General features: G+C 68.5%; 198 protein-coding genes and 13 pseudogenes (1 of these 211 only partly in view). 102 read left to right on the forward strand and 109 right to left on the reverse strand.

Annotated features, from left to right (window positions below):
* Positions 1-89 precede the first annotated feature (89 nt).
* Positions 90-1,295 (forward strand): IS110 family RNA-guided transposase, encoded by a 1,206-nt coding sequence (locus tag AQ610_RS26870; protein ID WP_006029866.1) that lies wholly within the window; start codon positions 90-92, stop codon positions 1,293-1,295.
* A gap of 184 nt (positions 1,296-1,479) precedes the next feature.
* Positions 1,480-1,803, forward strand: a complete 324-nt coding sequence (locus AQ610_RS26875) for an H-type lectin domain-containing protein (RefSeq protein ID WP_006027563.1) — start codon at positions 1,480-1,482, stop codon at positions 1,801-1,803.
* Between the two features lie 131 nt (positions 1,804-1,934).
* Here AQ610_RS26875 and AQ610_RS26880 read toward each other — a convergent pair whose 3' ends face one another.
* Complete coding sequence (locus AQ610_RS26880) at positions 1,935-3,263, reverse strand: chloride channel protein (RefSeq protein WP_006027564.1); 1,329 nt, start codon at positions 3,261-3,263, stop codon at positions 1,935-1,937.
* A 322-nt stretch (positions 3,264-3,585) separates the two neighbouring features.
* Here AQ610_RS26880 and AQ610_RS26885 point away from each other — a divergent pair, with 322 nt between their 5' ends.
* The 4 genes from AQ610_RS26885 (at position 3,586) to AQ610_RS26900 (ending at position 7,682) form a co-directional block, all read left to right on the forward strand.
* On the forward strand, positions 3,586-4,314 hold the full coding sequence (locus tag AQ610_RS26885; RefSeq protein ID WP_006027565.1) for a GntR family transcriptional regulator: 729 nt from the start codon (positions 3,586-3,588) through the stop codon (positions 4,312-4,314).
* Positions 4,315-4,379: 65 nt separating this feature from the next.
* Positions 4,380-5,177: an SDR family oxidoreductase gene (locus AQ610_RS26890; RefSeq protein WP_006027566.1), complete on the forward strand. Its 798-nt coding sequence runs from the start codon at positions 4,380-4,382 to the stop codon at positions 5,175-5,177.
* Between the two features lie 71 nt (positions 5,178-5,248).
* On the forward strand, positions 5,249-6,181 hold the full coding sequence (gene kce, locus AQ610_RS26895; RefSeq protein WP_006027567.1) for a 3,5-dioxohexanoate:acetyl-CoA acetone transferase: 933 nt from the start codon (positions 5,249-5,251) through the stop codon (positions 6,179-6,181).
* A 196-nt stretch (positions 6,182-6,377) separates the two neighbouring features.
* Positions 6,378-7,682 (forward strand): MFS transporter, encoded by a 1,305-nt coding sequence (locus AQ610_RS26900; RefSeq protein WP_006027568.1) that lies wholly within the window; start codon positions 6,378-6,380, stop codon positions 7,680-7,682.
* A 63-nt stretch (positions 7,683-7,745) separates the two neighbouring features.
* Here the strand turns inward: AQ610_RS26900 and codA are convergent, their stop codons facing one another.
* The 5 genes from codA to AQ610_RS26925 all read right to left on the reverse strand — a co-directional run bounded on the left by codA (position 7,746) and on the right by AQ610_RS26925 (position 13,713).
* Positions 7,746-9,002, reverse strand: coding sequence for a cytosine deaminase (codA, locus tag AQ610_RS26905; protein WP_006027569.1), 1,257 nt, complete (start codon positions 9,000-9,002; stop codon positions 7,746-7,748).
* Positions 9,002-10,234: a PucR family transcriptional regulator gene (locus AQ610_RS26910; RefSeq protein ID WP_009914675.1), complete on the reverse strand. Its 1,233-nt coding sequence runs from the start codon at positions 10,232-10,234 to the stop codon at positions 9,002-9,004. The genes codA and AQ610_RS26910 overlap by 1 nt, the downstream gene beginning before the upstream one ends.
* A gap of 4 nt (positions 10,235-10,238) precedes the next feature.
* The gene (gene codB, locus AQ610_RS26915) at positions 10,239-11,501 is read right to left on the reverse strand and encodes a cytosine permease (protein WP_009914674.1); all 1,263 of its coding nucleotides are present in this window, start codon (positions 11,499-11,501) and stop codon (positions 10,239-10,241) included.
* 473 nt (positions 11,502-11,974) lie between these two features.
* Positions 11,975-12,439 (reverse strand): VOC family protein, encoded by a 465-nt coding sequence (locus AQ610_RS26920; protein ID WP_009914673.1) that lies wholly within the window; start codon positions 12,437-12,439, stop codon positions 11,975-11,977.
* Between the two features lie 119 nt (positions 12,440-12,558).
* Complete coding sequence (locus AQ610_RS26925) at positions 12,559-13,713, reverse strand: porin (RefSeq protein WP_006027574.1); 1,155 nt, start codon at positions 13,711-13,713, stop codon at positions 12,559-12,561.
* Positions 13,714-13,730: 17 nt separating this feature from the next.
* On the opposite strand from AQ610_RS26925, the pseudogene AQ610_RS38245 reads away from it, so the two are divergent.
* Both AQ610_RS38245 and AQ610_RS26930 read left to right on the forward strand, forming a co-directional pair.
* Positions 13,731-13,965, forward strand: a pseudogene (locus AQ610_RS38245) (hypothetical protein).
* Positions 13,966-14,033: 68 nt separating this feature from the next.
* A complete protein-coding gene (locus AQ610_RS26930) occupies positions 14,034-14,336 on the forward strand; it encodes a DUF4148 domain-containing protein (protein ID WP_009914672.1) in 303 nt (100 codons plus the stop codon).
* A gap of 218 nt (positions 14,337-14,554) precedes the next feature.
* On the opposite strand, the gene AQ610_RS26935 is transcribed toward AQ610_RS26930, so the two are convergent.
* A complete protein-coding gene (locus AQ610_RS26935) occupies positions 14,555-15,565 on the reverse strand; it encodes a LysR family transcriptional regulator (RefSeq protein WP_009914671.1) in 1,011 nt (336 codons plus the stop codon).
* A 205-nt stretch (positions 15,566-15,770) separates the two neighbouring features.
* Here AQ610_RS26935 and AQ610_RS26940 point away from each other — a divergent pair, with 205 nt between their 5' ends.
* The 3 genes from AQ610_RS26940 (at position 15,771) to AQ610_RS26950 (ending at position 20,152) form a co-directional block, all read left to right on the forward strand.
* Positions 15,771-18,008, forward strand: coding sequence for an FUSC family protein (locus tag AQ610_RS26940; RefSeq protein ID WP_009914670.1), 2,238 nt, complete (start codon positions 15,771-15,773; stop codon positions 18,006-18,008).
* Positions 18,009-18,136: 128 nt separating this feature from the next.
* Positions 18,137-18,355, forward strand: coding sequence for a hypothetical protein (locus tag AQ610_RS26945; RefSeq protein WP_004195003.1), 219 nt, complete (start codon positions 18,137-18,139; stop codon positions 18,353-18,355).
* A gap of 174 nt (positions 18,356-18,529) precedes the next feature.
* Positions 18,530-20,152 (forward strand): histidine-type phosphatase, encoded by a 1,623-nt coding sequence (locus AQ610_RS26950; protein ID WP_006027578.1) that lies wholly within the window; start codon positions 18,530-18,532, stop codon positions 20,150-20,152.
* On the opposite strand, the gene AQ610_RS26955 is transcribed toward AQ610_RS26950, so the two are convergent.
* Both AQ610_RS26955 and AQ610_RS26960 read right to left on the reverse strand, forming a co-directional pair.
* Entirely contained in the window at positions 20,143-21,273 is a 1,131-nt protein-coding gene (locus AQ610_RS26955) for a DmpA family aminopeptidase (RefSeq protein WP_006027579.1), read from the reverse strand. The genes AQ610_RS26950 and AQ610_RS26955 overlap by 10 nt on opposite strands.
* A 53-nt stretch (positions 21,274-21,326) precedes the next feature.
* Positions 21,327-22,736, reverse strand: coding sequence for an APC family permease (locus tag AQ610_RS26960; RefSeq protein ID WP_009914663.1), 1,410 nt, complete (start codon positions 22,734-22,736; stop codon positions 21,327-21,329).
* A 148-nt stretch (positions 22,737-22,884) separates the two neighbouring features.
* Here AQ610_RS26960 and AQ610_RS26965 point away from each other — a divergent pair, with 148 nt between their 5' ends.
* Together AQ610_RS26965 and AQ610_RS26970 are read left to right on the forward strand one after the other, a co-directional pair.
* The gene (locus tag AQ610_RS26965) at positions 22,885-23,658 is read left to right on the forward strand and encodes a helix-turn-helix transcriptional regulator (protein WP_006027581.1); all 774 of its coding nucleotides are present in this window, start codon (positions 22,885-22,887) and stop codon (positions 23,656-23,658) included.
* Between the two features lie 126 nt (positions 23,659-23,784).
* Positions 23,785-24,156: a COG4315 family predicted lipoprotein gene (locus AQ610_RS26970; protein WP_006027582.1), complete on the forward strand. Its 372-nt coding sequence runs from the start codon at positions 23,785-23,787 to the stop codon at positions 24,154-24,156.
* Between the two features lie 179 nt (positions 24,157-24,335).
* On the opposite strand, the gene AQ610_RS26975 is transcribed toward AQ610_RS26970, so the two are convergent.
* The gene (locus tag AQ610_RS26975) at positions 24,336-25,853 is read right to left on the reverse strand and encodes a CoA-acylating methylmalonate-semialdehyde dehydrogenase (protein ID WP_009914662.1); all 1,518 of its coding nucleotides are present in this window, start codon (positions 25,851-25,853) and stop codon (positions 24,336-24,338) included.
* Between the two features lie 106 nt (positions 25,854-25,959).
* Positions 25,960-27,360 (reverse strand): omega-aminotransferase AptA, encoded by a 1,401-nt coding sequence (gene aptA / locus AQ610_RS26980; protein WP_006027584.1) that lies wholly within the window; start codon positions 27,358-27,360, stop codon positions 25,960-25,962.
* Positions 27,361-27,418: 58 nt separating this feature from the next.
* Here aptA and AQ610_RS26985 point away from each other — a divergent pair, with 58 nt between their 5' ends.
* From AQ610_RS26985 to AQ610_RS26995, 3 genes are all read left to right on the forward strand, one after another.
* Positions 27,419-28,369 (forward strand): LysR family transcriptional regulator, encoded by a 951-nt coding sequence (locus AQ610_RS26985; protein ID WP_006027585.1) that lies wholly within the window; start codon positions 27,419-27,421, stop codon positions 28,367-28,369.
* A gap of 454 nt (positions 28,370-28,823) precedes the next feature.
* On the forward strand, positions 28,824-29,612 hold the full coding sequence (locus AQ610_RS36515; protein WP_009914661.1) for a hypothetical protein: 789 nt from the start codon (positions 28,824-28,826) through the stop codon (positions 29,610-29,612).
* A 131-nt stretch (positions 29,613-29,743) separates the two neighbouring features.
* Entirely contained in the window at positions 29,744-30,238 is a 495-nt protein-coding gene (locus tag AQ610_RS26995) for a 2,4'-dihydroxyacetophenone dioxygenase family protein (RefSeq protein WP_006027587.1), read from the forward strand.
* Between the two features lie 113 nt (positions 30,239-30,351).
* Here AQ610_RS26995 and AQ610_RS27000 read toward each other — a convergent pair whose 3' ends face one another.
* The 4 genes from AQ610_RS27000 to AQ610_RS27015 form a co-directional block, all read right to left on the reverse strand.
* Positions 30,352-31,113, reverse strand: coding sequence for a metallophosphoesterase family protein (locus tag AQ610_RS27000; protein WP_006027588.1), 762 nt, complete (start codon positions 31,111-31,113; stop codon positions 30,352-30,354).
* Between the two features lie 52 nt (positions 31,114-31,165).
* Complete coding sequence (locus AQ610_RS27005; RefSeq protein ID WP_009914660.1) at positions 31,166-32,134, reverse strand: acetyl-CoA carboxylase carboxyltransferase subunit alpha; 969 nt, start codon at positions 32,132-32,134, stop codon at positions 31,166-31,168.
* A 502-nt stretch (positions 32,135-32,636) separates the two neighbouring features.
* Positions 32,637-32,966, reverse strand: coding sequence for a hypothetical protein (locus tag AQ610_RS27010; protein WP_006027590.1), 330 nt, complete (start codon positions 32,964-32,966; stop codon positions 32,637-32,639).
* A gap of 56 nt (positions 32,967-33,022) precedes the next feature.
* On the reverse strand, positions 33,023-33,235 hold the full coding sequence (locus AQ610_RS27015; protein WP_009914659.1) for a hypothetical protein: 213 nt from the start codon (positions 33,233-33,235) through the stop codon (positions 33,023-33,025).
* Between the two features lie 653 nt (positions 33,236-33,888).
* Here AQ610_RS27015 and AQ610_RS27020 point away from each other — a divergent pair.
* The 5 genes from AQ610_RS27020 (at position 33,889) to AQ610_RS27040 (ending at position 42,755) form a co-directional block, all read left to right on the forward strand.
* Positions 33,889-35,454, forward strand: coding sequence for an HlyD family secretion protein (locus AQ610_RS27020; protein ID WP_009914658.1), 1,566 nt, complete (start codon positions 33,889-33,891; stop codon positions 35,452-35,454).
* 17 nt (positions 35,455-35,471) lie between these two features.
* Positions 35,472-36,803 carry a hypothetical protein gene (locus AQ610_RS27025; RefSeq protein WP_043282797.1) on the forward strand — a complete coding sequence of 444 codons (1,332 nt, stop codon included), beginning with the start codon at positions 35,472-35,474 and terminating at the stop codon, positions 36,801-36,803.
* 2 nt (positions 36,804-36,805) lie between these two features.
* The gene (locus tag AQ610_RS27030) at positions 36,806-38,773 is read left to right on the forward strand and encodes a glycosyltransferase family 2 protein (RefSeq protein ID WP_043282798.1); all 1,968 of its coding nucleotides are present in this window, start codon (positions 36,806-36,808) and stop codon (positions 38,771-38,773) included.
* A gap of 49 nt (positions 38,774-38,822) precedes the next feature.
* On the forward strand, positions 38,823-40,415 hold the full coding sequence (locus AQ610_RS27035; protein WP_006027594.1) for an efflux transporter outer membrane subunit: 1,593 nt from the start codon (positions 38,823-38,825) through the stop codon (positions 40,413-40,415).
* Between the two features lie 312 nt (positions 40,416-40,727).
* The gene (locus AQ610_RS27040; protein WP_006027595.1) at positions 40,728-42,755 is read left to right on the forward strand and encodes a methyl-accepting chemotaxis protein; all 2,028 of its coding nucleotides are present in this window, start codon (positions 40,728-40,730) and stop codon (positions 42,753-42,755) included.
* 75 nt (positions 42,756-42,830) lie between these two features.
* Here the strand turns inward: AQ610_RS27040 and AQ610_RS27045 are convergent, their stop codons facing one another.
* On the reverse strand, positions 42,831-43,040 hold the full coding sequence (locus AQ610_RS27045; RefSeq protein ID WP_009914649.1) for a hypothetical protein: 210 nt from the start codon (positions 43,038-43,040) through the stop codon (positions 42,831-42,833).
* A 140-nt stretch (positions 43,041-43,180) separates the two neighbouring features.
* Positions 43,181-44,842, reverse strand: coding sequence for an acyl-CoA synthetase (locus AQ610_RS27050; RefSeq protein ID WP_006027596.1), 1,662 nt, complete (start codon positions 44,840-44,842; stop codon positions 43,181-43,183).
* Positions 44,843-44,996: 154 nt separating this feature from the next.
* Between AQ610_RS27050 and AQ610_RS27055 the strand changes: the two genes are divergently transcribed.
* The 6 genes from AQ610_RS27055 to AQ610_RS27080 all read left to right on the forward strand — a co-directional run bounded on the left by AQ610_RS27055 (position 44,997) and on the right by AQ610_RS27080 (position 54,303).
* A complete protein-coding gene (locus AQ610_RS27055) occupies positions 44,997-45,803 on the forward strand; it encodes a Crp/Fnr family transcriptional regulator (RefSeq protein ID WP_231748998.1) in 807 nt (268 codons plus the stop codon).
* 295 nt (positions 45,804-46,098) lie between these two features.
* Positions 46,099-49,335: an efflux RND transporter permease subunit gene (locus tag AQ610_RS27060; RefSeq protein WP_006027598.1), complete on the forward strand. Its 3,237-nt coding sequence runs from the start codon at positions 46,099-46,101 to the stop codon at positions 49,333-49,335.
* Positions 49,336-49,350: 15 nt separating this feature from the next.
* The gene (locus AQ610_RS27065) at positions 49,351-50,604 is read left to right on the forward strand and encodes an efflux RND transporter periplasmic adaptor subunit (RefSeq protein ID WP_006027599.1); all 1,254 of its coding nucleotides are present in this window, start codon (positions 49,351-49,353) and stop codon (positions 50,602-50,604) included.
* 8 nt (positions 50,605-50,612) lie between these two features.
* Positions 50,613-52,175: an efflux transporter outer membrane subunit gene (locus tag AQ610_RS27070; RefSeq protein ID WP_006027600.1), complete on the forward strand. Its 1,563-nt coding sequence runs from the start codon at positions 50,613-50,615 to the stop codon at positions 52,173-52,175.
* A complete protein-coding gene (locus AQ610_RS27075; RefSeq protein WP_006027601.1) occupies positions 52,172-52,867 on the forward strand; it encodes a heavy metal response regulator transcription factor in 696 nt (231 codons plus the stop codon). Before AQ610_RS27070 ends, AQ610_RS27075 begins: the two co-directional genes overlap by 4 nt.
* Positions 52,867-54,303 carry a heavy metal sensor histidine kinase gene (locus AQ610_RS27080; protein ID WP_043282799.1) on the forward strand — a complete coding sequence of 479 codons (1,437 nt, stop codon included), beginning with the start codon at positions 52,867-52,869 and terminating at the stop codon, positions 54,301-54,303. The genes AQ610_RS27075 and AQ610_RS27080 overlap by 1 nt, the downstream gene beginning before the upstream one ends.
* Positions 54,304-54,322: 19 nt before the next feature.
* Here the strand turns inward: AQ610_RS27080 and AQ610_RS27085 are convergent, their stop codons facing one another.
* A complete protein-coding gene (locus tag AQ610_RS27085) occupies positions 54,323-55,042 on the reverse strand; it encodes a pyridoxamine 5'-phosphate oxidase family protein (protein ID WP_009914643.1) in 720 nt (239 codons plus the stop codon).
* Positions 55,043-55,145: 103 nt separating this feature from the next.
* Between AQ610_RS27085 and pdxR the strand changes: the two genes are divergently transcribed.
* Entirely contained in the window at positions 55,146-56,654 is a 1,509-nt protein-coding gene (gene pdxR, locus AQ610_RS27090; RefSeq protein WP_006027604.1) for a MocR-like pyridoxine biosynthesis transcription factor PdxR, read from the forward strand.
* Between the two features lie 160 nt (positions 56,655-56,814).
* Positions 56,815-57,609, forward strand: a complete 795-nt coding sequence (locus tag AQ610_RS27095; protein ID WP_006027605.1) for an SDR family NAD(P)-dependent oxidoreductase — start codon at positions 56,815-56,817, stop codon at positions 57,607-57,609.
* A gap of 58 nt (positions 57,610-57,667) precedes the next feature.
* Here AQ610_RS27095 and bamE read toward each other — a convergent pair whose 3' ends face one another.
* From bamE to AQ610_RS27130, 7 genes and pseudogenes are all read right to left on the reverse strand, one after another.
* A complete protein-coding gene (gene bamE / locus AQ610_RS27100) occupies positions 57,668-58,069 on the reverse strand; it encodes an outer membrane protein assembly factor BamE domain-containing protein (protein WP_006027606.1) in 402 nt (133 codons plus the stop codon).
* A 129-nt stretch (positions 58,070-58,198) separates the two neighbouring features.
* Positions 58,199-59,269, reverse strand: coding sequence for an AI-2E family transporter (locus AQ610_RS27105; RefSeq protein WP_006027607.1), 1,071 nt, complete (start codon positions 59,267-59,269; stop codon positions 58,199-58,201).
* Positions 59,270-59,374: 105 nt separating this feature from the next.
* A pseudogene (locus tag AQ610_RS35035) lies at positions 59,375-59,581 on the reverse strand (GNAT family N-acetyltransferase); the annotation flags it as partial.
* A gap of 2 nt (positions 59,582-59,583) precedes the next feature.
* Positions 59,584-60,345 carry an enoyl-ACP reductase FabI gene (gene fabI / locus AQ610_RS27115; RefSeq protein ID WP_009914633.1) on the reverse strand — a complete coding sequence of 254 codons (762 nt, stop codon included), beginning with the start codon at positions 60,343-60,345 and terminating at the stop codon, positions 59,584-59,586.
* 558 nt (positions 60,346-60,903) lie between these two features.
* Complete coding sequence (locus AQ610_RS27120; RefSeq protein WP_006027610.1) at positions 60,904-62,001, reverse strand: NADH:flavin oxidoreductase/NADH oxidase; 1,098 nt, start codon at positions 61,999-62,001, stop codon at positions 60,904-60,906.
* Between the two features lie 89 nt (positions 62,002-62,090).
* Entirely contained in the window at positions 62,091-62,771 is a 681-nt protein-coding gene (locus AQ610_RS27125) for a type 1 glutamine amidotransferase domain-containing protein (RefSeq protein WP_006027611.1), read from the reverse strand.
* Positions 62,772-62,913: 142 nt separating this feature from the next.
* Positions 62,914-63,516, reverse strand: coding sequence for a TetR/AcrR family transcriptional regulator (locus AQ610_RS27130; protein WP_006027612.1), 603 nt, complete (start codon positions 63,514-63,516; stop codon positions 62,914-62,916).
* Positions 63,517-63,857: 341 nt separating this feature from the next.
* On the opposite strand from AQ610_RS27130, the gene AQ610_RS27140 reads away from it, so the two are divergent.
* From AQ610_RS27140 to AQ610_RS37685, 3 genes and pseudogenes are all read left to right on the forward strand, one after another.
* Positions 63,858-65,150, forward strand: a complete 1,293-nt coding sequence (locus AQ610_RS27140) for an MASE1 domain-containing protein (RefSeq protein ID WP_006027614.1) — start codon at positions 63,858-63,860, stop codon at positions 65,148-65,150.
* Positions 65,151-65,163: 13 nt separating this feature from the next.
* Positions 65,164-65,979: an alpha/beta hydrolase gene (locus AQ610_RS27145; protein ID WP_006027615.1), complete on the forward strand. Its 816-nt coding sequence runs from the start codon at positions 65,164-65,166 to the stop codon at positions 65,977-65,979.
* Positions 65,922-66,240, forward strand: a pseudogene (locus tag AQ610_RS37685) (Rossmann-fold NAD(P)-binding domain-containing protein); the annotation flags it as partial. The gene AQ610_RS27145 and the pseudogene AQ610_RS37685, both read left to right, overlap by 58 nt.
* 85 nt (positions 66,241-66,325) lie before the next feature.
* On the opposite strand, the gene egtD reads toward AQ610_RS37685, so the two are convergent.
* From egtD to AQ610_RS27165, 4 genes are all read right to left on the reverse strand, one after another.
* On the reverse strand, positions 66,326-67,300 hold the full coding sequence (egtD, locus tag AQ610_RS27150; protein WP_006027617.1) for an L-histidine N(alpha)-methyltransferase: 975 nt from the start codon (positions 67,298-67,300) through the stop codon (positions 66,326-66,328).
* A 4-nt stretch (positions 67,301-67,304) separates the two neighbouring features.
* Positions 67,305-68,540 (reverse strand): ergothioneine biosynthesis protein EgtB, encoded by a 1,236-nt coding sequence (gene egtB / locus AQ610_RS27155; RefSeq protein ID WP_006027618.1) that lies wholly within the window; start codon positions 68,538-68,540, stop codon positions 67,305-67,307.
* Between the two features lie 163 nt (positions 68,541-68,703).
* Positions 68,704-69,084 carry a DUF427 domain-containing protein gene (locus AQ610_RS27160; protein WP_006027619.1) on the reverse strand — a complete coding sequence of 127 codons (381 nt, stop codon included), beginning with the start codon at positions 69,082-69,084 and terminating at the stop codon, positions 68,704-68,706.
* A gap of 170 nt (positions 69,085-69,254) precedes the next feature.
* Positions 69,255-69,434 (reverse strand): hypothetical protein, encoded by a 180-nt coding sequence (locus AQ610_RS27165; protein WP_009914628.1) that lies wholly within the window; start codon positions 69,432-69,434, stop codon positions 69,255-69,257.
* A gap of 180 nt (positions 69,435-69,614) precedes the next feature.
* Here AQ610_RS27165 and alr point away from each other — a divergent pair, with 180 nt between their 5' ends.
* On the forward strand, positions 69,615-70,739 hold the full coding sequence (gene alr / locus AQ610_RS27170; protein WP_006027621.1) for an alanine racemase: 1,125 nt from the start codon (positions 69,615-69,617) through the stop codon (positions 70,737-70,739).
* A 118-nt stretch (positions 70,740-70,857) separates the two neighbouring features.
* Here the strand turns inward: alr and AQ610_RS27175 are convergent, their stop codons facing one another.
* Complete coding sequence (locus tag AQ610_RS27175) at positions 70,858-71,652, reverse strand: enoyl-CoA hydratase (protein ID WP_006027622.1); 795 nt, start codon at positions 71,650-71,652, stop codon at positions 70,858-70,860.
* Positions 71,653-72,032: 380 nt separating this feature from the next.
* Here AQ610_RS27175 and AQ610_RS27180 point away from each other — a divergent pair, with 380 nt between their 5' ends.
* Positions 72,033-72,386, forward strand: coding sequence for a hypothetical protein (locus AQ610_RS27180; RefSeq protein WP_041862062.1), 354 nt, complete (start codon positions 72,033-72,035; stop codon positions 72,384-72,386).
* A 378-nt stretch (positions 72,387-72,764) separates the two neighbouring features.
* The gene (locus AQ610_RS27185; protein WP_009914622.1) at positions 72,765-73,562 is read left to right on the forward strand and encodes a cysteine hydrolase family protein; all 798 of its coding nucleotides are present in this window, start codon (positions 72,765-72,767) and stop codon (positions 73,560-73,562) included.
* Here AQ610_RS27185 and AQ610_RS27190 read toward each other — a convergent pair.
* The 3 genes and pseudogenes from AQ610_RS27190 to AQ610_RS27205 form a co-directional block, all read right to left on the reverse strand.
* Positions 73,495-74,697, reverse strand: coding sequence for a porin (locus AQ610_RS27190; RefSeq protein WP_006027625.1), 1,203 nt, complete (start codon positions 74,695-74,697; stop codon positions 73,495-73,497). The genes AQ610_RS27185 and AQ610_RS27190 overlap by 68 nt on opposite strands.
* Before the next feature lie 775 nt (positions 74,698-75,472).
* Positions 75,473-77,321: pseudogene (locus tag AQ610_RS38440) on the reverse strand (rhodanese-related sulfurtransferase).
* Positions 77,322-77,486: 165 nt separating this feature from the next.
* Positions 77,487-78,086: a cysteine dioxygenase family protein gene (locus AQ610_RS27205; protein WP_006027629.1), complete on the reverse strand. Its 600-nt coding sequence runs from the start codon at positions 78,084-78,086 to the stop codon at positions 77,487-77,489.
* Positions 78,087-78,148: 62 nt separating this feature from the next.
* Here AQ610_RS27205 and AQ610_RS27210 point away from each other — a divergent pair, with 62 nt between their 5' ends.
* Positions 78,149-79,132: a LysR family transcriptional regulator gene (locus tag AQ610_RS27210; protein WP_015602488.1), complete on the forward strand. Its 984-nt coding sequence runs from the start codon at positions 78,149-78,151 to the stop codon at positions 79,130-79,132.
* 151 nt (positions 79,133-79,283) lie between these two features.
* Here the strand turns inward: AQ610_RS27210 and AQ610_RS27215 are convergent, their stop codons facing one another.
* Both AQ610_RS27215 and AQ610_RS36520 read right to left on the reverse strand, forming a co-directional pair.
* Complete coding sequence (locus tag AQ610_RS27215) at positions 79,284-80,594, reverse strand: acyl-CoA dehydrogenase family protein (RefSeq protein ID WP_144411877.1); 1,311 nt, start codon at positions 80,592-80,594, stop codon at positions 79,284-79,286.
* Positions 80,595-80,780: 186 nt separating this feature from the next.
* Positions 80,781-80,930, reverse strand: a complete 150-nt coding sequence (locus AQ610_RS36520; protein WP_156436742.1) for a hypothetical protein — start codon at positions 80,928-80,930, stop codon at positions 80,781-80,783.
* On the opposite strand from AQ610_RS36520, the gene AQ610_RS27220 reads away from it, so the two are divergent.
* The 6 genes from AQ610_RS27220 (at position 80,914) to AQ610_RS27245 (ending at position 87,396) form a co-directional block, all read left to right on the forward strand.
* The gene (locus tag AQ610_RS27220; protein WP_006027632.1) at positions 80,914-81,999 is read left to right on the forward strand and encodes an LLM class flavin-dependent oxidoreductase; all 1,086 of its coding nucleotides are present in this window, start codon (positions 80,914-80,916) and stop codon (positions 81,997-81,999) included. The genes AQ610_RS36520 and AQ610_RS27220 overlap by 17 nt on opposite strands.
* 91 nt (positions 82,000-82,090) lie before the next feature.
* The gene (locus AQ610_RS27225) at positions 82,091-82,933 is read left to right on the forward strand and encodes a class II aldolase/adducin family protein (RefSeq protein ID WP_006027633.1); all 843 of its coding nucleotides are present in this window, start codon (positions 82,091-82,093) and stop codon (positions 82,931-82,933) included.
* A 57-nt stretch (positions 82,934-82,990) separates the two neighbouring features.
* The gene (locus AQ610_RS27230; protein WP_006027634.1) at positions 82,991-84,082 is read left to right on the forward strand and encodes an ABC transporter substrate-binding protein; all 1,092 of its coding nucleotides are present in this window, start codon (positions 82,991-82,993) and stop codon (positions 84,080-84,082) included.
* 5 nt (positions 84,083-84,087) lie between these two features.
* Positions 84,088-85,194 carry an ABC transporter permease gene (locus AQ610_RS27235; protein WP_043282883.1) on the forward strand — a complete coding sequence of 369 codons (1,107 nt, stop codon included), beginning with the start codon at positions 84,088-84,090 and terminating at the stop codon, positions 85,192-85,194.
* Positions 85,195-85,202: 8 nt separating this feature from the next.
* Entirely contained in the window at positions 85,203-86,048 is an 846-nt protein-coding gene (locus AQ610_RS27240) for an ABC transporter ATP-binding protein (RefSeq protein ID WP_045554791.1), read from the forward strand.
* 157 nt (positions 86,049-86,205) lie between these two features.
* On the forward strand, positions 86,206-87,396 hold the full coding sequence (locus AQ610_RS27245) for a c-type cytochrome (RefSeq protein ID WP_006027637.1): 1,191 nt from the start codon (positions 86,206-86,208) through the stop codon (positions 87,394-87,396).
* A gap of 95 nt (positions 87,397-87,491) precedes the next feature.
* Here AQ610_RS27245 and AQ610_RS36525 read toward each other — a convergent pair whose 3' ends face one another.
* Positions 87,492-87,746, reverse strand: coding sequence for a hypothetical protein (locus AQ610_RS36525; RefSeq protein WP_144411876.1), 255 nt, complete (start codon positions 87,744-87,746; stop codon positions 87,492-87,494).
* Between AQ610_RS36525 and AQ610_RS27250 the strand changes: the two genes are divergently transcribed.
* Positions 87,730-88,698: an ABC transporter substrate-binding protein gene (locus AQ610_RS27250; RefSeq protein ID WP_043282885.1), complete on the forward strand. Its 969-nt coding sequence runs from the start codon at positions 87,730-87,732 to the stop codon at positions 88,696-88,698. The two genes, AQ610_RS36525 and AQ610_RS27250, sit on opposite strands and share 17 nt — an antisense overlap.
* 157 nt (positions 88,699-88,855) lie before the next feature.
* A complete protein-coding gene (locus tag AQ610_RS27255; RefSeq protein WP_006027639.1) occupies positions 88,856-89,725 on the forward strand; it encodes an MOSC domain-containing protein in 870 nt (289 codons plus the stop codon).
* 120 nt (positions 89,726-89,845) lie between these two features.
* Here the strand turns inward: AQ610_RS27255 and AQ610_RS27260 are convergent, their stop codons facing one another.
* Positions 89,846-91,324, reverse strand: coding sequence for a sensor histidine kinase (locus AQ610_RS27260; protein WP_006027640.1), 1,479 nt, complete (start codon positions 91,322-91,324; stop codon positions 89,846-89,848).
* Entirely contained in the window at positions 91,321-91,992 is a 672-nt protein-coding gene (locus AQ610_RS27265; RefSeq protein WP_006027641.1) for a response regulator, read from the reverse strand. Before AQ610_RS27265 ends, AQ610_RS27260 begins: the two co-directional genes overlap by 4 nt.
* Positions 91,993-92,121: 129 nt before the next feature.
* On the opposite strand from AQ610_RS27265, the gene AQ610_RS27270 reads away from it, so the two are divergent.
* From AQ610_RS27270 to AQ610_RS27285, 4 genes are all read left to right on the forward strand, one after another.
* A complete protein-coding gene (locus AQ610_RS27270; protein ID WP_009914609.1) occupies positions 92,122-93,210 on the forward strand; it encodes an ABC transporter substrate-binding protein in 1,089 nt (362 codons plus the stop codon).
* 99 nt (positions 93,211-93,309) lie between these two features.
* Positions 93,310-95,079 (forward strand): ABC transporter permease, encoded by a 1,770-nt coding sequence (locus tag AQ610_RS27275; RefSeq protein WP_015603184.1) that lies wholly within the window; start codon positions 93,310-93,312, stop codon positions 95,077-95,079.
* Entirely contained in the window at positions 95,072-96,139 is a 1,068-nt protein-coding gene (locus AQ610_RS27280) for an ABC transporter ATP-binding protein (RefSeq protein WP_006027644.1), read from the forward strand. Before AQ610_RS27275 ends, AQ610_RS27280 begins: the two co-directional genes overlap by 8 nt.
* 77 nt (positions 96,140-96,216) lie before the next feature.
* Positions 96,217-97,308 (forward strand): porin, encoded by a 1,092-nt coding sequence (locus AQ610_RS27285; RefSeq protein ID WP_006027645.1) that lies wholly within the window; start codon positions 96,217-96,219, stop codon positions 97,306-97,308.
* A 149-nt stretch (positions 97,309-97,457) separates the two neighbouring features.
* Here the strand turns inward: AQ610_RS27285 and hpaI are convergent, their stop codons facing one another.
* The 7 genes from hpaI to AQ610_RS27320 all read right to left on the reverse strand — a co-directional run bounded on the left by hpaI (position 97,458) and on the right by AQ610_RS27320 (position 103,415).
* Complete coding sequence (gene hpaI, locus AQ610_RS27290; protein WP_006027646.1) at positions 97,458-98,273, reverse strand: 4-hydroxy-2-oxoheptanedioate aldolase; 816 nt, start codon at positions 98,271-98,273, stop codon at positions 97,458-97,460.
* Between the two features lie 9 nt (positions 98,274-98,282).
* Positions 98,283-99,086, reverse strand: a complete 804-nt coding sequence (gene hpaH / locus AQ610_RS27295) for a 2-oxo-hept-4-ene-1,7-dioate hydratase (RefSeq protein WP_006027647.1) — start codon at positions 99,084-99,086, stop codon at positions 98,283-98,285.
* Between the two features lie 22 nt (positions 99,087-99,108).
* The gene (locus tag AQ610_RS27300; RefSeq protein WP_006027648.1) at positions 99,109-99,501 is read right to left on the reverse strand and encodes a 5-carboxymethyl-2-hydroxymuconate Delta-isomerase; all 393 of its coding nucleotides are present in this window, start codon (positions 99,499-99,501) and stop codon (positions 99,109-99,111) included.
* Positions 99,502-99,559: 58 nt separating this feature from the next.
* The gene (gene hpaD, locus AQ610_RS27305; protein ID WP_006027649.1) at positions 99,560-100,408 is read right to left on the reverse strand and encodes a 3,4-dihydroxyphenylacetate 2,3-dioxygenase; all 849 of its coding nucleotides are present in this window, start codon (positions 100,406-100,408) and stop codon (positions 99,560-99,562) included.
* Positions 100,409-100,477: 69 nt separating this feature from the next.
* A complete protein-coding gene (hpaE, locus tag AQ610_RS27310; protein WP_006027650.1) occupies positions 100,478-101,941 on the reverse strand; it encodes a 5-carboxymethyl-2-hydroxymuconate semialdehyde dehydrogenase in 1,464 nt (487 codons plus the stop codon).
* Between the two features lie 23 nt (positions 101,942-101,964).
* Entirely contained in the window at positions 101,965-102,729 is a 765-nt protein-coding gene (locus tag AQ610_RS27315) for a fumarylacetoacetate hydrolase family protein (protein WP_006027651.1), read from the reverse strand.
* Complete coding sequence (locus AQ610_RS27320) at positions 102,726-103,415, reverse strand: fumarylacetoacetate hydrolase family protein (RefSeq protein ID WP_009914603.1); 690 nt, start codon at positions 103,413-103,415, stop codon at positions 102,726-102,728. Before AQ610_RS27320 ends, AQ610_RS27315 begins: the two co-directional genes overlap by 4 nt.
* Before the next feature lie 165 nt (positions 103,416-103,580).
* Here AQ610_RS27320 and hpaR point away from each other — a divergent pair, with 165 nt between their 5' ends.
* Positions 103,581-104,018, forward strand: coding sequence for a homoprotocatechuate degradation operon regulator HpaR (gene hpaR, locus AQ610_RS27325; protein ID WP_009914602.1), 438 nt, complete (start codon positions 103,581-103,583; stop codon positions 104,016-104,018).
* Between the two features lie 39 nt (positions 104,019-104,057).
* Here hpaR and AQ610_RS27330 read toward each other — a convergent pair whose 3' ends face one another.
* Positions 104,058-105,257 (reverse strand): SDR family oxidoreductase, encoded by a 1,200-nt coding sequence (locus AQ610_RS27330; protein WP_043282886.1) that lies wholly within the window; start codon positions 105,255-105,257, stop codon positions 104,058-104,060.
* Positions 105,258-105,630: 373 nt separating this feature from the next.
* Here AQ610_RS27330 and bprR point away from each other — a divergent pair, with 373 nt between their 5' ends.
* Together bprR and AQ610_RS27340 are read left to right on the forward strand one after the other, a co-directional pair.
* A complete protein-coding gene (bprR, locus tag AQ610_RS27335; protein ID WP_006027655.1) occupies positions 105,631-106,353 on the forward strand; it encodes a two-component system response regulator BprR in 723 nt (240 codons plus the stop codon).
* A complete protein-coding gene (locus AQ610_RS27340; protein WP_009914601.1) occupies positions 106,354-107,682 on the forward strand; it encodes an ATP-binding protein in 1,329 nt (442 codons plus the stop codon).
* Between the two features lie 168 nt (positions 107,683-107,850).
* On the opposite strand, the gene AQ610_RS27345 is transcribed toward AQ610_RS27340, so the two are convergent.
* From AQ610_RS27345 to AQ610_RS27355, 3 genes are read right to left on the reverse strand one after another with little or no spacing between them, the layout of a single operon-like run.
* Positions 107,851-109,254: an LLM class flavin-dependent oxidoreductase gene (locus tag AQ610_RS27345; RefSeq protein WP_006027657.1), complete on the reverse strand. Its 1,404-nt coding sequence runs from the start codon at positions 109,252-109,254 to the stop codon at positions 107,851-107,853.
* A 42-nt stretch (positions 109,255-109,296) separates the two neighbouring features.
* Entirely contained in the window at positions 109,297-110,511 is a 1,215-nt protein-coding gene (locus tag AQ610_RS27350) for an SfnB family sulfur acquisition oxidoreductase (RefSeq protein ID WP_006027658.1), read from the reverse strand.
* 4 nt (positions 110,512-110,515) lie between these two features.
* Positions 110,516-111,754, reverse strand: coding sequence for an SfnB family sulfur acquisition oxidoreductase (locus tag AQ610_RS27355; protein WP_006027659.1), 1,239 nt, complete (start codon positions 111,752-111,754; stop codon positions 110,516-110,518).
* A 395-nt stretch (positions 111,755-112,149) separates the two neighbouring features.
* Between AQ610_RS27355 and AQ610_RS27360 the strand changes: the two genes are divergently transcribed.
* Positions 112,150-112,503, forward strand: coding sequence for a DUF3564 family protein (locus AQ610_RS27360; RefSeq protein WP_006027660.1), 354 nt, complete (start codon positions 112,150-112,152; stop codon positions 112,501-112,503).
* 327 nt (positions 112,504-112,830) lie between these two features.
* Here the strand turns inward: AQ610_RS27360 and AQ610_RS27365 are convergent, their stop codons facing one another.
* Positions 112,831-113,229, reverse strand: a complete 399-nt coding sequence (locus AQ610_RS27365) for a nuclear transport factor 2 family protein (protein WP_043282887.1) — start codon at positions 113,227-113,229, stop codon at positions 112,831-112,833.
* 192 nt (positions 113,230-113,421) lie between these two features.
* The gene (locus AQ610_RS27370; protein ID WP_006027662.1) at positions 113,422-114,411 is read right to left on the reverse strand and encodes an AraC family transcriptional regulator; all 990 of its coding nucleotides are present in this window, start codon (positions 114,409-114,411) and stop codon (positions 113,422-113,424) included.
* Between the two features lie 197 nt (positions 114,412-114,608).
* Here AQ610_RS27370 and AQ610_RS27375 point away from each other — a divergent pair, with 197 nt between their 5' ends.
* The 3 genes from AQ610_RS27375 to AQ610_RS27385 all read left to right on the forward strand — a co-directional run bounded on the left by AQ610_RS27375 (position 114,609) and on the right by AQ610_RS27385 (position 118,046).
* Positions 114,609-115,070: a (2Fe-2S)-binding protein gene (locus AQ610_RS27375; protein WP_009914591.1), complete on the forward strand. Its 462-nt coding sequence runs from the start codon at positions 114,609-114,611 to the stop codon at positions 115,068-115,070.
* 2 nt (positions 115,071-115,072) lie between these two features.
* Positions 115,073-117,301 (forward strand): xanthine dehydrogenase family protein molybdopterin-binding subunit, encoded by a 2,229-nt coding sequence (locus AQ610_RS27380; RefSeq protein WP_006027664.1) that lies wholly within the window; start codon positions 115,073-115,075, stop codon positions 117,299-117,301.
* A gap of 319 nt (positions 117,302-117,620) precedes the next feature.
* Complete coding sequence (locus AQ610_RS27385) at positions 117,621-118,046, forward strand: winged helix-turn-helix domain-containing protein (protein ID WP_006027665.1); 426 nt, start codon at positions 117,621-117,623, stop codon at positions 118,044-118,046.
* A 49-nt stretch (positions 118,047-118,095) separates the two neighbouring features.
* Here the strand turns inward: AQ610_RS27385 and asnB are convergent, their stop codons facing one another.
* Positions 118,096-120,066, reverse strand: a complete 1,971-nt coding sequence (gene asnB / locus AQ610_RS27390; protein WP_043282803.1) for an asparagine synthase (glutamine-hydrolyzing) — start codon at positions 120,064-120,066, stop codon at positions 118,096-118,098.
* A 219-nt stretch (positions 120,067-120,285) separates the two neighbouring features.
* Complete coding sequence (locus tag AQ610_RS27395) at positions 120,286-121,110, reverse strand: autoinducer binding domain-containing protein (RefSeq protein WP_009914586.1); 825 nt, start codon at positions 121,108-121,110, stop codon at positions 120,286-120,288.
* A gap of 399 nt (positions 121,111-121,509) precedes the next feature.
* On the opposite strand from AQ610_RS27395, the gene AQ610_RS27400 reads away from it, so the two are divergent.
* Positions 121,510-122,406, forward strand: coding sequence for a helix-turn-helix transcriptional regulator (locus AQ610_RS27400; protein ID WP_006027668.1), 897 nt, complete (start codon positions 121,510-121,512; stop codon positions 122,404-122,406).
* A 286-nt stretch (positions 122,407-122,692) separates the two neighbouring features.
* Here AQ610_RS27400 and treA read toward each other — a convergent pair whose 3' ends face one another.
* Positions 122,693-124,387: an alpha,alpha-trehalase TreA gene (gene treA, locus AQ610_RS27405; RefSeq protein WP_006027669.1), complete on the reverse strand. Its 1,695-nt coding sequence runs from the start codon at positions 124,385-124,387 to the stop codon at positions 122,693-122,695.
* A gap of 120 nt (positions 124,388-124,507) precedes the next feature.
* Positions 124,508-124,714, reverse strand: a complete 207-nt coding sequence (locus AQ610_RS27410; RefSeq protein ID WP_006027670.1) for a hypothetical protein — start codon at positions 124,712-124,714, stop codon at positions 124,508-124,510.
* A gap of 47 nt (positions 124,715-124,761) precedes the next feature.
* Here AQ610_RS27410 and AQ610_RS27415 point away from each other — a divergent pair, with 47 nt between their 5' ends.
* Together AQ610_RS27415 and AQ610_RS27420 are read left to right on the forward strand one after the other, a co-directional pair.
* The gene (locus AQ610_RS27415) at positions 124,762-126,159 is read left to right on the forward strand and encodes an MFS transporter (RefSeq protein WP_009914584.1); all 1,398 of its coding nucleotides are present in this window, start codon (positions 124,762-124,764) and stop codon (positions 126,157-126,159) included.
* 217 nt (positions 126,160-126,376) lie between these two features.
* Positions 126,377-127,597, forward strand: a complete 1,221-nt coding sequence (locus tag AQ610_RS27420; protein ID WP_045554821.1) for an ISL3 family transposase — start codon at positions 126,377-126,379, stop codon at positions 127,595-127,597.
* A gap of 241 nt (positions 127,598-127,838) precedes the next feature.
* Here AQ610_RS27420 and AQ610_RS27425 read toward each other — a convergent pair whose 3' ends face one another.
* Entirely contained in the window at positions 127,839-128,387 is a 549-nt protein-coding gene (locus AQ610_RS27425; protein ID WP_045554736.1) for an ISAs1 family transposase, read from the reverse strand.
* A gap of 277 nt (positions 128,388-128,664) precedes the next feature.
* Between AQ610_RS27425 and AQ610_RS27430 the strand changes: the two genes are divergently transcribed.
* Positions 128,665-129,894 (forward strand): winged helix-turn-helix domain-containing protein, encoded by a 1,230-nt coding sequence (locus tag AQ610_RS27430; protein WP_009914581.1) that lies wholly within the window; start codon positions 128,665-128,667, stop codon positions 129,892-129,894.
* A 37-nt stretch (positions 129,895-129,931) separates the two neighbouring features.
* Here AQ610_RS27430 and AQ610_RS27435 read toward each other — a convergent pair whose 3' ends face one another.
* From AQ610_RS27435 to ftrA, 7 genes are all read right to left on the reverse strand, one after another.
* Positions 129,932-130,150, reverse strand: a complete 219-nt coding sequence (locus tag AQ610_RS27435; RefSeq protein ID WP_006027673.1) for a DUF1653 domain-containing protein — start codon at positions 130,148-130,150, stop codon at positions 129,932-129,934.
* A gap of 73 nt (positions 130,151-130,223) precedes the next feature.
* A complete protein-coding gene (locus tag AQ610_RS27440; protein ID WP_043282809.1) occupies positions 130,224-130,661 on the reverse strand; it encodes a GNAT family N-acetyltransferase in 438 nt (145 codons plus the stop codon).
* A gap of 116 nt (positions 130,662-130,777) precedes the next feature.
* Positions 130,778-132,976, reverse strand: coding sequence for an NHL repeat-containing protein (locus AQ610_RS27445; RefSeq protein ID WP_006027675.1), 2,199 nt, complete (start codon positions 132,974-132,976; stop codon positions 130,778-130,780).
* A 369-nt stretch (positions 132,977-133,345) separates the two neighbouring features.
* On the reverse strand, positions 133,346-133,924 hold the full coding sequence (locus AQ610_RS27450) for an NnrU family protein (protein WP_009914579.1): 579 nt from the start codon (positions 133,922-133,924) through the stop codon (positions 133,346-133,348).
* A gap of 333 nt (positions 133,925-134,257) precedes the next feature.
* Entirely contained in the window at positions 134,258-134,602 is a 345-nt protein-coding gene (locus tag AQ610_RS27455) for a TfoX/Sxy family protein (RefSeq protein WP_006027677.1), read from the reverse strand.
* Positions 134,603-134,711: 109 nt separating this feature from the next.
* Positions 134,712-136,163 carry a M20 family metallopeptidase gene (locus AQ610_RS27460; protein ID WP_006027678.1) on the reverse strand — a complete coding sequence of 484 codons (1,452 nt, stop codon included), beginning with the start codon at positions 136,161-136,163 and terminating at the stop codon, positions 134,712-134,714.
* Positions 136,164-136,446: 283 nt separating this feature from the next.
* Positions 136,447-137,403 carry a transcriptional regulator FtrA gene (ftrA, locus tag AQ610_RS27465; protein ID WP_006027679.1) on the reverse strand — a complete coding sequence of 319 codons (957 nt, stop codon included), beginning with the start codon at positions 137,401-137,403 and terminating at the stop codon, positions 136,447-136,449.
* Between the two features lie 121 nt (positions 137,404-137,524).
* Here ftrA and AQ610_RS27470 point away from each other — a divergent pair, with 121 nt between their 5' ends.
* On the forward strand, positions 137,525-137,926 hold the full coding sequence (locus tag AQ610_RS27470) for a rhodanese-like domain-containing protein (RefSeq protein WP_006027680.1): 402 nt from the start codon (positions 137,525-137,527) through the stop codon (positions 137,924-137,926).
* Between the two features lie 156 nt (positions 137,927-138,082).
* Positions 138,083-138,409, forward strand: a complete 327-nt coding sequence (locus tag AQ610_RS27475) for a superinfection immunity protein (RefSeq protein ID WP_006027681.1) — start codon at positions 138,083-138,085, stop codon at positions 138,407-138,409.
* Between the two features lie 89 nt (positions 138,410-138,498).
* Here AQ610_RS27475 and AQ610_RS27480 read toward each other — a convergent pair whose 3' ends face one another.
* On the reverse strand, positions 138,499-138,768 hold the full coding sequence (locus AQ610_RS27480) for a YodC family protein (protein WP_009914577.1): 270 nt from the start codon (positions 138,766-138,768) through the stop codon (positions 138,499-138,501).
* 380 nt (positions 138,769-139,148) lie between these two features.
* The gene (locus AQ610_RS27485) at positions 139,149-140,009 is read right to left on the reverse strand and encodes a MurR/RpiR family transcriptional regulator (protein WP_006027683.1); all 861 of its coding nucleotides are present in this window, start codon (positions 140,007-140,009) and stop codon (positions 139,149-139,151) included.
* A 189-nt stretch (positions 140,010-140,198) separates the two neighbouring features.
* Between AQ610_RS27485 and AQ610_RS27490 the strand changes: the two genes are divergently transcribed.
* Together AQ610_RS27490 and AQ610_RS27495 are read left to right on the forward strand one after the other, a co-directional pair.
* A complete protein-coding gene (locus AQ610_RS27490) occupies positions 140,199-140,861 on the forward strand; it encodes a response regulator (protein ID WP_009914576.1) in 663 nt (220 codons plus the stop codon).
* The gene (locus AQ610_RS27495; RefSeq protein ID WP_006027685.1) at positions 140,858-142,237 is read left to right on the forward strand and encodes an ATP-binding protein; all 1,380 of its coding nucleotides are present in this window, start codon (positions 140,858-140,860) and stop codon (positions 142,235-142,237) included. The genes AQ610_RS27490 and AQ610_RS27495 overlap by 4 nt, the downstream gene beginning before the upstream one ends.
* Here AQ610_RS27495 and AQ610_RS37035 read toward each other — a convergent pair.
* The 9 genes and pseudogenes from AQ610_RS37035 to AQ610_RS27535 all read right to left on the reverse strand — a co-directional run.
* Complete coding sequence (locus AQ610_RS37035) at positions 142,203-142,451, reverse strand: hypothetical protein (RefSeq protein ID WP_006027686.1); 249 nt, start codon at positions 142,449-142,451, stop codon at positions 142,203-142,205. The two genes, AQ610_RS27495 and AQ610_RS37035, sit on opposite strands and share 35 nt — an antisense overlap.
* A gap of 217 nt (positions 142,452-142,668) precedes the next feature.
* Complete coding sequence (locus tag AQ610_RS27500) at positions 142,669-143,379, reverse strand: DUF899 family protein (protein WP_006027687.1); 711 nt, start codon at positions 143,377-143,379, stop codon at positions 142,669-142,671.
* Positions 143,380-143,419: 40 nt separating this feature from the next.
* Entirely contained in the window at positions 143,420-144,079 is a 660-nt protein-coding gene (locus tag AQ610_RS27505) for a glutathione S-transferase family protein (protein WP_006027688.1), read from the reverse strand.
* Positions 144,080-144,208: 129 nt separating this feature from the next.
* Entirely contained in the window at positions 144,209-144,685 is a 477-nt protein-coding gene (locus AQ610_RS27510) for a VOC family protein (RefSeq protein WP_009914573.1), read from the reverse strand.
* Positions 144,686-144,993: 308 nt separating this feature from the next.
* Complete coding sequence (locus AQ610_RS27515) at positions 144,994-145,257, reverse strand: hypothetical protein (RefSeq protein WP_006027690.1); 264 nt, start codon at positions 145,255-145,257, stop codon at positions 144,994-144,996.
* A gap of 95 nt (positions 145,258-145,352) precedes the next feature.
* Positions 145,353-147,653 carry an amylo-alpha-1,6-glucosidase gene (locus AQ610_RS27520; protein WP_006027691.1) on the reverse strand — a complete coding sequence of 767 codons (2,301 nt, stop codon included), beginning with the start codon at positions 147,651-147,653 and terminating at the stop codon, positions 145,353-145,355.
* A gap of 82 nt (positions 147,654-147,735) precedes the next feature.
* The gene (locus tag AQ610_RS27525; protein WP_006027692.1) at positions 147,736-148,326 is read right to left on the reverse strand and encodes an HD domain-containing protein; all 591 of its coding nucleotides are present in this window, start codon (positions 148,324-148,326) and stop codon (positions 147,736-147,738) included.
* A gap of 255 nt (positions 148,327-148,581) precedes the next feature.
* Positions 148,582-149,136, reverse strand: a complete 555-nt coding sequence (locus tag AQ610_RS27530) for a helix-turn-helix transcriptional regulator (protein WP_006027693.1) — start codon at positions 149,134-149,136, stop codon at positions 148,582-148,584.
* 266 nt (positions 149,137-149,402) lie between these two features.
* Positions 149,403-149,828, reverse strand: a pseudogene (locus AQ610_RS27535) (serine protease); the annotation flags it as partial.
* A 101-nt stretch (positions 149,829-149,929) separates the two neighbouring features.
* On the opposite strand from AQ610_RS27535, the gene AQ610_RS36535 reads away from it, so the two are divergent.
* The 4 genes and pseudogenes from AQ610_RS36535 to AQ610_RS37700 form a co-directional block, all read left to right on the forward strand.
* Positions 149,930-150,232: a hypothetical protein gene (locus AQ610_RS36535; RefSeq protein WP_144411875.1), complete on the forward strand. Its 303-nt coding sequence runs from the start codon at positions 149,930-149,932 to the stop codon at positions 150,230-150,232.
* 96 nt (positions 150,233-150,328) lie between these two features.
* Complete coding sequence (locus AQ610_RS27540; protein WP_015602599.1) at positions 150,329-150,895, forward strand: hypothetical protein; 567 nt, start codon at positions 150,329-150,331, stop codon at positions 150,893-150,895.
* Positions 150,892-151,335 (forward strand): hypothetical protein, encoded by a 444-nt coding sequence (locus AQ610_RS27545; RefSeq protein ID WP_006027696.1) that lies wholly within the window; start codon positions 150,892-150,894, stop codon positions 151,333-151,335. Before AQ610_RS27540 ends, AQ610_RS27545 begins: the two co-directional genes overlap by 4 nt.
* Positions 151,336-151,499: 164 nt before the next feature.
* A pseudogene (locus AQ610_RS37700) lies at positions 151,500-151,886 on the forward strand (c-type cytochrome); the annotation flags it as partial.
* Between the two features lie 96 nt (positions 151,887-151,982).
* Here AQ610_RS37700 and AQ610_RS27550 read toward each other — a convergent pair.
* Entirely contained in the window at positions 151,983-153,047 is a 1,065-nt protein-coding gene (locus AQ610_RS27550; protein WP_009914569.1) for a rod shape-determining protein, read from the reverse strand.
* Between the two features lie 296 nt (positions 153,048-153,343).
* Here AQ610_RS27550 and AQ610_RS27555 point away from each other — a divergent pair, with 296 nt between their 5' ends.
* The gene (locus tag AQ610_RS27555; protein ID WP_043282813.1) at positions 153,344-155,869 is read left to right on the forward strand and encodes a patatin-like phospholipase family protein; all 2,526 of its coding nucleotides are present in this window, start codon (positions 153,344-153,346) and stop codon (positions 155,867-155,869) included.
* 82 nt (positions 155,870-155,951) lie between these two features.
* On the opposite strand, the gene AQ610_RS27560 is transcribed toward AQ610_RS27555, so the two are convergent.
* Complete coding sequence (locus tag AQ610_RS27560; RefSeq protein ID WP_009914562.1) at positions 155,952-157,067, reverse strand: ATP-binding protein; 1,116 nt, start codon at positions 157,065-157,067, stop codon at positions 155,952-155,954.
* Between the two features lie 323 nt (positions 157,068-157,390).
* Entirely contained in the window at positions 157,391-158,101 is a 711-nt protein-coding gene (locus AQ610_RS27565; protein ID WP_006027700.1) for a response regulator, read from the reverse strand.
* A 350-nt stretch (positions 158,102-158,451) separates the two neighbouring features.
* Between AQ610_RS27565 and AQ610_RS35105 the strand changes: the two are divergent.
* Positions 158,452-158,802: pseudogene (locus tag AQ610_RS35105) on the forward strand (glutaminase); the annotation flags it as partial.
* A 370-nt stretch (positions 158,803-159,172) separates the two neighbouring features.
* Here AQ610_RS35105 and AQ610_RS27575 read toward each other — a convergent pair.
* The gene (locus AQ610_RS27575; protein WP_009914560.1) at positions 159,173-159,739 is read right to left on the reverse strand and encodes a TlpA disulfide reductase family protein; all 567 of its coding nucleotides are present in this window, start codon (positions 159,737-159,739) and stop codon (positions 159,173-159,175) included.
* Positions 159,729-160,796 carry a transporter gene (locus tag AQ610_RS27580; RefSeq protein WP_045554735.1) on the reverse strand — a complete coding sequence of 356 codons (1,068 nt, stop codon included), beginning with the start codon at positions 160,794-160,796 and terminating at the stop codon, positions 159,729-159,731. Before AQ610_RS27580 ends, AQ610_RS27575 begins: the two co-directional genes overlap by 11 nt.
* Here AQ610_RS27580 and AQ610_RS38525 point away from each other — a divergent pair.
* The 7 genes from AQ610_RS38525 to AQ610_RS37710 all read left to right on the forward strand — a co-directional run bounded on the left by AQ610_RS38525 (position 160,795) and on the right by AQ610_RS37710 (position 170,286).
* Positions 160,795-161,451, forward strand: a complete 657-nt coding sequence (locus AQ610_RS38525) for a hypothetical protein (RefSeq protein ID WP_231749000.1) — start codon at positions 160,795-160,797, stop codon at positions 161,449-161,451. The two genes, AQ610_RS27580 and AQ610_RS38525, sit on opposite strands and share 2 nt — an antisense overlap.
* 750 nt (positions 161,452-162,201) lie before the next feature.
* On the forward strand, positions 162,202-164,337 hold the full coding sequence (locus tag AQ610_RS27590; protein ID WP_006027705.1) for a polysaccharide deacetylase family protein: 2,136 nt from the start codon (positions 162,202-162,204) through the stop codon (positions 164,335-164,337).
* Between the two features lie 88 nt (positions 164,338-164,425).
* A complete protein-coding gene (locus AQ610_RS27595) occupies positions 164,426-165,661 on the forward strand; it encodes a S53 family peptidase (RefSeq protein WP_043282815.1) in 1,236 nt (411 codons plus the stop codon).
* Positions 165,651-167,411, forward strand: a complete 1,761-nt coding sequence (locus tag AQ610_RS27600) for a c-type cytochrome (RefSeq protein ID WP_231749001.1) — start codon at positions 165,651-165,653, stop codon at positions 167,409-167,411. Before AQ610_RS27595 ends, AQ610_RS27600 begins: the two co-directional genes overlap by 11 nt.
* 102 nt (positions 167,412-167,513) lie before the next feature.
* Positions 167,514-168,134: an SCO family protein gene (locus AQ610_RS27605; protein WP_006027708.1), complete on the forward strand. Its 621-nt coding sequence runs from the start codon at positions 167,514-167,516 to the stop codon at positions 168,132-168,134.
* Positions 168,135-168,611: 477 nt separating this feature from the next.
* Positions 168,612-169,535: a glutaminase gene (locus AQ610_RS27610; protein WP_006027709.1), complete on the forward strand. Its 924-nt coding sequence runs from the start codon at positions 168,612-168,614 to the stop codon at positions 169,533-169,535.
* Positions 169,536-169,698: 163 nt separating this feature from the next.
* Positions 169,699-170,286, forward strand: a complete 588-nt coding sequence (locus AQ610_RS37710) for an immunity 52 family protein (RefSeq protein WP_231749002.1) — start codon at positions 169,699-169,701, stop codon at positions 170,284-170,286.
* 19 nt (positions 170,287-170,305) lie between these two features.
* Here AQ610_RS37710 and AQ610_RS38250 read toward each other — a convergent pair.
* The 4 genes and pseudogenes from AQ610_RS38250 to AQ610_RS36540 form a co-directional block, all read right to left on the reverse strand.
* A pseudogene (locus tag AQ610_RS38250) lies at positions 170,306-170,428 on the reverse strand (DNA adenine methylase); the annotation flags it as partial.
* A 93-nt stretch (positions 170,429-170,521) separates the two neighbouring features.
* On the reverse strand, positions 170,522-171,244 hold the full coding sequence (locus tag AQ610_RS27620; RefSeq protein WP_006027711.1) for a ribonuclease T2: 723 nt from the start codon (positions 171,242-171,244) through the stop codon (positions 170,522-170,524).
* Positions 171,245-171,414: 170 nt separating this feature from the next.
* The gene (gene sfnG, locus AQ610_RS27625; protein WP_006027712.1) at positions 171,415-172,509 is read right to left on the reverse strand and encodes a dimethylsulfone monooxygenase SfnG; all 1,095 of its coding nucleotides are present in this window, start codon (positions 172,507-172,509) and stop codon (positions 171,415-171,417) included.
* Positions 172,510-172,662: 153 nt separating this feature from the next.
* On the reverse strand, positions 172,663-172,842 hold the full coding sequence (locus AQ610_RS36540) for a hypothetical protein (RefSeq protein ID WP_006027713.1): 180 nt from the start codon (positions 172,840-172,842) through the stop codon (positions 172,663-172,665).
* A 39-nt stretch (positions 172,843-172,881) separates the two neighbouring features.
* On the opposite strand from AQ610_RS36540, the gene macA reads away from it, so the two are divergent.
* Genes macA through AQ610_RS27640 form a run of 3 tightly spaced genes read left to right on the forward strand, consistent with a single transcriptional unit; the run spans position 172,882 to position 177,440 of the window.
* Complete coding sequence (gene macA, locus AQ610_RS27630; protein WP_006027714.1) at positions 172,882-174,081, forward strand: macrolide transporter subunit MacA; 1,200 nt, start codon at positions 172,882-172,884, stop codon at positions 174,079-174,081.
* Between the two features lie 2 nt (positions 174,082-174,083).
* Complete coding sequence (gene macB, locus AQ610_RS27635; RefSeq protein ID WP_006027715.1) at positions 174,084-176,045, forward strand: macrolide ABC transporter ATP-binding protein/permease MacB; 1,962 nt, start codon at positions 174,084-174,086, stop codon at positions 176,043-176,045.
* Between the two features lie 9 nt (positions 176,046-176,054).
* Positions 176,055-177,440, forward strand: a complete 1,386-nt coding sequence (locus AQ610_RS27640) for an efflux transporter outer membrane subunit (protein WP_006027716.1) — start codon at positions 176,055-176,057, stop codon at positions 177,438-177,440.
* Between the two features lie 95 nt (positions 177,441-177,535).
* Here AQ610_RS27640 and AQ610_RS27645 read toward each other — a convergent pair whose 3' ends face one another.
* The 6 genes from AQ610_RS27645 to AQ610_RS27670 all read right to left on the reverse strand — a co-directional run bounded on the left by AQ610_RS27645 (position 177,536) and on the right by AQ610_RS27670 (position 184,938).
* Positions 177,536-178,684 carry an enoyl-CoA hydratase/isomerase family protein gene (locus AQ610_RS27645; RefSeq protein ID WP_009914548.1) on the reverse strand — a complete coding sequence of 383 codons (1,149 nt, stop codon included), beginning with the start codon at positions 178,682-178,684 and terminating at the stop codon, positions 177,536-177,538.
* Positions 178,681-179,475: an enoyl-CoA hydratase gene (locus AQ610_RS27650; RefSeq protein WP_006027718.1), complete on the reverse strand. Its 795-nt coding sequence runs from the start codon at positions 179,473-179,475 to the stop codon at positions 178,681-178,683. Before AQ610_RS27650 ends, AQ610_RS27645 begins: the two co-directional genes overlap by 4 nt.
* On the reverse strand, positions 179,475-180,371 hold the full coding sequence (mmsB, locus tag AQ610_RS27655; RefSeq protein WP_006027719.1) for a 3-hydroxyisobutyrate dehydrogenase: 897 nt from the start codon (positions 180,369-180,371) through the stop codon (positions 179,475-179,477). Before mmsB ends, AQ610_RS27650 begins: the two co-directional genes overlap by 1 nt.
* A gap of 12 nt (positions 180,372-180,383) precedes the next feature.
* The gene (locus AQ610_RS27660) at positions 180,384-181,913 is read right to left on the reverse strand and encodes a CoA-acylating methylmalonate-semialdehyde dehydrogenase (protein ID WP_009914541.1); all 1,530 of its coding nucleotides are present in this window, start codon (positions 181,911-181,913) and stop codon (positions 180,384-180,386) included.
* A 78-nt stretch (positions 181,914-181,991) separates the two neighbouring features.
* Positions 181,992-183,695 carry an AMP-binding protein gene (locus AQ610_RS27665; protein ID WP_006027721.1) on the reverse strand — a complete coding sequence of 568 codons (1,704 nt, stop codon included), beginning with the start codon at positions 183,693-183,695 and terminating at the stop codon, positions 181,992-181,994.
* A gap of 109 nt (positions 183,696-183,804) precedes the next feature.
* Positions 183,805-184,938 carry an acyl-CoA dehydrogenase family protein gene (locus AQ610_RS27670; protein ID WP_009914539.1) on the reverse strand — a complete coding sequence of 378 codons (1,134 nt, stop codon included), beginning with the start codon at positions 184,936-184,938 and terminating at the stop codon, positions 183,805-183,807.
* Positions 184,939-185,037: 99 nt separating this feature from the next.
* On the opposite strand from AQ610_RS27670, the gene AQ610_RS27675 reads away from it, so the two are divergent.
* The 10 genes and pseudogenes from AQ610_RS27675 to AQ610_RS27715 all read left to right on the forward strand — a co-directional run bounded on the left by AQ610_RS27675 (position 185,038) and on the right by AQ610_RS27715 (position 194,587).
* Positions 185,038-186,165, forward strand: a complete 1,128-nt coding sequence (locus AQ610_RS27675) for an AraC family transcriptional regulator (RefSeq protein WP_075645064.1) — start codon at positions 185,038-185,040, stop codon at positions 186,163-186,165.
* A gap of 83 nt (positions 186,166-186,248) precedes the next feature.
* Entirely contained in the window at positions 186,249-187,751 is a 1,503-nt protein-coding gene (locus tag AQ610_RS27680; protein ID WP_006027724.1) for an NfeD family protein, read from the forward strand.
* Entirely contained in the window at positions 187,748-188,518 is a 771-nt protein-coding gene (locus AQ610_RS27685; protein WP_009914534.1) for a slipin family protein, read from the forward strand. Before AQ610_RS27680 ends, AQ610_RS27685 begins: the two co-directional genes overlap by 4 nt.
* 323 nt (positions 188,519-188,841) lie before the next feature.
* Entirely contained in the window at positions 188,842-189,732 is an 891-nt protein-coding gene (locus AQ610_RS27690) for a M24 family metallopeptidase (protein WP_006027726.1), read from the forward strand.
* A gap of 51 nt (positions 189,733-189,783) precedes the next feature.
* A complete protein-coding gene (locus AQ610_RS27695; protein WP_006027727.1) occupies positions 189,784-191,574 on the forward strand; it encodes an SDR family oxidoreductase in 1,791 nt (596 codons plus the stop codon).
* A 36-nt stretch (positions 191,575-191,610) separates the two neighbouring features.
* Positions 191,611-192,519 (forward strand): metal-dependent hydrolase, encoded by a 909-nt coding sequence (locus AQ610_RS27700; RefSeq protein WP_009914533.1) that lies wholly within the window; start codon positions 191,611-191,613, stop codon positions 192,517-192,519.
* Positions 192,520-192,545: 26 nt separating this feature from the next.
* Positions 192,546-192,749 carry a hypothetical protein gene (locus AQ610_RS36545; RefSeq protein ID WP_006027729.1) on the forward strand — a complete coding sequence of 68 codons (204 nt, stop codon included), beginning with the start codon at positions 192,546-192,548 and terminating at the stop codon, positions 192,747-192,749.
* 82 nt (positions 192,750-192,831) lie between these two features.
* A pseudogene (locus tag AQ610_RS27705) lies at positions 192,832-193,609 on the forward strand (isocitrate lyase/phosphoenolpyruvate mutase family protein).
* Positions 193,610-193,611: 2 nt separating this feature from the next.
* Positions 193,612-193,743: pseudogene (locus AQ610_RS27710) on the forward strand (thiamine pyrophosphate-binding protein); the annotation flags it as partial.
* 457 nt (positions 193,744-194,200) lie between these two features.
* Positions 194,201-194,587, forward strand: coding sequence for a DUF2917 domain-containing protein (locus AQ610_RS27715; protein ID WP_006027733.1), 387 nt, complete (start codon positions 194,201-194,203; stop codon positions 194,585-194,587).
* 380 nt (positions 194,588-194,967) lie between these two features.
* On the opposite strand, the gene AQ610_RS27720 is transcribed toward AQ610_RS27715, so the two are convergent.
* Positions 194,968-195,252 carry a hypothetical protein gene (locus tag AQ610_RS27720; RefSeq protein ID WP_006027734.1) on the reverse strand — a complete coding sequence of 95 codons (285 nt, stop codon included), beginning with the start codon at positions 195,250-195,252 and terminating at the stop codon, positions 194,968-194,970.
* 749 nt (positions 195,253-196,001) lie between these two features.
* Positions 196,002-196,502 (reverse strand): NlpC/P60 family protein, encoded by a 501-nt coding sequence (locus AQ610_RS27730; RefSeq protein WP_009914527.1) that lies wholly within the window; start codon positions 196,500-196,502, stop codon positions 196,002-196,004.
* 327 nt (positions 196,503-196,829) lie between these two features.
* On the opposite strand from AQ610_RS27730, the gene AQ610_RS27735 reads away from it, so the two are divergent.
* A complete protein-coding gene (locus AQ610_RS27735) occupies positions 196,830-198,131 on the forward strand; it encodes an NCS2 family permease (RefSeq protein WP_006027736.1) in 1,302 nt (433 codons plus the stop codon).
* A 250-nt stretch (positions 198,132-198,381) separates the two neighbouring features.
* Here AQ610_RS27735 and AQ610_RS27740 read toward each other — a convergent pair whose 3' ends face one another.
* Complete coding sequence (locus AQ610_RS27740; RefSeq protein WP_006027738.1) at positions 198,382-198,669, reverse strand: DUF1488 family protein; 288 nt, start codon at positions 198,667-198,669, stop codon at positions 198,382-198,384.
* Between the two features lie 513 nt (positions 198,670-199,182).
* The gene (locus AQ610_RS27745) at positions 199,183-199,377 is read right to left on the reverse strand and encodes a DUF2964 domain-containing protein (protein ID WP_015604119.1); all 195 of its coding nucleotides are present in this window, start codon (positions 199,375-199,377) and stop codon (positions 199,183-199,185) included.
* 268 nt (positions 199,378-199,645) lie between these two features.
* On the opposite strand from AQ610_RS27745, the gene AQ610_RS27750 reads away from it, so the two are divergent.
* Positions 199,646-201,625, forward strand: coding sequence for a sigma-54-dependent Fis family transcriptional regulator (locus AQ610_RS27750; RefSeq protein ID WP_006027740.1), 1,980 nt, complete (start codon positions 199,646-199,648; stop codon positions 201,623-201,625).
* A 331-nt stretch (positions 201,626-201,956) separates the two neighbouring features.
* Entirely contained in the window at positions 201,957-202,247 is a 291-nt protein-coding gene (locus AQ610_RS27755; protein WP_009914524.1) for a 2Fe-2S iron-sulfur cluster-binding protein, read from the forward strand.
* Here AQ610_RS27755 and AQ610_RS35135 read toward each other — a convergent pair.
* A pseudogene (locus AQ610_RS35135) lies at positions 202,233-202,729 on the reverse strand (AMP-binding protein); the annotation flags it as partial. The gene AQ610_RS27755 and the pseudogene AQ610_RS35135 sit on opposite strands and share 15 nt — an antisense overlap.
* A gap of 73 nt (positions 202,730-202,802) precedes the next feature.
* Here AQ610_RS35135 and AQ610_RS35140 point away from each other — a divergent pair.
* Positions 202,803-203,198 (forward strand): annotated as a pseudogene (locus AQ610_RS35140) (chorismate-binding protein); the annotation flags it as partial.
* Positions 203,199-203,342: 144 nt separating this feature from the next.
* Here AQ610_RS35140 and AQ610_RS27765 read toward each other — a convergent pair.
* The 6 genes from AQ610_RS27765 to AQ610_RS27790 all read right to left on the reverse strand — a co-directional run bounded on the left by AQ610_RS27765 (position 203,343) and on the right by AQ610_RS27790 (position 210,204).
* Entirely contained in the window at positions 203,343-204,617 is a 1,275-nt protein-coding gene (locus AQ610_RS27765) for a peptidoglycan DD-metalloendopeptidase family protein (RefSeq protein ID WP_006027743.1), read from the reverse strand.
* 600 nt (positions 204,618-205,217) lie between these two features.
* The gene (locus AQ610_RS27770) at positions 205,218-205,919 is read right to left on the reverse strand and encodes an ABC transporter ATP-binding protein (RefSeq protein ID WP_006027744.1); all 702 of its coding nucleotides are present in this window, start codon (positions 205,917-205,919) and stop codon (positions 205,218-205,220) included.
* Complete coding sequence (livG, locus tag AQ610_RS27775) at positions 205,919-206,692, reverse strand: high-affinity branched-chain amino acid ABC transporter ATP-binding protein LivG (RefSeq protein ID WP_006027745.1); 774 nt, start codon at positions 206,690-206,692, stop codon at positions 205,919-205,921. Before livG ends, AQ610_RS27770 begins: the two co-directional genes overlap by 1 nt.
* On the reverse strand, positions 206,689-207,960 hold the full coding sequence (locus AQ610_RS27780; RefSeq protein ID WP_009916163.1) for a high-affinity branched-chain amino acid ABC transporter permease LivM: 1,272 nt from the start codon (positions 207,958-207,960) through the stop codon (positions 206,689-206,691). Before AQ610_RS27780 ends, livG begins: the two co-directional genes overlap by 4 nt.
* Positions 207,961-207,968: 8 nt before the next feature.
* Positions 207,969-208,895 (reverse strand): high-affinity branched-chain amino acid ABC transporter permease LivH, encoded by a 927-nt coding sequence (gene livH / locus AQ610_RS27785; RefSeq protein ID WP_006027747.1) that lies wholly within the window; start codon positions 208,893-208,895, stop codon positions 207,969-207,971.
* Between the two features lie 193 nt (positions 208,896-209,088).
* The gene (locus AQ610_RS27790) at positions 209,089-210,204 is read right to left on the reverse strand and encodes a branched-chain amino acid ABC transporter substrate-binding protein (RefSeq protein ID WP_006027748.1); all 1,116 of its coding nucleotides are present in this window, start codon (positions 210,202-210,204) and stop codon (positions 209,089-209,091) included.
* A gap of 800 nt (positions 210,205-211,004) precedes the next feature.
* On the opposite strand from AQ610_RS27790, the gene AQ610_RS27795 reads away from it, so the two are divergent.
* From AQ610_RS27795 to AQ610_RS27810, 5 genes are all read left to right on the forward strand, one after another.
* Positions 211,005-212,249 carry an NAD(P)/FAD-dependent oxidoreductase gene (locus AQ610_RS27795; RefSeq protein WP_006027749.1) on the forward strand — a complete coding sequence of 415 codons (1,245 nt, stop codon included), beginning with the start codon at positions 211,005-211,007 and terminating at the stop codon, positions 212,247-212,249.
* Positions 212,250-212,317: 68 nt separating this feature from the next.
* On the forward strand, positions 212,318-212,947 hold the full coding sequence (locus AQ610_RS36550) for a hypothetical protein (protein ID WP_006027750.1): 630 nt from the start codon (positions 212,318-212,320) through the stop codon (positions 212,945-212,947).
* A gap of 41 nt (positions 212,948-212,988) precedes the next feature.
* Complete coding sequence (locus AQ610_RS27800) at positions 212,989-213,279, forward strand: DUF3331 domain-containing protein (RefSeq protein ID WP_015603862.1); 291 nt, start codon at positions 212,989-212,991, stop codon at positions 213,277-213,279.
* Positions 213,280-213,510: 231 nt separating this feature from the next.
* Positions 213,511-214,497, forward strand: coding sequence for an oxidoreductase (locus AQ610_RS27805; RefSeq protein ID WP_009916168.1), 987 nt, complete (start codon positions 213,511-213,513; stop codon positions 214,495-214,497).
* A gap of 232 nt (positions 214,498-214,729) precedes the next feature.
* The gene (locus AQ610_RS27810; protein WP_015602999.1) at positions 214,730-215,041 is read left to right on the forward strand and encodes a DUF4148 domain-containing protein; all 312 of its coding nucleotides are present in this window, start codon (positions 214,730-214,732) and stop codon (positions 215,039-215,041) included.
* 620 nt (positions 215,042-215,661) lie between these two features.
* Here the strand turns inward: AQ610_RS27810 and AQ610_RS27815 are convergent.
* The 5 genes from AQ610_RS27815 to AQ610_RS27835 all read right to left on the reverse strand — a co-directional run bounded on the left by AQ610_RS27815 (position 215,662) and on the right by AQ610_RS27835 (position 220,196).
* A complete protein-coding gene (locus AQ610_RS27815; protein WP_006027754.1) occupies positions 215,662-216,618 on the reverse strand; it encodes an alpha/beta hydrolase in 957 nt (318 codons plus the stop codon).
* Positions 216,619-216,653: 35 nt separating this feature from the next.
* A complete protein-coding gene (locus tag AQ610_RS27820; RefSeq protein WP_006027755.1) occupies positions 216,654-217,151 on the reverse strand; it encodes a thioesterase family protein in 498 nt (165 codons plus the stop codon).
* 2 nt (positions 217,152-217,153) lie between these two features.
* A complete protein-coding gene (locus tag AQ610_RS27825; RefSeq protein ID WP_006027756.1) occupies positions 217,154-218,119 on the reverse strand; it encodes an L-carnitine dehydrogenase in 966 nt (321 codons plus the stop codon).
* 116 nt (positions 218,120-218,235) lie between these two features.
* Positions 218,236-219,165, reverse strand: coding sequence for a 3-dehydrocarnitine:acetyl-CoA trimethylamine transferase CdhC (gene cdhC, locus AQ610_RS27830; RefSeq protein WP_043282821.1), 930 nt, complete (start codon positions 219,163-219,165; stop codon positions 218,236-218,238).
* Between the two features lie 80 nt (positions 219,166-219,245).
* Positions 219,246-220,196: a choline ABC transporter substrate-binding protein gene (locus tag AQ610_RS27835; RefSeq protein ID WP_006027758.1), complete on the reverse strand. Its 951-nt coding sequence runs from the start codon at positions 220,194-220,196 to the stop codon at positions 219,246-219,248.
* A gap of 272 nt (positions 220,197-220,468) precedes the next feature.
* Here AQ610_RS27835 and AQ610_RS27840 point away from each other — a divergent pair, with 272 nt between their 5' ends.
* From AQ610_RS27840 to AQ610_RS27855, 4 genes are all read left to right on the forward strand, one after another.
* The gene (locus AQ610_RS27840; protein ID WP_006027759.1) at positions 220,469-221,413 is read left to right on the forward strand and encodes a GlxA family transcriptional regulator; all 945 of its coding nucleotides are present in this window, start codon (positions 220,469-220,471) and stop codon (positions 221,411-221,413) included.
* Between the two features lie 447 nt (positions 221,414-221,860).
* On the forward strand, positions 221,861-223,564 hold the full coding sequence (locus tag AQ610_RS27845; RefSeq protein ID WP_006027760.1) for a M36 family metallopeptidase: 1,704 nt from the start codon (positions 221,861-221,863) through the stop codon (positions 223,562-223,564).
* A 117-nt stretch (positions 223,565-223,681) separates the two neighbouring features.
* Positions 223,682-224,908, forward strand: a complete 1,227-nt coding sequence (locus tag AQ610_RS27850) for a M20/M25/M40 family metallo-hydrolase (protein ID WP_009917125.1) — start codon at positions 223,682-223,684, stop codon at positions 224,906-224,908.
* A 198-nt stretch (positions 224,909-225,106) separates the two neighbouring features.
* The gene (locus tag AQ610_RS27855) at positions 225,107-226,330 is read left to right on the forward strand and encodes an OmpP1/FadL family transporter (RefSeq protein WP_006027762.1); all 1,224 of its coding nucleotides are present in this window, start codon (positions 225,107-225,109) and stop codon (positions 226,328-226,330) included.
* Between the two features lie 58 nt (positions 226,331-226,388).
* On the opposite strand, the gene AQ610_RS27860 is transcribed toward AQ610_RS27855, so the two are convergent.
* The 4 genes and pseudogenes from AQ610_RS27860 to AQ610_RS38455 all read right to left on the reverse strand — a co-directional run.
* Positions 226,389-227,531: a porin gene (locus AQ610_RS27860; protein ID WP_009917126.1), complete on the reverse strand. Its 1,143-nt coding sequence runs from the start codon at positions 227,529-227,531 to the stop codon at positions 226,389-226,391.
* Between the two features lie 19 nt (positions 227,532-227,550).
* The gene (locus AQ610_RS37045; RefSeq protein WP_180988214.1) at positions 227,551-227,760 is read right to left on the reverse strand and encodes a hypothetical protein; all 210 of its coding nucleotides are present in this window, start codon (positions 227,758-227,760) and stop codon (positions 227,551-227,553) included.
* Positions 227,757-227,918, reverse strand: coding sequence for a hypothetical protein (locus AQ610_RS38450; protein ID WP_006027764.1), 162 nt, complete (start codon positions 227,916-227,918; stop codon positions 227,757-227,759). Before AQ610_RS38450 ends, AQ610_RS37045 begins: the two co-directional genes overlap by 4 nt.
* Before the next feature lie 8 nt (positions 227,919-227,926).
* A pseudogene (locus AQ610_RS38455) lies at positions 227,927-228,009 on the reverse strand (glycine betaine ABC transporter substrate-binding protein); its annotated part runs 151 nt beyond the window's last position; the annotation flags it as partial.

The raw sequence follows: 228,009 nt of genomic DNA on the forward strand, positions 1-228,009 counted from the left end.
GCCGGGCTTTCCCGACGCCGTCCGTAACGTGGATGCCGAGACTTGCCACCGTTGTTGCAGGCCAATCCGTTCACTCTGCACAAACCGCGATGCAAGAAACCAAACAACATGACGCCGTCGATGTCTTCGTCGGCGTCGACGTCGGTAAAGGCCAGCATCACGCCGTCGCACTCGATCGAAACGGCAAGCGTCTTTACAACAAGGCACTACCCAACGACGAGGTCAAGCTGCGCGCCCTCATCGCCGAACTCAAGACTCACGGTCGACTGCTGTTCGTCGTCGATCAGCCTTCCACCATCGGTGCGCTTCCTGTAGCCGTCGCCCGCGCTGAAGGCGTACTCGTCGCCTATCTGCCCGGACTGGCCATGCGCCGCATCGCTGATTTGCATGCCGGCGAAGCCAAGACCGATGCCCGCGACGCCGCGATCATTGCTGAAGCCGCCCGCTCGATGCCACATACGCTGCGCTCGCTTCGACTGGCCGACGAGCAGCTCGCCGAACTCACCATGCTCTGCGGCTTCGATGACGACCTCGCCGCTCAGGTCACGCAAACCAGCAACCGCATTCGCGGCCTGCTTACTCAAATCCATCCGGCGCTCGAACGCGTTCTCGGACCGCGCCTCGACCATCCGGCGGTGCTCGATCTGCTTGAGCGCTACCCGTCCCCGAGCGCACTTGCTGCTGCCAATGAAAAGACGCTCGCCAACCGCCTGACCAAGCTCGCACCGCGCATGGGCAAGAACTTGGCGGCCGAAATCGTTCAAGCGCTGAACGAGCAAGCCGTAATCGTGCCCGGCACGCAGGCCGCCACCATCGTCATGCCTCGTTTGGCCCAGCAACTTGCCGCCTTGCGCAAGCAGCGTGACGAAATCGCTGCCGAAGTTGAGCGGCTGGTGCTTGCTCACCCTCTTTGGCCAGTCCTGACCAGCATGCCGGGAGTCGGCGTCAGGACCGCTGCCAGACTCCTGACCGAAGTCGCCCAAAAAGCCTTCGCCACGGCTGCTCATCTGGCGGCCTACGCTGGTCTCGCGCCGGTCACCCGGCGCTCAGGCTCGTCGATCCGGGGCGAACACCCGTCCAGACGTGGCAACAAGGTGCTCAAACGCGCCTTGTTCCTCTCCGCCTTCGCTGCCTTACGAGACCCAGTCTCACGGGCCTATTACTTGCGCAAGATCCAGCAGGGCAAGCGCCACAACCAGGCACTCATCGCGCTCGCACGGCGACGCTGCGACGTCCTGTTTGCCATGCTGCGCGACGGCACCATTTACCAACCCAAGTCAGCCCCTGACGCTTGACGAAACACATAGGGGCACCCCCCCGGTTCCCCGGCCCACGCCGCCGGCGACGGCCGGCGCCCGCAAGCTACAACGTCTCCGAGTTGTTCGTCGCGCGGCGCGATTTCTATAACGTTCGTACGGCCGTCGGTCATCGACGGGTCCGTGCATCGCATTACTTCAACAATACGATGGAGAATTCGACATGACCCAGAAATTCGTCGGTACGCATGTCGTCGGGCCGCGCGAGAAGCTGCCGCCCGGCAAGCCGTGGATCAATGCGCCGCTGACCGTCAAGGTTCCGTTCCCGGCGGAATTCACCGCCATTCCCGTTGTCATCGCGAGCGCGTTGCAGGACCCGAAACATGCGTCTCCGTATCCGGACACGTTCGCCGTCACCGTGATCAACGTCAGCAAGACCGATTTCACGGTCAACATCTGCCGCACCGATTACGTTCGCGACGAGTACACGACGAGCGGCTGGGGCCAGAATCTGCATCTGGCCTACATCGCGGAGACGCCCGCCTGATCGAGCATTCGGCGCGGCATTCGCGGCGCGCGACGCGCCTCCGATGTTCGCGCGGAAAACGGCGATGCCTGTCGAATCGCGCCGGCGGCAGGCATCGCCGATCGACATCGCCGATTGCGCCGTCGAGCCGGTCACGCCTTTCTTTCTCTCCTCCGCGCGAGCACCCGAAACGCCGCGACCGCGCCCGCCGCCGCGATCAGCATCGGAATCAGGAAATCGTGCCCAACGCGCGTGAACTCGACCACGAGCACGATCGCGGTGAGCGGCATCTGCATCGACGCGGCGAGAAACGCGGCCGCGCCGACGATCGCGAACGCGCCGGTCGGCTCGCCCGGCCACGCAACACTCCATAGCCCGCCGAGCACGATCGCGAGCAACGCGCCGTTCGCGATCCCCGGCGTCAGCAGACCGCCCTCGGCGCCCGCGCGCAGGCTGCTCCACGTGATCGCGATCTTCAGCACGAGCAGCGTCGCCGCGAGCCCCATCGCGAGTTGTCCGTCGAAGCCGAGCGCGACCGGCCCCTTGCCGTTGCCGAGTAGTGGCGGAAACACCGTCGCGAGCGCGCCGACGATCGTGAAGTTGACGAGCGCGAGCACCGGCAGCCGCGCGTCCTTCGGCGCGCGCGCCCGCGCGTGTGCGGTCAGCCGCGCGAAGCCGTACGCGGCGACGCCGAAGAGCGGCCCGCACACGGCCGACCACGCGAACAGCGAAGCGCCGGCCGCGAGCGGCGCGACGTGGTACTGCTGCTCGTTGCCGAGCCCGATCCAGGCGACGAGCGTCGCGATCGCGGACGTCGCGACGGCCGGCACGAGCGCGCGCCACGCGAACGTGCCGAGCAGCACCTCGAGCACGAACAGCGCGCCGCCGAGTGGCACGTTGTAGACGGCGGCGAGCCCGGCGCCCGCGCCGCACGCAACCATCACCCGCGCGTCGGCAGCGGGCAGCCCTACGCGATGCGCGAGCCAGCCGGCCCACATCGCGCCGATCTCGCGCGGCGCGACCTCGCGGCCGAGCGGCGAGCCGAGCGCGACGGAGACGATCTGCAGCAGCGCGTGCGCGGTCGTGCTCGCGGCCGGCATTCGCGGATCGTCGGCGCGCACCGCGCGGCGAATGCCGACGAGCGGCGCGCCGAACCGGTACAGCGCCCACCAGCCGCCGCCCGCGACGACGCCGCAACCGATCAGCACCACGAACCGCCGCAGCGGCGGCGCGGCCGTCACGCCCTGAAGGAAGCTCTCTTCGCCGATCGCGTGCGCGACGTCGTACCCATACGCGACGTGCTGGATCGCGTGCAGCAGCAGCGCGAGCAGCATGCCGCCCAGGCCCGCGCCGACACCCGTCAGCAGCGTGACGGCGGCGAGCTCGACGAGCGGACCGCGCGCGGCGGCGGACGCGGATGACGACGGCCGGGCGGAAGGAATCGACGAAGCGGACGAAGCAGATGCGATCGGATTGAACATGTGCGATGACGAATCGAGGAAGCGAACGCGCGCGTCTCGGCACGCTCGCTCGGCATGAACGAATGGCGCCATCGTATGCGCCAGTCAATCATGAAACAAATGGATTTTTCTTATCCATTGATGAGTTTTACACATTCAATCCGACGTCACGCGTTGCGCTCGTCCCGCCCGGACCGGCGACGCTGTCCGTGTCACGCCCCAGGCGCCCCTCCTCGCGTTTTCCCTGATCGCCGCGCGCTTGACACCGCGCATCGCATCGACAACACTTCGTGACGCCGCAAGTGTGATCACGGATCACAGATCAAACTACAAGGAGTCCGTCTTGGCGCCGCGCATCGTCCCGCCCGCTCTCGAAGCCATCGAACAGGAAACGATGGCCGACAAGGTCTACCAGCAACTGCGCGAGGCGCTGATGAGCGGCCGCTTCGCGCCCGGCCAGGCACTCAGCCTGCGCAGCGTCGCCGAGGCGGTCGGCTCGTCGACGATGCCCGTGCGCGCCGCGCTCACGCGGCTGCGCGCGGAGCGCGCGCTCGTCGACGGCCCGAACCGTGCGCTCGTCGTGCCGCCGATGACGGTCGAGATGCTCGACGAGCTGCGCGACGTGCGGATCGCGCTCGAAGGCTGCGTCGCCGAGCGCGCGGCGACGCGGATGACCGACGCGCAGATCGCCGGCGTGCGGCGCATCTGCGAGACGATGAACGCGCACGTCGAAGCCGGCCGAAGCCGCGCGTACCTGCAAAGCAACTTCGCGTTCCACAACGCGATCTACACGCACGGCGCGAGCGAGAACACGCTCGCGATCATCCGGAATCTATGGATGCGGATCGGCCCGTTCCTGAACATGGTCGCGCTCGACGTGCCGCATATGCGGCGCTCGATGGACGCGCACCGCGCGATCGTCGACGCGCTCGAGCGCCGCGACGGCGCGGGCGCGCGTGCGGGCATCGCGCTCGACATCGGCGGCGCCGCGCACGACCTCGCCGGGACGCTCGCGGCCGGGCGCGAGCGGCTCGGCCCGCGCCGGCTCGCGAAGAACGCGAAGAACGAATAGGCTTCGCGAATCGAATCATCTGCATCGCCAAACAAAACAACTGACATCACTGGAGACAGACACGCATGGCCGCAATCGATCTGCTGAAACCATACGCCGGGCTGCGCGTACTCGTGACGGGCGGCGCGTCCGGCATCGGACTCGCGATCGCCGACGCGTTCGCCGAATGCGGCGGCAAGGTTCACGTCTGCGACGCGTCCGAGAAGGCGCTTGCCGCGCTCGCGGACCGGCCGTCGCGCGCCGCGCTCGGCACGACGCTCGCCGACGTCGCCGATCCGGCCGCCGTTGGGCGCGTGTTCGACGATGTCGCGCGCACGCTCGGCGGGCTCGACGTGCTCGTCAACAACGCCGGCGTCGCCGGACCGACGGGCGGCATCGACGAGATCGATCCCGCGCAATGGGAGCAGACAGTCGCGATCAACCTGAACGCGCAGTTCCAGTTCGCGCGCCGCGCGGTGCCGATGCTGCGCGACGCGCCGCACGGCGGCGCGATCATCGCGCTGTCGTCGGTCGCGGGGCGGCTCGGCTATGCGTTTCGCACGCCGTATTCGGCCACGAAGTGGGCGGTCGTCGGCCTCGTGAAGAGCCTCGCGATCGAGCTCGGCCCGCTCGGCATCCGCGTGAACGCGATCCAGCCGGGCATCGTGCGCGGCCCGCGGATGCGCCGCGTGATCGAGGCGCGCGCCGCGCAACTCGGCATCGGCCACGACGAGATGGAAGCGCGCTATCTCGAGAAAATCTCGCTGCGCCGGATGACCGATCCGGACGAGATCGCGGCGACCGCGCTCTTCCTCTGCTCGCCGGGCGGGCACGGGATTTCCGGACAGACGATTTCCGTCTGCGGCAACGTCGAGGCGCTCTGATCCGCCGCCATTCATTCGCCCTTCATTGCCTCCATCTCCCTTCACCGCCGAGCATCGAAAGGAGCCCTAACGTGGCCAGCCCCCGCAAAGTCGTCATCACCTGCGCGCCGACGGGCGCGATCCATACGCCGTCGATGTCGCCGCATCTGCCCGTGACGCCGCGCGAGATCGAGGATGCCGCGGTCGCGGCGGCCGAAGCCGGCGCGGCGATCCTGCACCTGCACGCGCGCGATCCCGCCGACGGCCGGCCGACGCAGGACCCGGCCGTGTTCGCCGAATTCCTGCCGCGCATCAAGGCGCGCACCAACGCGGTGATCAACATCACGACGGGCGGCAGCCCGCACATGACGGTCGCCGAGCGCCTGCGTCCCGCGCATCATTTCCAGCCCGAAGTCGCGTCGCTGAACATGGGCTCGATGAACTTCGGCCTGTATCCGATGCTCGAGCGCTTTCGCGAATTCCGGCATCCGTGGGAGCGCGAGCATCTTGAAAAGAGCCGCGATCTCGTGTTCAAGAACACGTTCGCCGACATCGAGACGATCCTCGCGAACTGCAGCGCGAACGGCACCCGCTTCGAATTCGAGTGCTACGACATTTCGCACCTGTACAACCTCGCGCATTTCGTCGAGCGCGGGCTCGCGAAGCCGCCGTTCTTCATCCAGAGCGTGTTCGGGCTCCTCGGCGGCATCGGCGCGCATCCGGAGGATCTCGCGCACATGCGCCGCACGGCGGACCGCCTGTTCGGCGGCGATTACGTGTGGTCGGTCCTCGGCACGGGCAAAAACCAGATTCCGCTCGCGACGATCGGCGCGGCCCAGGGCGCGAACGTGCGCGTCGGCATCGAGGATTCGCTGTGGATCGCGCCCGGCAAGCTCGCCGAATCGAGCGCCGCGCAGGTGCGCAAGATTCGTCAGGTGCTCGAAGGATTGTCGCTCGAGATCGCGACGCCCGCCGACGCGCGCGCGATGCTCGCGCTCAAGGGCGGCGACGCGGTCAACTTCTGAGCCCGCGCCGCCCGACCATTCGACACGCAAGCGCAGACACGCGGCATCGGCGCACGCCGATGCCCGGCAGGCCGCCTTTCGCCCCGCTCGCCCCGAGCGCCGCCGGCGCGCGGCCCGCGCATCTGCCCGTCATCTGCTGAACGCGGAGCGCCGTGCTTGCCGTGCGCTCCGGATCGCCTCTCACGGAGTCGCACCCATGTCCGCACCCCATGCCGAAGCCCTCTATCCGCCTGTCGGCGACGCGCGCGCGTCGTTGAACCGCCTGCTGTTTCGCAAGCTGATGCCGATCCTGATCACCGCGTACGTGATCAGCTTTCTCGACCGCACGAACATCGCGTTCGCGAAGCACTCGATGGCCATCGATCTCGGCCTCTCGTCGGCGGCATACGGCCTCGGCGCGGGGCTCTTCTTCCTCACGTACGCATTGTTCGAGATCCCGAGCAATCTGATCATGCATTGCGCCGGCGCACGGTTCTGGATCGCGCGGATCATGATCACGTGGGGCGCGCTGTCCGTCGCGATGGCACTCGTGCGCGGCGAAACCTCCTTCTACGCGATGCGGCTCCTGCTCGGCGCCGCGGAGGCCGGGCTCTTTCCGGGCGTGATGCTGTATCTGACCTACTGGTTCGGTCGCGAGGAACGCGCGCGCGCAACCGGCTATTTCCTGCTCGGCGTATGCGTCGCGAACATCGTCGGCGGCCCGCTCGCGGGCGCGCTGCTCGAGCTCGACGGCGCGCTCGGGCTGCACGGCTGGCAGTGGCTCTTCATCGTCGAAGGCGTTCCGGCGATCGCGCTCGCGTTCGTCATCTGGACCCGCCTGCCGGACCGGCCGAGCGACGCGCGCTGGCTCGCGCCCGAGCTCGGCCGCGCGCTCGAGCGCACGCTCGCGAACGAGCAGGCGGCGGGCACGGCGGCGCACGGCGCGCACGCGTTCGGCGCCGCGCTGCGCGATCCGCAGATCTGGCTCGCGATCTTCGTGTACTTCTGCCATCAATTGACGATCTACACGATGATCTTCTTCCTGCCCGGCATCATCGGCGAATCGGGACGCGTCACGCCGATCGTCGTCGGCCTGCTGAGCGCGATGCCGTGGATCGCCGCGGCGCTCGGCGCGGCGACGCTGCCGCGCTTCGCGCGCGATTCGTCGCGGTCGCGGCGGATTCTGTGCATGGGGCTCGCGGTGATGGCGGCGGGGCTCGTCTGCGCCGCGTATGCGCCGCCCGCGGCCGCGCTCGCGAGCGCGTGCGCGGCCGCGTCGATGTTCTTCGTCGTGCAGTCGATCGTCTTCACGTTTCCGGCCTCGCGCCTCGCGGGCAGCGCACTCGCGGGCGGGCTCGGCCTCGTCAACACGTGCGGCCTGCTCGGCGGCTTCGTCGGGCCCACCGTGGTCGGCGCGATCGAGCAGACGACCGGCCACGCGAAGAACGGCCTCGCGTTTCTCGCGATCGCGCTCGTCGTCGCCGCGTTCGCGAGCCTGCGGCTGCGTCACGGGCACGAGTGACAGCATCGAACGCGGCGGGCGGTGAGCGGCAAGCGGCGGGCCGCATGCGTCCGCCGCCACGCGTCAGCGCGCGGCCGGGTAGTCGATGCGCTCGGGCACGCGGCGCATGATCACGTCGCCGCCGCGAATCGACAGCAGCGCCTTCGCCTGCCGCCGCAGCGCCTCGTAATCGTCGGACGCGTCGAGCACGACGAGATTCGCGGGGCGCCCCGGCTCGATTCCGTAGCGCTCGCCGAGATGCATCGCGCGCGCGCTGTGGTCGGTGACGAAATCGAGGCTGCGCGCGAGATCCTGATAGCCCATCATGTGGCAGATGTGCAGTCCCGCATCGAGTGCGCGCAGGATGTTGCCGTTGCCGAGCGGATACCACGGATCGCGAATCGAATCCTGGCCGAAGCACACGTTCATCCCGGCGCGGTCGAGCTCGGCGACGCGCGTGAGCCCGCGGCGCTTCGGGAACGTGTCGAAGCGGCCCTGCAGATGAATGCTCTCGGTCGGGCACGAAATGAAGTTGATCTCCGAGCGCTTGAGCAGGCGAAACAGCTTCGAGCAGTACGCATTGTCATACGAGCCCATCGCGGTCGTGTGGCTCGCCGTCACGCGCGCGCCGATCCCGCGCACGCGCGCCTCTTCGGCGAGCACTTCGAGAAAGCGCGAGTTCGGATCGTCGGTCTCGTCGCAGTGCACGTCGACGAGGCAGCCGCTGCGCTCGGCGAGATCCATCAGGAACGCGATCGAGCTCACGCCCTGCTCGCGCGTGTTCTCGAAGTGCGGAATGCCGCCGACGACGTCCGCGCCCATCTCAATCGCCCGCTCCATCAGCGCGCGGCCGCCGTCGAACGATTCGATCCCTTCCTGCGGAAACGCGACGATCTGCAGATCGACCAGCCCGCGCGCCTCGGCCTTCACTTCGAGCATCGCCTCGAGCGCCGCAAGCGAAGGGTCGGTCACGTCGACGTGCGTGCGCACGTGCTGGATGCCGTGATCGCGCAGCATCCCGATCGCCGCATGCGCGCGCGCCTTCGTGTCCTCGCGCGTGATCGTCGCCTTGCGCTGCGCCCAGCGCTCGATCCCCTCGAACAGCGTGCCGCTCATGTTCCACTCGGGCTCGCCCGCCGTCAGCACCGCATCGAGGTGGATGTGCGGCTCGACGAGCGGCGGGATCACGAGCTTGCCGTCGACGTCGATTTCGTCCGCGCGCGGCGCGCCTTGCATGCCGATGCGCGCCGGCTGCGGCGTGACGCTCGCGATCGCGCCGCCGTCGAACGCGATGCTGAAAAGGCCGCTGCGCTTGCGCAGCGTCGCGTTGATGAGCTTCATCAGAACTCCTGTCGTTGCGTGTCCGACATCCGCCAAGCGAGCAGCGCGACGGATGCGTTCAACCGAAAATACGGATCGGAGAGCGATTGCCCCGATTGCGTCTCGATCCTGCGCAGCCGGTGATTGAGCGTGTTGCGATGGATCGACAGTTGCTCGGCCGCCTTGATCGCGTTGCCGTTTTCCTGAAGCAGCGCTTCGAGCGTTTCGATCAGCATCGTCGGATGCTTGCGGTTGCTGTCGAGCAGATTGCCGAGCGTTTCCTTCACGAAGCCGTCGATCAGCGTCGGATCGGGAATGGCGGCGAGCAGCTTCAGCACGCCCAGCTCGCTGTAGTCGCACAGCCCCTGCCCCGCGCGCATGCCCTCGGCGACGCCGAGCGCCTGCCGCGCCTCGGCGAGCCCGCGGCAGTAATGGCGCGCGGCGCCGACCGTCGACGAGATCCCGACGAACAGCGTGAGCGGGCCGATCTGCCGGTTCAACGCGTCGCGCAGCGCGCCGAGCGCGAGCTTGTGCTTCCTGAAACGCGGATCGTCGCACGGCAGCAGCAGCACGAACAGTTCGCCCTGCTCGACCACCGGCAGCGCGCCGTCCTCGTCGCGCAGCCAGTCGTCCAGGCCGCGCTGCACCGTCTGCCGCGCATCCTGCAGCAGCGCCTCCGCCGCGGCCGGATCGCGGCCGTCGAAGAGCGCGGGCACGCCCGCGAGCCGCAGCGCGACGACGCGGCGCGGCCGATCGAGCGCGAGCTGGAGGTTGCGCGCGCGATGGGCCGCGATGTCGATGCTCGGGTAATCGCCCGTCAGCAACTGGTTCACGATGTCGCGCTGCGAGCGCAGCGTGTTCTCGTGCCGCACGAGCGCGGTGCCGATCAACTGCGTGACGATCACCATCTTCAGCAGATACGGCTGCTCGATCAGCACGATCTCGAGCTGCTCGGCAAGCGCGACGACCGAATCGGGAATGCGGCGAATGAACGCCTCGCCCGTCAGGATCACCATCCCGGCGATGCGGCTCTTCGCGCCTTCGCGAATCAGTTGCAGCAGGTTCGCCTCGTCGCGCGGATGATTGATCCCGGTGACGAACACGAGCTCGCCGCCCATCACCCAGTCGGCGATGCCTTCGTTCTCCGCGACGTAGTACCAGCGCACCGGCCGTTGCATGCCGCGCTCGCCCGCGCGCAGCGCGAGCTCTTCGAGACCGGGCAACTGCAGGATCTCGCCCACGGTCAGACTCATCGCTTCACTCCCCCTGGACCGACGGCGCACGCGCGGTTCGGCCCGCGATCTGCACGAACACGACATAGCAGAGCGACGACGCAGCGATGCCCACGAGCGGCGCGATCCACGGCGACGCGTATGCGAGCGCCGCGCCGATCGCATACGCGGCGAGCCCGGCGGCGTTCAAGCGCGGCAGCCGCGCGGTCGCGATCGCCGGATAGCGGCCGCGGTGGCGATACCAGAAGTCGGCGAGCATCACGCCGCCGACGGGCGGAATGATCGAGCCGAGCAGGATCAGGAACGGAATCAGCAGTTCGTACATGCCGCCGATCGCGAGCACGATGCCGAGCACCGCGCCGGCGAGCGTCAGCGTGCGGCGGCGCTCGCTGCGCAACAGATGGCACGCGGCCGCCGATACGTTGTAGATCGTCGGCCCCTGGATCGTCCACAGGTTCAGGCAGAGCATCACGACGGCCGCGATCGACAGCCCTTGCAGCATCATCACTTCGACGATGTCGGACTGCTGATAGACGATCGCGCAGTACGCGCCCGCGACGATCATCAACCCGTTGCCGACGAAAAAGCCGATCATGCTCGCCGCGACGGCCGCGCGGCCGCTTTTCGCGAGCCGCGTCCAGTTCGTCGCCTGCGTCGCGCCGCTCGCGAACGTGCCGAACACCATCGTGACCGCGGCGGCGAAGCTCATCGGCTGCGTCGGCACGATCTTCGCGAGGCCCGGCCAGCCGCCGACGTCGCGCGTCGCGATCCACATCGACGTGACGAGCAGCACGAACATCAGCGGCACCGACACGCGCGACAGCGCGTCCATCCCGCGATAGCCGACGATCGCGGTGATCGAGAAGCCGAATCCGAACAGCACCATCAGCGGCGTCGTCACCGACGCGGGCCAGCCGAGCATCTTGACGAGCACGATCGCGACAGTCGCGGTGCCCCACGCGTACCAGCCGAGCTCGGCGAAGCCGAGCAGGAAATCGGACAGCTTGCTGCCGACTTCGCCGAAGCAGAAGCGCCCCATCAGCACCGAATTCAGCCCGCTGCGCGACGCGACGAACGCGAGCGCGGCCGCGTAGGCGGCGAGCAGCAGATTGCCGACGACCGCGACCCACACCATGTCGACGACGCGAAACGCGACGCCGATCTTGCCGCCCGCGAACATCGTGCCCGTGAAGAACGTGAAGCTGAGCAGCACCATCGTGATCGACAGTGCGCCTTTGCGCTCGTGCGCCGGCACCTCGCTCAATGAAAATTCGCCCCGTGTCGCCATGTCTTTTGGCCTCCAGCATTTCAGCGTGAACGGATGATGCCCGGCCAATAAAGCCGCCGCATCCCGATTCGGACAATTAATACCGAAATCGAACTCGAGTACGGCAAAGCGGACAATTCCCGTCATTCACCTTGCACAAGCGACATCCATCATGCCGCTACCCGGCCGCCATTTTACTGTGCAAAGCGCTCAACGCAATCACACGATCAAAGAGGAATAATTCGAGCGGCGAAAACCGGTTCGCGCGGGTATTGAAATAATTGCCGATAATGCCCGGATTTTGGCTGACATATTTTCGGGAAATCGGTTAGCGAGCGCTCGCAGAAAAAGCGCGCTGAAAAATGCAGCGAGAACGGTGCGCGCATCCGGCGGCTCGCGCGGCCGGCCAATCGTCGGATGATAGGCGGACGGATCGATTGGCCGATTGCGCGGCGCGACGGAAAGCGGTGCGAAGCGAATGCGCTACGGCTCGCTCATCGCCAGCCTTCGATCGAAAGCCCGCTGTGATGCGCGGCTTCTTCGCGCGACACGCGGCGCACCGTCTGGCCGAACGTCCAGACGTGCCGCTCCGGGTCGCGCGCGCGATACGTGCGGTCGCCGTAGAACTGATCGGCGGGCTCCTGCAGGATCACGGCGCCCGCGGCGCGGGCCCGTTCGCAATGCGCGTCGATGTCGGATTGGAGTTGCACGTGCACGCACTGCGTATTCTTGCCGTCGAGCGACTCGGGGCTGACCGCGAAGTCGCTCCAGCCGCCCGCGCCGATCATCACGATGCCGTCGCCGAACGACATCTCGGCGTGCGCGATGCGCCCTTGCGCATCGCTGACGACGACGCAGCGCGCGAAGCCGAATGCGCGCTCGAGCCATTCGAGCGCGGCGCGCGGATCGCGGTAGAACACCGCGCTGCTCAACGACGGGCGATGGGACGTGGCATTCATCGGAACGGCTCCTCCGGTGTTGACGAAGCACCACTGTCGTCAACGCCGCAGGCGGCGTCAAGCCATAAATTCGGGCTCCGTCCCTTACCCGTGCGCGACGCGGCGCGGTGCCGGAACCGTTAGAAGCGCGTGCGCAGGCCGACCGCCGCGACGACCTGATTGCCCGTCGACGACGCGCCGCCCGCGGTATTGATCATCGCGACGTAATTGCGGCCCGACGCGTGCTGGTACATCCCTTCGAGGTAGACGTCGGTGCGCAGCGACAAACGGTACACCGCCTGCAGATCGACCTGATGCCACTTCGGATCGGAACCGTATTTGACGGTGTTGTCGACGTGGCCGTCCGTGTACGTGTACGCGCCGCCGATGCTGAATGCGGGCGTCAACTGATACTTGCCGTTCAGTTCGTAGTTGTCGAAGCGCACCGTGCCGCCCGTCGAGCCGAACGACGCCGTGTTCTCGTATTCGGCGCGCGTGTAGACGAAGCCGACCGTCGCCGGGCCGAACGCGTAGTTCAGGCCGCCGCCGTACGAGCGCATCCGGTCCGCGCCGAGCGAGAAGCCGCCCTTGCCGTTCGCCGCCGATTCGACGATGTCGACCGCGCCCGGGCTGCCCGCCGTCGTCCCCTTCGAGCCGTTGATCTGCAGGTAGCCGGCCGCGACGTTCAGCGGCCCGCGCGTGTAGCTCGCGCCGAAGCTGTATGCGCGGTTCGTCGCGAAATCGGTGCTGTTCGACATCGCGTACATGCCGCCGAACTTGAAGCCCGCGTACGTGTTGCTCGTGTACTTGATCGCGTTGTTGATCCGCAGCGAGTGGTTCAGGTTGTCGTTGTCGAACGGATGCGCGAAGCTCGCGTCGCCGAACGTGCCCGCCGTCGCCGACAGCGGCGCGACGAAATCGACGAGCGAATCGTATTGCCGGCCGATCGTCAGGGTGCCGAAACGATTGTCGGACAGCCCGACGTACGCGAACCGGCCGAACAGCCGGCCGTCCTGGCCGAGCTTGCCGTTCTCGGCGTTCAAGCCGTTCTCCAGCACGAACAGTGCCTTCAGGCCGCCGCCGAGATCCTCGGCGCCGCGCACGCCGAAGCGGCTGCCGTTCACCGCGCCTGTCGTCGCCTGCACGAGGCCGCCGTGCGAATTGCCGCTCGCGACGTTGTTCGTGTACATGATGCCCGCGTCGATCAGGCCGTACAGCGTGACCGAGCTCTGCGCGTGCGCGGCCGTCGCGGCCAGAACCCCTGCGGTTGCGCATGCAAACCGGATGTTTTTCACAACGAAACTCCTTGTTGATTGGAATGAAACGACTCGATCCGACGACGGTCGAGTTTAGGGATTCGTTCGCTCCGGATCTGCGGCCCGATGCGCAGCGCTTCTTTGCGCAGGCCGGAACGAACGGACACATTTCCGTCACGAAGCCTCGCCCCGATCGGCCGCGTGACGCGCGCCGCGCGCCCTTCAGTGTTGTGCAATCTGGAAGGCTGCGTGCCGGCGCGGCCGGTTTTTCCGCGCGCGGCGGCTGCGTAGACTTTGCCTCGTCAGTTCGGGGCGCCGAACCGCGAACTGCATCGAATCGAATCACACTGGAGGTCATCTTGAAATCGATCGTCGTCACCGCTGCCGCCGCCCTCGTGCTCGCCGCACCGGCCGTCTCGTTTGCCCAGTCGTCGAACGGCTCGCTCACGCGCGCGCAAGTCATTCAGGAACTCGTCGATCTGGAATCCGTCGGCTATCAGCCGTCGCGCGGCAACGACAACACCTACCCCGACGACATCCAGGCCGCCCAGCGCCGTCTCGACGCGAAGCGCCTCGCCGCACGCAAGACGGCCGAGGCCGCGCACGGTCCGGCCGTCGCGGGAGCGGCACAAGCGGGCAAGCCCGCGGCCGGCGCGCAGTAAGCGGGCATCGCTCGGGAGGCATCGTTCAGGGAGACATCGTCGGTGAAGAGGCGGGCGCGATGCGCCGCCTCTTTTTTGTCGTCTCGCCGTCGCGCGGCCGCCCCCTTTCGATCGCGCGAACGAACGCCGCGCGTCGCCGAAGCCGAGCCCGCGACATGCGACATGCGACATGCGACATGCAGGCGACATGCCGGCGCCGACATCGACGCATGGATCACTCAATGACTGAGCGCGTGCGCCGATTCGAGCCCGACGTCGAGCGCCCCGGCGATCGCGCTTTGCGTCGCATCGGACGCTTCCGCGCCGATCGCCGACAGCATCGCCTCGTCGCGCGCGATCATCTTCGGCATGTGAAAGCGCAGCGCTTCCACCCAGGTGCGCACTTTCGCGTCGATGAAGCGGCGCGACGGATAGAGCGCATAGACGTTCATCTTCTGCAGTCGATGCGCGGGCAGCACGCGCACGAGGTTGCCGCAGCGCAGGTCTTCGATCGCAGCATAGAGCGGCAGCATGCCGATGCCGATGCCCGCGCGGATCGCAACCGCGAGCGACTCGGCGGTGTTGGTCTGCACCGGGCCGTCGACCTTGATCTCCTCGGCGCCGTTCGGCCCTTCGAGCAGCCATTCGTTCGTCGGAAACGCCGGCGTGCGCAGCGTGAGGCACGCGTGCCGTGCGAGATCGCGCGGCGTGCGCGGCGCGCCGTGCGCGCGCAGATACGCGGGCGTCGCGCACAGGATGCTGAACGTCGAGCCGAGCAGATGCGACACCAGCTCGGAATCGGGCAGCGACGACGCGGTCACGACCGCCATGTCGCTCGATCCGTCGAACAGGTCGGGCATCCGCTGCGACAGCGTGAGCTCGATCGAGACGTCCGGATGCTGGCTGCGATACGCGGTGAGCGCCGGCAGCACGTAGTGCTGGCCGATGCTCGCGAAGCTGTGCATGCGCAGCACGCCCGCCGGGCGCTCGTGCGCGCAGCTCGCCTCCTCCTCCGCCTGATCGACGTCGGCGAGAATCTGCCGGCATCGCAGCAGGTAGCGCTCGCCCGCGGGCGTCAACGCGAGGCGCCGCGTCGAGCGGTTCATCAGGCGCGTGCGCAGCCGCGCCTCGAGCTCCGACACCGCGCGCGACATCGCGCCCGTTGTCGAATTCAGCGATTGCGCGGCCGCCGTGAAGCTGCCCGCCTCCACCACGCGGGCGAACACCCGCATGTTCTGTAGCGTATCCATTCCCGTCCGAAACGTATGTAGAGACGATATTGTCCTCCCGCAAGGACCGCACATTGTTGCCGCCACGGCAACTATGGTTTCCCTGCGGTCGCGTTAATGCGCGTGCGCGCGACTCCTACAATCGGCGCCTCTCCGGTCGGACTGGCATCGTCGCGCGAGGCCGGAGGCCCCCGATTCGCGCCCGCCAGAAGCACCGCCCACAGCCATGAAGCACGAGCCCGCGCTACAGCGATTCCTCATCGATCCGCAACGATGGCAGGGGCGGCTGCGAAACGCCGTCAGGCTCGCGCGCGACTGGGCGGGCCACGACGGCCTCGTCTGGCTGCATCTCGCGAAGACGGTGGCGGCCGCGCTGCTCGCGATGGGCATCGCGATGCTGCTCGACCTGTCGCAGCCGCGGATCGCGATGACGACCGTGTTCGTGCTGATGCAGCCGATGAGCGGGATGGTGCTCGCGAAGAGCTTCTATCGCGTCGTCGGCACGGGCGTCGGGCTCGTCGCGGCGCTCGCGCTGGGGGGCCTCTTCGCGCAGCAGCCGGAGCTGTACATGGCGGGCATCACGCTGTGGGTCGCGGGCTGCATCGCGGCCGCCGTGCGCAACCGGCACTTCCGCTGGTACGGCTACGTGCTCGCCGGCTACACCGCCGCGCTGATCGGCCTGCCCGCGGTGATGGCGCCGAACACGCTGTTTCTGTCGGCGCTCACGCGCGCGGCCGAAGTCGCGGTCGGGATCTTCTGCTCGGGCGCCGTCAGCGCGCTCGTGTTTCCGCTCAGCTCGAGCGCTGCGCTGATGCGCACGCTGAACGCGCGGCACGCCGGCTTCGTCGCGTTCGCGGCGAGCACGATGGCGGGCTCGGTCGAGCGCCGCGATTTCGAGCGGCGCTTCGCCGACTTCGTCGACGGCATCGTCGGCTTCGAGGCGACCCGCGCGTTCGCGACGTTCGAGGACCCGCACATCCGCGCGCGCAGCCGCCGGCTCGCGCGGCTGAACAGCGAGTTCATGAACGCGTGCGCGCGGCTTCATGCGTTCCATCAGTTGCTCAGGCGGCTGCGCGCGAATCATGCGGCCGAGGTGCTCGCGGCGATCGCCCCGCACGTCGATGCGCTGTCGGACGTGCTGTGCGCGCTGCGCCGCGATCTCGCGCAGCCGCGCGCGGCGCCGTCATTGTCGCCCGCGCCCACGCCCTCGGTCGCGCTCGTCGAGCTGAGTGCGTATCTCGCCGCGCTGCCCAAGCGCGCGCGCGCGTCGCGACGCGCGGTCGAGACGCTCGCGCCCGCCGGCGTGCTCGACTTCGACACCGCGATCGAGCTGCTCTACCGCTTCGTCGACGAATTCCTCGGCTACGCGGAAACGCACGCGTCGCTCGCGCTCGACAGCCACGTGCTCGAACGCTCGATCACGCGTTACGCGGTGAAGACCAATCGCTACTTCGTCGGCTTCACGTTCCTGCGCACGCTCGTCGCGATGGGCGCGATGAGCGCGTTCTGGATCGCGTCCGAGTGGCCGAGCGGCGCGCTCGCGGTGATCGGCACCGCGATCGCGTGCGCGCTCAGCTCGACCGCGCCGCGCGCGAGCCGCTTCGTCGCGCAGATGGCCGCGGGCGCGGCGCTCGCGACGCTCGCGGGCTATCTGTACGTGTGCCGCGTGTATCCGAACATCGACGGCTTCCCGCTGCTGTGCGCGGCGCTCGCGCCCGTGCTCGCGGCGGGCGCGTATCTCGCGACGCGTCCGGGCAAGTCCGGCTACGGGATCGGCTTCGTCGTGTTCTTCTGCCTGCTCGCGGGGCCGGACAACGTGATCGTCTACGCGCCCGACGTGCTGATCAACAACGGGCTCGCGCTCGTCGTGTCGATGCTCGCCGCATCGATCGCGTTCGCGGTGGTGTTTCCCGCCGAGATGCCGTGGCTCACCGGCCGGATCGCGCGCGACCTGCGCCGGCAGATCGCGCTCGCGTGCGACGGCCCGCTGCAAGGGCTCGACCAGCGCTTTCAGTCGAGCTCGCACGATCTGATGTCGCAACTGCGCAATCTGCTGATGAAGCGCTCGCGCCGGCATCGCGACGCGCTGCGCTGGATGCTCGCGACGCTCGAAATCGGCCACGCGGTGATCGACCTGCGGCGCGAGATGAAGGCGTTCATGGCCGCGCAGCCCGCGCAGGCGCTGCGCTGGAGCGCGTTGATCGACGCGGTGCGCGAGGCGCTGCCGCGGCTGTTCGAGACGCCCGACGCGCATCGGCTCGCGCGTGCGCTGAAGTCGGTCAATCTCGCGATCCGCGCGGTCCGGCACACGCAGCACCTGTGGTACGCGGTGCCCGACGAGCGCCGCCGGATGCAGCGCATCGTCAGTTGCCTGCACTTCATCCGCAGCGCGCTGATCGATCAGGACGCGCCGTTCAATCGGGGCTCGCGCGCCCGCGAACGCGTGCGCGCGAGCCGCATGTGACGCGCGAAACGATCGTTGTGCGAAATGGAAAGAAGCTCCCCAGGCCGGGCGATTAATCCCAACCCGACCGAGTCATATAGTTTCATCACCGTCGAGCAAGACGGCAAACCCCTCAAGGAGAAAATCAAATGAAGTCGCTGCAAATCGCCGTCGTCGCGCTGTCGCTGTCCGCCGTCATGGCCGCCGCTCACGCGCAACCCGCCGCCGCCGATGCGGGCCGGCAGCCGGCGAACCGCACCGAGGCCGTGCAAGCCGCCGGCCGCGTCCCCGCCGCTCATCAAGACCGCCAGGACCCGAACGCATGCGTCGGTCCGGTCAGCTTCTGCAACATCTACTTCGGCAGCTAAGCGTCGTGCGCGCCGCGCTCCCGATGGAACGGAAAGCTCGCATTGAGCTTTCCGTTCGATGACTTCAAGCTGTCAACAACCTTTGCGAGACTGCGCGCTCGATTCACCGTCCGCGCAACGCTTCGACGAGTGGCGGTGCCCTCCGGCCGAACCAACCTCGCCCCTTCCGTTTCGATGAAACGCTGCCTCGCCCCGCTCTTCCTGTGCATCGCGCTCGCCGCCTGCGGCGCCGATGACGCGGACGACGCCGCCGTGCCGCCGTCCACCCAGCCGAACCCGACGCCGGACGCACCCGCCCCGACACCCGCCGCGCCCACCTACTACCAGACGAAGACGCCCTATCGGCCGCAGCAGAATGCGTCGAGCTACGAAGCGCCGCCCGCGGGCTACGCGCCCGTCTACACCGAGATGGTCGCGCGCCACGGCTCGCGCGGATTGTCCGGCTTCAAGTATGACGGCGCGATCTACGACATGCTGCAAAAGGCGGACGCCGAAGGCGCGCTGACGCCGCTCGGCCAGCAACTGAAGGCCGACACGTTCGCGATGATGAAGGCGAACGCGCTGCTCGGCTACGGCGTCGCGGGCATCTCGACGCCCGGCTACGGCAATCTCACGCAGGCGGGCATCCGCGAGCATCAGCAGCTCGCCGCGCGGCTGCTGCAGCGGCTGCCCGCGCTGTTCGACACGGTCGCGGGCGCGGCGGGCGGCACGCCGCGCAAGATCGTCGTCGTCCACTCCGGGCAGGACCGCGCGGTCGACAGCTCGGCCTACTTCTCGGGCGCGCTCGTCGCCGCGCGCCCCGCGCTCGCGCCAGCGATCACACGGCCGGGCGCGCCGGCCGGCTATCCGGAAGGCGCGCCCGTTGCGCAAGCAGCGGGCGTCAATCGCTTCCTGCTGTACTTCCATGCACTGAAGCCGTCGGTCGATCTCGTCGCGTCGACGACCGATCCGTATTACGCGACCTATCGCGACAGCCTCGCGTACCAGGCTTACGGCAGCGACGCAGCCGTCGCCGCGAAGCTCGACGCGATCATGCAGTCGCCGCAAACGTCGCAGGTCGCGCAAACGGTACTCGCCGGGCTCGTGAAACCGGATTTCGCGGCGAAGCTCGGCACGGCGGGCTACACGTTCTCGAACACGGGCACGTACACGTTCGCGTCGGCGGACGCCCGGTTCGCCAACACGCTGAAGGGCGACGGCAAGACCACGATCAAGTCCGCCGCCGACGCGGCGAACGTGCTGTACAACCTGCTGCAGGTCGCGCCCGCGATGACGGCCGAGACGGGCGGCGTCACGATGGAGCGCTACATCGCCGCGCCGCAGGCCGAGTACCTCGCGTATCTTCAGGACGCCGAGGATTTCTACGAGAAAGGCCCCGGCGTCGCCGAAGCGAATCCCGTCACGTACCGGATGGCGCAGGCGCTCGTCGACGACTTCTTCGACGAGATCGACGCGATCGCGCGCGGCGACCTGACGAACGCGGCGAAGCTGCGCTTCACGCACGCCGAAGTCGTGATTCCGTTCGCGTCGATCCTGAAGCTGAAGAACGTGTTCGCTCCCGTGCCGCAAGCGCAGACCTACACGTATGCGGACAATCCGTGGCGCGGCGAAACGGTGTCGCCGATGGCCGCGAACCTGCAATGGGACGTCTACCGCAACGGCTCGCGGCTCATCGTGAAGATGCTGTACAACGAGCGCGAGACCGATTTTCAGCCCGCTTGCGACGGCGCGCGAATCGCGCCCGGCAGCCGCTTCTACGACTACGCCGGCTTGCGCCGCTGCCACGGCTATAGCTGAGCGTCTCCCGCGCGCGGCCGCCAGCCGGTCTCGCGCAACGCATCGACGAGCCGCGCGGCGCCGAGCGCGTCGACGCGCACGCCGCGCGCCGCGAGATCGGTGGCCGCGACGAGCGCGTTGACGATCGCCTCCTCGACCGCTTCCGCCGCCGCATCGAACAACGCGCAGATGTGCGCGTCGGCGACCATCCGCACGCCGACCGTCGTCGGGGCCGGCCGGCCGTAGCTCGCGATCGGCAGGCCCGTATTGCCGGTTGCGAACGCGACGAAGATATCGCCGCTCGAGTTGTCGGTGCCGCCGCCGCAACGCGCGAGCCCGACGCCCGCGCGCTGCGCGAGCCGCGTGCACTGATGCGGCAGCAGCGGCGCGTCGGTCGCGAGCGTCACGACGATCGAGCCCATGCCGGCCTCGCCCGCCGCGCCCGGCGCGCCGAACGGCGAATGGAGCCCGCGCAGCACTTCGCCGACCGGGTAGCCCGCGACGCGCAGCGCCGCGCGCTGTCCGTAGTTCGCCTGCACGAGCGCGCCGACCGTCCAGCCGCCCGCCGTCTCGGCGACGACGCGCGACGCGGTGCCGATGCCGCCCTTGAACTCGTGGCAGATCATGCCGGTGCCGCCGCCGACGCAGCCCTCCTCGACCGCGCCCGTACGCGCGGCGGCAAGCGCCTGCGCGACATGCCCGGCGCGCACGTGCTGCCCCCAGATGTCGTTCAGGAGTCCGTCGAACGTCTCCATCACGACGGGCATGCACCAGTACACGTGCTCGCGATCGCGCGCGCCGCCCTGCGCGCGCTCGGCGGCGACGAGCGCATCGCGCACGACGCCGACGCTGTGCGTGTTCGTATAGGCGATCGGCGTCGTCAGCAGTCCCGCCTCGCGAATCCATTCGAGCCCGGTCGCGTCGCCGTTGCCGTTGAGCACGTGGACGCCCGCGAAGCACGGCTCGTCACGCGCGCGCGCGGCGCGCGGCTCGATCACCGTCACGCCGGTGTGCGCCGACGCGTCGCCCGCGTCGACGTGCAGCGTGCAATGCCCGACCCGCACGCCGGCGACGTCGGTGATGGCGTTCAGGGGCCCCGGCTTGCCGCGGCCGATGCGAATGCCCAGATCTCGTGTGCGCATGCTGATGGTCCTCTCTTTCGGTTCGTTGCCCGGTTCGTTGCCCGGTTCGTCTTTCAGAGCTCGCGGAACGCCGCGCTGCGGCGCGCCCAGCGCGCGTAGGCCGCGAGCGAGACGGCCGCGAGCCCCGCGATGATGTACAGGTCGGTCGGCTTCGCCGCGGCGGCGATCGTCGTGTACAGCGTATATCCCGCGCCCGCGATCGCGACGATGGGCGGCAGCGGCCACCACGGCATCCGGTAATGATGATCGACGTCGCGCCGCGTCACGCGGCTCGCGAGCGCCGCGACGCCGACGGCGAGATAGATGAGCAGCAGCAGATCGACGGTGAACGCGGTCAGCTCGTCGAGGCTCGACACGAACACGAGCAGCGTCGACGGCACGGCGAGCGTGAGCGTGGCGATCCACGGCGATTCGAGGCGAGCATGGATGCGCGTGAACGCGCCGTTGCACGCGCGCGACCACAACGCATGGCGGCCGCTGCTGTACAGGAAGCGCCCGACCATGATGACGATCGCGATGATCGCGTTGAACACGGACAGGAAGATGCCGCCGCTCACGACGCGCGACACGCCCGGATTGCTGAGCGCGCGCACGACATAGCCGATCGGATCGGCGCTCTTCGCGAGCTCGACGAACGACGGCGCGCCGAGCACGATTGCGGTGAGCGGCACGAGCTCGACGACGAGAATCACCGCGAGCGAGCAGATCACCGCTTTCGCGATGTCGCGATTGCCGCCTGCGAGATCCTCGGCGAGAAACACGGCCGCGCCGAAGCCGTTGTAGCAGAAGATCGCCGTGCCGACGGCCGGCATGATCGCGGCGAGCGTCGCGGGCACGAGTGTTGCGCCGCTCGCGACGACCGGATGCACGAGCGCGAGCGGCGAGCGATGCGGCTCGGAGAAGCCGAGATATGCGATCAGCGCGAGCACGAGGATTTCGATCACGAGAAACGCGCCGGTGATCCATGCGTTCGTACGGATGTTCAGGATACCCAACGCATAGCTCGCGAGCACGATCACGAGCGCCACCGACTGATTGCCGAACTGCGTGCCGAGCGCCGCGTTCAGATAGGGCGCGGCGCCGCTCGCGAGCACGGCCGGGATGAACACGTTGACGGCGAGCACCGCGACGAACGTCAGATAGCCGGGCAGCGCGCCGAACACGCGCTTGACCATCACGTACTCGCCGCCCGCGCTGCGGTGCGCGGCGCTCAGCTCCGCATAGCAAAGCGCGAACGCGAGCGCGAGCAGCCCGCCGAGCGCGAACGACATCACCGCGCCGCTGCCCGCCTGCTGGATCGCGAACGGCGCGATCACGAAGATCGAGCTCGCGGGCGTCACGCCCGACACGGTGATCATCACGACGTCGCGCACGTCGAGCGAACGCGCGAGCGTCTCCGGCGCGGGCGCGCCGCCCGATGCGGCGGCCGCCGCCGCGCTCGAAGACTCCGATATCATCGCCATCTTGCACTCCTTTGCCGCAGGTTTTTGAACGCCCATACTCGGGCAACGCATGGCGCGCAGTCTAGGAAGCCAAATTGCGCGCCGCCATTCCCCCTTGGGGTTACGCCAAACCGGGGCGCACATGGATCGACTGTTCCGCGAAGTAGCGATGCATCAAGCGTTCGGACGCGCGCTCGATCACCTCGGCGAGCCGCGCTTCTGGCGCCTGCTGATTCTGTTTCTCAACGAGATGGTGCCGTTCGACAACGCGCTCGCAACCGCGCTCGGCCGCGACGGCGCGCCCGTCGTGCTCGACGAATACGACACGGGCGGCGCAAGCGGACCGTCGCCCGTGCCGCTGTACCTGGACGGGCTCTATCTGCTCGATCCGTTCCTGCAGGCCGCGCACGACGGCCTCGCCGACGGCTGCTACCGGCTCGAGGAAGTCGCGCCCGATCTGTTCCGGCAGAGCGAATATTTCCTCAGTTATTTTCGCGACGCGGTCGGCGAGGACGAATTGCAGATCATCGTGCGCACACGGCCGGACGAGATGCTGTCGCTGTCGCTCGGCGCGCACGCGCGCTTCGACACCGATACGCTCGGCCGCCTCGCCGCCTGCTCGCCGTGGCTCTTCGCGGCGATCCGCCAGCACCGCCGGCTGCAGGGCGACGCGTCGCGCACGCGCGGGGACGACGATCTCGACGAGCGCGTCGAGCGCGCGCTCGCGAGCTTCGGCGCGCCGTTGCTGACCGAGCGCGAGATGGCGATCGCGCGGCTCGTGCTGCGCGGCAACTCGTCGAAGGCGATCGCCGAGCGGCTCGCGATCTCGCCCGAGACCGTCAAGGTGCATCGGCGGCACTTGTATTCGAAGCTCGGGATCTCGTCGCAGCCGGAGCTGTTCTCGCTGTTCCTGCAGGCGCTCGGGCACGACGCGCCGCGCTGACGCCGCGCGGCGCGCGCGGGCCGCGTCGCGGCGGGCGGGCGACGATCGCCTTTCGTCCGTCGGCAAAACCGCCTATGGTTGGTAAGGGTGCGCAACGGGCGCGCCCGCCGGAACAAGGAGACAGTCATGAGAACCGCTTATGTCGCGTGCGCGCTCATCGCCGGCTTCGCGTCGGCCGCCGCGCTCGCCGATGCGCCCGCGATGCCGAGCGGCGGCATGCTGGTCGCCGCCAACGGCATGACGCTTTACACGTTCGACAAGGACATCCCGAATTCGGGCAAGAGCGCATGCAACGGCCCGTGCACGACGAACTGGCCGCCGTACAAGGCGAGCGCGACCGATCAGCCGGCGCTCGGCTACACGATCATCAAGCGCGACGACGGCACGCTGCAATGGGCGTACCAGGGCAAGCCGCTTTACTTCTTCGCGAAGGACGCCGCGAAAGGCGACAAGAAAGGCGACGGCTTCAAGGACGTCTGGCACGCGGTGAAGGAATAAGCGCGCGGGCGGTGCGGCGGGGATAAGCGGCGTGACGTCGCGTAATGCGGCGCAGCTTGCGCCTCGCGCCCGCCACCGCCGAAAAAGAAAGAAGCCCGCGTTTTGCGCGGGCTTCGAAACAGGCCGCCGACGCAACGCGCCGCCGAACGACCTGGATAGGCCAACTACAAACCGGTTGCTCAGCGGCTCGACGGAAAGCTGAACACCGTCCCCTCGCGCACGCCGGCCGACGGCCAGCGTTGCGTGATCGTCTTGCGCTTCGTGTAGAAGCGCACCGCGTCCGGGCCGTATGCGTGCAGATCGCCGAACAGCGAGCGCTTCCAGCCGCCGAACGAGTGATACGCGACAGGCACGGGCAGCGGCACGTTGATGCCGACCATCCCGACCTGGATGTTGTCGCTGAAGAAGCGCGCGGCCTCGCCATCGCGCGTGAAGAGGCACGTGCCGTTGCCGTACTCGTGCGCATCGACGAGCGCCATCGCCTCGGCGAGCGACGCGACGCGCACGACGCCGAGCACCGGCCCGAAGATCTCGTGCTGATAGATCGGCATGCCGGGCTTCACGTTGTCGAACAGGCATGGGCCGAGGTAGTAGCCGCCGTCATGGCCGTCCACCTTCACGCCGCGCCCGTCGACCACCAGCGTCGCGCCCGCCGCGACGCCCGCCTCGACGAAGCCCGTCACCTTCTCGAAATGCTGCCGCGTGACGAGCGGCCCCATGTCGACGCCCGGCTCGACGCCCGGGCCGACCTTCATCTTCGCGATCTCGGCCTGGATGCCCGCCACCACTGCGTCGCCCGTCTCGTCGCCGATCGCGACGACGAGCGGAATCGCCATGCAGCGCTCGCCGCACGAGCCGTACGCGGCGCCCATCAGCGCGTTCACCGCGTTGCCGATGTCGGCGTCCGGCATCACGATCGCGAAGTTCTTCGCGCCGCCCAATGCCTGCACGCGCTTGCCGTGCGCGCAGCCCGTCGTGTAGATGTATTCGGCGATCGGCGTCGAGCCGACGAAGCTCACCGCCTTCACGCGCGGATCGGCGAGGATCGTGTCGACCGCCTCCTTGTCGCCGTTCACGACGTTCAGCACGCCGGGCGGCAGGCCCGCTTCGAGCGCGAGTTCGGCCATGCGCAGCGTCGACGACGGCGTGCGCTCCGACGGCTTGAGCACGAACGTGTTGCCGCACGCGACCGCCATCGGCCACATCCACAGCGGCACCATCACCGGGAAGTTGAACGGCGTCACGCCCGCGACGACGCCGAGCGCCTGGAACTCGCTCCACGAATCGATCGCCGGGCCGACGTTCTTGCTGTGCTCGCCCTTGAGCAGCTCGGGCGCGTAGCTCGCGTACTCGACGTTCTCGATCCCGCGCTGCAGCTCGCCCATCGCGTCGGCGAGCACCTTGCCGTGCTCGGCCGTGACCAGCGCGCACAGCTCGTCGGCGTGCGCCTCGAGCAGCATCTTGAAGCGGCTCATCACGCGCGCGCGCTTGAGCGGCGGCGTGTTGCGCCACGCCGGATACGCGGCCTGCGCGGCCGCGATCGCCGCCTCGACGGTCAGCCTGTCGGCAAGGCGCACGCTCTTCGTCGATGCGCCCGTCGCCGGGTCGAACACCGGCTGCACGCGCTCGCCGCCGTCGACGCGCTTGCCGTCGATCAAGTGGCCGAGGGTGGAAGTGACGTTGCTGTCGTGTTTCATCGCGGTGTTTCCTGAATTCGTGTGTTGCGTGGATGCGGCAAATGCGTGCGGCAAATGCGTGCGGCGAATGCGTGCGGCGAATGCGCGGCGCGGCGGCCGCGCATCGTCAGGCGGTGGCGAGCAGCGCGTCGTTCAGCGCGCCGATCAGGCTGTCGATCTCGTGCTTCTCGGCGATGAAGGGCGGCGCGAGCTGGATCGTGTCGCCGCCGTAGCGCACGTAGAAACCGTTCTCCCAGCAATGCATCGCGATCTCGTAAGGGCGCCGCGCGGGCTCGCCCGGCGCGTGCTCGATCGTCAGGCCCGCGGCGAGCCCGCAGTTGCGGATGTCGGCGACGTGGCGCACGCCCTTCAGGCCGTGCACGGCCGCCTCGAAATGCGGCGCGAGCGCGCGCACGCGGCCGAGCGCGTCTTCCGCGACGAGCAGATCGAGCGCCGCGACGCCCGCCGCGCAGGCGACGGGATGCGCGGAATACGTGTAGCCGTGCGGGAACTCGAGCATGTAGTCGGGGCCGCCCGCCGCCATGAACGCGTCGTAGATCTCCCGGTTCGCGATCACCGCGCCGAGCGGCTGCGCGCCGTTCGTCACCTGCTTCGCGACGTTCATGATGTCCGGCACGACGCCGAACGCATCGGCGCCCGTCATCGCGCCCGTGCGGCCGAAGCCCGTGATGACTTCGTCGAAGATCAGCAGGATGTCGTGCGCGGTGCAGATCTCGCGCAGCCGCTGCAGATAGCCCTTCGGCGGCACGACGACGCCCGCCGAGCCGGAGAACGGCTCGACGATCACCGCCGCGATGTTCGACGCGTCGTGCAGCGCGATCAGATCGAGCAGGCGGTCGGCGAGCTCGGCGCCATGCTCGGGCAGCCCGCGCGAGAATCGGTTTGCCGGCAGTTGCGTGTGCGGCAGGAAATCGGCGTCGATGCCCTGGCCGAACAGCTTGCGGTTCGGCCCGATCCCGCCGACCGAGATGCCGCCGAAGTTCACGCCGTGGTAGCCCTTCTCGCGGCCGATCAGGCGCGTCTTCGTGCCCTTGCCCGTCGCGCGCCAGTACGCCCGCGCCATCTTGAGCGACGTGTCGGCCGCCTCCGAGCCCGAGCCCGTGAAGAACACGTAGTCGAGGCCGGCGGGCGTCATCGCCTTGATCCGGTTCGCGAGCTCGAACGACTGCGGATGGCCGAACTGGAACGCGGGCGAATAGTCGAGCCGCGCGACCTGGCGCGCGACCGCGTCCGAGATCTCGGCGCGGCCGTGGCCGAGGCCGCAGCACCAGAGGCCGGACAGGCCGTCGAAGATCTTGCGGCCGTCGGCCGCCGTGTAATACGCACCCTTGCCTTCTACGATGATTCGCGGGTCCCGCTTGAACTGGCGGTTCGCGGTGAACGGCATCCAGTGCGCGTCGAGCCATTCGGCGTCGGTGCGCACGGTCGTGTCGGGAGCAGTCGGTTCGGTCAGAGCGTTCATGTCGGTCGGCGTCGCGATGCGCGGATGAATGAAGATGTTGCGCATTGTCGAGTCGGCGAATAGTCTTTTGAATATCGCAATATCAATGTTTACTTGAGCATTCATGCAAGCAAGAAAACCGAAAAGCCGCGCGCTCCTCGGCCAGTTGACCGACATGGACCTGCGCCTGCTGCGCGTGTTCAGGAGCGTCGTCCAGTGCGGCGGGATGGCGGCGGCCGAGCTGGAGCTGAACATCGGGATCTCGACGATCAGCCGGCACGTGAAGGATCTCGAGACGCGCCTCGGCCTCGTGCTGTGCCGGCGCGGCCGCGCGGGCTTCACGCTGACGCCCGAGGGCCAGACCGTCTACGAGGAGACGCTGCGGCTGCTGGCGTCGGTCGAGGCGTTCAGGAGCCGCGTGGACGGGATTCACGACCGGATGGGCGGCGAGCTGCAGATCGCCGTGTTCGACAAGACCGCGACGAACCCGCGCGCGCGGCTCGGCGACGCGATCGGGCGCTTTCACGACGAGGCGCCGGACGTCGCGCTGAACCTGCACGTCGCGTCGATCAACGAGGTCGAGCGCGGGATCATCGACGGCAGTTATCAGGTCGGGATCATTCCCGCGCACCGCAGCTCGGGCAGCCTCGTCTACGCCGACCTGTTCGACGAGCGGATGCTGCTGTACTGCGGCGCGAACCACGCGCTGTTCGACGCGCCGCATGCGAAGCTCACGTGGCGCCAGGTGCGCGGCTACGCGTTCGCGGGGCTCGGCTACCACTCGCCGAACATGGAGCTGAGCCATCGCGCGAAGCTCACGCGCAGCGCGACGGCGTCGGATCAGGAATCGATCGCGACGCTGATCCTGTCGGGGCGGTATCTCGGCTTCCTGCCCGATCACTATGCGGAAAGCTTCGAGGCGAAGGGATTGATGCGCTCCGTCGCGCCGCAGCGCTTTCATTATTCGTGCCGCTTCGTGAGCCTGCTGCGGCGCTCGCCGCGGCCGTCGCGCGCGGCGCTGCTGTTTCAGGAATGCCTCGAAATCGCGCATGCGGCAGGGCGCGCGAAAGCGTGAGGGCGCGCCCCGCGCCCGCGCCCGTCGATGCCGATGCCGATGCCGATACGGACGATACGCCACCCGGCCGCACCGCCCGTTCGGATTCCCGGCGCCGTCTTCGCCTGCCGGGCGAACCGGCGCGCCGCGTTGCCGAATACTGAAGACGGTCGGGCGGGCATCGTTCGATGCGCGCCGGCGACCGGCGCACGAACGCCCCTTTCCCGGGCGACGCCCGCCCGAACGGGCTGCGCGCGCCCGATCGTCTCGAATGCGATTGCGTGCGCCGCGCGGGAGATCCACTATTAACGACAGGACGAGCCGCCGAAAGGCCGCGCCCGCGGGCGCCCGGCATGGCGACGGGACGGGAGGCGCCGATGCTCTCGCGAATCCGCGCAAGAGCGTCGGCGCGCCCCGCCCGCCGGCGGCCGGCGCACCCCGCATCGCCCGGCCGGGAGGCGCTCATGGCAACCGAATGAATCCCAGAGTCACGGAAGGCAGCAGCGTCGGGCAAACGTACCCCTCGACGCCGACCACGGCCGAACCTCCAGCGACAAGCCCCACATCGGGCACGTCGCGCACGATACCGCCCGGGCTCAGCAAATTGCAGCGCACGCCACACAAGCTCGGCGGCTCGCCGGTTTTCCAGTGCCCGGTCCAGCCGAACCGCGTCGGGGGCGGCGTCGGCGTCGTCATTCCGGAAAACAGCTTCGGCCGGATTCCTCCCGGCGAGGCGGCCAACCTCTGCTATCCGAACATCAGCTCCTGCGTGACCGTCTCGGCGCTGACCAGAAACGGCAGCCTTCGCGGCGTCCATCTGACCACGCCCCAAGGCTTCGAGAAAAAGGACATGGAGACGACGCTCGAAGCGATCGACGCAAGGAACTGCGAGAAGGTCGTGGTGGCGGGGCCGATCAATGAGGCCAAGGCGCGCACCAAAAACTCGGCGTTCGATACCCGGGCGAACATCACGGCCCGGATGCACGAGCTCGCGCCGAACGCGGAGGTCGGGTTCGTCGAAACCGAAGCGACCGTTCGTCCCCATGACATTTATGTCCGGCACGATCCGCAAACTGCCGACGGCAAGCTCGAGGTTCACGTCGCCCCGTCCAACGCGCCGCAGGAAGCGGGCGTGAAGGCTGGGAAGCCTCCGCAGGACGCATCGATACCGGGCAACGCGAACCGCGTCGCCGACGGCGACATCGTCCAGAGCAAGCCGGGCGGGCTACGCCGGCTGTTTTCCTTCTCGAAGAACAACGCGTGACCGGCCGGCCCGACGGGCGGCGATCTTGACCGGCCCGGCGCACCATGCGCGCGAGCCGTCCGCCGCCGCCCGCTCTGCGATAATCGCGGTTTCCCGCGTCCTTGCGCGCCGTCGAGGCGCCGCGCCCTGCCATGAATTCACCGTTGCCGCCCGCCCCCGCCGCGTTCCTGCCGCCGATCCCATGCCTGCAGGACGACGATCGCCCCTGGCTGCCGATGGACGCGAGCCTGCCCGGGCTCGCGATCAAGTACCTGCACATCAACGTCGCTGCCGACGAGATGACCGTGCTGCTGAAGATGCCGGTCGGGCTCGCGCTGCCGCGGCACCGGCACGACGGCGCGGTGTTCGTGTACACGCTGCAGGGTGAGTGGCGCTACCGCGAATACGACTGGGTCGCGCGGCCGGGCAGCACGGTGCTGGAGCCGGCGGGCTCGCATCACACGCCGGAGGCGATCGCGTCGGACACGGGCGCGGTCGTCACGTTCAACGTGATGCGCGGCGATCTCGTGCTGCTCGACGACGCCGGCAACGAAACGGCGCGCGAGAACTGCCGCGTCGCGCTGCTGCGCGAACGCCGGTTCGCGCGCGGCGCGCCGGACGCCGCGCCGCCGTTCGTGACGCGCTGAGCCGGCGGAGGGCGGGTCGGCCTCGGGCACGCATCGGCAATCGCATCGCACACATCAAGCGCGCGATCTGTGTCGCCTGCAAGCGCATTATGCCGGCGCCCGTTTCCCACGCGTCAATCGGACCAGATCAGCGACAGCCGCCTGCGGGAGATGTGCGCTTCGGACGGCGTGCCGAGCGCGCTGTTGACGTATCGCACGCCGTCGATGGTGCGCGCCTGATTCAGATGGCTGTGGCCGAACACGTGAATGGCCGATCCCAGTGCGCGGATCTGCCGGTCGATCCGCCACGATCCCATGACGGGCGCAAGCGCCTTGACCCACGCCGGCGCCATCGACGGCATCAGGTCGGCGCGCGGCAGAAAGTGCGAGCACGAGATCACGATATCGTTTCGGATACCCAAATAGGGGCGATTGCACTCCTCCAGATATCGCGCGACGTCCGCGGGCGTCATGTCCTGCGGCCACACGCAGCGGCGATAGTCGCCCCACACTTGCAGCAGGCCGTCGGAAGGCGCGCCGAAGCTGTAGTCGTACCACGCGAGGAGCGGCACGACGCAGACGCCGTGCGCATGGAACGGCTCGACGCGCACGCCCGTGCGTTGCGCGAGCTCGCGCAACGCACGCCACTTGTCGATCGACGTCGCGGCCGTGTCGCGCGGCCCGAGCCATAAGTCGTGATTGCCCGGCACGAAGACGACCGCCTCGAACCGCGCGGAGAACGCGTCGAAGACGCGTGCGACATGAGCGAGATCGGTGGCGACGTCACCCGCCAGAATGAGGACATCGCGCGTGTGCTCGTATCGCGGCAGCGCGTCCAGCCATCTGGCGTTTTCCGGATACTCGACGTGCAGATCCGATATGGAGAACACACGCATGTTCGGCCGGCCGCCTATCGCGCACGGCGCCCGACGGCGCGGCCGGATGCGTTCATGCCGCCGTTTCGCGGAACTTGCCGTAGTGCATGAGCCGCTCGTGACGGCGAGCGACAAGCTGCTTCGAGTCGAGCGATTCGACGTTGCGCAGGCTTTCCTGCAGGACGCGCTTGAGCATCAGCGCCATTTGCTGCGGGTCGCGATGCGCGCCGCCGACCGGCTCGTTCGCGATCTTGTCGATCAACCCCAGCGCCTTGAGGCGGTGCGCGGTCAGGCCCAGCGCGTTGGCCGCCTGCTCCGCGTAGCCTGGGTTCTTCCAGAGAATCGACGAGCAGCTTTCGGGCGAGATGACGGAGTAAGTCGCGAACTGGAGCATGATCGACACGTCGCCGACGCCGATCGCGAGCGCGCCGCCCGAGCCGCCCTCGCCGATCACCGTCGTGATGACCGGCGTCTGAAGGCTCGACATTTCCATCAGGTTGCGGCCGATTGCCTCGGACTGGTTGTGCTCTTCGGCGTCGATCCCGGGCCACGCGCCCGGCGTGTCGATGAACGTGAAGATCGGCAGCCCGAATTTCTCGGCGAGCCTGAAAAGCCGCAGCGCCTTTCGGTATCCCTCGGGCCGCGGATAGCCGAAATTGCGCATCGCGCGCTCCTTCGTGTTGCGCCCCTTCTGGTGGCCCACCACGACGCACGGCCGGTCGTTGAAGCGTGCGAGCCCGCCGACGATCGACTGATCGTCCGCATAGCAGCGATCGCCATGCAGCTCGTGAAAATCCGTGAATATGAAATTGACGTAATCGAGCGTATAAGGCCGCGCCGGATGCCGCGCCACCTGGACGATTTGCCACGGCGTGAGCCGCTCGTACAGTTCCTTCGTCAGCTTCTCGCTGCGCGCGGACAACCGGTTGATTTCCTCGGAAAGATCGATCGCCGATTCGTCCTCGGAACAACGTAGCGCGTCGATCTTCGCATCCAGCTCGCCGATCGCCTTTTCGAAGTCGAGATACGTTACGTTCGTCATGTAGTTCTCCGGCTGCAAATGCGGACTCTCAGGTATTCGACGAGGATTATCGTCGGACCGCCCAACTTTTTCGGCCGTTTTCGATGTTCGTTCGGAATGCGCGCATTCGCCGCGGAGGATGTCATCGATGATCGATGGCCGCGAATGCACCGCCATGCACGGCCGCGATACTAACACACCGCCCTGGCTTCATTGTGCCGCGCACGTGCGCTAACGCGCCGCCGCCACTGCCCCGACGCCGCCCGCCCGATGCGACGCCGGCGCAAGGCCGACGCAGGCCACCCGCCGCCCCCGGCGCACGCGGGGCGCGCGCCGCGATCAGCTTGCCGTCGAACGCCGGGCCTGCGAGCTCGAGAAATTCCTCGCAAAACGGCAGCATGGCGAAAGGCTGCGCGGCGACGAGCGACGACGCTCGCTCGAGCCCCTGTCGAAAGTGCGCGTCGAACGTCGTGCGCGGTCCGGGGCGCCGCGTCGGCTGCGTGCGTCGAGGCTCGTATCCGGCTCACTCCGGATACGAATCGTGGATCTTGAGCTTCGCGAGCTTGAAGATCGTGCGGAGCGTGCGCGGATGAATGTCGCGGCGCGCGGCGAGCGACGACAGGATGAAGTCGAGCACCTTCGCATGCCTGAGCAGCACGAGGCAATTTTCGAGATCGGCGGCGTGGGTCGCGTTCATGCGTTCGGCGAGCTGCAGCATCTCGACGGCCAGCTCGCGCGCCATGTCGAGTTCGATCTGCTGCTTTTCGCTCCATGCGGCGGGCTGCGGCTGCTCGAGCAGCTTCGCCAGGAAAGCCTGGAATTGCGCGTCGGACTGGTTCGGGAGCGTGTCCATGTGTTGCTCCGTGCGGCAATTGAGCGAGCGAACCCGATGGGCGCGCCCGACAAGTTTCACTGTATCCGCGCCGATCGTCCGGCGCGGTCCTCGTCCCCGATGTCACGCAGAAACCGTGCCAGCGCATCGCGATGCCGCGCGGAACCTTCCGCCAACGGCCGTTCGGCCGCGTCCCCGCGTTGCCGGAACGCAACGCGGCCGCATCGCCGGCCGCGCGTGCGGGTGCGTGCATCCGTTCCGCGCGCGAATTCGTCGTCGAAATGATTCATCGACGTTACGTAACACGCGCGTTGGCCGTCGGGACATGGGGATATGTATCGCCACTGAAACATCGCGCTCGTTGCGGCCTGTCCGCGGCGCAAATCCGCGGCGGGAATCCGTGCACGAAGACTGCACGACGGCCGATGCGCCGAACCGCGCAATGCCTGCCGGCAACCGGCGCGCATTCTTTGCGGCAAGTGGCGCGCACCACGCTTTGCCCAACGAAATCGATCGAATCGCGGGCCGATCGAATTCGGCGGCCACATAAAGATGATCCTTTGGGGTCCTAGTGAAATCACCTTTTACACATTCTTACAGTAGCGCCCCGGCGATTTCACTAGCCTGAATCGACTCGCAGCGCCTTGGCCGCACTCGCCTGCGCAGGCCGCTCGAGTCTTCCATGCAATTCAAGTCCGTGGCGCGCGAGCGCGCCACGGTCACGGGGTTGATCCCGGGCCGTCAACCACGGCCCGTTCACGCAGTGCGTCGCTTCGACGAATGCCCGGACGCGGCGCGCTGCAGGCAGCCAACAGACCAAGAAAACCCGTATCTGCGCGCCGATGCACGCACGCAAGGAGGCCGGCTTGCCGTCATCGACGGCACGCCGGCTCCGAGCAGCCCGTGCGCGCGCGTCCTTTGTCTCATCGTTCGCACTTTTGCCATGCAGGAGGGCAACATGTCCGACCAGCCACGGGAGAATCGCCCGACCGAAGCGCGCGCCTCCTCACTCGTCACGCACGACGAACCGGTGGCGCGCAGCCGCCGCACGCTGCGTCCGTTCTGGACGCTCGCGCCGCGCGCCGCCGGCTACGGCGTCGTGTTCTTCGTCATCTGGATGGTGCTGACCATCATGTTTCCGAACGTCTTCACGCGCTCGTCCGAACGCGCGGTCGTCAACAACGAAGTGACGCTCGTCACGTCGCCGGTCGAAGGCGTCGTGACCGAGCAGCACGTCGCGGCGGGCAAGCCGTTCGACGCGAACCAGCCGCTGATGACCGTGCAGAACCCGAACATCGATCGCGCGCTGCTGATCGACCTGACGGGCAAGAAGCTCGACAACCAGCAGCGCGAGGACGCGGCGCGCGCCGAGCTCGCGGGCGACGAGAGCCAGCTCGCGTCGACCCAGCACGACCTGCTGCGCTATCAGTCCGTCGCGCAGAAGGAGCACGCGGCGAACATCCGCGCGCTCGAAGCGCGGCTCGCCGTCGCGCGGGCGCAGGTGGACCAGCAGGAAGACGTCGTCAACCGCAATCAGGCGATGCAGTGGGCGGGCGCCGTCAGCGAGGCGTACACGAGCGCGTCGCGCTACCAACTGTCGATCCTGTCGAACGCGAAAGCGGCCGCGGCCGCCGAGCTCGAGCACGCGATCGCGAACGGCGATGCGTCGCGCAGCAAGGTCTACGCATCCGCGACCGACGGGCCGGCCGCATCGCTGTCGCAGCGCGGCCGGCTGCTCGGCGCGGACATCGTGCAGCGCAGGGCGGAGATCACGCAGTTCGACGCGTACGCCCAGTCGGTCGACAAGCTGATCGCCGCCGAGCAGCAACGGCTCGACAGGCTGAGCCACATCGAGATCCGCTCGGGCGAGCCGGGCGTCGTCGAGGACGTGCTCGCGCCGCCCGGCTCGCGCGTCGCCGCGGGCGCGACGCTGATCCGCGCGAGCAACTGCGCGCGATCGCGCGTCGTCGCCGTGTTTCCGCGCAGCCTGAGCGACGACCTGCTGCCCGGCACGCATCTGAACGTGCGGATGGACGGCGTGCCGTCGGTGCTGCCCGCGTCGATCGCCGAGGTGCTGCCGCGCGCGTCCGAAGGCGAGCAGGCGCGCTACTTCGTGCCCTTCCCGCCGATCGAGAAGAACGAGATCTACGTGATCGCGAAGCTCGACGAACCGCTGTCGTCGCTGCCGCGCCGCGCGAGCGCCGATCCGGGCGAGCGCTGCGCGATGGGCCGCTGGGCGAGAGTGAGCCTCGATCGAGGCTGGCTCGCGAGCAACGTGTCCGGTCTCGCGCACGTCGATCCGAACTGGGCCGCCGGCTGGCATTCGGCGACCGAGCGCGGCAGGCAATGGCTCGGCAAGGCCGGCGCGCAAGGCCGGCGCTGGCTCGGCGAGCTGGCCGCGAACGGCCGGCGCTGGCTGGGCGCACTGGCCACGAACGGCAAACGCTGGCTGGACGAACTGGCGAGCGTCGGCCGGCGCTGGCTCGACGATCTGAGCGCGGCGGCCTGAGCGCCCGCGCGACAACCATGCCGACGAGACTTCACGTCATGCGCCGCCTGCGCCGGGCGGCATCGCTCGCGATCGGGTCGGTGGCCTCGCTGATCTTCGTGACGCACTGCGCCGCCGGCGAGCAGAGCCCGCCGCCGCGCGAGGCGTTGCTCGCGGCCGGATGCAGGACGCTCGCCGAGCGCGTCGACGCGGTGCCCGGCTCGGGGCCGGTCCTGCTCGGCAGCTACGAGCAGGCGCCCGGCGGCGCGGCGCTCGCGGGCGCGCTGACGCAGGCCGCATTCGTCTACGACAACGCGCTCGCGAGCGTCGCGCTCGTCGCCTGTCACCGCACCGACGATGCGCGCCGCATCGCCGATGCGATCCTGCAGGCGAGCAGGCAGGACCGCCACTACCACGACGCGCGCGTGCGCAACGCGTACCGCGCCGGCGCGCTGCCGCCGGGGCCGGCGCCGCTGCCCGGCTGGTGGGACGCGCCGAGCAGGCGATGGTTCGAGGATGCGTATCAGGCGGGCACCGCGACCGGCAACGTCGCATGGGCCGCGCTGTCGCTGCTCGCCGTGCACGAAGCGACGCACGACAGGCGCTACCTCGACGGCGCCGCCGCGCTGATGAGCTGGGTCGATCCGGGCCGGCTCGACGCGACGGCGCCGGCGGGCTACGTCGGCGGCGAGTTCGGGCACGAGCCGCAGCCGATCCGCCAGGGCTGGAAATCCACCGAGCACAACGTCGATGCGTACGCCGTCTTCCATTGGCTCGCGGCGCGCACGGGCGACGCCCGCTGGCGCGCGGCCGCCGAGCGCGCGCGCAGCTTCGTGTCGGCGATGTGGGACGCGGGCGACGGCCGCTTCCTGATCGGCACGCGCGACAACGGGCACAGCCCGAATGTCGGGCCGTCCGCGCTCGACGCGTCGCTGTGGCCGCTGCTCGCGATGCCCGACGCGCCGGCCGACTGGCGCCGCTCGCTCGCGTGGGTCGAGCGCGCGCATCGCGTCGACGGCGGCTACGGCTTCAACGCGCATCCGGACGGCGTCTGGACCGAAGGCACCGCACAGGCCGCGCTCACGCTGCAGGCGGCCGGCCGGGCGGACGACGCGCAGCCGCTGTGGGCGCTGCTGATGTCGCAGCGCGCGCCGTCCGGCTTGCTGTATGCGACGCCCGAGCCGCGCATCCGCACCGGCCTGCCGATCGGGCCGACGTCCAGGACCGACGATTTCTACTACTTCCATCTTCCGCACCTGGGCGCGACCGCGTGGGCCGTGCTCGCGGCGGCGGGCTGGAATCCGTTTCGCCCCGGCGGCTGCCTCGCCGCCGGCTGCCCGGGCGACGCCGCCCATACCTCCGGGGAGTGACGATGTTCGACTTCTTTCTCGCCAACCGGTCGCTCATCGACATCAACGGCGGCGTGCTGCTCGTCGTGCTGCTGCTCACGCGCGTCGGCAGGCGCGAACGCGCGGCCGACCGGATCGTGTTCGGCGGCGTGACCGCCGTGCTGCTGCTCGTCTATCTGGCGTGGCGCGCGACGCAGACGCTGCCCGAGCCGCGCATGGATTTTCCGAGCGCATGGGCGCACGTATTCTTCGGCTTCGAATGCATGGCGCTCGCGTACACGCTGATCTCCGTTGCCGTGCTCACCCGCACGACCGACCGCACGCCGCAGGCCGACGCCGGCGAAGCCGCGCTGCGGCGCGCGGCCGCGGCGCCGCGCGTCGACATCTTCATCGCGACGTACAACGAGGGGCTCGACATCCTGGAGAAGACCATCGTCGCCGCGCTCGCGATCGACTACCCGGATTTTCGCGTGTGGGTGCTCGACGACACGCGCCGCGACTGGCTCAGGGCGTTCTGCGAACAGGTGGGCGCGCACTACGCGACGCGCGCGGACAACGCGCATGCGAAGGCCGGCAATCTCAACAACGGCCTGCGCCGCAGCGCGCGAAGCGAAGGCGGCGGCGCGCCGTACATCATGGTGCTCGACGCCGATTTCGCGCCGCACCGGAAGATCCTGCTGCGCACGGTCGGGCTCTTCGCCGATCCGGCGGTCGGCGTCGTGCAGACCCCGCAGTTCTACTACAACGCCGATCCCGTGCAGTACAACCTGCGCTCGACCGAATGCTGGGTCGACGAGCAGCGCGCGTTCTTCGACGTGATGCAGCCCGCGAAGGACGCGTGGGGCACGGCGTTCTGCATCGGCACGTCGTTCGTCGTGCGGCGCGATCTCGTCGAGCGCATCGGCGGCTTTCCGACGGGCACGGTCACCGAGGACATCCACCTGACCTATCGGCTGATGCGGCACGGCTACGTGACGCGCTGGCTCAACGAGCGGCTGTCGGTCGGCCTGTCGGCCGAGGGGCTGCCGGAGTACATCAGCCAGCGCAGCCGCTGGGCGCTCGGCACGATCCAGGTCGCGCTGACGCCGGACGGGCCGCTGCGCGGCCGCGGCTACACGTTCGCGCAGCGGCTGCACTACGTGCACGGCATGCTGCACTGGCTGAGCCGCCCGTTCACGCTGATGCTGCTGCTCGGGCCGCTGCTGTACTGGTACTTCGACATCCCCACGCTGTACGGCGAGCCGCTGCAGTTTCTCGCCTACGGCCTGCCCGCGCTGACCGGCTACTGGGGCTACAGCATGTGGATCACCGGGCGGCGCGCGCTGCCCGTGTTCACCGAGGTCACGCAGATCGTCTGCGCGCTCGCCGTCAGCCTGTCGCTCGCGAGCGCGATCGTGCGGCCGTTCGGCCGTCCGTTCAAGGTGACGAACAAGGGGCTCGACCGCTCGAAGCTGATCGTCCACGGCCGGTTCGCCGCGTTCTACGCGAGCCTGCTCGCGCTGTCCGCGCTCGGGCTCGGGCGCGCGCTGCTGAGCGACCCCGACGCGCCGGGGCTCGCGTTCAACGCGGCGTGGACCGCGATCTCGCTCGCGCTCTATCTCGCGTCGCTGCTCGTATGCATCGAGCTGCCGCGGCCGCGCAAGGAGGAGCGCTTCCCGTATCGCGCGCAGGCGCGGCTGCGCGTCGGCGATCGCGAGTACGCGGTCGCGACACGCGATCTGTCGTGCAACGGCGCCGCCGTGACGACGCCGCAGGCCGCGTCGCTGCCGCTGCATGCGCCAGGCGCGCTGTGGCTCGCGCCGACCGGCTGGGTCCCATGCCGCATCGTCCGCCGCGACGGCGCGCTGCTCGGCGTCGCGCTGCACGCGGACACCGCGGCGCGGCACGGCCTGATCCGGCTGCTGTTCGGCGATCCGCCTCACAACATCGCGACTCGCGGCCAGCCCCGGCTCGCGATCTCGCGCCTGATGCAGCGTGCGCTGTCGGGTTAGCGCCGCGCTCGCCGCCTGCCAACCGTCCTGACGCGAGGAGCCCTCGACCATGCCTAGTTCCCCGTTTCTTCCATCCCCGAAGCGCGCGCTGCCGATCGCGCTCGCGCTCGGCATCGCCGGCTGCTCGATGGAGCCCGCCTATCACCGGCCCGATGCGCCGATTCCGTCCGCGTATCCGAACGGTCCCGCCTATTCGACATCGGACGCGCAGCGCACGGCCCCGAGCGAGCCGGTGGCGCCCGACCTCGGCTGGCGGAATTTCCTCGCCGATGCGCAATTGCAGCAGCTCGTCGCGCTCGCGCTCGCGAACAACCGCGACCTGCGCGTCGCGACGCTCGACATCGACGAAGCGCGCGCGCTGTACCGGATCCAGCGCGCCGCGCAGTTTCCGGCGATCGACGCGGGCATCGGGTTCACGAGCCAGCGCATGAGCCCCGCGCTGCGCGCGCCGGGTCAATCCGCGACGATCAACAGCTACAACGCGAACATCGGCCTCACCAATTTCGAGCTCGACCTGTTCGGCCGCGTGCGCAGCCTGAGCCACGCCGCGCAGGAGCAATACCTGGCCACCGAGGAGGCGCGGCGCAGCGTGCACATCAGCCTCGTCGCCGAAGTCGCGAACACCTACCTGACGCTGCTCGCCGACCGCGCGCTGCTCGCGCTCGCACAGGACACGCTCAAGAGCCAGCAGGACGCCGCCGACATGATCCATCGCGGCAAGCAGGCGGGCGCGATGGCGCAACTCGACGAGCATCGCGCGGACACGCAGGTGCAGACCGCGCGCGTGGCCGTCGAGCAATACACGCGGCAGGTCGCGCAGGACGAGAACGCGCTCGCCGTGCTGATCGGCGGGCCGCTGCCGGACGGCGTGTCGCGCGCGGCGCCGCTCGACGGCCGGACGCTGCTCGCGGAGTTTCCGGCGGGCCTGCCGTCGACGCTGCTCGAGCGCCGCCCCGACATCATGGCCGCCGAGCACCGGCTCATCGCCGCGAACGCGAACATCGGCGCGGCGCGCGCGGCGTTCTTCCCGAGGATCACGCTCACGGGCGCGCTCGGGGTGGCGAGCGCGAGCCTCGCGGGGCTGTTCTCCGGCGGCGTCGCGTGGCTGTTCGTGCCGCAGCTCACGCTGCCGATCTTCAACGCGGGCAGCAATCGGGCGAATCTCGATCTCGCGACGGTGCGCCGCGACATCAATGTCGCCGGCTACGAGCGCACGATCCAGGACGCGTTCCGCGAAGTCGCCGACAACCTGGCCGCGCGCGCGACCTACGAGCGGGAGGCGAAGGCGCAGGAGGCGATGATCCACGACCTGACCGAAACGAAGCGGCTTGCCGAAATGCGCTTTCGCAACGGCGTCGACGACTACTTCGGCGTGTTCGACACGCAGCGCCAGTTGTTCGCCGCGCAGCAACTGCTCGTCACCTACGAGCTTGCCGGGCTGACGAGCCGCGTGACGCTGTACAAGGCGCTCGGCGGCGGCTGGGTCGAATCGACGGGCGCGGCGGCCGCGCAGCAGCGGACGGTCCGGCCGCAGGCGATGCAAGCGCCGGGCGCGCCGCCGCAGGCGATGCAACCCACACCGGTCGCTCAACCGGAGCTGACTCAGCAGCAGACGGCCCAGCCGCCGATTTTTCAGCCCTAGACAATGGATGACGTATCGATTGCAACGCGTGCCACCATAGACCGCGATAAACCGCTCTAGACCCGCTCCAGACCGCTTCGACACGGCCCCGCGGCCCGCGGCGCTTTCAAGGCCGCCGCCCACAGTCGGCGCGCCGCGAACGGGCGACGGCCCGATCGCAACGCACGCCCCGCCCGCTTCGTGCTCCCGACCCACGCGCCCACCCCTTACAAAATCCTAAAGATTCGCCCGCGCGTGCCGACAACCACGCCATCAGAGAGCGGTGACGCGTGCGTTCCGCCAACGTACCCGTCACGCACTCCGGAGTCATTCATGCACGTGCCTTTCCTGCGGCGCGCGAGCGTCGGCGCACGCCTCGCGGCGCTGTCGAGCGCGCTCTTCGCCCTCCTGTTCGCCGCGTTCGTCTGGGCGCTGACCCACGCCGCCGCCGGCCAGATCGCCGATCAGGTCCATGCACGGATCGACGAGAAGGATCGCTCGATCGCCGCGATGATCGCGCTCTTCGACGAAGCGCTGACCGCCGAGGCGAGCCGCGCGATGACGCTCTTCGCGAGCTTCCTGCCCGCCGGCTACGCGCTCGATCCCGCGCGCACGATCGACGTCGCGGGCGTCGCGGCGCCCGCGCTCACGGCGGGCGGCCAGACGCTGAACCTCGATTTCTCGATTCCCGACCAGTTCCTGCAGAAGAGCGGCGCGATCGCGACAATCTTCGCGCGCCGCGGCGACGACTTCGTCCGCGTGACGACGTCGCTGAAGAAGCAGGACGGCAGCCGCGCGATCGGCACGCTGCTCGACCGCAAGGGCCCCGCGTACGCGCCGCTCGTTGCCGGCCGGACCTACACAGGTCTCGCGACGCTGTTCGGCAAACGTTACATCACCCAATACAAGCCGATCGCCGACGCGAGCGGCGCGATCGTCGGCGCGCTGTTCGTCGGCATCGACGTCGGCGCGGAAATGCGGCTCGTCGAGACTGGCATCCGCCAGTTGAAGATCGGCGAGCACGGCTACTACTTCGTGCTCGACGCGTCGGACGGCCCCGCGCGCGGCACCCTGCTCGTCCATCCAGAGCGCGCGGGCCAGCGCGCCGACGACGCGGCCGCGCCGTACGCGCGCATGCTCGCGGCGAAGAACGGCCAACTCGCGTACACGTCGACCGACACTGCGGCCGGCGACGGCGGCCCGCGCGCGAAGTTCGTGTCGTTCGTGACGGTTCCGCAGTGGCAATGGCTCGTCGGCGGCATCGCGATCGACGACGAAGTGATGGCCGACACACGCGCGACCCGCAACCGCTTCGCGGCGATCGGCTGCGCGTTCGTGCTCGCGTTCGCGGCGCTGTTCGTCGCGGTCGTCAAGCGCGTCGTCAGCCGGCCGCTCGATGCGGCGGCGCACGCGTCCGAGCGCTTCGCCGCAGGCGACCTCAGCGTGCGGATCGCCACGTCTGGCGCGCACGATGCGCACGATGACGAGGCGCGGCCGCATGCGGGCGGCCGAGGCGACGAGATCGGCCGGCTCGTGCGCGCGGTGGACGGCATCGGCGACGGCCTCGCGCGCATCGTCGCGCAGGTGCGGCGCGGCGCGGCCGACATCGCGCACGGCACCGTGACGATCGCGGCCGGCAGCAGCGACATGGCCGCGCGGATCGCGACGCAGGCGAGCAGCGTCGAGCAGACCGCGGCGAGCATGGAGCAGATCACCGCGGCCGTTCAGCAGAACGCCGATCACGCGGCGCAGGCGAACGAACTCGCCACCGGCGCGTCGAGCGCCGCGACGACGGGCGGCGCGGCCGTGCAGCGCGTCGTCGCGACGATGGGCGACATCCAGGGCGTCGCGCGCAGGATCGCCGAGATCACCGGCGTGATCGAGGGCATCGCGTTCCAGACCAACATCCTCGCGCTGAACGCGGCTGTCGAGGCGGCGCGCGCGGGCGAGCACGGCAAGGGCTTCGCGGTCGTCGCGTCCGAGGTGCGCGCGCTCGCGCAGCGCAGCGCGTCGGCGGCGAAGGAGATCGACGCGCTCGTCGGCGAATCGGCGACGACGGCCGAGCACGGCTTCCGGATTGCCGAGGACGCGCGCGCGGCGATGCAGGACATCGTCGCGCGCGTCGACCAGGTGCGCGCGATCATCGCCGAGATCAGCGCGGCGTCGCGCGAGCAGTCGAGCGGGATCGAACAGGTGAATCTCGCCGTCACGCAGATCGGCGCGGCGACGCAGCAGAACGCGACGCTGATCGCCGACGCCGAGCGCGCGGCCGCCGAGCTGCGCGACGAAGCCGCGCAGCTCGCGCACGCGGTCAGCGTGTTCAAGCTCGCGGCGGATGAGGGCGCGCTCGGCGCGCGTTGAACCAATACGCCCAATACGCGCGTGCGCAGCGGCGCGGCAGCCTGCTCACGGCCGCTGCGCGCCGCCCGCCGCGCTTCAAGGCGGGACGTTGACCATGCCGAACCGGTCGCGCGCCTCGTACCCGATGCGCGGATCGGCCGGATCGCGGTACGAATAGCCGGTCACGGTGCTGAACGCGCCGGGATGCGTCGCCACGCATGTGAAGCATCGCGCGATCGCGAGATCGACGCCGCACGACAGCGGCAGCGGATTGCCGGCCGCGAGCGAGTACGTGCCGCCCGGCACGCGCAGGTTTCAGGTGTTTCAGATGTGTCATGGGTCATCCCCCGTCGTTCGTCAGTCATCACATCGCCAATATCGTCAGACGATATTGGCGACTTTGACAACGGGGTGACAGCGAGGCGAAAGCGGCGAACGTCGTGCGCCTACCCTTTCTTCGCGGCCGCCGCCACCAGATCGATCGCCGAGCTCGAGCCGACCTGCGCGCGCAACTGGAATTTCTGGATCTTCCCGGTGGACGTCTTCGGCAGCTCGCCGAACCGCACCGTCCTCGGGATCTTGTACGCGGCGAGCAGCAGCCGGCAGTGCGCGATGATCTCCTCCTCGGTCGCGGTCATCCCTTCGCGCAGCTCGACGAACGCGCACGGCACCTCGCCCCACTTCGGGTCCGGCAGCGCGACGACCGCCGCGACCGCGACGGCCGGATGCCGGTACAGCGCGTCCTCGACCTCGATGCTCGAAATGTTCTCGCCGCCCGAGATGATGATGTCCTTGCGGCGATCCTTGATCCGGATGTAGCCGTCGGGCGTCAGCACGCCGAGGTCGCCCGTGTGGAACCAGCCGCCCGCGAACGCCTCGTCGGTCGCGTGCGGGTTCTTCAGGTAGCCCTTCATGCAGATGTTGCCGCGGAACATGATCTCGCCGAGCGTCTCGCCGTCCGCCGGCACGGGCGCCATCGTGTCCGGATCGAGCACGGTCGCGCCCGCCTGCAGGTGGTAGCGCACGCCCTGCCGCGCGTTCAGTTGCGCGAGCTCGTCGTCGGGCAGCGACGCCCAATGCGCCTGCTTCGCGCAGACGGTGGCCGGGCCGTACACCTCGGTGAGCCCGTAGACGTGCGTGAGGTCGAAGCCGATCTCCTTCATCTTCGCGATCACGGCCGGCGCGGGCGCCGCGCCGGCGACGAATGCGTGCACCTCGTGCGCGATCCCCGCGCGCCATTCGGCCGGCGCGTTCGCGATCGCGCTCTGCACGATCGGCGCGCCGCTGTAGTGCGTGACGCGCTCGCGCCGGATCAGATCGAGCACGAGCTTCGCGTCGAACTTGCGCAGGCACACGTTCACGCCCGCGCGCGCCGCGACCGCCCACGGGAAGCACCAGCCGTTGCAGTGGAACATCGGCAGCGTCCACAGGTAGACCGCGTGCTTCGGCATGTCCCATTCGAGGATGTTGCTGATCGCGGCGAGGTACGCGCCGCGATGATGGTAGACGACGCCCTTCGGATCGCCCGTCGTCCCCGACGTGTAGTTCAGCGCGATCGCCTCCCATTCGTCGGACGGCGGCGTCCACGTGCAAGCGGGATCGCCGCCCGCGAGGAACGCCTCGTAGTCGATCGCGGCGGGAAAGCGCGCGGGATCGGCGGGCATCGCGTCGGCGACGCTGACGATCGTGAGCCCCGGCACTTCGAGCGCCGCGCGGTGCGCGAACTCCGCGTACTCGGTATCGACGATCAGCACCTTCGCCTCGCCGTGACGCAGCATGAACAGCATCGAAGCGATGTCGAGCCGCGTGTTCAGCGCGTTGAGGACGGCGCCCGCCATCGGCACGCCGAAGTGCGCCTCGATCATCTGCGGGATGTTCGGCAGCAGCGCGGCGACCGTGTCGCCGCGGCCAACGCCCGCGCGCTCGAGCGCGCTCGCGAGCCGCCGCGCGCGCGCGTAGGTTTCGCTCCACGTGCGGCGGATGTCGCCGTGCACGACGGCGAGGCGCTCGCCGTACACCTCGGCCGCGCGCGCGATGAAATCGATCGGCGTGAGCGGCACGTAATTGGCCTCGCGCTTGCCGAGCCCCTCCTCGAACTTCTGCGTCATGATGTCGTCTCCTGCAAGGCGTGCGCCTCGGCATCGTTGGTTTGTGGTCCAATTGGACAAGCCTACTCGCGGCCATTGTGAGCCGTCTGTCACTCAGGCGACAGACTCGGCGGCGGCGACCGCGCGTATTCCCTATCCTCGCAAACCCTGTGTGATGCCAGACGACGTCCAAGCTCCGCACCGCTCGCCGCCGCTCGCCGGCGAGACCGCCGAAGCTGCCGAAGCTGCCGAAGCGCCCGCCAAAGTGTCCGCGCAAGCGCCGGCCGCGGCAGCCGACGCCGGCGAGCGTCGCGCGCTCTTCTCCCACTGCGGCTGGTTCAGCGCGCTCGCGCCCGCGCATCAGGCGCTCGTCGTCGCGCAGTCGCACGCCGAATACCGCGACGCGGGCGATTGGGTCGCGCGCCGGCAGGCGCCCACCGAATACTGGATCGGCGTGCATCGCGGGCTCGTGAAGCTCGCGATCTACAACGTGCCCGGGCGCGGCTGCACGTTCTCCGGCGTGCCGTCGGGCGGCTGGTTCGGCGAAGGCAGCGTGATCAAGCGCGAGCTGCGCAAGTACGACGTGATCGCGATCCAGCGCTCGCTCGTGCTGTTCGTGCCGACCGCGACATTCCACGCGCTCCTCGACAGCAGCCTGCCGTTCACGGGCTTCGTGATCCGCCAGTTGAACAACCGGATGGGGGAATTCATCGCGTCGATCCAGAACAGCCGGCTGCTCGACGTCAACGCGCGCGTCGCGCAGTCGCTCGCGCAGCTCTTCAATCCGGCGCTGTACCCGGACACCGGCGCGACGCTCGCGATCTCTCAGGAGGAGCTCGGCATGCTCGTCGGCGTGTCGCGGCAGCGGATCAATCAGGCGCTCCAGCACCTCGAGCGGCTCGGCGCGCTGCGCGTCGCGTACAACCAGATCGAGGTGCTCGACCTGCCGAGGCTCGCGGCGTTCGGGATGGAGCAGATCTGACGGACAGGATGGCGGCCGCCCGTTCGCGGCGTTTCCCCGTCCGCCAGGCTCTCCGTCCTGGCGCTCAGCTCAAGCTCCTGCCCAAGCTTTCCGTCCGGGCTTTCCGTCGCCCGCTCGTCGCGACGCGCTACCCGTCGCACTCGCCCCGCCCGATTCCCCAGATTCTTCCGATTCGTCCGACGAACCCTTCCTGACAATTCCGCCATCTTCGCGTCAGCAACCCGTCCGGGGCGTTTTTCTATCATGCGATCCCGACCACCGACGCAACGCCCGCCCGTCCAGGCACCCGCCCTCCATGTGGATCGTCAATCTCGCGCTCAGGCGCCCGTACACGTTCATCGTGATGGCCATCATGATCCTGCTGGCCACGCCGCTCGCGCTGATGCGCACGCCGACCGACGTGCTGCCGTCGATCGACATCCCGGTCGTCAGCGTGATCTGGAATTACAACGGCCTGTCCGCGCAGGAGATGGCCGACCGGATCACGTCGGTCCACGAGCGCACGCTGACGACAACCGTCAGCAACATCCAGCACATCGAATCGCAGACGCTCCCCGGCATCGCGATCATCAAGATCTTCCTGCAGCCCGGCGCGAGCACGCAGACGGCGATCGCGCAAACGGTGTCTTCCGCGCAGGCGATCGTGCGGCAGATGCCGCAGGGCGCGACGCCGCCCCTCATCATCAGCTACTCGGCGTCGAGCATTCCGGTGATCCAGCTCGGGCTGTCGAGCCGGTCGATGAGCGAGCAGCAGCTCGCCGACGTCGCGATGAACTTCCTGCGCCCGCAACTGATCACGATTCCCGGCGCGCAGGTGCCGTACCCGTACGGCGGCCGCACGCGCGTGATCTCCGTCGATCTCGACATGCAGGCGCTGCTCGCGAAGGGGATGACGCCCGCCGACGTCGTGGCTGCAGTCAACGCGCAGAACCTCGTGCTGCCCACCGGCACCGCGAAGATCGGCCAGACCGAATACCGGATCGGCACGAACGCGTCGCCCGGCACGATCGCCGAGCTGAACCGGCTGCCTGTGCGGACGACGGGCGGCGCGACGATCTATCTGTCCGATGTCGCGCACGTGCGCGACGGCTTCACGCCGCAGACGAACGTCGTGCGCAAGGACGGCGAGCGCGGCGTGCTGGTGTCGGTGCTCAAGAGCGGCGACGCGTCAACGCTCGCCGTCGTCAACACGCTGAAATCGCTGCTGCCGTCGATCGAGAACACGCTGCCCGAGGACCTGAAGATCACGCCGCTGTTCGATCAATCCGTGTTCGTCGACGCGGCGATCCAGGGCGTGATCCACGAGGCGCTGATCGCCGCCGCGCTGACCGCGCTGATGATCCTGCTGTTCCTCGGCAACTGGCGCAGCACGCTGATCATCGCGATCTCGATTCCCCTCTCCATCTTCACGTCGCTGCTCGCGCTCGCCGCGCTCGGCGAGACGATCAACATCATGACGCTCGGCGGCCTCGCGCTCGCGGTCGGGATTCTCGTCGACGACGCGACGGTGACGATCGAGAACGTCGAGCGCCATCTGCATCTCGGCTCGGACCTGCGCACCGCGATCCTCGAAGGCGCGGGCGAGATCGCGGTGCCCGCGCTCGTGTCGACGCTCTGCATCTGCATCGTGTTCGTGCCGATGTTCTTCCTCACGGGCGTCGCGCGCTATCTGTTCGTGCCGCTCGCGCAGGCCGTCGTGTTCGCGATGCTCGCGTCGTACGTGCTGTCGCGCACGCTCGTGCCGACGCTCGCGATGCTGCTGTTCGCCAGGCACCGGCCGGACGCCGACGCCAGCGCCGCCGATGCCGACGACGCCGCGCACGCGGCGCGGCGCTCGCGCTTCGCGCGCCTGCATCACGCGTTCGACCACGCGTTCGAGCGGCTGCGCGCGAGCTACATCGTGCTGCTGAGCGTGCTGCTCGTGCGCCGGCGCTTCTACGCGTCGCTGTTCCTCGGTTTCTGCGTGCTGTCGACGGGCCTCGTGTTCGCGCTCGGCCGCGACTTCTTTCCGAGCGTCGACGCGGGCGACATCCGGCTGCACCTGCGCGCGCCGACCGGCTACCGGATCGAGGAAACCGCGCGGCTCGCCGACGAGGTCGAGCAGACGATCCGCGAAGTCGTGCCGGCCGCCGAGCTCGGCACGATCGTCGACAACCTCGGGCTGCCCGTGAGCGGCATCAATCTGTCGTACAGCAACGCGGGCACGATCGGCACGCTCGACGGCGAGATCCTGATCGCGCTCAAGCCAGGGCACGCGAGCGCGCGGCGCTACGTCGAGCAGTTGCGCGGCCTGTTGCCCGCGCGCTTTCCGGGCGTCGAGTTCTTCTTTCAGCCGTCGGACATCGTCACGCAGATCCTGAACTTCGGGCAGCCCGCCGCGATCGACGTGCAGGTGCAAGGCGCCGATCTCGCGTCGAACATGGCGATCGCGAGCCAGTTGATGAAGCGCGTGCGCACGATTGCCGGCGCCGTCGACGCGCACGTCCTGCAGCGCGACGACGAGCCGCTCCTCACGGCCGACATGGACCGCACGCGGATGCAGCAGCTCGATCTGTCCGCGCAGAACGTCGCGCAGAATCTGCTGATCTCGCTTGCCGGCACGTCGCAGACGACGCCGTCGTTCTGGGTGAATCCGAAGACGGGCGTTCAGTATCCGCTGACGATCCAGACGCCGCAGTATCAGGTCGGCTCGGTCGGCGATCTGCTCGCGACGCCCGTGTCCGCGGCGGGCGGCGGCGCGCTCGCGCCGTACCAGTTGCTCGGCAATCTCGTCGACATCGCGCCGGGCGTGTCGCCCGCCGTCGTCACGCACTACAACATCCGGCCCGTCGTCGATCTGCTCGTGAGCGTCGAGGGCCGCGACCTCGGCGCGGTCGCGACCGGCATCGGCCGCGTGATCGACGACGCCCGCGCGACACTGCCGCGCGGCACGACGATCACGATGCGCGGCCAGGTCGAGACGATGCGCACGTCGTACCTCGGGCTCGGCGCGGGCGTCGCGATGGCGATCGTGCTCGTCTATCTGCTGATCGTCGTAAACTTCCAGTCGTGGCTCGATCCGCTCATCATCGTGAGCGCGATGCCCGCCGCGCTCGCCGGCATCGCATGGATGCTGTTCGTCACCGGCACGCACCTGTCCGTGCCGGCGCTCACGGGCGCGATCATGACAGTCGGCGTCGCGACCGCGAACAGCATTCTCGTCGTCGCGTTCGCGCGGCAGCGGCTCGACGCCGGCGTGCCGCCGCTCGCGGCCGCGCTCGAGGCGGGCGCGACGCGCATCCGCCCGGTGCTGATGACCGCGCTCGCGATGATCATCGGCATGATCCCGATGGCGCTCGGCCTGGGCGAGGGCGCCGAGCAGAACGCGCCGCTCGGCCGCGCGGTGATCGGCGGCCTCTCGTTCGCGACGGTCTCGACGCTGCTGTTCGTGCCGCTCGTGTTCGCGGGCGTCCACCAGCGGCTCGCGAAGCGTCGCGCGCGCCGCGCCGCCGCCGCCGGCGACGATCCGTCCCGCTCCGTTGACCCGAATTGATGACCGGTTGAACCCATGGAAGAGAAACATCACAGCGCCGTCGGCATTCACGTAGACGAATCGGGCCTCGACCTGCCCGCCCGCGCGCAGGTCTGGAAGCGCGCGCAATGGGCGCTCGCCGCGGTCGGCCTGTTGCTCGCGGCGGGCGGCGTCCGCACGCTCGTCGCCGACTGGCGCAACGCGAACCGGCTCGACGCGCTCGCCGCGCAGAACGCGCGCCAGTACGTGAGCGTCGCGCAGCCGAGCCCGGCGACGCTCGCGAGCCGCCTCACGCTGCCCGGCACGCTGCGCGGCTACGTCGAGGCGCCGATCTACGCGCGCGCGAGCGGCTACGTGCTGCGCTGGCGCGCGGACATCGGCGCGCGCGTGAAGCAGGGCCAGTTGCTCGCCGAGCTCGACACGCCCGAGCTCGACCAGGAACTCGCGCAGGCGGTCGCGCAGCGGCAGCAAGTCGAATCGACGCTCGCGCTCGCGAAGACGTCGCTCGACCGCGCGCGGCAGTTGCGCGAGCGCGATGCGGTGTCGCAGCAGGAGCTCGACGATCGGCAGGGCGCGTACAGCCAGGGCGTCGCGAACCTCGCCGCCGCCGATGCGAACGTGCGGCGCCTCACCGAGCTGAAGTCGTTCCAGAAGATCGTCGCGCCGATCGACGGGATCGTCACGCAACGCAACATCGACGTCGGCGATCTCGTCAACGCGGGCAACAGCGGCACGGGCCGCGCGCTCTTCACGGTCGTGCAGGCGGACCGGCTGCGGCTGTACGTGCAGGTGCCGCAGGCGTACGCGCAGCAGGTGCAGCCCGGCCAGCACGTGAGCGTCGCGCAGCCCGAGCTGGCCGGGCAGACGTTCGACGGCACGATCACGCACACCGCGCAGGCGATCGACGTCGCGACGCGCACGCTGCAGATCGAGATCACGCTGCCGAACGCCGACGGCCGGCTGATGCCGGGCGCATACGTCAAGGCGACGCTGCCGATGGCGCCCGCCGGCAACCTGACGATTCCGGCGAACACGCTGCTGTTTCGCGCGGAGGGGCCGAGCGTCGCGGTGGTCGAGGCGAACGGGCAGATCCGGCTGCATCGCGTGACGATTGCGCGCACGCTCGGGCAGACGCTCGAAATCGACAGCGGCCTCGCGGCGACCGACCGGATCGTGCTCAATCCGGGCGATTCGCTCGCGAACGGCGACGCGGTGATCGTCGCGCAGCCGCCGAAGGCTGGGCCGGCCGCGCCGAAATCGCCGCAGGCGGCGACGGGAGCGCGCACGTGAGCGCGCGGATGGCGTTCGGCGCGCGCGGCCGGCGCGGCGGGCGGCGCCCGCTCGCGCTGCTCGCCGCCGCGACGCTCGTGCTCGCCGGCTGCGCAGTCGGCCCCGACTACCGTCGCCCGCCCGTCGATACGCCCGCCGCGTGGCAAATCGAACCGGCCGATTCGTACTGGCAGCCGGCCGCCCCCGCGCGCGCGTCGCTCGCGCCCGACTGGTGGCGCGCGTTCGGCGATCCGCTCCTCGACGATCTCGAAACCCGCGCGCTCGCGAGCAACCAGAGCGTGCAGGCGATCGCCGCGCGCTACGATCAGGCGAAGGCGATGCTCGCGTCGGTCGCGTCCGCGCAGTGGCCGAGCGCCGGCGCGACCGCGGGCGCGTCGCGCGCGCGGATCTCGGCCGACCGGCCGCTCACGAACTACGCGCAGCCGAATCATTCGACCGTGCAGAACGACGTGCAGATCGGCGCGACGGTCAGCTACGAACCCGATCTGTTCGGCCGGCTCCGCCGTTCGGTCGAATCCGCGCAGGCATCGGCCGACGAGGCGCGCGACGATCTCGCGAACGCGCGCCTCGTGATGACGGCGAGCCTTGCGACGAGCTACCTCGCGCTGCGCGAGACCGACGCGGAGATCGACGTGCTGAGCCGCTCGGTCGCGCTGCAGCGCAAGGCGCTCGACTTCGTGTCCGCGCAGCACGAGCTGGGCGCCGTGTCCGGCCTGAACCTGATGCAGCAGAAGGCGCAGCTCGACGCGACGCGCACCCAGGCGCAACTGCTCGTGAACCAGCGCGCGCAGCTCGAGCACGCGATCGCGACGCTCGTCGGCACGCCCGCGCCGGCGTTCTCGATTGCGCCGCGCGTGCAGGCGCTCGCCGCGCCCGCGCTGCCCGCCGGGTTGCCAAGCGACCTGCTGCAGCGCCGGCCGGACGTCGCGTCGGCGGAGCGCGCGATGGCGGCGGCGAACGCGCAGATCGGCGTCGCGCGCGCCGCGTATTTCCCGCGGATCACGCTGTCGCCGGCGCTCGGCTGGGATGCGACCCGCTTTGCGAGCCTCTTCGCCGCGCCGAGCCTGCTGTGGTCGGTCGGCGCGTCGCTCGCGCAACCGCTGTTCGAGGGCGGCCGGCTCGCGGCGGGCGTCGCATACGCGCAGGCGGGCTACGCGGCCGCGCAGGCGGCTTACCGGCAGACCGTGCTCGCCGCGTTCGAGGAAGTGCAGAACGCGGTCACGGGGCTGTCGGTGCTCGACGAGGCCGAGCGCCGCGCGCGCTCGGCCGTCGACGACGCGCAGCGGCTCGTCGGCCTCGCGCAGGACCGCTACGCGGGCGGCCTGACCGCATACATCGACGTGATCGGCGCGCAACAGCAGTTGCTCGCGAGCGAGCGGCAGGAGGTGCAGATTCGCGGGCAGCGCGCGGCGCTCGTCGTGTATCTCGCGAAGGCGCTCGGCGGCGGATGGAGCGCGGCGGAGACGGCTGACGCACAGCGGCCGGCACGATCCGCCGCGACAGGTGCACAATCTACGGCGAACGCCGGCGCGGCGCCGCCCGCCGCGCCGGCACAACGGGACAGAACATGAAAGTACTGATCGTCGAAGACGAAGCGAAAGTGGTCGATTACCTGAAGAGCGGCCTCGCCGACGAAGGCTGGGTCGTCGACGCCGCGGCCGACGGCGAGGAAGGCGCGTGGATGGCGGTCGAATACGACTACGACGTGGTCGTCCTCGACGTGATGCTGCCGAAGCTCGACGGCTTCGGCGTGCTGCGCTCGCTGCGCGCGCACAAGGATACGCCCGTCATCATGCTGACCGCGCGCGACCGCGTCGACGATCGCGTGCGCGGCCTGCGCGACGGCGCCGACGATTACCTGACGAAGCCGTTCTCGTTCCTCGAGCTCGTCGAGCGGCTGCGCGCGCTGACGCGCCGCGCGCGCGTGCAGGAATCGACGTTGATCTCGATCGGCGACCTGCGCGTCGACCTGATCAGCCGCCGCGCGACGCGCAACGGCGTGCGGCTCGATCTCACCGCGCAGGAATTCCAGTTGCTCGGCGTGCTCGCGCGCCGGCGCGGCGAGGTGCTGTCGAAGACGACGATCACCGAGCTCGTCTGGGACGTGAACTTCGACAGCAACGCGAACGTCGTCGAAACCGCGATCAAGCGGCTGCGCGCGAAGCTCGACGGCCCGTTCGCGGACAAGCTGCTGCACACGATCCGCGGGATGGGCTACGTGCTCGAGGAACGCGCGGACGACGACGGGCAGGCGAAGCGATGATGACGCGCTCGATTTCGAGACGGCTGTCGGTGCTGTTCGGCGTCGCGTCGCTGTTCGTGTTCACGCTCGTCGGCGTGGGCCTGTTCGCGATGATGGAGCGGCAGTTGTTCGCCGAGCTGCGCGCGACGCTCGACACGCGCACGAAGATCGCCGCGATGATCGTGTCGCACGGCACGACGGCCGCGCGCTTCAGGATCACGCAGGACAAGCTCGCCGATCTCGAGCCGCCCGACGGCTCGACCCGCTATCACGTCGACAGCGCCGATCCCGCGTTCCGCTTCGGCAAGCCGGTCGAGGGCGAGCCCGACGGCTACGCGGCCGACGGCTTCCTGCTGCTGCGCCCGCCCGGCAGCGAGTACGACGTGATGACGAAGACCGTCGTGCTGCCCGCGAGCGGCGAGCGCCCGACACTCACGCTCGTCGTGTCGACCGCGTGCGAGCGCACGCAGAAGATGCTGCGTCACATCGCGCTGACGCTCGCCGCGCTGATCTCGGCCGCGACGCTCGCAACGCTGCTGCTGAGCCGCGCGGTCACGCGCGTCGGGCTCGCGCCGCTCGCGCGGCTGTCGCGCGAGGCGGCCTCCCTCGGCCCGGCGAACCGGCGGCAGCGGCTGCGCACCGACGCGCTGCCGCGCGAGCTGCACGATCTCGCGAGCTCGTTCAACGGCGCGCTCGAGCGGATCGAGCGCGCGCACGAGCGGCTCGAAGCGTTCAACGCCGACGTCGCGCACGAGCTGCGCACGCCCGTCAGCATCCTGATCGGCCAGACGCAGGTCGCGCTCGCGCGCGAGCGCTCGGCGGACCGGCTGCGCGAGACGCTCGAGTCGAATCTCGAGGAGTTCGAACGGCTGCGGATCATCGTCAACGACATGCTGTTCCTCGCGCGCTGCGACCGCGGCGAGCGTGCAACCGATCTCGCCGACGTGTCGCTCGCCGCCGAGGTCACGCGCATGCTCGCGTTCCTCGAGATGTCGCTCGACGACGCGCAACTGCGCGCGGAACTCGCGGGCGACGCGCGCGCGAGCGTCGATCCGTCGCTGTTCGGCCGCGCGATGACGAACCTGCTGATCAACGCGATCCAGCACACGCGGCCGGACAACGCGATCCGCGTGACGATCGCGCCGCGCGGCGAGACGGTCGAGATCGCGGTGTCGAATCCGGGCGAGCCGATCGACGCGATCGCGCGCGCGCATCTGTTCGAGCGCTTCTACCGGATCGAGGAGGCGCGCGCGAACAGCAACGAGAATCACGGGCTCGGGCTGTCGATCGTGAAGGCGGTCGCCGAGATGCACGGCGGCGCCGTGTTCGTGTCGTGCGAAGGCGGCTGGAACACGATCGGCTTCTCGGTCGCCGCGCGGCCGGCCGACGCCGGACCGCACGCGCGCGACGTGCGCCCGGCGGCGGGCGCGCGGCGGCCGGCGTTGAAGACGACTTGAGCTGCGGGCGGCAGCCCGCTCAACGCACCGCGGCCCGCCTCGCCTCCTCGTCCCGCGTCTCGCGAAGCGGCACCGCGTCCTGCCAGCGCCGCACGTAGTCCGGCACGCCGGCGGGCGCGGCGTCCGTGATCGGCGCGAAGTGCGCGTCGCGCATCGGCAGCACGCCCGCCCACACCGGCAGGCCGAGATCCGCTTCGTCGTCCTTCGGGCCGCCCGTGCGGACCTTCGTCGCGGCTTCGTCGAGCGCGATGCGCAGCACCGTCGTCGCCGCGAGCTCGCTCGCGTCGCCCGGCCGCGCGTCGCGGCTTCTGCCCGGCGCGATCCGCTCGACGAACGTGTCGAGCACGGCCGCCTTCTGCGCGTCGGGCACGGCCTCGAACTCGCCGTAGATCACCGCCGACCGGTAGTTCATCGAATGATTGAACGCCGAGCGCGCGAGCACGAGGCCGTCTAGATGCGTGACGGTCACGCACACCTGCGCGCCCGCCGCCGCGAGCTTCAGCATCCGGCTGCCGTTCGAGCCGTGGATGTACAGATGATCGCCTTCGCGCCAGCACGCGGTCGGAATGCAGCGCACGCCCGAGTCGTCGGCGAATGCGACGTGGCACACATACGCATCGTCGAGGATCGCCTCGAGCGTCGGGCGATCGTAGTGGCCGCGATAGGCGGCGCGGCGCACGCGGGTGCGCTCGGTCGGCGCGCTCGGGTCTTGGACGGAATCGGCTGCGGTCGAGGTCATCGGCGTGGCTCCTGCATCGGCATGTTCGTTTCGGAAGACTCGACGATAGAAAATCTGTGGCACCATGAATAGATCCATGCGATCACAAATTTTTGGAGCCACGATGGACTACGGCGTGCTGCTGTCGAACTTCGAGCGGGACAACGCGCACGATGCGCTCGCGCGCGCATCGCAGCAGCACAGGCTCTACGCGTGCCTGCGCGCGGCGATCCTGAACGGCACGCTCGAGCCCGGCACGTATCTGATGTCGTCGCGCGCGCTCGCCGAGACGCTGCGGATCGCGCGCAACACGGTGCTCTACGCATACGAGCGGCTCGTCGCCGAGGGCTTCGTCGTCGCGCGGCGGCAAGGCACGATGGTCGCGCGCGTCGGGCTGCCCGCGGCCAGCGCGGCCGCCTCGCCCGCGAACGCGCGGCCCGCGCTCGCGCGGCGCGTCGCAGGGCTGCCGGACATCGACGCCGACGACGAGCGCGAGCCGCTGCCGTTCCTGCCGGGGATGCCCGCGCTCGACCAGTTTCCGCTCGCGCCGTGGCGGCGCGCGCTCGAGCGCGCGTGGCGGCGCATCGGCCCCGCGCAGCTCGGGCATGCGCCGCTCGGCGGCAATCTGCGGCTGCGGCAGGCGATCGCCGAATACCTGCGCGTGTCGCGCGGAATCGGCTGCGATGCGCAACAGGTGTTCGTCACCGACGGCACGCAGCACGGCCTCGACCTGTGCGCGCGCACGCTCGCCGACTCGGGCGACACCGTCTGGATCGAGAATCCCGGCTACGCCGGCGCGCGCGCGGCGTTCGAGGCGGCCGACCTGCGGCTCGTGCCGATTCCCGTCGATGCGGACGGCCTCGCGCCGAGCGCCGGGCACTGGCGCGCGGCGCCGCCGCGGCTCGTCTACATCACGCCGTCGCATCAGTATCCGCTCGGCGCGGTGATGAGCGTCGAGCGGCGCGTCGCGCTCGTCGCGAACGCGCGCGCGGCGGGCACGTGGATCGTCGAGGACGATTACGACAGCGAGTTCCGCCACTTCGGCGCGCCGCTCGCCGCGCTGCAAAGCCTCGGCGACGACGCGCCCGTCGTCTATCTCGGCACGTTCAGCAAGACGATGTTTCCGACGCTGCGCATCGGCTTCGTCGTCGCGCCGGCGGCGCTCGCGCCGGAGCTGCGCCGCACGATCTGCGCGCTCGCGCCGCGCGGGCGCCTCGCCGAGCAGCTCGCGCTCGCCGACTTCATCGAAGCGGGCCATTTCACGCGGCATCTGCGCCGGATGCGCCGGCTCTACGACGAACGGCGCGGCGCGCTGCAGGCCGCGCTCACGCGCCATCTCGGCGGCGCGCTGACGGTGTCGGGCGGCGCGGGCGGCATGCATCTGTCCGCGCGGCTCGATGCGCCCGTCGCCGACGTCGATGTCGCGCGCGCGGCGCGGGCCCGCGCGATCAGCGTGCGGCCGCTGTCGCGCTTCTGCCTGCCGGGTACCGATTGCACCGCGTACAACGGCCTCGTGCTCGGCTACGGCGCGGTGCCGACCGAGCAGATCGACGCTTGCGTGCGGCAGCTCGGCGCCGCGATCGACGATGCGCGGCACGCCGGGCGGAAGACGGCGCGCAGCGCCGCGAGGTAAACCGGACGGCATGCGAGCGCGCCCGCCCGGCGCCTCCCGGCGCGCCGCCCTCCGCCGCGCCACGTCCCGCGAGACTGCCGACTTCCCCGCTTTCGTCTAAGCTGGTCGCTCGCCGCCGCCTCGCGGCGATCCGTTCTCCCCCTTTTTGCGGAGTCAGCCCATGCACATCGAACTCACCGGCAAGACCGCCCTCGTGACCGCCTCGACCGCCGGCATCGGCCTCGCGATCGCCGAGGGGCTCGCGCGCGCCGACGCACAACTGATCGTCAACGGCCGCAGCGATTCGTCCGTCAAGGCCGCGCTCGCGCATCTGCGCGCCGCGGCGCCCGGCGCGAGCGCGCAAGGCGTCGTCGCGGACCTGTCGGACGCGCAAGGCGCGAAGCGGCTGATCGACGCCGCGCCGTCCGTCGACATCCTCGTCAACAATGCGGGCATCTACGGCCCGAAACCGTTCTTCGACATCGACGACGCCGAATGGGAGCATTTCTTCCAGATCAACGTGATGTCGGGCGTGCGGCTCGCGCGCCATTATCTGAAGGGAATGCTCGAGCGCGACTGGGGGCGCATCGTGTTCATCTCGTCGGAATCGGCGCTCAACATCCCGGCCGACATGATCCATTACGGCTTCACGAAGACCGCGCAGCTATCGATCTCGCGCGGGCTCGCGAAGCTCGCGGCCGGCAGCCGCGTGACCGTGAACGCGGTGCTGCCCGGCCCGACGATGTCCGACGGCGTGAAGGCGATGCTGAAGGCGACGGCCGACGCCCGGTACCAGAGCGTCGAGCAGGCGGGCGTCGATTTCGTGCGCGCGCATCGGTCGAGCTCGATCATCCAGCGGCCGGCGACTTGCGACGAAGTCGCGAATCTCGTCGTCTACGTGTGCTCGCCGCAGGCGTCCGCGACGACGGGCGCGGCGCTGCGCGTCGACGGCGGCGTCGTCGACACGATCGCGTAGCGAAGAATCGGGCCGCGCGGTCGGGCCGCGCGGCCGAGCCGTTCAGCCGGCCCGCCGCTCACGCGCGCGGCTCGTCGCGCGTCGCGCGCGCGCCGCCGCCGCCGCGCAGCAGCCCGGCGCGGTCGGCTTCCGCGCAAGTCGCGAAGCCGTGCCCCGAAACGACGCCGCGCCGGTCGAACACGACGTAGTACGTCCGGTGGTCGTTGCCGTGCCGCAAATCGTAGTTGTAGCAGACGCCCGTGCCGTTGCGCATCATCCAGACGCTTGCCGGATTGCCGCCCGCCTTCACGATCTGCGTCTGCGTCGCACCCGGCTGCGCGGCCGCCTTCGGCAGCGGCAGCCTCGCGTACGAGAACGAGTCGAACCAGCCGCTGAACCACGAACAGCCGCTCATCAGCAGCGCGGCGGCGAGCGGGCAAGCAAGGGCGGAAACGGTGCGGTTCGTCGTCTGGATTGGCATGCTGCTCTAGCTCGGCGGCACGATGCCGTCGCAGTGGAAAACTGCATGCTAATCGACGTTTCGCTGTCTTTTTGTTGAATTTTTAAAAACAGCCGGAAAAACAACGCGCCGTTCGTTCGGCGCGCGCCGTCAATCGACCCACTCCGCCCATAGCACGGTCAGCACCGTCATCAATGCGGGGCCGACGAACAGGCCGAGCAGCCCGAACGTCTCCGCGCCGCCGAGGATGCCGAACAGCACGAGCAGGAACGGCAGCCGCGCGGAACTGCCAATCAGCACCGGCCGCACGAAGTGCTCGGCGACGAACACGACGACGGCCCCGAACGCCGCGAGCCCGATCGCCCAGCCGAGCGCGCCCTGCACAAAAAGCCACAGCGCCGCGCCGCCGAACACGAGCGGCGCGCAGAACGGCAGCATCGCCGCGACCGCGGTGACGAGGCCGAGCAGCGCCGCATGCGGCAGGCCCGCGAACGCGTACGCGAGCCCGAGCAGCACGCCTTCGCCGAAGCCGACGACGACGAGCCCCGTCACCGTCCCGTACACGGCGGCCGCCATCCGCCGCAGCAGCGCCGCGCCGCTTTCGCCGAACGCGCGCCGCACGCCGGTGAGGAGCGCCCCTGACAGGCGCGGGCCCGCCTGGAAGATCACGAACAGCGTGACGAGCATGAAGCCGAACAGCACCGCCGCGTGCGCGAGCCGCGAGCCGAAGTGCCGGCCGAACGTGACGACGCTCCCGCCGTCGACGCTCTTCACCGCGCTCGCCGGATGCAGCGGCTTCGCGAGATTCGCCTGCCACCACGCGCTCGCCTGCTGCGAGCCGAACGGCAGATGCGACAGCGCGTCGGGCGCCGGAATGCCGGTCTGCTCGGCGCGATGCAGCCAGCCGAGCAGCTCGTGGCTCTGCTCGACCGCCTCGACGAGCCCCGCCGCGATCGGCACGACGACGAGGAGCGCAACCGCCGACGTCAGCGCGGCGGCGACGAGCGTCGCGCGGCCGTGGAACGCGGGCAGCGCGTCGATCCGGCGCAGCGCGGGCCACAGCGCGATCGCGACGACGCACGCCCACGCGATCGCCGGCACGAAATCGCGGATCACCCACAACGCGAGCGCGACGAGCGCCGCATACAGCGCGCCGAGCGCGATCGACTGGGCCTTCGGACGGCCGGCGGGCTCCGGCGGGACAGACGCGTTCTGGACCATGAGGACTCTTGGCAAAATATGCGAGCGCGGCGCGCCGACACCGCCATCTTAAAGGATGCGCGCGAGCGCGCCGGCGCGGCGGCCGACCGTCGCGCGCGGCCGGGTTCAGCGCAGCGTTTTCGTCATGAACACGCGGCTCGTGCCGGGCGGATCGCACGGCACCTCGCCGAAGCGGCGCCAGCCGAACTTTTCGTGGAACGCGGGCGCCTGGCCGCTGATCACGTAGAGCACGGCCGCGCCGCAGCCGCGCTTGCGCGCTTCGTCCTCGGCGAGCCGCAGAATTTCGCTGCCGACGCCTTCGCCGAGCAGCGCCGTCAGCCGACGACGTGATAGCCGCCGTCGATGTACTCGACGTTGCCCGTCAGCGCGGCTGCGTCGTCGCTCGCGAGGAACGCGGCGACCTGGCCGACGTCGTCGATGTCGACGAGACGATGGCCGGGCGTGCGCTCGCGAACGCGTTCGAGCAGCGCGTCGAAGCGATCGATGCCCGATGCGGCGCGCGTCTTCAGCGGCCCGGGCGACAGCGCGTGCACGCGGATGCGCCGCGGCCCGAGCTCGGCGGCGAGATAGCGCACCGAGCTCTCGAGCGCCGCCTTCACGGGCCCCATCAGGTTGTAGTCCTCGACCGCCCGCTCGGCGCCGTAGAACGTGACCGTCAGCAGGCAGCCGCCGTTCGCCATCAGCGGCTCGGCGAGATGCGCGACGCGGATGAACGAATGGCACGACACGTCCATCGCCATCGCGAAACCCGCCTGCGAGCAGTCGGTCACGCGGCGATGCAGGTCTTCCTTCGGCGCGTACGCGATCGAGTGCAGCACGAAGTCGAGCTGCCCCCACTCTTGCGCGATGCGCGCGAACACGCCTTCGAGCCGGCCGGGCTCGCGCACGTCGCACGGCACGACGAGCCGGCTGTCGAGACGCTCCGCGAGCGGCCGCACATAAGGCTCGGCCTTCTCGTTCAGGTACGTGATCGCGAGCTCGGCGCCCTGCTCGCGCATGATCCGCGCGCAGCCGAACGCGATGCTGCTTTCGTTTGCGATGCCGATGATCAAGCCACGCTTGTGCTGAAGTCGCATTGGGATCTCCTTCGACGGTCGTTCGACGGGGGCAGGCGGCACGCGGAATCGCGCGGTGCGGTTCGGGTTGCGCGAGGATGCGCGAGTGCGGCGCATTCACGCCGTGAATGCCCGGCTGCGGTTCATGTTCGCGGGCAGGCGGCCTCGCGCCGCTCGCCCGAAAACTGTCGGCGATCGATGCGGACCAGGAGTTGATCGATATCAATCGGAGAGCGAAACGTGCGCCGCATTTCGCCGGCTGAATGCGGCTCGCGATTCATTGCAGAAAGATGACGCGCCGAGCGCGACGCGCAATATCGGGCCGGCAATTTCATTCCAGGCGGACGACATCGCACCGTCCGCCTTCTACGGAACCGCCCACGCAATGACGACGCCGATCGGACATGGGAGGCTCTCCACGCACCCGCGCGAACCTCATGCGCGGCGGCATGGCATGCAGCAGACCGGCAACGAACATACGGCATCACGCATTCGAAGCCGCGGCCGCCAACGCGCTTGATGCGCACGCACGAACGCCTCGCCGCCTCGACACCGACGAAGCGCCGGCGCGTCACGCCGTCACGCCGCGCGATAACGCTCGAGCCAATGCGCATACGGCGCGGGCAGCGTCCAGGACGCGCGATCGACGCCGAGCTCGAGCGCCGCGCGATACGGCCAGTGCGGATCGGCGAGATGCGCGCGGCCGACCATCACGAGATCGAGCTGCCCGTCGCGGACGACGCGCTCCGCGAGCGCCGGCGCATCGATCCCCCACGCGGACGCGACGGGCAGTTGCGCTTCGCGGCGCACCCGCTCCGCAACGGGCGCGAGAAACGCGGGGCCCCACGGAATGCGCGCGTCCGGCGTCGAGAAGCCGATCGTCACGCTCAGCAGGTCGAGCCCCTCCCGCTTGAAGCGCTTCGCGAGCCCGATCGATTCGGCGAGCGTCTCCTCGTCGCGGCCGTCGTACTCGATCACGCCGAAGCGCGCGGTGAGCGGCAGACGCTCGGGCCACACCTCGCGCACGGCCGCGAGCGTCTCGACGAGAAAGCGCCCGCGGTTCTCCGCCGAGCCGCCGTACGCGTCGGTGCGCCGGTTCGAATGCACCGAGAAGAAACTCTGCGCGAGATAGCCGTGCGCGAAATGCAGCTCGAGCCATTCGAAGCCCGCGTCGAGCGCGCGCTTTGCGGCCGCCGCGTAATCGGCCTTCACGCGCGCGATGTCGTCCGCTGTCATCTCGCGCGGCGCCTTCGGCAGATGCGCGCCGTACGGCACCGCCGACGGCGCGATCGTCTGCCAGCCGCGCACGTCGCCCGCGGCGATGTGGTCGTCGCCTTCCCACGGCCGGTTCGCGCTCGCCTTGCGCCCCGCGTGCGCGAGCTGGATGCCGGGCACCGCGCCCGCTGCCTTGATCGCGTCGACCGAGCGCGCGAACGCGGCGGCCTGCCCGTCGTTCCAGAGGCCGGTGCAGCCCGGCGTGATGCGGCCTTCCGGCGACACCGCGGTCGCCTCCGCGATCACGAGCCCCGCGCCGCCGCGCGCGACGCCCGCGAGATGCACGTGATGCCATTCGTTCGGCACGCCGTCCTCGGCGACGTACTGACACATTGGCGGCACCGCGATGCGGTTGCGCAGCTTGATGTCCTTCAGTTGAAACGGTTCGAACAACGCGGCCATCTACGACTCCTTCGGTATTCGTGTTGCGGTCGGTGGGGTGACTCGGGTGATGCTGCGATTGCGATCTGAGCGGCCGCCCGCGCCGCGCGTCACGCCTTGAGCAGATCGAGCAGCGCTTCGGCAACCGGCTCCGACGACGCCGGGTTCTGCCCGGTGACGAGCAGCCCGTCGACGACGACGTGCGGCGCCCAGTCGGCCGCGCGCGAGTAGCGGCCGCCGTTCGTCTTCAGCATGTCCTCGACGAGGAACGGCACGACCTCGGTGAGCTCGACGGCCGCCTCCTCGCTGTTCGAGAAGCCCGTGACGTTGCGGCCCTTCACGAACGGCTCGCCCGACGGCCCCTTCACGTTGCGCAGCACGCCGGGCGCATGGCAGACGGCCGCGACGGGCTTGTTCGTCGCAATCGCGCGCTCGATCAGCGCGATCGAATGACGGTCCTCGGCGAGGTCCCACAGCGGGCCGTGGCCGCCGGGGTAGAACACCGCGTCGTAATCGTCGATCGACACGCCGGCGAGCCTGCGCGTCGACGCGAGCGCGGCCTGCGCTTCGGAATCCTTGTCGAAACGGCGCGTCGCGTCGGTCTGCAACGCCGGATCGCTGCTCTTCGGATCGACGGGCGGCAACCCGCCGCGCGGCGACGCGAGCGTGAGCTCGGCGCCGGCGTCCTGCAGCGCGTAGTACGGCGCGGCCAGTTCCTCGAGCCAGAAACCGGTTTTCTTGCCGGTCGTGCCGAGTTCGTCGTGCGAAGTGAGAACCACGAGAATCTTCATCTGAATGCCCTCCTTGGAGTCTTGAGAATCAGGCGGCGCGGCCTGGGCGGACCCGCTATTAGACCAGTCGTCTACAAAATGGCCGCAAAAAACGCGGCGGCGCGATTTCCATCTTCCGCGCCGCCGCGCATGACATTCGTGTTCAGCGCGCTCCCGGCAGACCGAGGATGCGGCGCGTGCTCGCCATCGCGACCGCGAGCGGCTCGCCGCTGCGCCGGATCTTTTCGATCAGCGTCGCGCCGACCCACAGCTCGTACAGCATCGCGGCCGTCTGCTGCGCATCGAGGTCGACCTTCAGCGAACCGTCGTCGAACGCCGCCGCGATGCACGCGGCGAGCCGCGCGACGATCTGCGACGTGCCGCGCTCGAGCGCCGCGCGCATCGCCTCCGACAGATCGCAGACCTCGGCGCCGAGCTTGACGACGAGGCACTTGCCTTCCGGGTCGTTGCCCGTCTGCATCTGCTGCCATTGGGTCCAGTAGCGCATCAGCCGGTCGATCGCGGCGCCGGAGCCGCGCACGAGCAACTCGTCGAGGTGCGCGAGGTAGTCGTCGAAATACGATTCGAGGATCGACTCGCCGAACGCCTCCTTCGACCCGAAATAATGGTAGAACGACCCCTTCGGTACGCCGGCCGCCGCCAGAATCTCGTTCAGGCCGACGCCCGTGAAGCCCTTGCAGAGCATGATGGGCTTGGCGGTGTCGAGGATGTGCTGCCGGACGTCGGCGGTGGTTGCGGCGTTCATGGGGGTGGATGATAACGCGGAATTAGACCGGTCGTCTAGTAACGGAACCAGCCCTGGGCGCGGCATGGAATGCGCCCGAAAGCGCGGTCGACCGGTCGCGCGACGCGCGTCGTCGTCGACGGCGACGGCGACGGCGACGCGCGATCTTTCGCCACGCCACCCCGGCATCGGCGCGCCGATGCCCCGATACCGCAACGCCTCACGCCCCCTTCGGTATTCCAACGCGCGTGACGCACGCATATCATTCGCGCATCGCGCATCCGCAGGGCCAGCGGCGCGCGCCGGCTCCGACGAACGAACCGGCGCGCTCGCCTGCGCGGCGCAGCACACAGGAATCCTAGATGAACACCAAGCGTTCCCGGACGGAACTCGTCGCCGCGCTGCTCTGGGCGGCGCTGTATCTCGCGAGCGGCTATCTCTCGCACGCGCTCAACGGTCCCGTCCGGATGACGGGCTACATCTGGCTGCCGGCCGGCGTGACGATCGGCGCATTCATGTTGCGGCCCGTGCGCGAATGGCCGATGCTGGCCGCCGCGTTCCTCGTCGCGCAGCTCGCGCTGACGGGCATCGAGCACGGCAACCTGTTCAACGCGGCGCTGTTCGCGATCGACGAGGTCGGCGCGGCCGCGCTCGCGGTAGGGTTCGTGCGGCGCATCCGTTTCTCGCTCGAAGGCCTGTATTTCCTGCGCTCGGTGATCCTCGCCGGCGTGATCGCGGGCGTGCTCGGCGCGATCGGCGGGGCGGCCTGGTACACGGTCGTCAACGGCGCGTCGTTCGTCGGTGTCGGCCTCGTGTGGGCGGCGTCCGATTTCGTCGGCGTGCTGCTCGTCACGCCGGTGCTCGCGTCGTGGTCGCGCTTTCGCGCGCACCGCTCGGGCGATCACGAGCGCTTCGACCTGATGCTCGGCGTCGTCGCGTTCGCACTGGTCGTGATCGGCGCCTTCGCGATCTTCGACGGCGACAGTGCGTCGAAATTCGGCGTCGGCCCGGGCTTCGCGATGACCTACATCCCGCTGTTCCTGACTGTCGCGGTGACGCTGCTGCTGGGCGGCCGCGCGGGCTCGTCGTCGGTGCTCGCGCTCGCGCTGATCGTGATCATGCAGACCGCGCAGGGTGACGGCCCGTTCGCGTCGCTCGACGCGCATCACGGCCGTTCGCTGCTCGAGGCGCAGCTCTATCTCGCGGTCGCGTCGCTGCTGGTGCTGGCGGTGAGCACGCTGAAAACGACGCGCGAGCGCGTGCGCGAACATGCGGCGGTGCTGCAGAACAACATGGAGCTCGCGCTCGCGAGCGCCGGCCAGATCGCGTACGTGCTCGATCCGCCATCCGGGCGGATCGACTGGAGCGGCGACATCGAGCGCGTATTCGGCGTCGGCGTCGACGCCGCGCAGATCGCGAGCGTACCGCTCGTGCTCGAACGCGTGCATCCCGGCGACCGCGACGCGCTGCGCGACTACTGGCGCGCCGAGATCGCGGGCGAGGATCGCGCGCCGCTGTCGCTGCGCGTCGTGCAGCGCGACGGCGGCACGCAGACGATCACCGATCACGGCGCGCCGCTGCTCGATTCGAACGTCGACGTGGCGCTCGTCGCGGGCGTCTGGCAGATCGAGCGCGTGTGGCCGGCGGACGAATGAGCGAGCGGGCGTCATGACCGGCCAAACGGGCATTCTGCTGATCCACGGGCTCGGCGGGACACAGTACGATCTCGGCTCGCTGCACAAGGCGATGCGCCGGGCGGGCGGCGATACGCACATGATCACGCTGCCGGGGCACGGCACGCGCCCCGAGGATCTCGTCGACGTGCGCGCGGAAGCGTGGCTCGACGCGGTCACCGCGCAGTATCGCGCGCTCGAGCGCGAGTACGACACCGTGCATGTCGCGGGCATGTGCATGGGCGCGCTCGTCGCGCTGCTGCTGTGTCAGCGCGTGCGGCACACGCGCGGGCGGCTCGCCCTGCTGGCCACGCCGATGTTCATCGACGGCTGGTCGACGCCCTGGTATCGATCGCTGCGACATCTGCTGTATCGCGTGCCCGGCGTGTCGGAGCGGCTGCGCGTCGACGAGGACGAGCCGTTCGGCATCAAGAATCCGACGATTCGCGCGATCGTGAAGAAGAAGTTCGAACGTCAGGACAACTTTCATTATCCGTGGGTGCCGCTTGCCTGCATTCGCCAGGTCGACCGGATGCGGAACTGGGCGCGCGCGGCCACAGCCGACACGCACTGCCCGACGCTCGTGCTGCATGCGCGCGAGGACGAGCTGACGAGCCTGCGCTCGGCGGACTTCCTGCTGAAGAACATGCCCGACGCGCGCGGGATCGTGCTGGAGAACAGCTACCACATGATCTGCGCGGACAATGATCGCGACGAAGTCGCCCGGCAGGTGCTGACGTTTTTCGGCTTCGATCCGTCGCATGCGGTGAGCCCGGCGATGGCGCGCAGGATGGGGCGAGTCGATCCGTGAGCACGATCGGGCCGCCGCGCTCCCTCCCGGATTACGACGCTATCTTCGATCCCATCCGCCAAGCCCGAGAGGAGAAAAGCAGCAAGCAACCGGGCGATCCCGAAAAAGCAGCGCGCGATGCTCGCCGCGATTGCCGCTGACCGCCCTCCCGCACATCTTTTGCCCGGTAGCGATGCACTCGGGCTCGTGCGCGACAGGTTGTTGGCATTGGCGGACAAGATCCGTGCGTGGGAGGCTGTGACGGTCTCGACGGGCGGCTGACGCTCGCCGGAGCCGGGGGCTGCCGAGCCCCTCCGGCTCCGGAAAGGCGCGGTGCGCAATCATGATGCGGCAGTCCGCTACCGCCTCACCCGCGACTCTCGAGCCAATGCACGCTGAACAACCGCGCATCGTCGATCCACACCGTCCCCGGCGTGAACCCCGCCGCCTGCGCGAGCGCGCGAAACCCGTCGACCGTGAACTTGTGCGAGTTCTCGGTATGCAGCGTCTCGCCCGCCTCGAACCGGAACGCGTAGCCCGCCACGCGCACCGTCTGCGCGCGCCGGCTCACGAGATGCATCTCGATGCGCTGATGGTCGACGTCATAGAACGCGCGATGCGCCCACGCGTCGAGCGCGAAATCCGCGCCCAGCTCGGCGTTCGCACGCTCGAGCAGATTCAGGTTGAACGCAGCCGTCACGCCCGCCGCATCGTTGTACGCGCGATGCAGGATCGACACGTCCTTCACGAGATCGACACCGATCAGCAGCCCGCCGCCCTCGAGCAGCGAAGCCGCGCGCCGCAGGAACGCCGAAGCCTCGTCCCGCGAGAAATTGCCGATCGTCGAGCCGAGGAAGCAGCCGACACGCCGCCCATTCACCCGCTCGATCGCGCGCAATTGCTCGGACTGCAGATAATCGGCGACGACGGGCTGCACGTCGAGCCACGGATACGCGTCGCGCAACGCGGCGGCCGACTGCGCGAGATGCTCGGCCGAGATGTCGACGGGCAGATAGCGCACGGGCGGATTCGACGCCGCGCACGCGTCGAGCAGCACGCGGATCTTCGACAGCGACCCCGCGCCGAATTCGATCAGGTTCGCGTCGCGGCCGATCTGCGCGGCGATCTCGTGCGCGCGGCGCTTCAGGATCGCGAGCTCGGTGCGCGTCGGATAGTACTCGGGCAGCTCGCAGATGCGGTCGAACAACGCGGAACCCGCCGCGTCGTAGAAATATTTCGGCGCGATGCTGCGCGGCGAGCGGCGCAGCCCCGCGAGCAGATCATGGCCGAACGCGCTGTCGCGCATCGTGTCGATCGCCACGCCCGCGGCGGCTTCATCCATCCGTTCAGAGATCTCTCGCAAGACGCACTCCCGTGAATTGCCAGCGCGCGGCCGGCGGAAAGAAGTTTCGATACGTCGCGCGCGCATGCCCGGGCGGCGTCGCGGCGCTGCCGCCGCGCAGCACCTGCTGCCCGACCATGAACTTGCCGTTGTATTCGGCCGCGACGCCCGCCATCGGGCGAAAACCCGGATACGGGTCGTACGACGAGCGCGTCCATTGCCACGCGCAGCCCGTCATCTGCGCGATGCCCGGCGCGTCGAACGCCGCCTCCCATTCGGCCTCGGTCGGCAGCCGCGCGCGCGCCCATTCGGCGTACGCGGCCGCTTCGTAGAAGCTCACGTGCGACACGGGCGCGTCGCGCATCAGCGGCCGCAGGCCGCCCAAGCCGAACTCGCGCCAGCCGAGCCCTTCGCCGCCGTCGGACGCGATCCAGTAGAGCGGCGCCTTCCACCCTTCGCGCTGCGCGATCGCCCAGCCGTCGGACAGCCAGAACTCCGGGCGCGCGTAGCCGCCGTCGTCGATGAACGCCGCGTATTCGCCGTTCGTCACGAGCCGGTCCGCGATCTCGTGCGGATGCAGCATCGTCCGATGGCGCGGCCGTTCGTTGTCGAACGAAAAGCCGCGGCCGTCGTGGCCGATCTCGACGATGCCGCCCGGCCGCGGCAGCCAGCGCATCGCGCCGTTCGTGCGCCGCGCATCGGCCGAAGGCGTCGCGTCGCCGCTTCGATACGCGGGCAGCAGCGGATTCAGCGAGAACGCATGCAGGATGTCCGTCAGGATCAGCTCCTGGTGCTGCTGCTCGTGATGCAGGCCGAGCGTGATCTCCGGCTCGATCGCGATCAGCGTTGGCAGATCGGACGTGCGCAGCAGGCCGAGCAGCGCGTCGTCGACGTGACGCCGATAGCGATGCACGTCGTCCAGCGACGGACGCGACAGCATTCCGCGCTGCGGCCGCGCATGGCGCGGGCCGAGCGCTTCGTAATACGAATTGAAGAGATACGGATAGCGCGAATCGAACAGCTTGTAGCCGCGCGCATGCCGCGCGAGGACCACGGTCTCGAAGAACCATGTCGTGTGCGCGAGATGCCACTTCGTCGGACTCGCGTCCGGCATCGATTGCAGCGCCTGGTCCTCCGCGGACAACGGCTCCGCGAGCTCGACGCTGTATCGGCGCACGTCCGTGAAGCCGCGCGCGAGGTCCGACGCGAGACTGCGCGCCGTTTCTTCGTTCTTCGTCATGTGCATCGTCCCGACTGGATGGCTCGCCCGCGCGCCGTGCAACGCGCCCGTGAACCCATGTAACAAAGAATAGGACACGCGCGCGGCGTCGCGACCGCGATCGCGACGCCGCGCGCGCACCGCTTTCGCGGCGCACCCCGTTGGCGTGATGAATGTTTCGGCGTCAGCCGATCTTGATCGAGTCGACGCGATCCGGATAGAACGCGAGATGGCCGGCGATCTGCCTGACCGCGTCGTGCGGCGTTTCGTACGACCAGATCGCATTGACGCCGCGCTCGCCGGCGCCCTTGATGCTGTAGTAGGACGCGTCGCCCTTGTACGGGCAGTGGCTCTCGTGCGTCGTGCGTTCGAGTCGCGCGAGATCGACGTCCTTGCGCGGCACGTACTGCACCGGCGGATACGACGCCTCGCGCAGCGTGAGCGCGTCGCGCGTGTCGGCGAGCGTGTGGCCGGCCGCCTTGACGACGACGCGCTCGCCCGTCGCCTCGATCGTGATCGGATGGTCCGGGCCAGGAACCTTGACTGTATGACTTGACTCAGTCATGAAAGCGCCTCCGGTTGCAAAACACGTCGGATGTCGGGCACATCGTACGCCGCTGCGGCGCGGCGGACGACGCGCGAGCCGCGAATTCTGAAGTTCCGGCGAACGAACAATCCTCGTTGCAGACGCGGTTAATTGCAAGGTGTACGGCGCTCGAAAGCAGCGCGCGCGATTCATCCGATCTCGCGTGCGCGCAGATTCCATTCCCATTTGCCGAAAGCGTCCGGCTGGTCGACGATGCGCGTCGCCCTTTTTGCATGGACCGTCTCGCGCGGCGAGGTTCCCCGGTCTTCGTTCACATGCAACGAACCGTTCGCGCGCGCAACGCCGCGCCAACCGCGTGCCGCGCTCATCAATTTTTACTGAAATTACGACAAATACATTAAATAAAACCATCGCCAAGCACATACCATAGCGGCCAACACTGGCTATGGCGTTTCACACGGCGGATATTCACCGAACGGGCGCCTCCGTTTCATCCTCGCGACGCGTCGCACACGTGCGCGCGCCGCCTTGACTTCGCAGAGAGATTCATGCCCCGCCCCATCGTCGCCCGCATTCACCCCGACGCCGTCGCGCACAATCTTGCAATCGTCCGGCAAAAAGCGCCGAGCTCGCGCGTCTGGTCAGTCGTCAAGGCGAACGCCTACGGTCACGGCATCGAGCGCATCTATCCGGCGCTCGCCGGCGCGGACGGCATCGCGCTGCTCGACCTCGACGAAGCGGTGCGCGTGCGCGAGCTCGGCTGGACGAAGCCCGTGCTGCTGCTGGAAGGCATCTTCGACGCGGCGGACGTCGAGACCGCGGATCGCTATCGGCTGACGGTCGCCGTGCATGGCGACGAGCCCTTGAAGCTGCTGACGTCGTCGAAGACGGCGCGCCCGATCGACATCCAGTTGAAGATGAACTCCGGGATGAACCGGCTCGGCTATCGTCCGGACGCGTTCCGCGCCGCGTGGGAACGCGCGGCCACCGCGCCGTCGATCGGCCGCATCGCGCTGATGATGCATTTCGCGAACGCCGACGACGGCGAGATCGACTGGCAGATGAGCATGTTCGACGCCGCGACGGACGGCCTGCCCGGCGAGCGCACGCTGTCGAACTCGGCCGCCGTGCTGTGGCATCCGCGCGCGCACCGAGACTGGGTGCGGCCCGGCACGATCCTGTACGGCGCGTCGCCGACGGGCGCGACCCGCCACGTCGCGGACGTGCCGCTGCGGGCCGCGATGACGGTCACGAGCCGGATCATCGGCGTGCAGACGCTGTCGCCGGGCGAGACGGTCGGCTACGGGCGCCGCTTCGCGGCCGGGCGCGCGATGCGCATCGGTGTCGTCGCGTGCGGCTATGCGGACGGCTACCCGCGCCACGCGCCCACCGGCACGCCGATCGCGGTGGACGGCGTGCGCACGCAAGTCGTCGGTCGCGTGTCGATGGACATGCTGACCGTCGACCTCACGCCGTGCCCGAACGCGGGCGTCGGCTCGACGGTCGAGCTGTGGGGCGAGCAGGTGCGCGTCGACGACGTCGCGCAAGCCGCGGGCACGATCGGCTACGAGCTGATGTGCGCGCTCGCGCGGCGCGTGCCGGTCGTCGTCGATCCGTATCCCGCCGCCACCGCGCACGCGGAGCCCGCACGGACCGGGAGCCACGGGCGCTGAGCGGAGCATGGGCCGGCGCTTCTACGCGTCGCCGCATCGGCTCGCACGATCCCACGGGCGCCGCATGCGACGCCCGTGGGCGGCCGCCCCGCGCGCGGCATGCGCATGCACCCGCCGCTCACGTCCGCCAGCGCGGCGGCCGCTTGTCGAGAAACGCGTCGATGCCCTCGCCCGCGTCCGCTTCCATCATGTTGCGCGCCATCACGTCGGACGCATACGCGTATGCATCGTCGAGCGGCATCTGCCGCTGCCGGTAGAACATCGCCTTGCCGTAGCGCACCGCGGCCGGGCTCTTCGACACGATCGCCGCGACCGTGCGCGCGACGGCCGCGTCGAGCGCGTCCGCCGGCACCGCCTCGTTGACGAGGCCCCAGCCGACGGCCGTCGCCGCGTCGATGAAGCGCCCGGTGACGAGCATGTCGAACGCGCGCTTCGCGGATACGTTGCGCGACAGCGCGACCGCGGGCGTCGCGCAGAACAGCCCGACGTCGATGCCGGACACCGCGAAGCGCGCCGTGTCGGCAGCGATCGCGAGATCGCAGGACGCGACGAGCTGGCAGCCCGCCGCCGTCGCGATCCCGTGCACGCGCGCGACGACGGGCATGGGCAGCGCGCGGATCGCCTGCATCACGCGGCTGCATCGGCCGAACAGGTCGCGGTAGTACGCGAGATCGGGCGTGCCGCGCATCTCGCGCAGATCGTGGCCCGCGCAGAACGCGCGGCCTTCGGCGGCGAGCACGACGCAGCGCACGCGCGGATCGCCGGCGAGCGCCGCGAGCTCGCACTGCAACGCGTCGAGCAGCGCCTCCGACAGCGCGTTGAACTGCGACGGCCGGTTCAGGCGCAGCGTCGCGACGCCGTCGCGATCGTCGCGCACGAGCGGCGGCGCGAACGCCTGGCTGGATGGTTCCATGTCTTCCTCCTCGATGGGCACGCTGGGCACACGGTTCGCGCCGGGGCCGGCGCAAGCGTCGCCCGGCGCGTGTCGAACAAAGGTATACCGTATCCCGAACGGATCAAACCGCGTGGCGTCAAGCGATGCGCACGAGCGAATCCGTCGATGCGGCGAAAAACCGACACCGTCCGACGGAGCGCGCCGCGGCAGTGGACATCGTCGGAAAAAGCTGTATATTCATACAGCTCGCGCCGCCGGTTTTCCATGCGAGAATCGCGTGCCGCCGGGCAGCCCGCCGAGCCGCTCGCGTTTCGGCGCGGCGGCCGAGGCGGATCGGGCATCGCGAGACGGGCCACGGAGAAGACATAGTGAAACTGGTTGGATGCGGATTGCTGTTGTTGGCTTTCACAGCCTCGACATTGGCGGGCGAACGCTACGTCGAGATCTGGAATCCGCCCGAAGCGCGCACCGGCTCGAGCACCGGCGCGCGCCACGACCCGCCTGCCCGCAAACCGGCCGCCCCTGCCGCGAAGCGCAAGCGCGTCGCGCCGCACGTCGTCGAGGCGCGGATGCATCATCCGCCCACGGCCGTGAAGATCGCGCCGAAGCCGCGCGCGATCGAGGACGACGCACCGCGCCCCGCACCCGCGCTGCCGTCGCCCGCCGCCCCCGACATCCCCCGCCTGTTCACGCCGGACGGCAACGTGCTGCGCGTCGGCATGCGCGGCTATCGCGCCGACGTCGAGCGCTGACCGAAACGGCGCGTCGCTTCGGCGTCGATTCGGCGTCGGTGTGCATCGGGTATGCATCGGCACGCGCCGCGCCGACAGCCGCGCCGTCACGCCCGGCCCGGCATGTGCGATCGATGCCGCTGCTCGCCCATGCGCGACAGCGCCCGGCCGCCGGCACGACCCGGAACGACGATTGACGCGACGCCCGGCTTCCAGCATGATCGCTCGCATGGCCCACGTCACTTTCACCGCGACTACGACGACCACGACCGCCGATGGCGGGTCGTGAGGTCAGTACGTCGGCTTCGATTCACTCAACGTATTCACCCAAGGCCCCGCCCGCGAAGGACGGGGCCTTGTCGTTTCTCCGTCCGCCGCGGGCAATACCGGAGAAACACGATGAACGCGCCACGCGCCTCACGCCGCGCCCTTCTGATCGTCGACATGCAGCATGGCTTGTTCAACGGCCCCGACCGGCCCCACGCGGGAAGCCGCGTCCTCGATAACATCAACCGGCTGATCGGCAAGGCTCGCGAAGCCGATGCCCCCGTTTTCGCGGCCCGGCACACGGGCCCGCAGGGCTCGCCGATCGCGCCGGGCAGCCCGCTGACCCGGTTGCTGCCCGATCTTGCCGTGCGCGCGAACGTCGACACGCTATTCGACAAGACTCGCCCGAATTGCTTTCTCGGCACTGGCCTGGCGGCCTGGCTCGCCGACGCCGGCATCGACGAACTGGTCGTCACAGGCATGAAAACGGAGTACTGCGTCGACACGACGTGCCGCGCGGCCGCCGATCTGGGTTTCCGGCCGGTGCTGGTCGCCGACGCGCACACTTGCCATGGACACGTCGGCGCTATCCGCTCGCGCGATCATCGAGCATCACAATCTGACGTTGAACGGCGCGTTTGCGACGCTCGAAGACACCGCGAACTGCCGGTTCTGACCAGCGCCGATCGGGCGCGTCCGTCCGATCGCTTGCCCGGACGCGCGGCAAACGCGGCGAGCAGCGCATGCCGCGGCATGCCGCGACGCGAGCGCACGCCGCCACGCCCAAAGCAAACAGCCGGCCCGAAGGCCGGCTGCTCGTGCGACTGCCCGCGCGACGCAAGCGCCGCGCCGACGCGTGCGCTTAGAAGCGGTGGATCAGACCGACGCCGAGGCCCACCTGGCTGCGCGACGATGACGGCGACGTGTTGAAGCCGTCGCCGATCGACGCAGTCGCATCGATGATCTTGCCGCCCGCGAGCGTCTTGCCGTTCGCGCGCTGGTACGCCTCGACCGCATAGAGGCCCGTGCGCTTCGACAGGCTGTAGTACTGCGACAGCGTGAACTGGTGGTACTGCGCGGCGCTCGTGATGCCGTTCGATTGCGTCGCGCGCGTGTACGCGTAGCCGCCCGCGAAATCCCACTGAGCCGACGGCTTGAAGTGCAGCACCGCGCCCGCGGTGTTGAAGATCGCCGTGTTGCGGAACGCCGAGTTCACGCCCGGGATGTACTGCACGTTCGAGTACGACACCGAGACGTCCCACGCGGGCGAGAACTGGTAGCCGGCCGTCACCGCGACGCGCTGCTGCGCCTGCGCGGTCTTGTAGCCGTTGTTGATCGCGGACACGGCCGTCTGCGCGCCGCCGTTCGACGTCGTCGAATTCGCGCCCCAGTCGCCGCCGCCCGACGTCGAGTTGTTCACGCGCTGGAACGCCGCCGCGATGCCGAGCGGACCGTTCATGTACTGGATGCCCGCGCTCCACGTGGAACCGGCGTTCACGCTGCCCGGCTGGCCGCCGAACGCATATGAGCCGCCGAACGTGAAGCCGTAGAACTTCGGCGACAGGTAGACGAGCGAATTGTTCGCGCGATAGCTGGTGTCGAGCGAATCGATGTCGCCCGGATGCGCGCCGAAGTAGCCGGTGAGCCAGGTCGTCGGGCTGTATGGCGACAGCAGCGTGTAGTACGCGGTGTATTGACGGCCGGCCGTCAGCGTACCGTACGTCGGGTTGGTCAGGCCGACCCACGCCTGACGCGTGAAGATGCCGCCCGCGAACTGCGACGTGCCGTTGGCCGTGCTGAAGCCCGATTCGAGCTGGAAGATCGCCTTCGAGCTGCCGCCGAGGTCCTCGCTGCCCTTCAGGCCAAAGCGGCTGCCCGCCCACACGCCCGTCGACATCTTCACGGCCGAGCGGCCGCCTGTCGTCGAGCCGAGCGACGTGCTGCTGCTCTGATACGCGATGCCGTTATCGACGATGCCGTAAAGCGTCACGCTGCTCTGTGCGTGCGCGGTGGCGACAGCCGCCAAACCGACGGCCGTCATCGCGACCGCTGTGCGCTTTTTCATTGATTCTCCGTCCTCAAGAAATTTTTGTGTGGTGTGTCACGCGGCATGGTCTGCCCATGCGGCCGCCATTCTCACCGATCCGGTCGTGTTGCAAAACGAAGAATAAAGATCCGTCGGCTCCGCGCAACGCGGGAATTCACTAACCAGTTAGTTTTAATGCTGCAAGGACAAGGGTTTCGCGGGCGGGCAAGCGGTTGACTGAAACCGGTTCCCCGCGACACGGGATTTACCCGAATTTACATTCACACAGTCCTTCCAGATTGCTTCCAGACAGCTTTCGTGTGACGATTCCGGGCGGCCGGAACCCCGTGCCCGCGGAAGCGAAAACGTGTTCGTTCAATGACCTGGGTGCGGGGCGCGAGTTGCGCAGCGGGAGAAGCGGCGCGTCGGGCGGCCGGGGCGGACGTCGGCGCAGGTGGCGGCGGCGCTTGGGTTCGGGCGCCGGCCCGGCATTGGGCCTCGGCCTTCGCCCCCTTCGAATTGGGCCCCCCGGACTTGCGGCTTCGGACTTCGAACGAAAAACGAATGCATCGGGCCCGAATTCGATGTCGGAGCTTGCCAAACCGGCCTCGGCTGTGCTCGCGAAGCGCAGCCGGCCGATTTTCGGCCAGCGTCGGCTCGCGCCGCATCGTGTCGAACCCGTTGCGCCGCATCGGCCGCGCCCTTCATCGGGTCGCGTCCCTCGCTCGCCCCCTCTCGCCCCTCTCGCCCCCGTCGCACGAAACGATCGCAAGCCTCGCTCAGGTCATCCGCTCATCGCGCGCGCGACGCACGTTCAAAGCACATCGAAGCGGTGCGTGCCGTCGCGCCCGAGCTGCTCGACGAGGCCGAATTCCCAGTCGAGGTACGCCTGCATCGCTTCGGCCGCGTTGCCCGTGCCCTCGTATGGCCGCCGGTAGCGGTCGATGCGCGGCGAGGCCAGCCGCGTCTCGCCGCGCTCGACCGGCAAGCCCGCGGCAAGCCACGCGAGCGTGCCGCCTTCGAGCACGTGAACCGGCGTGCCCGCCGGCAGCAGCGCGCGCAGATCCGCCGCCGCGAACGCGGCCAATTGCCCCGATCCGCACGTCAGCACGTAGCAGCGCGCGCGCGGCATGCGTGTGAGCGCGTCGCGAAGCTGTGCGCGCACCGCATACCATGCGCCGGGAATGTGCCGCTTCACGTAGTTCGTGCTCGCGGTGACGTCGATGACCGCGACGTCGATTGGCGCGTCGTCCGCTCGCTCGCCGGCACGGCGATCCGCATGCCCGCCGCCGCCTTCGCCGGCGATTTCGCGTGCATGCGCGTCCTGCGCGTCCCGTGTGTTCCGCGCGCTCGCATCGCCGTGCGCCGCTTGTCCTTCGGGAAGCCCGTTCGCCGCCGCGCCGGCGTTCGCGTGCGCGCCCGCATGCACGCCCAGCCATTGCGCGAGCGTATCGACCGACACCGTCTCACTCGCCTGCGGCTGCGGCGCGCTCGCGGCCGGCCCCCCTCGCTCCCCGCGCTCGCGCGCGTCGACCGGCTCGACGACGCGCACGTCCCACCCCATCTGCGCGAGCCACGACGCGGTCATGTCGGCGCGCACGCCGTCGTCGTCCGCGAGCACGATCCGCGCGCCGCGCACCGGCGCATGATGGTCGGTCTCCTGCACGAGCTGGCCGCCCGGCGCGCTCGCGAAGCCCGGCAGGTGGCCGGCCGCGTATTCGTCCGGCGTGCGCACGTCGAAGCGATAGAGCGTGCGATCGTCGGCCTCGAGCGCGCGCAGCTCGCTCGACGCAATGCGCGCGACACCCGCGCGCCGCCTGCCGCGCGGCCTCGCGCCGCGCCGCGTCCACCTGCTCGGGAAAGCGCCGCGACGCGCCGTGATCGAGCGTCTGCCCCGCGAGCGTCCAGCCGATCGTGCCGTTGCGCAGCGCGGCGACCGGATTCGGCAGCCCCGCGTTGACGAGCGACTGCGCGCCGATGATGCTGCGCGTGCGCCCCGCGCAGTTCACGATCACGCGCGTCGCCGGATCGGGCGCGAGCTCGCGCACCCGCAACACGAGTTCCGCGCCCGGCACGCTCGTCGCGCCCGGGATGCTCATCGTCTGGTATTCGTCGAAGCGCCGCGCATCGACGATCACGACGTCGGCCCGCGCATCGATCAACTGCTTCACTTCCTGCGCGGACAGCGACGGCGTGTGCCGCTTCGCCTCGACGAGCTCGCCGAACGCCTTGCTCGGCACGTTGACGTCGATGAAGAGCTCGCCGCCCGCCGCCTGCCAGCCGGCGAGCCCGCCTTCGAGCAGATGCACGCGCGTGTAGCCGAGCGACGCGAGTACCGCTGCCGCGCGCGGCGCGAGATCCTCGCCGAGCGCTTCGCCGTAGATCGCGATCGTCGTGTCGCGGCGCGGAATGCGCGTCCATGCGTCGAGTTCGAGCTTCGACAGCGGAAAATTCGCGGCCCACAGCGGATGGCCGCGCGCATATGGGTCTTCCTCGCGCACGTCGATCAACGCGATCTCCGCGCCGGCGAGCAGCGCGGCGCGCACGTCGGCGGCGGATAGCGCCGGCAAGCGCGCGGGTGCGCAATCGCGCGCGTTCGGCAAAGCGGAATCGGCGACGCGATGCGAAGCCGGCGAAGAGGCGGTCACGGAATCGATGGTCATCGGATCAGGCGGCTTCGGAAAAAACGGGAGTGGATGGGCGTCGCGTCGCCGTCGGCGATCGACGCGCGGCAGGGAAAAGACATCGGGCGATCGCGCGCGCCGGCCGCAGCGCGCGCCGCGCGGCGAAGCGCCGCCGACCGATGCACGCGCTCGATCGGCACGCGCTCAATCGGCATGCGAATACCCGGACACGAACGGCTTGCGCGTGCCGTCGTCGCGATAGACCGAGCGCTCGACCGCGCCGATGTCCGCGCCATAGACGTGGATGCTGATCGACACGCGATCGGAGAACGCGTTGCTCACGCGATGGATGTCGCCGATCGACGGCGACACCGCGTCGACGCGCCCCGGCTCGAGCCGCACCGCCTTGCCCGCGGGCAGCGGCCGTCCGTCCGGCGCGAGCGCGTAAGGCTGCGAATACTCGGCGCCGCGCAGCACGCCGATCAGCCCCCAAACGGTGTGGTCGTGGATCGGTGTCGCCTGCCCCGGCCCCCACACGAAGCTCACGACCGAAAAGCGCGCGGCCGGATCGAGATGCAGCAGGAACTGCTGGTAGCGCTCGGGATCGGAACGGGCGTACGCGAGCGGCAGCCAGTCGTCACGCGCGACGAGATCGGCGAGCAGCGCCGCGCCGTCGCGCAGGATGCGCGGCTCGTCCGGGCGCGTGTCGACGAGCCGCTCGAACGCGGCCACGAACGCGCGCAGCGGCACGCTCGCGCGCAACGCAGCCGGAGAGGATTCGTTATGCAAAGAACGCGCGCTCATCGGCAGTCTCTTCGAATATGATTGATCGACATGATGCACCTCGAACTCCATGCAAGACAAACATGAAAATCAGCGACATCGACGCCTATGCCGCCGTGGTCCGCTGCCAGTCGCTGAGCCTGGCCGCGGCCGAGCTCGGCATCACGCAGCCGGCGATCACGCGCCGCGTGCAGAACCTCGAGGAAGCGCTCGGCGTCGAGCTGCTCGACCGCAACACGAAGCCGCCCCGCCCGACCGAGATGGGCTGGCGCGTGCACGACCAATGCCGCGCGGTGCTGCGCGAGATGCGCGCGCTGCGCGAGCTCGCCGCCGAGCCGCTGCCGCCCGCGGGCGCGTTCCGGCTCGGGCTCACGCACGGGATCGGCGAGCTGCTGCTGCTCGATCTGCTCGCGATGCTCGGCGAGCGCTGGCCCGCGCTCGCGCCGCGGGTCGCGACCGGCTGGGGCGGCGCGCTGCTCGATCAGCTCGGCCGTGACGAGCTCGACGCGGCGCTCGTGTTCCTCGCGCGCGAGATCGCGCTGCCGCCGCAAGTCACGGGCGAGCGACTCGTCGGCACGCGGCTCGTCGTTGTTGCGCGCAAGGGCGACTTCCCGCGCCGCAGCTACCGGCTCGCCGACTGCCACGAAGCCGGCTGGGTGCTGAACCCGGACGGCTGCGGATTTCGCGCGGGCCTGAAGCGCGCGCTCGACGCGCAGCGGCTGCCGCTGCGCGTCACGCTCGACACGTATGCGCGCGAGCTGCAATTGCAAAGCGTCGCGAACGGCCTCGGGCTCGGGCTCGCGCCGCTGCCGCTCGTCGAGATCAGCCCGTTGCGCGAGGCGCTCGACATCGTGCCGCTCGCCGACTTCAAGCCGCGGATCGATCTGTGGGCGCTGCGGCGCGTGGACGCCGCGCGGCTCGCCGAGCCTGCCGGCGCGATCGGGCAGCTCGCGCGGGCGCGGTTTCGCACGCTCGGGGATGCGCGCGAGCCGAATGCGGCACGCGCCGCGCGAGCGCCGCGCGAGCGAGTCGGCGGCAGCGCGAAACGGCCGCGCGAGCGGGCCTGAGACGGTCCGAGACGGCCTTGGGCGGAACGTCGCGGCAGCGTCCGTTTTGCGGTTTTGCGCGCACGTCGCGCGATGCGGCGCGGCGCTTCGCTCCCCGCGCGGTTCATCGCGCCGCGCGCCATTCGCTTCGCGTTGCGCTTCGCGAAGCGCATCACCGCGCATCGAGATCGCGATGCGCGGTGAACGCGGCGCGCCCCGCCGCGACGAGTATCGAATCGTTCTGCGGCGTATGAATCCGGCTGCACAGCACGTCGCGATGATGCCGCTCGAGCGGGTTGTGGCGGCTCAGCCCGTGGTTGCCCGATAGCTGCAACGCGAGCTCCGTCACGCGAATCGCGTGGTTCGTCACCGTGAACTTCACGAGCCCGCTCGCGTCGACGCGAAGCGGCGCGCCGGCGTCCGCGCGCGCGGACGCGTCGTCGAGCAGCACGCGGTTCGTCTGCAGCAGCGCGTCGATCTCGCCGACTATTTCCTGCACGCGCGGCAGCGTCGCGAGCGGCGCGCCGAGGCCCGCCGGCGCGCGCTCGCTCGCGAACCCGACGACCCAGTCGCGCGCCGCTTGCGCAACCGCGTCGTACAGGCTGCCAAGCAGCACGATCATCCATGCTTGCTGGTCGGCGTGCGCATCGACGTCGGCCTGGCTCGCGCTCGCCCGCGCCCATTCGTCCGGCGCGCGCAGATCGACTGCGTGATCGAGCGGAATCCGCACGCCGTCGAACACGACTTCGTGGCTGCCCGATGCGCGCAGCCCGAGGTGATTCCAGCTTTCTATCACGCGGATGCCATCGCCGCCCGCGTGCGCGCACGCCGCGTCGCGCGGCACGAGAAACACGCCGACGCGCGGCGGCGCTTCGTCCGTCCGCGCCCACACCGCGAGCCAACGCAGCGCCGGAATGCCGGTGCTGTACAGCTTGTGGCCGCTCACGCGCCAGCCGTCGCCGTCGCGGCGCGCGACGGTCGCGGGCAGCCCGCCGCGCGCGGGCGAGCCGAGCTCGGGCTCGACGCGCAGCGCGTTGATCAGCGCGCCGTCGGCAACCGCGCTCGCGAATACCGCGCGCCGCGCGGACGCCGGCCAGCGGCTGTCAGCGCGGCCGAGCGCGCGATGCTGCAGGTAGGTCATCGTCAGCACGAGCGCGGTCGCCGCGTCCGCGCGCGCGATCGCGGCGACGATCCAGCGCGCGCGGGCGAGCGTCGCGCCGCCCCCGCCGTGCTCGCGCGGCACGGCCTGCGCAATCAGGCCATGCGCGTGCAGCCATTCGAAATGCGCGTGCGGAAAGCTGCCGTCCGCGTCGTGCCGCGCCGCGCGCTCGGCGATGCGCGGAACGAGTTCGGCCAGGCTCGCGGCGAGACCCGCGTCGAGCCGGGCGTCGTCGTTCGCGGCGGTCGCGGATTCAACCGACGCGCGCTCATCGTGCGCGCCGTCCGCGTGCACGGAAGACGATTCAGCCAAAAGAGAAGCCATCTGCGGACATTCCGTCATCGAAACCGATCGCGAGCGAGCCGATCGATCGTCAGAACAGTCAGAAAAGTCAGAAAAAAACCGCCCGGCCGATGCGCGAAGCAGCGCAAACGAACCGGATTGCCCACAGCGTAAGCGCGCCGTCCGGCCCGGCAAACCATGCAAATGCGATATGGTTTCCGGGATTTATTATTTATCCGTTGCATGATCCCGGCGGTAATCTGCGCTCCAGAGTCCCGCCGCGCGCACGCTTTTTCCGGCGCGCGCCGGGCCGGCATCGAACCGCCCGGCCGCGGCCGGGCAACCCGCATCGGAGACCCAGATGAGCGTCGAGATCATCGGCATGATCCAGAGTCAGAAGCAGTCGGAGATCCATCCGCCGACCGGCAACGCGGTCGACCGCGACTATGTCCGCACGTTCGCGCAGGCGCACGAGCGCGCCGGCTTCGATCGCATCCTCGTGCCGCATCATTCGACGGGACCATCGGCGACGCTGACGATCTCGTACGCGGCGGCCGTCACCGAGCGCATTCACTTCATGCTCGCCCACCGCCCAGGCTTCACCGCGCCCACGCTCGCCGCGCGCCAGATCGCGACGCTCGACCAGTTCAGCGGCGGCCGCCTCGCGGTCCACTTCATCTCCGGCGGCTCCGACGACGAGCAGCAGCGCGACGGCGATTTTCTCGACCACGACGCGCGCTACGCGCGCACCGATGAGTATCTGGGCATCCTGCGCCGGATCTGGACCGAGGATCGCCCGTTCGATCACGAAGGCGTTCACTACCGCTTCAGGCAGGCCCATTCGGAAGTGAAGCCCGCGCAGAAGCCGCACGTGCCCGTGTATTTCGGCGGCGCGTCGGAGGCGGCGCTCGCGGTGGCCGGCAAGCACGCGGACGTCTACGCGCTGTGGGGCGAATCACTCGACCAGGTGCGCGAGCTGACGGCGCGCGTGCGCGCCGCGGCGGCCGCGCACGGCCGGCAGGTGCGCTTCTCGGTGTCGTTCCGCCCGATCCTCGCCGCGACCGAGGATGCGGCGTGGGCGCGCGCGCACCGGATTCTCGGCGAGACGCGGCGGCTGCGCGACGCGGCCGGGCTCGGCGCCGGCAGCCCGCAGCAGAGCGAAGGCGCGCGGCGGCTGCTCGCCGCGGCCGCGCACGGCGCGCGCGTCGACAAGCGGCTGTGGACCGAGATCGCGACGCTCACGGGCGCGCGCTCGAATTCGACTGCGCTCGTCGGCACGCCCGAGCAGGTCGCCGACGCGCTCGCCGATTACTACGACCTCGGCGTCACGACGTTCCTGATCCGCGGCTTCGATCCGCTCGACGACGCGATCGATTACGGCCGCGAGCTGATCCCGCGCGTGCGCGCGCTCGTCGCCGCGCGCGACGCGGCCCGCAAGGTTGCTTGAGCGCCGCCCAGGTTCGTCCCGCGCGCCGCCGGCGATCGGGCACGTCGTCGATCAGCCGGTCAGCCAACCAGTTCCCCGAGCCCCCACCGCCATGTCCGCCATCCTGTCCGCCGAAACTCGCCCCGCGTCCGGTCTCACGCTCAATCCGCATCCGCAGCGGAAATTCTGGTTCGATCCGCCCGCGCCGCGCATCGGCGCCGATGCGCAGCGCCGGCATCGGCGCGAGCGGCTCGCCGGCGCATTCCGGCTGTTCGCGCGGCATGGCTTCGATCTCGGCCTCGCCGGCCATATCACCGCGCGCGACCCCGAGCTGACCGACCACTTCTGGGTCAACCCGCTCGGCGTGCATTTCTCGCGGATCAAGGTGTCGGACCTGCTGCTCGTCAATGGCCGCGGCGAAACCGTGATCGGCGAGCGGCCGCTCAACCAGGCCGCGTTCGCGATCCACGCGGCGATCCACGACGCGCATCCGCACGTCGTCGCGGCCGCGCACACGCATTCGACGCACGGCAAGGCATGGTCGACGCTCGGCCGCCCGCTCGATCCGCTGACGCAGGACGCCTGCGTGTTCTTCGAGGATCACGCGCTGTTCGACGACTTCACCGGCATGGTCGTCGACACGAGCGAAGGCGAGCGGATCGCCCGCGCGCTCGCGAAGCCGGACGGCGGCGGCACCGTGAAAGGCGTGATCCTGCGCAACCACGGCATCCTCACCGCCGGGCCGAGCGTCGAGGCGGCCGCGTGGTGGTACATCGCGCTCGATAACGCCGCGCACACGCAGTTGCTCGCCGAGGCCGCGGGCGCGCCGCGCCCGATCGACGCGGCCACCGCGCGCCATACGCACGGCCAGATCGGCGGCCCGGAAGGCGCGCTGCACGCGTTCGAGAGCCTGTACGCGGCGCTCGTCGCCGACGAGCCCGACCTGCTCGACTGAGCGCGCTCGACGCACGGCCGCCGCTCACCTCATTCGCCCCATCTGGAGATCTTCGTCATGACACGCGCCCCCGACGCCCCCGACGCCCCCGACGCCCTCTCGCCCGACGCCGCGCCCGCTGGCGGCACGCCCGCCCATGCGCCCGCGCCGCCCGCATCGAGCCGCCGCACGCTGCTGCGCGCGGCGGGCGCGGCCGCGCTCGCCGCGCCGGCGCTGACGCTCGGCCGCAAGGTCTGGTCCGCGCCGCCGCTCAGGAAGCTCACGTTCGCGTGGAACCAGAACGCGTTCTGCCTCACGCCGATCGTCGTCGCGAAGGAACTCGGCTTCTTCGAGAAGAACGGCCTGTCGGTCGACCTGATCAACTACAGCGGCTCGACCGACCAGTTGCTCGAATCGATCGCGACCGGCAAGGCCGACGCCGCGGTCGGCATGATCCACAGGTGGTTGAAGCCGCTCGAAGCGGGCTTCGACGTGAAGATCATCGGCAGCTCGCACGGCGGCTGCGTGCGGCTCGTCGGCGCGAAGGCGGCGGGCGTCACGTCGCTCGCGGCGCTCAAGGGCAGGACAGTCGGCGTGAGCGACCTCGCCGCGCCCGGCAAGCACTTCTTCTCGATCCTGCTCGCGAAGCACGACATCGATCCGGAGCGCGACGTCACGTGGCGGCAGTATCCGGCCGACCTGCTCGGTGTCGCGGTCGACAAGGGCGAGATCCACGCGATCGCCGACGGCGACCCGAACCTCTATCTGCTCGAAAAGCGCAGCGGCGGCAAGTACGCGGAACTCGCGACGAACCTGACCGGCGAATATGCGCGCAAGGTGTGCTGCGTGATCGGCGCGCGCGGCGCGCTCGTGCGCAACGACCGGCCGGCCGCCGCCGCGCTCGCGCGCGCGATCGTGCAGGCGACCGACTACACACACGAGAATCCGAACGAATCGGCGAAGGTGTTCGCGAAGTATTCGCCGAAGATAGATCCGGAAGACCTGCGCAAGCTGTACGCGACGCTCACGTACACGCATCATCCGACGAACGTCGATCTGCAAAGCGAGATCGCGTTCTACGCGGACGACTTCCGCCGGATCGGCGTGATCAGGAAATCGACGGACCCGCAGCGCTTCGCGCAGCAGGTCTATGCGAACGTGCTGGGGTGAAGCCGATGGCAACGCTCCGACACGCATCGTCCGCGGCGCCGCCGGCCGCCGTCGACGGCGCTCGCGCGCCCGTCTCCGCCTGCGGCGCGTGCGCGGCGGCGAGCGACGCCATCACGCCGCGCGCGGGCACAGCCGCGCCGTGGCGCACCGGCTTCGTCGCGGCCGTCGCGTGGCTCGCGTTCGGCGCGATCGCGCGGCTGTGGCCGAACCGGATCGTCGGCTTCGCCGACTGGGCGTACACCGACGAGACCGGCGTCGCCGCATGGGCGCTCGCCGCCGCGCTGGCCGCGGTCGCGGCGCTGAGCGCATTCGCGCGCGCCGCGCCCGACTCGCGCGCCGCCGCCCGGCTCGCGACGCTGCGGCGCGCGGGACCGTGGCTCGTCGCGCTGCCGCTCGGTCTCGCCGCGTGGGAGATCCTGACCGCCAAAACCGCGCTGCTGCCGACGCCGTTCTTCGCGCCGCCGCAAGCGCTGATCGAGGTGTATGTCGACGACTGGCCGCGCCTCGCCGGCAGCGCCGGCAACACGCTGAAGCTGCTCGGCATCGGCAACGCGTACGGCGCGCTCACGGGCTTTCTGGTCGGCGCCTCGATCGGCTGGTCGCGGCGCATCGGCTACTGGGTGCATCCGGTGCTGCGCGTGCTGGGCCCCGTGCCCGCCACCGCGCTGCTGCCGCTCACGTTCTACTTCTTCCCGTCGAGCTATTCGGCCGCCGCGTTCCTGATCGCGCTCGCGACAGGCTTTCCGGTCGCGGTGCTCACGTGGTCCGGCGTCGCGGGCGTGAACAAAGCGTATTACGACGTCGCGCGCACGCTCGGCGCGAACGCGCGCTTTCTCGTGCTGCGCGTCGCGATTCCGGCCGCGCTGCCGCAGGTGTTCGTCGGTCTATTCATGGGCCTGAGCGCGTCGTTCACGGTGCTCGTCACGGCCGAGATGATGGGCGTCAAATCGGGCCTCGGCTGGTATCTGAGCTGGGCGCAGGGCTGGGCATCGTACGTCAACATGTACGCGGCGCTCATCGTGATGGCCCTGCTGTTCTCCGGACTCATCACGCTGCTGTTCGCGGTGCGCGACCGGGCGCTCGCGTGGCAGAAAGGAACCGTCAAATGGTGAACGACGCGATGGCCGCGCGGACGGCCGGCACCCGCGGCGAGATCTCCGCGAACGCGGCGGCGGAAACGGCGGCCATCGAAGCAGCCACCGACGCGCCCGGCGGCGCGCGCATCGACGTGCGGCGCGTGAGCCACTGGTTCGACACGCCGGGCGGGCCGCTGCAGGTGCTCGACGACGTCACGCTGTCGGTCGCGCCCGGCGAGTTCGTCGCGCTGCTGGGCCCGAGCGGCTGCGGAAAATCGACGCTGCTGCGGCTCGTCGCGGGCCTCGACGCGGCGACGCAAGGCGCGCTCCTGCAGAACGGCGCGCCGATCAGGCGGCCCGATCCGTCGCGGATCGTCGTGTTCCAGGACCCGACGCTGTATCCGTGGCGGCGCGTGCGCGCGAACGTCGCGCTCGGGCTGCAGGCGCGCGGCGTGCTCGCCCGCGAGCGCGGCCGCGTCGACGACGCGCTCGCGCGCGTCGGCCTGAGCGAATTCGCCGACGCGTTTCCGCATCAGTTGTCGGGCGGAATGGCGCAGCGCGTCGCGCTCGCACGGGCGCTCGTCAACGATCCGCAACTGCTCGTGCTCGACGAGCCGCTCGGCAAGCTCGACTCGCTGACGCGGCTCGCGATGCAGGCCGAGCTCGCCGCGCTGTGGCGGCGCGCGCGGTTCTCCGCGCTGCTCGTCACGCACGACGTCGAGGAGGCGCTCTTTCTCGCGCAACGCGTGATCGTGTTCGGGCCGCGGCCTGCGCGCATCGTCGCGGAGCTGCGCGTCGCGCTGCCTTATCCGCGACATCGCGGCGATCCGCATCTCGCCGAGCTGCGGCGCGAGGCGCTATGGCACCTCGGGCTCGATGCGGACTGGTAGGCGGCGGTGACGGCGTGACGGCGATGGTGACGATTGCAGCAGGACCGACGACAGCGAAGCCGACGGCAGCGAAACCCTCAATTCGGCCGCCGCGCCGGGTCCGCGCGCAGGGTGCGACGCGCGCGCGGCATCGCGCATTCCGTTCGCCGACGAAGCGATGAACGCGCTGCCCGCCGAATCGTGGCTGAACGCGCTGCTGAGTGCGCTGCGCGCGGCCGAGCTCGCGCTGCTGCACGCGGCGCATGCGCTCGGCATCGCGGCGGACACGCACGGCCAGCCCGCTTGGCCGTGGGCGCGGCGCGTCGCCGCCGAGACGCTGCGGCTCGATCTCGGCGTCGCGCGTGCGCTCGCCGCGGCGCTCGCGATGACCGCCGCGGCGCTGCTGATCGTGATCGTCGCGCTCGCTCGACGCCGGCGGCGCGCGCCCCTGCTCGCGATCGCCGCGCTGTCGGCCGCGTGCGCGCCGTGGCCCGCGCCGTCGCTATGGCTCGCCGACGCCGTGCCGACCAGCTTCCACACGCGCCCCGAGCCGTTCTCGGTCGCGTCGGCCGTGCGCGGCGCACGGCTCTATGCTGCGCACTGCGCCGCGTGCCACGGCGCGGACGGCCGCGGCGACGGTCCGCTCGCGCGCACGCTCGAACGCTGGCCGCCGACCGTCGTCGGCCCGCTGCTCGGCCGCCGCGTCGACGGCGAGCTGTTCTGGCGCGTGGTCGCCGGCATGCGCGACGCGCGCGGCGCGCCGACGATGCCGGGTTTCGCGGGCCGGCTGTCGGACGACGACGTCTGGGCCGTGCTCGACTACCTGAACGTGCTCGCCGCGCGCGGCGGCGCGCAGAGTGGCGACGGCTGGCCGCTGCCGGTGCGGCTGCCCGCGCTCGACGTGCGCTGCGCGGGCGGCTCGCCGCAGCCGCTCGCGCAATGGCGCAGCGGACAGCGCGTGCGTGTCGTCGCGCTCGGCGAGCGGGGCGCGCCGCCCGTCGAAGACGCGCGCTGGCAGACGCTGCTCGTCACGCGCGACGGCGGTTCGCCCGCGGCGGCGAACGCAGTCGGTCGCGCGGCTTGCGTCGCGGCGACGCCCGGCGCATGGGACACGTTCGCCGCGCTCGCGGGCATCGCGCCACGAGCGTTCGCCGGCGCGCAACTGCTCGCCGACCGCGACGGCTGGCTGCGCGCGGCGGCGCGGCCCGGCGAGCGCGGCTGGCGCGACGCGGATCTGCTGTGCGCGCCGGCGCGTTCGCCAGGCCGGCCGTCGCCGCCGCCCACGCGCGGCGGCGACGCGCTGACCGCGCTCCTGCTGCGCATCGATGCGCAGCCCGTGCGCGACGTGCGAGGCGGGTTCATCCATTGACGCGCCGGGCGAATGCGCAACGTGCGGCGATCGAAACGAACCGCCGCGCGAATCGAATGATTCGAGCGTTTCGAGCAAATCAAACGCTTCCACAGCTAATCGAACCCGCCGAATGAACCGAGAACACGAAAGACATCGCCGCGGCGGCGCATTCCGGACCAATCCGCCGCCACCCGAATCGCAATCGATCGCGCACATCGCGCCGCGCAGCACGCCGGCGCCCCGAACGCCGCGATCGCGCCGAACGTCATGCGCAACTCGCCCGGCGCGATCGGCATCGCCCGTCCGCCGCCCGCTCCGCCGCCACGCACGGCCCACACCCCCGACACGCCGATGACCTCGACACCCAACCCCACCCGCCGACGCTTCCTCGCGCACGCCGCCGCAACCGCGCTCGCCGCGCCGCTCGCCGCCCGCGCGCAGGCGGGCGCCCGCCCGCTGCTGAAAGCCGGCGACCAGAAAGGCGGCGTGCGCGCGCTGCTCGAAGCGGCGGACGCGCTCACGGGCATACCCTACGACATCCAATGGACCGAGTTCCCCGCCGCCGCGCCGCTCGCCGAAGCGCTGAACGCCGGCGCCGTCGATTGCGGCCCGATCGGCGACGCCCCGGTGATCTTTGCGCTCGCCTCCGGCGCGCGCGTCAAGGTGATCGGCGCGAACCGCTCGGACCCGTACGGCACCGCGATCGTCGTCGCGCCCGACGCGCCGCTGCGCGGCGCGGCCGATCTGAAGGGCAAGCGCATCGGCACGACGCGCGGCTCGATCGGCCATTTCGTCACGCTGAAGGCGCTCGACGCGGCGGGCCTCGCACCCGCCGACGTCGAATTCCGCTTCCTGCCGCCCGCCGACACGATGCTCGCGCTCGCGAGCGGCTCGGTCGACGCATGGGCGACCTGGGAGCCGTACACCGCGCTCGCGCAAACGAGCGGCCGCGCGCGCGTGCTCGTCGACGGGCGCGGCCTGTGGTCGGGCCTCAGCTACCTCGCGGCGACCGACGCCGCGATCGCCGCGAAGCGCGACGTGCTGCGCGACTTCCTGCAGCGGGCCGCGCGTGCGCAAGCGTGGTCGTATCGGCACGTCGACACCTATTCGGCGACGCTCGCGCGGATCATCGGCATTCCGCCCGCCGCCGCGCGCCTGCAGTTCGAGCGGCGGCGCACGCAATGGCTGCCGATCGACGGAACGATCGTCGCCGAGCAGCAGCGCACCGCGGACTTCTACCTGAAGGCGGGGCTGCTGAAGCGCCCGCTCGACGTGCGGCCGACGTTCGATCGCGGCTTCCCGCTCGCGCGCGGCGCGTGACGGATTGCGCCGCCATCGGATGCGCAATGGCCGCGATCCGCTCGGCGCGAAGTGGACGCGCTCGGACGCCAGCGGTTGCGGACACGGGCAATCTGGCAGAATCACGGTTCCGCCGCCATTTTTCCAATCCGTACCGGCCCCCCGGCCCGAGCGCGCCATGCCAGTCATCAGCGAACTTTTCGTCTATCCGATCAAGTCCTGTGCGGGCATTGCGACCATTCGCGCACAGTTGCTCGTCACGGGCCTCGAATACGACCGCAACTGGATGGTCACCGATCCGGCGGGCGCGATGATCACGCAGCGCACGCATCCGCGGCTCGCGCTCGTGCGCACGGCGATCGGCGAGCGCGAGCTCGTCGTCACCGCGCCGGGGATGCCCGAGCTGCGCACGCCGCTCGCGGCGTCGGCGCTCGCGGGCGCCGAGCCGCTCGCGGCAACCATCTGGCGCGACACCGTGAGCGCCCTCGACACCGGCGCGCACGCGGCGCGCTGGTTCAGCGATTTCCTCGGCGCGCCCGCGCGGCTCGCGCGCTTCGCGCCCGATGCGCGGCGCGTGGTCGGCGCGAAGTGGACGGGCGCGTTCACGTCGTACGCGCAGTTCGCGGACGGCTTTCCGATCCTCGTCGTCGGCCAGTCGTCGCTCGACGACCTGAACGCGCGGCTGCGCCGCAAGGGCGCGAGCGCGGTGCCGATCAACCGCTTCCGCCCGAACGTCGTGCTGGCGGGCCTCGACGCATACGAGGAAGACTACGTCGACTACCTCGACGTGCAGACGGACGGCGGCGGCGTGCGCCTGAGCCTCGTGAAGCTGTGCACGCGCTGCCCGGTGCCGACGATCGACCAGCGCACGGGCGCGCCGGACCCCGCGTGGCCGAACGAGCCGACCGACACGATGAGCGTCTATCGCGGCAGCGCGCAGTTCGGCGGCGCGCTGACGTTCGGCAAGAACGCGATCGTCGTGAACGGCGAAGGCGCGTTTCTGGAAGTCGGGCAATCGGTCGACGCGGAGATCGCATTCGGCGATTGACCTGCGATCGATCCGCGCACGTCGCGCGCATGCGTGAGACATGCGGCGGCACGCACCGCCGCCGTTGCGCTCGCGCCAGCCGGCGCGCGACTGTCGGCCGCCGGGCGTGACGCCGGGCGTTCACGCCGCGAGAGCCGGCAGCGTGACGCGCACGACGAGCCCGCGGCCGCGCGCCGAATGCTCGGTCGCCCGCCCCTCGTCCGCCTCGCCGCTCCTGCGGCCCGCGCCGCCCTCGTTGCGCTCGCCCGCGGTGTCCGCCTCGTCCAGCTCGACCGCCCCCCGGTGCACGCGCGCGATCTCGCGCACGATCGACAGCCCGAGCCCCGTCCCCTCGACCGCGAGCGTCGCGTGGCTCCGGTAGAAGCGCTCGAACACCGCGTCGCGCTCGTCGGGTGCGATCCCCGGCCCGTTGTCGATCACTTCGAGCCGCGCGAGCGCGCCGTCGCGCGCGACCCGCACCGTGATCACCGCGCCGTCGCCCGCGTAGCGGATCGCGTTGTCGATCAGATTGCCGACGAGCTCGCCGAGCAGATCCGCGCGCCCCATCACGTCGACGCCCGCGTGCGCTTCGAAGCCGAGATCGATGCCGCGCGCGCGGGCGACGCCCGACCAGTCGAGCGTCACGCTGCGCGCGAGCTTCGCGAGCGCGACCGGCTTGCGCTCGATCGCCGGCGCGACATCCGATTCGAGCCGCGACAGCGACAGCAACTGCTGGACGATCTTCGCCGCCTGCCGCACCGCGCCGTTCACGCGCCGCAGATGCACGTTCACGCGCTCGCGCTCGGCGGGCCGCAGCGCGAGCTCGACGCCCGCCTGCGCGGCCGCGAGCGGCGTCTTCAACTGGTGCGCGGCGTCGGCGAAGAAGCGCCGCCGCGCGACCTGCATGCGCTGCGTGCGCGCGACGTACTGGTTGATCGATTCGACGAGCGGCGCGACCTCGCTCGGCAGCCCGAGCGTCTCGAGCGGCGTCGGGTCGTCCTCCGCGCGCGCGGCGACCTTCGCCGACAGCCGGTTCAGCGGCCGCAGCCCGCGCCCGACGCCGAGCCACACGATGCCGAGCGCGAGCACGACGAGCAGGCCCTCCTGCAGCAGCGAGCCGACGAGGATCTCGCGCGCGAGCGCCTGCCGCGCCTCGATCGTCTCGCCGACCATCACCCAGACGACGCGCGTCTGCGCGCTCGGCACGTCGTGCACGGGCAGCCGCAGCGCGGCCATCCGCAACTGCTCGCCGCGATAGACGGCGTCGTAGAACGCCGTCGCGTAGAGCGGCGCGCCCGCCGCCGCGCCCGGCATCGGCAGATCGCGGTAGCCGGTGATCGCGCGGCCGTCGTCGCCGCGGATCAGGTAGTAGATCTTGCCGCCGTCGTTCGACTCGAACATCTCGAGCGCGAGATACGGCAGATCGACCTCCACCTCGCCGCCGACGAGCCGCACGCCCTCGCGGATCGACTTCAGCGACGACGCGAGCGTGCGATCGAACGCGACGTGCGCGGCGTTCATCGCGCGCTGGTACGTGAGCCACGAATCGAGCGCGAGCAGCCCGAGGAACGGCAGCAGCAGCCATAGCGCGACCTGCGCGCGCAGATTGAGCCGCGTCACGACGGCTGCGCCTCGAGCAGATAGCCGAGCCCGCGCAGCGTGACGATCGCGACGCCGCTGCCCTCGAGCTTCTTGCGCAGCCGGTGCACGTAGATCTCGATCGCGTCGGCGTTCACCGATTCGTCGAGCCCGAAGATCTTCTCCGACAGCGTCTCCTTGTTGATCGCGCGGCCGTTGCGCAGGATCAGCACCTCGAGCACCGAGCGCTCGCGCGGCGTCAGCGCGAGCGCGTCATTGTTCAGACGAAAGCTCCGGTCGACGCTGTCGAACGCGAGCGGCCCGCATTCGACGCGCCCGTGCTCGTGCCCGAGGCTGCGCCGGATCAGCGCGCGGGCGCGCGCCTCGAGCTCGGTCAGCTCGAACGGCTTCGCGAGATAGTCGTCCGCGCCGAGATCGAGCCCGCGCACGCGGTCCTCCACCGAGCCGTGCGCGGTGAGGATCAGCACGGGCACCGGGTTGCGCCGCGCGCGCAGCCGCCGCAGCACTTCGAGGCCGTCGAGCTTCGGCAGCCCCAGATCGAGAATCACGAGCGCGTAGTCCTGCGTGTGCAGCACGTGATCGGCGGCCTCGCCGTCCGCCATGTGGTCGACCGCGAAGCGCGCGGAGGAAAGCGCGTCGGCGAGCGACTGCGCGAGGATCGGGTTGTCTTCGACGAGCAGCACGCGCATTAAGCAAAACCTCGGGAAATCCATAATCGAAAGAAAGCGATTGTGACGAAAAATGAAAGCACGCTGAAAGTGCGCACCGCTTACCATCCGCGTCACTCGAACCGAACAAAGACGCAACTGGAGGAAGACATGCATCACGCACCAGCCGGCATCGCCGCCGTTCTTTTCGTCGCCGCAAGCACTGTCTGCGCACAGGTCCCGGCCGGCTATCCGGGTAATTACCAACACGTGATCGACGCCGCGAAGCAGGAAGGCAAGCTCGTCGTCTACTCGACGACCGACACCGCGCTCGTGCGCCCGCTCATCAAGGATTTCGAAAGCCTGTACGGCGTGAAGGTCGAATACAACGACATGAACAGCACCGAGCTTTACAACCGTTACGTCAGTGAAAGCGCCGCGAAAAGCGCGAGCGCCGACGTGCTGTGGAACTCGGCGATGGACCTCCAGGTGAAGCTGGTCAACGACGGGCTGATGGCCGCGTACGATTCGCCCGAGACGCCGCACGTGCCGCAATGGGCGCAGTACCAGAAGCTGGCTTACGGCACGACCTACGAGCCGCTCGCGATCGTCTACAACAAGCGGCTGATTCCCGAGCACGACGTGCCGAAGACGCGCGCCGACCTGATCAGGCTGCTGCAGTCGCAGCCCGAGAAGTTCAAGGGCAAGGTGACGACCTACGACATCGAGAAATCGGGCGTCGGCTTCAACTATCTGACGCAGGACGCGCACGTGAACGAAAAGGTCACGTGGGAGCTCGTGCGCGCGATCGGCGCGGCGGGCCCGAAGCTGCAGTCGAGCACGGGCGCGATGATGGAGCGGATCTCGTCGGGCGAGAACCTCGTCGGCTACAACATCATCGGCTCGTATGCATACGCGAAGGCGAAGAAGGACAAATCGATCGGCTACGTGCTGCCGAAGGACTACACGCTCGTCGTGAGCCGCCTCGTGACGATCTCCAGGCAGGCGCAGCATCCGAACGCGGCGAAGCTGTGGGTCGACTATCTGCTTTCGAAGCGCGGCCAGACGCTGATCGCGAACCAGGCGAACCTGTACTCGATCCGCGCGGACGTGTCGGGCGAGACGTCGATGACGAGTCTCGCGAAGGAGTTGGGCGACGCGCTCAGGCCGATCCAGATCGGCTCGGGCCTGCTCGTCTATCTCGACCAGTCGAAGCGCCTCGCGTTCCTCAAGCAGTGGCAGCAGGCGCTCAAGCGCTGAGCCCGCGCGCGTGACGGCGCGCGCGGCGGCCGCCGCGCGCGCCCCTTCCCTTCGTTTTCCTTCTCGTTGACGCGGCCTGCGGGCCGCAAGGGTGAACTCATGCTTACAACCCGCACCGGCCGCCCCTGCGCGCCCATGCCCGGCGCGCTCGGCGGCGGCGCACAGGGCGCGCCGTCGGCGGGCGGACTCTGGCCGCTCGCGGGCATGCTGCGCTGGATCGTCGTCGCCGTCCTGACGATCGCCGTCGCGCTGCCGATCGCGTTCATCGTGTTCCAGAGCCTGTTGTCCGCGCCGTTCTTCGACGCGAACAGAACGCTCGGCGTCGAGGGCTTTCGCTTCATCTTCGGCGATCCCGACTTCTGGTCCGCCGTGAAGAACTCGTTCGTCATCGCGGGCGGGATGCTGTTCATCTCGATTCCGCTCGGCGGCGTCCTCGCGTTCCTGATGGTGCGCACCGATCTGCCCGGCCGCCGCTGGCTGGAGCCGCTCGTGCTCACGCCGGTGTTCGTGTCGCCGATGGTGCTCGCGTTCGGCTACGTCGTCGCGGCGGGCCCGGTGGGCTTCTACTCGGTGTGGTTCAAGGCGCTGTTCGGCGTCGAATCCGTGCCGTGGAACGTCTACTCGATCTTCGCGATCACGGTCATCGTGGGCCTCACGCACGTGCCGCACGTGTACCTGTACGCGTCGGCCGCGCTGCGCAACCTCGGCTCGGACGTCGAGGAAGCGGCGCGCGTCGCGGGCGCGCGGCCGTTTCGCGTCGCGCTCGACGTGAGCCTGCCGATGACGCTGCCCGCGCTGCTCTTCTCCGGCGTGCTCGTGTTCTTCCTCGGCTTCGAGGTGTTCGGGCTGCCGCTCGTGCTCGGCGATCCCGAAGGCCACCTCGTGCTCGCGACGTACCTGTACAAGCTGACCAACAAGCTCGGCGTGCCGTCGTATCACCTGATGGCGGCCGTCGCCGTGTGCATCATCGCGATCACGTTCCCGCTCGTGCTCTTGCAGCGCCACCTGCTGAAATCCGCGAACCGCTACGTGACCGTCAAGGGCAAGGCGGGCCGCGCGACCGTGCTGCCGCTGCGCGCATGGCGCTGGGTCGCGCTCGCGATCGTCGCCGCGTGGCTCGCGCTCACCGTGATCGTGCCGATCTCCGGCATCGTGCTGCGCGCGTTCGTCACGAACTGGGGCGAAGGCGTGCCGCTCGCCGAGGTGCTGACCGTCGCGAACTTCGTCGAGCTGTTCGAGCAGGACAACCTCGTGCGCGCGATCGTCAACACGCTCGGCATCGGCGTGATCGGCGGCGCGCTCGCGATCGGCTTCTATTCGCTCGTCGCGTTCGCGGGCCACCGCCGCCACGACTGGGTCGCGCGCATGCTCGACTACATCGTGCTGCTGCCGCGCGCGGTGCCGGGCCTGCTCGCCGGCCTCGCGTTCCTGTGGATCTTCCTGTTCGTGCCGGGCCTGCGCGAGCTGAAGAGCTCGATGTGGAGCATCTGGATCGCGTACACGGTCGTGTGGCTCGCGTACGGAATGCGCGTGATCCAGAGCGCGCTGCTGCAGGTGGGCCCCGAGCTCGAGGAAGCGGGCCGCAGCGTCGGCGCGACGCGCGCGCGCGTGTCGCTCGACGTGACGCTGCCGCTCGTGCGCTTTGGCCTCCTGGCCGCCTGGCTCCTGATCTTCATGATCTTCGAGCGCGAGTACTCGACGGCCGTCTACCTGCTGTCGCCCGGCACCGAGGTGATCGGCGCGCTGCTCGTGTCGCTGTGGGCGACAGGGGCGGTCGACCAGGTCGCCGCGCTGTCCGTCATCAACATCGCAATGGTCGGCGCGGGACTCGCCGTCGCGTTGCGCTTCGGAGTGAAACTGCATGGATAAGCTCATCGTCGACGATCTGCATCTGAGCTACGGCGCGAACCCGATCCTCAAGGGCGTGTCGTTCGAATTGAACGCGGGCGAGGTCGTGTGCCTGCTCGGCGCGTCGGGCAGCGGCAAGACGACGCTGCTGCGCGCGGTCGCGGGGCTCGAGACGCCGTCGGCCGGCCGCATCCGGCTCGACGAGCGCACCTTCTTCGACGGCGCGAACCGCATCGACCTGCCCGTCGAGGCGCGCTCGCTCGGCCTCGTGTTCCAGTCGTATGCGCTGTGGCCGCACCGCACGGTCGCCGAGAACGTCGGCTACGGGCTCAGGCTGCGCCGCGTCGCATCGGGCGAGATCAAGCGCCGCGTGCAGACCGCGCTCGACCAGCTCGGCCTCGGCCACCTCGCCGGGCGCTATCCGCACCAACTGTCGGGCGGCCAGCAGCAGCGCGTCGCGATCGCGCGCGCGCTCGTCTACAACCCGCCCGTGATCCTGCTCGACGAGCCGCTGTCGAACCTCGACGCGAAGCTGCGCGAGGAAGCGCGCGCGTGGCTGCGCGAGCTGATCGTGTCGCTCGGCTTGTCCGCGCTCTGCGTGACGCACGATCAGGCCGAGGCGATGGCGATGTCGGACCGCATCCTGCTGCTGCGCGACGGCCGCATCGAGCAGGAAGGCGCGCCCGCCGAGCTGTACGGCGCGCCGCGCACGCTCTACACGGCCGAGTTCATGGGCAGCAATAACCGGATCGACGCACGCGTCGACGCGGTCGACGGCGAGCGCGTGACGCTCGCGGGCGACGGCTGGCGGCTCGCGGCGCGCGCGCGCGGCGCGCTGCGGCACGGCGAGGACGCGCACGCGGTGATTCGCGTCGAGCGCGTGCAGGTTGCGGACGGCCCCGGCGAGAACCGGCTGCCCGCCGAGCTCGTGACGTCGATGTATCTCGGCGATCGCTGGGAGTACCTGTTCCATTGCGGCGCGCTGCGGCTGCGCGCGTTCGGCACGGTGCCGCGCGCGGCGGGCCGGCACTGGCTCGAGTTCCCGGCGAACGATTGCTGGGCGTTCGCGAAAGCGGGCTGACCGAGGCCGCGCACGCCGCCCGACGGCGAACGTGCGCGCCCCCTAAAACAACCACCACTCAATCGGAGACACCGAAAATGAAAAAGCATCGCCGCATCGCCGGCACGACTGCGATCTCAGCCGGCCTCGCCGCGTGCGGGAGCCTCTCGGCCGGCCACGCGCTCGCGCAATCGAGCATCACGCTCTACGGGATCATGGACGCGGGCATCGAATACGTGAACCACGCGGCGCCCGACGGCGGCGGCGCGTTCCGGATGAAGTCGGGCAACAAGAACACGTCGCGCTGGGGCCTGCGCGGCGTCGAGGATCTCGGCGGCGGCCTGAAGGCGGTGTTCCGGCTCGAAAGCGGGATCGATCTCGCGAACGGCGCGTTCGACGACGGCCCCGACTCGATCTTCGCGCGGCGCGCGACGGTGGGCCTCAAGGGCAAGTGGGGCGAGCTGACGCTCGGGCGCAACTTCACGGTCACGTACGACTACATGCTGCCGTTCGACCCGATGGGCTACGCGCAGAATTATTCGTGGGCGACGTCGTCGACGGCCACGGGCGGCCGCAAGGACGGCCTCTTCACGCGCTCGTCGAACGCGGTGCGATACGACGGCGCGTACGGCGGCCTGCGCTTCGGCGCGATGTTCGGCTTCGGCAACGTGCCGGGCAGCGTGAAGACGAGCTCGAAGTACGACTTCGCGCTCGGCTACGAGAGCGGCCCGTTCGCCGCGGTCGTCACGTTCGACCGCCAGAACGGCGCGGGCGACAGCGTGACGCCCGCGGACCCCGTCAACTACGTGCAGGGCATTCACGCGGGCGTCAGCTACGACTTCGGCAACCTGAAGACGATGGCGGGCTACCGCAACTACCGCCGCACGTATCACACGGCGGCGGCGACGCAGTCGAGCGACATGTACTGGATCGGCGGCGCGTACAACTTCACGCCGGCGTTCTCGTTCACGGGCGCGGTCTATCACCAGAACATCAAGGGCGGCGCCGACGCCGATCCGACGCTCGTGTCGCTGCGCGCGCAATACGCGCTGTCGAAGCGCACGGTGCTGTACGCGGCGGGCGGCTTCGCGATCGCGAAGCATGGGCAGAACGTCGGCGTGTCGCGCGATACGCTTGGGTATGCGGACACGCAGGTCGGCGTGACCCTCGGGATGCAGCAGCGGTTCTGATCGAACGGCGCGATGCGCCCCTCACTCATGCGCCGCGATCGCTTCGCGACGGTTGTCGAAAAGCGTGGGATGCGCCCGTCGCCCGAACGGTGACAATCGCCGGCGGCCTCGCCCAAGCGGAATTCGTTTGGGCGCGATGTCGGCTTCGCTCAATACGTCGCATCGCCCTCGATCACGCCCGCCCGTTCGCCGCCGGCCGCCGGCCTGAATTGCGCGGCGAGCCGCTCGGCGCCGCGCGCGAGCAGCGTCGTGTCGACGCCGACCGCGACGAACGTCGCGCCGGCTTCGAGATAGCGCCGCGCCGCGCGCTCGTCCGCGCTGAGAATGCCCGCCGCCTTGCCCGCTGCGACGATCGCGGCGATCGCGCGGCCGATCGCCGCCTGCACGTCCGGATGCGCGGGGTCGCCCAGACGCCCGAGATCGGCCGCGAGATCGGCGGGCCCGATGAACACGCCGTCGACGCCGTCGACGCGCGCGATCGCATCGATCGCGTCGAGCCCCGCGCGCGTCTCGACCTGCACGAGCACCGCGATCCGCTCGTTCGCGCGCCGCAGGTAATCGTCGACGCGATTCCAGCGCGACGCGCGCGCGAGCGCGCTGCCGACGCCGCGCACGCCATGCGGCGGATAGCGCGTCGCCGCCACCGCCGCGCGCGCCTCGTCGGCGTTCTGCACCATCGGCACGAGCAGCGTCTGCGCGCCGAGATCGAGCACCTGCTTGACGATGACCGCGTCGTTCCACGGCACGCGCACGACGGGATGCGACGGATACGCGGCGATCGCCTGCAATTGCGCGAGGATCGTCGGCACCGTGTTCGGCGCATGCTCGCCGTCGATCAGCAGCCAGTCGAAGCCCGCGCCCGCGACGACCTCCGCCGCATAGGCGTTCGCCAGCCCGAGCCACAGCCCGATCTGCGCCTGCCCGCGCGCGAGCGCGGCCTTGAACGTGTTCTCAGGAATGCGCATCGTCGTCCGTCATTCGAAGTGGCAATGGATCGCGCCGAGCGGGCCGTAATCGACGTTGAACGTGTCGCCGCTCTGCGCCGCGCACGGCCGCGTGAACGAGCCGCCGAGGATGATCTCGCCCGCGTCGAGCGACACGTCGAAGCGCGCGAGCCGGTTCGCGAGCCACGCGACGCCGTTCGCCGGATGGTTCAGCACGCCCGCCGCGACGCCCGTCTCCTCGACGACGCCGTTGCGCGACATGATCGCCGCGACCCAGCGCAGGTCGACGTCCATCGGCCGCACGGGCCGCCCGCCGAGCACGACGCCCGCGTTCGCCGCGTTGTCGGCGATCGTGTCGAACACCTTGCGCGGGCGCTTCGTGTCCGGATCGATCGACTGGCTGCGCGCATCGATGATCTCGAGCGCGGGCACCACGTAATCGACCGCGTCGTACACGTCGAACACCGAGCAGTGCGGCCCTTTCAGCGGCTTGCCGAGCACGAACGCGAGCTCGACCTCGACGCGCGGCACGATGAAGCGGCGCGCCGGAATCGTCGCGCCGTCCTCGAAGAACATGTCGTCGAGCAGCGCGCCAAAGTCCGGCTCGTCGATCTGCGACGAAGACTGCATCGCCTTCGACGTGAGGCCGATCTTGTGCCCTTTCAGCACGCGTCCCTCGGCGAGCTTCATGTCGACCCACGTGCGCTGGATCGCGTACGCGTCGTCGATCGTGATCTCCGGGTAGTCGAGCGAGATCTGGCGGATCTGCTTGCGCTCGCGCTCCGCGGCGTGCAGCCGGCGGGCGAGCAACTGGATGGTGGAGGAATCTAGCATGGTCACCGTTGTCGGGATGAGGTCACGCGCCGCGCCGGTAGCGCGCGTGGATGTTGTTGTGCTTGTACGAGCCCGTCTCGCTGAACTCGGCGAGCTCCATCGACAGCGCGAGATAGCGCTGCGCGTAGAGCGCCGCGAAATGCGCCTTGATCGCGTCGAACAGCGCGTCGCACGCGGCCTGTTTCGTCGCGTCGTCGCGGCCCGAGCCGATCTTCAGCGTCACGTGCACGAATGCGTCGTCGGCGGTGCCGTCCGCGACGCAGTAATCCTGCAGCTCGATCGCGCGCGAGCGGATGCCGCCCGTCGGAAACACGCCGCCCTGCGCGATCAGCGTCTCGTTGATCGTCTTGAGCAGCACGGGAATCCGTGCGTCGTCGCGAATGTTCGCGGTGTATTCGACGATGATGTGAGGCATGTCGGTTCTCCGTCTTCTTCAAGATGGCGTTCGGCGCGCGAAGCGAACGGCGCGCCGCTCACGGCAGCGGAAAGATCGCGTTGATCTGCCCGGTGCCCGAGCTCGCGAAGTAGTCGGTCACGATCTCGACCGGCTTGTCGTAGCTGTCCCAGCCGAGCAGGCCGAGCAGCATCGCGGTGTCGTGCATGCCGCCTTCGCCGTGGCAATGCGTGCTGTACTCGGGCAGCATCTTGCAGAACGTCGCGAAATCGCCCTGCTTCCACAGCTCGACCACGCGCAGATCGACCTGCCTGTAGAACTCGCGGCTAATCATGTGGATCGCCTCCTCCGGGCTGCCGTTGTCGTTGAAGCGGTGCGACAGCGAGCCGCTCGCGAGGAACGCGACGTTCGAATCGCTCGTCTCGATCGCGTGCCTGAGCGCCTCGCCGAAGCGGCGGCTTTCGTCGAGCGAGTGCCACACGCACCAGCCGGCGATCGACACGACCTTGAAGTGCCGATCGGCGTTCATGTAGCGCATCGGCACGAGCGTGCCGTACTCGAGCTCGAGGCTGTCGATCTCGTGCGCGCGCGTGCCGATTCCGCGCGCGTTCGCGGCCGCCGCGATCAGATGGCCGAGCGCCGGATTGCCCGGATATTCGTAGCGCATGTCGCGGATGAAGTGCGGCAGCTCGTTGCTCGTGTAGACGCCCGCGAAATGCCCGTTGCAGTTCACGTGATAGCCGGCGTTGACGAGCCAGTGCGTGTCGGCGACGACGATCGTGTCGACGCCGAGCGCGCGGCAGCGCTCGCCGATCGCCTGATGGCCGCGGATCGCCTCCGCGCGGCAGCCGTGATGCCGGCCCGGCAGCTCGGACAGATACATCGACGGCACGTGCGTGACCTTCGCGGCAAGTGACAGCTTTCCCATCGTGAGTCTCCTGCCGCGCGGCCGGCCGACGGCCCCGGCGCGCGGCGTATCGTTCGTTGTCGGCGGGCGTCACACGCCCCAGCGGGGAATGTGATGGCTGCCCATCGAGATGCACACGTTCTTGATCTCGGCGAACACCTCGAAGCTGTATTCGCCGCCCTCGCGGCCGGTGCCCGACTCCTTCACGCCGCCGAACGGCTGGCGCAGGTCGCGCACGTTCTGGCTGTTGACGAACACCATGCCCGCCTCGATTCCGCGCGCGAGCCGGTGCGCGCGGCCGACGTCCCGCGTCCACAAATACGACGCGAGGCCGTACGACGTGTCGTTCGCCGCGCGCAGCCCGTCCTCCTCGCCGTCGAACGGAATCAGGCACGCAACCGGCCCGAAGATCTCTTCCTGCGCGATGCGCATCCGGTTGTCGACGTCGGCGAACACGGTCGGCCGCACGAAGTTGCCGTTCGCCAGATGCGCGGGCAGGTTCGCCGGCTTGTCCGCGCCGCCCGCGACGAGCCGCGCGCCCTCTTCGACGCCGAGCCGGACGTAGCCCGTCACCTTCTCCCAGTGCGCGCGCGTGATCATCGAGCCCACCTGCGTGTTCTCGTCGGCCGGGTCGCCCACGATCAGGTTGTTCGCGCGGCGCGCGAACTCGGCGACGAACCTGTCGTAGATCGTCCGCTGCACGAAGATCCGCGAGCCCGCCGTGCAGCGCTCGCCGTTGATCGAGAAGATCGTGAAGAGCGACGCGTCGAGCGCGCGGTCGAAATCGGCGTCGTCGAAGATCAGCACGGGCGACTTGCCGCCCAGCTCCATCGAATATTTCTTCAGGCCCGCGCGCTCCATGATCCGCTTGCCCGTCACCGTGCCGCCCGTAAACGACACCGCGCGCACGTCCGGATGCCGCACGAGCGCGTCGCCCGCCGTCGCGCCGTAGCCCTGCACGACGTTCAGCACGCCGGCCGGAATGCCCGCCTCGAGCGCGAGGCGGCCGAGCTGGTCGGCCGTGAGCGGCGAGAGCTCCGACATCTTCAGCACCGCGGTGTTGCCGAGCGCGAGACACGGCGCGGTCTTCCACGTCGCGGTCATGAACGGCACGTTCCACGGCGACACGAGCGCGCACACGCCGACCGGCTGGTACAGCGTGTAGTTCAGCATCTGGTCGTCGACCGGATAGCTGCGGCCGTTCATCCGCGTGCACACTTCGGCGAAGAAGTGGAAATTCTCCGACGCGCGCGGGATCAACTGCTTCCTCGTCTGCGAGATCGGCAGGCCGGTGTCCTGCGTTTCGAGCGCGGCGAGCGCAGGCACGTTGCGCTCGATCAGTTCGCCGAGCTTGCGCATCAGCTTCGCGCGCTCCTTCGCCGGCGTGCCCGCCCATTTCGGAAACGCGTCCTTCGCGGCGCGCACCGCCGCGTCGATTTCCTGCGCGCCGCCCGACGCGACCTCGGCGATCGGCTCGCCCGTCGCCGGATTGAACGTCGTGAACGTTTCCCGGCTGTCGACTTCGCGGCCGCCGATCCAGTGCTTGATGCCCATGCGTCTCTCCTTGTGCGGCGGCGTCAGCCGGCGCGATAGTAATCCGCTTCGCCGACGATCGTGTTGACGAGCCGGCCGATCCCCTCGATCTCGGTCACGACCTCGTCGCCCGGCTTCGTGTCGGCGAGCCCCTCGGGCGTGCCGGTCAGGATCAGGTCGCCGGGCGAGAGCGTCATGAATCCGCTGATGTATTCGATCAGCGACGCGACGTCGAAGATCATGTCGCGCGTGTTGCCGCGCTGCGTCTCGACGCCGTTGACCGTCGTGCGCAGCGCGAGATTCGACGCGTCGCCGATCTCGTCGCGGCTCACGAGCCACGGGCCAAGCGGCGTGCACGTGTCGCGATTCTTCACGCGCAGGTTCGGCCGGTAAAAATTCTCCAGATAGTCGCGAATCGCGTAATCGTTGCCGATCGTGTAGCCGAGCACATGGTCGAGCGCCTGCGCGCGCGCGACGCGCCGCGCCTCGCGGCCGATCACGACCGCGAGCTCGCACTCGTAATGCATGTGCGTAGCGTCGGCGGGCCGCACAGTTTGCGCGCGGTGGCCGACGAACGTGTTCGGCCCTTTCAGGAAGATGAGCGGCTCGGCGGGCGCGCTGAACGCAAGCTCCTTCGCGTGATCGGCATAGTTCAGGCCGAGCGCGAACGTCGTGCGCGGCACGATGGGCGGCAGCCACGAGACGTCCGTCTCGGCGAGCACGCGCCCGGTATCGAGCCGCACGCGCCCTTCGCCCGCCGGCTCGGCCGCGTGCAGCGCGCCGTTGAATACGATGCGCGCGGTCTTCATCGCGCCCCCTCCGCGATCAACGTGTGACGCAGCGTGCCGATGCCCGGCGCGTCGATCTCGATCGCGCTGCCCGCCGCCGCGCGCGGCGCGTTTGGGCCGACGCCGACGAGCAGCACGTCGCCCGCGTCGAACGACATGAACGCCGATACGTCGGCGATCAGCCGCGCGACCGGGCGGATCAGGTTCGCGGTGCTCGCCTCGTAGCGCCGCTCGCCGTCCACGCGCACCGTCACCACGAGCGCGTCCGCGTCGCGGATGCTTGCGCGTGCAACGATCGCCGGCCCGAGCGGGCAAAAGCCGTCGCGGCACTTGAAGCGCACCGCCGGGCGGTAATAATCGGGATGCGGAATCGACACGTCGCTTGCAAGCGTAAAACCTTCAACGAAGTCGAGCGCCTGCTCGGCCGGCACGCGCGTCGTGCGGCGCGCGAACACGACGCCGACCGACGCGCCGATTTCGAGCGCGTCGACGCCCGCCGGCACGACGACGGCCGCGCCGTCGCCCGCGTGCGTGTTCGCGGGCTTCACGTACAGCACGGGCGCCCGCGGCGGCTGGCTGTACGGCGGCGCGTGCACCGCGTCGCCAAGCGCCGCGAGCGCGCCGCGATCGTTGAGCAGCGCGCCGTAGACGGCGCCGATCGGCACCGTCGCGACGCGCGCGCCGCGTTCGACGAGAGACAGCTCCATGCGATTCATCCTCCGCCGCGTCGCGCGGCCGGGTCAATTGCTTAACATATTAACTACAGCATGCGAAAAGAACAACCGCGATAACCCTGATAACCCTGATAAGGCGGTCACCGACGATTTTCGCCCTGCTAAGATTGATGGATCAACTGCCCTTCCAGGACCCTCATGAATCGTAAGTTCGATCACCGCAATCTGGCCATGCTGCTGCTCGAGGCCCGCGAAACGTTGATGGGCCGGTTCCGGCCGATCCTGAAGGAATTTGCGCTGACGGAGCAGCAATGGCGGATCATTCGCGTGCTGGACGGCGAACCGTCTCATGAGCTCGAAGCCGGGCAGATCGCGAAGCGCTGCTGCATCCTGAGCCCGAGCCTCACGGGCGTGCTGGAGAGAATGGAGCGCGACGGCCTGATTCGCCGCACGCGCGCGCAGGAGGATCAGCGCAGGCTGATCGTCAGCCTGACGCCGCAGAGTCGTCAGCTCGTCACGCAGATCGGCCCGCGCATCGACGAGCAGTATCGGCTCCTCGAGCAGCGCTTCGGCGCGGATGCGCTCCGCGAGGTGTACGCGGCGCTCGACAAGCTGATCGAAGTCGGCGGCTCGTGACGCGCGGCCGCCGCGCGCAAGTCCAGGGTCTGTTCGCGCTCATGACAGGCTTGCGCCGGCAGCCGTCCGCGGCATCTGCGCAAGCACGTCGACGCCGCGCGACGTGCGCATGCATTCGTTCACATAATCGACGAACGGCAGCGGCTCGAAATCGATCTCGCGGCGCACGCGCGCGTTGTCGAACACGTGGTCGAGCTCGGCGAACGCGGCGTAAGACTGCAACGCGCGCCGGATCACGCGCTCGCGCGCGGCGTCGCGGCGGCCGAGCACGTCGCGCGCGATCGAAGGAAACTCGGCGGACGAGCAGAGCGCGTAGCGCGGCTCGTCGTCGAGGCCCACCGCCTCGTCCATCGCGCGCACGATCTGCGTGACGGTCGGCGCTTCGTCGCCCGCCGACACGTGGTACGTATCGTGCGCGAGCGACGGCTTGAGCGCGAGCAGCATCAGCGCGCGCGCGCAGTCGTCCACCGCGATCACGTCGATGCGCGCCATCGGCCGCGCGGTGAAGCGGCGCGCCGCGTGAACGATCCGGAACATCCAGAACGTGCTCGCCGACGGCTGCGTGCCGAGCAGCGTGTGCCCGACGACGCACGACGGCCGCACGACGACGAGCGGCAGGCCGAGCGCGCGCAGTCGCGCTTCCGCGTCGCGCTTGCCGCGCGTATACGGCCCGACATCGATCTCGCGGCCGCGCGCCGGCGTATCGTCCTCGTGGATCGTGCCGCGGGCCCTGATCCCGCAGGCGAACGCCGCGCCGACGTGCACGAAACGCTGCAGCCGCCGGCTGCCCGCGAAGCGGCGCGCGAAGTGCAGCGTCGCGTCGACGTTCGTCTCGTTGACGACGCTCGCATCGGCGAGCGACGCGACGCCCGCGCAATGGATCACGTGCGATGCGAGCGCGATGCGCGCAGCGTCCGCATCGGCGAGCGCGCCGTCGAGCTCGCCCGCGATCACGTTCGCCTCGGTCAGCCGCTCGGCCCAGTAAGGCGCGAGCCCGCTCTTGAGCGCCGCCGCGCGCAGCCGCGCGAGCGCGTGCGCGCGGTCGCACGCGCGCACGACGCACACGACGCGATCGAGCAGCCCGGCGTTGACGAGCGACACGAGCACCGCGCCGCCGATGAAGCCGGTCGCCCCGGTAAGCACGATCCGGTCGACGTGCGCGGCCGCGGCGGGCGCGCTCGCGGGCGACACGAGGCCCGCCCGCCAGGTGAGCGAAAGCGCGGTTTTCCAGATCAGCACGATGGGCACCTCCTTCTTCAGAATCAGAAACATCGCCGAGCCCGGCGCATTGCCCATGCCCTTCATACAATCCGGGCCCGGCCGGTCGAAGCGGCTCTCGTCCGCGCAGCCGTCGTCATGACTCACCGCGGCCGCGACGGACATGAAGCCCGCGAACGGCACGCAATACCGGAGGGAGTGAAGGGATGGGCGCGCGGTGCCGGGAAAGAGCCAGGGAGTCCGCAGTCTAGGTTCGGGCGCCCGGCGAATCTGTCCCGAATGTTTCGGGAATATGTGCGGATTTGTGTCCGATTGTCGGCGATTGTTGTGGCCGTCCCCGGCGGCCGGCGCGCGCGGCTAGAATGCGCGTGCGCTGCCCCTTGCCGAGGAAACCATGAACGAAGTGCCGCTCAAATACCGGGTGCTGCTGATCGAAGACGACGATCGCCTCGCGCAATTGATCCGCGAGTATCTCGACAGCTACGAATTCTCGGTGACGGTGGTCCGGCGCGGCGACCTCGCCGTCGGGGCCGTGCGCGAGCATCAGCCCGCGCTCGTGATACTCGACCTGATGCTGCCGCATCTCGACGGCATGGAAGTGTGCCGCCGCATCCGCGGGTTCTCGAACGTGCCGGTGCTGATCCTGACCGCGCGCTCGGACGTCTACGATCAGGTGGCCGGCCTCGAGACGGGCGCCGACGACTACGTGACGAAGCCGATCGAGCCGCGCGTGCTCGTCGCGCGCGTCCGCGCGTTGCTGCGCCGCGCGCAGCCGGGCGCGAGCGTCGAATCGCCCGCGAGCGAGACGCTCGTGTTCGGCGAGCTTGCGATCTCGCCGCCGAACCGCACGGTCACGTGGCGCGGCGAGCCCGTCGACCTGAAGACGGCCGAGTTCAACCTGCTGCTGATCCTCGCGCGCTCGGCAGGCACCGTGCTGAGCCGCGACGACATCCTCAAGCAATTGCGCGGCATCGAGTTCGACGGCCTCGACCGCTCGGTCGACTCGGGCATCTCGAAGCTGCGGCGCCGGTTCGAGGACGCCTCGTCCGAGCCGCACAAGATCAAGACGATCTGGGGGCGCGGCTATCTGTTCAGCCCGTCCGCGTGGGACGACTGAATGCTGCGCTCGCTCGTCAGGCTGTATCTCGTCGTGGTCGTCTGCGCAGCGGCGGCGATCCTTTTCATCAACACGTCGTTCACGCGCTTCTTCTACGACCGGATGTCGAGCGCCGCGCGCGAGACGCTCGGCACCTACGCGTTCGTGCTGAACGATTATCTCGAGCGCCATCCGGGCGAGTCGCGCCAAGGCGCGCTGCGCGAGCTCGCGAAGCACGGCAATGAGGGCTTCGGCTTCATGTCGATCGACGACGCGCGCAAGCTGCTGAGCGCCGAGCAGCGGCGCGATCTCGACCGCGGCGAGATCGCGATCAGCTACGACGGCAAGGACTATTTCATGCCGCTCGTCGACGGCACCGTGCTGCACGCGCGCCCGGACGAGCCGCCCAGCCTCGACATCCAGATCTACGCGTACCTGACCGTCGCGCTCGCGACGCTGCTCGCCGTCGCGCTGTGGATCCACTACCACTGGCGCGACCTGCGCAAGCTCGAGGCGGCCGCGCGCGCGTTCGGCAACGGCCGGCTGTCGACGCGCGCCGAGCTGTCGCGCAAGTCGAACATCTACGAGCTGTCGCAGCAGTTCAACGACATGGCGAAACGGATCGAGGCGTCGATCCAGCAGCAGCGCGAGATGATGCATGGCATCTCGCACGAGCTGAAGACGCCGCTCGCGCGTCTCGAGTTCGGCCTCGCGCTGCTCACGTCGCCGGATGCGACCGAGCGCATGCGCGAGCGGCAGGAGGCGCTTCGCCGCGACGTGCGCGAGCTCGACGAGCTCGTCACCGAGCTGCTGACGATCGGCCGGCTCGAACAGGGCGAGCGGCATCTCGCGCTGATGCAGGTGATGGTCGCGGAGCTGATCGACAGCGTCGCGGCGAGCGTCGCGCACGACATCGCCGATCGCCGGCTCACGCTCGACGTGGCGGCGCGCGGCGCGCCCGCGTGCCACGTGTGCGATGCGAAGCTCGTCGCGCGCGCGCTGCTGAACCTGATTCGCAACGGCATGCGCTACGCGTCGTCGACGATCTCGCTGCGGGCGGCGCTCGGCGAAGCGGGCGCGCTCGTGCTGACTGTCGACGACGACGGCCCCGGCATTCCGGCAGCCGACCGCGACCGCGTGTTCGAACCGTTCCACCGGCTCGATTCGAGCCGCGACCGGCTAACGGGCGGCTTCGGCCTGGGCCTCACGATCGTGCGGCGCGTCGCGCTCGCGCACGGCGGTGACGTGCGGCTCGACGACTCACCGCTCGGCGGCGCGCGCTTCGTGATCACGCTGCCCGCGCTCGATGCGCCGGCTCGCGAGCAGAAGGCGCGAAGCGCGGCTGCGTGACGACGCAAGGCGCGAACGCCTGCCGGACTCGGCGGATTCGGCGATCGGCGCGGGCGCGCCGGCAACGCAGGCCGGCGGCCGCCGAGCCTCGACTCGACGCCCGGCATCGCGCGCCCGATCATCGCCCTCGGATCGCCGCCGACCGGCGACGCCGCGGCCTGCTCGCCGTCACTCCCCCGCCGCGATCCGCTCGGCCGCCGCATGCTCGCCGCCGACGCGATAGCTCGCGGCCGGATGCGGCGCCGCGAGCCGCGGCCCCGCGCGATGCAGCTTCTCGCGCAGCGTGCCCGGCGCATAGTCGGTCTGATAGACGCCGCGCCGCTGCAGTTCCGGCACGACGAGCTCGACGACGTCGACGAACGTCTCCGGCGTCACCGCGTACGCGAGGTTGAAGCCGTCGACGTCGGTCTCGTCGACCCACGATTGCAGATCGTCGGCGATCTCGCGCGCGTCGCCGACCGACACCGGCCCGAGTCCGCCGATGCCGCCCCAGCGCGCGATCTCGCGCACGGTCCACTGGCGCGTCGGATCGGCGCTCGACAGCGCCTCGACGGCCGACTGGATCGCATTGCTCTCGACGTGCTCGAGCGGCGCGTCGAGGTCGTATTTCGACAGATCGATCCCGGTCCAGCCGGACATCAGCGCGAGCGCGCCCTCGTCGCTCGCGTAGCGGCGATAGTCGGCGTGCTTCGCGTGCGCGTCGGCCGACGTGCGGCCCGTGATCACCGTGTGCAGGTTGAAGATCAGCACGTCGCGCGGATCGCGGCCGAACTGCTTCACGCGCTCGCGGATGTCGGCGACGAACGCCTTCAGGATCGTGCGCGACGGCGCGGCGACGAAGATGCACTCCGCATGCTGCGCGGCGAAGTCCTTGCCGCGCCGGGAAGCGCCCGCCTGATAGAGCACCGGCGTGCGCTGCGGCGACGGCTCGCACAGATGGATGCCGGGCACGTCGTAATGGCGGCCGCGATGGCCGACCGGATGCACCTTGGACGGCTCGGCGAACACGCGGCGCGCGGCGTCGCGCACGACGGCGTCGTCTTCCCACGAGCCTTCCCACAGCTTGTAGCAGACCTCGAGATACTCGTCGGCAATCGCGTAGCGCTCGTCGTGATTCGTCTGCTGCGGCAGCCCGAGGTTGCGCGCGGCGCTGTCGAGGTACGACGTGACGACGTTCCAGCCGACGCGCCCGCCCGTCAGATGATCGAGCGTCGACATGCGCCGCGCGAACGGATACGGATGCTCATACGACAGCGAGCACGTGACGCCGAAGCCGAGATGCCGCGTCGCGGCCGCCATCGCGGACACGAGCAGGATCGGATCGTTGACGGGCACCTGCGCGCCCTGCCGGATCGCCGCTTCGCCGCCGCCCTGATAGACGTCGTAGATGCCGAGCACGTCGGCGATGAACAGGCCATCGAACTTGCCGCGCTCCAGCAGTTGCGCGAGCCCGGTCCAGTAGCTCAGTTCGCGATAGCGCCACGACTCGTCGCGCGGATGCGCCCAGAGCCCCGGCGACTGATGGCCGACGCAGTTCATGTCGAAGGCGTTGAAACGGATCTGTCGGGTCATGGTGAAGCGTTCTCTCGATTCGGTCGATGGGCGGCTATCGCGTCACAACGCGCCGTGGCGCGGCGGCAGCGCGTCGTTCAGGTAGTAATCGGCGATCGCGATGTATTTCCAGCGCACCGGATCGTGCAGCGTGTGCGTGCGCGCATTGCGCCAGTGGCGATCGAGCGCGTGCTCGGCGAGCGTGCCCTGCGTGCCCGCGAGCTCGACGAGGCGCGACGACGCCGCGAGCGCGATCTCGGTCGTCGCCGCGCGCGCCTTCGCGACCGCGATCGACGCGGCCGCGACCGTGCGCTCGTTCGCATCGTCGATCGCCGCGTCCACGCGCATGCCCGCGCGCTCGGTCAGCGCGCCGGCCGCGTCGAGGTCGACTGCGAGCCTGCCGAAGATCTCGAGCGCGAGCGGATCGTCGCTCGCGCGCGCGACGCCGCTGTCGATCCACGGCCGCGCGCGTTCGCGCACGAAGCGGCGCGCGTCGGCGAACGCGGCGCGCGCGATGCCGAGATCGACGCCCGCGTGCAGCAACTGGCCGAGCGGGCCGACCGGCGTCGGCTTCGCGTCGAACGCGTCGCTGTACGGCACGACGGCCGATGCGTCGACATACACGTCGTCGAGCCGCGTCGTGCCGCTGCCCGTCGTGCGCTGGCCGAAGCCGTTCCAGTCGTCGTCGACCGTGAGGCCCGGCGCGCGCGCCGGCGCGAACGCGACGTGCAGCCGGTCGTTCGCGTCCTTCGCGACGACCGGAATCCAGTGCGCGAAGAGCGCGCCCGTCGAATAGAACTTGCGGCCGTTGAGCCGGAAGCCCGCGCCGTCGGGCGTGATCGTCGTCCGGTAGTCGCGCACGTGCTTCGTGCCGCGCTCGGACAGCGCGTTGCCGAAGCGCTCGCCCGCGAGCGCGCGCTCGAAGTAGAAGCGCTGCTGCGCGCGCGTGCCGTTCACGCGCAGCACTTCGAGCATGAAGAAATGGTTCTGCGGAATCTGGCCGATCGCGGGATCGGCCTCCGACACGATCGCCGTGACCTCCGCGAGCGTCGCCGCCGACACCGCCGCGCCGCCGAATTCGCGCGGCACCGCGATGCCCCAGAGGCCCGTTGCCGAATACACGTCGAGCTCAGCGTGCGGCAGGCGGCGCTCGCGATCGCGCGCGGCGGCGTCGGGCGCGATCGTCGCCGCGAACGCGCGGGCCGCGTCGAGCGCGTCGGCGTCGCTCGAAATCCGTCGCGCCGCACGCGCGACGGCCGGTTGCGTGATCGCGTTCATCGGCTCAGTTCCATGCGTGGCGCGCGGGCGCGACGCCGTTCAGATAGTAGTTGCCGACGAGGTGATATTTCCAGCGCACCGGGTCGTGCAGCGTATGCGTGCGCGCGTTGCGCCAGTGGCGGTCGAGGTCGTGCTCGGCGAGCGTCGCCTGCGTGCCGGCGAGCTCGAACAGCTTCTCGCTCGCGAGCAGCGCGATCTCGGTCGTCAACACCTTCGCCTCGCCCACCGCAACCGATGCGCGCGCGACGTCGTCCTCGGAGACTTCGCGTTGCGCGGCGAGCGCATCGAGCGTGCGCGCCGCGCGTTCGAGCAGCGCATCGGCCGCGTGCAACTGGATCACGAGGCGGCCCGTCTCGCGAATCGTCAGCGGATCGTCGGCCGCGCGCTCGACGCCGCTGTCGATCCACGGCCGCGAGCGCTCGCGCACGAAGCGCAGCGTGTCGTCGAGCGCCGCGTGCGCGATGCCCGCGTCGATCGCCGCCTGAATGATCTGCGACAGCGGGCCGTTCAGCGTCGGCTGATCCGACACGCGGTGCGCGGCAAACACATGCGACGCCGGCACGCGCACGTTGTCGAGCCTGACCGTGCCGCTCGCGGTCGTCCGCTGGCCGAAGCCCGACCAGTCGTCGATCACCGAGAGCCCGGGCGTGCCCTTCGGAATGTACGCGAGCCAGCCCTTGCGATCGTCGTCGATCCCGAGCACCGGCACGTAATGCGCGAACAGCGCGCCCGTCGAATAGAACTTCGTGCCGTCGACGCGATAGCCGTCGCCGTCGCGAATCACTTTCGTCTTCAGGTCGAGCACGTTCTTCGTGCCCTTCTCCGAGAAGCCGTTACCGAATCGCTTGCCCTTCAGAATCTCGCCGAAGAAGAAGCGCTTCTGCTCGTCGGTGCCCGTGAGCGCGATCACGTCGACGAGGCCGAAGTGGTTCTGCGGCAGTTGGCCGAGCGACGGGTCCGCGGCCGCGACGCGCTTCACGACCTCGGTCAGCGTCACGTGCGACACGCCCGCGCCGCCATACGCCTTCGGCACCGTGATCGCCCAGAGGCCCGATTGCGAGAACCAGTCGATTTCGTCGTAGGGCAGTCTGCGCTCGCGATCGCGCTCGGCCGCGCCTGGCGCGAGCCGCTCGGCGAGCGCGCGCGCGGCGTCGATCGCCTCGGCGTCGCTCGCGATTAGATGCGCGTCTCGCGCGGGCTCGCCGCGCGCGGTTTGGACGGCCGTCTCATAGATCGCGGACATGCGTGTCTCCGTTGAAGAACAAGGGACCAATCTATCAACGGGGCTTGCCGCGACCAACCGATCGATTCGGGAAACGTTATTCCGGACCCCGGAAAATGCGCATCGCACACGCTGCTTTGGCGACGCGCGCAATCGCGTGCGCGCGGCAAATCGACGCGCCCGATAACGCGATGCAATCGGGCCGACATGACGTGCGTGTGCACGCATCGCTCATGAAAACACCTGATTGCGCAGACAAGCCCGTTCACGGCACGCTATGCGCAACCGTTTCGCACGCGCCGCCCAGTGCCGGGCAACGCGATCCGCGTCAATCTTTTTGTGACGCCGCTTGCGTTCCGTGTCAATCCACCTAGACTGAGAAAGCTCACCGGCTAACCTTCGAAAGGAGACGAAGCATGCGCCTCACCATTCGAATCAACGGCAGCGGTTCCTCTGCGCAGCAATTCGCGGTCCTGTGGCTCGACACCGACGAGCAACTGTGGTCGCGCGAAGCGCATCAGGGCATCGATCTGCCGACGTGGGGCAAGGTGAAGGACGTCGAAGGCGCGGTTGCGCTGTGCTCGGCCGACAGCGGCGAAGCGCTGTGCCGGCTGCAAGGGCTGTCGTTCTCGAACGTGGAGCGTTCGTCCGACGAAGAGCATGGCGACGCGGTCCTCGGCGGCGAGAACCCGCAAGGCGCGTGGCGCCTGCAAGCGGTCGATTCGGCGTCGATCCAGCCCGAGCATCAGGGATTCACCGTCGTGCGCTGAGCGCGGCGCACGTGTGGCCGAACTGAGCCGGACGTTGAGCAGCGCGGCTCGCACGCGCGGCCGGTTTCGAATCGGTGCATCGATCGGCAGCGGACCTCCGAACCACCACGACACATCACGTCAAGCACGGCGTTCGCGAAACAGGCGAACGCCGTTTTGTATCGTCGACCCAGTGGCCGGCGCTCGTATGTTCGGCGTTCGTGAGCGCGGCGTAGCGATCCCTGATTCGCCCGGCGGGCCGCCGTCAGGCAGCCGCCTGATTTTTTGCGACGCGCGTCGCACGCTTCGGCACGCGCACCACCCTATCCGTTCGCTTGATCGTTTCGCTCAATCGATCCGCTCGACGAGATGCGAGCGATCGTAGGGTGCGGCGTATGGCTCGGGCCAGAACTCGACGATGCGCGCAATCTTCCGATGCACCACCGTGAAGAACGAAATCGCCCGCGCGCGCTGGACGCCGTCCGTGACGGACACGTCGGACACGGCCTCGTGCGCGTCGCCGATCATCCGGCCGATCGTAGACGTCCATGGCCCGTGCGCCGGGTACTCGCTATTCAGCATCGCGAAATTTCGGACGCCGCGAATGCGCTCGTTCGATTGCGGCCAGTCGAGCACGAAGCCGTCGGCGAGCACCGCCGCGACCGCATGAAAATCGTTCGTGCCCATCAAGCGCCAGAACTCGCGCGCCACGCCGACAGCCGTTTCGAGGTCGGAATTCATTTCGATGTCCGTATTCATGTTCATTGCCTCATTCGCGCCGGCACCGCCGCTTCGCCCGCGTGCGCATCGCGCGCGCACATGCAGGCATGCGCACGATCGCGCGGACCGCATGAGACGCGCGTCCCTCGCCGCGCGCTGCGCATGCCGAACCGAGACCGGTGTCTCACGCCACGCGCCGGCCGCCACTCGCCGCGCGCATCACTCCTGGACGCCCGTCCCGTCGCGGCGCCTCAACTGCACGACGTCGCGCAACGGCGGCGCGCCGAACAGGCGGCTGTACTCGCGGCTGAACTGCGACGGGCTGTCGTACCCGACCCTGAGCGCGACCGAGCCGACGTCGCCGTGCTGGCCGAGCAGCAGCCGGCGCGCCTCGTGCAGCCGCAGTTGCTTTTGATACTGGAGCGGGCTCAGCGTCGTCACGTGCTTGAAGTGATGATGCAGCGACGACACGCTCATGTTCACCTGCTGCGCGAGCGTCTCGACCCTGAGCGGCTCCGCGTAATGATCGCGGAGCCATTCGATCGCGCGCGCGATCCGGTACGTCTGGCTGCCCGCGACCGCGATATGCCGCAGCCGCGCGCCCTGCCCGCTCGTCAGCAGCCGGTACAGCAGTTCCTTTTCGATCAGCGGCGCGAGGATCGGAATGTCGCCTGGAGTATCGAGCAATCGCACGAGCCGCAGCGCCGCGTCGAAGAGCGGCTCGGACAGCGCGCCGACGGCGATCCCCTCGCCCGTCGGCACCGCGTCCGGCGGCGGCATCCGCATCTCGGCCGCGAGTTCGGCGATGCGCTGCACGTCGAGCGCGATCTTCACGCACAGATACGGCGCATCGGCCGACGCGCGCGTGACCTGCGACAGCATCGGCAGATCGACCGACGTGACGAGGCACTGCTGATGATCGTATTCGTATGCCTGCCCCGCGACCGTCACCCGCTTCGCGCCCTGCGCGGCGAACACGAACGCGGCGCGCGTGACGCTGCAGCCGAGGTCGACGGGCGACGAGCAGCGGAAGAACGACAGCGCGGGAATCGCGCTCGGGTGCGCGCCGTCGGCGGGTGCGAAGCGGTCGATCAGCGCGGCGAGCTCGCGGCGCGCGGCCTCGCGCGGCGCGAGCGACGGCAGCCGCGCATCGGCCGGGGGAGACGCCGCGTGCGCGGCGGATTCGAGTGGAGCGTAGCGCTGATCCATCGGCAATGAGCGAGCGTTGGAGTCGTGATCGTAGCAGGCGCGGATGCGGGCGACGCGGCGGCCGCCCACCGCGCTCGGGATTTGCAGGATTGTTCAATATTTTTGCAGGATTGTGTAAACGCAACGGCGGTCCGTCCCTCACACTGCCGGCTATCACCCGGCGCCAAGTCCGGGCATTCCCCACACGGAGATTGTCCATGTCTACCTCGTTTGTGCTGAACGGCAAGAATCTGACGCTGGACGCCGATCCCGCGATGCCGCTCCTCTGGGCGATCCGCGAAGACGCGGGCCTGCACGGCACGAAGTTCGGCTGCGGCGCCGCGCAATGCGGCGCGTGCACCGTGCATCTCGAAGGCCAGGCGGTGCGCTCGTGCGTGCTGCCGCTCGCAGCCGTCGCCGGCAAGCGCGTGACGACGGTCGAAGGGCTCGCGAGCAAGCCCGCGAAGGCCGTCCAGGCCGCATGGGTCAAGCTGCAGGTGCCGCAGTGCGGCTACTGCCAGTCCGGCCAGATCATGTCGGCGACCGCGCTCCTCGAACAGAACCCGGCGCCCACCGACGCCGACATCGACGCCGCGATGAACGGCAACATCTGCCGTTGCGCGACCTACACCCGCATCCGCGCCGCGATTCACGAAGCGGCCGCCACCCTGAAGGCCTGACGATGACGACCGACCTCGATCTCCCGAATGCGGTGCGCGCGTCCCGCCGCACATTCCTGAAGGCCGCCGGCGCCGCCGCGGCCGTTGGCCTCACGATCGGCTTCGAATGGCGCGACGCGGGCCGCCCGGCGCTCGCCGCCACCGCCCCCGCCGCCGATGCAGGCGCAGCCGGCGCGTTCGCGCCGAACGCGTTCCTGCGCGTCGCGCCGGACAACAGCGTGACCGTGATCGCGAAGCATGTCGAGATGGGCCAGGGCGCGTACACCGGCATCGCGACGATCGTCGCCGAAGAGCTCGACGCGAACTGGCGCGACGTGCGCGTCGAAAGCGCGCCCGCCGACGCATCGCGCTACGCGAACCTGCAGTTCGGCAAGCTGCAGGGCACGGGCGGCAGCTCGGCGATGGCGAACTCGTGGATGCAGTTGCGCGAGGCGGGCGCGAAGGCGCGCGCGATGCTCGTAGCGGCGGCCGCCGCGCAGTGGAACGTGCCCGCCGCCGAGCTGACGACGGGCGACGGCGCCGTGCGCCATGCGGCGAGCGGCCGCGAGGCGACCTACGGCTCGCTCGCGGCGGCCGCGGCCGCGCTGCCCGTGCCGGAGAAGGTCACGCTGAAGTCGCCGGCCGATTTCCGGCTGATCGGCAAGCCGGTGCCGCGCGTCGACGCGCTCGCGAAATCTGACGGCACCGCGCAGTTCACGATCGACGTGACGATGCCCGGCATGCTCGTCGCGCTGCTGCAGCGCCCGCCCGTCTTCGGCGGCAAGGTGAAGTCGTTCGACGCGAGCGCCGCGAAGGCGGTGCCGGGCGTCGTGTCGGTCGTGCAGGTCGAGCGCGGCGTCGCGGTCGTCGCGAAGGGCTTCTGGGCCGCGAAACAGGGCCGCGACGCGCTGAAGGTCGAATGGGACGATTCGAACGCGGAGAAGCGCAGCTCCGACGCGATCATGCGCGAGTACCGGCAGCTCGCCGAGCGCCCGGGCGCGTCCGCGCGCCGCGACGGCGACGCCGACCACGCGCTCGCCGGCGCGGCGAAGCGGATCTCCGCATCGTACGAGTTTCCGTACCTCGCGCACGCGCCGATGGAGCCGCTCGACGCGGTCGTCAAGCTGACGGCCGACAGTTGCGAGATCTGGGCGGGCGATCAGTTCCAGACGATCGACCAGGGCAACGCGGCGCGCGTCGCGGGGCTCGATCCGTCGCAGGTCAGGATTCATACGCTGTATGCGGGCGGCAGCTTCGGCCGGCGCGCGAACGCGTGGTCGGACTATGTCGTCGAGGCCGTGTCGATCGCGAAGGCGCTCGGCGCGAACGGCACGCCCGTCAAGCTGCAATGGACGCGCGAGGACGACATCCACGGCGGCCTCTATCGGCCGATGTACTTCCACAAGCTCGACGCGGCGCTTTCGAAGGACGGCAAGCTCGTCGGCTGGCGGCATCGGATCGTCGGCCAGTCGATCCTCGCCGGCACGCCGTTCGAGGCGGTGATGGTGAAGAACGGGATCGACCAGACGTCGGTCGAGGGCGCGGCGAACCTGCCGTATGCGATTCCGAACGTATCGGTCGAGCTGACGACGACGAAGGCCGGCGTGCCGGTGCTGTGGTGGCGCGTCGTCGGCAGCTCGCACACCGCGTATGCGGTCGAGGCGTTCGTCGACGAGGCCGCGCACGCGGCGGGCAAGGACCCGTACCTGTTCCGCCGCGACCTGCTCGCGCACGCGCCGCGCCTGAAGGCCGTGCTCGAGCTCGCCGCCGGGAAGGCCGGCTGGGACCCGGCAAAGCCGCTGCCGAAGGGCCGCGGACGTGGGATCGCGGTCGCCGAGGCGTTCAGGAGCTACGTCGCGCAGGTCGCCGAGGTGTCGGTGGACGAGCACGGCGCCGTGAAGGTCGAGCGCGTCGTCTGCGCGGTCGATTGCGGCACCGCGATCAATCCGGACGTGATCGCCGCGCAGATGGAAGGCGGCATCGGCTTCGGGCTCGGCGCGGTGCTGCACGGCGCGATCACGCTGAAGGACGGCAAGGTCGAGCAGAACAACTTCGACGGCTACCGCGTGCTGCGGATCGCCGAGATGCCGAAGGTCGAGGTGCACATCGTGCCGTCGGGCGAGGCGCCGACGGGCGTCGGCGAGCCGGGCGTCGCGCCGATCGGCCCCGCCGTCGCGAACGCGATCTTCGCGGCGACGGGCAAGCGGCACTACGCGCTGCCGTTCCCGGCCGCCGGAGAAGCGGCGGCTTGACGGGCGGGGGGCGGAGGGCGATGGGCGGCGCCCGCCGCCCGCCCCAATCGCTCCGCCGCACGTTACGTCGCCGGTCGCACAGACGTAACGCAAACGTCCGTGCTACGTAACACACCTTCAAACGGTTTCAGATTGTTACATTTCCGGCGCTACCGCAGGCCACGCGCCGCCACCCGAAAACGCTTTCGATTCATGCACTTGAGCGATAAAAAAGACCTTTGATGCCGTTTGACCGCTGCATCGCGCCAGCCTGGCCCGACACTTGCAGTAACGCTCCTCGTGCCGTTCGCCCATTCGTCTGCGAATCACGAGGATCACCATGGATTGCAAGTATCTGTACATCGACAACATCAAGATCAACTTCGTCCGCCGCATCATCGAGATCGACGGCGAGCCGGTCAGCCTGACCCCGCGCGAATTCGACGTCGTCGAATTCCTGCTCGACAACATGAACAAGGTCGTGTCGCGCCAGGCGATCCAGGAAGCGGTGTGGGGCCGCGAGCTCGCGGTGTCGTCGCGCACGCTCGACACGCACGTGTCGCGCATCCGCTCGAAGCTCGGCCTCGATTTCGACAAGAACATGCGGATCATTCCGGTCTATTCGATCGGCTACCGGCTCGTGCTGTTCGGCACGGCGACGACGCGCGTCGAGCCGCACGACGAGCAGCACGCGGCGCACGCCGCCGCGCCGCTCGCCCGTCCGGCCGCCGCGCCGCACCTCGCGCTCGTCGCCGAATACCACTGAACGCGCCGCGCGCCGCCGCGCGAAACGCGTTCGTTCGCGCGGCGGCGGCCTACCCGGCGCGCTGCCGCTCGAGCCACGCCTGGAACATCAGCACCGTCCAGAGCGGATGCTGCCAGTTCATCCGGCCCGACTGGTGCTGGCGCCACAGCCGCTCGACGCGCGTCGCGTCGAGATAGCCTTCGTCGCGCAGGCGCGCGGGGCGCAGCAGCTCCGCCGCCCAGTCGCTCAACTCGCCGCGCAGCCACGCGCCGACGGGCGCGCAGAAGCCCTGCTTCGGCCGGTCGATCAGCGGCCGCGGCACGTAGCGGTACAGCAGCTTGCGCAGCAGCCACTTGTCCTGCCCGTCCGGGATGCGCAGCGCCTCCGGCAGCCGCCACGCGAACTCGACGACGCGATGATCGAGAAACGGCATCCGCGTCTCGAGGCTCACCGCCATCGCCGCGCGGTCGACCTTCGTCAGGATGTCGGTGGGCAGGTACGTGAGCGTGTCGACGGCCATCGCCTGCTCGGCGAACGAGAGCCCGGCGGGCCACGCGCCCGGCGTGTCGATCAGCGTCTGCGGCTCGTGCCCCGCGAGCGTGAAGCGCTCCGGATGATGGACCGACGACATCAGCAGCCGGTACAGCGACGTGCGGCTGTCGGCCGTCATCACGTTCGCGAGCTTGTGCAGGCGGTCGCCGACGCGCGGCGACGCGTCGCGCTGCGCGGACCCGCTCCATACGCCCTGCACGAGCGCGGCGATCTGGTCCGCATGGTCGGGCCGCAGCGCGTGCAGCGCGGCCGCGATCCGCATCCGCACCGCGGCCGGCACGCGACGCAGCCGCCCCCACAGGCGCGGCGTCAGGAAATAGCGCGTGTAGCCGCCGAACAGCTCGTCGCCGCCGTCGCCCGACAGGCTCACCTTCACATGGCGGCGCGTGAGCTCGGAGACGAGCAGCGTCGGAATCTGCGACGAATCGGCGAACGGCTCGTCATAGACGGACGGCATGCGCGGGACCATCGCGAGCACGTCGGACGGCTTCACGTAGAGCTCGGTGTGCGACGTGCCGAGATGCCGCGCGACCGCCTTCGCATAGCCCGCCTCGTCGTAGCCCGCCTCGTGGAAGCCGATCGTGAACGTCTGCACCGGCTGCGCGGTCTGCGTCTGCATCAGCGCGACGATCACCGACGAATCGACGCCGCCCGACAGGAACGCGCCGAGCGGCACGTCGGCGACCGACTGCTCGGCGATCGCGTCGCGCAGCACGTGATCGAGCTGCGCGACCGCGGCGTTCGCATCGCCGTCGAACGGATTCGCACGGGCCGCGGCGATCACGCGCTCGAGCGACCAGTAGCGGCGCGGCGCGGGCTCGTCGGCCACGTCCTCGAGCTGCACGCAGGTGCCGGGCGGCAGCTTACGAATGCCTTCATAGATCGTGTACGGCGCGGGCACGCTCGCGTGGCGCAGATACAGGCACAGCGCGTCGCGGTCGATCGGATGCGCATCGAAGCCGGGAAAGCGCCGCAGCGCCTTCAGCTCGGAGCCGAACACGAACGAGCCGCCGATGCGCCCGTAATAGAGCGGCTTCTCGCCGACGCGATCGCGCGCGAGCGTGAGCACGCGCGATTCGCGGTTCCACAGCGCGAGCGCGAACATTCCGGCCGCCTTTTGCAGCGCGCGATCGATCCCCCACGCGGAGAACGCCGCGAGCAATACTTCGCTATCCGAATGACCGCGCCACTCGGGCGCGCGATGCTCGCGCTCCAGCTCGCGGCGCAACTCGCGAAAGTTGTAGATCTCGCCGTTGAACGTCATCGCGTAGCGGCCGCACGCGGACAGCATCGGCTGATGCCCGTGCTCGGACAAATCGACGATCGACAGGCGCCGATGGCCGAGCGCGACGCCCGCGTCGGGATCAATCCACAAACCGGTATCGTCCGGGCCGCGATGCGCGAGACTGTCCGTCATTCGCGCGAGGGTCGCGCGGGCTGTCTCCGGTGCACATGCAACAGGGCCAACGAAGCCGCTGATTCCGCACATGACGAATTTCTCGTTCGAATGGTGAAAAAGGGTATGGCCTGACGAGCGGCCGGCGCCCGTCGGTTGGGCGCATATTACGAAGAAAATATTCGTCAATTAATCCGGCTTGCGGCGGACATTTTTTTATAGTGAAAAATTAATTCGCCCGTAAACGGTTTTGTATACGATGTGCCAGTCTGTTGCGCCGCATCATCCAACTTGCGTCCGATGCACGCTTCGTCATCCGCGCAAGCGCCGCGCCGCGAGATACGCGAGCTGCGCGCGGTTGCGCGCATTGAAGCGTTTTTCGAGCATGCGGATCTGCGCGCCGACGCGATGCAGCGACGTGCTGAGCGCGTTCGCGATTTCCTGATCGGACAGGCCGTGCACGAGCCGCTCGAGCACCGCCGCCTCGTCGTTCTCGAGCACGAACGCGCGCGCGCCGCCGACGCGCGCATCGAGATGCGGCTGCGCGGCGCGATGCAAGTCGAGGCTGAGCGCGAGCGCGCAGCCGATCACCCGATCGTCGAGCGAACCGTCGTGCGCCTCCGACGCGAGGCTCACCACGACGCGCAGATCGAGATGCGGCACCGGCCAGCAGAAGATCACGCCGCTGTGCATTGCATGCGCACGCAACGAATTCACGAGCGCGTGCATGCGCCGCTCGCCCGTGCGGCGCGCATGCGCGTCGAGCTCGTCGAGCCGCCACGCGACCGGCGAGACGCCCTGCCGCCATTCGGCGAAGCGCGGATCGACTTCGAACAGCCGGCCTTCGACGTACGCGCGCAAGAACGACACGGGCGCGAAATCGCGCAACAGATATGCGGCGAGCATCTGCTGGCCGATCAGCTCGAACGCGCCGTAGCAGAGCGTCGTGAAGCCGACCGCGCGCAGGCGCGCATCGCAGTTCGCGACGTCGAACGCCGCGCGACGCGGCCCATCGGGCAATGCGGCGAACGAGGAAACGGGAGGATGCGTGTCGCGCGGGGCGAATCCGCCGCGCGATGCGGCGAGCTCGGCATGCGAAAACCATTCGATGCGCGGCGCGCTGTCAGCAATTGTCATGGGGGAAAGCCGGCTTCTTGTGTTCGTGATGCTGTTGCGCAGGAACCCCGGCAAGCAAGTGGTCTTTGATTCGCGCTTTCGTCTCGCTGCCGAGCGCGGTTAGTATTACAAGATATTACGCGCAAGCGTGCCGCTTTGTACAATGCCTTCGCTCGCGACTCGGGCGCGGCGCGCGACGTCTCGATGCCGGATGAGAATGCGCGTTGGCGACGCGCGCGACGGAGCGCACCCGCGCCGCAGACGCAGCAAGCGCGAACGTGAACGCGCACGTCGCAGCCGCTCGCGTCGCGAGCGAGCAGGCCGCATACGCGTTCGTCACGAGCGTACACGTTGCGATCGCACACCGCGTCCGTCCGTTCGATCGAACGGCACCGGACCACCGCCGCGAGGTTTTTCGTCATGTCGGACATTGCAGTGCAGGAAGTCGCCGCCGTCGCGGCAGTCGCGCGTCCCGTGTCGCACGTGAATCCGGGCGGCACGACGCGCGACGCGCAGACGATCGACGTCGTCTGGTGCGGCCACGCGAGACGCGCGGCCGACGCCGAGCCGCGCTTCGCGCCGCGCCTGGGCGTCGCGGAAATGCTCGCGAGCGCGCGCGGCACCGCCGAGTGCGGCCGCATCGCGACAAGCCTGCTGCGGCTGATGGGCTTCGCGACGTTCGCCTATTTCGCGCTCGAGTTCACGCGCGACGCCGCCGAATGCCTGTACCTGCACGAAGCGTTCACGCCTGCCGCGTATCGCGGCGATTACGTGCGCCGCCGCCATCACGACATCGATCCGCGGATGCTCGGCACGCGCGCGTCGAGCATGCCCGTCGTCTGGGATCTGCGGCAGCTCGCGCGCGATCACGCGGCGCACGGCTCGAATGCGGATGCGCTCGACGGCTTCCTGCGCGTGATGCACGACGACAACATGTGCAGCGGCGTGATGTATTCGATGCCCGTGCCGGGCACGCGCGTGCATGCGTTCGCGAGCTTCACCGCGCCGCGCCGCTCGCGCGACTGGATCTCGTCGACGACGCTCGAGCAGGTGCTGTCGCTCGGTTTGTCCGTGCACCGGTTCGCGGCGCCGCAGTTGATCGCGTCGGCGCGCGAGCGCGCGGCCGAGCGCCTCACGCCGTTCGAGCGCGAATTGCTCGTCGGCATCGCCGAAGGCGCATCCGACAAGGAGATCGGCCGGCGGCTCGACACCAGCGCGCACAACGTCGACTACCATCTGCGCAAGCTGCGCAAACGCTTCGGCGTCGCGAACCGGATTCAGTTGACTTATTTCGCGTCGGCGCGCGGGCTGATCTGATGCGCGCTGATGCGCGCGATCGCGCACGGCGTCAGGCCGCGCGCAATCGCGTTCGGGAAAGCCGCCGCCGCGAATCGGGGACAGCGGCGACAGCGACGAACAACAGGCAGCGCGCCCGAACGGCGAGCAGAACGCGAACGCAACCGGGCGCGGCGAAGCGCGCTCCCTCGACGACGATCGCGAGGCGTCGCCCGGCATCGGCTCGCCGATAATCGTTGCGCTCGCAACCAACGGATGCAGCGCAAGCGGCTCGCCGCCACCCGCGCCCTACCCGTCGCGTCGCGCGTCAGCCGCCGTACAGGTCGAGCAGCTTGAGCGTCACGCCGTTGGTCCAGCCGAAGCCGTCCTGCAGCGGATACTCGCCGCCGCCTCCGCCACCCGTGCCCGCGCCTTCGACGATGTACTTCTCGACGAGCTTGCCCTGCGCCGCGTACACGCCCTTCACGTCCGCGAGAAAACGCGTGCCGATGTCGTTCGCGAGCGACTTCTCGCCATAGTGCTGCAACCCGACGAGCGCGATCCAGTGCAGCGGAGCCCAGCCGTTAGGTGCGTCCCATTGCTGCGTCGTATCGTAAGCCGTCGTCGCGAGCCCGCCCGGCTTGAGCAGCGTCTTCTGCACATTCTTCGCGGTCTGCTTCGCGCGCTCCGGCCACGCGACGCCCGCGAACAACGGATACAGCGCCGCCGCCGTCAGGTTCTCGCGCGGCAAGCCGCGCTTCCAGTCGTAGTCGCCGTAATAGCCGTTGCGGTTCCACAGGTAGCGATTGATCGCGACCGCGCGCTTGCCGGCGCGGCCGGCGAACTCGGCGACGCACGCGAAATCGCGCGTCACCGCGCAGCCCTTCACGATCGTCGTCTCGAGGTTGAACATCAGGCTGTTCAGGTCGACGGGCACGATCGCGGTCGTGCGGATCGTCGCGAGCGTGCGGCTGTCGCCGAACCAGCGCGAGCTGAAGTCCCAGCCGCTCTCGGCCGCCGCGCGCAGGTCGCGCCACACTTCCGGCGCCGGCCGGCCGCTCGCCTGCCGCGCGGTCTTCACGTCTTCGAGATACGACTCGTCGCGCGGCGTGTCGCTCGCGTCCCAGTAGCGGTTCAGCACCGAGCCGTCCGGCATCGCGACGACGTTGCGCGTCGCCTGGCCGCGCGGCGTCGTGCGCTCGCCCTGCATCCAGTACGCGTATTCCTTGCGCAGCGCGGGCAGGTACTTCTGATAGACGCGATTGCCCTCGGCCTTCGCCGCGAGCGTCACCATGTACGCGAAGAACGGCGGCTGCGAGCGGCTCACGTAATAGCTGCGGTTGCCGTTCGGCACGTGGCCGACGGCATCGATCAGGTACGCGAAGTTGTCGAGCATGTCGTCGACGAGATCTTCGCGGCCCGCCTCCTGCAAGCCGAGCATCGTGAAGTACGTGTCCCAGTAATAGCCCTCGCGGAAGCGCCCGCCCGGCACCACGTACGGTTTCGGCAGCGCAATCAGCGAGCTGTACGGCGGCACGGTCGCCGTCGTGCGCGTGAGCTTCGGCCACAGCCAGTCGATGTGCTCGCGCAGCGTCTGGTTCGGCGGCGGCGTCACCGACTGATCCGACGGCGGCGTGAAGTACTGCGCGACGAACGCCTTCAGCGAGAAGCCGGGCTGGCCCTTCTGCTGCTGGTACAACTGGACGATCGTCGCGGGATCGGCGTTCGGCGTCGAATCGACGAAGGTCTTCTGGTCTTCGAAGATCTGCGCGGTTTGCACCGCAACAAAGAGATCGCCGTAGAGCTGGCTCGGCGGCGGCGGAATCGACGCGGCGCTCGGCGCGGAAGCGGCGCTCGACACGGCCGCGGATGCAGGCGCGGGCGACGAGTCTGCGCGCGCGAGCGTCGCGCTCGTGCAGCCGATACCGGCCGCGGCGACAAGCGCGACCCACGCGGGCGCGTTCAGCAGGCGACGATAGAACGGACTTTCAACATGAAGCGGGCGACGCCGCGGCGTGACCATATCTCCTCCTCCCGTTTTCGAGATGAACGGCAATACGGTCTCCTGCTCGCGCGGGCCCGGCGCGTCACGGCGTTTGTCTGTGGTATGCCGCGGCGGGCAGATTCGCACGAAAACCGGCGCTCAGGCAAGCGGTTCTTCGCACATGACGCGCAAATAGCCGTGCGCCGCGTGCAGCACGCGCGCTTCAAGCGCGGGCGCGCTGGTTTCGCTGCGCTCGTCCGCCGCGTCGACGATGCCTTTCGCGATCGCCGGCAGGTCTCGCGCCGCGACGGCCGGCTCTCCGAACGGCGACGCGCGGCGACAACACACCGTTGCGCGCGCAAGCATGCTGCAACAATCGATGCAATAATGGCATCTTTACGCGCGTCGTTGCCATGCCGTCTGCCATCTACGCTTTCATCGCACCGCTGATCGTCGCTTGCGCGTTGTTCATGGAGAGCGTAGACGCCAACATCATCGTCACGGCGCTGCCCGCGATGGCGCGCGACTTCGGGCAGAGCCCCGTCACGCTGAACATCGCGATCACGAGCTACGTCGTCGGCCTCGGCGTGTTCATCCCGATCTGCGGATGGCTCGCCGACCGCTTCGGCGCGCGCACCGTGTTCCGCACCGCGATCGGCATCTTCGTCGCGGGCTCGCTGCTGTGCGCGGCGTCGAACAATCTCGAGATCTTCACGTTCGCGCGCTTCGTGCAAGGCGTAGGCGGCGCGATGATGGTGCCCGTCGGGCGCATCATCATCTTCCGCGCCGTGCCGCGCTCGGAGCTCGTGCGCGCGATGAACTACCTGAGCGTGCCCGCGCTCTTCGGGCCCGCGGCCGGGCCGCTCCTCGGCGGCTTCATCACGACGTACCTGCACTGGCGGCTGATCTTCTTCATCAACGTGCCGATCGGCATCCTCGGCATCTATCTCGCGAACAGGCACATCGCGAACACGCACGAGCTCGATCCCGGCCCGCTCGACTGGTTCGGCTTCGTGCTGTCCGCCGCCGGCGCGGCGCTCTTGCTGATGGGCCTCACGCTGCTCGACGGCGCGCTCGTCACGCGCGGCGCCGCGCTCGCGATGGGCGCGACGGGCGCGGCGCTCCTCGGCGGCTACGTGCTGTATGCGCGGCGCGTCGAGCGGCCGGTGCTCGATCTGCGCTTCCTGCGCATCCCCACCTACCACGCGAGCGTCGTCGGCGGCTCGCTGTTCCGGATCGGCCTCGGCGCGGTGCCGTTCCTGCTGCCGCTCGCGCTGCAGGAAGGGCTCGGCATGAGCGCGTTCCATTCCGGCGCGATCACCTGCGCGTCGGCCGTCGGCGGCGCGTTCACGCGGATGCTCGCGCCGCGCACGCTCAAGCGCTTCGGCTTCCGGACGGTGCTGATGTACAACGCGGCGTTCGCCGGGCTTGCGATCGCCGCGTACGGCGTGTTCCATCCCGGCATGTCGACGCTCGCGATCTGGCTCATCGTGCTCGTCGGCGGCATTTTTCCGTCGCTGCAGTTCACGAGCCTCAATTCGATGATCTACGCGGAGATCGCCTCGCGCGACGCGGGCCGCGCGACGAGCCTCGGCAGCGTCGTCCAGCAGATGTCGCTCGGCCTCGGCGTGACGGTCGCGGCGCTCGTGCTGCACGTGTCGCATTGGGCGCAGGGACATCCGACGATGGTCTGGTCGGACTTCTGGCCGGCGTTCGTCGTGGTCGGCCTGTGTTCGTTCGCGTCGATTCCGATCACGCGGCGGCTGGCGCCGAACGCGGGCGACGAGGTAGCGCGCGGCAAGCGAAGCTGAAGCGGGCCGCGCGGCCGAAGCGATCAGGAAAACGAAGCAAGTGGAGAAGCGGGCGGGACGCGACGTGCGCCGCCTGCTGGAATCGAACGGCCGGCCGGGATTGGGCCGCCGAAAATCCGTCGTTCCAAAAAAAAATGGTTCATCGCAGGAAACCGTGGAGGGTTTGATGGCGATTGCGTAACCTGACGCCTGACTTTAAGGAGGTCAGGAGGCAGAATTGCTCGATCGCAAGGCACTTCAAGCACTGGGTTGCTGGACCGGCTATCGGTTAGAGGGGGTGGAATGGCCGGAAGGAGAAGGCCGTACGCTGTCGCTGTATTTGAAGCCGGTCAGCAAGGTCATGTACTGCGAACAGTGCGGTGCACGCTGCCAGCAGATTCATGAGACGACGGTTCGCCGGGTGCGCGATCTGCCACTGTTCGAGTACCGGGTGGTACTGCACGTCCCCCGCCGCCGAGTCTGGTGCGAACGCTGCGGCGGTCCGCGACTGGAGAAACTGGCGTGGCTGGGCCGTTACCAGCGAGTGACGGAGCGATTTGCCAAGGCCTGCGAGAAACTGCTGCAGGCGGCCAGCGTGCAGGCGGTCGCCGCCTTCTACGATTTGGGCTGGCACACGGTCAAATCGATCGACAAGATGCGCTTGCGAGCGCGTGTGGCTGATCCTGACTGGTCGACGATCCGCTATCTGGCGATGGACGAGTTCGCGCTCCATAAAGGTCATCGCTACGCCACGGTGGTGGTCGATCCGATTGGTCGGCAAGTGCTCTGGATTGGAGCGGGACGCTCGCGCGAGACGGCCAGAGCCTTCTTCGAACAGCTTCCCCAGGGTGTTGCCGAGCGCATCGAAGCAGTGGCCATCGACATGACCACGGCCTACGAGTTGGAGATCAAAGCGCAGTGTCCGCAGGCTGAGGTCGTCTACGACCTGTTCCACGTCGTGGCCAAGTACGGGCGTGAGGTGATCGATCGGGTACGGGTCGATCAGGCCAATCAGTTGCGCCATGACCGGCCGGCCCGGAAGGTCCTGAAGTCCAGCCGCTGGTTGCTGCTGCGCAACCGCCACAACCTGAAGCCCGAGCAGTCCGTGCATCTGAAGGAACTGCTGGCCGCCAATCAGCCATTGTTGTGCGTCTACGTGCTACGTGACGAACTCAAGCGGCTCTGGTTCTACCGCAAGCCTGCCTGGGCGGAAAAGGCCTGGGAACAATGGATCGAGCAAGCCCGGCAAAGCGGAATTGCCGCGCTGCAACTGTTTGCGCAGCGCCTGCAGGGTTACTGGCACGGAATCGTGGCCCGCTGCCGACATCCGCTTAATACCAGCATCGTCGAAGGCATCAACAACACCATCAAGGTCATCAAGCGTCGGGCTTACGGGTACCGCGACGAGGAATACTTCTTTCTCAAGATCCGCGCCGCGTTCCCCGGTAATCCGCGATGAACCAAAAAAATCGGCGGACATCCACTCGGGGCCGGCTGAAAGCCGCATGGATGTCCGCTTGAACTGCCCGGCCGCCTCGACGGGGGTGAGGCGTCCGGACTCGCTCCCTGCGTGCCATAGAGGTATCGTGCGTCGGAAGCAGAGTGCTTGTTTCGATGAGACTATAAGGAAACTTCCGAGAGACTTCTGTCAACGATTGTCAGACGCCCGCGCGGCAACCAGGGCAATCGCATGAAGGTCCTTACCAGCCAAGGAGTTGAGCCCGGTAGTTGTCGCTGGTGGCGGCCTTGAGTCGACGGATTTTGAGGCCGGCCTTGGTCTGAGTATCTTTGCGCAGCAGGTTCATCGTGATGCGCCGCAGGATGGCAAAGTTCTGCGCCGCATTCTCGACCCGCACCCGCCACTGGTCTTCACCGAATGCCACGTCGAGCGCCCAGTGCATCGAATTCTCGATGCCCCAGTGGGAACGCACGGCGTGCGCCACGCGCACCGCATCGGACGGTAGGCTCGTCACGTAATACTGGCGTTCAACCGACACCGTGCCGCCGATCTCGCGCGTGGCCTCGACCATTGCGATCGAGCGCATGCCCGGCCACAGCGCCGCCGCGCGCCATGTGCTCATCACGTCGCTGACGAGGCAGCGACGCGTTTCGATCCGGCCGTGGTCCTTTTCGACGGCTCGATGCTCATTCGAACCGTCCCAGCGCTCGCCGGGCGGAAGACGGTCGAGCGCGTCGAGCGTTGTGCGAATCTCCACGAGCAGCGTCGGCTGGTTCTCCTTGACCGCCAACAATCGTGGGCCGGCGTCCGGCTACGCGGATCGCGCAACTCGCCGAACGCGTCTTCGATGCTCAAGGCTTGCGTCTCCGTCATCTGATGCCTCCGCAAAAGATGGTAGTAAACGCTTGATTCGCCTCGGTTTACAACCCCACTCGTCACTCCTTGATTGTTAACGCCCATTCATGCGATTGCCCTGGCGGGGCAACGCTTCGCCGCGCGCAGCGCGCCGGGCCGATTCGCGCTACAGTGGCGCATCCGTTTCTCGTGCGCCCTTTCCCCCGCCGCTCGTGTCCGCCCCGCTCTCGATCGCCTCCGCCCGCGCGCTGCACCTCGCCGCGCAGGGCCTCTTGACGCCGCCCCGCCGCAAGGCGGTCAAGGCCGACGTGCTCGTCGCCATCCGCCGGATGGCCCAACTGCAGATCGACACGATCCACGTCGTCGCGCGCAGCCCGTATCTCGTGCTGTTCAGCCGGCTCGGCACGTATGCGCCGCAATGGCTCGACGAGCATCTCGCCGACGCGGGACTGTTCGAATACTGGTCGCATGAAGCGTGCTTCCTGCCGATCGAGGACTTCGGGCTGATGCGCCACACGATGCTCAACCCCGTCGGCATGGGCTGGAAATACGCGGCCGAATGGCACGCGAAGCATCGCGGCGCAATCGACGCGCTGCTCGCGCACATCCGCGCGAACGGCCCCGTGCGCTCCGCCGATTTCGCGCGCGGCGCCGGCAAGGGAAACGGCTGGTGGGACTGGAAGCCCGAGAAGCGGCATCTCGAAGTGCTGTTCTCGACCGGGCAATTGATGGTCGCCGAGCGGCGCAACTTCCAGCGCGTCTACGACGTTGCCGAGCGCGTGCTGCCGGGCTGGGACGACGCGCGCGACCTGCCGCCGCGCGAAACGGTGCTGCCTCGCCTCGTCGACAACACCTGCCGCGCGCTCGGCATCGTCCGCGCGGACTGGATCGCCGACTATTACCGGCTGCCGAAGCGCTCGTATCGCGACGATTTGCATGCGCTCGCGGACACGGGCGAGCTGCTGCCCGTCGCGGTGGATGGCTGGAGCGCCGACGCGTTCGTGCATCGCGAGCTCGCGCCGCTCGTCGACGCCGCGCGCGACGGCGCGCTGCGCCCAACGGTCACGACGCTGCTGTCGCCGTTCGATCCGGTCGTCTGGGACCGGCGGCGCGCCTCGACGCTGTTCGACTTCGATTACACGATCGAGTGCTACACGCCCGCGCACAAGCGACGCTACGGCTACTTCTGCCTGCCGATCCTGCACCGCGGGCGGCTCGTCGGCCGCGTCGACGCGAAGGCGCATCGCGCGCAGCGCGTGTTCGAGCTGAAGGCCGTGCACATCGAACCGGGCGTGCGGATCGGCACAGGGCTCGCGGCCGATGTGGGGCGCGCGATCCGCAAGCTCGCCGACTGGCACGAAACGCCCGTCGTCGAGGTCGGCCGCGCGCCGAAGGAGATCGCGCGGGCGATCGGAGCGGCTCGACTCGCCGGGCTAGGGTAAGGGCAGCGGGCGGGAGCGCGCGCCCGTTCGCGCTCGCTCAGTCGCCCAGCTTGCGAAAACGCGGCGCGCCGTCGGCAAGCGTCTCGTCGAACATCGCCTCGGGGCGCACCCAGAGGCTGCGCTCCTTCGGCCACAACTGCTCGTAGACGACGAGCCGCTCCTCCGTCTCCGAATGCCGCGCGACGCCGATCACGCGATACAGCCCGCCCTTGTAATGACGATGCGTCGCGATGCGTTCGGCTTCCTGCTCGGTCATATGCGCTCCATGAAAATCGACGAGCGCGTATTGTATGCGCGGCGCGCCCGGCGCAGCGCGCGCCCGCTTTCGGCTACGCGTAGACGCCGGGCCGATGCAGTTCCATCCAGCGCTCCGGATGCGAGGGCGCCGTGAAGCCGACCGGGCGATACAGCGCGTGCGCGTCGCTCGTGACGAGCGCGACGCGGCGCAGCGCGCGCACCGCGTCCTGCGCGAACACGTGGTCGATCAGCGCGCGGCCGTAGCCTTTGCCGCGCTGCTCGCGCAGCACGAACACGTCGCACAGGTAGGCGAACGTCGCGTGATCGGTGACGAGACGCGCGAAACCGACGAGCCGCCCGTCGAGATACGCGCCGAAGCACAGCGATCCGGCGATCGCCCGCTCGACCACGTCGCGCGGAATGCCCTTCGACCAGTGCGCCTCGTCGCGCAGGAAGGCGTGGATCGTGTCAATGTCGAGTTCGGCCTTGTCGGCAGAAAAACGCAGCGCGGACGTCAATGAGGTAGGCACGGCAGGGCTCCGAATACAAAACGCCGATGACGAATGTTTCGGACGATAACGCGAAGCGGCGGCGTTCAACAAGAGGCGCGGCAACGCCCGTGCCGCGGTGCGCGGCCCGCGCCGCGTCAAGGCGTCCACCGATACATCAGCAGCTTCGCACGCGCGTCGTCCTCGACGAGCACGACGTATTCGCCGGTCGGCCGCTGGAACGCGCTGATCCCGAGATAGACGTCGACCCAGCCGCTCGTGCCGCCGACGTCGGCGCCCGGCGTCATATAGCCGGCGAGCACGCCCGTGCGCGCGTCGTAGACGTCGATCTTCGCGGTGTACAGCTCGGCGACGAACACGTAATTGCCCGCGACCGCGAAGCCGACCGTCGTGCGCTGCGGATTCGCGCTCATGTCCCACGGCAGCGTGATCGCATAGCGCAGCTCGGGCGCGCCCGAGCGCCAGTTGTCGTAACGGGCGAGCACGCGCCCCTGCTCCTTCCAGTGCGCCGGATCGTAAGGCAGCGCCGGCGTGAAGCCCGCGACGTACATCGCGTCGCTGTCCGGCTGGTACGACACGCGCGCGATCCGGTTGAACGGCGCCGGCATCGCGAACATCTGCGCGCTCGCGTAATCGTAGATCGGGTTGCCGTGCGCATCGAAGCCCTGGAACGGCAGCCGGCGAATGCCGCTCACGAGCGAGCCGAGCCACACGTCGCCAGCCGCGTCGACCCACCAGAAGCCGTTCTGCATCGTGTTGCCGGTAGCCGGATTCGCGACGATCTCGCTCGCGTCGACCTTGCCGTCGCCGTTCGCGTCGCGCCACATCCATTCGCCGTATGCGGGCTGCCCGGCGGGCCACGCACCCGGTATCGGGTTCTGCGACAGGAGGCCCGCCGGAATCGCGATCTGCCCTTGCGTCGCGGTGTCGAAGCGATAGACGCTCAGATAGTGGGAATACATGTCGATCGTGTACAGCAGCCGGCGGCCGCCGACCCGCCGCAGCATCGGCTCGCCGCGCACGCCCTTCGGCAGATGGAACGCGGGATCGTCGGGAAAGCCGAAGCGGTCGAGCGTGAACGCCGCGTAGCGCCAGTCCTGGCCGGGCGGCTTCGTATAGTCGATCGCGAAGCGCTTCGAGCCGGTGAACACCTGGTTCGGCTCGTCGGGATCGATCGAGCCGCCGTCGACGAACAGCAGCCCGTCCAGCCGCCAGTTCAGCGTCCGGCTCGCATACGCGTAGCTCTCGAGCACCGCGCCTTCGCCCGTCAGCGCCGAGCCCGGCGCGCGCGGCCCGAAGCCGTTCTGCGATACGTACAGATTGCCGCCGCGATCGAAGCCGATGCCGGTCGGCCCGTTGAAGCGCCAGTCGCCGGGCGCGCCCTTGACTGCATGGAAGATGCCCGAGCGCGTGCCGAGCATGCCCGACAGCACCGGCACGCCGGCCGGCTTCGCGTAGACGTAGATCTGCTGCGACGGGCCGCTGTCGGCGATCAGCAGTTGCCCCGACGGCGAGATCGCGAGATCGGCGGGCAGCACGCCCGGCGGCAGCGCGGCGAGCGACGGCAGCGCGGCGCCCGACGCCGTGTAATGCGCGATCGCGCGGCCGGCCGCCGCCGTGTAGCCTTCGATCACCCACAGCGAGCCGTCCGCGTCGACCGCGATGCGGCCCGGCTGGTTCGCGCGCCAACTGCGCAACTGGCGCATCGTGTTCGCGTCGTAGACCACGATCAGGTTCGACGCCGTGTTCGCGACATACAGCTCGTGGTCGGTCGCCGCGATGCCGCGCACGCTGCCGTCGACGCCCGAAGGCGACACGTTCACGCGCAGGAAGCTGTTCTTCGCCGGATTCCAGCTATTGCCGATGCCGCTCGCGAACGGCGCGCCGATCTTGATGCTGGAAAGCGGCCGCCGCGTGAGGCCGTACCACGTCTGGCCCTTCGGCGGAAAATCGGCGCCGGAAAGCAAGCCGTTTTCGTTGCTGATCGACATCGCCGCGTACAGGTAGGCGCCGTTGACGGCGATGGCGTCGCCGCCGTGACTGCCCCAGCCGTGCGTCCAGCCGGCCATCGCGACGCGATCGCCGCCGCGGTAGGCACTGACCTCCGCGCCGCTCTCGTCCCACGGCGCGTTCGCATAGACGGTGCCGTCGGGGGCGATCGCGATCGCCTCGATGTTCTGCTGCACCCATTTGCCGTCGCCGAAGCCGAACGTGTTGCCGATCCACGACGTCGTGTAGGTGAGCGGGGTCTGCGCGCCGGCGTCCGCCGGCCGCAAGCACAGCAGCGATGCGGCGAGCATCGCCGCGAAACCGTTCAGCAAGCGGGCCGCTTTCATGCGTCACTCCTTGGCTGCGTGGCGGGCAGCATCGAAGCAAACGTAGTCGCTGAAAATGAGGAAGACGAGAATTAAAAAAATCGAAAACAAATAGGCGATTCAAAAAGTCGTGCGCCGAGACATTCGTCCGTTTCGATTTTCGATACACCAGCATCCATTGCACCGCTTCGTGACCGGGTACTGCGCCAGACTGGTGCCCAAGCCTTTCTCCATCAGGCTTTCCATCTCGCGCACCGTCATCAATCATTCAATTTCCGAACGCGAATTTTTCGAACTCTTGATTTCGAATCGCTCAAAACCGATCGCCTTGTTTTCGCGCCGTTCGCGAAACAGCGGCCGCATCGCGCCGCTGCGCCGCCGCCCGCGCCGTCACGCGAACGGGCGCACGCCGATCAGCCATCCGTGCAGCACGAACGCGAACAGCGCCCACGCGACGAGGCCCACGACGATCGCGATGCCGTCGCGCACGAGCGAGCCCGCCGGATAGCGAACGCCGTCGCGCCGATCGCGCGCGCGCGACGCGATGAAGTCGACGAACGCCCATACGAAGAACGCGGCGAACAGCAGCTCCGCATGCAGCGTGCCGTTCGCGAGCAGATGCGCGCCCGCCCACACCATCACGCCCGCGAGCATCGGATGGCCGACGAGCGCCTTGATCCGCGTGCCCGGCACGTAAGCCGCCACGAGCAGCACGAACGCGATCGCGGTCAGGAGCCCCGTCAGATGCCGGATGCCGACCGGCGGAAACCACAGCGACGCCATGTCCGCGCGCGCGAGCCCGTAGCCCCAGACGATCAGCGCGAATCCGGCCACCGACGCGAGCGCATACATCCCCTTCCAGCGCTGCTCGCCGAGCGCCGCGATCCGCGCGGCGCGCCAATCGCCCGCGACCAGCCGAATCGAATGCGTACCCAGGAAGATCACCAAACCGAGAATCAGGACGAGCATGGACATGTCTCCAGTTGGGGAAATCTTGTTGTCGGTCGAACCGGCATACGCTGCCGCCGTGCATCGTACACCTCGCGCCGCGCGCGTTTGCATCCTCCATACCGTCGTGCGCCGTCTGCGCCGCACGCTTCGCGATCGCGCGCTCGACGGCACGCTTGCAACGCCCACGCAACGGCGCAAGCGACCGATGCGCGCGGCCTTGCGCTCAGGCAGTCTCACACGCGCACGACGCCGCCCCAGCCGCTGCCTTCGGCTTCACCCACACGCCATCGCGCACACCGTACCCCATTGCGCGCGCGGGCGCGCATCGCGCGGCGGCGTGCCGCAGCCTCGCTACGCCCGCTTCGCGCGACGCGCCGCGCGATACGCATCGCGGCACCAGTCGCGCAGCATGCCGACGTCTTCGAGCACGTCGGCGGGCGTCTCGTAATAGCCGCCGACGACGACCGTGCGCGTGCGCCCCGGATACGAGAACGGCTGCATGCCCGCGCGCTCGAACGCCGCGCGGTTGTCGTCGTCGACGCGCAGGAACAGCGATCCCGCATGAACGAAGCCGAACAGCACGCCGTCGAGCCTGAGCGACGCGCCGCTGAAGAAGCGCGCGACGCCGATCGGCCCGAGCGCGTCGAGTTGCTCGGCAAGTTCGTCCGCGCGCAGTTTTTCCGCTTTCCAGCTCATCGCAGCCCGCGCCATCGCGCCGCGCGTGAGCGAACGTCCACGGCCGCGCCGCCGGATGCGCGCGGCGATGCAGCCGTCACCGGAAGAGAAGGACGAATCGACACGCACATCAATGCGCGGCGGCGATCACGTCGGCCACTGCGGCCGTCAGCTTCTTCGCGTATGGCACGTGCAGGAACTCGTTCGGCCCGTGCGCGTTCGATTTCGGGCCGAGCACGCCGCACACCATGAATTGCGCGGACGGGAAGCCTTCGTGCAGCACGTTCATCAGCGGGATCGTGCCGCCGAGGCCCATGTACGCGCAGTCGGCGCCGAAGTGCCGGCGCGACGCGTCGTCGAGCGCCGCGCCGAGCCACGGCGCGACGTCCGGCGCATTCCAGCCGGTCGCCGCCCCCGCTTCGGGCTGGAACGTGACCTTCGCGTTGTACGGCGGATCGAGCTCGAGCAGCGCCTTCAGCCGCTGCACCGCCTGCGCGGCGTCGACGAGCGGCGGCAGCCGCAGCGAGAGCTTGAACGCGGTGCGCGGCCGCAGCACATTGCCCGCGTTCTCGAGCGCGGGCAGGCCCTGCGCGCCCGTGACGGACAGCGACGGCCGCCACGTCGAATCTAGGAGCGCCTCGCGCGGATCGGTCGTCGTCGGCAGCACCGGCTTGCCGTCCTGCCCGCACGCCCACGGCAGCCCCTTCCACACGGCGTCGCCGAGAATCGACGCGGCCGCTTCGGTCTCGCGCAGGCGGCTCGCCGGCACCTCGCAATGGAACGACGAGGGCAGCAGATTGCCGGTCGCCGCATCCTCGAGCCGCTCGAACAGTTGGCGCATCACGCGGAAGCTCGACGGCGCGATCCCGCCGTACACGCCCGAATGCACGCCCTCTTCGAGCACCTCGACCTGCAGGTCGCCCGACACGAGCCCGCGCAGCGACGTCGTGAGCCAAAGCTGATCGTAATTGCCCGCGCCCGAATCGAGGCACACGACGAGGCTCACGTCGCCGAGCCGCGCGCGCAGCGCGTCGACGTACGGCAGCAGATCGTAGCTGCCCGACTCCTCGCAGGTCTCGATGAGGCCGACGCAGCGCGGCCGCCCGATGCCCTGCGCGTCGAGCGCGCCGAGCGCCGCGAGGCTCGCGTAGATCGCATAGCCGTCGTCCGCGCCGCCGCGGCCGTACAGCTTGCCGCCCTCGAACTTCGGCGTCCACGGGCCGAGATCGGCGCGCCAGCCGTCGAATTCGGGCTGCTTGTCGAGATGGCCGTACAGCAGGATCGTGTCGGCGCTGCCCGCGCGCGTCGCCGGCGTCTCGAAGAAGATCACCGGCGTGCGGCCGGCGAGCCGCACGATCTCGACCTTCAGCCCCTTCACCGGCTGCCGCTCGGCCCACTGCGCGGCATCGACGGCAACGCGTTCGATATAGCCGTGCTTCGCCCAGTCGGGATCGAACGCGGGGCTTTTCGCGGGCACCGCGATGTAGTCGGTCAGCGCATGCAGGATCTCGTCGTTCCATTTGCGTTCGATGAAATCGGCGAGGCGGTCGTGATCGATGGCGGATGCAATGGCGGTGGTCATGGCGCGGAGCAGACGAGCGGTCTGACGGATGTGAAGTGGCGATGATAGCGCCGATGCGGGCGGTTACGCACGCGTCGAAAAGGCGACCGGCGTTGTGCGATGCAACTCGAGCGGGCGCTCGCTGCGCCGGGGACGCGTGCTCATCGAGTGCGTATGGGTAGCGCGCACGTTCGCGACATGCGCGTTCGCGACGTGCGCGTCCCCGCAACATACACGACCACGGCACGCGACGCCGTCACGGGCCCCGCCGCGTTGCGCGTCACACACCGCGCATCGACACACATCAACCCGCATCGAAACTGCGGCGATACGCGGTCGGACTCGTCGCCGCGATGCGCCTGAAATGCCGGCGCAGCGACTCCTCCGAGCCGAACCCCGCGAGCGCGGCGACGCGCGCCACGGGCAGCGCGGGGTCACGCTCGATCATCTCCTTCGCGAGCCCGATCCGCTCGCGGATCAGCCACTCGTACGGGCCGAGCCCTGTCGCATCACGAAACTGCCGCTGCAGCGTGCGAGGACTCATCGCTGCGCGCGCGGCGAGCGTCGCGAGCGTGTGCGGCTGACTCGCATGCTCGCGCATCCAGTCGATCAGCTTCGCGAGCCGGTCGCCGCCGACGCTCGGCAGCGGCCGCGGCACGAACTGCGCCTGGCCGCCGTCGCGATGCGGCGGCAGCACGAGCCGCTGCGCGACGCGATTCGCGATCGCGCTGCCGTGATCGCGGCGCACGAGATGCATCAGCATGTCGAGGCCCGCCGCCGAGCCCGCCGACGTGACGATCCGCCCTTCGTCGACGTAGAGCGCATCGGGATTCACGCGCAGCGACGGGTAGCGCGCCTGCAGACGCCCGGCGTAACGCCAGTGCGTCGTGACGGCCGCGCCGTCGAGCACGCCCGCCGCGGCAAGTACGAACACGCCCGAGCAGATCGAGCACAGCCGCGCGCCGCGCCGATGGGCGCCGCGGATCTTCTTGAGCAGCGGCTCGGGCGGCGTTTCGTCCGGATCGCGCCAGCCGGGAATCACGATCGTGTCCGCGCGATCCATCAGCGCGAGCCGATACGGCGCCTCGACCTTGATGCCGCCCGCCGCGCGCACGGGCCCCGGCTCGCTCGCGCAGACCGCGAAGCGATACCAGTCGACGCCGAGCTCCGGCCGCGGCAGCGCGAACAGTTCGACGACGCAGCCGAATTCGAAGGTGCAGAGCCGATCGTAGGCGAGCGCGACGACAAGATGATTGTGCATGGCGCGATGTTACCGGAAGTTGTCGATCGCGCCACTGTCGCACCGCGCGGGCGCCCCGGATACTGAGCGCTCGTCCGCAGCCGCCCCCCGGCCGCCGCGTTCCGACCCGAGGAGAACCGACATGTCCCACGTCACCGAGATTCCCGCCGCCGACAGCGCCGCCGCCGTCGCCCATTTCGCCGCATCGCTCGCCTTCGAGACCGATTGCTGGGACGTGCACGACGCGCTCGCGTCCGGCGCGCCCGACTTCGTGCTGCTCGACGTGCGCAGCGCCGAGCATTATGCGGCCGCGCACGTGCCCGGCGCGCTCAGCCTGCCGCATCGAAAGATCATTGAAAGCAAGTTGTCCGAATTTGCGCGCGACACGTGCTTTGTCGTCTATTGCGCCGGCCCGCACTGCAACGGCGCAGCGCGCGCGGCGCTTAGGCTCGCGCGCCTCGGCCGGCCGGTGAAGCTGATGCTCGGCGGCGTGACGGGCTGGCTCGACGAAGGATTCGCGCTCACGCGCGGCAACGGCGTGTAACGCCAAGCAAGACAGCATAAGGCAGCGAAAGGCGACGAACGATCCGTTACGAAACCGCAACAATTTGTTGTCAGCACACCCGGAGGAAAAGCGCGACAATGAGTTCTATTGCATGTGCGACGTCAAGTCGCACCGCAGCAAGGACGGAGAAGCGCCATGCAGATGGAAATCCTGATCCAGGTTGTCGGCTCGGTCGTCGCGATCGCGCTCTACTTTCTTCCGGCGACCGTCGCCGATCGCCGCCATCGCCACGACAGGCTGACGGTCGCGCTGTTCAACGCGCTGTTCGGCTGGACGGGAATCGGCTGGCTGCTGACGCTGTACTGGGCGCTGCAGCCGGACGCGCCCGCCGATTTCGTCAGCGACGTGCGGCTCAAGCGCCGTGCGGTCAGCATGAAAACGTTCTCGACGGGCCTCGTCGAACGCGTGCAGCGGCGAATTGCCGCGCAGGAGCAGTGGGCCGAAAAGCAAGGCACGCGCTGAGCCCCCGAACGGATACGCGGCGCATCGTCAGACTGTCACACGCTTGCGATCTGCCTGACAAATCCTTTACGTCGAACGCGTGACCGACGTCACGCCTGCATGCCGCCGCGCACCGACAGCGAGCGCATCCGCGCGAGCCCCGCCGAAATCGTCCGCGGCTCGAGCACGACGGTCTCGTTCGAGAACATCTCCTGGCGAAACTCGCCGTGTTCGTCGAACCATTGGCAGATCACCCACTCGCCCGCGTCGAACACGACCGGGCCGGCATACGTCACCGTCATCCGCGGACCGCCTGTCTTGAGCGTCACGACATCGCCGATCCGGAACGAAGTGGTATGCGTATCACGGTAAGTCGTCATGGTGGCCTTTTCTCGGAAATGATTTATTTATTCATTTTTCCGGATCTTCGATCCGGCTATTTGTTCATCTCCCGCAGATTAGCAATCGGCGGAATGACCGGCAAGTCACCATTAAAATTTTTTCGGATTCGAGTTAATAAGTCGCAGCATCGTTACGGCCCTTTGGCCGCTCCCGGGCGCGTCGGAACAGCCTCCGAAGCGGCGCGCGGCCCAATTTCATTTGCGCCGCAACAATTGCCGCCGGCCTAAATCGGCGCATCGATGCGTGGAAACGTTTCCAATTGCAAGACGTTTTTTATATTCAAATTCGCCGCAAGAAATCGATGCACTCCGGATATTGCAACGCGAAAGACTTTTGCAATCCGCGCGCGGGCCGCGCGTCAGATGACGTAGGCGCCCTTCGCGTGCAGTTCGGCCTCGGCCTGTTCGAGCGCCGCGATCGCCTCGCCGCCCTCGAGCGCGAGCAACTGCGCGACGAGCGCCTCCACGAGCGCGTGCGCGGCGACGAGCGACGGGAAGAACGACGGGCTGTCGTGCGTGAAGATCAGTTGCGCGTCCGCGTGCAGCGCGATCGGCGACACCGCGCTGTCGGTGATCGCGACGATCTTGCCGCCGTGCGCGCGCGCCGCCTGCGCGACGCGCGTCGCTTCGGCCGAATACGGCGCGAAGCTGACGACCACGGTCACGCTGTTCTTCGCGATGGTCCGCAGCTCCATGTCGAGCGAGCCCGCGATGCCCGTGAGCAGCGACACCGTGGGCCGGAACAGCCGATAGCCGTAGACGAACCCGAACGCGACCGGATAGCACGATCGAAAACCGGCGACGTGCACGTGCGCGGCCTTGCGGATCAGCTTCGCCGCATCGGCGAGCGCCTGCGCATTCTGCGCGGCGCTCGCCTCGAGATTGTGCCGCTGCGCGGCGAGCAGATCGGCCGCGAGCGACGCCTTCGCATTCGGCTTCACGAGCGAGCGGGCGCGCTGCGTGAGCGGCTGCGGCCGCGTGCGCACGCGCGCGACGAACAGGTCGCGCAGCTCGTTCCAGCCCGGAAAGCCGAACTGCTGCGCGAGCCGCACGAGCGACGCCGGCTGCACGTTCGCGCGCTGCGCGACCTTGCGCATCGACGAGACGGCCACCTCGTCGGGATGATCGAGCAGGAACGCGGCGCCCACCTGGAATTGCGGGCTCAGCTCGGAAAATTGCGCCCGGATCAGGGACGCGAGTTCGTCGAAATCGGCGGGCATCGTGATCGCTAAAATAGTCGATCGGACATGGTATCACCCGCCTCGCGCGGCCGATGGCTCCGACGCCGCGCCGCTTCCAAAGCCCGTTCACGCTCATGGCGGGCTTTAAGCCGCCGCTAAGCCTCCACCGCTTATCATTCCCGCAAGCGGCCCGCACACGCGCGCCGCGCTATGACGGAATCACGGAACATGCGCGTATTGCTCGTCGAAGACGATCCGCTCATCGGCAGCGGGCTCGAACAGGGACTGAAACAGGAAGGCTTCGCGGTCGACTGGGTGCAGAACGGCGACGCGGCGACGCTCGCGCTGCGCACGACCTCGTATGGGCTGCTGCTGCTCGATCTCGGCCTGCCCGACAAGGACGGCCTCGCGGTGCTCGCCGCGCTGCGCCGCCGCGACGACGCGCTGCCCGTGATCGTCGTCACCGCGCGCGACGCGCTGCCCGACCGGATCGCCGGCCTCGACTGCGGCGCCGACGATTACCTCATCAAGCCGTTCGCGCTCGAAGAGTTGCTCGCGCGCATCCGCGCGGTGAACCGCCGCCAGGCCGGACGCGCGCAGACGGTGCTCGCGGTCGGCGCGCTGCGGCTCGATCCGGCGCGCCATCAGGTGTGGCGCGGCGACGAGGAAGTCGCGCTGTCGCCGAAGGAATTCGTGCTGCTGCACGAGCTGATGCGCGAGCCGGGCGCGGTGATCTCGCGCGAGCAGTTCGAGGAGCGGCTGTACAGTTGGGGCGAGGAAATCGAAAGCAATGCGGTGCAGGTCCATATCCACAACCTGCGCAAGAAGCTCGGTCACGACACGATCCTCACGGTGCGCGGCGTCGGCTACCGGATCGGAGACGGCGCATGACGGGCGTGCGCGGCTTCGCGCAGCGCCTGAACGCGTCGCTGCGCGGGCGGCTGCTGATGTGGCTGCTGCCCGCCGCGTGCGTCGTCGGCGTGCTCGCGAGCACGGGCACCTATTGGGGCGCGCTGCGCGAGCTCGACGATCTGCTCGACGACCAGATGCGCAGCATGTCGAAGCAGATTCAGGTCGACGACGCGGGCAAGCTGTCGATCGAAGGACGCGACAGGCTCGGCAAGCGCCATCCGGTCGACTACGATTCCGACGACGTGCTGCTGCAGGTGTGGCGCGGCGGCAAGCTCGAATTCACGACCGATCCGGCCACGCAACTGCCGCCGCCCGATGCGGCCGGCTTCGTGACGCTCGACGCGGGCGGCCAGCGCTGGCACACCTACGTGCGCGAGAGCGCGGGCACGACGATCCGCGTCGCGCAGCCGCGCCAGGCGCGCTGGGCGGCGATCGCGGGCATCGCCGTGCATCTGCTGTGGCCGGTGCTGTCGCTGCTGCCGCTGCTCGCGATCGGGCTGTGGCTCGGCATCGGCTACGGGCTGCGGCCGCTCGGCGCGATCGCCGCGGGCCTGAAGCGCCGTCATGCGAATCGCCTCGATTCGCTCGACATCACGACCGTGCCGACCGAGGCGCAGCCGCTCGCCTCCGAGATCAACGATCTGCTCGCGCGGCTCGATCGCTCGTTCACGCTGCAGCGCAATTTCATCGCGGACGCCGCGCACGAGCTGCGCACGCCGATCATGGGCCTGTCGATCCAGACGCAGTTGCTGCAGCGCACGGCGAGCGCCGACGAACGCGCGCGCATCCTCGCGCAAATCCAGGCCGGCACGACGCGGCTGTCGCATCTCGCCGAGCAGTTGCTGACGCTCGCGCGCCTCGAGCCCGACGCGCAATCGGCGCCGTTCGCCGAGCTCGACCTCGCCGCGCTCGGCCGCTCGGTGGTCGCCGAGCGCGCGCGCATCGCGCTCGCGCAGCACGTCGATCTCGGCGCGGTCGGCGCGGCGCCCGTGCGCGTGGCCGGCAACGCGGACACGCTGCGCGTGCTGCTCAACAATCTCGTCGACAACGCGATCCGCTATGCGGGGGCCGGCGCGCGCGTCGACGTCGAAGCGCGCGTCGACGCCGACGGCGCGCCGGCGCTCCAAGTGCGCGACAACGGCCCCGGCATTCCGGCTGCCGATCGCGAGCGTGTGTGGGAGCGCTTCTATCGCGGCGGCGGCGCGCAACTCGCGTCGGCATCGGGCAGCGGGCTTGGGCTGTCGATCGTCAAGCGCATCGCCGAGCAGCATCACGCGGACGTATCGCTCGGGACCGGCGCCGACGGACGCGGGCTGACGGTCACGGTGCGCTTCGGCGCGACGCGGCGGGCATGACCGGCGCGGCGGCGCGGCGCTTGCGCGCACGCCGTTCGGGATCGATCGCGCTCGACGAGCGCCGTCGTTTTCCACATTTTTTGTGGTCAAGCTTGTGGACATCCTGAGCATCCGTCGTCCAACCCATTGATCCAACGGCATTTTCCCAGAACCGCCAAAAATGCGGCATCGCAGCGGAAATCGGCTCGCCGCGCGCACGCCGGACCTTCTCCATCCTCGAATCGTCCGGCGACGCCCCTCGCAACGACAACTATCCACAACCTGTTTTCGACGTGAGGGTTTTCCACAGTTTTTGTGCGCAAGCTTGTGGATATCTCGCGCCGACGCGCGCCAAGCAATTGATCCATCGAGGCTTTTCCGAAATCCTCGTATCTTCGGCACAAAGCCCGCGCATGCGCCGGCCGCCGCATCCTCGACGTCGCGCCTCGCCGTCAATCCGGATAGTCGAGCGACGGATACCAGTCGACGCCGCGCCCTTCGGGCGTCATGTCGAGGATCGTCCACAGCGGCATCGGGTCGGGCGCGCCGCGCGGGTCCTGCCCAGGGTCGGCGCTCCAGCCGCCCATCTCGCCGCTCCAGAAGTGGCGGATCGTGCCGTCGCGGCGCGTGAATACGTTGATCGCCGGCTCTTCGCCGCCGTCGGCGCCGATCGCGTGATAGTCGCGGCTGTAGCGGCCGTCGAGATCGCAATACAGCTTCAGGTCGCGCCAGCCGCGCTCGCGCTTGAACGCGACGAGCCGCTCGAGCGGCGAGCGCGCGACGACCGCGAGCGCGACGCGCTGCTCGAGGTCGCGCGCCTCGCCGTTCCACGCGCCGAGCAGCGACGTGCACATCGGACACGGCCGCTCGCGCTGCGGTCCGAACATGTAGCTGTAGACGACGAGCGTCTGCTTGCCGCCGAACAGTTGGGCGAAATCGCACGGGCCGCGCTCGCCTTCGAAGCGATAGCCGCCCGTCACTTCGCCGCCCGGCGGCAGCGTGCGCCGCAGCGCGGCGACCCGCTCGACGCGCCGGCGCAGCTCGATCTCCTCGACGAGCAGCGCGTCGCGCGCGCGGCGATACGCATCGCTTTCGTTCGGCCATCGGGTCGTGTTGCGCTTCACGAGCTCGGCGGCCGGTGTCAGCATCGAATGCTCCGTCATGTCTGCCTCCTGTCGATCGAACGGCCGGGGCCTGTTCCCGCTAATCCCGGTCGGGCGCGCCGAGCGGGAACAGGTGCCGGTACGGACGCGCTTCGTCGACCGCCCGCGCGAACGACGGGCGCGCGAGCAGCCGCTTGCGATACGCGATCACGCGCTGCAGCGACGGATCGATCGGATGCGTCCAGTCCGCATAGAACAGCGACGGCGCGGCCGAGCAGTCGGCCAGGCTGAACGCGTCGCCCGCCGCCCAGCCGCGGCCCGCGAGCGTGCGCTCGAGCCACGTGTACGACGTGTCGAGCATCCGCCGCGCATCGGCCACGCCGCGCGCGTCGCGCTCGGCTGGCGGCCGCAGCGCGTCGAACACGATCTTCTGCAGCGGCGTCGACACGTAGCAGTCGAAGAAGCGGTCCATCATCCGCACGTCGAGCGCCGCGCCGGCGTCGGCGGGCAGCAGCCGCACCGGCGCCGGACGACGCAGGCCGAGGTATTCGATGAGGATCGTCGACTCGACGATCGTGCGATCGCCGTCGACGATCATCGGCATGTGCTTGAGCGGCCACCGCGCGGCGAACTCGGCGCTCGCCTCGGGCGTGTCGCCCGCGAGCAGACGCCATTCGAACGGCACGTCGTACTCGTACAGCGCGATCAGCACCTTCTGGCAATACAGCGAAAACGGATGCCCGTAGAACTTCAGGCTCATTGCGTTCCTCCTCGATTGACGCGGCGCGCGACACGCGCGCGCCGCAGGCCGCAGGTCGAACGACGCGGGCGGCGACTCTCGCCGCGCCGCCTCATGCCGATGCCCGGCCGCCGCCCGCGCACCGCGCGCTCACTGCGCGGGCGGCGCGCAGTTCTCCATCCCTTCGCGGATCTGCTCGGGGGTCAAGTCGCGCTTGTGCGTCGCGACCGACCAGCGGTGGCCGAACGGGTCTTCGAGCTGGCCATAGCGGTCGCCCCAGAACATGTCGGCCGGCGGCATCGTCAGCTTCGCGCCCGCCTCCACCGCGCGCGCGATCACCGCGTCGACATCCGGCACGTACAGATGGATGAACACCGGCGAGCCCTTCAGGGCCTTCGGGCCGAGCGCGCCGCAGTGCGCCATTTCGTCGACGAGCATCAGCGTCGAATCGCCGATCCTGACGGCCGCATGCATCAGCCGGCCGGCATCGCGCGACGGCAGCCGCGTGATCTCGACGGCGTCGAACGCCTTCTTGTAGAACTCGATCGCGGCGGCCGCGCCGTCGCAAATCAGATGAGGGGTCAGCGAATGCATCCCCTCGGGGATCGGTTTGACTGCGGTAGGCATGATCGCGGCTCCTTGGCTTCGAATGGGTTCATCGACCGAGCGCGCCGCACGCGCGGAGACGCTCTATCGCCACGACGAACGAATCCCGTGGAAATCGACATGCATCGCAAATTTTTTTGGAAGGCGGCGATCGCCGGCGGCGGCTGCCGATGAAAGAAGGTGGACGGCTGCGCGCATCCGGGCGCCGGTTATCAACAATTTCTGTCGACAAACATGTGGATATCCTGCGCACGCGTGCGCCAAGCCGTTGAAACGACGGCACTTTCCGCACCGCGGCAAAGAACGGGCAGCGCGCCGCCCGTACCGCGTCAGCGGCTGTCGAGATTCGCCTTCAGCTCGTTCGCCTTGTCGCGCAGCGCCTCGTAGCCGGAGCGCGCGTGCTCGGGCAGGTCCGGATCGCCGACGAGCGCGCCGAGCGTCTCGATCAGGCTGAACAGGATGCCCTTCGCCGCGCCGGCCGCGATGCTTCGCGACTGGATCGATTCGTGCAGATGGTCGACGGCCGCCTCGAGTTGCTCGAGCTTCGGATCGTCGTCGTGCGGGCGGGCGTCGCCCGGCTTCTGGTTCGTCATGGTGATGGCCTCCGATATCGGTTCGTTGCGAATCGTCGATCGATGCCGTCATTGTATGGCGCGCCGCGCGCGGCCGACGCGAGCGAGCGCAATCTTTACAGCACCGCGACGACGCGCGCGCCGCCCGGCTCGGCCGCCGCGACCACCTGCCCTTCGACGCGCCGGAACGTGAGCGATACGCTCTCGTCGCCGACGCGCAGATCGTCGACGCGCAGCCAGTCGACGCCTTCCGGCAGTTCCGGCCGCTCGACGCGCACCTCGCCGCGCGCCGCGTCGACCGAGATGCCGAGGCACGCCTGCAGCATCATGAACGGCGCGCCCGCCGCCCACGCCTGCGGCAGGCACGCGACCGGATACGCGGTCGGCGGCTCGCCGCGCCGGCGCGGAAAGCCGCAGAAGAGCTCGGGCAGCCGCATGTCGAAGCTCACGGCCGCCTCGAACAGCGCGCGCAACAGATCGAGCACCGAGCGCTTGTCGCCGTAGCGCGCGAGGCCGCGCGCGGCGAGCGCGTTGTCGTGCGGCCAGATCGAGCCGTTGTGATACGCCATCGGATTGAAGCGCGGCTGCCCGGCCGCGAGCGTGCGCACGCCCCAGCCGGTACGGAACAGCGTCGAGCCGAGCACGCGCGCGACCGATTCGCCGCGGCTCTGCTCGGGCAGGCCGAACGCGAGCAGATGCGCGGCGTTCGACGCGAGCACGCGGCACAGCTCGCCGTGGCCGTCCACCGCGATTCCGTAGAAGCCCGCCTCCGGCATCCAGAACAGCGACTCGACCTGCTCGCGCAGCGACTTCGCGCGTTGCGCGTAGCGCACGATGCCGGCCGCGTGGCCGCGCCGGCGCGAGAACGTCGCCATCGCGTCGAGCGCCGCGCACGCGTATGCCTGCACTTCGACGAGCGCGATCGGCCCGATCGGAAAGCGGCCGTCCGCATGGAACACCGAATCCTGGCTGTCCTTCCAGCCCTGGTTCGCGAGCCCGCGCGCGGACGTGCGCTGGTAGTCGAGCAGCCCGCGCGGGTTGCGCTCGCACACGCTCATCACCCATTGCGCGGCGCGTTCGAGCGCGGGCCACAGCTCGTCGATCAGCGATTCGTCGCCGGTGTGCTCGAGATACGCGCCCGCGAGCACGACGAACAGCGGCGTGGTATCGACGCCGCCGTAGTACAGCGCGAACGGCACTTCGCCCGTGGCCGCCATCTCGCTCTTGCGGAACTCGTGCATGATCTTGCCCGGCTCGGCGTCGCGAAACGCCGACGTCTCGCGCGCCTGGTGCTCGGCGAGAAAGCGCAGCACGCCGCGCGCGAGCGACGGCTGCAGCCACAGCATCTGCAGCGACGTGATCACCGCGTCGCGGCCGAACGGCGTCGAGAACCACGGGATGCCCGCGTACGGATACGGGCCGGTTTCGAGCGACGTCGTCAACAGGCCCAGGTCGGCGAGCGAGCGGTCGAGCCAGGCGTTGAACAGCGGATTGCTCGTGTGCACGCGCGCGATCGTGCGGCGGCGCTCGCGCATCGCGCGGTGCACATCGGCGAGCGCCTTGCGCAGCGCGCCGCGCCCCTTGGCGACGCACGGCTGCTGCGCGAACGCGTCGCCGCCCGCGTGCGCGGCGCCGACGCACGCCTCGACCGTCAGATACAGCGACACGCACGCCTGCGCGGCGATCGTCAGCGTGTAGTCGGCGCGATCGACGGCGAGCGTGTCGGGCGGCGGCTCGAAGCCGATCCGCACGCTGCGCTCGACCGCGTCGAGCCCGTCGTAGCGCAGCCGCACCGCGCCCGCCTCGACGCACGGCGGCGCGATCGCGCCGCGCCGCTCGCGCCGCGAGCCGCGCACTTCGAACATGTCCTTGAAGTCCGCGCCGAACGACACCGACAGCGGCACCTCGGCGTCGCTCGTGCCGTAGTTCGTCAGCGTGAGCGCCTCGTGGAGCACGTTGTCGGAGAGCACGCGCATCCGCTCGATGTGAATCACGCCCTCGGGCGTCTCGCGGCCGCCGAGCGGCGGCAGCGGGCGGTTCGTCAGGTGCGCGGTGAACGACGCGTTGTCCGCGCTCGTCGTGCCGGACAGCAGCGACGGCGCGCGGCCGCCGAACGTGAGCCGCCATTGCGACAGCACGCGCATGTCGTCGACGAACAGGCCGTCGTCGCGCCCGCCGATGTCGCCGAGCGTATCGCTCACGACGAACGCATCGCCCGCCTTCAGCACGAACTGGCTGCCGCGCACGACCGTCTGCGCGTCGTGCTCGGGCGCGATGAACGCGGGCGTGGGCGGCGCCGGTTGCGGCGATTGCGCCGGTTGCGGCGTTGCGGCGGGCGCAGATGAAGGCGCGGACGAGAGCGCGGGCGCGGCGGCCCGCGGCGCACGCGGGGAAGAAGGGTCAGCTTGCCTCGGCATCGGAACTCCTGGGCTGGGCGCGGCGCGCCGGGTGCGCCGCGTTTTCCGCACAGGATAGGACAGAACGCGCCGGACGCGCCCGCTATCGCGCCGGCGGCTCGCCGCCCCGTGCGTCGATCCGGCTTCGCGTCTGCGCGTCGACGATCTCGCGCACCGCGCGAAACAGCGGCGCCGCGCTCGTGTAGCGGCGGCCGTACGTGAGGTTGAACGCGTAATCGAAATCGGGCGGGTTCTCGCCCTGGTTGTGCTGCAGGATCGTCTCGAGCTTGTCGAGCGCCTTCACCGCCTGCGCCTCCGGCGACGCCGCGCCCTCGTACTCGTCCCACAGCGACAGGATCTCATCGCGCAGCGGCGCATCGGCCATGCGCGTGAGCGCGAGCAGATCGGCGCGCTCGTGCGCGCGCTTGTCGCGATGCGCGCCGACGCAGATCGCCGGCACGTCGCCGCGCAGCGCCTCGCCGAGATCGTGGATCACGCACATCTTCAGCACCTTCAGCATGTCGAGCCCGGGCAGCGCGTCGGCGAACGCGATCGCCATCAGGCACAGCCGCCAACTGTGCTCGGCGGTGCTCTCGGCGCGGCCCGTCGATGTGTGCGCGCTCCTCAGCACGCTTTTCAGGCGCTCCGCTTCGCGCACGAAGTCGAGCCTCGCCTCGATCTCTTGAATGTTCATGACGGTGTGACGGGATTGGGACGGCGCGCGATTCGGTGCGGCGGGGCGCGACGGGCGAACCCGGGGCTCGCTCGCTGCGCGTCGCGCGATACGTCGCGTGGCGTTCCGGTGGACGATGCGGCCAGTCTACGGCGTGCGCCGACGCATCGTCCACGCATGAGTTATGCGCGCGGCGGGGGCGTGTGCGTCCGTGCGTCCGTGCGCGCACAATCTGCGTGGGCTCGGACGCGCCGACGACGACGCTTCGCGCGTGCGTCACATCGTCTCGACGAGGCGCGCGGCAGTACCGTCCGAGAGCAGCATGCGCGTCCACCGGCAGCGGCTCGCGCGAATCGGCACGACGTCCGAATCGTTGACGCCGCTCGCGAATTCCAGCGACGCGAACGTGACGCCGTCGTGCCAGCCCGCTCCGGCGAGCCGCGCCTCCTGCTCGGCGATCTCGGCCGTCGCGTAGCGCCACATCGAGCGGTTCATCAGGTCCGACAGCGGCACGCCGAACTCGGCCTCGCGCGCGGACGAGCAGGCGAGCAGGCGGTGCGTGAGGTCGCAGATCAGATGCACGGGGCGGCGGCTGTCGGCGACGAGCCGCGCGAGCGCGCGATCGCCCGCCGAATCGAGGCGCGCGGCGAGCCGCGCTTCGACGCGCACGCGCTCGGCGGGCGCCATCTGCTGGACGCCGGATTCCCAGCGCGAGATCGTCGATTGCGCGACGCCGAAGAGTTCGGCCGCGTGCGACTGCTTGATGCGGCGCATCAGACGCCAGCGGCGCAGCGTGCTGCCGAGGGGCGAAGAAACGATCGAGTTCGGCATGGCGGCGGCTCTCGGACAGGCTCGGGATCGGATGCGTGAAAGACGGTTGACGATCGATGCGGCTCCGCGCGCGGCATGGGCCGGGCGGGAGCGTGGGCGAACGGCGCGTGACGCCTTTTCGTGCATCGTTGCAGCGGCGGAGCGATTCGCAATCGTCATGGCGGCCGCGGCGACGACGGCCTCGCAACGCAACAACAGTCGCGCCGGCTTCGATCGACGTTCGTCGACGAACCGCGCCGACGAACCGTCATGTTAGCGCGTTCGCCCGCGCCGCCGTTGCCGGTGATCGTGCCCGTGCCGAGCGACGCATTGTTGCCGATGATCGCGACGCCGCCCGACAGCGTCGCGTCCTGCGCGGTCGACGCGCCGCTGATCGTCCACGCGCCGCTCGTCACGTCGAGATGATTGAAGTTGATGTAGTTGTTGACGGCAATCGCGCCCGTCGCCGGGCCGCCCGCCGCGCTGACCGTCGAGCCCGTCATCGCGGTGAACGTGTTCGTGCTGTTCGTGCCCATCGACACGCTGCCGTCGATCGTTCCCGAGTTGACGAACGTGTTGCCCTGCCCGGCCGTGCCGTTCGACTGGAACGCAATCCGCCCGGTGATCGTGCCGCTGTTGTTGAAATTGACCTGCCCGCCGCCGTATGCGGCGACGACGGGCGAATCCGGCCCGACCAGCGTCGCGCCGACGAGCGCGACGAACACGCCCATCGACTGCGCGGGTTTCGGATGATCGCCGGTATTTCTGGAACGCGGGCAGTTCAAGTTGCCCCTTCCTTGTTATCGAAAAACAGATGTCGAAGGAAACTGCTTGGCACCGCATCCGGCCACATGTCGGCGGCCGGACACTTCAAAAAACGAAAAACGGAAAACCCGTGAAGACGCGAACGCTGCTCGATCAGGCGAACGGCATGGCGACTCCCCTTATGGCGGCGACATCTCGAATTAGTCTAGTTAATGCGGATGACGACTTGTCGAAAGGCTATATCAAAGAATCGGGCCATGCAAAAATTGCATTCAAACCATGTTCATGGCTGACAAACAGCCAACTCGTTCACTTCTTAATTTTTTTCCATTTCATTTCGCATCTCGAATAATGACTCATCACACCATTCCGATTGATCTGCCTCAACTCGGAAAGCCTGCCGTCCGACACGATGAAAGCGGAACCTGCCAAATGAACGGAGGCCATGATGGAAATTTCAATGAGGGATCTGCTGACCGTGCTGCACGGCATGGGCTTCGGTGCGCTGTTCATGCTCGCGTTTTCCGGCGCGATCGCCGAGGTCTACCGGATGTCCGCGCCGGGCGCGCCCGAGGTGCCCGCGCCGCGCGAACATCGGCTGTTGATGATCTATCTGTCCGCGATGGTGATCCTCGCGTGGGCAACCGTGTTCTCCGGCGCATACGTCGTCTATCCGTGGTATCGCGCCGTGCCGCCCACCGGCCTGACCGATCTCGCGAACTACCCGCAACGCCTGTTGATGTCGAGCCGCAACACGTCGGGCTGGCACAGCCTCGGGATGGAGTGGAAGGAACATGTCGCGTGGCTCGCGCCGATCGCGATGACGATGGTCGCGTACGTATTCGGCAAGTATGGCCCCGCGCTCAGCCGGCAACGGCAGATTCGCAATGCCGTGCTGACGTTCACCGTCGTCGCGTTCGTCGCGACCGGCGTCGCGGGTGTATTCGGCGCGTTCCTGAACAAGTACGCGCCGGTTCGCGGTGGCACCGCCATCCATCTCATGACGGGAGAATGAACATGCCTACCTCGCATCCGCGCACTGCGACGCCGAACACGACCGGCGTCGACCAAAATCAGTCATCCGTATCAAGCGAGTCGACGGCCACGTCGCGCGCGAGCGCGCCCGCTTCCTCCGGCGCGCTGCCGAACGGCCCGGCCGCCGCCGCGATTCTCGCAGCGGGAGTCGGCTGCTTCGCCGTCGGGCTCTTTGCGCTCGCCGGCGATGCATTCCGCCCGGTTGCGCATTTCTTCACGTTCTACAAGCCAACCGGGCCGCTCTCGGGCGTGACGACGAGCGCGATCGTCGTCTGGCTGCTGTCGTGGGTGGCGCTGTCGCGCCTGTGGAGCGCGAAATCGGTCGCGCTCGGCCGCGTGACGGCCGTCGCGTTCGTGCTGCTGACGTTCGGCATCCTGCTGACCTTCCCGCCGTTCATGGATCTGCTGCAGGGCAAGTAGCCGCACGCTTGCCGAAGGGAGTCTCGCGCTCTCTTCGGCGCGCGCGGCGCGCCGCGTCGGCAAAGCGTATCGGCGGCGAGGCGCGCGATTCCACTTGGTCCATCTGATTCACATCAATTTTCGAAACGGCGGCAATCCTAAACTCGAATCGTCGATATCGATCGATGCGAGAAACGATTAGCTGGCATCGCGACGCATTCCATAAATTCGAAATAATTCCGAAAGGAACAAGAACCACCACAACGAATATCGGTAAACAACACCGGCTTCAATGCAAGACAAAAAGAGCGGTCACTGAGCAAAGAACCGATCGGCACAGGCCCGAACGATCGACAACAAAGGGGAGGCGGTATGTTCAATCGTATCCGCCGCGGTTTCACCGCAATGCTTGCATAGCCGTAGATGTCTGTCGCCGCGCTCGCCGGCTGGCCCGCCGGCTCCGCGCACGCGAGGACGGCGCACGGCTCGCCGCGCAGCTCTGCGCCGCTTGCCACGGCCCGCACGGCCGCAGCGAATCGCCGATGTTTCCGCGGCTCAACGCGCAAACGAACGAATATCTGACCGCGCAGTTGAAGGGCTTTCGCGAGCACGCGCGCGAATCAGCGAATCAGCGAATCAGCGAATCAGCGATTCAGCGATTCAGCGATTCAGCGATTCAGGCCGAAATCGCCCGCGTCTTCGTCGCCGGCGTCGAACCCGCCCCGCCCCATCGCCTCGCCGGCGCCGCGCACCGCGCAGGTGAGCGGATCGTCGGCGACCCGCGCGGCGAGCCCAGTCTCGTCGCGCAGCCGCTTGCCGAGATTCGCGAGCAGCGCGCCGCCGCCCGTCAGCACGATCCCGCGATCCGCGATGTCGGTGATCAGCTCGGGCGGCGCGTTCTCGAGCGCGCTCTTCACCGCGCTCACCACCTGGTTCAGCGGCGCGGCGAGCGCATCCGCGATGTCGTGATTGCTGAGCTCGATGGTTCGCGGCAGGCCGTCCGCGACGCTGCGCCCGACCGCGTGGATCGATTCGCGCGGCACCCGGCGGCTCGCGGTGCCGATCGCCTTCTTCACGTGTTCGGCCGTGTGCTCGCCGAGCAGCACGCCGTACAGGCTCCGGACGTGATTGACGATCGCCGCGTCGAACTGGTCGCCGCCGACGCGAATCGCCTCGCGATAGACGATGCCGCCGAGCGCGATCACCGCGACCTCGGTCGTGCCGCCGCCGATGTCGACGACCATCGATCCGACCGCCTCCGATACCGGCAGCCCCGCGCCGAGCGCGGCCGCGAGCGGCTCGCTGATCAGGCTGACCCGCGACGCGCCCGCCGCGAGCGCCGCTTCGCGGATCGCGCGCTGCTCGACCGCCGTCGCGTTCGACGGCACGCAGATCGTGAACTCGACGCGCCTGCCGAACAGCGAGCGCGCATGTGACATGCCGACGAACTGCCGCATCATCTGCTCGGCCGCGTGATAGTTCGCGACGACGCCGTGCCTGAGCGGCCTGACGGCTTCCAGATGCTCGGGCGAGCGGCCGAGGAGCGCCTTCGCCTGCTCGCCGACCGCCTCGACGCGCGCCCTGTCGGCCGGGCCGCCCCGTTTGCGGAAGCAGACGACCGACGGCTGATTCAGCACGACGCCGCGATCGCGGACGTAGATCAGCGTGCTCGCGGTGCCGGGATCGACCGCGACATTGTGCGCAAAGAACCTTCCGAGAAAGGGTGCCGCCATCGTGAAGCCTCTATTGAATCAGGTGGAAGGATTCTGTGGATGCGCCTGCGGCCGCCCCCGGGGCCGATCGCCGGCGACGAGCGCAATCCACTCAGTCGCTTAGCGGCAGGATGCCTGAATACTTTAGGAGATTTCATGAATTTTCTATAGCGCGGCAGGCCGCCGTACGCGCGCGCGGCCCGCGCGAACCGCGGCGACGCGTGGTCGCGCCCCGACAAAAGCGGTACTCTCTCGCTTTTGCCGATTCCGCATCGGCGCTCCCGACCGTTCAGTCCGACCACACCCAAGCAACGATAATGACGGCGCTCGCCTCTTCCGCCCGTCCGGGCCTTCGTGTTCCCGGCCTCGTGGCCGCCCTCCTGTTCGTCTGCGCCGCGACGGGTGCCTCGGCGGCCGCGCCCGTCGCGGCCGTCGCGCCCGTCGCGCCCGCCGCGCCCGCCGCGCCCGCCGCGGCCGTCGCGCCCGTCGCGGCCGTCGCGGCCGTCGCGGCCGCGTCGCCGGCGCCGGCGACGCCCGCCTCCGCCATCTCGGATGCAACCGACGCTTCGGCGTCCGCACAAGCCGCGCCGGCCGCCGCGGAGGCGTCCGTTTGCACGGCGGACGGCGGCAGGCCAGGCCGGCCGGCGATCGGCCTCGTGCTGTCGGGCGGCGGCGCGCGCGGCTACGCGCATCTCGGCGTGCTGAAGGTGCTCGAGGCGAACCGGATTCCGGTCGACTGCATCGCGGCGACGAGCATGGGCGCCGTCGTCGGCGGGCTGTACGCGACCGGGATGACCGCGCAGGAGATGCAGCGGCGGCTGTCGCAGGTGAATCTCGCCGACATCGCGTTCGACGTGACCGAGCGCGCGGACCTGCCGCAGAAGAAGCGCGAGGACGAACGCCTCTATATCGACGGCCTGACGATCGGCTTCGATTCGAAGGGCTTCAAGGCGCCCGTCGGGCTCGTGCAGGGCAACCGGCTGCAGGCGCTCCTCGCGAGCTGGACGGCCGCCGTGCCGACGAACCAGCCGTTCGACCGGCTGCCGATCCCGTTCCGCGCGGTCGCAACCGATCTGCAGACCGGTCAGAAGGTCGTGCTCGACCACGGCTCGCTGCCGCTCGCGATCCGCGCGAGCATGGCGCTGCCGGGCCTCTTCTCGCCCGCCGAGATCGACGGCCGCGCGCTCGTCGACGGCGGGCTCGTCGGCAACCTGCCCGTCGACGCCGCGCGCAGGATGGGCGCGGACGTCGTGATCGCGGTCGACATCGGCTCGCCGCTGCGCCCGCTGAACGCGCTCGCGTCGCCCGCCGACGTGATGCAGCAGATGATCGGCATCCTGATCCGGCAGAACGTCGCCGAGCAGCGCAAGCAGTTGACGGCGAACGACATCCTGCTGCAACCGGACCTCGGCAAGCAGACCTTCACCGATTTCCAGACCGCGAACCAGGCGATCGCCGCGGGCGAAGCCGCCGCCGTCGCCGCGCTGCCGCGGCTTGCGCGCTACGCGCTGTCGCCCGAGCAATACGACGCGTATCGGGCCGCGCACAAGCGGCCGCAGCAGCAGCCGATCCGCATCACGTCGATCGAGATCCGCACCAACGGCGCGGCGGTGCCGAAGCGGGTCGTGCGCAACGCGCTGCGCGTGAAGCCGGGCGACGTCTACGATCCGCAGGCGGTCAGCGCCGACCTGTTGTCGCTGACGACGAGCGGCAATTTCGAGAACGTCACGCAGCAGATCGTCAACGAAGGCGACGAGCACCGGCTCGTGATCGACGCGCAGGAGAAGTACTGGGGGCCGAACTTCCTGCTGTTCGGGCTCGGGATGTCGAGCAGTTCGAGCGACGAAGGCGGCTTCAGGCTGCACGTCGGCTACCGGCGGCCGTGGCTCACGCAGTCCGGCCTCGAATTCCGCGCGGACACGACGCTCGGCAGCGACATGCAATCGGCGCACGTCGAGCTGCGCCAGCCGCTGTCGAACACGATCGGCTATTACGTCGCGCCATACGCGGAATACTTGCGCCGCTATGCGAACGTCTACGACTCGAGCGGCGACATCAAGATGACGCAATACCGGCTGCAGACCGAGCGGATCGGCATCGACTTCGGCTTGCCGATCGGCCGCCTCGGCGATTTCCGGATCGGCCTCGCGTACGCGCACGGCACCGGCGCGCCGACCTACAACATACCGTTCGACATCGGCGACACGGTCCCGCAGCAAATACTCCTGTTCTCCGACTACGCCGCGCGGGCGCTGAGCGCGCGGGCGCGGCTCGTCATCGACCAGCTCGACGACCCGCTGTTCCCGCGCAGAGGTTATTTCACGGAACTGCGCGTCGAGCGCTCGCTGTCGTCGAGCAGCGCCTTCTCGGACCCCGACTCCGGCGAGGATACGAGCAACGCGCCGTACACCGAGGTGTACGGCAAGGCGATGATTGCGCAGCAGTTCGGCCGGCATAGCCTCAGCGCGACCATCGAGGGCGGCAAGAGCTTCGGCGGCACCAATCTGATCAACCGGTTCAACTTCACGCTGGGCGGCTTCCAGCATCTGTCCGCCTATGCGGCCGACCAATTGAACGGCGACGCGCTGTTCTACGGGCAAGTCACCTACATGAACCAGCTTGCGACGTTCAATGCGTCGCCGATCAAGGCGCTCTATGTAGGCGCGAGCGCGGAAGTCGGCAACGTGTGGGCGGGCGGCGAGCGGATCGGCGGCGGCTCGCTCAAGCAGAGCTATACGCTCTTCACGAGCCTGACGACGGCGTTCGGGCCGGTGTACGTCGGCGTGGCATTCGCGCCGGGCGGGCGGCGCAACCTCTACTTCCAGCTCGGCCGCACGTATTGAGCCGGGCGCGGCGGGGGGGACGCTCCGGCGCGAATCCGTCCGTGGTGCGCCGCGCGCCGCGAACGCGCGCCCCCGCCGCGCGTCAGACCGGCCAGCTCATCTCGAAACGCGCGCCCGGCAGCAGCAGCGGATCGACGACGGCAACGCGCCCGTTGTGCGCCTGCAGCACCAGCCGCGTGATCGCGAGCCCCAGCCCGTAGCCGGCCGTATGGCGATCGAGCCGCACGAACGCCTCGAAGATCCGCTCGCGCTCGTCCGGCGGCACGCCGGGCCCGTCGTCCTCGACATCGATCTCGATGTTGCCGTGGCGCATCCGCAGGCCGACCGCGATCCGCCCGCGCGCATGCTTGCTCGCGTTGCGCAGCAGATTGCGCATCGCATACGACATCAGCCGCTTGTCCATCTTCACGCGCAGATCGGCGGGCACCGCGACGCGCGCGTCGAGCGTCTTGCTCGGATACAGCAGCGCGGCGTCGGCAACCTGCTTGTCGAACCACGCGACGAGCGCCGTCAGCTCGAGATTCGACTGCAGCGAGCTGTACTCGAGCCGCGCGTACGTGAGGCTCATGTCGATCAGCTCGTCGAGCTCGGACACGTCCTGCTCGATGCTGTCGATCGCGTTCTGATACTCGTCGGCCGACCCCGGCTCGCGCAGGCTCTCGAGCGCGAAGCGCACGCGCGCGAGCGGCGTGCGCAGCTCGTGCGAGATGCCGTTCGTCAGGTCGCGCTGCGCGGCGATCAGGCGTTCCATCCGCATCGCGAGCGCGTTCAGCGTGCGCGCGAGCGGCCCGATGATCACGCTGCGCGATTCGCGCGCGCGCGTGTTGAAGCGGCCGCCCGTGAAGTCGATCGCGCGCTCGCGCACCATCACGAGATCCGACCAGACGGGCCGCATCCACCGATAGCCGGCGAGCGCCGGCACCGCGAGCACGAACGCGGCGAGCGGCAGCGCGCCGCCCGGCAGCGCATCGAGCGCGCGCCACACCACATGCGGCCCGAGCGCCGAGCAGAGCGCGGCGATCGTCCCGCCGACCGTCACCAGCACGAGGCCGACGAGATGCAGATAAGTCCGCAGATAAAGGCGCGACCAGCTCGGAATGCGGTCGGCGCGCGTGTCGGTCCACGAGCGGCGGAAATGCAGCCAGCGCCATTTGCAATAGCGGAACGGGGACAATCGGTGCGCTTGCGTGCTGTTCATGATCGTGTCGAGAATGTCGGGGAATCGGCGCCGTCGGTCATCGGGCGGAAACCGGCCGGGCCTGTGTCGACCTGTATCGGCCTGTATCGGCCGGTCGGAACCGGCGTTCGGCCGACGCGCGGCCGGCTCGTCTGCCGCATGGGTCGTCTATCGCGCCAACGCCGCGGCGTTTCGCCGAGTAAAACCGCGGCAAATGTCCGGGCGCAGTCGGAGCGCCATGCCGCGCTGCATCTCGTTCGGCGTGGCGCGGCACGCGCGCCAAACGGAGTGCGAGACGGAAGCCGAGCCGCGCGCGACGCCGGCCGTGCACCTCGACGCGCCGCTCACTCCCACGCGTTCTTGCTGAATTGATACCCCTTGCTGCGAATGGTCTTGATCCGCTGCGGGCAGCTCGCGTCGTCGCGCAGCTTGCGGCGCAGCTTCGAGATCCGCCCGTCGATGGTCCGGTCGAGACCGTCGAATTCGACGCCGCGCAGTTGCAGCATCAGATCGTCGCGGCTCACGACTTCGCCCGCATGGCAGACGAGCACCCACAGCAGGTCGAACTCGGCCGACGTCAGCTCGGGCGTCGTGCCGTCGGGCAGGCTGACGGTCCGGTTCGTCCGGTCGATCGTGAACTGGCCGAACGTGTAGCTCTCCGGCTGCCCGAGCGCGCCGTCCGCCTGCCGCGCCGGCGCGCGGCGCAGTTGCGCCTTGATCCGCGCGAGCAGGATGCGCGGCTCGACCGGCTTGTGCACGTAGTCGTCCGCGCCGAATTCGAGGCCGAGCAATTCGTCGAACGGCTCGTCGCGAGCCGTCACCATGATGATGACGCCATCGTAGTGCTCGCGCGCCTCGCGGCAGATCTCGAAGCCGTCCTTGCCGGGCAGGTTCACGTCGAGGATCACGAGATCGGGGCGTCCCGTCAGAATCGCGTCGACGGCGTCGTCGCCGTTCAGCACGGTGTCGACGACGTACTCGTGCTTGCGCAGGTAGCCCGCGATCAGCGTGGACAGACGATTGTCGTCCTCGACGAGGAGAATCCGGAAAGGCATGGGCAAATCAGTCGATATGGAAGCCAAATATTATTTGAAACAAGGGCTTAGCGCGAACGAGCGAAACTGACGCGCCAACTTTGTAAGATCCCGAAACATTTGGAATGATACTGCGACGCGCGCCGGCAGACGAACCTCTCGTATCCGCCCCCCTGAAAATCGCGCGTCGGCCGCCCGCAACCGCCCGCAGCCGTTACGCTCGCTGCGCCGCAGATGCTTGACGAATCGCCGCCGGGAAGGTTCCATACGGGCTCGCTTCACACCCGCGCGGCGCGGCGCGCCGCGCACCGATTCGATGAAATACCCAGCGATCCTCGAACGCATTCACGCGGAACTCGCCCCCTGGATCGGCGCAGGCCGCGCTCTTTCTCGCGAACGGCGGCGTCGCGCCCGCGACGGGCGCGCGGATTCTCGATCCGAGCTCGGCGAAGCGGCTGTCGGCGCTGATGCTGACCTGCGGCACCTACGACGCCGCGGGCGACTTCGTCTACCGCGTCGGGCTGCCGGCGAAGAGCGGCGTGGGCGGCGGGATCGTCGCGGTGCTGCCGGGCGAGATGGCGGTGTGCGTGTGGTCGCCGGGGCTCGATCCGAACGGCAATTCGCTCGCTGGCACGCTGGCGCTCCACTCATATAATTGTTGGCCGGCCACTTCTTTGCCTCAGGCTGGATTGAGCAGACACCAGAAAAGCAATACAAACTGAACACCAGCGCGGCTAAAGCAATTCGCACGATGATCGAGCTTGTCAAACAGGGATATCGAGCACCTCGCGTTATAGAAGCGCTCAACGAAATGGGCTTGGCATTAACGCCCGGACGTCCCAATCACGTCGACCGCGTTCGAAATATCGTCTCCAAGCGGGCATTGACCGGCAAGCGGTCATGCCGTTGATAGGGCTTGATAGAGTAGATCGCCGAATGATTCACGCTTCGTTTCATCTCGCTCTCATCGAATGACCGCTTGTGTTTGAGGGATGGCGGACAATATCGCAATCACGAGCAAGAGCGCACTCAACATTGACGCCTGTCCACCGGAGCAGGACACCACAACGCCGAAGATGCTCAACATGCGACTTATCCATGTAAGAGCGGCGTTACGACGCGCTCGAGGCGATCGGCTGTCCACGAGGGCTTAGGATCATCCCAGCCATTGTCGGCAAGGAGCCCGTTCCGGTCGATGGTGAAGCTCACCGGGATGCGCCACATTCGACCATAGCCGCCGGCGTATGCACTGCCCAGGAGGCCAACTGGAAAGCTCAATTTGGCCGCGACTTGTTGGACAGCCGCGAGACTGTCTGGCCCGTCCAGGCTGAAACCGAGCACTCGCAAGCCGTTCGCCGCATGATGCGCCGCGTATTCGGACAACAGCGGCAGTTCGATTCGACACGGCTCGCACCATGTCGCCCAGAACGTCAGAATGACCACGTTTCCACGCAAATCGTCGCTGGCGATATTTTGCCCGTCGAGCGTGTGCAAGACGAGGCCTGGCGCCGGACGGCCCACCGCCAGGCTGTTGGCCTGCGCCATCGGCAGCCACCCGCCGAGGCTGGCGCCCAGCGCGACCCCACCGGCCCCGCGCAGCCAATCCCGCCTCGACCAGCCACGCTTGGCGAACGGCGATTCCTCAACATCAGAATGCATAGCTCGCCCCGACGGTGCCAGACCAGCGCGGAAACAACTGATAGCCACTGAGCCGGCTATACAGCGACTTCTGGACGAATGCGTAAACATTCAGATTCTTCACCACATTCACCGTCACGCCAGGCGACAGATAGACAACCGTGCCGGCCGTATTGTCAATGTCAGCGAGCGCGCCCTGGTCCGCACTCTTGCGGGTCACGTTGATCTGAAGTTGCGGGACGATCTTCGGATTCGCCTCATAGCGCAGACCGACGCTGACCGTCGCCTGATTGCCGGGACGGTAGTCCTGGCCAAGACCGTGAAGATTCTCGATCACAGCCGACTGGAATTGACCGTTGATGAACGCGTCGAAGTTCTGGCTCACCGGCTGGTAGTAGTACGCGCCAACGATGAGGTCAGTGCTGCCGGTACCCGGCTGCAAGCTGGTATCGAGCGTCTGGCCGCCTGCGCTGTTCGGGCCCGACGAGAAGAACACCGGACTGCGGCCCACGGCGGCTCCCGTTAGTGTATTTTGGCCGCCGTACTTCCCGGTAGGTAGCTTGACCCCGAGTTGAACGCCGAGATTGTGAGTCGGCAGGAAGCCCTGATAGCTGGCGATCAACTTAACGTCGCCGAGCCCACTGCTTGTTGCGCCGCTCAGATTGCCGGGGGTGAGTTGATCTGGCGTCGCGTTGCCGTAAGTCGAATGGCTGCGGTCGACGAATGGAATGATCGCGCTGAAGCTCCACTTCGCATTCGGGCTATAGTTGATGCCGAGGTTCCAGTAGCGGTTGATCGTCTGGTGTTCGACTTCCTGACTCCCGCCCGCCGCGTTGATTGCCGCCGGCACGTTGGGCGATACCGCACTCGTTCCGCTACGCAATTGGTTCTGCGGGATGTACGTGTAATCGAGGCTGATACGCCAGCCTGGCATCGCCGAATAGCCCATTGCGGCATCGGTACTTAGCGAGCAGCCGCAGGTCGCGCATGCATGGGCGGCAACAGGTATGGTCAGCCCCGTCAAGCAGGCGAGTGCAGCAAGTGCAACGTCGATATTTCGATTCGATTCGATTCGCATGTCTTTCCTCTTTGTGTCGTTTTGGCGCGCGCAATCGATCCGTCGTAGCGCGGACGCGTGGCGCGAACTGTTTCAGTGGCAATCTCGCGCCCAAGAGTCCCGCTCGATTTGGCAGGGCTTCTTGAAGTGGCTGAAAACGATTGACTTAGGCGAGGAACGGCGAATCCCGCGGGTGTCCTGCGGAGAATGCGTCACCGTCTACGAATGTAGACGGTACCGACGATTGGGCAATGCGGTACTTCCCGGTCCCTACCATCTGCGGCAAGGCGAGCGGCGGTGCCGGCACATGATGCGTAAGCAGATCGCAATATCCGCAAGCGCCGAGGTGAATCATGGCCACGTGATCTTCGGCGTCATGCCCCCCATCAACCGAGCAGGTCTGCGCAGACGGCAGCTCTCGATCAATAGACGCTATGCCATGACTCACGATCGGGGAAAAAACGATGAACCACATGGCAAGAAGGCCAAGCCAGGCGATCATTCGATTACGGCGACGAGCGGTCATGATGGCGGGCATCGCGGGAGCGACGGCATTTCAACGGAAACCAGAAATGCCGACGATACCTGGCAAAACTGGCGGCGCAACGCGACATTTGATCGCATCGCTGATGTGCGTCAACACCCGTTCGGTTGGACCTATCCGTCAAAGAAATGAAGTATGAGCTTGCCGAACCACGCCAAGACCATCAGCGTCGCGCTGCCCGCGGGCGCTCGACAAGTACACGGTGCCCTGGGCGGCCGTAGCCTCCGACGATCATCGAAGCCAGCGCGGCTACATGTTCACGGTGAAATGACGAAGGCCGATGTTGCATACCAGCTCCATTTCTGACCCGTTCGTCACGTTACGCGTCACTCGCACGTAGCCGTCCGATACCCTGCCTAGAGGGCATTCATCATACGATGTCAGCGGCTTCGCCATTCGCCGTACCGGCGGCACGCCGACGTCGGCTCATTTCGCGAAGCGATGCCACCGCCTCGTCGCGCCCGAACTCGCCAGGTCTTCGCAGCATTGGACGTCCGCCTCCTCTCCGCGCATCACGTATCAGCATTGCGACATTTTTTACCGACTCCGAAAGGCAACGGTATCCCCATGCGCCGGGCCTCCCCATGCAGCCGGCAAACGGCCGGGTTGGCACGTTGCTAGCTTCTTTCGACACGCTCCCAATGGCGAATTCGACGCGCGTTCGAGGACGACTGGCGATCCAGCACTTCCTGACGGAAGCCGTGACGCGCCGGTTTGTCTTCCACTCGAAAAACGCCACGGGTCCGCAACGCGCCTATTGCTCCCTATCTTCGATTCGCTCGGCCGACGCAGTCTCTACACGTCACCGCCGAACGCATCCGGACGAAGCGCGTACCAGGAACGTTGGATATCACGTGTCGTCCACCCTGACAGGAGAGCACCATGCTGGTCAAGTCGATTCGATTCCTCAGGACGTGCCTGATCCTGTGTTCTCTATGTCTCGCCATCGTCCCCGGACGAGCAAACGCGGCGTCGAATCAGTTGCTGCTGCTGCTGCCGGACAACTTCACGCTCACCGATCCGCGCGTGTCCGCCTGGTTCGACGCGGCGTCGGAAGAAGGCTTGCAGCTTTCTGTCATGTACGACAGCCAGTTCGAACAGGCAGGCACGTCGCTCCAGGAGTATAGAGGCCTGATCCTGCCCGATCAGGTTCATACGGTAGCCGACGACGCGCTCGTGACGGCCATCCAGAACTACGTGCTCAACGGTGGCCACGTGATGCTGGTCTACGATTTCGGCGTCCTCACATCGACCGGCTTTTATTCCGTCCCGCAGTCGAGGTTCAGCTCGATGGCGGGCGTCAGTTACGTTCTCTACAATTCGCTGGGCGGCAACATGATCGGACTGGGGCCTGTGACAGGCATGGGCAGCACGTTGCGTACGCTCCAGGTTCCGCCCGGAAAGTCGATGACTTGGCCTACCAGCACGGGTTCGACCACGGCTACCGTCACAACGTCGGCGTCCGTATCCGTTGCCGCGTCGTCCGCTCAAGTGCTCTATCTGCGGCCGAGCCCGACCAATCCGGGCGGGCTTGCCGGCTACAACCACAACGCGTACTTCAACTACAAGACCGAGAACGGCCTCGCAACCAACATCAGCCTGAATCTCGGTCGCGTGTCCAAAGGAGCGAAGGTCAAGTCCGGCACCTATACCGCGACGTCGACCAAGAGCAAGACCGCATCGACACCGACGACTTCCACCGGAACGTCCGCGCTCGCCACGACAACGACCGCCGCGACGACGGACGTGCTCGAAGGCATCTCGGGCTATGTGTACGGCTTCCTCACGTATCCGAGCTTCGTCACGCAGGGCACGTACAGCGGCACGGCCTTGCTGACTTCGCCGAACTTCGGCCTCGTCGCCGGCTACAACCCGTACGGCAGCGGCGGCGTGCTGTTCGTGAACATGCCGCTCAGCTACCTCGAAGGGCAGACCGACGGCATGCCGCTCCACGGCTTCCTGCACTACTTCACGACGAGCGTGTTATCGATGCCGCATCTGTCGCTCGAACCGAAGGCGCAAGCGGGGATGGTGCTCAACTGGCACTTCTGCGCGGAAGAAATGATCCAGCCGGCGCTATACCTGAAGTCGCTCGGCATCTGGAACAACGGTCCGTTTTCGATCGTCGTGACGGCTGGCCCCGACGATGCCGCAATAGGCGACGGCCTCGGCATCAATCTGACCAACAACACGCAGGCAGAGCAGTTGATGCAGTATCTGCTCGGCCTCGGACACAACATCGGCAGTCATGGCGGGTGGGATCACGACTACTGGGGCGCCAATGCGAGCGAGACCGATCAGAGCACGTTCCAGCAGTACCTCACGCTGAATCATCAGGCGGTGCAGTCGGTCACCGGCAAGCCCGACGTCGAATGGGCAGCGCCGGAAGGTAACACCCCGACGTGGGCCGCGACCTGGCTCGAGAGCAACGGCTATTCGGGCTACTACTTCACCGGCCACACCGGCATGGCACAGACCCGCGCGTACCGCAACGGTGCGCTGCTGAATCCCGGCATCTGGGCGTTCCCGGTCATGCCGTTCGGCAAGTACGCGACGTTCGAGGAGTTCCAGGAGTTCGGCGTATCGACGACGGACGTCACGAACTGGTACGAGTCACTGATGAACTTCGTCGTCGCCAATCGCACGACCCGGCTCATCTACATGCACCCGCTCGGCGCGTCGTGGTACCCGAACATACTCACGACCATCTTCAGCTATGCGAACACGCTGATCGCGACCGGGCAGTACAAGTGGTACACAATGGACCAGTTGACACAGTTCGACAGGCGGCGCCTGCTCGTCACATGGACGGCGACCGATACGGGCAGCGGTTGGTCGTTCAGCGCGTCACAGCCGACGAGCCTGCAGGACATGACGTGGCTGCTGCCGAAGAACGCTTATCAATTGCCGGTCGTGACCGGGGGATCCGCCACGGTCGTGACGACCGACCCGACCAATTGGCTCGTGATCGCCGGCGCGGGAACGGCCTTGACGTTCACGAGCGCCAAAGTCCAATAGCGCCGCGCAGAACGTGCGCTGACGATCGTCGATCCGTCGATCGAATGGTCGTCGGCGCCGCTGGGATCGCTCACGGCAGAGAAACGACATGGAACGACACTCGCTACGTCATTCGCTTGGCATGCTTACCGTAATGGCGACCCTCGCGCTCACGACGGCTGCGCCGTTTGCACAGCAAACGAATCGGCCGTCTCGCGGCTTCACGCGTCCGCCGTTCCATCTGCAACGACATACGGCCGCGAGCCCGGGCGGCCTTTCTCCGGCGCAGATCCGGAATTTCTACGGATTCGATCAGTTGCCGCGCGATTACCGCGGCAGTGGACAAGTCATCGCGATCGTCGACGCTTACGACAACCCCAACGCCGAGGCGGATCTCGACGCGTTCAGCCGCAACTTCGGCCTGCCGCCCTGCAATGCGGCCAACCGATGCTTCGCCAAGATCTATGCCACAGCCGATCGAAGCCGTCCGCCCGCGGATGCCGGCTGGGCGCTAGAAAGTTCGCTCGACGTCCAGTGGGCCCATGCGATCGCACCCGACGCGAAGATCGTGCTGATCGAAGCGGCATCCAATGCCTTGACCGACATGATGAGCGCGGTGGCCACGGCGGTCGCGGCGCCGCCCGAAGGCGCCGGCGCGAAAGTCGTGTCGATGAGTTGGGGCGGCAACGAGTTTCTGTCGGAAACGCAATTTGACGGCCAGTTCACGAGCGCGAACGGCGTGTCGTTCGTCGCCGCGTCCGGCGACGGGGGGAACGCCGTCGACTACCCCGCCGCATCGCCGTATGTGCTCGGGGTCGGCGCGACGACGCTCGTCACCGACGCGAGCGGTCGTTATGTCGCCGAAACCGCGTGGTCCGGAAGCGGCGGCGGCCAGAGCGCAATCGAATCCGAGCCACCGTATCAGGCAAGCTATCGGATTCCGTTCGACTCGCCCGGCGTGCGAGGCGTGCCCGACGTCGCCTACGCGGGAGACCCGGCGTCGGGTTTCGCGATATACGATTCGTACGGCTACGGCGGGCAGCGCGGCTGGTTCGTGGTCGGCGGAACGAGCGCGGGCGCGCCTCAATGGTCGGGCCTGCTCGCGATCGCGAACGGCGTCCGGGTCCAGCGCGGCAAATCCACGCTGAATGCAGTCAGTGCCGTCGAAGCGGTCCTGTACCGCATCGCGTCCGCTTCATACCAAACGACTTTCTACGACGTCACGAGCGGCGCGAACGGCACATGCGGCGCATTGTGCGACGCGATGCCCGGCTACGACTACGTCACCGGGCTCGGACGTCCGATCGCCGGCAATCTGGTGCAAGCGCTGATCGATGCGCCGTGACGAGGATCTGCCCGAAAGGGTACTGCCGGAACACGTCGGAGAGTCGAAACCGCCGCTGTCGGACCACGCCCGCTCGCAGGGCGGATTGCGCCGAACAGCCGGGGCCGCCGCCTCGGTCACTGCGCATCCGCCCGCCGTGCCCGCGCTCGTGCCGCTGTTCGCCCTGACGCTCGCGCTGTCCGCTGTCGTGACGGCGCGGGCGGACGGATCGCCGACAGACGACCCCGGCGAGGCGATCTATCGCAACGGGGTACTGAGCTCCGGCGCGCCACTTCAAGCGCTGCGCGAAGGCGGATTGCGCATGGAAGGCTCCGCGGTCGCCTGCGTCAACTGCCATCGGCGCAGCGGCCTCGGAGCCAAATCGGGATTCACGTCGATCCCGCCGATCGCCGGAACGTATCTGTTCAATCCGAGCACGCTGAGTGGCGAGCGTCCCGGCATGCCGTACGTAGAGAGCATGCGCAGCGATCGCGCCGCCTATACCGACGTGATGCTCGCCCGCGCGATCCGCAGCGGAATCGATGCACAAGGCCAACGCCTTGGCTACTTGATGCCGCGCTTCGCGTTGAACGACGACGACATGGCGGCGCTGCTTCGCTATTTGAAACGCCTCGATCCGCGGCCCGCGCCGGGCGTCACCGACACCGCCCTCCATTTCGCGACGATCACGACGCCGGACGCCGATCCGGTGAAGCGCCACGCAATGCTCGACGTGCTGCGGCACTACTTCGCCGACAAGGACGCATTCCCGACGGGCGCGGCCCCACCGCATCCGTCGAGCGACGCGCCAGCCTCGGTTCCGCGTCGCTGGCAACTGCATGTCTGGGAACTGGGCGGCGCGGCATCGACGTGGGAGGCGCAACTCGCTCGGCATCTGGCCGCCGAACCAGTGTTCGCGGTGATATCTGGGATGGGCGGGCGGACCTGGGCGCCCGTTCGCGCGTTCTGCGAACGCGCCCGTATTCCGTGCCTGTTTCCTAACGTCGAGGTACCGGCCGTCCGCAACGACGACTTCTATTCGATCTACTTCTCGAACGGTGTACTGCTGGAGGCCGGACTGATCGCCTCCGAAATCTCCCGGGGCAAACACGACGTCGCACCACAAACGGTCCACGAAGTGTATCGGGTCGGCGACAGCGGCGAGGCGGGCGCGCAAGCGCTCGCCACTGCCTTGCGGGCACGGGGATTCGACGTGTCTCGCCATGCGCTGATGCCAGCCGATCGCGTCGCGAGGGTGTTGAACGGCATCTCGAAAAACGATGCGCTCGTGCTGTGGCTGCGCCCCGCCGATATTGCGACGTTGGGTGACGCGGCGCCAACGCGAATGGTCTACATGTCCGGCATGGTGGGCGGCCTCGATCATGCGCCGCTGCCCGGCGGCTGGCGTGCGGTCACGCACATCGCGTATCCGTTCGACATGCCCGATCGTGTGCGCCGACGCGTCGACTACATGCTCGACTGGGCAGCCACCAGGCACATCCCGATCGTCGATCAACAGATTCAAGCGGACACCTTCCTGGCGTGCGTGTTGCTCGAAGAAGCACTGGGCCACGTGACCGGAACCTACGTTCGTGACTATCTCGTCGAGCGCATCGAAGACACGCTCGAACAGCGCGTGATCACCGGCTACTATCCGCGCCTGACGCTTGCACCGGGACAGCGCCTCGCATCGAAAGGCGGCTACATGGTCCGCTTCGCGGACTCGAGCGGCACCCGCATCGTGGCCGACGGAGCGTGGACCGTCCCGTAGACGCCGATCCCGCCTAATTCACGGGACGATGATTCGCCGTGTTGCAATCGAGACGCCGAAGGCGACGACGATCTACGCGGCTCACCACTCAGGGAGACTGAAATGAACATGGTCGGGAAGCTTTCCATATTCGCCAACACGCTGATCGCGGCCGGCACACTCACGCTCATCGGACATTCGGCATCGGCTCAAGAAGACATGCATGCACATCATCACATGATGATGTCGAGCACGAAGACATCGACGGTGGCATACACTGTCCCGGCCGTGACGCTCGTACGCGACGACGGCAAGACCGTTGCACTGAAGGACGAACTCGACGACGGACGTCCGGTCGTGCTGACGTTCATCTATACCACCTGCACGTCGATCTGCCCGGTGATCAGTCAGACGCTGTCGCAGTTCCAGCACGAACTCGGCGCGGACCGCGACAAAGTCCATATCGTGTCAATTTCGATCGATCCGGAAAACGACACGCCTGCGCGCCTTCGCGAGTATGCAGCGAAGTTCGGTGCAGGACCGGAGTGGCAACACTACACTGGAACGGTGGCGGCGAGCGTTGTCGCGCAGAAAGCCTTCAACGTGTACCGGCAGGACAAGATGGATCACAACCCGGTCCTGCTACTACGTGCAACGCCGGGCAAATCATGGCTTCGGATCGACGGATTCGCGACCGCTGACGATCTACTGCATTTTTACCACTCGCTCATAGCATCCGATTAACCACCTTGATGCATGGCGCGAAACATTTTTCGAGTCAAGAATGGATATTCGCCACGTGTCAAGAATTAGCGTCGGAAACAACGATTGACGACACATGTGATGAGATGAATGAGTTCATAGGGATAACCGTAGGTGGTGACGAAATGTCCTCAATCGAATGAGGGCACCTCGTCAAGTTGCCATGACGGGGACCGACGATCTCGATTATTTTTGCAAGATGACGCCTTGGAACGTTGGAACAACCCGGCCGGCTGCGTGGGGTCATTCCAACTGCAATCACATTCGTAATGGAAACGGCGTCCACTGGACGCCGTTTCCACATCCACGCCAGGAACCCTGCCCGATGGCAAGCGTGGACAGCCAATATCGCCGAAAGGGCCCACGTGTCGTATGCATGAAATACAGACGCGCAGGTTGAACGCCGACCGGCTGCGGTATCATCGCGGGCCGCGCTCAAGAGTTCTCGGACACGCATCCATGACCGAAACCAACTATCAGGAAATCCTCGAACGAATTCATTGCGACATCGAGCCGTTGCGCACGGCGGGCTGCGTTGCTGACTACATCCCGGAGCTTGCCAGCGTGCCTGCTGAGCGCTTCGGCATGGCCGTCGTCACCCTCGACGGCCGCGTGTTCTCCGTCGGCGACGCGTGCGAACGGTTCTCGATCCAGAGCATCTCGAAGCTCTTTGCGTGTACCCTCGCCTTTCAGTTGCTTGGCGACTCGCTTTGGAAGCGGGTGGGCCGAGAGCCGTCGGGAACCGCTTTTAACTCGCTCGTCCAGCTTGAGAGCGAGCGCGGCATACCGCGCAATCCGTTCATCAATGCCGGGGCGCTCATCGTCACGGACGTCTTGTGCCGTCGGTTCGTCGGTGCTGAAACTGCGCTCGTCCAGTTCATGCGACGTCTGACTGGTGTCGCCGACCTCGACTATAATCTCCGCGTCGCGAATTCCGAGCTTGCCCACGCCGAACGCAATCGCGCGATGGCACACTTCATGGCAAGCTTTGGCAACCTGCACATGCCGCCTGAGGCGGTTATCGACGCCTATTGCCGCCAGTGCGCGATCGAAATGAACTGCATCGAGCTGGCGACCGCGGCCCTCTTTCTCGCCAATGCGGGCGTTGCCCCCGTTTCCGGCGAACGCATTCTCGACGCCAGTTCAACCAAACGCCTATCCGCCCTCATGCTGACGTGCGGCACATACGACGCGGCCGGCGACTTCGTGTATCGTGTCGGCCTGCCCGCGAAAAGCGGCGTAGGCGGCGGCATCGTCGCCGTGCTACCGGGCGAGATGGCCGTGTGCGTCTGGTCTCCCGGACTCGACGCAAACGGTAACTCCGTCGCCGGCGTTCAAGCGCTCGAACAGTTGACCACGCTTACCGGCCAGTCGATTTTTTGACGCCTGCATCGCGCATCATCGTCGGTTTATTTTCCCGAGCGCTGGCACGCTGGCGCCGGAATGGTTGACGACCTATTCGGGGCGGTCGATTTTTTGAAGCGCCGAGGTCGAGCGCGGCTCATCCGGCGCAATGGCGGCAGGTCAAATACCAACGGCAGAGCCGATGGCTTGCGATGAGCGCATCAAAGGCGCCCATAAAACCGTGGGCCCCCGGCGGCTTTTTCAAAGGATTCGACTCGATGCAAGCCACCACCGGACGACGGAGCGCAGCCGTGCGGGCCATCCCTCCAACACGATTGATGTGGTACTTCCAAACGCTAGCGACGACGGCGCGTCCCTATCGTGCCATGTCGAGGACAAATCCCTCCCTGACACATCAATCCTTCGCATCAAAGGTGAACGGTGGAACGCCTATACGGCCATTTCCGGAATCGGATCGAAAATGGTCGCGGTATTCGGTTCAGCGCTCGCCGAAGTAAGCGTCGATGAGTACGCGGTCAAGCAGGTTTTCGACGACAAGCCCGGCTTGGGATGGATGCTCTACCTGCCGAAGATTCTTACACCGCAGCAGACTCCGGAAGCGCGCGTCCTGATCCCCGTACCCGAAAAAGGCAAGCAGACCGGCACGATCATCGTCAGCGTGACGGATGCCCCTTTCTCGGTCGACAATCCCGAGCACGTGGCAATCGCGAACCGCATCGAGAGCCGGCTCGTCGACCAAGACCTGCTCCCCGCCTACGTCGATATCTGAACCATGCCGGCCGCACTCGTCAAAACAACCCGGCCGGCCCCGCTGAATCGTCCCGACTGAAAATGATCAGTCCGCGACGCTCGACGCCCTTTCCATCGCCTATCGCGTACCGAATCGGCACACTCTCTATGTGGAAACCCGAACGATCTCCCCGGCGATCGCGCCCACGCGACTTCGTCGGCTCGCGTCACCCGATCCGAACCGTTCCATCCGAACCGGGCACACGCAGCCGAGCCTACTTCGCGATATAGATCCCGGACGTCGGGCACGTGCCCTGCGTGCCCGCGTCGGTCACGAGCGACGCCGCGCTCGGGAACTGTGACGTCGCATCCGTCTTCACCGAGATCCACGCCTCGGTGAAATAGCTGACGTAGTTGACCTTCACGCACTTGAGCGACACCGCGCCGCGCGTGTTGCTGCCGAACGCGCCTTCGAACGCGTTCAGCAGTTGCGTCCGCGTCACGGTGCTGCCCGCGTTCGACTGGAGGAACGTGTTGAACGACGTCGTCGACAGGCGGCTCACCATCCCCGTCGCGTTGTTCCAGTACACATCGGCCGACGGCGCCTGCGCGCAGGTGCCGTGCTTGTACCACTCGTGCTTGTCGAGGCACGACGCGACGCCCGGCATGTACGTCGAGAGCGTCGCGAGCGTCGACAAGCCGACCGGGTACGCATCCATGCTGCACCACTGATGATTGTTGTCGAGGTCGATCTCGTTTTGCGGCACGCCGCAATAGAACGGCTGGTTGCCGTCGTAATTGTTCGGCCACAGACCATGCAGCGACAGGTTCGTCGACGCGTACGAGCCCGACAGCGTGCTGCATTCGGCCGCGCTGTGCGTCGCGCAGAAGCCCGGCTCCCACGACGTCGCGAGCAGCAGATAATCGTATGCGTTGGCGGTGTTGCAAGCCGACGCGACAGCAAACGCGCACGCGGCGCGCGCAAAGGTACGAAGCATACCGGCCCCCCTCAGTATGAACGCGGCGGCCTCGGGAGAGACGCCGCGATGTTGGTGAACTGTCGGGTGCCTATTGTGCTTTCGTCAATATTGCAGCGGTGTGACTTCGCGAACGCGCGACGCTGCCCGCCGCGCGACGCCGCCGCACGACGGCCGAGCCGCTTCCCGCATCAGGCCGGCTGCGCGTCGCGCTGCCGCTCCAGCTCGCGCACGAGCGGCAACACGCGCTTGCCGAAATACTCGACGTCCTCCAGATAGTGCAGGAATCCGCCGAGCACGAGATCGACGCCGATCGCCTTCAGCGCGACGATGCGCTCGGCGATCTGCTCGGGCGTGCCGATCAGGTTGGTCCTGAAGCCGTCGTTGTACTGAACGAGATCGGCGAACTTCGAATCGGCCCACATCCCCTGCCCTTCGGGCGCGGCCTTGCCCGCCTGCTTGACCGCGTGGCCGAATGCGTTGACGGCGTCGACGTCCGCGTGGCGCACGATCTCGTCGAGCACGTCGCGCGCCTCGCGCTCGGTATCCCGCGCGATGATGAACGCGTTGACGCCGAACTTCACCTGCCGCCCCTGCGCGGCCGCCGCCGCGCGGATCTCGTCGATTTGCGCGCGATGGCCGTCGGGCGTGTTGCCGTTCATGAAGTACCAGTCCGACACGGCGGCCGCCATCCGGCGCGCGGCCGCCGAATTGCCGCCCTGGAAGACTTCGGGATGCGGCTGCTGCAACGGCTTGGGCTTCAGCGTGTAGTCGTTGAACCGGTAGAAGTCGCCCTTGAACGTGAAGTTGTCCTGCGTCCAGATGCCCTTCACCGCGCGGATGAACTCCTCGGAGCGGCGATAGCGCTCGTCGTGCTCGAGCCACGGCTCGCCGATCGCGGTGAACTCGCCCTTGAACCAGCCGCTCACGACGTTGATCGCGACGCGCCCCTGGTTCAACTGGTCGATCGTCGCGAGCTGCTTCGCGACGACGGCCGGATGCCACGGTCCCGGCAGGATCGCGGCGATCACCTTCAGGCGCTCGGTCGCCGCGAGCAGCGCATGGCTGAACGCGACGGACTCGTGCTGATATTCGGCGCCGTAGCCGGCCGTGAAGCGGATCTGCGACAACGCATAGTCGAAGCCGTTCTGCTCCGCAAGGCGCGCGAGGCGGCGGTTGTAGTCGATATCCCAGCTCGTGCGCTGCTCGATCTTGCTGACGACCAGGCCGCCGCTGACGTTGGGCACCCAGTAGGCGAACTTGAGGGGGTCCGGCTCGTGACTCATCGGATCGTTCCTTGATGCGTGAAGGGGACGGTGGAAATCCGGCGGCGCGCGGCGCGGCCGGCCGGTCGGCAATGGCCCTCGGACGCGCCGCTTCGCGCGGCGTCTGTCCCGGCGCATCGTAGGGCGGGCCGGCATGTCGGCCAACCAACGAATTCAGCTATCGATGCCCGCCGCCGCGAGATATGCAAATGACGCACGGCGGCGCGCGCAACGGCGGCGCCGCGCCCGCCCGCCCATGCGCCTGTCACGAACTGTCGAATTTTTGAGGAAATTTGTCGCCGCATTGAACCCGGCGCGCCTTTCCGTATTCCAATGGCCGGTTTGCATTTTCATTACAATTCCTCGCCTGCCACGCGTTATCGTTCACCTCTCATGAAAAAATCCCAACGCCGCTGGATCGCCGCGGCGGCCGGCATCGTCGTGCTCGTCTCGCTCGCGGCGCTCTACCAACGCTTCTGGTCGAAAGACAAGGCGCCGCATTACCTCGCCGCGAACGTCGCCCGCGCCGATCTCGAGAACGCGGTGCTCGCCACGGGCACGCTGCACGCGTTCAAGCAGGTCGACGTCGGCGCGCAGGTGTCCGGCCAGTTGAAGTCGCTGAAGGCGAAGCTCGGCGACAAGGTGAAGAAGGATCAGTGGCTCGCCGAGATCGATCCGGTGATCTCGCGCAACGAGCTGCGCCAGGCCGAGGCGAACGTCGAGAACCTCGTCGCGCAGAAGCGCTCGACCGCCGCGCAACTGAAGCAGGCCGAGCTCGCGTTCAGGCGGCAGCAGCAGATGCTGCCCGACGACGCGACGTCGCGCCAGGACTACGAGGCCGCGGCCGCGTCGCTCGACGTGCAGCGCGCGAGCCTCGTCGCGCTCGATGCGCAAATCCGCGCGGCGCGCATCAGGATCGAGACCGCGCGCGCGAACCTCGGCTATACGCGGATCGTCGCGCCGATGGACGGCGAAGTGGTCGCGATCGTCACGCAGGAAGGCCAGACGGTGATCGCGCAGCAGCAGGCGCCCGTGATCCTGAAGCTCGCCCAACTCGACACGATGACGGTCAAGGCGCAGGTGTCGGAGGCGGACGTGATCCGCATCCATCCCGACCAGGCCGCGTATTTCACGATTCTCGGCGAGCCCGACAAGCGCTACTACGGCAAGCTGCGCGCGATCGAGCCCGCGCCGCAGAACTTCCTCGACACGCAGAGCAGCCTCGGCGGCATGGGCGGCGGCTCGTCGAAGACGAACGCCGCGGTGTTCTACAACGCGCTGTTCGAAGTGCCGAATCCCGGCCACCGGCTGCGCATCTCGATGACCGCGCAGGTGAACATCCTGCTCGGCACCGCGCGCAACGCGCTCAACATTCCCGTCGCCGCGCTCGGCGCGAAGGACAAGGACGGCACGTATGCCGTGCGCGTCGTCGGCGCCGACGACAAGGTCGCGACGCGCAAGGTCCGCACCGGCATCAACAACAACGTGAAGGTCGAAGTGCTGTCGGGCCTCGCCGAAGGCGAGCGCGTGATCATCGGCGATGCGGCCGAGCCCGCCGGCGCCGGCGCGGCCGCCTCCGACGCGAGGAACTGACGATGACCGGGCCGCTGCTTCAGCTCACGCGCGTCACGCGCCGTTTTCCCGCGGGCGACAAGGACGTCGTCGTGCTCGACGACGTGAACCTGTCGATCGACGCGGGCGAGATCGTCGCCATCGTCGGCGCGTCCGGCTCGGGCAAGTCGACGCTGATGAACATCCTCGGCTGCCTCGACCATCCGAGCTCGGGCAGCTACACGGTCGGCGGGCGCGAGACGAGCGAGCTCGAAAGCGACGAGCTCGCGCGCCTGCGCCGCGAGCATTTCGGCTTCATCTTCCAGCGCTATCACCTGCTGCCGCATCTGTCCGCGGCCGAAAACGTCGAGATGCCCGCCGTCTATGCGGGCAGCGCGCACGCGCAGCGGCGCGAGCGCGCGCTGAAGCTGCTCGCGCGCCTGGGCCTGTCCGATCGCGCCGGCCACCGGCCGAGCCAGCTATCGGGCGGCCAGCAGCAGCGCGTGAGCATCGCGCGCGCGCTGATGAACGGCGGCGAGGTGATCCTCGCCGACGAGCCGACGGGCGCGCTCGATTCGAACAGCGGCCGCGACGTGATCCGGGTCCTGCGCGAGCTGAACGCGCTCGGCCACACGGTCATCATCGTCACGCACGACGAGCACGTCGCCGCGCACGCGCGCCGCGTCATCGAGATCAGCGACGGCCGGATCGTCGGCGACCGGCTCAATCCGCGCGCGGATGAAGCCGGCGCCGCGCGCGACGCGAACGGCAACGCCGGGCCGCTTCGCGCGCACCGGCTGTCGGCGGGCGTCGGCCGCTTCGCGGAAGCGTTCCGGATGGCGTGGATCGCGCTCGTGTCGCATCGGCTGCGCACGCTGCTCACGATGCTCGGGATCATCATCGGGATCACGTCGGTCGTGTCGATCGTCGCGATCGGCGAAGGCGCGAAGCGCTACATGCTCGACGAAATCGGCAGCATCGGCACCAACACGATCAACGTCTACCCCGGCGCCGACTGGGGCGACAGCCGCGCGGACGCGATCCAGACGCTCGTGCCCGCCGACGCCGCCGCGCTCGCCGAGCAGATCTACGTCGACAGCGCGACGCCCGAGACGTCGCGCAGCCTGCTGCTGCGCTATCGGAACATCGACGTCAACGCGCTCGTGAGCGGCGTCGGCGAGCGCTTCTTCCAGGTGCGCGGGATGAAAATGGCGCAAGGCATCGCGTTCGGCCCCGACGAGGTGCGCCGCCAGGCGCAGGTCGCGGTGATCGACGAGAACACGCGCCGCAAGCTGTTCGGCGCGAACCCGAATCCGCTCGGCGAAGTGATCCTGATCGACAATCTGCCGTGCGTCGTGATCGGCGTGACCGCCGCAAAGAAGAGCGCGTTCGGCGACATGAAGAACCTGAACGTCTGGGTGCCGTACACGACGGCGTCCGGGCGCCTGTTCGGCCAGCGGCACCTCGACAGCATCACCGTGCGCGTGCGCGACGGCCAGCCGAGCAACGCGGCCGAGCAAAGCCTGACGAAGCTGATGCTGCAGCGGCACGGCCGCAAGGATTTCTTCACGTACAACATGGACAGCGTCGTCAAGACGGTCGAGAAGACCGGACAATCGCTGACGCTGCTGCTGTCGCTGATCGCGGTGATCTCGCTCGTCGTCGGCGGGATCGGCGTGATGAACATCATGCTCGTGTCGGTGACCGAGCGCACGCGCGAGATCGGCATCCGGATGGCGGTCGGCGCGCGGCAGGCCGACATCATGCAGCAGTTCCTCGTCGAAGCCGTGACCGTCTGCCTGATGGGCGGCGCGATCGGCATCGTGCTGTCGTTCGGCATGAGCTTCGTGTTCTCGCTGTTCGTCGACCAATGGAAAATGGTGTTCTCGGCCGGCTCGATCGCGTCGGCGTTCCTGTGCTCGACGCTGATCGGCGTCGTGTTCGGCTTCATGCCCGCGCGCAACGCGTCGCGGCTCGATCCGATCGATGCGCTCGCGCGCGATTGAGGTGACGCGATGACGACACTACCCTCGACTCATCGTTTCGCCCGGCGCGCCGCCGCGCTCGCATGCGCGGGCGCGCTGCTGTCCGGCTGCGCGAGCTCCTCGCGCAACGCGCCGCCGCCCGCGCTCGAGCTGCCCGCGCAGTGGGCCACGCCCGTCGCCGCGCAGGCGAGCGTCGTGTCCGACGACTGGTGGCGCCGCTTCGGCGACCCGACGCTCGATCGCCTGATCGACAGCGCGCTGCGCACGAACAACGATCTCGCGGCCGCCGCGATCCGCGTCTACCGCGCGCAATTGCAGGCGGGGCTCGCGGACACGAACCTGACGCCGAACGTGACGCTCGGCGCGACGGGCAACGTATCGCGCACGCTCGACACGCACCGGATGAGCCGCACGAGCGGCATCACGGCGGCGCTCGGCTACGAACTCGACCTGTGGGGCAAGCTCGCCGCGCAGCGCGACGCCGCGCGCTGGGAGCTGGAAGCGACGCAGGCCGACCGCGATGCGGCGCGGCTCGCGCTGATCGGCACGACGGCGGCGCTGTACTGGCAGATCGCCTACCTGAATCAGCAGATCGCGATCGGCGACGCGAACATCGCGTATGCCGAGCGCACGCTGCAGCTCGTGCAGTCGCGCCACGCGGCGGGCGCGACGTCCGGGCTCGACCTCGCGCAGGCCGAGCGCAACCTGTCCGCGCTGCGCGCCGACCAGACGCAGTTGATCCAGCAGCGCACCGAGAATCGCAACGCGCTCGCGATCCTGTTCGACCGTCCGCCGCAGCGGCAAGCGGCCGAGCGCGACGCGCTGCCCGCGGCGCCGCTTCCGGACGTCGCTGCGGGCGTGCCGGCCGAGCTGCTCGGCCGCCGGCCCGATCTGCGCGCGGCCGAGTTCCGGCTGCGCGAATCGCTCGCGAACGTCGACGTGACGCGCACGAGCTTCTATCCGACGTTCACGCTGACGGGCAACGTCGGCACGGCGAGCACGAGCCTCGAGCGCGTGCTGCAGAATCCTGTCGCGACGCTCGGCCTCGGGCTCACGCTGCCGTTCATCCAGTGGAACACGATGCAGTTGCAGATCAAGGTATCGAAGTCGCAGTACGAGGAAGCCGTCGTCAATTTCCGGCAGAGCCTGTATCGCGCGCTCGGCGAAGTCGAGAACGCGCTGTCGGCGCGCGTGCAGCTCGAGGCCGAGGCCGACGAACGCACCCGCGCGCTCGCGCAGGCGCAGCGCGCCGAAACGCTCGCGAAGGCGCGCTTCGCGGCCGGCGCGACGGGCGTGCAGCCGTGGCTCGACGAACAGCAGCGGCTGCGCGACGCGCAAAGCGCGCTCGCGCGCAATCAGTTGGGACGGCTCAACAACCGGATGGATCTCTACAAGGTGCTGGGCGGCGCGGGATAGGCCGCAGCGGGGAACGGCGGAGCGGCCGCATCGTCGTATCTGCCGCCGGCCCCGCGCCTCGAACCGCCAATCGCCGCGCCGCCGCCAACGCGCGCTCAGCCCGCGGCCGCGCCGAGATCGGCGAGCGGATGCGCTTCGCGCTTCCACGGCGACGTCAGGAAATGCAGAACGCGCTCGCGCTGCACCTCGACGAGCGTCGCGGGCGCCCAGCCCGGCCTGCGGTCCTTGTCGACGAGATGCGCGCGCACGCCTTCGCAGAAGTCGCCCTCCTCGATCGCATGCGCGACGATGCCGAGCTCCATCCGGAACGATTCGGCGAGCGTCATCTGCCGGCCGCGCAACAGCGCGTCGCGCGTGACGTCGAGCATCGTCGGCGAATGGCTCGTCAATGCATCGAGCGTCGTCTGCAGCCATTGCCGATGCTCGCGCGAGAGTTCGTCGCGCGTCAGGTCCTGCCGCAGCGTCGCGACGATCCGCTCGACGCCGGAGCGCTTGTCGAAGTGGCGGACGATCCACGGCATCTGGCTGTCGAGCGCCGCATGCGGAACGACGTTGCACGGCGGCGCGAACACCGCGCGCAATCCGCGCAGCACGTCGCCCGACCAGTCGGCGCGCTCGAGCCGCGTCTCGAACGTGTCGAGCCACGACGACGGCACCGACAGATCGGCGAGCTTCGCCGCGAGCGCATCCGCGCCCGACAGCGTCGCGCCCGTGAGGCCGACGTACAGCGACAGCTCGACCGGCAGCCGCGCCAGGAAATGCGTCGCGCCGACGTCGGGCACGAAGCCGATCCGCGTCTCCGGCATCGCGATCTTGCTGCGCTCGGTCGACACGCGCAGCGCGGCGCCTTGCGCGAGCCCCATTCCGCCGCCCATCGTGATGCCGTCCATCAGCGCGACGACGGGCTTCGGGAACGTGTGAATCGCGTAGTCGAGCCGGTATTCGTCGACGAAGAACGGCAGCCAGCCGCGGCCGCGCGCCTTCGCCATCCGGTAGAGCGCGCGCACGTCGCCGCCCGCGCAGAAGCCCCTGTCGCCCGCGCCGCGCAGCACGACCGCGACGATCGAGCGATCGTCGCGGCAGCGTTCGAGCAACGCGGCGAGCTCGCGCACCATGTCGTGCGACAGCGCGTTGAGCGCGGCCGGCCGGTTCAGCGTGATCAGCGCGACGCGGTTTACGACGCGCATCAGCACGTCGCGCGCCGCCGCGTCGTGCGAGATGTCATGCATCATCGGCGTGCTCATCGCGGCTGCCCTCCGTCGTCGGCTCGCCATTGCGGCTTGCGCTTGCCGAGAAACGCGGCCACGCCTTCGCGCGGCTCGCCGCCGTCGAACAGATCGACGAAGCGCTCGCGCTCGACCGCGAGCGCGGCGCCGCGCGGCACGCCCTGCCGCGCAAGGCCGATCAGCTCCTTCGCGACGCCCACCGCGCGCGGACCGAGCGCAACCGCGCCGCGCGCGAGCTCGATCGCGGCATCGCGCGCGCGGCCGGTGTCGACGACTTCCTCGACGAGGCCGATGCGCAGCGCGGTTGGCGCGTCGACGCGCACGCCCGCGAGAATCATCCGCTTCGCCCAGCCCTCGCCGACGAGCCAGGGCAGCGTCTGCGTGCCGAGCCCGCACGGCGTGAGGCCGACCGACGGCTCGGGCAGCGCCATCTGCGCGTGCCGCTCGGCGACGCGCATGTCGCATGCGAGCGCGCATTCGAGACCGCCGCCCATCGCGTAGCCGTTGATCGCGGCGATCGTCGGAAAGCGGGCGTCGTGCAGCGCCTCGAACGCGACGCCGAAGCGCGACGCCATCGTGCGCGCCATCGCGTGATCGCCGTCGGCGAACGAATGCAGATCCGCGCCCGCGCTGAAGAACTTCGGGCCGTCGCCCGTGACGACGAGCGCGCGCACGCGGGAATCGGCTTCGAGCCGCTCGATCGTGCGCTGCAGTTGGAGGAGCCCGTCCGCGCTGAACGTGTTCGCGGACGGGCGCTTGAGCGTGACGAGCGCGATCGCGCCGTCGTCGGCATAGTCGAGCTCGATCATCAGGTTTCCTTTTTGACCGGCTGGTACAGGCGGATCACCGCCGAGAAATCGAGCTTGCCGTCGCCGCGGCTGCTCATCGTCTGATACAACTGCTGCGCGAGCGCGCCGAGGTAGACCGGCTGCCGCGCCTGCTTCGCCGCGTCGTTCGCGAGGCCGAGATCCTTCAGCATCAGATCGGTGCCGAAGCCGCCCGTGTAGCCGCGCGACGACGGCGCGGCCTCGATCACGCCCGGATACGGGTTGTACGTGTCCGAGCTCCAGCAGCGGCCCGTCGACGTGTTGATGATGCCCGCGAGCACCTTCGGATCGATGCCGAGCGACGCGCCGAGCGCCATTGCCTCGGACACGCCCGCCATCGTGATCCCGAGCACGAGGTTGTTGCAGACCTTCGCGACCTGCCCCATGCCGGTCGCGCCGCAGTGGACGATGTTCTTGCCCATCGCCGCGAGCACGGGCTTCACGCGCGCGTAGTCGGCGTCGCCGCCGCCGACCATGAAGGTCAGCGTGCCCGCCGCCGCGCCGCCCGTGCCGCCCGACACGGGCGCATCGACGAACGCGCCGCCGCCGCCGCGCACGAGCTCGCCGAACGCCTGCGCGCTCGCCGGATCGATCGTGCTCGAATCGATCACCATCGCGCCCGCGGCAAGGCCTGCGAGCACGCCATCCTCCTGCGTGAGCACGGCGCGCACGTGCGCGGCCGCGGGCAGCATCGTGATGACGAACTCGGCGCCCGCCGCCGCGTCGCGCGGCGAAGCGGCAACCTGCGCGCCGCCGTCCTTCACGAGGCGCAGCGCGTCCTCGCTCAGATCGAACGCGCGCACTTCATGGCCCGCCTTCAGCAGATTGAGCGCCATCGGCGCACCCATGTGGCCCAAGCCGATAAAACCGATCTTCATCGCGCCCTCCGATCAGTGCAGACGAATCGTCGTATTGACGGCGCCCGCCGTCGCGTCGTCGTCGAACCAGCGCGCGGTGACGGTCTTCGTCTGCGTGTAGAACTGCACGACCTGCTTGCCGTACGGGCCGAGATCGCCGAGCTTCGAGCCGCGCGAGCCCGTGAAGCTGAAGAACGGCACCGGCACCGGAATCGGAATGTTGATGCCGACCTGGCCGATGTCGATCTCGCTCTGGAACTTGCGCGCGGCCGCGCCGCTTTGCGTGAAGAGGCCGACGCCGTTGCCGAACGGATTGGCGTTGACGAGCGCGATCGCTTCGTCGAGCGTGTCGACCGACATCACGCACAGCACCGGGCCGAAGATCTCGTGCGTGTAGACCGACATCTCCGGCTTCACGTCCGCGAAGATCGTCGGGCCGATGAAGTTGCCGTGCTCGTAGCCGGGCACGCTCACGCCGCGGCCGTCGAGCGCGAGCTTCGCGCCCTCCTTCTCGCCGGCTTCGATGAGGCCGAGGATCCGCTGCTTCGCCGCGCGCGACACGACGGGCCCCACGTCGGTGCCCGCTTCCGCGCCCGCGTTGACCTTCAGCGTCTGCGCCTTCGCGACGATGTCGGGCAGCCAGTCGCGCGCCGCGCCGACGAGCACCGCGACCGACGTCGCCATGCAGCGCTGGCCCGCCGCGCCGAACGCCGCGCCGACGAGCGCGTTCACCGTCTGCTCGCGATTCGCGTCGGGCAGGACCACCGCGTGGTTCTTCGCGCCCATCATCGACTGCACGCGCTTGCCGTGCTCGCTGCCGAGCCGGTACACGTGCGTGCCGACGGCCGTCGAGCCGACGAACGAGATCGCCTTCACGAGCGGATGCGAGCACAGCGCGTCGACGACTTCCTTGCCGCCGTGCACGACGTTCAGCACGCCCTTCGGCACGCCCGCCTCGATCGCGAGCTCGACGAGCTGCATCGTCGACAGCGGGTCCTGCTCGGACGGCTTCAGCACGAACGTGTTGCCGCAGACGATCGCCATCGGGAACATCCACAGCGGGATCATCGCGGGGAAGTTGAACGGCGTGATGCCGACGCACACGCCGAGCGGCTGGCGCAGCGAATACGTATCGACGCCGCCCGCGACGTTCTCCGCGAATTCGCCGAGTTGCAGCGTGCCGACCGAGCACGCGTGCTCGACCACTTCGAGGCCGCGGAACACGTCGCCCTCGGCATCGGGCAGCGTCTTGCCCTGCTCGGCCGTCAGCGTCTTCGCGATCTGCGGCAGGTTCGCGCGCACGAGATCCTGGAACTTCAGCATGATGCGCATCCGCGCGGAGAGCGGCGTGCCCTTCCATTTCGCGAACGCGGCCTGCGCGGCCTCGACGGCCGCGTCGACTTCGGCGGCGGTCGCGAACGGCACGCGCGCGAGCAGCTCCTGCGTCGCCGGATTGACGATGTCGCGCCACTCGGTCGCGTGGGATTCGACGAATTCGCCGGCGATCAACAGCTTCACGGTCGGCACGTGATGTCCCTTCCGGGACGACGGAGTTGCGTTCATCGTGAGATTCTCCTGGCTATGGCCGGCGGCGCGCCGCGCGCGTCGCCGGCCGGTTGATGCGAAGCGGCACGCCGGGCGTCACTTGCCCTCGGCCGCGAAATCCTCTTCCCAATACTCGCCGGGCATCCGGCACGACGCGTCGTCGCCGCGCTCCAGCTCGCGGCGGCGCAGCTCGACGCGGCGGATCTTGCCGGAGATCGTCTTCGGCAGCTCGGCGAACTGCAGCCGCCGAATCCGCTTGTACGGCGCGAGCTTTTCGCGCGAGAAGCGGAAGATCTCGCGCGCGAGCGCCTCGCTCGGCTCGTAGCCCTCGCGCAGCGTGATGAACGTCTTCGGCACCGACAGCCGCAGCGGGTCCGGGCTCGGCACGACGGCCGCCTCGGCGATCGCCTCGTGCTCGATCAGCACGCTCTCCAGCTCGAACGGGCTCAGCCGGTAGTCGGACGACTTGAATACGTCGTCGGCGCGGCCGACGTAGACGAAGTAGCCGTCGTCGCGGCGCAGCGCGATGTCGGACGTGCGGTAATGGCCGTCGCGCATCGCGTGCGCGGTCGCCTCCGGGTTGTTCGCGTAGCCCTTCATCAGGCCGACCGGGCGCCCGGCGCCCGGGCCCACCGGCAGCGCGACCTCGCCTTCGCTCGCGGGGGTGCCGTCCGGATCGAGCAGCACAATCGCGTAGCCCGGCAGCGGCCGGCCCATCGAGCCCGGCACGACCGGCTGGCCCGGCGAGTTGCCGATCAGGCACGTCGTCTCGGTCTGCCCGTAGCCGTCGCGGATCGTCACGCCCCACGCCTTCTTCACGCGCTCGATGATCTCCGGATTGAGCGGCTCGCCCGCGCCGACGATCTCGCGCAGCCTCACCGGGAACGCCGCGAGCGGCTGCTGGACGAGCATCCGCCAGACGGTCGGCGGCGCGCACATCGTCGTGACCTGATACTTGACGAGCGCGTCGAGCACGACCTTCGGCTCGAAGCGCGCATAGTTGAACGCGAACACGCACGCCTGCGCGTTCCACGGCGCGTAGAAGCAGCTCCATGCGTGCTTCGCCCAGCCGGGCGAGCTGATGTTCCAGTGGACGTCGCCCGGCTGCAGGCCGATCCAGTACATCGTCGACAGGCTGCCGACCGGATACGTGCGGTGCGTGTGCTCGACGAGCTTCGGCTTCGACGTCGTGCCCGACGTGAAATACAGCAGCATCGGATCGCTCGCGCGCGTGACGCGCTCGGGCGTGAAATCGGCCGCGGCCGCATAGCCGTCGGCGAACGCGAGCCACCCCGCGCGCGGCGCGCCCGCGACGATCTTCGTCACGTCGAGCCCCGGCTGCTCGAACTTCGCGGCCTCGCTCTCGTCGACGATCGCATAGCGCGCGCCGCCGATCTGCACGCGCTCGCGCACGTCGTCGGCGGACAATTGCGTCGTCGCGGGCAGCACGACCGCGCCCAGCTTCATCGCCGCGAGCATCGCGTCCCACAGCTCGACGCGGTTCGGCAGCATCAGCAGAATCCGGTCGCCGCGCGCGACGCCGATCCCGCGCAGCCAGTTCGCGATCCGCGCGGAACGCTCCGACATCTGCGCGAACGTGTACTGCGCGCCGTCGCCCGTCGCCGCGTCGACGATCCACAGCGCGGGCTTGTCGTTGCCGCGCGCGATCGCGTCGAAGTAATCGAGCGCCCAGTTGAATTCGTCGAGCGCCGGCCACCTGAAATCGCGATATGCGGTGTCGTAGTCGGTGCGGTGGCGCAGCAGAAAATCGCGTGCGTCGAGGAACGCCAGTGCCGTCATCGTGTCGTCTCCTGTCGATCGGAGTTGGCGCTTCAGCGCCTACTCCGATCCCATGCAAAGCTGTCCATGTTGCGCGAGTGCTTCCTTGCGGCGATTCGCGCGACAGCGCTCAAAGCTGCCGCGCGATCACCATTCTTTGCACTTCGCTGGTCCCCTCGTAGATCTGCGTGATCCGCGCATCGCGGTAATGGCGCTCGACCTCGTAATCGACGAGGAAACCGTAGCCGCCGTGGATCTGGATCGCGTCCGAGCACACCGCCTCGGCCATCTCGGACGCGAAGAGCTTCGCCTGCGACGCCTCCGACAGGCACGGCAGCCCCGCCGTGCGCAGCCGCGCCGCGTGATGCGTGAGCAGGCGCGCGGCGTTGATCTGCGTCGCCATGTTCGCGAGCTTCTCGGCGATCGCCTGATGCTCGGCGATCGGCTTGCCGAACTGCACGCGCTCGCGCGCATAGCGGCGCGCGCGGTCGAACGCGGCGCGCGCGATGCCCGTCGCCTGCGCGGCGATGCCGATGCGCCCGCCCTCGAGGTTCGACAGCGCGATCCTCAGCCCCTCGCCGCGCCTGCCGAGCAGATTCTCCTGCGCAATCGCGCAGTTCTCGAGCGTGATCGGACACGTGTCCGACGCGCGGATGCCCATCTTCTTCTCGGGCTTGCCGACGATGAAGCCCGGCGTGTCGGCCGGCACGACGAACGCGGACAGCCCGCGCTTGCCCTCGTCCGGATCGGTCATGGCAAAAACGATCGCCAGGCCCGCGCGCGCGCCGTTCGTGACGAACTGCTTGCTGCCGTTCAGAATCCACTTGCCGTCGCGCAGCTCCGCGCGGGTGCGCAGGTTGTGCGCCTCGGAGCCCGCGTGCGGCTCGGTGAGGCTGAACGCGCCGATCGTCTTGCCGCTCGCGAGATCGCGCAGCCAGCGCTCCTTTTGCTCGGTCGTGCCGTAGTTCAGCACCGGGCCGCAGCCGACCGAGTTGTGCACGCTCACGAGCGTCGCGCACGACGCGCAGCCCGCCGCGATCTCCTCGAGCGCGAGCGCGTAGGCGACGTAATCCGTATACGATCCGCCCCAGTCGGCGGGCACGATCATGCCGAGAAAGCCGAGCTCGCCCATCTGCGCAACGACCTCGTCGGGCAGATGCGATTCGCGGTCCCACTGGGCGGCGTTCGGCGCGAGCACTTCGGCGGAGAAGGCGCGCGCGGCGTCGAGGATCATCCGTTGATCTTCGGTGTAGAGATCGTCCATGACTGCATGTCTCCTGGGCGCCAACCGCGTCGTCGCGCGGCGCGCCTCGATCATTCTGTGTCGATCAGTCAAGTGTAGGCAACGCGCGGAAACTGTTCGATGCTCGCTCCGCTCAATTACACTGATCGTTTTTGCCATACCGCACCGCGGCACGCTCCTGCGATGAAGCACGAAGAGAAGAAGGGCACCGTTTCGATCGAACTCGTCGAGTCGAGCCTCGCGCTGTCGCGGCGGCGCGGCGTCGGCGACGCGCCGCTCCTCGCGCAGGCGGGCATAGCGGCCGCGCTGCTCGCGCAGCCGAACGCGCGCGTGTCGGCGCGGCAGTACGGCGCGCTGTGGAACGCGATCGCGCGCGCGCTCGACGACGAGTTCTTCGGCCAGGACCCGCACCCGATGCGCTGCGGCAGCTTCATCGCGATGAGCCAGGCGGCGCTCACGGCGCGCAACGGGCTGCGCGCGCTCGCGCGGGCGGTCAACTTCATGCACTGCGTGCTCGACGATCTGCACGCCGAGATCGACGCGAGCGCCGAGCGCGTGCGACTGCGCTTCGTGCATCGCAACAACGCGAACCCGCCGGAGATGTTCGCGTACGCGACCTATTTCGTCATCGTCTACGGCCTCACGTGCTGGCTGATCGGGCGGCGCATTCCGCTGCTGCACGCGAGCTTTCGCTGCGGCGAGCCGCGCGCTGTCCACGAATATCGACTGATGTTCTGCGACGACATGCGCTTCGGCCAGCCCGATTCGTACGTCGATTTCGATCCGGCGTTCGCCGCGCTGCCCGTCGTGCAGACGGCCAAGACGCTCAAGCCGTTCCTGCGCGACGCGCCCGCGAGCTTCATCGTCAAGTACCGCAATCCGCACGCGTTCGGCGAGCGCGTGCGCGCGGCGCTGCGCGCGCTGCCGCCCGCCGCGTGGCCGACCGCGCAGGCGCTCGCTGCGCGGCTGCATGTGGCCGAGGCGACGCTGCGGCGCAAGCTGAAGCAGGAAGGCCATTCGTATCAGTCGATCAAGGACGCGCTGCGCCGCGATCTCGCGTGCGAGGCGCTCGCCGACCCGGCCCGCACGGTGGCCGACGTCGCCGCGGCGGCGGGCTTCGCCGAGCCGAGCGCGTTCTATCGCGCGTTCCGCAAGTGGCGCGGGATGAGCCCCGCCGACTACCGCGACGCCGCGCTCGCCGCGCGCGCGGCCGCTTCACGCTTTCGCCGGAAACCGCCTACTCTTTAAGCACCGGGCGCCCGCCCTTCTCACGGCCCGGCTGCGGCGCCGCACCATGCGGCAGCGCGCCGCCGGCCGACACCGCGATGCCCATGCCCCGTCCTTCGCCACGTCCGCCGCCGCTGCACGGCAAGCTGCCCGCGCGGCTCGCGCGCGCGGCCGTGCTGATCGGCCTGCTGCTCGCGTGCGCCGCGGCCGCCGCCACCGCCGCGGCACGCGCGCCCGTCGTCGTGATTCCGGTCACGGGCGCGATCGGCCCGGCGAGCGCCGACTTCATCGTCCGCGGCCTCGAACGCGCCGCGCGCGAGCACGCGCAGCTCGCGATCGTCCAGCTCGACACGCCGGGCGGCCTCGACACGTCGATGCGGCAGATCATCAAGGCGATCGTCGGCTCGGGCGTGCCCGTCGCCGCGTTCGTCGCGCCGGGCGGCGCGCGCGCGGCGAGCGCGGGCACCTACATCGTCTACGCGAGCCATATCGCGGCGATGGCGCCCGGCACGAACCTCGGCGCGGCGTCGCCCGTGCAGTTCGGCATCGGCGGCCAGGCGCCGCCCGCCGCGCGGCGCGAGCCCGGCGCCGCGTCCGGCGGTTCCGGCGCGGGCGCGACCGACGCCGAATCGACCGAAACCCGCAAGGCGCTGCACGACGCGGCCGCGTACATCCGCAGCCTCGCGCAGTTGCGCGGCCGCAACGTCGAATGGGCGGAGCGCGCGGTGCGCGAAGCGGTGAGCCTGCCCGCGAACGACGCGCTCGCGCAGCACGTCGTCGACCTGATCGCGAACGACCCGGCCGATCTCGCCGCCAGGCTCGACGGCCGCAGCATCGTCACCGCAACGGGCACGCACCGGCTCGATACCGCGCAGGCGCCGATCGAGACGATCGAGCCCGACTGGCGCAGCCGGCTGCTCGCGACGATCGCCGATCCGAGCGTCGCGCTCGTGCTCGTCACGCTCGGCATGTATGGGCTCTTCTTCGAATTCGCGAATCCCGGCTTCGTGCTGCCGGGCGTCGCGGGCGCGATCAGCCTGCTCGTCGGCCTGTTCGCGCTGCAGTTGCTGCCGATCAGCTACGCGGGCCTCGCGCTCGTGCTGCTCGGCATCGCGTTCCTGATCGCCGAGGCGTTCCTGCCGACGTTCGGCGCGCTCGGCGTGGGCGGCATCGTCGCGTTCGCGATCGGCGCGCTGATGCTGATCGACACCGACGTACCCGGCTACGGCGTGCCGTGGCCCGTGATCGTTTCGCTCGCGGCCGCGGGCGCGATCCTCGTGTTCGGCGTGTCGGGCTTCGCGCTGCGCGCGCGCCGGCGGCCCGTCGTCACGGGCGCGGAGGCGATCGTCGGCAGCATCGGCGAGGTGCTCGACGACGGCCTCGTGCCCGATCAGCCGCCGCAGATCGGCCCGAGCGCGGACCCGGGCGCGCCGCTCGCGCCGTCCGCGGCCGGCTGGGCGCGCGTGCACGGCGAGCGCTGGCGCGTCGCGAGCGCGACGCCGATCGCGGCCGGCCGCCGCGTGCGCGTGACGGGCCGCAACGGCCTCACGCTGACCGTCGCCCCGCTGTACGACAACGCCATCCCAACACGAGGAGAACAATCATGATGGGTTTCACGTTCGGTTTCGGCAGCCTGCTGTTCGTGTTCGCGCTGTTCCTCATTGCCTCGTCGATCCGGATCTTTCGCGAATACGAGCGCGGCGTCGTGTTCCTGCTCGGCCGCTTCTGGAAGGTCAAGGGGCCGGGGCTCGTGCTGATCGTGCCCGTCGTCCAGCAGGTGGTGCGGATCGATCTGCGCACCGTCGTGTTCGACGTGCCCGCGCAGGACGTGATCACGCGCGACAACGTGTCGGTGAAGGTGAGCGCGGTCGTGTATTTCCGCGTGGTCGACCCGGAAAAGGCGGTGATCCAGGTCGCGCGCTACTTCGACGCGACGAGCCAGCTCGCGCAGACGACGCTGCGCGCGGTGCTCGGCAAGCACGAGCTCGACGCGCTTCTCGCCGAGCGCGAGCAACTGAACGCCGACATCCAGAAGACGCTCGACGCGCAGACCGACGCATGGGGGATCAAGGTATCGACGGTCGAGATCAAGCACGTCGACCTGAACGAGACGATGATCCGCGCGATCGCGCGCCAGGCGGAGGCCGAGCGCGAGCGGCGCGCGAAGGTGATCCACGCGGAAGGCGAGCTGCAGGCGTCCGAGCAACTGCTGAAGGCCGCGCAGCGGCTCGCGCTGCAGCCGCAGGCGATGCAGTTGCGCTATCTGCAGACGCTGACGACGATCGCCGCCGACAAGAACTCGACGATCGTGTTCCCGCTGCCGGTCGATCTGCTCAGCGCCGTGCTCGAGCGCTTCGAACGCGCGCCGCAGTGATCGCGGTATCGATTTTCGCGCATCGATCCTGCCGCGGTCCGACGGCCCGGTGGCTCAACGACACCGCTGCTTCGATGGTCCGATAGTCCGATAGTCCGCCGGATCATTCCCCATTTCCCCCGACGCAGCCCGGAGCGGGGCCTGCCGCCTTTCCCGCGACGAATTAGGAAAAGTACTCATCATAAACACGCGCCCAGACGCGATTCGTTGATATAAGATAATTACATTGATCAATGTCACATTTACTGACGCAGTGCAATGGCGGCTGACGCATCCGCGGCCGGCACCGCCGCTCAGAACGACGAAGAAAGGGAGACGACGCCATGGCCGAGCATCCGCTGCCGGAAGTGCACATCGACGAACTGGACCAGTTCCGCTCCGTCCAACAGCTCGCATACCGCTGCGTCGAATCCGTCGGCGACATGCTGTATCCGGGCATCACCGAGAAGCAGGCCGCGCGGCTGATGCTCGAATGGGCGCAGGACCACGGCGTGCAGGATTGGCTGCACAAGCCGTTCGCGTGGTTCGGTGAGCGCACCGCGTTCGAAGGCTTCTCGGGCCTCAAGCACCTGGGCGGCTTCAATCTCGCGTTCTTTCCGAGCAATCGCACGCTCGAGCCTGACATGCCGGTGATTCTCGACGTCGCGCCCGTCGTCGACGGCGTCATCGCCGACGTCGGCTATGCGACCTGCCTCGGCCACAACCCGATCCTCGAGCAATTGCAGGACGACCTGATCGCGCACCGCGAGATGATCGTGAAGCTCGTGAAGGAGCGCCGCACGCTCGCCGAGGTCGCGCAGGAAGTGGACGCGCTGTGCCGCCGCCAGGGCGTCGAGCCGCGCCACAAGGCGTATCCGTTCAAGGTGCTCGCGCATCGCGTCGCGAAGCTGCGCAAGCTGTCGAAGCCGCGCTTCGTCGCGCGCTTTGGCCTCAATTCGACGCGCAACCTGCTGCTCGAGCAGGCGCGCGCGGGCAAGGAACAGGGCTGGTCGCCGCTGTGGTCGATCGACGCGCGCTCCGATCACGCGCCGACGCCCGGCCTCTGGGCGGTCGAGCCGCATCTCGGCTTCGCAGGCGTCGGCGCGAAGTTCGAGGAGCTGCTCGTCATCACCGACGACGACGCGTACTGGCTCGACGACGACCTGCCGCACGTGCGCCGCTGGCGCGCGCGCGAGGAGGCGCGCAAGCCGCTCGCGCACGAACAGGCGGCGTGACGGCAGCCGCCGCGCGCCGTTCCTTTCCGCTCACCACACGAAGACATCACGATGCAGCCCCTCTCCGACGAAGCGCCGCTCGCGCTGTTCGAATCGGTTCACACCGAAACCGCCGTCGCGGCCGGCGACGTCACGCTCGCCGCGAAGACCTGGGGCGACGCGTCGCGCCCCGCCGTCGTGCTCGTGCACGGCTATCCGGACAGCAGCGAAGTCTGGCGCCGCGTCGCGCCGCTGCTTGCGAAGTCGTACTACGTGATCGCCTACGACGTGCGCGGCGCGGGCCTGTCGACGAAGCCCGCGCGCACGGCCGACTATCGGCTCGAGCGGCTCGTCGACGACTTCGCGGCGGTGATCGACGCGCTCGCGCCGAACCGCGCGGTGCACGTGATCGGCCACGACTGGGGCTCGATCCAGGGCTGGGAGTTCGTCACCGAGCCGCGGCTCGCCGGGCGCATCCTCTCGTACACGTCGTGCTCCGGACCGAATCTCGACCACGTCGGCTACTGGCTGCGCCAGCAGCTCGCGCGGCCGTCGCCCGCGTCGCTCAAGCGCCTCGCCGGCCAGCTCGTGCGCTCGTGGTACGTGTACCTGTTCCACCTGCCGTTCATCCCCGAGCTCAACTGGCGCCTGTGGCTCGGCCGTGCGTGGCCCGCGCTGATGCACCGGCTCGAGCGCACCGACGTCGGCCCGCGCCCGACGCAGACCGAGGACGGCGTGCACGGCGTGCGCCTGTATCGCGCGAACTTCATCCGCCGCGTGCTCGCGCCGCGCGAGCGCTATGCGCACGCGCCCGTGCAAGTCGTCGTGCCGCTGCGCGACAGGTTCGTGAGCCCCGCGCTGTCGGCCGACATCGCGCGCTGGGTGCCGACCTGTTACCGCCGCGAAGTGGCCGAGCGGCACTGGCTGCCGATGTCGGAGCCGGCGCGCTTCGCCGCGCTCGCGCAGGAACTGATCGAAGCGGTCGAGACGGGCACGGAGCCGCCCGCGCTCGCGCATGCGCGCCGCACGAGCGGCGCCGGCCCATTCGTCGGCAAGCGCGTCGTGATCACCGGCGCGGGCAGCGGGATCGGCCGCTGCGCGGCCGTCGAATTCGCGAAGCGAGGCGCGTCGATCGTCGCCGTCGACATCGACGGGCAGGCGGCCGAGCGCACCGCGCTCCTCATGCGGCTGCTCGGCGCGCAGGCCGACGTGCGGCGCGTCGACGTCGGCTCGGCCGACGACATGGAAGCGCTCGCGAACTGGGTGGGCGAAGAGCTGGGCGGCGCGGACGTCGTCGTCAACAACGCGGGCATCGGCATGGCGGGCGGCATCCTCGACACGTCGGCCGCGCATTGGGAGCGCATCCTGCACGTGAACCTGTGGGGCGTGATCCACGGCTCGCGCCTGTTCGCCACGCAGATGGCCGCGCGCGGCGCGGGCGGCCACATCGTCAACACCGCGTCGGCGGCCGCGTTCGGCCCGTCGCGCGACCTGCCCGCGTACGCGACGACGAAAGCCGCGGTGCTGATGCTCTCCGAATGCATGCGTGCGGAGCTCGCCGACCACGGGATCGGCGTGACGGCCGTCTGCCCCGGCTTCGCCGAGACGGGCATCATGGCGTCCACCCAGTACGCGGGCGCGAAGAGCGCGCAGGACGAAGCGCGGCTGCGCAAGCGCGCGACGAAGCTCTATCAGATGCGCGGCCTGAAGCCGGAGACCGTCGCGAAGGCGATGGTCGACGGCGTGCTGCAGAACAAGCCGGTCGTCGCGATCGGCGCGGAAGCGCATGCGATGCGCTTCGTCGGGCGCTTCACGCCGTGGCTCGGCCGGATGATCGCCCGCATCGGCATGGCATCGCACTGAGCGGCACAGCGCCCCCGACCGTTGGAGGAGACATCGATGAATGCCCCGGAAAATCACTATCTGATCAAGGCGCGCCACGTCAAGTTCGACTTCGCGAAAGCGCCGATCCAGTGGATCGAAGGAGATCCCGAAAGCACGCACATCATCAACACGCTGAACCTGCTGTTCCCCGAAGGCGAACTGTGGTTCTGCCGCGTGTACAACAAGGCGATACCGCTCATCACCGATCCGGCGCTGCGCGCAGACGCCGACGGCTTCCTGCGCCAGGAAGCCGTGCATTCGCGCTCGCACGGCGGCGTGCTCAAGCACTACTACGAGCGGCACGGGATCGACACGAAGCCGTTCACGCAGCGGGTCAACTGGCTCTTCACCAAGGTGCTCGGCGAAAAGCCGCTCGGCCTGAAGATCGGCCACACGCGCTTCTGGCTGCGCCAGCAGCTCGCGGTGATCGCGTCGCTCGAGCACTTCTTCGGCTACCTCGGCAACTGGGTGCTGCACGCGCGCGGGCTCGACGACGGCCGCGCCGATCCGACGATCGTCGACCTGCTGCGCTGGCACGGCGCGGAGGAAGTCGAGCACCGGGCCGTCGCGTTCGACATCTACCGGCATCTCGGCGGCAACTACGTCGAGCGCTCGATCCACATGACGTTCGTGATCATGATCCTGCTCTACTTCATCATGTCGGGCGCGAAGTACATGTACGAGCGCGACCCCGGCACGGGCCGCTATCCGGGCTTCGTGCTGTCGTGGTGGCGCGGCTCGCGCCGCAATCACCTGCCGTCGTTCTGGAAGACGATCGGCGCGGCGCTGCGCTATTACCGGCCGAGCTACACGCCGCACGGCGAAGGCTCGACCGAGCTCGCGCTCGAATACCTCGCGCGCTCGCCGGCCGCGCAGGCGGCCGCGCACGGCGGCAACTGGGGCACGGAGAAGGCCGCGTCCTGACGCGACGGCGGACGGCTCCGCGCCGCATGCGCGCGCCGTCCGCTTCGTCGTTCTTTTTGGGGTTTGTCCGCTCGCTCGTCCGGCCGCGCCGGTTCGCCGCCAGCCGATCCGACGTCATCGCGCGCTGCCCGTTCCCGAAAACGGAATGCCCGCCGCGCTTGTTGTCGCTTCCGTCGATCCGCACCTGCGCTGCACGCACGCGTGACTTTATTTCACGCAAGCCGGTTTGACATTGTCATCCAATCTTCATAAACCATAACCACAAACCCCGAGCTTAAATTATTAAATTGCTTCATTCGAGAGGAGTAAATCGTGCCAATAAGAGAATTAATAAGTGCGCCGATTACCAACGAACAGAGACGTCGGTCATTCAAGGAAAAGCTGACAAGCGGGCGCGCGCTGCGTTTCATCGAAAGCCACAGCCCGATTTCCGCAATGATCAGCGAAAAAGTTTATGTTGCGCCCGGAGCGCTGCAATCCGGGTTCGACGGCTTCCGGTCGAATTCATTGACCGACTCGACGCTGCGCGGCCGGCCGGCCATCGAAATCCTGGACATCGCGAGCAGGCTGCTGAACGTGCAGTCGCTTGAGCGATCCGGCGTCCCGGCGGTGATTATCGAAGACAAAACGGGGTTGAAGAAAAATTCGCTGCTCGGCAACGACGTGATTCAGCACCAGGAATCGATCGACGATTTTCAGATCATCGCCCGCGTCGAAAGCCTGATTCTCGACAAGGGCATGCCGGCCGCGCTCGCGCGCGGCCGCGTATTGCGAGGCCGGCGCCGACGGCGTGATGATCCATAGCCGCAAGAAGGACGCGGACGAAGTCATCGAATTCGCGCAACGGTTTCGCGAGCGCCGTAGCGACGCGTATCTCGCGTGCGTGCCGACGAGTTTCAACGCGATTTCGTTCAGCGAGCTCGCGCGCTACTTCAGCGTCGTGATCTACGCGAATCACCTGCTGCGCGCCGCGTCTCCGGCGATGCTAGCGGTTGCCGAAGGCATCCTCGCGCACGGCCGAACGCTCGAGATCGAAGAGCGCTGCCTGCCAGTCAACGAGATCCTGAAGCTCATCCCCGGAACCGCGTGACCATGAACACGGAAGATCTGACCGGCATACGGACCGATGCCGGCGTCGGTCTCGCGGTCTGCGTTCCGGATTCCTTATTGAAATCGTTCTGCAGCCGGCTGAACGACGCGGATTGTCCGCTGCGTCACCTCATGCTCGACCTCGTGATGTTGTCGGCGGGCACGACGCTGCTGCGGGGTGCGATACGCTGAATCGCCGGGTCGACGCGCGCACAGCCAATCGATCCACATGCGGCGACGTTCGACGCGCCGCCTGCCCGTCGAATTCGCGTCATCGCGCACGCGCTCGCCTGTTGCCGACGAGGTATTTCGTCGTCCGTATCGCTCCCTCCCCGCCGTGCGCCGCGTTTGTCACAAGATTTTCGTTGACAAGCCAACGAAGGATGACGAAACTCATCGGCATGGATACGCGCATGCTCATCGCCGCAGTAGTTGCCCACCCGCCAGTGAACGCCCGTTGTGGCGCATCACCGGGGGCACTCGCGCGTTAGCTATCCGCAACATCGGATGTCGAAGAGGCCCCCGCCGGTAACGGTTGGGGCCTTTTTCATTGCGCTGCGCTCCTTCCGCCGGCTCTATTCAGGAGAAGACGATGGACCAGGCAAGCCGGTTGTTGTTTCGCCCCGATGCGACGCGGCACGATGGGTACGACGCGATCCAGTTGCCGCGCATGACGCTGCACTTCGCGCTCGAGCCGCGCGCGATGATGACGTGGCTTGCGCGCAGCCACACCGAAATCCGCGTGCTGAGTTCGCGCGTCTGGCTCACGCGCTCGTTCAGCGTCGACGATTACTGGCTGAAGCCGGGCGACGTGCTGCACGTGCCGCGCGGCGAACGCATCTGGCTCAGCGCCGACGGGCCGTCCGCCGCCGAGGTCTCGCTGACGACCGCGTACGTGCGCCGGCGCGGCTGGATCGGCGGCATGGTCAGCGGGCTGCTCGACGTCGCCGCGGATCTCACGAGCCCGCGTCCGCGATGAAGCGCGGTGCGGGCGGGCATGCGCACGTGCCGCGTCGGCTCGATGCGGCAATCGGCAACGCGCATCGTCGGGTGTCCGTCGCCATGCTTTTTCGCGCGCGGCGATGCACGGCGAATTCCACCGATCGTCGCAACACTTCCGTATAGGAGGTGGTGATGGGCATAAAGAAGCGGAGATCGGATCAGGCAGGCGCGCAACGCGCGCATCGGTTCGGCGCATTCTCCGAACGAACCGGCGCACGCAACGCATGGATTGAGCGACAGCGCCCGAACGATGAACGGCGCAGCCGGAATGACGAGGAAGCGCGCGGCAACGCGCGCGCGGCAAGTATCGCGGCGGCGCGGCATCCGCCGCGCGCCGCGAGCTGTCCGTGCGACGCGCTACGTGCTCGCCGCGAGACGCGGACCGGCCGCACCGCGCACGGCTGCCGCCGGCGCGTCGTCGGTCTTTTGCGTTTGCGCGCTCACCCACGGATCGATGCCCTGCTTCTGCACCTCTTCGAGAAACGACACGCGCGCGCGCCAGTAGTCGGCCTGCAATTTCGCGTCGATCACGCGCTGCTCGGCGGTGAACAATTCCATCCGCGCGGTCACGAGCATCGACGCGGCGCTCTTCTCGGGAGTGGGGGCGTGACGCAACGCCCATCGGCTGATCCAGTTCAACATGCTTGCCTCCGTATTGACGGATGAAATCGCGTGGGGCGTCCACACCCTGCAAGGCCCTGCCCCAGCACTCACCTTCAGCTTCCACTGCGAAATGCGTCGACGCTCGCGCACGCTCCCTGATCCCCGACGACACCTGACGACATCCGACGCGAGCATTGTCTCCATCCTAGTGAGAAAATTGCGTTAATGCGATGACGAATTGCATTCTTTTACACTGCCGGCGTTATTGCAACACTTCCCGAAACAACAATATCCCATTGATAAAAAAGAAAAATATTGTTCCCTATATGAATAGGAACGCCTATCTCTAAAATCAACGCATATGTCGGCGGAATTGACGGAATTTCCGGATGGCGACTGCGCGGCGGCGCGCGCGGCCGCAAAACGTTTCGCCTATGCCGATGCATTTTTTCTTTTCATGCGATCCGCGCCGACATCATGCGGGCATCGAGCCGCCGAACCTGCTTTCCGTGCAATCCGCATGAAATCGCGCGCGTCCGGCAAGGCGGCCGCAGGTTTCACCTGCACGCTACGTTCGCGCTCGGAATCGCCGCTGCGTGCACGACGATGGGGCGTCGCACCGTCACGACGCGCGCGAACGCACATTACGCCGTTACTTTCGAAGCGATTACGTTCCGCACGCCGAACGATCGCAGCGATGCGCGTTTGTGCGATCGAGCCGCGCGCGTCGCCGGCGCGCCATCGCATGAGTCGCGCGCATCGTTCATCGGCGAACCGCGTTCAGCGAGTCAGCCGGGCCCGCATTCGTCCGGCCAACGATACGCGAGCAGCCGCGAACGCGCATACGCATGCTCGCGCACCGCGCCGCGCTGATTGCCGCCGAACAGATACACGTGCGCTTCGTCGTGCCGCAGATAAAAACCAACGTGCCCTTTCCAGCTCGTCGGACGATCGCGCATCAGCACGACGACGCATCCGTACGCCGGCTCGCTCAGCGCGCGCCCCCATTCGAGCCACGATCGCGCGAGCGCGGAGCCCGTTCCCGGTATCCCGACGCGCGAGAAACACCAGTTGATGAACGACGAGCACCACGAGACCTTGTCGTCATAGCCGACGAGATTCGTGCAGCCGTTGTACTCGACGATGCGCGGATTGCTTTCGCCGCGACCGAAGCGCCGCACGCCCTGCTCGGCGAGCGCGACGGGCATCCATGCGGGATGGCCGACGCCGGCTTCCGGTTCGCCGCGCGCCGGCACGACGCGTTGATCCGTTCGAGCGATCGAGGTCAAGCTGTACTCCCCAGTTCGTGAAGGGCGACACGCCGGCGCGAGCATCGACGACGCCCGTTCGCGGGCGCTGCCGGCAAGCGTCCATTTTAACGATCCTCGGGCAAACGCGCGCCGGCGTGGCGCGCCCGACGCCGACCAAACGGAGCCCGCGGACGACGCAGCCGGGTCGCCGGCGTTTCGCCGCAAATATATCGTCCAGTCTATGTCCGCTATTACAATCCGCCGATAGCCGCCCAATAGTGGCTGGTTACAGTACGTCCGCCTCGCGCGGCAATACAACGCACAAAGCATTCAGCAACACGACTACTCGACCGGAGAATCGCCCACATGGAATCGATCAAACGGTATTTCGGCTTCGCGGAAGCCGGAACCGACTTGCGCACCGAAATACTCGCGGGCGTCACCACATTCCTGACGATGGCCTACATCATCTTCGTCAACCCGGCGATCCTCGGCGATGCGGGCATGCCGAAGGAATCCGTCTTCGTGGCGACCTGCCTCGTCGCCGCGCTCGCCTCGCTCATCATGGGCCTGTACGCAAACTATCCGATCGCGTGCGCGCCAGGCATGGGCCTGAACGCGTACTTCGCATACACCGTCGTCAAGGGCATGGGCTTCACGTGGCAGGCGGCGCTCGGCGCCGTCTTCATCTCCGGGTGCCTGTTCCTGCTCGTCACGCTGTTGCGCGTGCGCGAAGTGATCGTCAACGGCATTCCCAAATCGCTGCGCATCGCGATCACCGCGGGCATCGGCCTCTTTCTCGGGATCATCTCGCTGAAGACGGCGGGCGTGATCGTCGGCAGCCCGGCGACGCTCGTCACGCTCGGCGACCTGCACAAGCCGACGACGATCCTCGCGATCGTCGGCTTCTTCGCGATCGTCACGCTCGACTACCTGCGCGTGCGCGGCGCGATCCTGATCGGCATCATCGGCGTGACGATCCTGTCGTTCTTCTTCGGCGGCAATCAGTTTCACGGCATCTTCTCGGCGCCGCCGTCGATCGACGCGACGCTGTTCAAGCTCGACATCGGCGCCGCGCTGTCGACAGGCATCCTCAACGTGATCCTCGTGTTCTTCCTCGTCGAGCTGTTCGACGCGACGGGCACGCTGATGGGCGTCGCGAACCGCGCGGGGCTCCTCGTCGAGGGCAAGATGCATCGGCTGAACAAGGCGCTCCTCGCCGACAGCAGCGCGATCGTCGCAGGCTCGCTGCTCGGCACGTCGTCGACGACCGCGTACATCGAGAGCGCATCCGGCGTGCAGGCAGGCGGGCGCACCGGCGTGACCGCGATCACGGTCGCCGTGCTGTTCATCGCGTGCCTGTTCATCGCACCGCTCGCGGGCGTCGTGCCTGGCTACGCAACCGCGCCGGCGCTGCTCTATGTGTCATGCCTGATGCTGCGCGACATGGTCGACGTGTCGTGGGACGACGCGACGGAGGCCGTGCCCGCCGCGCTCACCGCGCTGCTGATGCCGTTCACGTACTCGATCGCGAACGGCGTTGCGTTCGGCTTCATCGCGTACGGCGGCCTCAAGCTGCTGACGGGCCATGCGAAGCGGGTGAAGCCCGTCGTCTGGATCATCGCGGCGATCTTCCTGTTCCGCTACTTCTACCTCGGCGCGGAATAAGCGGCGCGGCGCGCGGCTATCGCCCTGCGGCCACTCCACCCGCTCCAGCCGATAGCCCGTCCAGCAACCCAGTGCCTGAAGTGCCTTGCGATCGAGCAATTCTTCCTCCTGACCTCCATAAAGTCAGGCGTCAGGTTACGCAATCGCCCTACAAGGCTCCACGGTTTTCTGCGATGAACCCAAAAAAAACGAGCGCTACCCCCGGGCAGCGCTCGTTCGCGGCGTCGGCGCGTTCCATATCAAATGGACCCTAGCGCCCGTTCGCCTCGTAAAACCTGACGTACCCGCTTCTGAGCACCACGCACTGCGCGCGAGTCTCCGACAGCAGGCGCCGCGCGGCGGCCTCGATGCGGAGCCGGTGCGTGTCGAATGCGCCCACCATGTCCTCGAAGCGCGGCGAAGCGGCCCCGAAATGGTCCTCGAGCGCCTCGGCGGTGATATGGCATTGAACCGGCTCGCCGTCGACCATCGCCATGAACGCGAGCGTCAATTCGCGTCCCGAATATTCGGGCGCATCGTTCGTGAACTGGATCTGCATCGGAACCGCCTTTGCCGTAGCTCGAGAATGCAGGAAACCGCGCGTCGCCGGAAGCGTTCGCTGGCCGGAAACGTGCGGGCTGACCGGAGAGGATGCCGTGCGGCGGGCGCCTCGCGCCCGCCGGATGCTCCGGTTGACTTCACTTTAGTCGCTTTCCGGCACGACACAAGATTTCGTCAAAAAACCCTGCGCGCGCGCATGCACTGGCGCATTCTTCTGGCTATTGACAACAGATCGGCTTGACTCTGCGCCGAAAATCGGACGACGAATCGTCGTGAGAATCGCACGCCGGACCCGACGGCGAAGCGCCGCGTTCGGGCAGTTGCGAACACGGCGGGCGATGGCCCGCTGCGCTTTCCGTCGCGCGCTTCGACCGGAGGCGGCCCGCGCGTCGCCGCGTCTGCGACACGTGTCTCCCATGCGTCCGGATGCGCCTGCTCCGCTCCGGGCGCGCGCCCCGATCAGACCCCGCGATGCGGCGAACACGGCGGCGGCCGAGCGCCGGTCACTTCGTCACTTCTTTTCGTCCTTCGGCCAGACGTTGAGCGCGACCGCGCAGGTCGTCACGCCGAGCGCGATTGCCGCCGCGCCATACCGCAGCGCGGCATCCTGGTCGAACAACAATCCGTGGATCGCCACGGCGATGCCGGCCAGCATGACGAACGTCGCGATCGCGGCCACCACCACTCTCAGTTCCGTCCGAACCATGATTTCTCCCCGAACGGATGCATGTCGCGGCGCATGCTGAATTGCGGGGACCGTGGATGATTTCCGCACCGGTCCCCGGCGAGGCGCGGCGCGTGCGCGCCTTGTTTCCATCATTGCAGGCCGGCGCCCAAAAGCAAGGGAAATTCGATTGGCGGTCGCGCATCGCGCGCGGCGCTTGTATGATGGGACGTGCCCGCGCCGCCACGTCAACCGCTGCGCCGGTCGAGCGGAGAACGCACTCCGCCGGCGGGCCTCCTGGAGACAAGTCATGCCGCAATCTTCCGTGCTGCCCGCCGCGGCGAGCCGCGTCGATCTGCTCGCGCAAGCGCATGCCCGCTCGCTGTCGGTCGGCCTGCGCGCGTCCGAGCTGCCCGATTTCTCGCCGCTGTCGCGCATCGCGCTGCGCGAGCTGATCGACGGCAGCCAATCGCTGTACACGCACGCGCGTCCGGTGATGGACACGCTGCACACGCAGATCGCCGACACGCAAAGCCTCGTGCTGCTGACCGATCGCGACGGCGTGGTCCTGCACAGCATCGGCGACGCCGATTTCGTCGAGAAGGCGAACCGGGTCGCGCTCTGCCCCGGCGTGTCGTGGGCGGAGGACGCGCGCGGCACGAATGCGATCGGCACCGCGCTGATCGCGGGCCAGGCGCTCGCCGTGCACGGCGCCGAGCACTTCCTGCGCGCGAACCACGTGCTCACCTGCTCGTGCGCGCCGATCGTCGATCCGTTCGGCCGCATCCTCGGCGCGCTCGACGTGAGCGGCGATCCGCGCGGCTTCAGCCCGCATACGCTCGCGCTCGTGAAGATGTCCGCGCAACTGATCGAAAACCATCTGTTCGCGAACCAATGCGCGGACACGCTGCGCGTGCGATTTCACGCGCACGACGAATTCGTCGACTCGCTGTTCGCGGGCCTTGTCGCGTTCAGCCCGAGCGGCGCGCTGATCGCGGCGAACCGCAGCGCGCAATTCCAGCTCGGCGCGACGCTCGACGCACTGCAACAACGCGGTTGCGACGAACTGTTCGGCCTGTCTTTCGCGAAGCTCGCGCAGCATGCGGCGCGCGAGCCGCTCGTGTGCTTCACGCTGACGCTCGGCACCGGCGTGCGCGTGCGGGCGCGCTGCGAATTCGCGGATGCGCAGCGCACGGCCGTGCCGGTCACGGCGCGCGCCGCGCTGCCGCGCACCGCCGAAGCGGCGCGCGACGAGAATCCCGACGCGATCACGTTCGCGACGCTCGACACGGGCGACGCGCGGATGACTGCCGTATTGCAGCGCGTCGGCAAGGTGCGCGGCCGCGACCTGCCGGTGCTCGTGCTCGGCGAGACCGGCACCGGCAAGGAGTGGCTCGCGCGGGCGCTGCATCACGCGTCGCCGCGCCGCGACGGCCCGTTCGTCGCGGTCAACTGCGCGGCGCTGCCCGATTCGCTGATCGAAGCGGAGCTGTTCGGCTACGAGGACGGCGCGTTCACCGGCGCGCGCAAGCGCGGCAGCCCCGGCAAGATCGCGCAGGCGGATGGCGGCACGCTGTTTCTCGACGAAATCGGCGACATGCCGCTCGCGCAGCAGGTCCGGCTGATGCGCGTGCTGCAGGAGCGTGCGGTGATGCCGCTCGGCGGCGCGCGCGCGGTGCCGGTGGACGTGCGGATCGTCTGCGCGACGCACCGCGATCTGCGCGCGATGATCGCGGCCGGCACGTTCCGCGAGGATCTGTTCTACCGGATCAACGGCCTGGCGGTCACGCTGCCGCCGCTTGCCGAGCGCTCGGATCTCGAGACGCTCGTCGCCCGCGTGCTCGCGCGGCTCGCGCGCGGCGAGCCGATGCCGGGCGCGGTGTCGGCGGCGGTGCTCGCCGCGTTCGCGCGCTGCCGGTGGCCGGGCAATCTGCGTCAAATGACGAACGTGCTGCGCACGGCGGGAATGCTCGCCGAAGGCGAAGCGCAGATCGACGTCGAGCATCTGCCTGACGATTTCTGGCTCGATTGCCCGGCGCACGCGCGGGACGCGGCGGCAACGCGCACGGACGCCGACGCGGCTGGCGCGACAACGGCCGCGACGGCGGCGGCGGCCGATACGACGGCGGCCGTCCCCACCGCCGCCGCGACACTGCAGGACCATCAGGCCGCGTTGATCGACGGCGCGCTCGGCCGGCATCGCGGCAACGTGTCGGCGGCCGCGCGAGAGCTCGGGCTCGCGCGCAACACCGTTTATCGGCATCTGCGTAGACGGCGGCCGGATGCGTGATTGCCGCGGGCGGTTGGCGACTATCGGCTATCTACTGCCGACTGTTACCGACTATCGGCCGCTGACGGCTGATCGCTGATCGCTGATCGCCAGCCACTGGCCACTGATCACCGACAAGCAACCGTCGTCGGTCGCCACCGCCAGCCGCGAGCGGCAACGGACGGCGCCGATCATCAATCGCCCAGCCGTCGGCCATCGACGGCCGGCGGGCGCGACGCGCGACGTCGCGCCTTACCGCGCCGGACGAACCGCAGCCCGCCGAAACGCTCGACCGCATCGGGTATCCTTGCGGCTTCACTGACCACGACGCCGCGTCGCCGTCCACGATCGCATGACCGAAGAACGTTCGCACTGGGTGCGGGTCGAGCCGCTCGGCACCGGCTTCGACGCGCCCGAATCGCTGTCGCTGCTCGAAGCCGCGGGCTTCGCCGGTGTGTCGCTGCCGCGCTCGTGCCGCAACGGCACGTGCCGGACCTGCCTGTGCCGCCTGCGCGAAGGCTCGGTCGCGTATCGGATCGAATGGCCCGGCGTGAGCGCCGAAGAAAGGGGCGAAGGCTACATCCTGCCGTGCGTCGCGATCGCGCAATCCGATCTCGTCATCGAGGTGCCGGACGCCGAATGAGCGGACGCGCGCGGCGATCGCACGCGTGTCCGCGCCGCGCGCGCGGCGGCGGCGGGCGACGGCACCCTTCATGACGCCCTTCACGACGCTCGCGCACGCGCCGTCCACCCGCGGATGCGCGCTCAGCGCGGCCTCGATCTCACCGAGCTCGGTCCGATGACCGCGCACTTCACCTGCCGATCCGCGCGGCCGAGAAACTCCAGCGTGCCGTCCGGCCAATAGCGGCCGCGATCGCCCGTGCGATACCAGCGGCCCGCATCGGATTCGACGAAGCGCTCCGTGGTCAGCGCCGGATCGTTCCGGTAGCCGCGCGCGAGGCTCGCGCCGCCGATCAGCAGCTCGCCCTCGACGTGGTCCGGCGCATCGCGGCCGGCGTCGTCGACCACGCGATACGCCTGCCCCGGCAGCGGCCGGCCGTATGGAATCGAGCGCCAGTGCGGCGGCACCGCATCGGCCGTCTGCACGTTCGACCAGATGCCCGCCGCCTGCTCGATCAGCGCGCGACGCGCCGGCGGCTGCGCGAGGTCGACGGGCACATAGCACGCGCCCGCCGCGAGCACGCCGAACGCCGCGACGCTGCACGGGCACGCGACGCTGCTGCGAATCGTCGCGGCGCTGCATCCGACGCCCGCCGTCGCCGGCCACCCTCGCGCCGCCGCGCTCGAACGCATTCGCGCGCACGAGGGCTTCGATCGCGGCTGGTATGCCGGCCCGGTCGGCTGGATCGACGCGCACGGCAACGGCGACTTCGTCGTCGCGCTGCGCTCGGCGCTGGTCTCGGCAGGCGCTTGCCGGCTGTTCGCCGGCTGCGGGATCGTCGCCGAGTCGGAGCCGGCGCGCGAGTATCGGGAGACGAGTCTCAAGCTGTCGGGAATGCAGGCGGCGATCGAGGCGCGCGATGCTGTCGGCAATCTGCGCACGGTCGCGCCGATTCCTTTCACCACGCACTGATTCGCGCGAACATGGCCCGCGAGCGATACGCGTCGGGCCGCCAATCGCGCAAGCAGCGGGAAGCGAAAGAAGACCGGGCAGCGCGTGGCCCGGCCTGCCCACCAGCCCGATCCGACCAGGCCGCCAACGATCACGTCGGCGCCGTCAATTGCCGCATGCCGACACGACCGGATCGTTGCTCCCCGTATAGACGAATCCGTCCGATACCCATCGATTCGAGTCGAGCCGATACCAGAGCCGCGTCGCGCCCCAGTTGCCCTGCACCGTGTCGCCGTATGCATAGCAGGCGAGCTGCACCGCCGCGCCGTTCGACACCGTGCCGACGACCGACGCGGACAGCGACGGCGCGCTGCGCAGATTCACGGGCCCCGGCGACCGCACGGTCGCCTTCACGGGCGGCGACGGCTCGGTCGGCCCGCCGCTGTCGTCGGCGCCGTAGTTGGTGAGCGACGCCTGCACGGACACGCGCCGCTGATTGCGGATCGCATAGCCCGAATACGCGTTGCTCCCTTCGAAGAATTGCCAGCCGCCGATCGTCTTGCCGTTCACCGGCACGTCGCTGCCGCCCTGACTCAACGAAAAATGCACGTGCGGCCCGGTCGTCTGCCCGCCGCACGGCAGCCCGTTGCCGACCCGCCCGAGGTATTGGCCCTCACGCACGCGCGTGCCGCTGCCCGCTTGCGTCAGTTGGACCATGTGGTAATACGTGGTCGTATAGCCGTTGTCGTGAACGACCTTGACGATCGCGCTGCCGTTGCGCTCGCAGCTCTTGTAGAGCGTGCCGTCGCGGGCGGCGAGCACCTGGCCGTTGCCGCCGGAGAAATCGAGCGAGTTGAACGGACGGCTGTCGCCGCTCCAGCCGTGCGCGCCGCCCGTCCAGTACCACGCGGTGCCCTGCTGCCACGGCAGCGCGAGCCCCGTCTGCGCGGGCGCGGCCTTCCGCTGCGGCGCGGACGGCGCACGCCCCGCGTTGAGGTGCGCGCGCTCGTCGTCGGCGAGCAGCGTCGCCGGCGCCGCGGCGGCGAGCGCGTAAAACGCGTCGGTGCCTTCGATACCGACGACCCATCCCTCCTTCGCACGCTGCGCGACGAAGAGCTTCGTGACGGGATAGGCTGGCGTGTCGTTCGAAACGACCTGCGTGATCGTGCCGAGCACCCAACCGGCATCCGGCTCCGACTTGATCGACTCGATCATGTCGCCACGCACGTCGGGCGCGACCGGCCCTTGCTTGCCGAGCCGCGCGGAGAAAGCCTGCCGGACTGCATGCTGCAAGTCCGACACATAGACGGGCGCCGCGAGCGCGGCGCCGGACAGGCCTGCCGCGATCAGCGGCACAGCCAACAGACGCATGATCGAATCGGATGCACTACGCCAGACCATCGGGCCCATGAAAACGCCTCCCTCATCGGTGAACGTCATCGTTTCGACGGACAGGACCGGCTGCGGCCCGATGCGGCCTCGCCGACGAACACGGCCGCAGCGATCCCACTGTGAACCTTGGCAGCTCGATTCGTATTCCTTAGCAGCTTGATCGAGCCGACAAAGTCATTACGCCCCGGGAATCATAGTGATTTTTTTGTAAAAGTAAACCTTTCGGGGAATAAAGCGGATTGATTGCCGTGAGCATTTTTCTCAGTCGCCTATCGATATTGTCGCGACCAATGTGTATTGAAATGTCGATTGTTTCGACAAGTCGCCCGGGAATTTTCCTGGACGCGACGAGCGCATCGCAAAGGAATCCGAATGACGTCGGCGACGGAGCCGCCCGGTCATGCCGGACGCGCCAATCGATTCCAGAAAACGCGACATCGGCCGCCCCACTCGCATACCGATAAGATGCAGCGATTTAAAACGAATACACCGATCGCATGAAGCAAGGCGAATTTCCGGATATGTAGCCTGAAGCACACTCGCATGAATTCGCGAATGCGGACGAACGCGCGATATTGTGATTTTCGCAGACGCGCGTTCGCCCGCTTTACGGTTTTCACGGACGTCAAGCCCGCGATAACCGCCATCCTACCCGCCGAGATACGCGGCCCTGATCCGGTCGTTTTCGAGCAAGTTCGCGCCGGTATCGGCGAGCACGACGCGCCCGGTCTCGAGCACATAGCCGCGATCGGCGACCTGCAGCGCCTTGTGCGCGTTCTGCTCGACGAGGAACACCGTCACGCCCTCGTCGCGGATCGTGCGGATGATGTCGAAGATCTGCGCGATCACGAGCGGCGCGAGGCCGAGCGTCGGTTCGTCGAGCAGCAGCAGGCGCGGCCGGCTCATCAGCGCGCGGCCGATCGCGAGCATCTGCTGCTCGCCGCCCGACATCGTGCCCGCGCGCTGCGCGGAGCGCTCCTTGAGCCGCGGAAACAGCCGATACACGTGCTCGACGCCGTCGTCGATCTCATGGCGGTTCGCGAAGAAGCCGCCCATCTTCAGGTTCTCGAGCACGGTCAAGCTCGGAAACACGCGGCGCCCTTCCGGCGAGATCGCCAGCCCCTGGCGCATGATCTCGTGCGTCGGCATCGCGGTGATGTCGCCGCCTTCGAACAGCACGCGCCCGCTCGACGCGCGCGGCGTGCCGCACACGGTCATCATCAGCGTCGTCTTGCCTGCTCCGTTGCTGCCGATCAGCGTGACGATCTCGCCCTTCCTCACTTCGATCGACACGCCCGACAGCGCCTCGATCGCGCCGTAATGCGTGTGGACCTTCTCCAGCTTCAGCATCACTCCTCTCCCAGATAGGCCTTGATCACACGCGGATCGTTGCGCACTTCGTCGGGCTTGCCGATCGTGATCGGCCGGCCGTGCTCCATCACCAGAATACGATCCGAGACGCCCATCACGAGACTCATGTCGTGCTCGATCAACAGCACCGAAATGCCGAACTCGCGGCGCAGCCGGTCGATCAGTTGCTGCAGCTCGACCTTCTCCTGCGGATTGAGGCCCGCCGCAGGCTCGTCGAGCATCAGCAGGCGCGGGTTCGTGATCATGCAGCGCGCGATCTCGACGCGGCGCTGATGGCCGTACGAGAGCGTGCCCGCGGGCCGGTTCGCGACCGCTGTCAGGCTCATCCGCTCGAGCCACGTCGCCGCGCGCTCGAGCGCCTCGCGCTCCGCGCGCCGATACGCGGGCGTCGCGAAGAGGCCATGCAGAAGTCCCGATTTCACTTGCCGATGCTGCGCGACGAGCAGGTTCTCGACGACGGTCAGCGACTTGAAGAGCCGAATGTTCTGGAACGTGCGCACGAGCCCCTTGCGCGCGACGAGATGGCTCGTCAGGCCGCCGATCGAATGGCCGTCGAGCACGACGCTGCCCGCCGTCGGCCGATAGAACCCGCCGATGCAGTTGAACACCGTCGTCTTGCCCGCGCCGTTCGGGCCGATGATCGCGAACACCTCGTCGCGGCGCACGTCGAAATCGATTCCGTCCACCGCGAGCAGGCCGCCGAAGCGCATCTGCAGCGCGGACACCTTCAACATTTCCGTCGTCGCGCTCATTGCGGCAGCTCCACGTGGGGACGGCTCGCGGGCAGCAGGCCCTGCGGACGCCACATCATCATCAACACCATCACGAGACCGAATATCAGCATCCGGTATTCGGCGAAGCCTCGCGCGAGCTCGGGCAGCAGGGTCAGCAGGATCGCCGCGAGAATCACGCCGAGCTGCGAGCCCATCCCGCCCAGCACGACGATCGCGAGAATCAGCGCGGATTCGATGAACGTGAACGACTCGGGATTCACGAGCCCCTGGCGCGCCGCGAAGAACGCGCCGCCGATGCCGGCGAACGACGCGCCGAGCGTGAACGCCGACAGCTTGATGCGCGTCGGATTCAGGCCGAGCGAGCGGCACGCGATCTCGTCGTCGCGCAGCGCCTCCCACGCGCGCCCCATCGGCATCCGGATCAGCCGGCTCGTCACGAACAGCGTGAAGCAGACGAGCACGAGCGCGATCAGGTACAGGAAGATCACGACGTGCTCGCCGCTGTACTCGAGCCCGATCAGCTCGTGAAACGTCTTCGCGCCCTCGACGCTCGCGCTGCGCGCCATCTCGAAGCCGAACACGGTCGGCTTCGGAATGCTGGAGATGCCGTCCGGGCCGCCCGTGATGCTCGTCAGGTTGTTCGCGAGCAGGCGGATGATCTCGCCGAAGCCGAGCGTGACGATCGCGAGATAGTCGCCGCGCAGCCGCAGCACCGGGAAGCCGAGCAGAAAGCCGAACGTCGCCGAAGCCAGCGCCGCGAGCGGCAGGCATTCCCAGAACGTGAGGCCGAAGTACTGGTTGAGCAGCGCGTACGTATAGCCGCCGACCGCGTAGAAGCCGACGTAGCCGAGATCGAGCAGGCCCGCGAAGCCCACGACGATGTTCAGGCCGAGGCCGAGAATCACGTAGATGAGCGCGAGCGTCGCGATGTCGACCGCGCCGCGCGAGCCGAAGAACGGCCACACGAAGCCGAACGCGACGAGCGCCCAGACGATCGCGCGCTGCTGGCGCGCGCCGAGCGGCGCTGCCGCGGGCACGCGCACGGCCGCCTTCGCGCGCAGCAGCGCCGGCTTGAAGAGCTGAAACAGGAACACGGCGGCAACCGCGATCCAGACCGGCCGCCAGTGCGCCTCGAGCACGACCTGATAGCCGTCGAGCTTCAACTGAAGGCCGAGGATCGGCACCGTGAGGATCGCGGTCAGCACGGCGGCCGTCACCGCGTGCTTGAGCGACTGGACGGCCGGCGCGCCGGCCGTCGTGCGAACGGAAGTCATCGCTTGATTCATGGGCGGCCTCACACCTTTTCGATGTCCGACTTGCCGAGCAGGCCCGTCGGACGGAACAGCAGGATCAGCACGAGGAGGCCGAAGGCCACCACGTCCTTGTACTCGGCGGGCATGTAGCCGGACGCGAAGGTCTCGGCGAGGCCGAGCAGCACGCCGCCCAGCATCGCGCCGGGAATGCTGCCGATGCCGCCCAGCACCGCGGCCGTGAACGCCTTGATGCCCGCGACGAAGCCGATGTACGGATTGAGCTTGCCGATCGTGAGCCCGATCAGCACGCCGCCCACCGCGGCGAGCATCGCGCCCAGCACGAACGTGAACGAGATCACGCGGTTCGTGTCGATGCCGAGCAGGTTCGCCATGCGCATGTCCTCCGCGCACGCGCGGCACGCGCGGCCCATCCGCGAATGCGAGATGAACAGCGTGAGCGCGATCATCAGCGCGATCGTCACGCAGACGATCAGGAGGCGCGCGTACGGCACCGTCACGTCGAAGTCGCCGCCGAGGTGGATGTCGAACGCGCCGGAAATCAGCACGGGCACCGACATGTCGCGCGCGCCCTGACCGATCTGCACGTAGTTCTGCAGAAAGATCGACATGCCGATCGCGGAGATGAGCGGCACGAGCCGCGGCCCGCCGCGCAGCGGCCGGTACGCGACGCGCTCGACCGCGAACCCGTAGAGCCCGGTGACGAGCACCGACACGACGAGCGCCGCGCCGAGCACGAGCGGCAGCGGATAGCCCGCCGACGTGCCGATCGCGGTCAGCGTGACGAGTCCGACGTACGCGCCGATCATGTAGATCTCGCCGTGAGCGAAGTTGATCATGCCGATGATCCCGTAGACCATCGAATAGCCGATCGCGATCAGCGCATAGATCGCGCCCAGCGTGAGGCCGTTGACCAGTTGCTGGGCGAATTGAGGAAGGAATTCATTCATGCGGGAAGCTCCCGTTCGCGCCGGCGCATGCGTGCGCCGCCGACCGTGAAAGCAGCGGCGCACGCCGCGCACGGGCGTCCGATCTCGACACGCCCGCCGCGCCGCGCGAGCGCCGCTCGCGCGGCGGCGCCGGGCCAATGCATCCGCCCCGCTCGAACGTGCAGCGGGGCGGATGGGCGGGCAAATACTCCGGTTAGTTGGCGGCCGTCTTGGTCGCGTCCTTGTGCCACTTGTAGACGACGAACTTGAACGCCTTCAGGTCGCCCTGCGCGTCGTACGACACCTTGCCGATCGGCGTGTCGAAGGTGTGCTGGTGCATGTATGCGGCAACCTTCGCCGGATCGGTCGACTTCGCGCCCGCGATCGAATCGGCGATGATCTTCACGGCCGAATACGCGGGCATCTGGAACGGGCCGTTCGGATCGCGCTTCTTGTCGGCGAACGCCTTCACGAGCGCCGCGTTGGCCGGATCGGCGCTGAAGTCGGCGGGCAGCGTGACGAGCATGCCTTCCGACGCCGGGCCCGCGATCGCGGTCACGTCCTTGTTGCCGACGCCTTCCGGCCCCATGAACTCGGCCTTCACGCCCTGCTCGCGCGCCTGACGCAGCAGCAGGCCCATTTCCGGGTGATAGCCGCCGAAGTAGACGAAGTCGACGCCCTGCGACTTCAGCTTCGTGATGATCGCCGAGTAGTCCGAATCGCCTGCGTTGATGCCTTCGAACAGCACGACGGGGATCTTCGCCGCTTCGAGATCCTTCTTCACCGACGACGCGATGCCCTGGCCGTACGACTGCTTGTCGTGCAGCACCGCGACCTTCTTCGGCTTGACCTTGCTGATGATGTATCGCGCGGCGGCCGGGCCCTGCTGGTCGTCGCGGCCGATCGTGCGGAACACGAACTTGCGCTTCTTGCCTTCGGTGAGCTGCGGCGCGGTCGCGGACGGCGTGACCATCACGACGCCTTCGTTCTCGTAGATGTCGGACGCCGGAATCGTCGAGCCCGAGCACACATGGCCGATCACGTACTTGATCTTCTGGCTGACGATCTTGTTCGCGACCGCGACCGCCTGCTTCGGCTCGCACGCGTCGTCCATCATCACCACGTCGAATTTGTTGCCACCCGCGCCGCCTGCCGCGTTGATCTGCTCGATCGCCGTCAGCGCGCCGGCCTTGACCATGTCGCCGTACTGGGCGACCGAGCCGCTCATCGGGCCGGCAATGGCGATCTTCACGGTTTCCGCATGGGCGGCGGCGCCGGCTGCCACGAGCATCGCGGCAAGGGAAATGGACGAAAGACGGGACAGCATCATCAGGAGCTCCTCGATTATGTTTAGTCATACGGGCAAGGCGGCATGACTTGCGCAATCGAACAACACCCGTGGACGAAACGACTTGGAGCACGCCCGAGACGGATTGACGGACCTGCAGATGGAACAGCGCTTGCGGGGCCCGGCAGTGTCAGCCGCCGTCGAAAACACGACAGAGACCTTGGTTCGGAAAGACAACGTGATGCGTCTTGTATTGCGCAAGCGATTCGCCTGCCCCGCTTGCCTAACCGCTCGTCGGACGGATCTGCCGACAGCCGTTGGCAAGGCAGCCGAAATTATAGGATCGTTTTTCGTCCGACTGATCACAATTGGCCGATGAATCAGGGAAAATACGCAGTCCGGGCGACCTGACGCACACGCGGTTGCGCCGGTTTCCCGCGTGTTGCACCGCACCCGGTTCCGCTCGCCGAACGGCCTTTCGCGCGAGCGCGCCGCGCAATTCCCCTTTCGCGACGGGCATTTATCGCGACGCTGCAGCGCACCGCAACGCGCGCCGCGCACGTCCGGGCGCCGCGCGACGGCGGCGCGAAGCCCGATATCCGGGCCGAGGTGCAACCGTCCAACCGGCCGGGCCGGCGCGACAGCCATGCAAGGTGCGCGCGCAAACGCGCGTATGCCGGCAGTTTCATCGGGGTCATAGCAGGCGTTTTGGAATTTCGGTGAAATAATGCGTCCGCGAAACTGGCCAGCCGCCCTTGCACGTCTCCGCCTGGTGCGTCGCGCGGCCCCGGTCCGGCGAATATCATCCGCCATTCGCGCCCCACCTCATCGAGGCTTGCTTCATGGATTTCGACGTCATCGTTCTCGGCGCCGGCATCGTCGGCGTATCGGCGGCGCTGCACTTGCAGGATCGCGGCCGCCGGGTCGCGCTCGTCGATCGCGGCGCGCCCGGCGACGGCACGAGCTTCGGCAACGCCGGGCTCATCGAGCGCTCGTCGGTCGCGCCCTATGCGTTTCCGCGCAGCCCGCTCGCACTGCTGCGCTACGCGGCGAACCGCTCGACCGGGCTCTATTGGGATCGCGCGTCGCTACCGTCGTTCGCGCCGTGGCTCGCGCGCTTCTGGTGGGAATCGTCGCCGCGCCGCCACGCGGCGGCCGCGCGCGACATGCTGCCGCTCGTCGAGCGCAGCGTCGCCGAGCACGACGCGCTGATCGCGCGCGCCGGCGCGGGCGAGCTCGTGCGCGCATGCGGCTGGATCGAGGCCTATCGGACGCCGGCCAGCCTCGAGCGCGCAACGCGCGACGCCCTGCGCGACGCGAGCCGGCACGGGCTGCGCGTGACGACGCTCGACGCAGCCGCGCTCGCCGCGCAAGAGCCCGCGCTCGGTCCGGGCTTCTGCGGCGCGCTGCACTGGCTCGATCCGAAGAGCGTCGTCGATCCGGGCGCGCTCGTCAAAGCGTATGCGCGGCTCTTCGCGCGCGACGGCGGCACGTTGCTCGAAGGCGATGCGGCGACCGTCGAAGCGAGCGGCGGCGGCTGGCGGGTGCGCACGGCCGACGGCGTCGCGGCGGCGCGCGACATCGTCGTCGCGCTCGGCCCGTGGTCGGATACGGTGTTCGCGAAGCTCGGCTACCGGATTCCGTTGCGCGAGAAGCGCGGCTACCACATGCACTACGCGCCGCCCGACGGCGCGCCGCTCACCGCGCCCGTCGTCGATCTCGAGCACGGCTACGTGGTCGCGCCGATGCGCCGCGGGCTGCGGCTCACGACGGGCGTCGAGATCGCCGCGCGCACGCTGCCGCCAACGGGCGTGCAGCTCGCGCGCGCGGAACGCGTCGCGCAGCCGACGTTCAGGCTCGGCCGCAGGCTCGATCCGGCGCCGTGGCTCGGCTTTCGTCCGTGCACGCCGGACATGCGCCCCGTGATCGGCGCCGCGCCGCGACACCGCGGCATGTGGTTCGCGTTCGGGCACAACCATCACGGGCTCACGCTCGGCCCCGTGACCGGGCGCCTGCTCGCGGAAATGATGTGCGGCGAGCCGACTGTCGCCGATGTCGCGCCGTTTCGCGCGGAGCGGTTTCTCTGATTCTCCGATTCGAGGCGGGCGAGCATGCCGGCGACGGGGCAAGACCGGCGCGCCGCCTCGAATCGCGAATGCGATTCGCCCTCATTGCGCGCAAACGATTTTCTTCATTCCGCACCGGCGATTTTCTTCGTTCGTCGAAACGGCAGGCGAGCCTGTCATCGATAATCGCGCCATTCAGGACCACGGCCGGCTCACTGCCGCCACCGGCAGATCATTGCACGTTGAACGAACAGTGCTTTGCAATTCTCACAACGAACGTCGTCAATGCCGATCGATGCGGCCTATCGAACGCAGAATTAATCGAAACGCAGGTGAAGACGCCGCGGTCAACCGACAAGAGATCGAACGATCGAACGCCTCTCCTTATTGAAGCAGCCAACCTTGACACGCGACGAAACATCGTGACAACGCGCTCGCCGCCGCCACATGCCCGTGTGGCGCGGGACCGCGCGCAAAACGGCCGCTGCCGCGCGCGGCACGCTCCGGGCGCGGTTTCGCCCTCTTGGCGCCCCCTTCGCGCACCACTCGAGGGAACGAATCCGCACTCCGCTTTTGCCCGCAAATGGAAATCGATTGTTTCTAAATCGGCAAAAAGTAATTTGAGCCAGACAGGATGTTTTTTCCTTGCGAGCGCGCTTACATTTAGCGCACCCTCTAATGGAAATCGCTACGGAATCGACGGAAAGCAGTTGCAATAACTGCCTAGGCCGATACCGCACGAGCTTTAGGAAACGGCCAAATGAAGTCCTCCAAATCCCAGCCTGTGCTCGATCCCGCTGACGTTCACGTCGAAATCCTCGAACGCTCCGACACCCTGCTCGTCGTCCGCTGGGTCGAACCCGGCCGCTGCCATTACGGCGAGCAGCGCTGGCGCCGCCGCTTCGCGCAGCGCACCGGCACCTGTGCGCTGTCGCGCCAGGTGATCCACCGCGGCGACGAAGTGTTCCGCCCCGCCGAGCGTCCGGCGCCTGCCAACGCGGGCGCGATGATCTCCGCCGCAGAAGTGCTCGGCCACACGAGCGGCAAGTAACGCCGCTCGCCACGCCGTCCGGCTAGGGCGCCGTCTGTTGTAGAGCGCCATCTCTAGCCTGCTCCTTGTCTTCGTCGCGCCGCGCCACTACCGTTACATCAATCAATGTAACGGTAGTGGCGCGAACGGCATCAACCGCCGACGCTCCATCGCACCGCCCCAGAGCTCGTCCGCGCAGGCGACGGGTTCGTGAACGCGCCGCCCGACGGCGCGCCATCGATGGAGACGAAGATGCATGCATGGAGCGCGCAACACGTGCCGCCGCAAGGCGGAAAAGTCGCGGTCGTCACGGGGGCCAACAGCGGCCTCGGCTGGCAGATCGCGGAAACGCTCGCCGCCAAGGGCGCGCAAGTGGTGATGGCCTGCCGGGATGCGGCAAAGGACGAGCTGGCCGCGCATGCGATCCGCACCCGTTATCCGCGCGCCTGGATCGAAATCGCGTCGCTCGATCTCGCCGACCTCGCATCCGTGTGCCGTTTCGCCGACGCCGTCGCCGATCGCCACGGCCGCGTCGACACCCTCTGCAACAACGCGGGCGTGATGTTCCTGCCGCTGCGCCACACGCGCGACGGCTTCGAAATGCAGATGGGCACGAACCATCTCGGCCATTTCGCGCTGACGGGCCTGCTGCTGCCCGCGTTGCGCGCGTCGCACCGCGCGCGCGTCGTGACGATGTCGAGCGGCTTCAACCGGCTCGGCAAGATCCGCCTCGACAACATGCTCGCCGAGCGCGGCTACAACAAGTACCGCGCGTATTGCGACAGCAAGCTCGCGAACCTGATGTTCACGCTCGAACTGCAGCGTCGCTTCGATCGCGCGGGGCTGTCGATCCTGAGCGTCGCCGCGCACCCCGGCTATGCGGCCACCAATCTGCAGTTCGCGGGGCCGGCGATGGAGAACTCGTCGCTCGGCTCGTTCGCGATGCGCCTGTCGAACCGGCTCGTCGCGCAGCCGGCCGATGTCGGCGCGCTGCCCGCGATCCATGCGGCGACGGCGGCCGACGTCAAGGGCGGCGCCTACATCGGCCCCGCCCGCCTGTGCGAGACCCGCGGCTATCCCGCCGACGCGCGCATCCCGCACCTGGCGCGCGACGTGCGGATGAGCACCCGCCTGTGGGAAAAATCCGAACAGTTGACCGGCGTACGCTACCTCGACACGCCGCCGCCCGATTCGCGCCGCGGCGCGTCGCGCCACGACGCGGCGTTCCGCGCGCTCTGAAGCATTTCGCCAAGCCCAGGCTCGCCGCTTCGTCCGCCGCCGTGCGCGGCGGTCGAGCGGCCTTTTTTCATGCCGCGACGCCCCGCCGCTTGCCGTTCGCGATTTTTTCAGTTTTCGAAAAGATATTTCGCCAAAGTGAGCGTTTACCCGTAGGACTCCGATGACTACGATGTAACCAATCGCTTAAGACATGGTGTCGAAAGCGAAGTCGATAAAACATTCGGAGGTTCTCATGAAATCGCTCGTTTACGCTGTCGTCGCCGCTTCCGCCCTGAGCGCTTCGTTCGGTGCGTTCGCACAATCCAGCCAGCCGCTGACCCGTGCGCAAGTGCGCGCGGAACTGGTCCAGCTCGAGAAGGCCGGCTATCACCCGGGCGTGTCGAGCCCGTACTATCCGGAAGACATCCAGGCCGCCCAGGCGCGCGTGCAAGGCGCAGCCGACACGAGCGGCTACGGTGCGCAAGCCGCGCCGGTCGCGCATGTGGGCGCGCCGGTCGCAGCGGCGCCCCGCTCGCCGCGCGAGTCGATCTACTTCGGTCAGTAATGCGGCAGGCAGGCCGCGCGGCCCGGCACGATCCGGCGGCCGCGCAGCCTGAAATCCGTATGGCGAGCCAGCCGTTTCGACTCGCCGTCGCCCCCCATTCGGGCCCCTAAACCTCCGCCGCTCCGCATGGAGCGGCTTAGCCTGGGCGCCTCGCGCCTGGGCGCTTTTTCGGCTGAGGCGCAAGTCCGCCATTACGGCGGCTCCACGAATGGAAAAAAATCGATCCTTACAAAATATGTAAGGATCGATTTTTGTTTCTTGCCTCTCCGGATGCCGCGCCCGCATCAAACGCCGGCATGCCCGCCGTTCATTACGCCCGAGCAGCGCACGCCCGGTTTCAAACACGCGCGCCGATCCCGGCCGCGTTCGGCCAACGGAGCATTCGCGATCGGGGCTGCTTGCCGGGGCTGCTTACCGATTTCGGCGCCGTTGTCGCGCCGCCCCGCATGCATCGGCTTCCCGCACGTTCCCCGATTTGCGAGCGCGCGTCACACGTTCGTCTTGCCCGGCGCTTCGCATCGCGCGCCGCCTTCCCTCACGAGCGAACGAGGCATCCAGCAAGCGCCGCTTCCAAAGCGTCTCCAGTCCGGGGCCCTCACGAGCGGCTCGCGCACCGTGCGTCACCCACCGGGCGCAAGGAGGAACTCGCACACGGTCCGATGCATCCGCGCCGCCTGCGCGCTCGTGTCTAGCGCTCGCCAGCAGCCGTGAACGAGCCCGCCGCCGTGCCAGAATCGCGCGGCGCCGCCCGCCGAGCGAATGCGTTCGACATAGACGCGCGCATCGTCACGCAACGGATCGTGCTCCGCGCCGATCGCCAGCACGGGCGGCAAGCCGTCGAAGCGCGGCGCGTCGAGCGGCAGCGCGCCCGGCGGCGGCCCGGCATCGCCCCAGTAGTGGCGGCGATACGCGCGGACGTCGGCGAGCGTGAGCATCGGCGCATTCGCGTGCGTGTCGCGCGCGGGCGATTGCGGCTCGAAGCCGAGCATCGGATAAACGAGCGCAACCGCGCAAACGCCGCCATGCGTTCCGCCGCCGTCGCCATGCCCGATGCGCCCGCCGTCGCGCAGCGCGGCCGCCACCGACGCCGCGAGCGTGCCGCCCGCGCTGTCGCCGGCGAGCCGAAGCGGCAGCGCGATCGATTCGAACGGCAGCCGGCCGTCGAGCGCCGCGGCGGCGACCTCCAGACAATCGTCGAACGCGGCCGGCGCGCGATGCTCGGGCGCGAGCCGATAGTCGGCGGCGATCACGTCGAGCCCCGTGTCCGCCGCGATTCGGGCCGTCACGAGCGCGTGACTGTCGAGCGAACCCAGGACGAAGCCGCCGCCGTGAAAGAACAGCACAGTCCCGCACGAAGCGGATCGCCGCGACCGGTAGCGTCGCAAGCGGATCTCGCGGCCGTCCCGCGCGACGGCACGCGCATCGCATGCGTCGACGTCCGCCGGCAGCGCGGGCGTCCATGCCGTCGCGAAACGCTCGTAAAGCGCGCGCTGCTCGGCGATTGGCCGCGACGCCGCGTCGTCCGGATACCACGCGGCGACGCGCGCGACGAACGCCTCGATGGCCGGCTCCAGCATCACGCGCCTGCGCCGATTCGTCAGGCCGTGCCGCGTCAGCGGCGCGCGGGCAGGCCGATCACGCGCCCGGCATGGGCCGGCGCGGAATACGCGCGCTGCCGCGCATGCAGATTCGCGATCCGCTCGGCGACGTCGGCGTCGAACGGCGCGGCCCTCGGCCCGCTCGTGTCGACGTGCAGCAGCATCTGCTCGCTCGCCGACACCGCGCCGTCGATTCCTTCTGCGAACATCTCGAGATACAGATGCAGCCGCTTTGCGTCGTGCGCGAGCACGCGCGCGTCGATCCGCACGCGCGCCCCTTCCTTGATCTCGTGCAGATAGCTGACGTGCGCTTCGAGCGTGTAGACGGAGCGGCCGCGCGCGCGACGTGCCGCGTCGTCGAGGCCGATCGCGTCGAGCAGCGCGTCGGTCGCGAAGCTGAAGATCAGCAGATAGAACGCATCGCGCAGGTGCCCGTTGTAGTCGACCCATTCCGCGCGCACCGTGTCGCGGTGAATCGTCAGTTCCGTCGCTCGCATCGCGGCCGTCGTCATCGTCAATCCTCGTAGCGCATTCCGTGGCGCGCCTTCACCGCGGCGATCGCCGCGATCACTTCCGTGATGCATTCGTCCCGATAGCGTTCGAGCGCCTTGATGCTTCGGGGTCCTTGCTGCTCGGCGGTGCCCTCGACGACGCGGTCGATCAGCGCGTCGGTCAGCTTCGGCGCGACGAGCCTGGTCCACGGCAGCGCCAGCGCGGGGCCGAACTGCTGCATGAAGTGGCGCATGCCGGCCTCGCCGCCCGCCAGTGTATACGTGAGGAACGTGCCCATGAACGACCAGCGGATGCCCGCGCCGAAACGGATCGCATCGTCGATTTCGCCCGTCGTCGCAACGCCTTCGTCGACGAGGTGCAGCGCCTCGCGCCACAACGCTTCGAGCAGGCGATCCGCGATGAAGCCCGGCACTTCCTTGCGCACGCGCAGCGGCCGCATGCCGAGCGCGCGATAGACGCCGATCGCCGCGTCGACGGTCTCGGGCGCGGTGCGCTCGCCGCCCAGCACTTCGACGAGCGGCAGCAGGTAAACCGGATTGAACGGATGCCCGACGATGCAGCGCTCGGGGCCATGCGCGCGCGCGTAGAAATCGGTCGGCAGCAAGCCCGACGTCGACGACGCGATGATCGCATCGGGCTTCGCCGCGCGACTGATCCGGTCGTGCAATTCGAGCTTCAATGCCTCGCGCTCGGGCGCGCTTTCCTGGATGAAATCCGCGCCGGCGACGCACGCTTCGATCGTCGACACGAAACGCAGGCGCGCCGGCGACGCGCCGGGCGCCAATCCAGCGCGCTCGAGCGCGGGCCACGCGTTCTCGACGTTCGCGCGCAACTGCTGTTCCGCGCCGTCGGCGGGGTCCCACGCAAGCACGTCGAGCCCATTCGCGAGCGCGCGCGCAACCCAGCCGCTGCCGATGACGCCCGCGCCGATCGCCGCGAACGTGTCGATTTCGGTGATGACAGCCATGTACTTTCGATCCTTGAACGAGAAGATCAGGCGAAACAGCCGCTTCGGCGCGACGCACGCGCGCGCCCGGCCGCTTTCGCCACGTTGCGCGGCAACGAATGCGCCGCGATATCGCGTTACGCGTATTCGGCGATCGCGCGCCGCTCGAGCGGCCGCTCGCCGCGCGGCGGCAAGCCGAGCTTGCGGCGCCCTTCGGCAGGCGTCAGCACGCGCGCGCCGAGACGCTCGACGATCTCCCGCGCGCGCTCGACGAGCGAGCCGTTCGTCGCCTGCACGCCGCGCTCGAGCCAGAGGTTGTCTTCGAGACCGACGCGCACGTGGCCGCCGAGCAGCATCGCCTGCGCGACCATCGGCATCTGCATCCGGCCGATCCCGAAGCCCGCCCAGTGCGCGCCGGGCGGCAGATTGTCGACCATCGCCTTCATCGTGCCGGTGTCGGCGGGCGCGCCCCACGGAATGCCGAGACATAGCTGGAAAAGCGGCGGATCGTCGAGGAGTCCTTCCTTCAGCAGTTGCTTCGCGAACCACAGGTGCCCCGTGTCGAAGATCTCGAGCTCGGGCTTCACGCCCAGCTCCCGGATCCGCTTCGCGCCCGCGCGCAACTGTGCGGGCGTCGATACGTAGATGTAGTCGCCGTCGCCGAAATTCAGCGTGCCGCAATCGAGCGTGCAGATTTCGGGCAGCAGTTCCTCGACGTGCACGAGCCGCGTCAGCCCGCCGACGAGGTCCGTGCCCTTGCCGAAGCGCATCGGGTCCTCGCCCGCGCCGATCTCGAGATCGCCGCCCATGCCGGCCGTCAGATTGATGACGATGTCGACGTCGGCCGAGCGGATCCGGTCGACCACTTCGCGATACAGCCTCGGATCGCGGCTGCCGCGGCCCGTCAGCGGATCACGCACGTGGCAGTGCGCGACCGTCGCGCCCGCCTTCGCGGCCTCGATCGCCGCGCTGGCGATCTGCTTCGGCGTGACGGGTATCGCCGGATGCCTGCCGACGGTGTCGCCCGCGCCCGTCACCGCGCACGTCACAATGACTTCCTGATTCATCGCTGTCGCCTCGTTCAGATTCAAATTCGGATGCGCGTCCCCTGCCCGGACCTCGCGCGCCAGGCGGCGAGCCGCACCGTTCAGAGCCCCAGATAAGCCTTCACCGCAGCCAGCCCGTCCTTGCCGTCGTAGGTCTTCACGCCGGCGAGCCATGCATCGAGCACTTGCGGGTTCTTCCTGAGGTACGCCTTCGCCGCTTCCGCGGGCTTCACCTTGTTCATCACCGCCTGCATCAACTGGTTTTCCATCTGCGTCGTGAAGCGCAGATTGCCGACGAGCCTGCCCGCGTTCGGGCAGCGCGCCATGTAGTCGGGCGACGTCAGCGTGTACACGCGCGCTTCGCCGTAGTTCGGGCCGAACGCCGCGTCGCCGCCCGACAGGTAGCTCATGCTGATCTGGATGTTCATCGGATGCGGCTCCCAGCCGAGGAACACGACCCACTTCTTGTCGCGAATCGCGCGATCGACCGTGACGAGCATCCCCGCCTCGCTCGACTCCACGAGCTTGAAGCCGCCGAGCCCGTACTGGTTCGCGTCGATCATCTTCTGGATCGTCGCGTTCGCGCTGCTGCCGGGCTCGATCCCGTAGATCTTGCCGTCGAGCTCGGCGCGATGCTTCGCGATGTCGTCGAACGACTTCAGCCCCGCCTGGTACACGTAGCCAGGCACCGCGAGCGTCGCCTTCGCACCCGACAGGTTCGGCGGCTCGACCACCGAAATCGACTTCGAATCGAGGAACGGCTGCAACTGATGCTGCTGCACCGGCCACCAGTAGCCGAGCGATACGTCGAGCTGCCTGTTCTTCAGCCCTGCGAACGAAATCGGCACGGACGAGATCGTCGTCGTCGGCTTGTAGCCGAGACCGTCGAACAGCAGCGACGCGAGCGCCGTCGTCGACGTGATGTCGGTCCAGCCGATGTCCGCGAAGCGCACGTTGCGGCACGCGGCCGAGTCCTGCGCGAACGACGGCGACGGCGACGCGCATGCTGCGGCGAGCGCTGCGCCGAATACGAGGGTCGTGGTGGACTTCATGGTTGCCTCCCTGTTCGACGGATTCCGCAGGCGATTTCAAGGGGACGACACAGCCTGCACCGTGGGCTCAAAGGTAACGGGCCATATTCGCGGCAAGGCGACCGACGGCGACCTTTTCTTGCCTGTTTGCGACTATGCGTAAAAACCATTAGGTTGACGAATCGTCACGCTTGGCAAGGCTTTACCGCCGGGCGACGCGTCACGCGGCTTGCCTGCTTGCGCCTTGCTTGCTACGCTCGGCCGATCGTTTCGCAAGCGCAAGCACACGCCCCATGCCAGAAGAGTTTCATTTCCTGCTGATGCCCGGCTTCTCCGCGCTCGGCTTCATGTCGGCCGTCGAGCCGCTGCGCGTTGCGAACCGCTTCAGGCCGGATCTGTATCGCTGGCGCATCGTGAGCCGCGACGGCGCGCCCGTCGTCGCGAGCAACGGCATCTCGCTGAACGCGGACGCCGCGTTCGCGCAGGTCGAGCGCACGCACACGATCTTCGTGATCGCGGGCTTCGATCCGCTCGCGTGCTACACGCGCGCGCTCGGCGACTGGCTCAAGCGCGAGTATCGGCGCGGCGCGACGACGGGCGGCATCGACACCGGCAGCTTCGTGCTCGCGGAGGCGGGACTCTTCGACGCGTCGCATGCGCTGACGCTGCACTGGGAAGCGCTCGCCTCATTCCAGGAGCGCTACCCGCACCTGAAGACGACACAGGAATTGTTCGAGATCGACGAGCGGCGCATCACCTGCGCGGGCGGCACCGCATCGATCGACATGATGCTCGACCTGATCGGCCGCCGGCACGGCGCCGATCTCGCCGCGACGATCTCCGAGCAGTTCGTTCTGAGCCGGATCCGCCAGCGCTCTGATCGCCAGCGCCTCGAGATCGCCGCGCGCTACGGCGTGCACAACCGCAAGCTGATCCAGGTGATCGGGACGATGGAGCATCACATGGAAAGCCCGCTGCCGTCCGACATGCTCGCGCGAGAGGTCGGCGTCACGCGCCGGCAGCTCGAACGGCTGTTCAGCACGATTCTCAACGATACGCCGGCACGTTTCCATTTGCGGCTGCGGCTCGATCGCGCGCGCGAACTTCTTCAGCAGACCGATATGACGGTCGCGGCCGTATGCGCGGCGTGCGGCTTCGAATCGCCTTCGCATTTTTCCCGCACGTATCGCGCGCAATTCGGCACGAGCCCGAGAAGCGACCGGCGCGCGCTGCGCTGAGCCGATTGCGGCAGCGCAAAAATCGTGCGCCGCCTGACCGTTTTCGCCGATGGAACCGCTCCTCGAAAATAATTCGAAATAACATTGAAAATATTCTGTAACATGTTCTAAAAATAGATAGGCAGACTAACGACGTGACATTCCAGTGCGACCGTTTGTTTGCTGAACAGAACAGCATTCCAAATATTTATTCCGAGGGGTTTGTAATGACGATGCTCATTCAGCCATCGCAGCGCTTGCCGTTTGCTTCGCCGATCGTTCTCTGGCGTTTCCACCTCCCTCCGCCCCGCCCGCTCGGCGCACGCTGATTCTTCGCGGCATCGCGCCGTCTCCGTTGTTGCTCCGTCCGATTGCATCGGCTCGTCGAGGCCGGCGCACGGACCGGGTCGTCCCTGCGGTTCCCGTGGTTTCGTTTGTCATCCAAAACTTTGAAGACGAGGACAATCCATGCAGACATCCCGTAAAGCACTGCCGCTCGCCCTGAGCCTCGCCATCGGCCTCGGCGCAGCGCTGCCCGCGTGGGCCGATTCAAAGGCGCCGAACCCGCAGGAGGAAAGCCTGCGCGCGAGCCTCACGCGCGGCGTCGTGGCGCCTGCGGAAAAGGCAGACAAGACCGGGCAGTTCCGCCCCGGCGCCGTCGCCGTCACGCTGGCGAGCCCGGCGTTCCAAGCGAAGAAGGCCGACGCGGCGACGATGGCGCGCGAGTACATCGCCGCGCGCGCGACGCAGCTCGGCCTCGACAAGGCCGCGCTCGCGAATCTCGTCGTCGCATCCGAGCGCGCCGACGCCGCGTTCACCGTCGTGCGCTTCCAGCAGCGCGCGGCGGGGCTGCCCGTCTACGACAGCGACATCGCGGTCACGGTTGCGCCGGACGGCCGCGTGCTGTACGTCGCGAGCAAGGCGGTGAACGGCGTCGCGGCCGTATCGAGCAAGACGCAGGCGGTCGACGAGCAGCAGGCGCTGGATCGCGCGCGCGCGTACCTCGGCGTCGGCGGCTTCGCGAGCGTGCAGGCGCAGGTCGTCGCGTTCGTCGACGGCGCGGGCACGCATACCGCATGGAAAGTGCGCGGCAAGCCGCAGGACAGCCTGCGCGGCGACTGGGAGCTGATCATCGACGCGGGAAGCGGCGAGGTGCTGCGCGCCGAAGACAAGGCATCCTATGCAACCGACGGAAGCGGGCTCGTATTCCGGCCGGACCCGCTGTCGCCCACGAGAAGCAGCTACGGCAGCACCGGCTTCAAGGACAACAACGACGCGGACTCCACGCAACTGAACGCCGCGCGCGTGCGCGTGACGCTCAAGGATCTGACGCAGACGAGCAGCGGCTACAAGCTCACCGGCCCGTACGCATCGTGCGTCGATTTCGACTCGCCGCTCGACAAGGCGTGTCCGGTCCAGTCGTCGACGACCTTCGATTTCACGCGCTCGAACCTGTATTTCGAGGCGGTGAACGCGTACTACCACATCGACACGTTCCTGCGCTACGTGAACCTGACGCTCGGCATCAAGGCGCTGCCGTATCAGTACTCGGGCGGCGTCCAGTACGATCCGCACGGCGAATCCGGCGCCGACAACTCGTCGTACTCGTCGGGCTCCGGCCAACTGTCGTTCGGCCAGGGCGGCGTCGACGACGCGGAGGACGCGGACGTCGTGATTCACGAGCTCGGCCACGGCATCCACGACTGGATCACGAACGGCGGGCTCTCGCAGGTCGAGGGGCTGTCCGAAGGCACGGGCGACTACCTCGCGGCCGCGTACAGCCGCGACTTCAACCAGTGGAGCCCATCCGACGCGCAATATCACTGGGTCTACAACTGGGACGGCCACAACGAGTTCTGGCCCGGCCGCGTGACGAACTACAACGTCGGGCGCACCTACTCGCAGATCCGCAATTCCGAAATCCACACGGCCGGCCAGTACTGGGCGTCGTGCAACATGGTCGCGCGCGACGCGATCGGCGGCGCGGCGATGGACAAGGCTTTCCTGAAAGGGCTGTCGATGACGAACGGCTCGACGAACCAGAAGGCCGCGGCCCAGGCGGTGCTGACCGCGGCGGCCGCGCTCGGCTACAGCAGCACGCAACTCAATGCGATCGGCAACGCGTACAACAAGAGCTGCACGTACGGCGTGACCGTGCCGCAGAAGCTGTAGCCCGCATCACTCGCGTCAAGAAGAAGACGTAAGCGACATCGGCGCGGGGCGCGCGGCACGATCTGCCGCGCGCCCGTCCCCTCGACTGCATCTCCCCTCACCCTGAGGAGATCGAACATGTCCAAGCTCCAACACGTCGCCGCCGCGGTCTGCGGCGCCCTCTGCGCATCGGCCGCCCACGCCGCGCCGGTGTGGATCACGCTCGCCGCCCCCGCCTTGCGCGAACTGCGCGCGATCGATCCCGCCGCGACGAGCCGCTACAGCGCGGCGCTCGCCACCGGCGACGCGAAGCGCACCGAAACGGTCCACGTCGCGCAGGTCGACGATTCGCTGCTCGAATCGCTGTCGCAGGCGATCCGCCGCGCGCGCGGCCACGGCCCCGGCTTCTTCGTGCACGCGACGTTCGACGAAGCGCGCGCGTCGCTGCAGCCGAGCGCCGCGATGCAGGCGGCCGCGATCGACTACCCGATCACCAACTCGCAACAGGTCCGCAACTGGATCTCGCAACTGCAGGCGAGCAACATCGTCAGCACGATCGTGTCGCTGTCCGGCTTCACGAACCGCTATTACACGACGTCGCACGGCGTGGCCGCGTCCGACTGGATCGCGCAGCAATGGAAGCAGCTCGCCGGCTCGCGCACCGACGTGACGGTCGAGCAGTTCGCGCACACCGGCTGGCCGCAAAAATCGGTGATCCTGACGATCAAGGGCAGCGATCCGGCGGCGGGCGTTGTCGTGATCGGCGGCCATCTCGATTCGACGGTCGGCCGCATGAGCGAGAACACGCGCGCGCCGGGCGCGGACGACGATGCGTCCGGCATCGCGAGCCTCACCGAAGCGCTGCGCGTACTGCTCGCGAACCGCTATCAGCCGAAGCGCACGCTGAAGTTCATCGGCTATGCGGCGGAAGAGCCGGGCCTCCTCGGCTCGCAGGCGATCGCGAAGCAGTTCAGGGCGCAGAACGTGAACGTCGTCGGCGCGTTCCAGCTCGACATGACGAACTACAAGGGCGATCCGAAGGACATCTACCTGATCAGCGACTATACGAACTCGACGCAGAACACATATCTCGCGAACCTCGCGAAAACCTATCTGCCCGAGCTCGCGGTCGGCACGTCGCAATGCGGCTATGCGTGCTCCGATCACGCGTCATGGAACGCACAGGGCTATCCGGCGTCGTTCCCGTTCGAAGCGGATCAGAACGACAATCCGTACATCCACTCCGCGTATGACACGCTCGATCGGTCGGACTCGCAAGGCAATCACGCGCTGAAGTTCGGCAAGCTCGCGCTCGCGTACGCGGCCGAGCTGGGCGGCGGACTCAGCGCGTCCGCGAAGCGGTAAGCGCTCCTGTGCGGTGCGGATGCGGCGGCTATCCGCACCGCACCGCCGTATATCGATTTCCGTCCCGGCTCCACAAGCTTAGCCCGATATCTTGGTTCACGCCGTTTACTCGCCTGCGTAGATTCATTGTTCCGGATGTCGAAACAATGATCAACACCAGGGAGAGGAATCGTGAACCTAGAATCGTTCGCTCGAACGATGCTGGCGGCCGCATGCGCGACGCCCGTCGCCGCATCGGCGACCAACGGCTACTTTTCGAACGGCTACGGCGCGGCATCTCAGGGCGTCGCGGGCGTCGGCATCGCACTGCCGCAAGACGCGCTCGCGGCCGCGGCGAACCCGGCCGGCATCGCATTCGTCGGAGACCGCTTCGACGTCGGCATCAGTGCGTTCCTGCCGTCGCGCGGCGCAAACGTCGCCGGCAACGGCTACGGCGTCGACGGCCATTACGAAGGCAACAACCGCTCGGTGTTCGCGCTGCCTGAAGCCGGAATCGTGAAGCAGCTTCGCCCGAATCTCTATGCCGGCATCGCGCTCTATGCGAACGGCGGGCTCGACACGGGCTACGCGAACAATCCGTTCAAGGCGTTCGGCGGGAAAGGCTCCGCGGGCGTCGACCTCGAGCAGGTGTTCCTGTCGCCGACGCTCGCGCTGCGGATCGGCGAGCGACACGCACTCGGCATCGGATTGAACATCGCATATCAGCGCTTTACGGCAAGCGGATTGCAACCGTTCGCGAGCGCATCGGTTGCGCCGGACAACGTGACCGACCGCGGCGCCGATTCGAGCGTCGGCGTCGGCGTGCACATCGGCTATACGGGCCGCCTGACGCGTTCGCTGACGGTCGGCGCGACGTGGGCGTCGAAGATCCGCGGACGCTTCGATCGCTACAAGGGCCTGTTCGCGAACGGTGGCTCGTTCGACATCCCCGAAAACTTCGGCTTCGGCCTCGCATACGAAATCACGCCGGCATGGACGATCGCCGCGGACTTCCAGCGCATTCTGTACGGCAACGTCGATTCGGTCGCCAATCCGCTCGACAATCTGCAGGCGGGCCATCCGCTCGGCTCGCCGAACGGTCCCGGCTTCGGCTGGCGCAACACGAACGTGCTGAAGATCGGCACGACGTACCGCTACAACCCGCATCTGACGCTCAGGCTCGGCTACAGTCACGCGAGCCAGCCGATCGCGTCGACGCAGACGTTCCTGAACGTGCTCGCGCCGGGCGTCGTCCAGGATCAAGCGACGCTCGGCGCGACATGGGAAACCGCCGATCACGCGGAATTCAGCTTCTTCTACGGTCACGCGTTCAGGAAGACCGTCGACGGTCAGGCGTCGATTCCGCCATCGTTCGGCGGCGGCAATGCGAACATTCGTCTGGACGAGAATATCGTCGGCATCGCGTTCGGCAAGAAGTTCTGACGCGTGCGCGCGCTGACGGACCCGGCGCGCGCCGCGAACATGCGCCGGTCCGGCCAAGTCAGAACGAGTGGCGCATCCCGATGCGAATGTCCGCTTGCGTCTGCGTGGTGGACGGCGTGAAGCTGTAGCCGATCACCGCATCGACGCCGTTCGACGCGCGCAGGTAGTCGCCGGAAATGTAGACGTCCGTGCGCTTCGACAGCAGGTAGTGAACGCCGGCCGATCCCTGATTCCAGTGATGGCCTTCGAAGCGCGTGTGCTGGTAGCCCGCGACGAAGCTCAACGCCGGCGTGAACTGATACAGGCCGCCGCCTTCATAGACCTGCATGTGCGACGTGTTGCCGAAGCCCTTGATCGTCGTGTACGTGAAATTGCCGGACAGCGTCAGCTTGTCGAGCGTGTAGCTCGCGCCGATGCCGAACGTGCCCTGGCTGTCGACATTCATCGGCGTATTCGCGAACAGGTCCGTGACCTTGCCTGTCGCCGGATCGACGCTGACCGTCGGCTGGCCGAGGAACGTGTGCGTGCCGATCATCGCGTACGGATCGAACGCATAGATGCCGGACGGGTTGTTCAGATGCGTATAGGCCGCGCCCACCGACAAGTCGCCGTGCGTGTAGCTCGCACCCGCGCTCCACGCGCTGTTGCGATGGAAATCGCCCGCGACGTTGCCGAACGAATACATCGCGCCGAACTTGAGACCGCTGAAATCGTTCGACAGGAATTTCACCGAGTTCGGCAGGCGGTCGCCGTTGAAGCGGTCAAAGTCGCCCTGGTGAATCGCGTAGCCGCTCGCCCATGCGGAGATGTTGTTCAGATAGACCATCTCCTCCGTCATGTCGAGCTGATTGCCGAACGACAGTGTCCCCCAGTTGTTCTGCAATCCGACGTAAGCCTGGCGGCCGAATTCCGCGCCGCCGAAACCGAGCTGGCCGTTGCCCAGGCGAAAGCCGCTCTCGAGCACGAAGACCGCCTTCAGGCCGCCGCCGAGGTCTTCGGTGCCCTTGAAGCCGATCCGGTTGCCGTACGACACCCCGTCGTCGAACTTGAAGACGTGCGAGCCGCCGGTGTTGTTGACGTATGTGATGCCGGCATCGAGAATCCCGTACAGCGTGACGCTGCTCTGCGCGCGGCTTGCGCCCGGCGCGATTCCTATCGTGAGCGCGATCGCGCTCATCACGGCAACATTCGATTTCTTCATTGTCGGCACCCCACCCTGCTCATTCGATAAAAAAAGATTCCCGCGTTGCGCACGCGAATCCGCGACTATTGCTGAAACGACGCACCACTCCGACGACCGTTGCGCATCCCGCGCACAATCGGATGCCGTTGGCGAAAAATACAAACCCATTTTTCGCGCTACCCGTCACCAAACGACGCCGAATGGTCACGATGCGACGGACCGGGCCGATGCCGACGTCGGCCGTCATCGCGCATCGAGCGCCGCACGCACGGCAGGCAAGCCCGGCGCGCCGTTCGCGGTGGTCACGCCGTCGAGCCACGCGTCGACGAGTGATGGGTTCGCGCGCAGCGCGTGTTGCGCGGCGTCCACAGCGGAGCGCTTGTCCTGCAGCATCGCGGCGATCATTCCGTTCAGTTGCCGGGGAACACGTCGATCTGCCCTTTCTTCAGACCTTGATACGTGATCGGCACCGACAGGTTCGACACGCTCTGCCGGT

The sequence above is a fragment of the Burkholderia humptydooensis genome, assembly GCF_001513745.1.
Taxonomy (GTDB): Bacteria; Pseudomonadota; Gammaproteobacteria; order Burkholderiales; family Burkholderiaceae; genus Burkholderia; species Burkholderia humptydooensis.

Excerpts from the sequence above, each read along its gene's own strand:
- AQ610_RS26870 (WP_006029866.1), top strand. The coding sequence starts at position 90 with ATGCAAGAAACCAAACAACATGACGCCGTCGATGTCTTCGTCGGCGTC.
- AQ610_RS26875 (WP_006027563.1), top strand. The coding sequence starts at position 1,480 with ATGACCCAGAAATTCGTCGGTACGCATGTCGTCGGGCCGCGCGAGAAG.
- AQ610_RS26880 (WP_006027564.1), bottom strand. The coding sequence starts at position 3,263 with ATGTTCAATCCGATCGCATCTGCTTCGTCCGCTTCGTCGATTCCTTCC.
- AQ610_RS26890 (WP_006027566.1), top strand. The coding sequence starts at position 4,380 with ATGGCCGCAATCGATCTGCTGAAACCATACGCCGGGCTGCGCGTACTC.
- AQ610_RS26900 (WP_006027568.1), top strand. The coding sequence starts at position 6,378 with ATGTCCGCACCCCATGCCGAAGCCCTCTATCCGCCTGTCGGCGACGCG.
- codA (WP_006027569.1), bottom strand. The coding sequence starts at position 9,002 with ATGAAGCTCATCAACGCGACGCTGCGCAAGCGCAGCGGCCTTTTCAGC.
- AQ610_RS26910 (WP_009914675.1), bottom strand. The coding sequence starts at position 10,234 with ATGAGTCTGACCGTGGGCGAGATCCTGCAGTTGCCCGGTCTCGAAGAG.
- codB (WP_009914674.1), bottom strand. The coding sequence starts at position 11,501 with ATGGCGACACGGGGCGAATTTTCATTGAGCGAGGTGCCGGCGCACGAG.
- AQ610_RS26920 (WP_009914673.1), bottom strand. The coding sequence starts at position 12,439 with ATGAATGCCACGTCCCATCGCCCGTCGTTGAGCAGCGCGGTGTTCTAC.
- AQ610_RS26935 (WP_009914671.1), bottom strand. The coding sequence starts at position 15,565 with ATGGATACGCTACAGAACATGCGGGTGTTCGCCCGCGTGGTGGAGGCG.
- AQ610_RS26940 (WP_009914670.1), top strand. The coding sequence starts at position 15,771 with ATGAAGCACGAGCCCGCGCTACAGCGATTCCTCATCGATCCGCAACGA.
- AQ610_RS26945 (WP_004195003.1), top strand. The coding sequence starts at position 18,137 with ATGAAGTCGCTGCAAATCGCCGTCGTCGCGCTGTCGCTGTCCGCCGTC.
- AQ610_RS26950 (WP_006027578.1), top strand. The coding sequence starts at position 18,530 with ATGAAACGCTGCCTCGCCCCGCTCTTCCTGTGCATCGCGCTCGCCGCC.
- AQ610_RS26955 (WP_006027579.1), bottom strand. The coding sequence starts at position 21,273 with ATGCGCACACGAGATCTGGGCATTCGCATCGGCCGCGGCAAGCCGGGG.
- AQ610_RS26960 (WP_009914663.1), bottom strand. The coding sequence starts at position 22,736 with ATGGCGATGATATCGGAGTCTTCGAGCGCGGCGGCGGCCGCCGCATCG.
- AQ610_RS26965 (WP_006027581.1), top strand. The coding sequence starts at position 22,885 with ATGCATCAAGCGTTCGGACGCGCGCTCGATCACCTCGGCGAGCCGCGC.
- AQ610_RS26970 (WP_006027582.1), top strand. The coding sequence starts at position 23,785 with ATGAGAACCGCTTATGTCGCGTGCGCGCTCATCGCCGGCTTCGCGTCG.
- AQ610_RS26975 (WP_009914662.1), bottom strand. The coding sequence starts at position 25,853 with ATGAAACACGACAGCAACGTCACTTCCACCCTCGGCCACTTGATCGAC.
- aptA (WP_006027584.1), bottom strand. The coding sequence starts at position 27,360 with ATGCGCAACATCTTCATTCATCCGCGCATCGCGACGCCGACCGACATG.
- AQ610_RS26985 (WP_006027585.1), top strand. The coding sequence starts at position 27,419 with ATGCAAGCAAGAAAACCGAAAAGCCGCGCGCTCCTCGGCCAGTTGACC.
- AQ610_RS36515 (WP_009914661.1), top strand. The coding sequence starts at position 28,824 with ATGAATCCCAGAGTCACGGAAGGCAGCAGCGTCGGGCAAACGTACCCC.
- AQ610_RS26995 (WP_006027587.1), top strand. The coding sequence starts at position 29,744 with ATGAATTCACCGTTGCCGCCCGCCCCCGCCGCGTTCCTGCCGCCGATC.
- AQ610_RS27000 (WP_006027588.1), bottom strand. The coding sequence starts at position 31,113 with ATGCGTGTGTTCTCCATATCGGATCTGCACGTCGAGTATCCGGAAAAC.
- AQ610_RS27005 (WP_009914660.1), bottom strand. The coding sequence starts at position 32,134 with ATGACGAACGTAACGTATCTCGACTTCGAAAAGGCGATCGGCGAGCTG.
- AQ610_RS27010 (WP_006027590.1), bottom strand. The coding sequence starts at position 32,966 with ATGGACACGCTCCCGAACCAGTCCGACGCGCAATTCCAGGCTTTCCTG.
- AQ610_RS27015 (WP_009914659.1), bottom strand. The coding sequence starts at position 33,235 with ATGAATCATTTCGACGACGAATTCGCGCGCGGAACGGATGCACGCACC.
- AQ610_RS27020 (WP_009914658.1), top strand. The coding sequence starts at position 33,889 with ATGCAGGAGGGCAACATGTCCGACCAGCCACGGGAGAATCGCCCGACC.
- AQ610_RS27025 (WP_043282797.1), top strand. The coding sequence starts at position 35,472 with ATGCCGACGAGACTTCACGTCATGCGCCGCCTGCGCCGGGCGGCATCG.
- AQ610_RS27030 (WP_043282798.1), top strand. The coding sequence starts at position 36,806 with ATGTTCGACTTCTTTCTCGCCAACCGGTCGCTCATCGACATCAACGGC.
- AQ610_RS27035 (WP_006027594.1), top strand. The coding sequence starts at position 38,823 with ATGCCTAGTTCCCCGTTTCTTCCATCCCCGAAGCGCGCGCTGCCGATC.
- AQ610_RS27040 (WP_006027595.1), top strand. The coding sequence starts at position 40,728 with ATGCACGTGCCTTTCCTGCGGCGCGCGAGCGTCGGCGCACGCCTCGCG.
- AQ610_RS27050 (WP_006027596.1), bottom strand. The coding sequence starts at position 44,842 with ATGACGCAGAAGTTCGAGGAGGGGCTCGGCAAGCGCGAGGCCAATTAC.
- AQ610_RS27055 (WP_231748998.1), top strand. The coding sequence starts at position 44,997 with ATGCCAGACGACGTCCAAGCTCCGCACCGCTCGCCGCCGCTCGCCGGC.
- AQ610_RS27060 (WP_006027598.1), top strand. The coding sequence starts at position 46,099 with ATGTGGATCGTCAATCTCGCGCTCAGGCGCCCGTACACGTTCATCGTG.
- AQ610_RS27065 (WP_006027599.1), top strand. The coding sequence starts at position 49,351 with ATGGAAGAGAAACATCACAGCGCCGTCGGCATTCACGTAGACGAATCG.
- AQ610_RS27070 (WP_006027600.1), top strand. The coding sequence starts at position 50,613 with ATGGCGTTCGGCGCGCGCGGCCGGCGCGGCGGGCGGCGCCCGCTCGCG.
- AQ610_RS27075 (WP_006027601.1), top strand. The coding sequence starts at position 52,172 with ATGAAAGTACTGATCGTCGAAGACGAAGCGAAAGTGGTCGATTACCTG.
- AQ610_RS27080 (WP_043282799.1), top strand. The coding sequence starts at position 52,867 with ATGACGCGCTCGATTTCGAGACGGCTGTCGGTGCTGTTCGGCGTCGCG.
- AQ610_RS27085 (WP_009914643.1), bottom strand. The coding sequence starts at position 55,042 with ATGACCTCGACCGCAGCCGATTCCGTCCAAGACCCGAGCGCGCCGACC.
- pdxR (WP_006027604.1), top strand. The coding sequence starts at position 55,146 with ATGGACTACGGCGTGCTGCTGTCGAACTTCGAGCGGGACAACGCGCAC.
- AQ610_RS27095 (WP_006027605.1), top strand. The coding sequence starts at position 56,815 with ATGCACATCGAACTCACCGGCAAGACCGCCCTCGTGACCGCCTCGACC.
- bamE (WP_006027606.1), bottom strand. The coding sequence starts at position 58,069 with ATGCCAATCCAGACGACGAACCGCACCGTTTCCGCCCTTGCTTGCCCG.
- AQ610_RS27105 (WP_006027607.1), bottom strand. The coding sequence starts at position 59,269 with ATGGTCCAGAACGCGTCTGTCCCGCCGGAGCCCGCCGGCCGTCCGAAG.
- fabI (WP_009914633.1), bottom strand. The coding sequence starts at position 60,345 with ATGCGACTTCAGCACAAGCGTGGCTTGATCATCGGCATCGCAAACGAA.
- AQ610_RS27120 (WP_006027610.1), bottom strand. The coding sequence starts at position 62,001 with ATGGCCGCGTTGTTCGAACCGTTTCAACTGAAGGACATCAAGCTGCGC.
- AQ610_RS27125 (WP_006027611.1), bottom strand. The coding sequence starts at position 62,771 with ATGAAGATTCTCGTGGTTCTCACTTCGCACGACGAACTCGGCACGACC.
- AQ610_RS27130 (WP_006027612.1), bottom strand. The coding sequence starts at position 63,516 with ATGAACGCCGCAACCACCGCCGACGTCCGGCAGCACATCCTCGACACC.
- AQ610_RS27140 (WP_006027614.1), top strand. The coding sequence starts at position 63,858 with ATGAACACCAAGCGTTCCCGGACGGAACTCGTCGCCGCGCTGCTCTGG.
- AQ610_RS27145 (WP_006027615.1), top strand. The coding sequence starts at position 65,164 with ATGACCGGCCAAACGGGCATTCTGCTGATCCACGGGCTCGGCGGGACA.
- egtD (WP_006027617.1), bottom strand. The coding sequence starts at position 67,300 with ATGGATGAAGCCGCCGCGGGCGTGGCGATCGACACGATGCGCGACAGC.
- egtB (WP_006027618.1), bottom strand. The coding sequence starts at position 68,540 with ATGACGAAGAACGAAGAAACGGCGCGCAGTCTCGCGTCGGACCTCGCG.
- AQ610_RS27160 (WP_006027619.1), bottom strand. The coding sequence starts at position 69,084 with ATGACTGAGTCAAGTCATACAGTCAAGGTTCCTGGCCCGGACCATCCG.
- AQ610_RS27165 (WP_009914628.1), bottom strand. The coding sequence starts at position 69,434 with ATGAGCGCGGCACGCGGTTGGCGCGGCGTTGCGCGCGCGAACGGTTCG.
- alr (WP_006027621.1), top strand. The coding sequence starts at position 69,615 with ATGCCCCGCCCCATCGTCGCCCGCATTCACCCCGACGCCGTCGCGCAC.
- AQ610_RS27175 (WP_006027622.1), bottom strand. The coding sequence starts at position 71,652 with ATGGAACCATCCAGCCAGGCGTTCGCGCCGCCGCTCGTGCGCGACGAT.
- AQ610_RS27185 (WP_009914622.1), top strand. The coding sequence starts at position 72,765 with ATGAACGCGCCACGCGCCTCACGCCGCGCCCTTCTGATCGTCGACATG.
- AQ610_RS27190 (WP_006027625.1), bottom strand. The coding sequence starts at position 74,697 with ATGAAAAAGCGCACAGCGGTCGCGATGACGGCCGTCGGTTTGGCGGCT.
- AQ610_RS27205 (WP_006027629.1), bottom strand. The coding sequence starts at position 78,086 with ATGAGCGCGCGTTCTTTGCATAACGAATCCTCTCCGGCTGCGTTGCGC.
- AQ610_RS27210 (WP_015602488.1), top strand. The coding sequence starts at position 78,149 with ATGAAAATCAGCGACATCGACGCCTATGCCGCCGTGGTCCGCTGCCAG.
- AQ610_RS27215 (WP_144411877.1), bottom strand. The coding sequence starts at position 80,594 with ATGGCTTCTCTTTTGGCTGAATCGTCTTCCGTGCACGCGGACGGCGCG.
- AQ610_RS27220 (WP_006027632.1), top strand. The coding sequence starts at position 80,914 with ATGAGCGTCGAGATCATCGGCATGATCCAGAGTCAGAAGCAGTCGGAG.
- AQ610_RS36520 (WP_156436742.1), bottom strand. The coding sequence starts at position 80,930 with ATGATCTCGACGCTCATCTGGGTCTCCGATGCGGGTTGCCCGGCCGCG.
- AQ610_RS27225 (WP_006027633.1), top strand. The coding sequence starts at position 82,091 with ATGTCCGCCATCCTGTCCGCCGAAACTCGCCCCGCGTCCGGTCTCACG.
- AQ610_RS27230 (WP_006027634.1), top strand. The coding sequence starts at position 82,991 with ATGACACGCGCCCCCGACGCCCCCGACGCCCCCGACGCCCTCTCGCCC.
- AQ610_RS27235 (WP_043282883.1), top strand. The coding sequence starts at position 84,088 with ATGGCAACGCTCCGACACGCATCGTCCGCGGCGCCGCCGGCCGCCGTC.
- AQ610_RS27240 (WP_045554791.1), top strand. The coding sequence starts at position 85,203 with ATGGCCGCGCGGACGGCCGGCACCCGCGGCGAGATCTCCGCGAACGCG.
- AQ610_RS27245 (WP_006027637.1), top strand. The coding sequence starts at position 86,206 with ATGAACGCGCTGCCCGCCGAATCGTGGCTGAACGCGCTGCTGAGTGCG.
- AQ610_RS27250 (WP_043282885.1), top strand. The coding sequence starts at position 87,730 with ATGACCTCGACACCCAACCCCACCCGCCGACGCTTCCTCGCGCACGCC.
- AQ610_RS27255 (WP_006027639.1), top strand. The coding sequence starts at position 88,856 with ATGCCAGTCATCAGCGAACTTTTCGTCTATCCGATCAAGTCCTGTGCG.
- AQ610_RS27265 (WP_006027641.1), bottom strand. The coding sequence starts at position 91,992 with ATGCGCGTGCTGCTCGTCGAAGACAACCCGATCCTCGCGCAGTCGCTC.
- AQ610_RS27270 (WP_009914609.1), top strand. The coding sequence starts at position 92,122 with ATGCATCACGCACCAGCCGGCATCGCCGCCGTTCTTTTCGTCGCCGCA.
- AQ610_RS27275 (WP_015603184.1), top strand. The coding sequence starts at position 93,310 with ATGCTTACAACCCGCACCGGCCGCCCCTGCGCGCCCATGCCCGGCGCG.
- AQ610_RS27280 (WP_006027644.1), top strand. The coding sequence starts at position 95,072 with ATGGATAAGCTCATCGTCGACGATCTGCATCTGAGCTACGGCGCGAAC.
- AQ610_RS27285 (WP_006027645.1), top strand. The coding sequence starts at position 96,217 with ATGAAAAAGCATCGCCGCATCGCCGGCACGACTGCGATCTCAGCCGGC.
- hpaI (WP_006027646.1), bottom strand. The coding sequence starts at position 98,273 with ATGCGCATTCCTGAGAACACGTTCAAGGCCGCGCTCGCGCGCGGGCAG.
- hpaH (WP_006027647.1), bottom strand. The coding sequence starts at position 99,086 with ATGCTAGATTCCTCCACCATCCAGTTGCTCGCCCGCCGGCTGCACGCC.
- AQ610_RS27300 (WP_006027648.1), bottom strand. The coding sequence starts at position 99,501 with ATGCCTCACATCATCGTCGAATACACCGCGAACATTCGCGACGACGCA.
- hpaD (WP_006027649.1), bottom strand. The coding sequence starts at position 100,408 with ATGGGAAAGCTGTCACTTGCCGCGAAGGTCACGCACGTGCCGTCGATG.
- hpaE (WP_006027650.1), bottom strand. The coding sequence starts at position 101,941 with ATGGGCATCAAGCACTGGATCGGCGGCCGCGAAGTCGACAGCCGGGAA.
- AQ610_RS27315 (WP_006027651.1), bottom strand. The coding sequence starts at position 102,729 with ATGAAGACCGCGCGCATCGTATTCAACGGCGCGCTGCACGCGGCCGAG.
- AQ610_RS27320 (WP_009914603.1), bottom strand. The coding sequence starts at position 103,415 with ATGGAGCTGTCTCTCGTCGAACGCGGCGCGCGCGTCGCGACGGTGCCG.
- hpaR (WP_009914602.1), top strand. The coding sequence starts at position 103,581 with ATGAATCGTAAGTTCGATCACCGCAATCTGGCCATGCTGCTGCTCGAG.
- bprR (WP_006027655.1), top strand. The coding sequence starts at position 105,631 with ATGAACGAAGTGCCGCTCAAATACCGGGTGCTGCTGATCGAAGACGAC.
- AQ610_RS27340 (WP_009914601.1), top strand. The coding sequence starts at position 106,354 with ATGCTGCGCTCGCTCGTCAGGCTGTATCTCGTCGTGGTCGTCTGCGCA.
- AQ610_RS27345 (WP_006027657.1), bottom strand. The coding sequence starts at position 109,254 with ATGACCCGACAGATCCGTTTCAACGCCTTCGACATGAACTGCGTCGGC.
- AQ610_RS27350 (WP_006027658.1), bottom strand. The coding sequence starts at position 110,511 with ATGAACGCGATCACGCAACCGGCCGTCGCGCGTGCGGCGCGACGGATT.
- AQ610_RS27355 (WP_006027659.1), bottom strand. The coding sequence starts at position 111,754 with ATGTCCGCGATCTATGAGACGGCCGTCCAAACCGCGCGCGGCGAGCCC.
- AQ610_RS27360 (WP_006027660.1), top strand. The coding sequence starts at position 112,150 with ATGCGCCTCACCATTCGAATCAACGGCAGCGGTTCCTCTGCGCAGCAA.
- AQ610_RS27370 (WP_006027662.1), bottom strand. The coding sequence starts at position 114,411 with ATGGATCAGCGCTACGCTCCACTCGAATCCGCCGCGCACGCGGCGTCT.
- AQ610_RS27375 (WP_009914591.1), top strand. The coding sequence starts at position 114,609 with ATGTCTACCTCGTTTGTGCTGAACGGCAAGAATCTGACGCTGGACGCC.
- AQ610_RS27380 (WP_006027664.1), top strand. The coding sequence starts at position 115,073 with ATGACGACCGACCTCGATCTCCCGAATGCGGTGCGCGCGTCCCGCCGC.
- AQ610_RS27385 (WP_006027665.1), top strand. The coding sequence starts at position 117,621 with ATGGATTGCAAGTATCTGTACATCGACAACATCAAGATCAACTTCGTC.
- asnB (WP_043282803.1), bottom strand. The coding sequence starts at position 120,066 with ATGTGCGGAATCAGCGGCTTCGTTGGCCCTGTTGCATGTGCACCGGAG.
- AQ610_RS27395 (WP_009914586.1), bottom strand. The coding sequence starts at position 121,110 with ATGACAATTGCTGACAGCGCGCCGCGCATCGAATGGTTTTCGCATGCC.
- AQ610_RS27400 (WP_006027668.1), top strand. The coding sequence starts at position 121,510 with ATGTCGGACATTGCAGTGCAGGAAGTCGCCGCCGTCGCGGCAGTCGCG.
- treA (WP_006027669.1), bottom strand. The coding sequence starts at position 124,387 with ATGGTCACGCCGCGGCGTCGCCCGCTTCATGTTGAAAGTCCGTTCTAT.
- AQ610_RS27410 (WP_006027670.1), bottom strand. The coding sequence starts at position 124,714 with ATGCTTGCGCGCGCAACGGTGTGTTGTCGCCGCGCGTCGCCGTTCGGA.
- AQ610_RS27415 (WP_009914584.1), top strand. The coding sequence starts at position 124,762 with ATGCCGTCTGCCATCTACGCTTTCATCGCACCGCTGATCGTCGCTTGC.
- AQ610_RS27435 (WP_006027673.1), bottom strand. The coding sequence starts at position 130,150 with ATGACCGAGCAGGAAGCCGAACGCATCGCGACGCATCGTCATTACAAG.
- AQ610_RS27445 (WP_006027675.1), bottom strand. The coding sequence starts at position 132,976 with ATGAAAGCGGCCCGCTTGCTGAACGGTTTCGCGGCGATGCTCGCCGCA.
- AQ610_RS27450 (WP_009914579.1), bottom strand. The coding sequence starts at position 133,924 with ATGCTCGTCCTGATTCTCGGTTTGGTGATCTTCCTGGGTACGCATTCG.
- AQ610_RS27455 (WP_006027677.1), bottom strand. The coding sequence starts at position 134,602 with ATGAGCTGGAAAGCGGAAAAACTGCGCGCGGACGAACTTGCCGAGCAA.
- AQ610_RS27460 (WP_006027678.1), bottom strand. The coding sequence starts at position 136,163 with ATGACCACCGCCATTGCATCCGCCATCGATCACGACCGCCTCGCCGAT.
- ftrA (WP_006027679.1), bottom strand. The coding sequence starts at position 137,403 with ATGCACAATCATCTTGTCGTCGCGCTCGCCTACGATCGGCTCTGCACC.
- AQ610_RS27470 (WP_006027680.1), top strand. The coding sequence starts at position 137,525 with ATGTCCCACGTCACCGAGATTCCCGCCGCCGACAGCGCCGCCGCCGTC.
- AQ610_RS27475 (WP_006027681.1), top strand. The coding sequence starts at position 138,083 with ATGCAGATGGAAATCCTGATCCAGGTTGTCGGCTCGGTCGTCGCGATC.
- AQ610_RS27480 (WP_009914577.1), bottom strand. The coding sequence starts at position 138,768 with ATGACGACTTACCGTGATACGCATACCACTTCGTTCCGGATCGGCGAT.
- AQ610_RS27485 (WP_006027683.1), bottom strand. The coding sequence starts at position 140,009 with ATGCCCGCCGATTTCGACGAACTCGCGTCCCTGATCCGGGCGCAATTT.
- AQ610_RS27490 (WP_009914576.1), top strand. The coding sequence starts at position 140,199 with ATGCGCGTATTGCTCGTCGAAGACGATCCGCTCATCGGCAGCGGGCTC.
- AQ610_RS27495 (WP_006027685.1), top strand. The coding sequence starts at position 140,858 with ATGACGGGCGTGCGCGGCTTCGCGCAGCGCCTGAACGCGTCGCTGCGC.
- AQ610_RS37035 (WP_006027686.1), bottom strand. The coding sequence starts at position 142,451 with ATGGAGAAGGTCCGGCGTGCGCGCGGCGAGCCGATTTCCGCTGCGATG.
- AQ610_RS27500 (WP_006027687.1), bottom strand. The coding sequence starts at position 143,379 with ATGACGGAGCATTCGATGCTGACACCGGCCGCCGAGCTCGTGAAGCGC.
- AQ610_RS27505 (WP_006027688.1), bottom strand. The coding sequence starts at position 144,079 with ATGAGCCTGAAGTTCTACGGGCATCCGTTTTCGCTGTATTGCCAGAAG.
- AQ610_RS27510 (WP_009914573.1), bottom strand. The coding sequence starts at position 144,685 with ATGCCTACCGCAGTCAAACCGATCCCCGAGGGGATGCATTCGCTGACC.
- AQ610_RS27515 (WP_006027690.1), bottom strand. The coding sequence starts at position 145,257 with ATGACGAACCAGAAGCCGGGCGACGCCCGCCCGCACGACGACGATCCG.
- AQ610_RS27520 (WP_006027691.1), bottom strand. The coding sequence starts at position 147,653 with ATGCCGAGGCAAGCTGACCCTTCTTCCCCGCGTGCGCCGCGGGCCGCC.
- AQ610_RS27525 (WP_006027692.1), bottom strand. The coding sequence starts at position 148,326 with ATGAACATTCAAGAGATCGAGGCGAGGCTCGACTTCGTGCGCGAAGCG.
- AQ610_RS27530 (WP_006027693.1), bottom strand. The coding sequence starts at position 149,136 with ATGCCGAACTCGATCGTTTCTTCGCCCCTCGGCAGCACGCTGCGCCGC.
- AQ610_RS36535 (WP_144411875.1), top strand. The coding sequence starts at position 149,930 with ATGTCGAAGGAAACTGCTTGGCACCGCATCCGGCCACATGTCGGCGGC.
- AQ610_RS27540 (WP_015602599.1), top strand. The coding sequence starts at position 150,329 with ATGGAAATTTCAATGAGGGATCTGCTGACCGTGCTGCACGGCATGGGC.
- AQ610_RS27545 (WP_006027696.1), top strand. The coding sequence starts at position 150,892 with ATGAACATGCCTACCTCGCATCCGCGCACTGCGACGCCGAACACGACC.
- AQ610_RS27550 (WP_009914569.1), bottom strand. The coding sequence starts at position 153,047 with ATGGCGGCACCCTTTCTCGGAAGGTTCTTTGCGCACAATGTCGCGGTC.
- AQ610_RS27555 (WP_043282813.1), top strand. The coding sequence starts at position 153,344 with ATGACGGCGCTCGCCTCTTCCGCCCGTCCGGGCCTTCGTGTTCCCGGC.
- AQ610_RS27560 (WP_009914562.1), bottom strand. The coding sequence starts at position 157,067 with ATGAACAGCACGCAAGCGCACCGATTGTCCCCGTTCCGCTATTGCAAA.
- AQ610_RS27565 (WP_006027700.1), bottom strand. The coding sequence starts at position 158,101 with ATGCCTTTCCGGATTCTCCTCGTCGAGGACGACAATCGTCTGTCCACG.
- AQ610_RS27575 (WP_009914560.1), bottom strand. The coding sequence starts at position 159,739 with ATGCATTCTGATGTTGAGGAATCGCCGTTCGCCAAGCGTGGCTGGTCG.
- AQ610_RS38525 (WP_231749000.1), top strand. The coding sequence starts at position 160,795 with ATGTCTTTCCTCTTTGTGTCGTTTTGGCGCGCGCAATCGATCCGTCGT.
- AQ610_RS27580 (WP_045554735.1), bottom strand. The coding sequence starts at position 160,796 with ATGCGAATCGAATCGAATCGAAATATCGACGTTGCACTTGCTGCACTC.
- AQ610_RS27590 (WP_006027705.1), top strand. The coding sequence starts at position 162,202 with ATGCTGGTCAAGTCGATTCGATTCCTCAGGACGTGCCTGATCCTGTGT.
- AQ610_RS27595 (WP_043282815.1), top strand. The coding sequence starts at position 164,426 with ATGGAACGACACTCGCTACGTCATTCGCTTGGCATGCTTACCGTAATG.
- AQ610_RS27600 (WP_231749001.1), top strand. The coding sequence starts at position 165,651 with ATGCGCCGTGACGAGGATCTGCCCGAAAGGGTACTGCCGGAACACGTC.
- AQ610_RS27605 (WP_006027708.1), top strand. The coding sequence starts at position 167,514 with ATGAACATGGTCGGGAAGCTTTCCATATTCGCCAACACGCTGATCGCG.
- AQ610_RS27610 (WP_006027709.1), top strand. The coding sequence starts at position 168,612 with ATGACCGAAACCAACTATCAGGAAATCCTCGAACGAATTCATTGCGAC.
- AQ610_RS37710 (WP_231749002.1), top strand. The coding sequence starts at position 169,699 with ATGGCTTGCGATGAGCGCATCAAAGGCGCCCATAAAACCGTGGGCCCC.
- AQ610_RS27620 (WP_006027711.1), bottom strand. The coding sequence starts at position 171,244 with ATGCTTCGTACCTTTGCGCGCGCCGCGTGCGCGTTTGCTGTCGCGTCG.
- sfnG (WP_006027712.1), bottom strand. The coding sequence starts at position 172,509 with ATGAGTCACGAGCCGGACCCCCTCAAGTTCGCCTACTGGGTGCCCAAC.
- AQ610_RS36540 (WP_006027713.1), bottom strand. The coding sequence starts at position 172,842 with ATGAAAATGCAAACCGGCCATTGGAATACGGAAAGGCGCGCCGGGTTC.
- macA (WP_006027714.1), top strand. The coding sequence starts at position 172,882 with ATGAAAAAATCCCAACGCCGCTGGATCGCCGCGGCGGCCGGCATCGTC.
- macB (WP_006027715.1), top strand. The coding sequence starts at position 174,084 with ATGACCGGGCCGCTGCTTCAGCTCACGCGCGTCACGCGCCGTTTTCCC.
- AQ610_RS27640 (WP_006027716.1), top strand. The coding sequence starts at position 176,055 with ATGACGACACTACCCTCGACTCATCGTTTCGCCCGGCGCGCCGCCGCG.
- AQ610_RS27645 (WP_009914548.1), bottom strand. The coding sequence starts at position 178,684 with ATGAGCACGCCGATGATGCATGACATCTCGCACGACGCGGCGGCGCGC.
- AQ610_RS27650 (WP_006027718.1), bottom strand. The coding sequence starts at position 179,475 with ATGATCGAGCTCGACTATGCCGACGACGGCGCGATCGCGCTCGTCACG.
- mmsB (WP_006027719.1), bottom strand. The coding sequence starts at position 180,371 with ATGAAGATCGGTTTTATCGGCTTGGGCCACATGGGTGCGCCGATGGCG.
- AQ610_RS27660 (WP_009914541.1), bottom strand. The coding sequence starts at position 181,913 with ATGAACGCAACTCCGTCGTCCCGGAAGGGACATCACGTGCCGACCGTG.
- AQ610_RS27665 (WP_006027721.1), bottom strand. The coding sequence starts at position 183,695 with ATGACGGCACTGGCGTTCCTCGACGCACGCGATTTTCTGCTGCGCCAC.
- AQ610_RS27670 (WP_009914539.1), bottom strand. The coding sequence starts at position 184,938 with ATGGACGATCTCTACACCGAAGATCAACGGATGATCCTCGACGCCGCG.
- AQ610_RS27675 (WP_075645064.1), top strand. The coding sequence starts at position 185,038 with ATGCTCGCTCCGCTCAATTACACTGATCGTTTTTGCCATACCGCACCG.
- AQ610_RS27680 (WP_006027724.1), top strand. The coding sequence starts at position 186,249 with ATGCCCCGTCCTTCGCCACGTCCGCCGCCGCTGCACGGCAAGCTGCCC.
- AQ610_RS27685 (WP_009914534.1), top strand. The coding sequence starts at position 187,748 with ATGATGGGTTTCACGTTCGGTTTCGGCAGCCTGCTGTTCGTGTTCGCG.
- AQ610_RS27690 (WP_006027726.1), top strand. The coding sequence starts at position 188,842 with ATGGCCGAGCATCCGCTGCCGGAAGTGCACATCGACGAACTGGACCAG.
- AQ610_RS27695 (WP_006027727.1), top strand. The coding sequence starts at position 189,784 with ATGCAGCCCCTCTCCGACGAAGCGCCGCTCGCGCTGTTCGAATCGGTT.
- AQ610_RS27700 (WP_009914533.1), top strand. The coding sequence starts at position 191,611 with ATGAATGCCCCGGAAAATCACTATCTGATCAAGGCGCGCCACGTCAAG.
- AQ610_RS36545 (WP_006027729.1), top strand. The coding sequence starts at position 192,546 with ATGCGCGCGCCGTCCGCTTCGTCGTTCTTTTTGGGGTTTGTCCGCTCG.
- AQ610_RS27715 (WP_006027733.1), top strand. The coding sequence starts at position 194,201 with ATGGACCAGGCAAGCCGGTTGTTGTTTCGCCCCGATGCGACGCGGCAC.
- AQ610_RS27720 (WP_006027734.1), bottom strand. The coding sequence starts at position 195,252 with ATGTTGAACTGGATCAGCCGATGGGCGTTGCGTCACGCCCCCACTCCC.
- AQ610_RS27735 (WP_006027736.1), top strand. The coding sequence starts at position 196,830 with ATGGAATCGATCAAACGGTATTTCGGCTTCGCGGAAGCCGGAACCGAC.
- AQ610_RS27740 (WP_006027738.1), bottom strand. The coding sequence starts at position 198,669 with ATGCAGATCCAGTTCACGAACGATGCGCCCGAATATTCGGGACGCGAA.
- AQ610_RS27745 (WP_015604119.1), bottom strand. The coding sequence starts at position 199,377 with ATGGTTCGGACGGAACTGAGAGTGGTGGTGGCCGCGATCGCGACGTTC.
- AQ610_RS27750 (WP_006027740.1), top strand. The coding sequence starts at position 199,646 with ATGCCGCAATCTTCCGTGCTGCCCGCCGCGGCGAGCCGCGTCGATCTG.
- AQ610_RS27755 (WP_009914524.1), top strand. The coding sequence starts at position 201,957 with ATGACCGAAGAACGTTCGCACTGGGTGCGGGTCGAGCCGCTCGGCACC.
- AQ610_RS27765 (WP_006027743.1), bottom strand. The coding sequence starts at position 204,617 with ATGACGTTCACCGATGAGGGAGGCGTTTTCATGGGCCCGATGGTCTGG.
- AQ610_RS27770 (WP_006027744.1), bottom strand. The coding sequence starts at position 205,919 with ATGCTGAAGCTGGAGAAGGTCCACACGCATTACGGCGCGATCGAGGCG.
- livG (WP_006027745.1), bottom strand. The coding sequence starts at position 206,692 with ATGAGCGCGACGACGGAAATGTTGAAGGTGTCCGCGCTGCAGATGCGC.
- AQ610_RS27780 (WP_009916163.1), bottom strand. The coding sequence starts at position 207,960 with ATGAATCAAGCGATGACTTCCGTTCGCACGACGGCCGGCGCGCCGGCC.
- livH (WP_006027747.1), bottom strand. The coding sequence starts at position 208,895 with ATGAATGAATTCCTTCCTCAATTCGCCCAGCAACTGGTCAACGGCCTC.
- AQ610_RS27790 (WP_006027748.1), bottom strand. The coding sequence starts at position 210,204 with ATGATGCTGTCCCGTCTTTCGTCCATTTCCCTTGCCGCGATGCTCGTG.
- AQ610_RS27795 (WP_006027749.1), top strand. The coding sequence starts at position 211,005 with ATGGATTTCGACGTCATCGTTCTCGGCGCCGGCATCGTCGGCGTATCG.
- AQ610_RS36550 (WP_006027750.1), top strand. The coding sequence starts at position 212,318 with ATGCGATTCGCCCTCATTGCGCGCAAACGATTTTCTTCATTCCGCACC.
- AQ610_RS27800 (WP_015603862.1), top strand. The coding sequence starts at position 212,989 with ATGAAGTCCTCCAAATCCCAGCCTGTGCTCGATCCCGCTGACGTTCAC.
- AQ610_RS27805 (WP_009916168.1), top strand. The coding sequence starts at position 213,511 with ATGCATGCATGGAGCGCGCAACACGTGCCGCCGCAAGGCGGAAAAGTC.
- AQ610_RS27810 (WP_015602999.1), top strand. The coding sequence starts at position 214,730 with ATGAAATCGCTCGTTTACGCTGTCGTCGCCGCTTCCGCCCTGAGCGCT.
- AQ610_RS27815 (WP_006027754.1), bottom strand. The coding sequence starts at position 216,618 with ATGCTGGAGCCGGCCATCGAGGCGTTCGTCGCGCGCGTCGCCGCGTGG.
- AQ610_RS27820 (WP_006027755.1), bottom strand. The coding sequence starts at position 217,151 with ATGACGACGGCCGCGATGCGAGCGACGGAACTGACGATTCACCGCGAC.
- AQ610_RS27825 (WP_006027756.1), bottom strand. The coding sequence starts at position 218,119 with ATGGCTGTCATCACCGAAATCGACACGTTCGCGGCGATCGGCGCGGGC.
- cdhC (WP_043282821.1), bottom strand. The coding sequence starts at position 219,165 with ATGAATCAGGAAGTCATTGTGACGTGCGCGGTGACGGGCGCGGGCGAC.
- AQ610_RS27835 (WP_006027758.1), bottom strand. The coding sequence starts at position 220,196 with ATGAAGTCCACCACGACCCTCGTATTCGGCGCAGCGCTCGCCGCAGCA.
- AQ610_RS27840 (WP_006027759.1), top strand. The coding sequence starts at position 220,469 with ATGCCAGAAGAGTTTCATTTCCTGCTGATGCCCGGCTTCTCCGCGCTC.
- AQ610_RS27845 (WP_006027760.1), top strand. The coding sequence starts at position 221,861 with ATGCAGACATCCCGTAAAGCACTGCCGCTCGCCCTGAGCCTCGCCATC.
- AQ610_RS27850 (WP_009917125.1), top strand. The coding sequence starts at position 223,682 with ATGTCCAAGCTCCAACACGTCGCCGCCGCGGTCTGCGGCGCCCTCTGC.
- AQ610_RS27855 (WP_006027762.1), top strand. The coding sequence starts at position 225,107 with ATGCTGGCGGCCGCATGCGCGACGCCCGTCGCCGCATCGGCGACCAAC.
- AQ610_RS27860 (WP_009917126.1), bottom strand. The coding sequence starts at position 227,531 with ATGAAGAAATCGAATGTTGCCGTGATGAGCGCGATCGCGCTCACGATA.
- AQ610_RS37045 (WP_180988214.1), bottom strand. The coding sequence starts at position 227,760 with ATGACGGCCGACGTCGGCATCGGCCCGGTCCGTCGCATCGTGACCATT.
- AQ610_RS38450 (WP_006027764.1), bottom strand. The coding sequence starts at position 227,918 with ATGATCGCCGCGATGCTGCAGGACAAGCGCTCCGCTGTGGACGCCGCG.